189 protein-coding genes, 4 tRNA genes and 2 riboswitches (1 of these 195 cut by a window edge) are annotated in these 230,686 nt (G+C 37.1%); of the genes, 69 read left to right on the top strand and 124 right to left on the bottom strand.

Going from position 1 to position 230,686, the window contains the following annotated elements; genetic code table 11:
• From BM361_RS06040 to BM361_RS05980, 13 genes are all read right to left on the bottom strand, one after another.
• Positions 1-3,033, bottom strand: the 5' portion of a protein-coding gene (locus BM361_RS06040) for a glycoside hydrolase family 2 TIM barrel-domain containing protein (RefSeq protein WP_074977641.1). The gene continues 333 nt to the left of window position 1, outside the view; the window shows 3,033 of its 3,366 coding nt (coding positions 1-3,033); the start codon lies at positions 3,031-3,033; its stop codon lies beyond the left edge, outside the window.
• A 13-nt stretch (positions 3,034-3,046) separates the two neighbouring features.
• A complete protein-coding gene (locus BM361_RS06035; RefSeq protein WP_074977640.1) occupies positions 3,047-4,654 on the bottom strand; it encodes a beta-N-acetylhexosaminidase in 1,608 nt (535 codons plus the stop codon).
• 24 nt (positions 4,655-4,678) lie between these two features.
• Entirely contained in the window at positions 4,679-6,265 is a 1,587-nt protein-coding gene (locus BM361_RS06030) for an arylsulfatase (protein ID WP_083425874.1), read from the bottom strand.
• A gap of 217 nt (positions 6,266-6,482) precedes the next feature.
• Complete coding sequence (locus BM361_RS06025) at positions 6,483-8,285, bottom strand: DUF3472 domain-containing protein (RefSeq protein WP_074977639.1); 1,803 nt, start codon at positions 8,283-8,285, stop codon at positions 6,483-6,485.
• Between the two features lie 104 nt (positions 8,286-8,389).
• The gene (locus BM361_RS06020; protein ID WP_038266118.1) at positions 8,390-10,039 is read right to left on the bottom strand and encodes a RagB/SusD family nutrient uptake outer membrane protein; all 1,650 of its coding nucleotides are present in this window, start codon (positions 10,037-10,039) and stop codon (positions 8,390-8,392) included.
• 18 nt (positions 10,040-10,057) lie between these two features.
• Positions 10,058-12,982 (bottom strand): SusC/RagA family TonB-linked outer membrane protein, encoded by a 2,925-nt coding sequence (locus tag BM361_RS06015; protein ID WP_074977638.1) that lies wholly within the window; start codon positions 12,980-12,982, stop codon positions 10,058-10,060.
• A 404-nt stretch (positions 12,983-13,386) separates the two neighbouring features.
• Positions 13,387-14,709: a hypothetical protein gene (locus tag BM361_RS06010; protein WP_139226629.1), complete on the bottom strand. Its 1,323-nt coding sequence runs from the start codon at positions 14,707-14,709 to the stop codon at positions 13,387-13,389.
• Between the two features lie 58 nt (positions 14,710-14,767).
• Positions 14,768-15,853, bottom strand: a complete 1,086-nt coding sequence (locus BM361_RS06005) for a DUF5007 domain-containing protein (RefSeq protein ID WP_139226627.1) — start codon at positions 15,851-15,853, stop codon at positions 14,768-14,770.
• 41 nt (positions 15,854-15,894) lie between these two features.
• Positions 15,895-16,554 carry a fasciclin domain-containing protein gene (locus BM361_RS06000; protein WP_038266126.1) on the bottom strand — a complete coding sequence of 220 codons (660 nt, stop codon included), beginning with the start codon at positions 16,552-16,554 and terminating at the stop codon, positions 15,895-15,897.
• 21 nt (positions 16,555-16,575) lie between these two features.
• Positions 16,576-18,123 carry a RagB/SusD family nutrient uptake outer membrane protein gene (locus tag BM361_RS05995; protein ID WP_074977636.1) on the bottom strand — a complete coding sequence of 516 codons (1,548 nt, stop codon included), beginning with the start codon at positions 18,121-18,123 and terminating at the stop codon, positions 16,576-16,578.
• Between the two features lie 11 nt (positions 18,124-18,134).
• Entirely contained in the window at positions 18,135-21,320 is a 3,186-nt protein-coding gene (locus tag BM361_RS05990) for a SusC/RagA family TonB-linked outer membrane protein (RefSeq protein ID WP_083425864.1), read from the bottom strand.
• A 248-nt stretch (positions 21,321-21,568) separates the two neighbouring features.
• The gene (locus BM361_RS05985) at positions 21,569-23,407 is read right to left on the bottom strand and encodes a sodium:solute symporter family protein (RefSeq protein ID WP_074977633.1); all 1,839 of its coding nucleotides are present in this window, start codon (positions 23,405-23,407) and stop codon (positions 21,569-21,571) included.
• Positions 23,408-23,580: 173 nt separating this feature from the next.
• The gene (locus tag BM361_RS05980; RefSeq protein WP_074977631.1) at positions 23,581-26,187 is read right to left on the bottom strand and encodes an alkaline phosphatase D family protein; all 2,607 of its coding nucleotides are present in this window, start codon (positions 26,185-26,187) and stop codon (positions 23,581-23,583) included.
• Positions 26,188-26,345: 158 nt separating this feature from the next.
• Here BM361_RS05980 and BM361_RS05975 point away from each other — a divergent pair, with 158 nt between their 5' ends.
• The 10 genes from BM361_RS05975 to BM361_RS05930 all read left to right on the top strand — a co-directional run bounded on the left by BM361_RS05975 (position 26,346) and on the right by BM361_RS05930 (position 41,903).
• A complete protein-coding gene (locus BM361_RS05975; protein WP_254785737.1) occupies positions 26,346-27,512 on the top strand; it encodes an SIS domain-containing protein in 1,167 nt (388 codons plus the stop codon).
• Positions 27,513-27,515: 3 nt separating this feature from the next.
• Positions 27,516-28,439, top strand: coding sequence for a 1-phosphofructokinase family hexose kinase (locus BM361_RS05970; protein WP_074977628.1), 924 nt, complete (start codon positions 27,516-27,518; stop codon positions 28,437-28,439).
• Positions 28,432-29,376: a carbohydrate kinase family protein gene (locus tag BM361_RS05965; protein ID WP_038266146.1), complete on the top strand. Its 945-nt coding sequence runs from the start codon at positions 28,432-28,434 to the stop codon at positions 29,374-29,376. The genes BM361_RS05970 and BM361_RS05965 overlap by 8 nt, the downstream gene beginning before the upstream one ends.
• Before the next feature lie 6 nt (positions 29,377-29,382).
• A complete protein-coding gene (locus tag BM361_RS05960) occupies positions 29,383-30,207 on the top strand; it encodes a class II fructose-bisphosphate aldolase (RefSeq protein WP_038266149.1) in 825 nt (274 codons plus the stop codon).
• 7 nt (positions 30,208-30,214) lie between these two features.
• On the top strand, positions 30,215-31,222 hold the full coding sequence (locus tag BM361_RS05955) for an amidohydrolase family protein (RefSeq protein ID WP_074977627.1): 1,008 nt from the start codon (positions 30,215-30,217) through the stop codon (positions 31,220-31,222).
• A gap of 8 nt (positions 31,223-31,230) precedes the next feature.
• The gene (locus BM361_RS05950; RefSeq protein ID WP_038266155.1) at positions 31,231-32,643 is read left to right on the top strand and encodes a Gfo/Idh/MocA family protein; all 1,413 of its coding nucleotides are present in this window, start codon (positions 31,231-31,233) and stop codon (positions 32,641-32,643) included.
• Between the two features lie 155 nt (positions 32,644-32,798).
• On the top strand, positions 32,799-33,590 hold the full coding sequence (gene agaR / locus BM361_RS05945) for a transcriptional repressor AgaR (RefSeq protein ID WP_038266158.1): 792 nt from the start codon (positions 32,799-32,801) through the stop codon (positions 33,588-33,590).
• Between the two features lie 199 nt (positions 33,591-33,789).
• Complete coding sequence (locus BM361_RS05940; RefSeq protein ID WP_074977625.1) at positions 33,790-36,876, top strand: SusC/RagA family TonB-linked outer membrane protein; 3,087 nt, start codon at positions 33,790-33,792, stop codon at positions 36,874-36,876.
• 10 nt (positions 36,877-36,886) lie between these two features.
• The gene (locus BM361_RS05935) at positions 36,887-38,461 is read left to right on the top strand and encodes a RagB/SusD family nutrient uptake outer membrane protein (RefSeq protein WP_074977623.1); all 1,575 of its coding nucleotides are present in this window, start codon (positions 36,887-36,889) and stop codon (positions 38,459-38,461) included.
• 94 nt (positions 38,462-38,555) lie between these two features.
• On the top strand, positions 38,556-41,903 hold the full coding sequence (locus BM361_RS05930) for a VCBS repeat-containing protein (protein WP_074977621.1): 3,348 nt from the start codon (positions 38,556-38,558) through the stop codon (positions 41,901-41,903).
• Positions 41,904-41,967: 64 nt separating this feature from the next.
• Here BM361_RS05930 and BM361_RS05925 read toward each other — a convergent pair whose 3' ends face one another.
• Positions 41,968-44,058 (bottom strand): thioredoxin domain-containing protein, encoded by a 2,091-nt coding sequence (locus tag BM361_RS05925; protein ID WP_139226625.1) that lies wholly within the window; start codon positions 44,056-44,058, stop codon positions 41,968-41,970.
• 207 nt (positions 44,059-44,265) lie between these two features.
• On the bottom strand, positions 44,266-45,126 hold the full coding sequence (locus BM361_RS05920; protein WP_074977830.1) for a universal stress protein: 861 nt from the start codon (positions 45,124-45,126) through the stop codon (positions 44,266-44,268).
• Positions 45,127-45,295: 169 nt separating this feature from the next.
• Here BM361_RS05920 and BM361_RS05915 point away from each other — a divergent pair, with 169 nt between their 5' ends.
• On the top strand, positions 45,296-45,745 hold the full coding sequence (locus tag BM361_RS05915; RefSeq protein WP_074977618.1) for a DUF2267 domain-containing protein: 450 nt from the start codon (positions 45,296-45,298) through the stop codon (positions 45,743-45,745).
• Between the two features lie 148 nt (positions 45,746-45,893).
• On the opposite strand, the gene BM361_RS05910 is transcribed toward BM361_RS05915, so the two are convergent.
• From BM361_RS05910 to BM361_RS05895, 4 genes are all read right to left on the bottom strand, one after another.
• Positions 45,894-46,745 carry a universal stress protein gene (locus BM361_RS05910; protein ID WP_074977616.1) on the bottom strand — a complete coding sequence of 284 codons (852 nt, stop codon included), beginning with the start codon at positions 46,743-46,745 and terminating at the stop codon, positions 45,894-45,896.
• A gap of 84 nt (positions 46,746-46,829) precedes the next feature.
• On the bottom strand, positions 46,830-47,879 hold the full coding sequence (locus tag BM361_RS05905) for a response regulator (RefSeq protein WP_038266177.1): 1,050 nt from the start codon (positions 47,877-47,879) through the stop codon (positions 46,830-46,832).
• 5 nt (positions 47,880-47,884) lie between these two features.
• Positions 47,885-49,117, bottom strand: a complete 1,233-nt coding sequence (locus BM361_RS05900; protein ID WP_074977614.1) for a PAS domain-containing sensor histidine kinase — start codon at positions 49,115-49,117, stop codon at positions 47,885-47,887.
• 110 nt (positions 49,118-49,227) lie between these two features.
• Positions 49,228-50,064: a universal stress protein gene (locus tag BM361_RS05895; protein ID WP_074977612.1), complete on the bottom strand. Its 837-nt coding sequence runs from the start codon at positions 50,062-50,064 to the stop codon at positions 49,228-49,230.
• A gap of 133 nt (positions 50,065-50,197) precedes the next feature.
• On the opposite strand from BM361_RS05895, the gene BM361_RS05890 reads away from it, so the two are divergent.
• The 5 genes from BM361_RS05890 to BM361_RS05870 all read left to right on the top strand — a co-directional run bounded on the left by BM361_RS05890 (position 50,198) and on the right by BM361_RS05870 (position 54,141).
• Positions 50,198-51,277 (top strand): efflux RND transporter periplasmic adaptor subunit, encoded by a 1,080-nt coding sequence (locus tag BM361_RS05890; RefSeq protein ID WP_074977611.1) that lies wholly within the window; start codon positions 50,198-50,200, stop codon positions 51,275-51,277.
• Positions 51,274-52,536, top strand: a complete 1,263-nt coding sequence (locus BM361_RS05885) for an ABC transporter permease (RefSeq protein ID WP_038266185.1) — start codon at positions 51,274-51,276, stop codon at positions 52,534-52,536. Before BM361_RS05890 ends, BM361_RS05885 begins: the two co-directional genes overlap by 4 nt.
• 11 nt (positions 52,537-52,547) lie before the next feature.
• Complete coding sequence (locus BM361_RS05880) at positions 52,548-53,222, top strand: ABC transporter ATP-binding protein (protein ID WP_074977609.1); 675 nt, start codon at positions 52,548-52,550, stop codon at positions 53,220-53,222.
• An 86-nt stretch (positions 53,223-53,308) separates the two neighbouring features.
• Complete coding sequence (locus BM361_RS05875) at positions 53,309-53,758, top strand: hypothetical protein (protein WP_074977607.1); 450 nt, start codon at positions 53,309-53,311, stop codon at positions 53,756-53,758.
• 17 nt (positions 53,759-53,775) lie between these two features.
• Positions 53,776-54,141: an arsenate reductase family protein gene (locus BM361_RS05870; protein WP_074977606.1), complete on the top strand. Its 366-nt coding sequence runs from the start codon at positions 53,776-53,778 to the stop codon at positions 54,139-54,141.
• Positions 54,142-54,146: 5 nt separating this feature from the next.
• Here BM361_RS05870 and BM361_RS05865 read toward each other — a convergent pair whose 3' ends face one another.
• The 3 genes from BM361_RS05865 to BM361_RS05855 are packed head-to-tail and all read right to left on the bottom strand — an operon-like array spanning position 54,147 to position 56,696.
• Positions 54,147-55,124: an MlaD family protein gene (locus BM361_RS05865; RefSeq protein WP_074977604.1), complete on the bottom strand. Its 978-nt coding sequence runs from the start codon at positions 55,122-55,124 to the stop codon at positions 54,147-54,149.
• A gap of 7 nt (positions 55,125-55,131) precedes the next feature.
• Positions 55,132-55,917 (bottom strand): ABC transporter ATP-binding protein, encoded by a 786-nt coding sequence (locus BM361_RS05860; RefSeq protein ID WP_083425863.1) that lies wholly within the window; start codon positions 55,915-55,917, stop codon positions 55,132-55,134.
• The gene (locus BM361_RS05855) at positions 55,914-56,696 is read right to left on the bottom strand and encodes an MlaE family ABC transporter permease (protein ID WP_083425862.1); all 783 of its coding nucleotides are present in this window, start codon (positions 56,694-56,696) and stop codon (positions 55,914-55,916) included. The genes BM361_RS05860 and BM361_RS05855 overlap by 4 nt, the downstream gene beginning before the upstream one ends.
• A 146-nt stretch (positions 56,697-56,842) precedes the next feature.
• Here BM361_RS05855 and BM361_RS05850 point away from each other — a divergent pair, with 146 nt between their 5' ends.
• Both BM361_RS05850 and BM361_RS05845 read left to right on the top strand, forming a co-directional pair.
• The gene (locus BM361_RS05850; protein WP_074977600.1) at positions 56,843-57,226 is read left to right on the top strand and encodes a hypothetical protein; all 384 of its coding nucleotides are present in this window, start codon (positions 56,843-56,845) and stop codon (positions 57,224-57,226) included.
• A 238-nt stretch (positions 57,227-57,464) separates the two neighbouring features.
• Positions 57,465-57,764 carry an HPF/RaiA family ribosome-associated protein gene (locus BM361_RS05845; protein WP_074977598.1) on the top strand — a complete coding sequence of 100 codons (300 nt, stop codon included), beginning with the start codon at positions 57,465-57,467 and terminating at the stop codon, positions 57,762-57,764.
• Between the two features lie 47 nt (positions 57,765-57,811).
• Here BM361_RS05845 and BM361_RS05840 read toward each other — a convergent pair whose 3' ends face one another.
• The 9 genes from BM361_RS05840 to BM361_RS05785 form a co-directional block, all read right to left on the bottom strand.
• Positions 57,812-58,252: a hypothetical protein gene (locus tag BM361_RS05840; protein WP_074977596.1), complete on the bottom strand. Its 441-nt coding sequence runs from the start codon at positions 58,250-58,252 to the stop codon at positions 57,812-57,814.
• A gap of 53 nt (positions 58,253-58,305) precedes the next feature.
• The gene (locus BM361_RS05835) at positions 58,306-58,746 is read right to left on the bottom strand and encodes an Hsp20/alpha crystallin family protein (RefSeq protein WP_038266207.1); all 441 of its coding nucleotides are present in this window, start codon (positions 58,744-58,746) and stop codon (positions 58,306-58,308) included.
• A gap of 191 nt (positions 58,747-58,937) precedes the next feature.
• The gene (locus BM361_RS05830) at positions 58,938-60,068 is read right to left on the bottom strand and encodes a saccharopine dehydrogenase family protein (RefSeq protein ID WP_074977594.1); all 1,131 of its coding nucleotides are present in this window, start codon (positions 60,066-60,068) and stop codon (positions 58,938-58,940) included.
• Positions 60,069-60,479: 411 nt separating this feature from the next.
• Positions 60,480-61,085, bottom strand: coding sequence for a hypothetical protein (locus tag BM361_RS05825; protein WP_139226624.1), 606 nt, complete (start codon positions 61,083-61,085; stop codon positions 60,480-60,482).
• 105 nt (positions 61,086-61,190) lie between these two features.
• Positions 61,191-61,754, bottom strand: coding sequence for an REP-associated tyrosine transposase (locus BM361_RS05820; RefSeq protein WP_074977591.1), 564 nt, complete (start codon positions 61,752-61,754; stop codon positions 61,191-61,193).
• Positions 61,755-62,570: 816 nt separating this feature from the next.
• The gene (locus BM361_RS05810; RefSeq protein WP_074977589.1) at positions 62,571-63,239 is read right to left on the bottom strand and encodes an IS6 family transposase; all 669 of its coding nucleotides are present in this window, start codon (positions 63,237-63,239) and stop codon (positions 62,571-62,573) included.
• A complete protein-coding gene (locus BM361_RS05805; RefSeq protein WP_074977587.1) occupies positions 63,184-63,927 on the bottom strand; it encodes an RHS repeat domain-containing protein in 744 nt (247 codons plus the stop codon). The genes BM361_RS05810 and BM361_RS05805 overlap by 56 nt, the downstream gene beginning before the upstream one ends.
• A gap of 54 nt (positions 63,928-63,981) precedes the next feature.
• The gene (locus BM361_RS05800) at positions 63,982-64,563 is read right to left on the bottom strand and encodes a hypothetical protein (RefSeq protein ID WP_074977586.1); all 582 of its coding nucleotides are present in this window, start codon (positions 64,561-64,563) and stop codon (positions 63,982-63,984) included.
• Between the two features lie 1,113 nt (positions 64,564-65,676).
• A tRNA-Arg gene (locus BM361_RS05785) sits at positions 65,677-65,750 on the bottom strand.
• A 258-nt stretch (positions 65,751-66,008) separates the two neighbouring features.
• Here BM361_RS05785 and BM361_RS05780 point away from each other — a divergent pair.
• From BM361_RS05780 to BM361_RS05770, 3 genes are all read left to right on the top strand, one after another.
• Positions 66,009-66,806: a sulfite exporter TauE/SafE family protein gene (locus BM361_RS05780; protein ID WP_074977581.1), complete on the top strand. Its 798-nt coding sequence runs from the start codon at positions 66,009-66,011 to the stop codon at positions 66,804-66,806.
• Positions 66,807-66,875: 69 nt separating this feature from the next.
• A complete protein-coding gene (locus BM361_RS05775; RefSeq protein WP_074977579.1) occupies positions 66,876-68,279 on the top strand; it encodes an MBL fold metallo-hydrolase in 1,404 nt (467 codons plus the stop codon).
• A 2-nt stretch (positions 68,280-68,281) separates the two neighbouring features.
• A complete protein-coding gene (locus BM361_RS05770) occupies positions 68,282-68,890 on the top strand; it encodes a class I SAM-dependent methyltransferase (RefSeq protein ID WP_074977578.1) in 609 nt (202 codons plus the stop codon).
• Between the two features lie 31 nt (positions 68,891-68,921).
• On the opposite strand, the gene BM361_RS05765 is transcribed toward BM361_RS05770, so the two are convergent.
• Positions 68,922-69,197, bottom strand: a complete 276-nt coding sequence (locus tag BM361_RS05765) for an ATP-dependent Clp protease adaptor ClpS (protein WP_038266229.1) — start codon at positions 69,195-69,197, stop codon at positions 68,922-68,924.
• Between the two features lie 18 nt (positions 69,198-69,215).
• A complete protein-coding gene (gene prmA / locus BM361_RS05760; protein WP_074977576.1) occupies positions 69,216-70,046 on the bottom strand; it encodes a 50S ribosomal protein L11 methyltransferase in 831 nt (276 codons plus the stop codon).
• A gap of 171 nt (positions 70,047-70,217) precedes the next feature.
• Between prmA and BM361_RS05755 the strand changes: the two genes are divergently transcribed.
• On the top strand, positions 70,218-70,997 hold the full coding sequence (locus tag BM361_RS05755) for a slipin family protein (RefSeq protein ID WP_074977574.1): 780 nt from the start codon (positions 70,218-70,220) through the stop codon (positions 70,995-70,997).
• Positions 70,998-71,168: 171 nt separating this feature from the next.
• On the opposite strand, the gene tpiA is transcribed toward BM361_RS05755, so the two are convergent.
• From tpiA to BM361_RS05730, 5 genes are all read right to left on the bottom strand, one after another.
• A complete protein-coding gene (gene tpiA / locus BM361_RS05750; protein WP_074977573.1) occupies positions 71,169-71,918 on the bottom strand; it encodes a triose-phosphate isomerase in 750 nt (249 codons plus the stop codon).
• The gene (locus tag BM361_RS05745) at positions 71,915-72,421 is read right to left on the bottom strand and encodes a TlpA family protein disulfide reductase (RefSeq protein ID WP_074977571.1); all 507 of its coding nucleotides are present in this window, start codon (positions 72,419-72,421) and stop codon (positions 71,915-71,917) included. Before BM361_RS05745 ends, tpiA begins: the two co-directional genes overlap by 4 nt.
• 75 nt (positions 72,422-72,496) lie before the next feature.
• Entirely contained in the window at positions 72,497-73,570 is a 1,074-nt protein-coding gene (locus BM361_RS05740; RefSeq protein ID WP_074977569.1) for an ABC transporter permease, read from the bottom strand.
• Positions 73,571-73,575: 5 nt separating this feature from the next.
• Positions 73,576-74,673, bottom strand: a complete 1,098-nt coding sequence (locus BM361_RS05735) for a BT_3928 family protein (RefSeq protein ID WP_074977568.1) — start codon at positions 74,671-74,673, stop codon at positions 73,576-73,578.
• 102 nt (positions 74,674-74,775) lie between these two features.
• Positions 74,776-75,321: a DUF1599 domain-containing protein gene (locus BM361_RS05730; protein ID WP_038266245.1), complete on the bottom strand. Its 546-nt coding sequence runs from the start codon at positions 75,319-75,321 to the stop codon at positions 74,776-74,778.
• A 289-nt stretch (positions 75,322-75,610) separates the two neighbouring features.
• Between BM361_RS05730 and folP the strand changes: the two genes are divergently transcribed.
• Both folP and cdaA read left to right on the top strand, forming a co-directional pair.
• The gene (gene folP / locus BM361_RS05725) at positions 75,611-76,435 is read left to right on the top strand and encodes a dihydropteroate synthase (protein WP_074977566.1); all 825 of its coding nucleotides are present in this window, start codon (positions 75,611-75,613) and stop codon (positions 76,433-76,435) included.
• 69 nt (positions 76,436-76,504) lie between these two features.
• Positions 76,505-77,290: a diadenylate cyclase CdaA gene (gene cdaA / locus BM361_RS05720; RefSeq protein ID WP_074977565.1), complete on the top strand. Its 786-nt coding sequence runs from the start codon at positions 76,505-76,507 to the stop codon at positions 77,288-77,290.
• Here cdaA and BM361_RS05715 read toward each other — a convergent pair.
• Positions 77,287-79,053 (bottom strand): ABC transporter ATP-binding protein, encoded by a 1,767-nt coding sequence (locus BM361_RS05715; RefSeq protein ID WP_038266254.1) that lies wholly within the window; start codon positions 79,051-79,053, stop codon positions 77,287-77,289. The genes cdaA and BM361_RS05715 overlap by 4 nt on opposite strands.
• A gap of 3 nt (positions 79,054-79,056) precedes the next feature.
• On the bottom strand, positions 79,057-79,800 hold the full coding sequence (truA, locus tag BM361_RS05710) for a tRNA pseudouridine(38-40) synthase TruA (protein WP_074977563.1): 744 nt from the start codon (positions 79,798-79,800) through the stop codon (positions 79,057-79,059).
• 143 nt (positions 79,801-79,943) lie between these two features.
• Between truA and BM361_RS05705 the strand changes: the two genes are divergently transcribed.
• Entirely contained in the window at positions 79,944-80,441 is a 498-nt protein-coding gene (locus tag BM361_RS05705) for a metallophosphoesterase family protein (protein WP_038266259.1), read from the top strand.
• Positions 80,442-80,498: 57 nt separating this feature from the next.
• Here BM361_RS05705 and BM361_RS05700 read toward each other — a convergent pair whose 3' ends face one another.
• Positions 80,499-80,909: a DUF4293 domain-containing protein gene (locus BM361_RS05700; protein WP_074977561.1), complete on the bottom strand. Its 411-nt coding sequence runs from the start codon at positions 80,907-80,909 to the stop codon at positions 80,499-80,501.
• A gap of 188 nt (positions 80,910-81,097) precedes the next feature.
• On the opposite strand from BM361_RS05700, the gene rho reads away from it, so the two are divergent.
• A complete protein-coding gene (gene rho / locus BM361_RS05695; RefSeq protein ID WP_038266264.1) occupies positions 81,098-82,804 on the top strand; it encodes a transcription termination factor Rho in 1,707 nt (568 codons plus the stop codon).
• 720 nt (positions 82,805-83,524) lie between these two features.
• On the opposite strand, the gene rpsT is transcribed toward rho, so the two are convergent.
• The 4 genes from rpsT to proS form a co-directional block, all read right to left on the bottom strand.
• Positions 83,525-83,779 (bottom strand): 30S ribosomal protein S20, encoded by a 255-nt coding sequence (rpsT, locus tag BM361_RS05690; RefSeq protein WP_074977560.1) that lies wholly within the window; start codon positions 83,777-83,779, stop codon positions 83,525-83,527.
• 69 nt (positions 83,780-83,848) lie between these two features.
• Positions 83,849-83,920: transfer RNA gene (locus BM361_RS05685), tRNA-Glu, on the bottom strand.
• A 79-nt stretch (positions 83,921-83,999) separates the two neighbouring features.
• Positions 84,000-84,071: transfer RNA gene (locus BM361_RS05680), tRNA-Glu, on the bottom strand.
• An 80-nt stretch (positions 84,072-84,151) separates the two neighbouring features.
• Entirely contained in the window at positions 84,152-85,630 is a 1,479-nt protein-coding gene (proS, locus tag BM361_RS05675; RefSeq protein WP_074977558.1) for a proline--tRNA ligase, read from the bottom strand.
• 98 nt (positions 85,631-85,728) lie between these two features.
• On the opposite strand from proS, the gene BM361_RS16855 reads away from it, so the two are divergent.
• From BM361_RS16855 to BM361_RS05630, 7 genes are all read left to right on the top strand, one after another.
• The gene (locus BM361_RS16855; RefSeq protein WP_139226620.1) at positions 85,729-86,886 is read left to right on the top strand and encodes a hypothetical protein; all 1,158 of its coding nucleotides are present in this window, start codon (positions 85,729-85,731) and stop codon (positions 86,884-86,886) included.
• A gap of 36 nt (positions 86,887-86,922) precedes the next feature.
• Positions 86,923-88,449, top strand: coding sequence for an OmpP1/FadL family transporter (locus BM361_RS05655; RefSeq protein WP_074977550.1), 1,527 nt, complete (start codon positions 86,923-86,925; stop codon positions 88,447-88,449).
• Between the two features lie 220 nt (positions 88,450-88,669).
• Positions 88,670-89,350 carry a GTP cyclohydrolase I FolE gene (gene folE, locus BM361_RS05650; RefSeq protein WP_038266282.1) on the top strand — a complete coding sequence of 227 codons (681 nt, stop codon included), beginning with the start codon at positions 88,670-88,672 and terminating at the stop codon, positions 89,348-89,350.
• Positions 89,351-89,471: 121 nt separating this feature from the next.
• On the top strand, positions 89,472-90,956 hold the full coding sequence (cysS, locus tag BM361_RS05645) for a cysteine--tRNA ligase (protein WP_074977548.1): 1,485 nt from the start codon (positions 89,472-89,474) through the stop codon (positions 90,954-90,956).
• 48 nt (positions 90,957-91,004) lie between these two features.
• Entirely contained in the window at positions 91,005-91,247 is a 243-nt protein-coding gene (gene yidD / locus BM361_RS05640) for a membrane protein insertion efficiency factor YidD (RefSeq protein ID WP_038266286.1), read from the top strand.
• Positions 91,248-91,346: 99 nt separating this feature from the next.
• Positions 91,347-92,201, top strand: coding sequence for a prolipoprotein diacylglyceryl transferase (gene lgt, locus BM361_RS05635; protein WP_074977546.1), 855 nt, complete (start codon positions 91,347-91,349; stop codon positions 92,199-92,201).
• A gap of 4 nt (positions 92,202-92,205) precedes the next feature.
• Positions 92,206-92,700 carry a DUF192 domain-containing protein gene (locus tag BM361_RS05630; RefSeq protein WP_074977544.1) on the top strand — a complete coding sequence of 165 codons (495 nt, stop codon included), beginning with the start codon at positions 92,206-92,208 and terminating at the stop codon, positions 92,698-92,700.
• 81 nt (positions 92,701-92,781) lie between these two features.
• On the opposite strand, the gene BM361_RS05625 is transcribed toward BM361_RS05630, so the two are convergent.
• The 12 genes from BM361_RS05625 to BM361_RS05570 all read right to left on the bottom strand — a co-directional run bounded on the left by BM361_RS05625 (position 92,782) and on the right by BM361_RS05570 (position 111,103).
• Positions 92,782-94,191: a TlpA disulfide reductase family protein gene (locus tag BM361_RS05625; RefSeq protein ID WP_074977542.1), complete on the bottom strand. Its 1,410-nt coding sequence runs from the start codon at positions 94,189-94,191 to the stop codon at positions 92,782-92,784.
• Positions 94,192-94,201: 10 nt separating this feature from the next.
• Positions 94,202-95,680 carry an aspartyl protease family protein gene (locus tag BM361_RS05620; protein WP_074977540.1) on the bottom strand — a complete coding sequence of 493 codons (1,479 nt, stop codon included), beginning with the start codon at positions 95,678-95,680 and terminating at the stop codon, positions 94,202-94,204.
• A gap of 103 nt (positions 95,681-95,783) precedes the next feature.
• Positions 95,784-97,169, bottom strand: coding sequence for a TlpA disulfide reductase family protein (locus tag BM361_RS05615; protein WP_074977538.1), 1,386 nt, complete (start codon positions 97,167-97,169; stop codon positions 95,784-95,786).
• Between the two features lie 7 nt (positions 97,170-97,176).
• Positions 97,177-98,400, bottom strand: a complete 1,224-nt coding sequence (locus BM361_RS05610; protein ID WP_083425861.1) for a thioredoxin family protein — start codon at positions 98,398-98,400, stop codon at positions 97,177-97,179.
• 152 nt (positions 98,401-98,552) lie between these two features.
• Positions 98,553-100,043, bottom strand: coding sequence for a PKD-like family lipoprotein (locus BM361_RS05605; RefSeq protein WP_074977534.1), 1,491 nt, complete (start codon positions 100,041-100,043; stop codon positions 98,553-98,555).
• A gap of 12 nt (positions 100,044-100,055) precedes the next feature.
• Positions 100,056-100,823, bottom strand: coding sequence for a DUF4843 domain-containing protein (locus BM361_RS05600; RefSeq protein WP_074977533.1), 768 nt, complete (start codon positions 100,821-100,823; stop codon positions 100,056-100,058).
• 12 nt (positions 100,824-100,835) lie between these two features.
• Entirely contained in the window at positions 100,836-102,260 is a 1,425-nt protein-coding gene (locus BM361_RS05595; protein ID WP_074977531.1) for a RagB/SusD family nutrient uptake outer membrane protein, read from the bottom strand.
• 11 nt (positions 102,261-102,271) lie between these two features.
• Entirely contained in the window at positions 102,272-105,655 is a 3,384-nt protein-coding gene (locus tag BM361_RS05590; protein WP_074977529.1) for a SusC/RagA family TonB-linked outer membrane protein, read from the bottom strand.
• Positions 105,656-105,750: 95 nt separating this feature from the next.
• Complete coding sequence (locus BM361_RS05585; RefSeq protein WP_083425860.1) at positions 105,751-106,968, bottom strand: FecR family protein; 1,218 nt, start codon at positions 106,966-106,968, stop codon at positions 105,751-105,753.
• 82 nt (positions 106,969-107,050) lie between these two features.
• Entirely contained in the window at positions 107,051-107,560 is a 510-nt protein-coding gene (locus tag BM361_RS05580) for an RNA polymerase sigma-70 factor (RefSeq protein WP_255083397.1), read from the bottom strand.
• A 299-nt stretch (positions 107,561-107,859) separates the two neighbouring features.
• The gene (locus BM361_RS05575) at positions 107,860-108,306 is read right to left on the bottom strand and encodes a protein-disulfide reductase DsbD domain-containing protein (RefSeq protein WP_038266311.1); all 447 of its coding nucleotides are present in this window, start codon (positions 108,304-108,306) and stop codon (positions 107,860-107,862) included.
• 10 nt (positions 108,307-108,316) lie between these two features.
• The gene (locus BM361_RS05570) at positions 108,317-111,103 is read right to left on the bottom strand and encodes a M16 family metallopeptidase (protein WP_074977522.1); all 2,787 of its coding nucleotides are present in this window, start codon (positions 111,101-111,103) and stop codon (positions 108,317-108,319) included.
• 223 nt (positions 111,104-111,326) lie between these two features.
• Between BM361_RS05570 and BM361_RS05560 the strand changes: the two genes are divergently transcribed.
• Positions 111,327-112,496: a DKNYY domain-containing protein gene (locus BM361_RS05560; RefSeq protein ID WP_083425858.1), complete on the top strand. Its 1,170-nt coding sequence runs from the start codon at positions 111,327-111,329 to the stop codon at positions 112,494-112,496.
• A 206-nt stretch (positions 112,497-112,702) separates the two neighbouring features.
• Complete coding sequence (locus BM361_RS05555; protein WP_074977827.1) at positions 112,703-115,003, top strand: FdhF/YdeP family oxidoreductase; 2,301 nt, start codon at positions 112,703-112,705, stop codon at positions 115,001-115,003.
• A gap of 537 nt (positions 115,004-115,540) precedes the next feature.
• Here BM361_RS05555 and BM361_RS05550 read toward each other — a convergent pair.
• From BM361_RS05550 to mraZ, 15 genes are all read right to left on the bottom strand, one after another.
• Positions 115,541-115,614: transfer RNA gene (locus tag BM361_RS05550), tRNA-Arg, on the bottom strand.
• Between the two features lie 36 nt (positions 115,615-115,650).
• A complete protein-coding gene (locus tag BM361_RS05545; protein ID WP_038266321.1) occupies positions 115,651-116,100 on the bottom strand; it encodes a GatB/YqeY domain-containing protein in 450 nt (149 codons plus the stop codon).
• Positions 116,101-116,241: 141 nt separating this feature from the next.
• The gene (gene ftsZ, locus BM361_RS05540; RefSeq protein WP_074977518.1) at positions 116,242-118,191 is read right to left on the bottom strand and encodes a cell division protein FtsZ; all 1,950 of its coding nucleotides are present in this window, start codon (positions 118,189-118,191) and stop codon (positions 116,242-116,244) included.
• A gap of 21 nt (positions 118,192-118,212) precedes the next feature.
• On the bottom strand, positions 118,213-119,559 hold the full coding sequence (gene ftsA, locus BM361_RS05535; protein WP_074977516.1) for a cell division protein FtsA: 1,347 nt from the start codon (positions 119,557-119,559) through the stop codon (positions 118,213-118,215).
• Between the two features lie 3 nt (positions 119,560-119,562).
• Positions 119,563-120,279, bottom strand: a complete 717-nt coding sequence (locus BM361_RS05530) for a cell division protein FtsQ/DivIB (protein ID WP_074977514.1) — start codon at positions 120,277-120,279, stop codon at positions 119,563-119,565.
• Positions 120,276-121,622 carry a UDP-N-acetylmuramate--L-alanine ligase gene (gene murC, locus BM361_RS05525; RefSeq protein WP_074977512.1) on the bottom strand — a complete coding sequence of 449 codons (1,347 nt, stop codon included), beginning with the start codon at positions 121,620-121,622 and terminating at the stop codon, positions 120,276-120,278. The genes BM361_RS05530 and murC overlap by 4 nt, the downstream gene beginning before the upstream one ends.
• A gap of 19 nt (positions 121,623-121,641) precedes the next feature.
• Positions 121,642-122,736: an undecaprenyldiphospho-muramoylpentapeptide beta-N-acetylglucosaminyltransferase gene (gene murG / locus BM361_RS05520; RefSeq protein WP_038266332.1), complete on the bottom strand. Its 1,095-nt coding sequence runs from the start codon at positions 122,734-122,736 to the stop codon at positions 121,642-121,644.
• The gene (locus tag BM361_RS05515) at positions 122,723-123,940 is read right to left on the bottom strand and encodes an FtsW/RodA/SpoVE family cell cycle protein (protein ID WP_074977510.1); all 1,218 of its coding nucleotides are present in this window, start codon (positions 123,938-123,940) and stop codon (positions 122,723-122,725) included. The genes murG and BM361_RS05515 overlap by 14 nt, the downstream gene beginning before the upstream one ends.
• A 36-nt stretch (positions 123,941-123,976) precedes the next feature.
• The gene (gene murD / locus BM361_RS05510) at positions 123,977-125,311 is read right to left on the bottom strand and encodes a UDP-N-acetylmuramoyl-L-alanine--D-glutamate ligase (RefSeq protein ID WP_074977508.1); all 1,335 of its coding nucleotides are present in this window, start codon (positions 125,309-125,311) and stop codon (positions 123,977-123,979) included.
• A 1-nt stretch (position 125,312) separates the two neighbouring features.
• Positions 125,313-126,551 (bottom strand): phospho-N-acetylmuramoyl-pentapeptide-transferase, encoded by a 1,239-nt coding sequence (mraY, locus tag BM361_RS05505; protein WP_074977506.1) that lies wholly within the window; start codon positions 126,549-126,551, stop codon positions 125,313-125,315.
• Between the two features lie 5 nt (positions 126,552-126,556).
• On the bottom strand, positions 126,557-128,020 hold the full coding sequence (locus BM361_RS05500; protein ID WP_074977504.1) for a UDP-N-acetylmuramoyl-L-alanyl-D-glutamate--2,6-diaminopimelate ligase: 1,464 nt from the start codon (positions 128,018-128,020) through the stop codon (positions 126,557-126,559).
• Positions 128,017-130,014, bottom strand: a complete 1,998-nt coding sequence (locus BM361_RS05495; RefSeq protein ID WP_074977503.1) for a penicillin-binding protein — start codon at positions 130,012-130,014, stop codon at positions 128,017-128,019. The genes BM361_RS05500 and BM361_RS05495 overlap by 4 nt, the downstream gene beginning before the upstream one ends.
• Before the next feature lies 1 nt (position 130,015).
• Positions 130,016-130,330, bottom strand: a complete 315-nt coding sequence (locus BM361_RS05490) for an FtsL-like putative cell division protein (RefSeq protein ID WP_038266345.1) — start codon at positions 130,328-130,330, stop codon at positions 130,016-130,018.
• The gene (gene rsmH / locus BM361_RS05485) at positions 130,327-131,229 is read right to left on the bottom strand and encodes a 16S rRNA (cytosine(1402)-N(4))-methyltransferase RsmH (RefSeq protein WP_074977501.1); all 903 of its coding nucleotides are present in this window, start codon (positions 131,227-131,229) and stop codon (positions 130,327-130,329) included. The genes BM361_RS05490 and rsmH overlap by 4 nt, the downstream gene beginning before the upstream one ends.
• Positions 131,210-131,677 carry a division/cell wall cluster transcriptional repressor MraZ gene (gene mraZ / locus BM361_RS05480; RefSeq protein ID WP_074977499.1) on the bottom strand — a complete coding sequence of 156 codons (468 nt, stop codon included), beginning with the start codon at positions 131,675-131,677 and terminating at the stop codon, positions 131,210-131,212. The genes rsmH and mraZ overlap by 20 nt, the downstream gene beginning before the upstream one ends.
• A 279-nt stretch (positions 131,678-131,956) precedes the next feature.
• On the opposite strand from mraZ, the gene BM361_RS05475 reads away from it, so the two are divergent.
• Both BM361_RS05475 and yihA read left to right on the top strand, forming a co-directional pair.
• Positions 131,957-132,721 carry an alpha/beta fold hydrolase gene (locus BM361_RS05475; RefSeq protein ID WP_038266349.1) on the top strand — a complete coding sequence of 255 codons (765 nt, stop codon included), beginning with the start codon at positions 131,957-131,959 and terminating at the stop codon, positions 132,719-132,721.
• Positions 132,722-132,724: 3 nt separating this feature from the next.
• Positions 132,725-133,333 (top strand): ribosome biogenesis GTP-binding protein YihA/YsxC, encoded by a 609-nt coding sequence (yihA, locus tag BM361_RS05470; RefSeq protein ID WP_074977498.1) that lies wholly within the window; start codon positions 132,725-132,727, stop codon positions 133,331-133,333.
• Here the strand turns inward: yihA and BM361_RS05465 are convergent.
• From BM361_RS05465 to gldB, 3 genes are read right to left on the bottom strand one after another with little or no spacing between them, the layout of a single operon-like run.
• Positions 133,330-133,794 (bottom strand): DUF4252 domain-containing protein, encoded by a 465-nt coding sequence (locus BM361_RS05465; protein WP_038266351.1) that lies wholly within the window; start codon positions 133,792-133,794, stop codon positions 133,330-133,332. The genes yihA and BM361_RS05465 overlap by 4 nt on opposite strands.
• Positions 133,795-133,852: 58 nt before the next feature.
• Positions 133,853-134,188 (bottom strand): gliding motility protein GldC, encoded by a 336-nt coding sequence (gene gldC / locus BM361_RS05460; protein WP_074977496.1) that lies wholly within the window; start codon positions 134,186-134,188, stop codon positions 133,853-133,855.
• Positions 134,188-135,144, bottom strand: coding sequence for a gliding motility lipoprotein GldB (gldB, locus tag BM361_RS05455; RefSeq protein WP_074977494.1), 957 nt, complete (start codon positions 135,142-135,144; stop codon positions 134,188-134,190). Before gldB ends, gldC begins: the two co-directional genes overlap by 1 nt.
• A 92-nt stretch (positions 135,145-135,236) precedes the next feature.
• Here gldB and nadE point away from each other — a divergent pair, with 92 nt between their 5' ends.
• The gene (gene nadE / locus BM361_RS05450) at positions 135,237-136,028 is read left to right on the top strand and encodes an NAD(+) synthase (protein WP_038266359.1); all 792 of its coding nucleotides are present in this window, start codon (positions 135,237-135,239) and stop codon (positions 136,026-136,028) included.
• 163 nt (positions 136,029-136,191) lie between these two features.
• Positions 136,192-136,821, top strand: a complete 630-nt coding sequence (locus BM361_RS05445) for a response regulator (protein WP_038266361.1) — start codon at positions 136,192-136,194, stop codon at positions 136,819-136,821.
• A 5-nt stretch (positions 136,822-136,826) separates the two neighbouring features.
• Here the strand turns inward: BM361_RS05445 and dnaG are convergent, their stop codons facing one another.
• The 17 genes from dnaG to BM361_RS05360 form a co-directional block, all read right to left on the bottom strand.
• Positions 136,827-138,800 (bottom strand): DNA primase, encoded by a 1,974-nt coding sequence (gene dnaG / locus BM361_RS05440; protein ID WP_038266364.1) that lies wholly within the window; start codon positions 138,798-138,800, stop codon positions 136,827-136,829.
• A gap of 79 nt (positions 138,801-138,879) precedes the next feature.
• Positions 138,880-139,983, bottom strand: a complete 1,104-nt coding sequence (locus BM361_RS05435) for a porin family protein (RefSeq protein WP_074977493.1) — start codon at positions 139,981-139,983, stop codon at positions 138,880-138,882.
• A gap of 29 nt (positions 139,984-140,012) precedes the next feature.
• Positions 140,013-140,735: a hypothetical protein gene (locus tag BM361_RS05430; RefSeq protein ID WP_139226618.1), complete on the bottom strand. Its 723-nt coding sequence runs from the start codon at positions 140,733-140,735 to the stop codon at positions 140,013-140,015.
• Complete coding sequence (locus BM361_RS05425) at positions 140,716-141,303, bottom strand: RNA polymerase sigma factor (RefSeq protein ID WP_254785736.1); 588 nt, start codon at positions 141,301-141,303, stop codon at positions 140,716-140,718. Before BM361_RS05425 ends, BM361_RS05430 begins: the two co-directional genes overlap by 20 nt.
• Positions 141,304-141,418: 115 nt before the next feature.
• The gene (locus tag BM361_RS05420; protein ID WP_074977489.1) at positions 141,419-142,396 is read right to left on the bottom strand and encodes a polyprenyl synthetase family protein; all 978 of its coding nucleotides are present in this window, start codon (positions 142,394-142,396) and stop codon (positions 141,419-141,421) included.
• A 74-nt stretch (positions 142,397-142,470) separates the two neighbouring features.
• Positions 142,471-143,511: a dual-specificity RNA methyltransferase RlmN gene (gene rlmN / locus BM361_RS05415; RefSeq protein WP_074977824.1), complete on the bottom strand. Its 1,041-nt coding sequence runs from the start codon at positions 143,509-143,511 to the stop codon at positions 142,471-142,473.
• A 123-nt stretch (positions 143,512-143,634) separates the two neighbouring features.
• The gene (queA, locus tag BM361_RS05410) at positions 143,635-144,684 is read right to left on the bottom strand and encodes a tRNA preQ1(34) S-adenosylmethionine ribosyltransferase-isomerase QueA (RefSeq protein ID WP_074977487.1); all 1,050 of its coding nucleotides are present in this window, start codon (positions 144,682-144,684) and stop codon (positions 143,635-143,637) included.
• An 85-nt stretch (positions 144,685-144,769) separates the two neighbouring features.
• Complete coding sequence (locus BM361_RS05405; RefSeq protein WP_074977485.1) at positions 144,770-146,002, bottom strand: 3-phosphoshikimate 1-carboxyvinyltransferase; 1,233 nt, start codon at positions 146,000-146,002, stop codon at positions 144,770-144,772.
• A gap of 72 nt (positions 146,003-146,074) precedes the next feature.
• Entirely contained in the window at positions 146,075-146,401 is a 327-nt protein-coding gene (locus BM361_RS05400; RefSeq protein WP_038266378.1) for a nucleotide pyrophosphohydrolase, read from the bottom strand.
• A 2-nt stretch (positions 146,402-146,403) separates the two neighbouring features.
• Entirely contained in the window at positions 146,404-148,416 is a 2,013-nt protein-coding gene (locus BM361_RS05395) for a transglutaminase family protein (RefSeq protein ID WP_074977482.1), read from the bottom strand.
• A gap of 20 nt (positions 148,417-148,436) precedes the next feature.
• Entirely contained in the window at positions 148,437-150,353 is a 1,917-nt protein-coding gene (locus tag BM361_RS05390; protein WP_074977480.1) for a DUF3857 domain-containing protein, read from the bottom strand.
• Positions 150,354-150,433: 80 nt separating this feature from the next.
• Positions 150,434-150,886: a D-aminoacyl-tRNA deacylase gene (dtd, locus tag BM361_RS05385; RefSeq protein WP_074977478.1), complete on the bottom strand. Its 453-nt coding sequence runs from the start codon at positions 150,884-150,886 to the stop codon at positions 150,434-150,436.
• 27 nt (positions 150,887-150,913) lie between these two features.
• The gene (gene rsgA, locus BM361_RS05380; protein WP_038266388.1) at positions 150,914-151,864 is read right to left on the bottom strand and encodes a ribosome small subunit-dependent GTPase A; all 951 of its coding nucleotides are present in this window, start codon (positions 151,862-151,864) and stop codon (positions 150,914-150,916) included.
• Positions 151,865-151,940: 76 nt separating this feature from the next.
• The gene (locus tag BM361_RS05375; RefSeq protein ID WP_074977476.1) at positions 151,941-153,023 is read right to left on the bottom strand and encodes a bifunctional 3-deoxy-7-phosphoheptulonate synthase/chorismate mutase type II; all 1,083 of its coding nucleotides are present in this window, start codon (positions 153,021-153,023) and stop codon (positions 151,941-151,943) included.
• A 17-nt stretch (positions 153,024-153,040) separates the two neighbouring features.
• Positions 153,041-153,901 (bottom strand): prephenate dehydrogenase, encoded by an 861-nt coding sequence (locus BM361_RS05370; protein WP_038266393.1) that lies wholly within the window; start codon positions 153,899-153,901, stop codon positions 153,041-153,043.
• 24 nt (positions 153,902-153,925) lie between these two features.
• Entirely contained in the window at positions 153,926-155,071 is a 1,146-nt protein-coding gene (locus tag BM361_RS05365) for a pyridoxal phosphate-dependent aminotransferase (RefSeq protein WP_074977474.1), read from the bottom strand.
• Complete coding sequence (locus tag BM361_RS05360) at positions 155,068-155,895, bottom strand: prephenate dehydratase (RefSeq protein ID WP_038266398.1); 828 nt, start codon at positions 155,893-155,895, stop codon at positions 155,068-155,070. Before BM361_RS05360 ends, BM361_RS05365 begins: the two co-directional genes overlap by 4 nt.
• 402 nt (positions 155,896-156,297) lie before the next feature.
• Between BM361_RS05360 and pncB the strand changes: the two genes are divergently transcribed.
• From pncB to BM361_RS05345, 3 genes are all read left to right on the top strand, one after another.
• Positions 156,298-157,488: a nicotinate phosphoribosyltransferase gene (pncB, locus tag BM361_RS05355; RefSeq protein ID WP_074977472.1), complete on the top strand. Its 1,191-nt coding sequence runs from the start codon at positions 156,298-156,300 to the stop codon at positions 157,486-157,488.
• A gap of 61 nt (positions 157,489-157,549) precedes the next feature.
• Positions 157,550-158,443, top strand: a complete 894-nt coding sequence (gldA, locus tag BM361_RS05350; protein WP_038266402.1) for a gliding motility-associated ABC transporter ATP-binding subunit GldA — start codon at positions 157,550-157,552, stop codon at positions 158,441-158,443.
• A gap of 120 nt (positions 158,444-158,563) precedes the next feature.
• A complete protein-coding gene (locus BM361_RS05345) occupies positions 158,564-158,950 on the top strand; it encodes a group I truncated hemoglobin (protein ID WP_038266404.1) in 387 nt (128 codons plus the stop codon).
• A 359-nt stretch (positions 158,951-159,309) separates the two neighbouring features.
• Here the strand turns inward: BM361_RS05345 and BM361_RS05340 are convergent, their stop codons facing one another.
• The 14 genes from BM361_RS05340 to metK all read right to left on the bottom strand — a co-directional run bounded on the left by BM361_RS05340 (position 159,310) and on the right by metK (position 178,752).
• Positions 159,310-160,056, bottom strand: coding sequence for a head GIN domain-containing protein (locus BM361_RS05340; RefSeq protein WP_074977469.1), 747 nt, complete (start codon positions 160,054-160,056; stop codon positions 159,310-159,312).
• Between the two features lie 12 nt (positions 160,057-160,068).
• Complete coding sequence (locus BM361_RS05335; RefSeq protein WP_038266410.1) at positions 160,069-161,163, bottom strand: acyloxyacyl hydrolase; 1,095 nt, start codon at positions 161,161-161,163, stop codon at positions 160,069-160,071.
• A gap of 106 nt (positions 161,164-161,269) precedes the next feature.
• Entirely contained in the window at positions 161,270-162,226 is a 957-nt protein-coding gene (gene metF, locus BM361_RS05330) for a methylenetetrahydrofolate reductase [NAD(P)H] (RefSeq protein WP_074977467.1), read from the bottom strand.
• Positions 162,223-162,468 carry a hypothetical protein gene (locus BM361_RS05325; protein WP_038266573.1) on the bottom strand — a complete coding sequence of 82 codons (246 nt, stop codon included), beginning with the start codon at positions 162,466-162,468 and terminating at the stop codon, positions 162,223-162,225. Before BM361_RS05325 ends, metF begins: the two co-directional genes overlap by 4 nt.
• Before the next feature lie 2 nt (positions 162,469-162,470).
• Entirely contained in the window at positions 162,471-165,149 is a 2,679-nt protein-coding gene (gene metH / locus BM361_RS05320) for a methionine synthase (RefSeq protein WP_074977466.1), read from the bottom strand.
• Entirely contained in the window at positions 165,149-166,150 is a 1,002-nt protein-coding gene (locus BM361_RS05315) for a homocysteine S-methyltransferase family protein (protein WP_038266418.1), read from the bottom strand. Before BM361_RS05315 ends, metH begins: the two co-directional genes overlap by 1 nt.
• A 131-nt stretch (positions 166,151-166,281) precedes the next feature.
• A riboswitch (SAM riboswitch) is annotated at positions 166,282-166,402 on the bottom strand.
• Positions 166,403-166,546: 144 nt separating this feature from the next.
• The gene (locus BM361_RS05310) at positions 166,547-167,602 is read right to left on the bottom strand and encodes an NAD(P)/FAD-dependent oxidoreductase (protein ID WP_038266421.1); all 1,056 of its coding nucleotides are present in this window, start codon (positions 167,600-167,602) and stop codon (positions 166,547-166,549) included.
• A 13-nt stretch (positions 167,603-167,615) separates the two neighbouring features.
• A complete protein-coding gene (locus tag BM361_RS05305; RefSeq protein ID WP_038266423.1) occupies positions 167,616-168,212 on the bottom strand; it encodes a precorrin-2 dehydrogenase/sirohydrochlorin ferrochelatase family protein in 597 nt (198 codons plus the stop codon).
• Between the two features lie 11 nt (positions 168,213-168,223).
• Positions 168,224-169,009, bottom strand: coding sequence for a uroporphyrinogen-III C-methyltransferase (gene cobA / locus BM361_RS05300; protein WP_074977464.1), 786 nt, complete (start codon positions 169,007-169,009; stop codon positions 168,224-168,226).
• Positions 168,993-171,083, bottom strand: a complete 2,091-nt coding sequence (locus BM361_RS05295) for a HEPN domain-containing protein (protein WP_074977462.1) — start codon at positions 171,081-171,083, stop codon at positions 168,993-168,995. Before BM361_RS05295 ends, cobA begins: the two co-directional genes overlap by 17 nt.
• Before the next feature lie 84 nt (positions 171,084-171,167).
• Positions 171,168-172,337: an O-succinylhomoserine sulfhydrylase gene (locus BM361_RS05290; protein WP_038266432.1), complete on the bottom strand. Its 1,170-nt coding sequence runs from the start codon at positions 172,335-172,337 to the stop codon at positions 171,168-171,170.
• Complete coding sequence (gene thrA / locus BM361_RS05285) at positions 172,334-175,729, bottom strand: bifunctional aspartate kinase/homoserine dehydrogenase I (RefSeq protein WP_074977822.1); 3,396 nt, start codon at positions 175,727-175,729, stop codon at positions 172,334-172,336. Before thrA ends, BM361_RS05290 begins: the two co-directional genes overlap by 4 nt.
• Positions 175,730-175,802: 73 nt before the next feature.
• Positions 175,803-175,915, bottom strand: a riboswitch (SAM riboswitch).
• Between the two features lie 86 nt (positions 175,916-176,001).
• Complete coding sequence (locus BM361_RS05280; RefSeq protein WP_038266436.1) at positions 176,002-177,273, bottom strand: O-acetylhomoserine aminocarboxypropyltransferase/cysteine synthase family protein; 1,272 nt, start codon at positions 177,271-177,273, stop codon at positions 176,002-176,004.
• Positions 177,274-177,495: 222 nt separating this feature from the next.
• Positions 177,496-178,752, bottom strand: coding sequence for a methionine adenosyltransferase (metK, locus tag BM361_RS05275; RefSeq protein ID WP_074977460.1), 1,257 nt, complete (start codon positions 178,750-178,752; stop codon positions 177,496-177,498).
• A gap of 365 nt (positions 178,753-179,117) precedes the next feature.
• Here metK and BM361_RS05270 point away from each other — a divergent pair, with 365 nt between their 5' ends.
• Positions 179,118-179,735 carry a deoxynucleoside kinase gene (locus tag BM361_RS05270; RefSeq protein ID WP_038266439.1) on the top strand — a complete coding sequence of 206 codons (618 nt, stop codon included), beginning with the start codon at positions 179,118-179,120 and terminating at the stop codon, positions 179,733-179,735.
• 227 nt (positions 179,736-179,962) lie between these two features.
• Here the strand turns inward: BM361_RS05270 and BM361_RS05265 are convergent, their stop codons facing one another.
• The 4 genes from BM361_RS05265 to BM361_RS05250 form a co-directional block, all read right to left on the bottom strand.
• Positions 179,963-182,404: a sodium-translocating pyrophosphatase gene (locus BM361_RS05265; RefSeq protein WP_074977458.1), complete on the bottom strand. Its 2,442-nt coding sequence runs from the start codon at positions 182,402-182,404 to the stop codon at positions 179,963-179,965.
• A 112-nt stretch (positions 182,405-182,516) separates the two neighbouring features.
• Positions 182,517-183,044 carry an inorganic diphosphatase gene (locus BM361_RS05260; RefSeq protein ID WP_074977456.1) on the bottom strand — a complete coding sequence of 176 codons (528 nt, stop codon included), beginning with the start codon at positions 183,042-183,044 and terminating at the stop codon, positions 182,517-182,519.
• Between the two features lie 113 nt (positions 183,045-183,157).
• Positions 183,158-185,650, bottom strand: a complete 2,493-nt coding sequence (locus BM361_RS05255) for a DUF5686 and carboxypeptidase-like regulatory domain-containing protein (protein WP_074977454.1) — start codon at positions 185,648-185,650, stop codon at positions 183,158-183,160.
• A 65-nt stretch (positions 185,651-185,715) separates the two neighbouring features.
• Positions 185,716-186,693 carry a pyruvate dehydrogenase complex E1 component subunit beta gene (locus BM361_RS05250; RefSeq protein WP_038266449.1) on the bottom strand — a complete coding sequence of 326 codons (978 nt, stop codon included), beginning with the start codon at positions 186,691-186,693 and terminating at the stop codon, positions 185,716-185,718.
• A 168-nt stretch (positions 186,694-186,861) separates the two neighbouring features.
• On the opposite strand from BM361_RS05250, the gene BM361_RS05245 reads away from it, so the two are divergent.
• From BM361_RS05245 to BM361_RS05210, 8 genes are all read left to right on the top strand, one after another.
• Entirely contained in the window at positions 186,862-187,608 is a 747-nt protein-coding gene (locus BM361_RS05245; protein ID WP_074977452.1) for an electron transfer flavoprotein subunit beta/FixA family protein, read from the top strand.
• Between the two features lie 73 nt (positions 187,609-187,681).
• Positions 187,682-188,650, top strand: a complete 969-nt coding sequence (locus BM361_RS05240; protein WP_074977450.1) for an electron transfer flavoprotein subunit alpha/FixB family protein — start codon at positions 187,682-187,684, stop codon at positions 188,648-188,650.
• A gap of 88 nt (positions 188,651-188,738) precedes the next feature.
• On the top strand, positions 188,739-189,362 hold the full coding sequence (locus tag BM361_RS05235; protein ID WP_074977448.1) for a bifunctional nuclease family protein: 624 nt from the start codon (positions 188,739-188,741) through the stop codon (positions 189,360-189,362).
• A 9-nt stretch (positions 189,363-189,371) separates the two neighbouring features.
• Positions 189,372-191,066, top strand: a complete 1,695-nt coding sequence (locus BM361_RS05230) for a nucleoside transporter C-terminal domain-containing protein (RefSeq protein ID WP_074977446.1) — start codon at positions 189,372-189,374, stop codon at positions 191,064-191,066.
• A 132-nt stretch (positions 191,067-191,198) separates the two neighbouring features.
• Positions 191,199-192,023, top strand: a complete 825-nt coding sequence (locus BM361_RS05225) for a thymidylate synthase (protein ID WP_074977444.1) — start codon at positions 191,199-191,201, stop codon at positions 192,021-192,023.
• A gap of 81 nt (positions 192,024-192,104) precedes the next feature.
• On the top strand, positions 192,105-192,491 hold the full coding sequence (locus tag BM361_RS05220; protein ID WP_074977442.1) for a 2TM domain-containing protein: 387 nt from the start codon (positions 192,105-192,107) through the stop codon (positions 192,489-192,491).
• Positions 192,488-192,973, top strand: a complete 486-nt coding sequence (locus tag BM361_RS05215; RefSeq protein ID WP_074977440.1) for a dihydrofolate reductase — start codon at positions 192,488-192,490, stop codon at positions 192,971-192,973. The genes BM361_RS05220 and BM361_RS05215 overlap by 4 nt, the downstream gene beginning before the upstream one ends.
• Positions 192,974-192,998: 25 nt before the next feature.
• A complete protein-coding gene (locus tag BM361_RS05210) occupies positions 192,999-193,853 on the top strand; it encodes a fructosamine kinase family protein (RefSeq protein WP_074977438.1) in 855 nt (284 codons plus the stop codon).
• Here the strand turns inward: BM361_RS05210 and murI are convergent.
• The 8 genes from murI to BM361_RS05170 all read right to left on the bottom strand — a co-directional run bounded on the left by murI (position 193,850) and on the right by BM361_RS05170 (position 201,975).
• Positions 193,850-194,635 carry a glutamate racemase gene (gene murI, locus BM361_RS05205; protein ID WP_074977437.1) on the bottom strand — a complete coding sequence of 262 codons (786 nt, stop codon included), beginning with the start codon at positions 194,633-194,635 and terminating at the stop codon, positions 193,850-193,852. The genes BM361_RS05210 and murI overlap by 4 nt on opposite strands.
• A gap of 72 nt (positions 194,636-194,707) precedes the next feature.
• The gene (locus BM361_RS05200) at positions 194,708-195,214 is read right to left on the bottom strand and encodes an OmpH/Skp family outer membrane protein (RefSeq protein WP_038266468.1); all 507 of its coding nucleotides are present in this window, start codon (positions 195,212-195,214) and stop codon (positions 194,708-194,710) included.
• Between the two features lie 56 nt (positions 195,215-195,270).
• Positions 195,271-196,089, bottom strand: coding sequence for an OmpH/Skp family outer membrane protein (locus tag BM361_RS05195; RefSeq protein ID WP_074977435.1), 819 nt, complete (start codon positions 196,087-196,089; stop codon positions 195,271-195,273).
• 111 nt (positions 196,090-196,200) lie between these two features.
• A complete protein-coding gene (locus tag BM361_RS05190) occupies positions 196,201-198,786 on the bottom strand; it encodes a BamA/OMP85 family outer membrane protein (protein WP_082436138.1) in 2,586 nt (861 codons plus the stop codon).
• Between the two features lie 7 nt (positions 198,787-198,793).
• The gene (locus BM361_RS05185) at positions 198,794-199,537 is read right to left on the bottom strand and encodes an isoprenyl transferase (RefSeq protein ID WP_074977433.1); all 744 of its coding nucleotides are present in this window, start codon (positions 199,535-199,537) and stop codon (positions 198,794-198,796) included.
• Between the two features lie 15 nt (positions 199,538-199,552).
• Entirely contained in the window at positions 199,553-200,248 is a 696-nt protein-coding gene (gene porG / locus BM361_RS05180) for a type IX secretion system protein PorG (protein ID WP_074977431.1), read from the bottom strand.
• Between the two features lie 99 nt (positions 200,249-200,347).
• Entirely contained in the window at positions 200,348-201,232 is an 885-nt protein-coding gene (locus BM361_RS05175) for an NAD kinase (protein ID WP_074977428.1), read from the bottom strand.
• Positions 201,233-201,318: 86 nt separating this feature from the next.
• A complete protein-coding gene (locus BM361_RS05170; protein ID WP_038266481.1) occupies positions 201,319-201,975 on the bottom strand; it encodes a CBS domain-containing protein in 657 nt (218 codons plus the stop codon).
• 215 nt (positions 201,976-202,190) lie between these two features.
• Here BM361_RS05170 and BM361_RS05165 point away from each other — a divergent pair, with 215 nt between their 5' ends.
• From BM361_RS05165 to BM361_RS05125, 9 genes are all read left to right on the top strand, one after another.
• Entirely contained in the window at positions 202,191-202,904 is a 714-nt protein-coding gene (locus BM361_RS05165; RefSeq protein WP_074977427.1) for a pyridoxine 5'-phosphate synthase, read from the top strand.
• Between the two features lie 5 nt (positions 202,905-202,909).
• The gene (locus tag BM361_RS05160; protein ID WP_074977821.1) at positions 202,910-203,674 is read left to right on the top strand and encodes an alpha/beta fold hydrolase; all 765 of its coding nucleotides are present in this window, start codon (positions 202,910-202,912) and stop codon (positions 203,672-203,674) included.
• 32 nt (positions 203,675-203,706) lie between these two features.
• Positions 203,707-204,954, top strand: coding sequence for an OmpP1/FadL family transporter (locus tag BM361_RS05155; protein WP_074977425.1), 1,248 nt, complete (start codon positions 203,707-203,709; stop codon positions 204,952-204,954).
• 24 nt (positions 204,955-204,978) lie between these two features.
• Entirely contained in the window at positions 204,979-206,457 is a 1,479-nt protein-coding gene (locus BM361_RS05150) for an SGNH/GDSL hydrolase family protein (RefSeq protein WP_038266489.1), read from the top strand.
• A 95-nt stretch (positions 206,458-206,552) separates the two neighbouring features.
• The gene (locus BM361_RS05145; protein ID WP_074977423.1) at positions 206,553-206,897 is read left to right on the top strand and encodes a phage holin family protein; all 345 of its coding nucleotides are present in this window, start codon (positions 206,553-206,555) and stop codon (positions 206,895-206,897) included.
• A 102-nt stretch (positions 206,898-206,999) separates the two neighbouring features.
• Positions 207,000-208,322: a trigger factor gene (gene tig / locus BM361_RS05140; protein ID WP_074977421.1), complete on the top strand. Its 1,323-nt coding sequence runs from the start codon at positions 207,000-207,002 to the stop codon at positions 208,320-208,322.
• Positions 208,323-208,395: 73 nt separating this feature from the next.
• On the top strand, positions 208,396-209,070 hold the full coding sequence (clpP, locus tag BM361_RS05135; protein ID WP_038266496.1) for an ATP-dependent Clp endopeptidase proteolytic subunit ClpP: 675 nt from the start codon (positions 208,396-208,398) through the stop codon (positions 209,068-209,070).
• 21 nt (positions 209,071-209,091) lie between these two features.
• Positions 209,092-210,324, top strand: coding sequence for an ATP-dependent Clp protease ATP-binding subunit ClpX (gene clpX, locus BM361_RS05130; protein WP_038266586.1), 1,233 nt, complete (start codon positions 209,092-209,094; stop codon positions 210,322-210,324).
• 106 nt (positions 210,325-210,430) lie between these two features.
• Positions 210,431-211,687, top strand: a complete 1,257-nt coding sequence (locus tag BM361_RS05125; protein WP_038266498.1) for a DUF819 family protein — start codon at positions 210,431-210,433, stop codon at positions 211,685-211,687.
• Here the strand turns inward: BM361_RS05125 and BM361_RS05120 are convergent.
• A complete protein-coding gene (locus BM361_RS05120) occupies positions 211,684-213,198 on the bottom strand; it encodes a GH3 auxin-responsive promoter family protein (RefSeq protein ID WP_038266500.1) in 1,515 nt (504 codons plus the stop codon). The two genes, BM361_RS05125 and BM361_RS05120, sit on opposite strands and share 4 nt — an antisense overlap.
• Before the next feature lie 168 nt (positions 213,199-213,366).
• Between BM361_RS05120 and BM361_RS05115 the strand changes: the two genes are divergently transcribed.
• Positions 213,367-214,161 carry a DUF2797 domain-containing protein gene (locus BM361_RS05115; protein WP_074977419.1) on the top strand — a complete coding sequence of 265 codons (795 nt, stop codon included), beginning with the start codon at positions 213,367-213,369 and terminating at the stop codon, positions 214,159-214,161.
• 21 nt (positions 214,162-214,182) lie between these two features.
• Here the strand turns inward: BM361_RS05115 and rpsU are convergent, their stop codons facing one another.
• A complete protein-coding gene (rpsU, locus tag BM361_RS05110) occupies positions 214,183-214,377 on the bottom strand; it encodes a 30S ribosomal protein S21 (RefSeq protein ID WP_038266506.1) in 195 nt (64 codons plus the stop codon).
• Positions 214,378-214,646: 269 nt separating this feature from the next.
• On the bottom strand, positions 214,647-215,333 hold the full coding sequence (locus BM361_RS05105) for a Crp/Fnr family transcriptional regulator (protein WP_038266508.1): 687 nt from the start codon (positions 215,331-215,333) through the stop codon (positions 214,647-214,649).
• A 107-nt stretch (positions 215,334-215,440) separates the two neighbouring features.
• On the opposite strand from BM361_RS05105, the gene BM361_RS05100 reads away from it, so the two are divergent.
• The 8 genes from BM361_RS05100 to BM361_RS05065 are packed head-to-tail and all read left to right on the top strand — an operon-like array spanning position 215,441 to position 223,967.
• Positions 215,441-217,822, top strand: a complete 2,382-nt coding sequence (locus BM361_RS05100; RefSeq protein WP_074977417.1) for a heavy metal translocating P-type ATPase — start codon at positions 215,441-215,443, stop codon at positions 217,820-217,822.
• 58 nt (positions 217,823-217,880) lie between these two features.
• The gene (gene ccoS / locus BM361_RS05095; protein WP_038266512.1) at positions 217,881-218,066 is read left to right on the top strand and encodes a cbb3-type cytochrome oxidase assembly protein CcoS; all 186 of its coding nucleotides are present in this window, start codon (positions 217,881-217,883) and stop codon (positions 218,064-218,066) included.
• Positions 218,067-218,074: 8 nt separating this feature from the next.
• A complete protein-coding gene (ccoN, locus tag BM361_RS05090; RefSeq protein WP_074977415.1) occupies positions 218,075-220,279 on the top strand; it encodes a cytochrome-c oxidase, cbb3-type subunit I in 2,205 nt (734 codons plus the stop codon).
• 5 nt (positions 220,280-220,284) lie between these two features.
• On the top strand, positions 220,285-220,464 hold the full coding sequence (locus BM361_RS05085) for a cytochrome c oxidase subunit IV (RefSeq protein ID WP_038266517.1): 180 nt from the start codon (positions 220,285-220,287) through the stop codon (positions 220,462-220,464).
• A gap of 3 nt (positions 220,465-220,467) precedes the next feature.
• The gene (locus BM361_RS05080; protein ID WP_074977413.1) at positions 220,468-221,346 is read left to right on the top strand and encodes a cbb3-type cytochrome c oxidase N-terminal domain-containing protein; all 879 of its coding nucleotides are present in this window, start codon (positions 220,468-220,470) and stop codon (positions 221,344-221,346) included.
• A 15-nt stretch (positions 221,347-221,361) separates the two neighbouring features.
• Positions 221,362-222,789: a cytochrome c oxidase accessory protein CcoG gene (gene ccoG, locus BM361_RS05075; protein ID WP_074977412.1), complete on the top strand. Its 1,428-nt coding sequence runs from the start codon at positions 221,362-221,364 to the stop codon at positions 222,787-222,789.
• A gap of 21 nt (positions 222,790-222,810) precedes the next feature.
• On the top strand, positions 222,811-223,257 hold the full coding sequence (locus tag BM361_RS05070) for a FixH family protein (RefSeq protein WP_038266526.1): 447 nt from the start codon (positions 222,811-222,813) through the stop codon (positions 223,255-223,257).
• Between the two features lie 2 nt (positions 223,258-223,259).
• Positions 223,260-223,967: a sulfite exporter TauE/SafE family protein gene (locus BM361_RS05065; protein ID WP_074977410.1), complete on the top strand. Its 708-nt coding sequence runs from the start codon at positions 223,260-223,262 to the stop codon at positions 223,965-223,967.
• Positions 223,968-224,261: 294 nt separating this feature from the next.
• Here the strand turns inward: BM361_RS05065 and BM361_RS05060 are convergent, their stop codons facing one another.
• The 3 genes from BM361_RS05060 to BM361_RS05050 form a co-directional block, all read right to left on the bottom strand.
• Positions 224,262-228,125, bottom strand: coding sequence for a TIM-barrel domain-containing protein (locus tag BM361_RS05060; RefSeq protein ID WP_074977819.1), 3,864 nt, complete (start codon positions 228,123-228,125; stop codon positions 224,262-224,264).
• A gap of 165 nt (positions 228,126-228,290) precedes the next feature.
• Positions 228,291-229,649 carry an oxygen-independent coproporphyrinogen III oxidase gene (gene hemN / locus BM361_RS05055; protein WP_074977408.1) on the bottom strand — a complete coding sequence of 453 codons (1,359 nt, stop codon included), beginning with the start codon at positions 229,647-229,649 and terminating at the stop codon, positions 228,291-228,293.
• Between the two features lie 75 nt (positions 229,650-229,724).
• Positions 229,725-230,582, bottom strand: a complete 858-nt coding sequence (locus BM361_RS05050; RefSeq protein ID WP_038266533.1) for a BadF/BadG/BcrA/BcrD ATPase family protein — start codon at positions 230,580-230,582, stop codon at positions 229,725-229,727.
• Positions 230,583-230,686: the final 104 nt, after the last annotated feature.

The following is a 230,686-nucleotide window of genomic DNA, read 5'->3' as shown; positions in this document are numbered from 1 at the left end:
TTCGTTCAACATATGCAATGCACTCACACCAAGATCTTTTGCGTTCTTTTTAGAAGAAACTACCAGCAATCCACTGTTTGAATTATCGGTTAGTGCCACCCATCTCACATCTGTCTTATAACCATTTTCCTGTGGACGGATATACGGTACGTATTGATCTTTAACTTTTGACGTATACAGATCTACAAAAGCTGCTGCTTTTCGATCTTGATAATTCTCCCAAGGTCCGCGTCCAAAATAAGTCATATTTTCATACTTCTTTGGTAACTGCATGCGCATTCCGATTCTTGGAATATCGGCCTTATAGGATGTCGTATTTAAGGTATTTGCTATTATAACCACTCCATTAGACATCGCTGTATATACCGATTCGAAGGTAGTTTCTACACCAGGCAGGTAAAAGGTTATTGCAACCTCAACGCTACCATCATCCTTCTTAGTTGTTTTGAAGGATTGTACCTCTGCCTCTAACGAAGCTCTTTTCCACTCGATATTTCTTTCCTGCATTCTATTACCGAAATCGTTGTCTGTTGGAGCTCTCCAGAAATTCGGCTTAGGTCCGTTGCCATCTTTTATCAACTCTGTACCCTCATAAACATAGGAAGTCATTTTACCCTTAGCCTTATCAAACAGCATCTCAAAACCTTCACCGGAAAGCGTCAGCTCTTCTTTGTTCTGTTTTATATTAACGGTTCCCTGATTTTCTAATTTAGCAGGATTCCAATTTACCTTTCTATCTAAATAGATTTGTTCATGAGCTACTTCATATCCGGCCTTCAATATTCCCCAATCCTTTTTAAGGGTTGCTGAAACCTCGACAAAATATTCTGTGTTTGGCTTATAGGTAACACCGTCTAAAGGCACTCTGATCAATTTCCCGGTATGTGGTTCTACATCGATACTTCCCATCGGGATTGTCTTTAACACCTCACCGTCTGCTTTTATTTGAGCGGTTAAATCAAACCTGTTAAGATCGATAAAGTCGTATAAGTTTTCAACCAGCACTCTTATTTGTCCGTCTCTGTTAATTCCTTTGTTCTTGAAGTTAATGAACTCATGCGCTTTTTTAACTTCGTGTAATGCAGGTTGTGGAGTTCTATCAGGGAAGATTATACCATTATTCAGGAACGTGTTATCAGAAGGCATACTTTCTCCATAATCACCTCCGTAGGCATAATACTTTTGTCCTTTCTCATTGGTTTTCCAAATTGACTGATCTACCCAATCCCATATAAATCCTCCTTGGAGATTATCGTGTTGTTCGATCACATCCCAATAGTCCTGGAAATTTCCTGTACTATTCCCCATAGCATGGGCATATTCACTTGGGATGAATGGTCGATCTGTTTTAGAGGTCCCGATATATTCGAAAGTTCCCGGCGATGGGTATTGTGGCACAATAATATCGGTATTGGTATCCATATCAAACAGGTTTCCGTCTTCAGGCTTATAAGCTCTTTCGTATTGAACCGGTCTCTTTTGCGGATCATGGGCTTTTATTTCATTATATGCATTGAAAAAGTTAATCCCATTACCTGCTTCATTCCCCATTGACCAGATAATCACGGATGGATGGTTTTTATCACGCTCCACCATACGAATCATTCGGTCTACATGGGCTTTTTCCCATTCAGGTTTTTTAGCTAATGAATGCTCGCCATAATACATTCCATGTGATTCGATATTCGCTTCATCAACCACATAAATTCCGTATTTATCACACAGCTCATAAAACTTTTCCGATTGCGGATAGTGACTTAAACGAGCTGCATTGATATTATTCTCTTTCCAAAGCTGAATATCTTTAATGATCTGTTCTTCACTTACCACATGTCCTGTTTCCGGATTATGTTCTTGTGTATTAACGCCTTTGAGGGTAACGGTTTGTCCGTTTATCTTCAGTAAGCCATTTTTAATCTCAACGGTTCTGAAGCCTACATTAGCAGAGGTAACCTCAAGTACATCCCCTCTCTTGGTCTTTGTAGTAACAATTACCTTATAAAGATCCGGAGTTTCTGCTGTCCACGGCATTGCTTGCAGTACATAAGCAGCAAAATTAAATGTGGTACTTTCTCCTGCTTCCATCTTGAGTGGCTGCGTATCATTAGCCACTAATATCCCATACTTATCCAGAATCTTATAGGATACTTCCAGTTTTTCTCTTTTTTCTGTTTTATTCTCGAGATCGATAGCCAAATCCAGCACACCATTCTTATAGGTCTCGTCTAGGGTTGCCATCATTTCCACATCCTTGATACGAACCTTTGGTTGTGCATACAGGTATACACTTCTTTCGATACCACTTATTCTCCAGAAATCCTGGCATTCGAGGTACGAACCATCGGTCCATCTGAAAATTTGTAATGCAATCGTATTTTTTCCCGGTTTCAGATATTTTGAAATATTGAATTCTGCAGGAAGTTTACTCCCTTGAGAGTATCCTACATAGGTTCCATTGATCCATACGAATCCACCTGATTTCATGGCGCCGATATGTAGAAAAACTTCTTTGGCTGACCAGGAATCATCGATAGTAAATTCTTTTCTATAAGATCCTACAGGGTTATAATCGGAAGGTACATCTCCTGGATTTGCGGGATAGATTCTATCCACAAATTCCATTTCTTCCGAAACGGGTGCTTTATAATCTGCAAATTCATATTGATGGTTTACATAGATTGGCACTCCAAAGCCTTCAACTTCCCAATTCGCAGGAACCTGAATATCGTCCCAATTACTTACATTCACATCAGGGTTAATGAAGTCTTGTGGTCGATCTGAAGGTTTTCTTACCCATTTAAACTTCCAGGTTCCGTCTAATGACAAATAATTACCTGATGTTTTCCAGTTATTTTCAAGTGCTTTTTCTTCACTTGAAAAGGAATAAAAGGTAGCATGTGCTTCCTCTTTATTTTCAGAAATCACCTGTGGATTCTCAATATAATGATTCAATTCTTTAGGGAGCTGCTGTGCTTGCGCCAGATACCCAGCTACCAGTAATCCTACCAGGGACACCCCTTTCTTTTTCATCATAGCTTAATTCTTGTTATTTTACTTCTTTAAAATCTGCTTTTCTAAATTTATCAGCATATTTGATGCCTTTCTTTTCCCAGTGATCCAAGATAGGATTTAAATTTTCAATAAACACATCGAAATTTTTTCTGTCTTTGGCTGTCCACCCGACTTCAGCATAGGCAGCTAATCTAGGAAACACCATTCGATCCATATCCTGAACGGTTGGAATCCATTCACTCCACATCTGGCATCCCAGGCCAAGTACTTTCTCGTGGTACTTTGCATCTAAGCCTTCGGGAACCGGATCGAAACTATAGGAATTTTCAATTGGCGTATACCCGTAGTTATAATCCAGGTATGTGAACACATGATAGGAGTTTACGATATCATAACCTCTGTTCACAGCATCGGTAACCATATCGAGGTTTCCCTTCCAAAAATGCACTATTGTACTTTGAGCCAATTCTTCTTTAGTCTCCATATCTTCTTTCTTTTGCCATTCATGAACATTTCCTCCCAGAACTTCATTCCACCCCATCATTCGATGATCATATTTATCCAGGAAGTTAGAAATCTTATTGGTAAAGAATATTTGAAGATCGGTTGGCGTGTTTAATTTATTTTCTTTCATGAAGTTCTGTACAAACTCACTTTCTTTCCATGCATCAAACTTTACCTCATCGCCACCAATATGGATCGTTTTTTCAGGAAACAGGTTCATGACTTCAAGAAGCACATCTTCTAAAAACTGAAATACTTTAGGGTCGGCTACATTATATGAATCCGGAAGTTTCCCAAACACTACCGGCACCTCTTTTAATTCTCCGATGGTCCCTAACCATGGATAAGCAGCTATGGCCGCTGAGGCATGTCCGGGCATTTCTATTTCAGGCACTACTTTTATATGTCGGGCTGCGGCATATTCAATAATTTCCTTGATTTCGTCCTGGGTATAATACCCTCCATGTGGTTCTCCAGATCTTTTCTCACTGTTCCAACCTCCAATTTGGGTATTGGATCTAAACCCTCCCACTTCGGTAAGTTTTGGATATTTTTTAATTTCAATTCTCCAACCCTGATCGTCGGTTAAATGCCAGTGAAACACATTCATTTTAAGCAAAGCCATCTGATCGAGTAATTTTTTGACCTGTTCTTTTCCTTTAAAATACCTGGCTTCATCGAGCATGAATGCGCGCCATGCAAATCGCGGATTATCTGTAATACTCACTGCGGCGACCTCACCATTGTTCTTAATGAGTTGTCTTAAGGTCTGAATACCATAAAACACCCCTGTTGTATTAGGCGCTTTAATTTCGATTTTATTTTTTAACACCTCCAGGGTATACCCTTCTTCACCTAATTCATTTGAAAGTGCAGTATCGAGCTTCAGTATAATTCCCTTTTTTCCTTTACCAGCTATTTTTAGATCTAACTGATATTCTTCTTCAAGGAGTTCTTTAAGGAATTGCGCATTATAATCATTTTTATCGGCTATAATTTTAACCTTTGGTGTTATGGTGTAACTACCTTCTTTTGATTCAACCTTTAAGGGTTGTGGTATTACTCTGGTGTGTTGCGCATGTAAAGTAACTGTAAAGAGTACCAAAACACAAGCCAATAAATTATTTACTAATTTCATTATATCTATACTTAATAAGAGTTTTTATTCGGCTAAAAGTCCTTTTTCTAACATTGGAATTTTAAAACGATCTACCTCTGGAGTCGTATGTTGTTCTTTTAGAATCTTAGCTGCTTTTTCCAGGATGTCCGGATGTTGATCAGCCACGTTATTAGACTCTGTCGGGTCGGTACTCAGGTTGTAAAGCTCGAGTGTCGGTTCTTTTTTAGGGTTTTTTATATTCTTTCGGATCACTTTCCAATCTCCCATTCTTATAGCGATCTGACCATCATATAAAGGGAATTCCCAATACATAAATTCGTGTTCTTCCTGGTTATCCTGCCCTAACAGTGTCGGTAAAAAGCTTACCCCGTCATTTTCAGTATTCTCATACCCTACCAGATCAGATAGGGTAGCAAACATATCATAATGTGCAGAAACGTGATCTGTTTTACTACCAGTTTTTATTTTACCCGGCCAGCTAGCAATCATAGGTACTCTTATTCCTCCTTCGTTCACAAAACCTTTACCATATCCATAGGTAGATTTAAAAGGTTTAGCGCTATCGAAAAATTCCGGATCCACACCTCCATTATAGGTAGGACCATTATCGGAGGTAAATACAATCAGGGTATTTTCATAAATCCCTTCATCTTTTAATTTTTGCACCAATTTTCCGATATTTTCGTCGAGGTAAGATATCATTGCTGCATAAGTAGCATGCGGGTATCTATTTGGAAAATACCCTCTGTTACCTAAGTACGGTTCTTCATCCCCAAACTTTTTCACGTAGTAGTCCACCCAACGCTGAGGGGCTTGTAAAGGAGCATGAGGAATTGGTGATGCCCAGTAAATAAAGAATGGATTTTCTTTGTTTCTCTCTACAAAAGAGGTCATTTCATCAAACATTAAGTCCGGGCTATAATCATTCAGATTAAAATCTTTGTAGCTCTCCATATCATAAGGATCTGCTCCTTTTGCTAAACGTGTATTAGGTGCAATCGTATCATTTTTCAGGTGTACACGTTTTTCATTTTTATAGAGGAATAACGGATAATAGGTATGAGCCTGTCTTTGGCAATTATATCCAAAGAATTCATCGAATCCCATTTTAGTAGGAATTGAATTGGTATGAGGTGCTCCCAGTCCCCATTTTCCATACATTGACGTTTTATACCCTGACTCCTGTAATTTTTTAGCAAAGGTTATAGTACCATCGGGCATAGGCAGCTGTCCTTCGAGGGTAGAATCTTTTGCCATTTCACGGTAATCCCAAACTTTACCTCTTTCGCCCCATTCATGATTTCCACGAACAAAGGCACGTCCTGAATGTTTTCCGGTTAATAACATACATCTTGCCGGAGCACATACCGGAGCACTGGTGTAATGCTGGGTAAAAGTCATACCTTCTTTTGCCAACGCATCGATATTAGGAGTTTCTATTTTTTCTTGTCCATAGGCACCAAGTTCACCATATCCAAGATCGTCGGCAAGGATATATATAATATTCGGTTTACTTGAATTTAATTCCGTCACGGACTCTTCTTTAGGTTGGTCTTTACATGCCGTAAAAAGCAATAATAACAGTAATACACTACTCATTGCTTTTAATTGAAATATGCATTTTTTCATCGGAACATATTTGCTATCAATTTTTACACCCATCTTAATAAAAGTTAGTTTTTTTACAAAATTTATAAGCTCATTGCTAATATATCAATAATTACTTAAAAAAGAGGAGTATTGAAAATATATAACTTACGATTCGTTTCTTTTTAAAAAAATAACGCATAAAAAAAGCCGAAACAGGAACTGCTTCGGCTTTGATTTTAATTTCATCTAATTGATACTATCGCGTAAATGGTATTATTTCGGCCATGGCGGCATTATCGGTACCATCATGGGCGGTTTTTGCTATGAATTTAAAATATCGAAATGTTTTAGTTTCCGACAAATCTACATCTATTGCTGCAGCTGTATTCTGCAATACGAATTCCCCAAGACTTTCCCAGGTTGATCCGTCGTCACTTATCTGAATTTCTAAATCTTTAACGGTTCTTGAAAGGTTTTGTCTTTGATAGAATCTAAATCCGTCTATTTGCTTTGATTCACCCATATCAACTGTAATATGGTGTGGAGGGGTAGCTGTACATCCAGACCAGCAAGAATGCCAGAATGTGTTTAAATCATCATCCAGAATATCTGCGGCTCTTCCGGTATCTCCTTCACCCCCATTGTCTTCTTGTGTGCTAAAATCGGTCACTACCCAGCCAGATCTATCCAATAATGTAGGTTCTTCCGGAAGACTCGGAACTTCCAATTGAGAAAAGTCTATATTCGGACTTACTCCATTGGCCGTTCTCTGGTGGTAGCTATCAATAGTTGTATTATCACTGAAGAAACCACAATTTTTCATAAAGAATTTATTGCCATCTGATCCGCCTGCATAATCGAGGCGTGCTCCTTTTCTTGCTGTTGCATCGGCAGTAAATTTAGCTTCCGTTAGTTCATGCCATACATCTTGCGTATCGTACACCCATTGATTGCCATAGAAGCCTTTTCTTGAAAGTACTCCGGCCTCTGTTCTGAAATTCTCCAGGAACGAATGTTGATTGGTCAAATAGGTACTTGTATAAGGTCTTCTGAAACTGGCGATCAATTTCCAGGCACCTTCCTCAGGGGCATAAAAATAAGCGGTGTAGTCTGTTGAATTATTTACCGATGGCTCTCCTTTCAGCAAGAACTTATAGGTATTACCGGCTTGCCAGTCAAAAACCTTATAGCTCTGTCCTCCGGATCCTTCATTTCCAAATTCACCAGTAGTTACGCCTTCACCTTTTCCTAATAAAATAATTTTATAATCATCAGGAATTTGAGAAGGATCTTGAGTTTCATAAGGACTCCAAACGGAAAAAAGAATTCGTCTTTCGGTATCCGAATTGACCTGCATACCAAAGTATCCCTGACCAAATCCATTAGCCATAAAGTAAGAACCTACTACATCTTCCCCTTCAGGCACGGTCACTTCATTATAGAACCATTTGATATCTGTATTCTGAGGAGGCGTGTAGCTCAAGTGTACTGAAGGACCTCTTCGTCCCCAGTAAAATTCATCCTGAACATACGTAACTCCACTAGCGGTAGCCGCTCCGTCGATTAATACTTCTTCTACATCTGCTATATAAGTTGCTGATTTTTCAACCCCTTGAATTTCAACATATTGATACCCTGCATCAGAAAGGTTAAATGTACCTACGGCTACATCTTTATAATTAGGGCTACTGTTCACGGTAATGGTTTGACTTTCTCCCCCTACCGTCACTTTAATTTTTGAAGTTCCTTCAGCCACCTTCATTTTTAATCCGACTTTTAACTCTCCTGCACTTTCTACCCTGAAAAAAGTTCTGATCACGGTGTTAAGGTCAGTCCAGTTATGTATTCCGGTATCAGATATCAGAGATCCATTTTGAGAAATGTCATTCACAACCCAGCTATTCCCTCCCGGTGGAATCTTATAGCTGTATTTCAGCTTAGCGTCTTCCGAAACAATTTCATCCGGTTCGGTAGTAGCATCATCTCCGCTACAGGAGGCAAATAATAGTACGCCAAGTAGCAAGAACCTGGTCAGGATTGTGTTTTTTACTGTTTTCATTGTTATATAGTTTTGGTTAATAATTAAAAAAGGGAGTCTGAAAAATATATTCTTCAAACTCCCCTCTCATCTAAAATTGTGTTTTTTGTACTCGGTGGCCCTTCTTAATCATTCTGGATTAATGATGGCTGGGCATTGATCTGGCTTTCCGGGATATACTCAATAACTCTGTTATCCGTTGGCAACACCTCATAATAAGGGTTGCTACCATTTAGGTGTGTTCCAGGATATCTTCTATCCATGGTCATATTATTTCTAAACACATCAAACTTTCTGTGTCCTTCGTAGGCAAACTCCAACCTTCTTTCATCCAACACTACATCCAACAAAGTCTTACCTGCAGGAAAATCAGCGCTACTGTTATAAGCCGGGATACCTGCTCTGTCTCTGATGATATTCACATTGGCCAGGGCCTCAGCTTCATTTCCCATTTTAGCATATGCCTCTGCTTTGTTCAGATACATTTCTGCCAATCTCGAAATTACCGGAGACCAAAGGTGAGGTACATCTTCTTGCAAAGACGCTTTTGTGATAAAGAACTTTGGATATCCATTACGCTTATACATGTCAAAATCGTTATCAACATATATTTTTTCATTAGCACTGTTATTGAAATAATACAGTGTTTTACCGTTCTGGATTTCGGACATTACCTGATAGTTCGTTCCGTCTTGTGTAAAGTATGTGTTTCCACCTTCTTCAAAAGTTCTACGGAACTCATACTTATAATTATCATTCACCCAATACACGGCAGGAATCTTATCTCCGTTTTCATCCAATTCGTATTGTGGAACTATAAATCCTTTTCTAACATCTTCAGGATGCTCATTGATTAAGTTTAAATACGATTTAGAGGCATACATCTCACCCCATCCAGCTCCCTGGATATTTGCATATAAAGAACCTACAGTATACCAACCATGATTATAATCTGATTCTTCTACGAATCTGAAGCAGAAAATTGTCTCCGGATTTTCTTCCGGAACTTTTTGAAAATACTTAGAGAATTCGCCGGTTGAAACTAAACTGAATTTTCCAGAGTTAATTACCTTATCGGCATATTCAATAGCCTTATCGTTTTGCCCCATGTAAAGGTATACACGAGATAATAATGCCTGCGCTGCTTCTTTGGTTGCATAGGCATTGATTTTATCCTGAGACATTAAAGCTTCCGCCTTTAATAAGTCAGTAACAATTTGGTCATAAACTTCCCCTACGGTATTTCTATCCGGAATATCATCAATATCTGATGTTAATTTCAATGGCACTCCCAGATTTGAAGTTCCCTGAACGTATGGTCTTCCAAAAACATTTACCAATTGAAAATAGACATACCCTCTTAAGTAATAGTTTTCACCAATTAGTTGATCTGAGTCTAAAGACTCTCCTTCTGTAGTAAGTTCAATTACCTTATTACAACCAACAATTGCTTTATAACCAGAACTCCAGATATCATTAACACGCCCGCTGGTAGTAATATTATTATAATTATAAGTATAAAACAATGGATCTGTTGTAGTTCCACTCAATGCTACGTTATCTCCCGGATATTCCGTTATTCTGTGTAATTGAGGTGAAAAACCACCGCCATTAGCATCTCCCTTTAAAAGCGAGTAGGTTCCTTCTGTTGCTGCCAACAAACCTCCTTCATCGGCAAACAACTCATCTGTTGCAACGGAATCGTAAGGGAATCTGTCAAGGTCACATGCCGTGAAGGTAGCGACCATCATTATTCCATATATTATTTTTTTCATCTTGATAAGCTTTTTTAATTAAAATGATGCGGTTAAACCAAATGTTATACGCTTCGAAACAGGATACAATGTACTGTTAACTCCTCCTGAACCAACTTCCGGATCCATCCCGGAGAAATCAGTAATCGTCCATAAATTATCACCTGAAAGGAACACGTTCAATCTGCTCAACCCTAATGATTCAGCCCATCCTGTCATTGGCACGTTATAGCCCAGTCTAACATTACGCATTCTCAAGTAGCTACCATCTTCTAAATATCTTGAAGATGTTTTATTCGATAAATTATTACCTCCATATACAGGTCTTGGGTGGGTAGCATTATCGCCTGGTTGCGTCCATCGGCTCCAACCGTCAGCTAACACTTGTTGATTGTATGTTGGGTATGCTCCATCAGCATCATATAATTCTCTACTGGCGTTGTAAATTTCGTTACCTTTTGAAAATGAGAAGTTTGCGGATAAATTAATTCCTTTATAATCTAAAACAGTACCAAAACCACCATAGAAATCAGGAGAAGCTGATCCTACATCTTGTAAAGTAGCTTCGTTCCAATTATTGGTGAGGGTACGTTCTCCGGTATCGGCATCAACTACCTCCCATAAAGGGTCTCCATTATCAGGGTCTACACCCATCCACTTACGCATATACCAGGTATTGATATCATCGCCTTCGTTCAGACGTTTTCTACCTGAGATAATCGGCTCTCCTTCGAACAATTCTGTCACCTCATTTTTATTAACTCCCATATTGAAGTTAAAGCTCCATGTAAAGTCTTCCTGCGTAATTAGGTCAGCATTTAAATTCAGTTCGAATCCGGTGTTTTTAACACCTCCGATATTTTCCCAATATCCACTATAACCCGTTACATCAGGAATCTTAACGAAGTATAAGAGATCAGAAGTATTCTTTATGTAATAGTCAAATGACAAACTCACTCTGTCGAATAATCTCGTATCCAGACCGAAGTTTGACTGGTACGATACTTCCCAGGCCACATCTTCGTTTCCTAATTGCGATGGCGTAGCTACCGGCACTCCATTATAGGTATTACTTAAGCTATATAAATCGTATTGAGGATACAATGAACTTGGTCTGTTACCGACAGAACCGTAGCTAGCACGTAATTTCAATTGATTAATGAAATCAGACTCAAAAAAGTCTTCATTATGAATGTTCCATCCACCACTTAAAGAGTAAAATGTACCATACTGATTATTCTCCCCGAAGTTTGAAGCTCCATCTCTTCTGATTGAAGCTTGTGCCAAATAGCGATCAGAATAGGTATAGTTAGCATTGAATAGCAATGACTGCAAGGCATAATCATTTTTAAAACCGCTTACAGCTCTGGGTTCTGCAGCATTATTTAAAATTTCCGTTCCAGCAACAATCCCTCTTCCTGTAGCCGAAAAGTTTTCATATTTATAATCGTTGTATTCGTAGGCTGCTAAAGCCGTAACACTGTGATCACCCCAAGTATTATTATACTTAATCATCTGGTTTGTAAACCTGGTAATTCTTCTTGCAGTATAGTTATACAAACGACCGTTATCTGCTAAACCGCTGTTTGAAGCCGGATCGGTATACGACATTGAATCGTATCTGTAAAGGGTATAGCCATTAGTAGAAATAAAGTTAAGGTTTTTCAAGATCTCGAAATCAAAATCGAAATTACCAAACAAGTTAAACTCCTGATTCTCTGAGTAATTCCATTGCAGGTCATACAAGTAGTTGCTTTGGTCTCGACCTACCCAGTCAACACCATTTTCTTGTGGATTCAATACGTTACCTTCGTCGTCATAAGGAAGATCCCACGGCATGTAGGTAAGCATAGCATAAAGCGAATGCTGTTTATCATCAATGGTACTATAGTTTACTCCGATCTTTGGCTTCAGGGTAAGACGATCACTTACGTCGTAATCATGGTTAAGTCTGAAGCTTAACTTATCAAAATCATATCCTTCTATGGTACCGGTTTCGTCGTAATACCCAAGTGAAATATAGGTTTTTGACTTTTCAGAACCTGCTGTAAACACAAGGTTATAGTCTTGTACTAATCCTTGCTGAGTTCCGTTATCGATCCAGTCGTAGTCGCGATCCAGGAGGTCTTCATTAAACCATGTGTTTGCATTTTGATCAAATGTATCTCCAAAAGCATTGTAGTAATCAAACATTTGGCGAGAATTCATCACATCAAAATTCCCTTGATTAAAATGTGTAAAACCAACTCTTGAAGAAAGGGTAAGTTCGCTTCTACCAATTTTAGCTTGTTTGGTTGTAACAACAACAACTCCACTGGCAGCTCTGGAACCATATAATGAAGTTGCAGAGGCATCTTTTAATACAGAGATTGATTCAATCTCATTTGGGTTTAGGTTCGGTGTACCGTGCATAATAACACCATCTACCACCCAAAGTGGACTCACTCTACCATCGATAGAAGAAATACCTCTAATTCTTACATCAGGTACAGATCCGGGTTGTCCGGAACCTTGAATAACCTGTACCCCTGCAGCTTTTCCCTGAAGCATTGTAGAAACATCAGGTGAAGTTACATCGGTAAGTTCTTCTGCGTCGATACTCGCTACAGAGGAAGTTACATCAGATTTCTTTTGTGTACCATAAGCTACCACAACTACCTCGTCTAGTTCAGAAGCAGAAATGGCTAATGATACATTAATAACTGAATTGCTACCAACAGTCTTCTCTACTGTTTCGTAGCCCACAAAACTGAAAACCAGTGTGGCTGTGGCGTCCACATCGATGGAATAATTACCATCAAAATCTGTCGCCACTCCTTTCGTTGTGTTTTTAACCAACACATTGACACCAGGTATAGGCATACCTGTTTCTGAGTCGGTCACCTGTCCTGTTATTGTTTTTTCTTGTGCATAAGAAAAATTAAATAACAGAAAGGCAACCAACATAAATAAAGATCTACTCATAAGATTAATTTAATTTGGTTGACATAATGTTATGCATAATAGATATCCAAAAAAACACAATCCATAAGGATAAATACACACATAACTTTCATATTCTTTGCTAATATAAAATTTAAAATCACAAAAAAAAACGAATGGCGAATTTTTCCTTTCGTTTCATTGTTTTTGCAACACTAAAATTTACATATACACAAGGAAAGTTTATAAATAATAAAAAAACTGTCTTTAGACAATCTAAAAAAAGTTTTTCGAAAACGTTATAGTTTTATTTAATAACCTAATAAAAACCCCCACCTAAGGTCTTTAAAACTTATTCCGTTTCGCCAACTCAGCTTATATGCTATTGAGGCATAAAAAAAAGGGGCTTACCGCCCCTTATTATCATACAACCTTTAAGAACTTAATTATTCAAAAGGCACTTTAACGATTACTGTTTCTCCTCTTCCCTCTTCATTGGTAATACTTTGAATAGTCCACAGATCTTTTAAATTATCTCCATCAATCACACTACCGCTATAATCTCCCCAAGACACTCCATCTGTAGCTCCTTTTCCTTCTCCTGCACTTATTATTTCACGTATAGAACCTAATGGATCATTACTATATCTGTATGCAAAACGCGGACTGATATACATGTTTTCATTTGTTTCCTGGAACCCAATCACGACATCGTTGTTCTTATTCACCGCAATCGTTGTCTGGATATAACTTGTTTCAGGGCTTGCTATCAATCCTGTTTGAACGATGGTTCCATCCAGTTTTACCTGATGCCATTGAACGGCGGCACGACCGTTGTGATTGATTGCATGTGAAAACCAAATACAGTCGTTCTGCAATACCAGGTTCTTAGGATTTCTGTCTCCTGAAGCGGTTACCTGATCGGTGTTTTTCTGAGGGGATTTTGGCGGGTACTGAATACGTCCGAGGTTATGTGCTTTAGCACTTACCACCTCCGCAACCGGTTCTCCGTTCTTACCATCAGTAACTTTGGTTATGATAAACCTATCGCGATCAATTTTAAAGAAATAGAGGTCATTGGTTTTGTCTTGTGTAAACACAGGATGACCCAAACTCCCTTTAAAATGATATACGGTAGCTTCTTTTCCTTTTTTAGCTTCTTTGGTTTTTAGCACAAAGGTTCTTTCTTCACCTCCAGGAAATGAATAGCCGATCCATTTTTTACTAAATCCTATTCCTCCACCATCTCTTCCATTGGGTGCAGGCACCGGATATACGAACCATTCTTTGGTAGGGTTATCCGATTTTGACACAGCTATATTCACCGGCTTCTTTTTTTCCTTATCCCATGGATTCCACAAGTCGAAACCAAACACATTGTTATGCGGATCGAAGAACATTTTGGGATCGATGCCTTTATTGAAGCAGTTTTGTGAAGCCCCATCAATGTAATTCCCTTCTTTGTCGTATATCACTAAACCTTTATTGGTTCCGTGCAACACATAACCACCCCCAACAGCAATCTGAGGATCGACTTGTCTGTTACCATCTTTGGCTCCCGGAAAGACCTGATATCCATTTAGCATTTGAGCACCACCTCCCTCTATACGTTGCGGACATGAGGTTGCTCTGAATTCGGACTTCACTATAGGCTGAATTACCTCCGACCGTGACGCATGCATGGATTTTCCTTCCTGACCAATTACAGCATTAAGGCCGAGAAATAAAACTGAAAAAGAAAGGGTTGCAATATTTTTTACTTTCATCATTTTTTAGGTATAAAAAATTGGCTGGTAATACCAGCCAATTTTTAATTTTATTATATTATTATTTAACCTTGGTATAAGGAATTCGCATTTTAATTTCCCAGGTACCTGAGTCATTGATTTTAATCCCCCATCTGATATAAGCCCTGTTCATGATCTCTCCTGTATCAGGGTCTGTATATGGCGTCCAGTCTTGCACCCCATTGTCTGCTTCAAATGCCTCCTGATCTACAGTGAAAGCATCACCAGAAGTAAGGTAATACATTAAATAAGAGTTGTTGCCTGAATAAGTTCTACCATATTGCGGGAATGGAGGTGCCGGCAATTCAAAATAAGTAGCCTCCGCATCGGTTGTCGTTTCGATGGAGTTATCATGATAATTCTGCAAGTAACCCGCTCCTGAAGGATAAAACACCACTTTCTCAGGGTCTAACGGATTATCATAACTATCGGTAATGACCATTTTTACCTTTATTCCTAAAGATGGCTCATCACTAATCTTGGTAATATTGATGTACGGATGGGTTCCGTCTAACACACTCGGAATATTTTCATCTTCCCCATTTACAATTTTAGAAGTATACCCGATGTCGTAACCACCATCTACTTTTCCTAATTGCAGACGAGAGCGCATTTCTACCGGAAACTCGACTGGTTGAAAGGGTCCTAATTTGGCTACCACAAAATCATCTAACTGGCGCTCCCCTCTCATATTAGAGGCTTTCACATTTAGATGGTAGATATCATTGTCTGTGACCATTCGAGTTGCCTGCGTAAAAGCAAATTCCCCGCTCACACTGTTTATCAAAATGGAAGGCTGATTCGTAAGCTCTAATTTTTCCTCTACCAATGCCAGGGTCGTATCGGTATCGGGGTTGAACCCTTCTTTCCAGGTTAAGATCTCATGCTCCTCAAACAAGGCATCGGTAAAGTTCCCCTGACCATCAGTAATACCGGTAATCTCCCAATGTAACGGATACGTCGACCCTTCTATTGCCGGTGGCGCACTTTTAGTAAATACTCCTCGCGGCACGAAAATAGTGTCTTCCAATGCATGAATGTCATCACTTAAGTACCCTACCTCAGGCGGCTGGCAAGCCATGAACCCAAACAGGACAGCTAAACATATATATATTAAATTTTTCATTTGTTGTATCTTTTAATTAACATTTTTTAGACTAACTAAAACTAATCTCTTTCATAATTAAACAAGGTATGTCCTCCTTGCAAAACATGAATCACTCCATTGGTAGAGATCAGGTTAGACGTTTTTACTACTGTCTTTTTATCTCTTTCGTCGGAATTATTAACAGTCGCATTCCATTCGTCCCAGTCGGCGCCTACCATAGCGGTGTAGTACACGTATTCAGGCTTCGACTCGAGTTGATTTCCATAATCTCCCGATGGCTCCAAAGAAATTCTACGCTCTTCTCCGTTAACAGCGGTATAAATTACACCCTGTTCTTTCACCATGTTTTCTCTTTTAATCGATTCGTCAAAAACATAGCCTCCAAGGTATTTTGTTAAGGTATCTACTTCGATATCGTTCACTGTAAATTCTGCTGTCGGATCTGTTTCACGAATATCTGTCAAACGTTTATTTACGTAATTCTGTATCGCCATATTATTCGGGGCAAACACCGTGTTCTGACCGTTAAAAACATCTTCCATCCCGGCTCTTTCGATGATCAAAGCCAAGGTATCCAGCTGACTGTGAGATCTGAAAAAATCTACAGTAGACATTCCCACTTCCTGCTGACTTAAGCCTCCGTCGACTAAGTAATCATCGCCACCTTCACAGGCGTAGAAGCCCAAAAGCGCCAGTCCTATTATTAGTATTTTTTTCATCTTAAATTCCTTTAATGTTAATTACAATTTACCTCTCCAAAACTCGGTCTGAACAATTTCAGGGTTTACTGAAATGATCGACGGATGAACAGGCCAGAAATACCCTTCTTTATCCAATCTGGATTGGGTTGCCCAAGATATTCCTTCGAAATAATCCATTCTGATACGGTCAAAACCTGATTGCGCTTCTCCAACGAACTCGATAGCTCTTTCATCGAAAATAGCTTTCATCAACGATTCTCTATCGCTTGCTCCCGTATAATTAGGAACTCCCGCTTTACTTCTGATCATATCTAAATCCTGAATAGCAGCACCAGTATTTCCTGAACGCGCATAAGCCTCAGCTCTCAATAAGTACATGTCTGCCAAACGGAAAATCAAGATATTTGATTCTGAAAACTGCGCATACGGATTATCAGGTGCAGCCTGATCCTGGCTTGAATGTGAATACTTCATTAAGAAGAAGTCGTTACTATCTTCGTATTCATTAAAGAACAACTCCTTTCGGATATCATCTACTCGATCCGGATCGTTGGCCATCATCTCATTTCCATAAAAATCAGGATTAAACCTAGGAGTATTTCCTGTATTAACATTGGAATACGCATAAGGATAGTTCAGGGTTGCTCCGGCGTGATTCCCTGCGTTGCTAGCAATTCTAAAAGACTCACTCATTCCGGCATCGAAATTAATTTCGAACAAGCCAGTTTCAGATTCTCCAAGACACATTCTATTAAATCCATCTTCACCTTCAGCAACATAGTCGATTAAGCTTGCTCCACTGTTGTTAATTACAGAGGTGGTAGCTGAAACTGCTTCCTGAATCATTGCTGCATTATCATTATCTCTGCTCGCATACCATAAAGTTATATGCGCCTTTAATGCTTCTGCACTTGCTTTATTAGCCGTGATAGCCCAACCTTCTGCACCTGGTGATGAGTACTCCAACAAATCTATTGCCTTGTTGGTTGCCTCTAAAGCAAAATCCAACACCTCTAACTCATCATTTCTTGGAATACTAACAATGTACCCCTGATCATCTACTAACTGACTAGAACTTTCTATTGATTCTTCAACAATTGGAGCATCTCCCCAGATTCTTGCGATATAGAAATAGGTTAATCCACGAACAAAGGCCGCTTCACCTAATATTCTATCTTTTTCCTCCTTGGAGTCAAACAGATCATCAGACATGTTTTGCACATATTGCTCTGTAGTGTATGCCCAGTTCGCTGCGCGATAGAAATTCTTCCAGTTTCTCGATTCGTCTCTATAGGCCAGTACAAAATTACCACTTCCTTCTATGTAGTTAGTAATCCAAAAACGACTATCCATAAAAGTCATCCCGGTCCATTCTCCCCAGAACAAAAAGTTCGCCTGGTAAGTCAAAGCATTTTTAAGTAATCCGTATGCCCCTGCAACTGCCTGTTCAGCATTTGCCTGACTAGTCCAAAACACGTTTGGATGCGTAATAGTCACCGGCTCCTGATCCAAAAGATCCGAACAACCCACCGCTCCGAAAAGCGATAAGATCAGTACGTATATTTTATAACCTTTTAATTTTTTCATAACATTATTTTTTAAAATCTTGTATCAATACCAATTGAAATTGTTCTCGCCTGAGGGTATCCATTTCCATAGGTATTCCCCTTTGCATCTACCATCGATGCATCAACAACCTTCTTAGATTTTTGCCACTGATATGGATTCAATACAGAGGTAAACAAACGCAATCTTGATAAACCAATATCTCTCATGAATTTATCTTTTTGATCGAATGTATACCCAATCGAAGCATTGGTTACCTTCCAGTAATCGCCACTATCGATCCAAAGGGTCTGATTTCCTCTAAACCCGTAGAATGGTCCTAAGCTCGGGCTTGCTGGGTACAATGCCGGGAAGTCTACACCTGCTGCACCGTCTCCAGGTTGCTCCCAGAAGGTGTGTTCGCTTAAATCTGCTAAACCACGAACAGCCCAGTTGATTCCTCCTCTGTCATATGCATCCATATAACTGTTCAATACAGTATTCTTTATATCCGCGCCAAATGAGAATTGGCTATACATCTGGAAATAGAATTTTTTGTATTGCATATTAATATTGAAAGACCCCTGAATATCCGGTATCGGTGAGAAATCGGTAGTTAACTTAAGGTCATGTTCTTCATTTAACAAGTAATCTCCATTTAAGTCTTGCCAAATTGGAAACCCTGGTCTAATTGGCGCCCATGCACTCTTACCCGTTAACGGTTCTCCAGTGAATGGATTCACAGGTAACTGACTCAAATCATCTATGATATAATCATTGATGAACATCTTGTAAAGATTCAATGGTCTACCCACTACATATCCATAATCTCCACCTATATAATCTCTGTTACCGTTAGGAAGTTTTGATACATAGTTTTTGTTTTGTGAAAAACCAGCCATTAACTCCAGGCGCAAATCGTTATTACGCGGAAACACATGATATCTTAACATTGCTTCCCAACCGTAGTTGATTACCCCCATAATGTTAGTTAAAGCTGCATTATATCCTGAATAAGCTGGGAAATTCACATCGAAGAACAACTGATCTGTATCCTTGTGGTAAGCATCGAAAGTTAAACTTACTCTTCTGTTGAACATATCAAGGTCAAAACCAATGTTCCATTGTTCAGTTTCTTCCCATCCTAATAATGAATTACCAATTCTGTTGAAGTTCGGAACTACACCGGTTACACCTCCATAGCTGGAAACATTCATTTGGTTTGACCAATAAGCGTTCCCTCCATACCCAAGGTTGTATGCTCCGAATCGAGCGTAGTTACCAACATTCTGGGTACCGTTAACACCCCAACTTGCTCTGAATTTCAGATAGTCTAAAAAGTCTGAAGTCAAGGACTCCATAAATGGCTCATCTGAAATTATCCAGGAACCAGTAGCAGAGTAAAATTTACCCCATCTGTTATCTTCTCCAAATTTAGACGAACCATCTAAACTGTAGTTAAAGTCAACCTGATATCTATTTTTAAATCTATATGTACCTCTACCGAAGAATGACACCAATGAGTTAGCGCTAATATCTGTCGATCCAGAAATCTGATCTTGTGTATAGCGACCGTTGATTACTTTAATAGCATCACTACCAAATCCGAATGCAGACATCAGCATATTTTCGTACTGATTATAATCTAAACGGTTACCTACGATTGCTGTCACTTCATGATCTCCGCCTCCAAAGTCATCCATATATGTTAAATAGGTCTCTCCGGTAACCCCTTTTCGGGTATAAAGTGCATAACTTGCAAAACCATCACCTTCATTTCGTACGATTGATGGTTCGTAGAAATTTTTCTTATTGCTATCATACACAAAACTTATTTGTGAATTAATACTCAACTGGTCTAACAAATCTAAAGTAGCAAAGTTAGATATAGTAAAGTTCACGGTTCTGTCCTGATTCATCTTTTCGTTTAACTCTCCGCTTAGCGATTTAATACGATCATCAGACACATAGAATAATGAGGATTGCAACTGAGCCGGATTTACAGGAAGGGAATTATTCAGGTTAAACGATCCCTGATAAGGGTTTCCTTGTCCTGTTTGTTGATCTGTATACGTAAATCTAGTGATCAATTGGTTATTGAACTTTGATCCTGCTTTGAAGTTTACATTCGAATTAAAGGTAATTCGATCTACACCGGTAGCCTGTACAACCCCTTCGATGTTATCATAACCCATCGAAATACGATAATTAGTTTCCTGGCTTCCGCCTCTTACGCTAAAGTTATACTTTTGAGCCAGACCAGTTTTATAGAACAAGCCCTGATAATCGATGTTGTTATTAAAGGCCGGGTTTAAACTATCCGTCAACATTAAAGGCGTTTGTCCACCTTGTAATTCATTGGTAGTCCACCACTTCTGGATCATATCCATTTTGGCTTGTCTTTCTGCTGAACCAACCAGAATCGGAACTAGCTCTGGTTCCGGTTGAATACCCATACTGGTAGAAAAAGAGAATTCAGGTTTATCTAAAGCAGCCCCTCTTTTAGTTTCAATAATGATCACCCCATTTGCACCACGCGAACCATAGATAGCCGCTGCTGAAGCATCTTTAAGGACATCGATACTTTCGATATCGTTTGGGTTTAAAGAAGCTAAGAAATCGGTATTCGAAACTCCATAACCTGCTAAATCCTGTAATGATGTTTGCACACCATCTACTACGTATAAAGGGTTACTATATGCTAAATCGGGATCGATATTAGCACCGACACTCGTATTACCACGAATTACCAGTGAACCCCTTCCTGCAGGAGCTCCCGTCATGGTCACATTTTGCATCCCTGTTACCTGGGTTGCAATTAAGCCGGAAACGTTCAGTACCGGAATATCCTCAATTGCATCACTTCGAACGCTGGAGACCGCTCCAGACACTTCACGTTTATGCACTTTTTGATAACCAATAAGAACTACATCATCCAGCTCTGTTAAATCTTCAGCCATCGATACTGATATCGATGATCTCCCTTCCAGTTTTACCTCTTGCTTTTTGTAGCCGATAAGGGTAAAAACCAGGGTTACCTGATCGTTAGGAACTTTCAGTTTAAAATTCCCATCAAAATCTGCCGCCACTCCTATTCGGGTTCCTTTAACAAGGACATTCACTCCCGGGAGCGGAGTGCCTGTAGCACCGTCAACCACACTACCCGATATGACTTCCTCTTGTGCAAAAGAGAAAGTAATCGCAAGCATTGTAATTGCGAAACAAAACAATTTTCTCATAAATAAAATAATTTGGTTGATATTAGCTATGAAATCCTTGATTTAATAACAAAAAAAGTGTTACACAAATAAGAATCTTTCATATTATTGGCTAAATTAACATTTATTTTAGATAATCCAAATGATTGCAAAATTAAATCTTTCGTTTTATTTCTTTTTCAATATATGTCGAAGAAAATATTGAAACCAAAAAAAACCCGCCCAAAAATGGACGGGTTTTCAAAACCAGTAATTACTATTTATATGTACTAAAAAATAGTAGCTTTAATTTTTTTCCATAATTTACTAAGCAAATAGGACCCGATTAACACAACAACCGTTAATACAATGGCCATGGTTTGTTTTCCGTAAATCCAGTACCCTGTTGCGAATAATGCTGAATAAATAACCACACACCCCAACAACATAGCTAAAATCCCTGAAGGAACACTCCATTTTTCTCTTGCATCTACAATATCCTCACCTTCAGTAACTGCTTCTCCTACAACCTTATCCCAACCAGGTCCTCCGGGCTGTGTTCTTTTATAAAAATTAAACAACGTACTGTTTTTCTCCGGTCTGGTTAAGAAAGTTACCGCCACCCAGATTACGGTTGTCACCAATACCACGAAAGGATATTTGGCCCATGCAGGCATTAAGCCAACTACGGTCTCTGAGGTTGTTTCATCCAAACCTCCGAATAACACTAATCCAAGCGGAGTTAAGTTGATTAACAGCGATATGATTCCCGAAGAAAACATAGCAGCAATCTCACTCCATGCATTAATTCTCCACCAGAACCAACGCAAGATAAATATCAACCCGGTTCCTGCACCGAAGGTTAATATGTAATCAAAAATCTGAAGCGCATTGGTAAGCAACAAAGCAATAGCAGCACTTACAACCATCAACAATACTGTAGATAATCTACCTACTGCCACTAATCTTTTTTGAGAAGCATCTTTCTCTATATAACGCGCATAAAAATCATATACTACATAAGAAGATCCCCAGTTCAAGTGGGTAGAAATTGTCGACATATAGGCAGCAATCAATGAAGCCAACACTAAACCTAACAATCCTGCAGGGAGCTTTGTTAGCATCGCTGAGTATGCTAAATCGTGCCCAAGCTTATCTTCTGCCACATTAGGAAATGCTTCATGGATACTTGCGATATCCGGGAACAATACTAACGAAGACAAGGCAACTATAATCCACGGCCAAGGACGTAAAGCGTAATGCATTATGTTAAAGAAAAATGTAGCACCAATGGCATGGTTTTCATTTTTAGCAGCCAACATACGTTGCGCAATATATCCACCACCTCCAGGTTCAGCACCCGGATACCATGCACTCCACCACTGTACTGCCAATGGTATAATTAACACTGTAATAAATAGTTCTTTATTATCGAAAGATGGTAAAATGCTCAATTTATCTATCACATTTTCATGAGAGACTAAATTGGCAACCCCTCCAATTTCAGGTAGATTAACACAATAGTAAGCGGCTCCTATACCACCAACCATCGCCACAAAGAACAAAATAAAGTCGGTATATACAACTCCTTTAAAACCTCCGACAGCACTAAAAACAACGGTCACCAACCCGGCATACCCGACTGTTTCTAGCGGCGAAAGTCCTAGCATGATCTGACCTATTTTTATAGCGGCAAGCGTTACTCCGGACATAGCCAGGATGTTAAAAACAACTCCGAGATAGACAGCTCTGAATCCTCTTAAAAATTTAGCCGGTTTTCCTCCATACCGCAATTCGTAGAATTCAATATCGGTAGAAACATTTGACTTTCTCCATAATTTAGCATAAACAAACACGGTTAACAATCCTGTTATCAGAAATGCCCACCAAACCCAGTTTCCAGACACACCGTTTGTTCTAACGATATCTGTCACCAAGTTAGGCGTATCCGTTGAAAATGTTGTAGCAACCATTGATAAACCAAGCAGCCACCATGGCATTGTTCTTCCTGACAAGAAATACTCAGAAGAACTTTTACCTGACTTTTTCGAAACCCAAATTCCTATGAACAGTGTTATCGCGAAAAAGCTAAAAATTAAAATGTAGTCTAGGGTAGTTAATGTAATCATATTTATTTCTCTTTTCCTCGAGGTTAAATTTATATCTTTTTACTCAGCTTTATATTTAAGCATCAAAATTGTTTATTTTTTTTAATGATTGTTATAAATTTCACAGCTAGTTTCACTTTTTAGCACGGAAAACAAAATTTTATCGACCAAGAACAGCCGATAAACAACAAACATCAAAATTTCAGTGTAATTGATTTACGTTGTTTCTCTTTTGCTTTCACCTTATCCAACACCTTCTCAACACCTGTTGCTGTTTCCTCAACGACAATTTTATATTTCCCCTCTGCAAACACCTTCGGCTTAAAACTGTTTTCTTTTAAGCGCAAGGCATAAACTAACACATCGCTTTCATTATAAATTTTCAGCAATGGTTTATTGGCATTTTCCACATTAATTTCCGGAAGCCAGGCAACTGCCTTTTTACCAAAATTATCCTCCTGGGTAACCTCTATCGGCCAACCGGCAAATTGCTGATCGCGATTCACCGCTACATCTACATACCTTGGCCAGCATTCGGTCTTAATAGTTCTTTTATTCTTATTAAAGGTCACCAGTCCATACCCGGTGGCTCTATCGTGTATTCTCTTTGGGGTTTTACCTGTTTGAAACGGATTCCCAACAGCTTTCACCGTAATCTTATTCCCAAAACCATCAATATGATCTCCGGTATAGGCCGGATCTTCATAAGTATGATTTGCAGCATCAACAGGCGGCCAAAATCTTCTTGGCCATATATTATTGAGTGCCGGTCCGGCAAAAGCATATCCGGAATCACCATACTCATCAACACCGTATTTTACAAAGGTACTTAAGTGCTGGTCTCCTGCTATGTGAAAGGCATGAGCTTTCCTTATGATTTCCAGCGCTTCATCTCGTTGCTTTTGCGGCCATCCATTTGAATCCATATCTACTGTCGGCTTATCACCTGCGACATACTCTCCTTTTTGAGGAATATACAAGGAAGGAACAACTGAATCGTCTATTGCATCTTCCGGCAAGGTAGCTACAGTTGCAAAATTTGTCTGAGACAACACTACTTTCATCTCAGCATCTTTCCAATCCTCCACCCAGTCTTTCAGGAAATCATGTTGTCTTTCACCAAGTAAACTAGCTTCAATATTTTTATACTTTTTAATATCGAAGTCTCTGTTTTGAATCCACCCGTTTCTAACCTGAGCCTCTTCCGGAAGGACATTTTTTGGCGCAGATTTAAATTTTCGATCTTCCAGAATGGCAAAACTAAGTCCCGCATAATTCCAGGAAGTATAGTACACTCCAATATTTTGTTTCACAGGGGTGGCATCATAAGGGTCAGGCAAATGACTCGTCTGTGTAAACTGAACCATATTCACCCAATCTGCCGTCATTTTATAACCACCAGAATCCTGGGCAGTCATCCCATACCCATTAGAAACATCGGCTTTCTTTCCGCCTTCTCCCCATACATTTCCATGATATACATCATGGTCATCAGGTATAATTGCACAAGGTTTATGTCTGAAAATCTCCCGATAAGACCATCCGAACATATACCATTTTCTCAGGTAGTCTAAACATCTCTTATCATAAGAACCTACGTAGTCAGCTCCAAAGCCTCCTGTTCCTTCATAAAATTGATCTCCTAAGAACAGGATAATATCAGGATTTAGTTTAGACACATTATTATATATATCATTGTCAGGAAAACCAAAATGGAAATTACAACTAAAAACTGCAGCGGACACCTCTTCTTTCTCTATTGGCTCTTTGGAGATTGTTCCGTTGTACTGATAATTTCGTGTTTCATTCTCGAGTGGTATTTCTGCTACCAAACGGTATGGAACATCCTCCTTATACTTCCAGTCTTCAACAGTAAAATTAACGGCACGGCTGTCAGGGTTTAAAACAACGCTATCAAATTCTTCCCATTTTCCATTCACATTAAACTGCAAGGACAATTTATGTCGGTTGATACGTTCAAAAGGCGCACATTGCGCTGTTAGCTTCAATTTATTCTGATTCAAGGTATATTGAGCAAAACAGATCGGACCAAACACCTGGTCCTCTTTTACATGTAATTCACTTGATTTGATTTTAAATTTAGCAAACGCCGCTGAAGGCGCATCGGCAACCCTTTTCTGATTACAATCCGCTAATATGGCAAAATTACCTTCTAAGCTTTCGGCATCAACCAACTGATTGCTTACCCCGGTAAGCTGTGCTCCTGATTTGGGATCAATGACAGCCACCGACAAATTATATCTATTATCGTTGTACGCCTCTGCAAACACTTCTAATTTGTACAACTCAGGGACTTCCGTCAACGTTGTTTCAAATACACTCTCGCCTACAACGAGTTTTGCGTCCTGATTTAATCCAATATCCACCCCTTTACCAAAAACAGCAGCAGACCTATAGTCTTCAAACTCACCTTTGGCACCAAGTCTTATTCCAAGGCAATAATCACCTTGAAGGTTTTCTTTTTTAGGTTCCACCTCCAGGCTCACCCTGAAATCTATTGCTTTCTTTTGCTTTTGGATAGTCAATAAATGTAAATTCCTATTCCTACCATTTACATTACACACCAACTTTCCATTATTTATCTCCCAATCCTGGAGTCTATTCCCCCAGTATTCGGGTCCGGCCCAACTCATATCTCCCCACAAATGCCACTCACTTTCAAAATCAACACTTGCAGGTTTAAACATATCATTAACAGACATTGCCTTTAAAACACCAGGTGAAACCATCGGCAACACTGATCCCAGTACTATAGTTTTAACGCACTTTCTCCTATCCATTATTCAAATTATATCAATGATTATACAATTATCTTTTTAACTTAACTTTTTCTTAAAGGGTAAATATACATAAAATATAACGAAACCTTTTTTATTTCGTTTTATTTCTTTTATATTTGTTTTCAACTTTAACTTCATTGAATAACCTATGGTCTTCTTTGAAGAAATTATTAGAATTTATAACGAGGCATATTATAATGAGTGAAAATACGATTAACAAGATAGATCTTTATACTGGACCAGAGATTTTTGGACAGCCGACTTTGTGGGAGACCACATACAACCTGATTAAGGAAGAAAAATCTAAGATTGAAAACTTCCTGCTTCCACTGCTTGAAAAGCAAAATCTAAAAATCATTCTGACCGGTGCCGGCTCTTCTGCTTTTATAGGGGAAGCAGCCCAAGGTTTGGTTCAAAAGGCCACTAAAAGATCTACTCAGGCGATTGCAACGACAGATATCGTTACGCATCCTGAACTTTTCTTACTAAAGAATAATCCTACACTCTTAGTTTCGTTTGCCAGATCAGGGAACAGCCCTGAAAGTGTTGAGACTGTTAACCTGGCTAATACCCACTGTGATGATATTTACCACTTAATTATCACCTGTAATAAAGATGGTAAATTAGCGAAATACGGGGAAGAAAACACCGATAATAGTTGCTCTCTGGTACTCCCGGAAGCCAGTAACGATAAAAGTTTAGCAATGACAGGAAGTTTCACTTCTATGCTATTGAGTATTCTTCTCGTTTCAGATATTCAAAATATTAATGAAAATGAAGCATCGGTTAAGGAGGTATCTTCTCAAGGGTCATTCGTTTTAGAGAACAATAATGCCCTAGCGGAGCTTACTTCAACTCCATTTGAAAGAGTTGTTTTCTTAGGATCGGGACCAATGCTTGGGGTTGCCCGCGAAAGTCATCTGAAGCTACAGGAACTGACTGACGGTCAAGTGATCTGCAAACATGATTCTTTCTTAGGCTTCAGACATGGACCCAGAGCCGTAGTTAATGAAAAAACATTAGTTGTTTATTTGTTCGCTACAGATGAACACGTTTTGAAATATGAAAAAGACCTGGTAAAAGATATTGCCACAGACCCACGAAATATTAAAACCATAGCTTATGGTGATATTGACGGAGTTGAAAGCGATCTCACCATAAAAAACAATACCAATACTGATTTGCATATAGTGGCTGCAACCGTAGTTGGGCAGTTACTAGGGTACAACAAGTCATTACAACTCGGATTAAACCCTGACAACCCATCAGTTTCAGGATCCATCAGCAGAGTTGTGCAAGGTGTAAACATTTATAAAAACAGTTAGAAAATGATATTGAGTGTTTGTCCTAATCCTTCTATTGACACCTATGCCTGGTTAGATGAAATCAAGGCAGGTGATGTCAACCGGATTTCCAGGTTAAAGGAATACCCGGGAGGAAAAGCTACTCATGTTGCAATGGCGGTTAATGAATTAGGCTCTAAAACTACCCTACTAGGAAATTGGGGAGGCGCTACGGGGCAATGGATCAAAGACCAATGCAATCAACTGGATATACAAACTAAAGGTCCGGATATTGAAGGATCAAACAGAAAGTGCTATACATTTAGAACCACCAATACTTTGTTTCTCAATACTGAACTTTTAGAACCCGGACCACTCATGCACAAGAATGACTGGACTGGGTTTCTGGAAGTCTTTAATATTGAGGCTCAAAATGCTGATTTAATTGTTGCATCGGGTTCATGGCCCAAAGGAGCTCCTGAAGATGCGTATCTGCGTCTTGTTAAGGAGACCAACAAAAGCAATAATAAAATTATACTAGACTGTTCGGGTGCACAACTTGAAAAAGCCCTGGAAGCTTGTTTTTTTGGTTTACACATTAATGAGCATGAGGCCAAAAGTTTATGCGGAACAGATAATTTTAGTGTTATTTTAAGTAAATTAAGTCAAAAAGTCAACCTCATAGCTTTAACCAAAGGCAAACAAGGTTTATGGCTACATTATCAAGGTAAAACCATTCATGCTAATGTAGAGATTGACAATGTTATCAGTACAGTTGGTAGCGGTGATTGCCTTACAGCGGGTATTGCTTATGCCGTTAATAAAAATATGTCATTGGAAGACATTGCCCGTTATGGTGTAGCCTGCGGTGCAGCTAATTGTCTAAATGAAGATCTTGGAATATTAAAACTTGAGGACGTTAATGCCTTACTTCCGAAAGTTAAAATAAACGAAATAGTAAATGTCTAAAAAAGAACTCATAGTCGTAGGAGAATTAAATGTTGATCTTATACTCAACAACATTGATGGTTTTCCTAAAATAGGAACAGAGATCATTGCTGATGATATGAACCTAACTCTGGGTAGTTCATCTGCAATTATGGCGGCCAATGCGGCAGCTATGGGGGTAAACACATCTTTTTGCGGGAAAATCGGAAAGGATATGTTTGGAGATATTGTACTTAAAGAATTAAATGCCAAACAGGTAAGCACTAATTATATCAGCACTTCTGAAACCCATCAAACGGGGATCACCATCGTTATGAACTACGATGAAGATCGTGCCAATGTAACCTATTGTGGAGCTATGGAATTATTAACCATAGATGATATTCCATGGGAAGAATTAACTGAGTTTAAGCATTTTCATTTATCTAATTTCTTTATTCAAAAAGGGATAAGAAAAGACATTACCCTTATTTTCAAAAAAGCCAAAGAGGCTGGACTTACCACTTCTTTAGACTTACAATGGGATCCGGAAAATCAATGGGATTTTAATTATGAAGAATGCTTACCATATGTGGATGTTTTTATGCCAAATGAGGCAGAGATCAAAGCACTAACCGGCACTAGTTCTATTGAAGAGGCTTTAGAAAAAGTAACACCCTATGCGAATACCATTGCACTTAAGATGGGCGCCAAGGGAAGTATAGGAATTAAAGAAGGGACTAAGTTGGAGATAACCTCTTTCTCAAATCCTAATCATGTAGACTCCATAGGAGCCGGTGACTCATTCAACTCCGGTTTCATCAAACAATATATTGCAGGCAAATCTTTGGAAGAGTGCCTGTCTCATGGAAATCTGATGGGCGCTTTGAACACTACCGCTCCGGGAGGAACCGGTGCTTTCAAAAACCCTGAAGAGATCAAACAAAAAGTTAAATCAATTTTCAACGTTGCTATTTAAGTTAAAATGAAGCTGAAAGAAAAATTACAGTTATTTACGGAACAAAAGAGAGGGCTTTTAGCCACTAATTTCTATAATGTAGAAACTTTACATGGCGTATTACAGGCAGCTGCCAATCTAAACGAACCTATTATTCTTCAATTAACGAAGAGTTCAATTGACTATATGGGATTAGATACAGCTGTAAAGCTGGGTAGATCGGGATTGGAACAATTTGGAGTTGAAGGGTGGATTCACCTTGATCACGGTGGATCTGTGGAATTGGCTCAACAATGTCTGGACGCTGGTTTCGACTCGGTTATGATCGACGGTAGTGAACTTCCTTTTGAAGAGAACATAAAAATCACTCAAGAAGTTGTTAAACGCGCTGAAAAGTATGGTGCGCATGTTGAAGCTGAACTTGGATATGTTGCAAAATTAGGACAATCTCACGGTACACAGGGTTTCACTCAACCAGAAGAAGCTAAAAGTTTTGTAGAAGCTACCGGCGTGGATGCCTTAGCTGTTGCCATCGGAACTGCTCATGGATTTTACAAAGAAGAGCCTAACTTAGATATTGAGTTGTTAAAGCGTATTGCAGCAGTAACTCCAGCTACTTTAGTTCTACACGGTAGCTCTGGTGTGCCGGGCGCTCAGGTACAGGAAGCAATCTCTAATGGAATTTGCAAAGTAAACCTTGCAACGGAGATCAAGAATATTTTTATGCAAACCTTAAAAGAAGTCCTTATTTCTAATGAGGAGATTGATTTGCGTAAGGTATTCCCGCAGGCAACCAATAAAATAACAGCATTGGTTTCCGGGAAATTAGAAATGGTAAAAAACGGAAAATAAAAGAATTATGTTAAAGCAATTTATTGATGCTCATGTACATTTAAATACGCTTTCTGATGCTAAGATGAAATTAGCATTGGAGCGAAATGTGTCATTTCTTTCCATCAATACGGACATTCCTTTTTTTCAAAATTTAGATGAACAAGAGGCTACGGTTCATGCTTTACAAAAAAAATATCCGGATAGAATATTACAAATTACGTCTTTCGACACCCAATATTGGAATACGGACAAATGGTTACCTCATGCTTTACAACAAATAAAGGATGGTATTTCCCGAGGAGCGGTTGGGGTAAAAATCTGGAAAAACATCGGAATGGATGAAAGCGTAAAGGATCTTGATGGAAACTTTGTAATGCTGGATGATGAACGATTTGACCCTATTTATCAATATTTAATTGACAACGATATTCTCTTAATCGGTCATCAGGGAGAGCCTAAAAATTGCTGGCTTCCGCTGAATGAAATGACTGTTGACTCAGACAGGGACTATTTTTCTGGTCACCCGGAATATCATATGTATTTACATCCGGAGTTCCCATCTTATGAAAAACAGATGGAGGCCAGAGATAATGTTTTAAAGAAATTCCCTAAGCTGAAATACGTCGGACTTCACCTCTTTAGTATGGAGTGGAGTATTGATGAAGTTGCTAAGCGTCTGGACCTTTATCCAAACACTAAAACCGATTTAGCAGAACGGATATGCCATGTTGAGTTACAAGCGAAGGAGAACTGGGAAAAAGTACGAGCGTTTTTCATTAAATATCAGGATCGTATTATTTATGGTACCGATGTTATAGATGATGGCTCTATGAATGACGAAGAACTCGTAGCGCGTTTTGAAAGCTTATGGCAACATCATTACGATTTCTTTGCTACTAACAAAACCCTAAGCGCCCCTGAGTTTAAGGGATCTTTCAAAGGCCTGGAACTACCGGAAGAAGTGGTCTACAAAATATTCGTTCAGAATGCCGTTGACACCTACGGTTTCAATATAAACAAATCAACAAATTAATCTTAGTTATGAAAAACAATAATAGAAGAAACTTTTTAAAGCTATCATCACTTGCGGGTATCGGACTAGCCGGAAGTACAATAACTGGTTTTGCTCAAGAGAATGGAGTTATCATCAAGAACAGGAATCTCGGGCAACGTTTCAATATGTCTGGATATGCTGCTCCAAAACTTGATAAAGTCAGAGTTGGATTTATTGGTTTAGGTATGCGTGGTCCCGGTGCAGTTAAACGAATGAGTTATATTGATGGTGTAGAAATAAAAGCATTGTGTGACCTTAGAGAAGACAAGGCAAAAGAAGCCAAGAAACTTTTAAAAGGCACTAAGCACAATCCGGATCTTTACTATGGTAAAGCATATGCCTGGAAAGAAATGTGTGATCGTGACGATCTTGATTTAATTTACATTGCAACCCCATGGGAATGGCACACGCCAATGGCAGTTTATGCTATGGAAGCTGGTAAACATGCCGCGGTTGAAGTTCCAGCTGCTCAAAACATGGATGAGTGCTGGCAATTGGTAGAAACTTCAGAGCGAACTAAGAAGCATTGCATGATGCTTGAAAACTGTTGCTATGATTTCTTCGAACTTCTTACTCTTAACATGGCAAGACAAGGATTCTTTGGCGACATCGTTCATGGAGAGGGTGCTTACATCCATGATCTTGTTGGTTTAAACTTTAATAAGAAAGGTTACGAAAGCATGTGGAGGCTTAAAGAAAATGCTAAACGTAATGGTAACCTATACCCTACTCACGGTCTTGGTCCAATATGTCAGATCATGGACATTAACCGTGGAGACCAGATGGATTACTTATCATCAATGTCCAGCAATGATTTTAATATGGCATCACGCGCCAGAGAGTTGGCTACTGATGATGATTTCTTCTCAGAATATGTAAACAATCCATTCAGAGGGAATATGAACTCAACTATGATCCGCACTAAAAAGGGTCGCACTATGATGATTCAGCACGATGTGAGTTCGCCTCGTCCTTATTCAAGGATTCATCTAGTAAGCGGATCTAAAGCTTTTGCCAGAAAATGGCCTAGCCCAGGAAGAATTGCTGTTGGACATAGCTGGATGAAAGAAGATGAATTTAAAGAAATAGAAAAAAAATATACACCAGAGATCGTTAAAAAAGTAGGTGAATTAGCTAAGAAAGTTGGAGGTCATGGTGGTATGGACTTCATCATGGACTGGCGATTGATCGATTGTTTGAGAAATGGACTTCCTCTAGATCAGGACGTTTATGATGCTGCTTCATGGAGTGCTGTTGGATTGCTTAGTGAAGTTTCAGTTGCTAACAGATCTAAATCAATCGACTTCCCTGACTTTACGGATGGTAACTGGAAAACCAATACCCCTGTAGATATTTCTCTTCAGGGAGCAGGAAATACTAATGTTCTTTTAAAGAGCTAGTTAGTTAGTTTGTTAGTTTGTTTTAAGTAGTTTTTAAAAGGAGTGAAATTGTTTCACTCCTTTTTTTATATCGAAATAATTGATAGTTTCTAAAATATTACGAAGTATTTTATTATTTTTAAATCAAAAGAGATAATAATTACATCTTCTACTACATGAAGGAAATCGAAACTAAAGGAAAAGTAAAGAAAACTGCCGAAAGGCGTTCTAAGATACTTGAAATCCTTGACATTAAAGGTCAGGTTAACGTTAATGAACTCAGCCAGGAACTTGGAGTTAGTGAAGTAACTATCAGAAATGACCTCGACAAACTAGAAAAAAGCAAACTTTTAATTCGTGCTCATGGAGGTGCTTTTAAGACCAGTAATATTGCTTTAACGGTAACTGAAAAGAAAAAAATCAACCTGGAAGTTAAACGCCTTATTGGTAAAAAAGCTGCTTCGATGATCGAAGAGGAAGAAAGCATCATTCTGGATTCCGGGACGACTACCTTTGAGATCTCTAATAACCTTAATGATTTTACCAAACTCACGGTAATCAGTAACGCACTTGACATTGTAAACAATCTTTCTAAATACGAAAACCTGGATGTTTTTATGCCAGGAGGTTATCTTAAGGAATTTTCAATGTCTCTGGTAGGACCAATGGCGGAGCGCAATTTCAGACAGCTCTACTGTAACAAATTATTTTTAGGAGTAGATGCCATTAAGCCTGAACTGGGAGTTTTCACTCATCATATGGAAGAAGCGTATCTTAATCAAATTATGATCGATATTGCAGAAGAGGTAATTGTGGTTGCTGATTCTTCTAAATTTAAGCGGTCGGGACTTGCCTTTATTTCGTCTTTTGAGAAAATAGACAAATTAATCACTGATGATCAACTTGAAAAAGAACACCTGATTGCTTTAGAAAAAAATAACGTTGAAGTTATTATGGTGAAAAAATAAAAAACACATTTTAACATAAAAAAGGCCCTTACGCTAGCGTAAGGGCCTTTTTTATACACCGAATCGAAAATTTTAGCAAATAAAAAGAAAATAAAAAACTTTTGTTTATTTACAAACTGGTAGGGCTCACGTCCTACCAGTTTAAAATTTTCTTAGTTTTACCTTTGAATCATTTTGTTTAACCAACTTAATCAACTGAATGAAAAAAATTCTAAGCTTTTTATTTGTGGTTTTCTTTCTTAACCTTGCTATTGGTCAAGAAAGAGACATTTCAGGTACTGTTGTTGATGCAGAAACGAAGGTTCCCATCCCTGGAGCTTCGGTAATGATCAAAAATACTACCGTAGGAGTTGCGACGGATTTTGATGGAAAATTTTCCATTAAAGCAAAATCCGGTGATGTACTGGAGATTAGCTATTTAGGCTACAAAACTCAAGAACTTTCAATTGGAAATCAATCCAATTTTAACGTTCAATTACAATCTGATGCCGCGGAATTAGACGAAGTGGTAGTCGTGGGTTATGGAAAACAGAAAAAAGTTAACTTAACCGGTTCCATTTCTTCCGTAAAATCAGAAGACCTTGTTAAAAATGCTACCTCTAATGTAAGTAGCGCTTTATCAGGTAGAATGGCCGGTGTGGTAACCGTACAATCGTCTGGTGAGCCTGGTGCTGATATCGCACAGATCAGAATTAGAGGTCTAAGCTCTTTAAACTCGAATTCACCATTAGTATTAGTAGATGGAATTCCAAGAGATTTAAATAGTATTAACCCGAATGACATTGAAAGTATCAGTGTCCTTAAAGATGCGGCTGCCGGAGCTATTTACGGTATGCGTTCTGCTAACGGGGTGATTTTAGTTACCACTAAAAGAGGTGGTGATTCTAAACCTCAGCTTAGTGTAAACTCTTACTCAGGTATTCAGGTTCCAACCAGAATGCCAGACTTTTTAAATTCTTACAATTATGCCAGGCTTTTAAATGAAGCTAACGCTAATGATGGAACTGCAGCGGCTTACGACCAAACAGATCTTGATCTGTTCAGAGATGGTTCGTCGCCTGACACCCATCCAAACACTGATTGGATTGATGAAACTTTAAAATCTAATTCTTTAATTCAATCTCATGACCTTTCTGTTCGCGGTAGCTACGAAAAAGTACGTTACTTTACCTCATTAGGGTATTTATACCAGGATGGTTTATATGAAAACAACAGATATGACCGATTTAATTTCAGATCTAATATTGATGTAGATATCAGTAACCGCATCAATTTACAAGCTGATTTTAGTGGTGATATCGAAAACACCGAGCGTCCGGCAATGTCTGCAGGTACTCTGTTTTCAAGAATTATGAGAACTCCACCAACAGAGGTAAACCAGTTTTCAAATGGCGGGTATTCGCAGTTCAGTTTATATCCAGCAATTAACGAAGGTGGATATAACAAATCTGAGGATTTTGCATTTCAATCAAGACTTGCTTTAAACATTGACCTCCCTGTTGACGGTTTAGATTTCACAGGTCAGGTAGCTTATGACAGATCTGCCGGTGGAAGCAATGAAAATCGCGATAACTTCGTTGGAAGAAGAAAAATATTTACCGTTCCAACATCTTATACCTCTTATAATGCCAATACCGGGGAATTTAACCTTAGTACTCCGGCTGACCGAGGAGAAACTGCCAGTCTCTCTGAATCTATGGCACAGGGTTATCAGTTAACTACTGAAGCTATCTTAAACTATAGCAAAAGTTTTGGTGAACACGATTTAGGCGCTAAACTTATCTATTCGAGAACAGCAACTGAATACAACATCTTATCTGCAGGTAGAACCAACTTCCTTGGAACATCAGTAGACTTCTTTGTTGCAGGTGATGAAGCTACAAGAACCAACTCAAATGCTACTTACGAAACTGCCATTATGGGTTATGCCGGAAGGTTTACTTACTCTTATGCTGATAAGTATTTATTTGAATTTAATGGTAGATATGATGGGTCTTACAAATTCAGTGAGGATTCAAGATTTGACTTTTTCCCGTCTTTCTCTTTAGGATGGAGATTATCTCAGGAAGAATTCCTGAAAAATTCGGAAGTTGTTAACAACCTTAAATTAAGAGCTTCATACGGTAAATTAGGTAATGACCGTATAGAACCTTTCAGATATATTGAAGTATTCTCTTTTAACGAGGCCTTTATCGATGATGGTAACGTTTCTAAAACACTTTCAAGTAACGGTATCCCTGATCCATTGACTACCTGGGAAAAAGCAGAAACTTACAACCTTGGTATTGAATTAGGATTATGGAATAACCTATTCAGCTTAGAAACTGATTTATTCTATAAAAGAACTACTGATATCTTAACAAGCAGAGCTTTAGAGGTACCTTCTACATTTGGAGGTCAGTTACCACTTGAAAATATTGGTATTGTAGACAACAAAGGGATTGATATTATTTTAAATCACAATAATACCATCAAGGACTTCACTTATTTTGTGAATTTCAATTTTGGATATGCTAAAAACGAAATCATTGATATCGCCGAGTCAGAATCAGTAAGTGATCTACTAAGGCAAACAGGAAGATCTCTAGGTACCAGATATGGTTATTTAGCTGACGGATTGTTTTTAACACAACAAGAGATTGACGATCTTAATGCAAATGCTCAACAGCAAACAGGTGATGCAGGTGCGGTTTACCAAACACAAAACCCACAACCGGGAGATATCAAATATGTTGATGTAACCGGAGATGGAATCGTAAACGCCGATGACAGAACCGTGATCGGACGTGGAACTACTCCAGAAATATCTTATGGTATTAACCTTGGCTTCAGCTATAAGCAGTTTGATTTCTCTGCGCTTTTCCAGGGGGCTGCTAACTTCGATATGTATTTATCTCAGGAGGCGTCTTGGGCGTTCTTTAACGGAGGTAAAGTATTCGATAAACACCTTGGGCGTGCGCAAATAGGAACTGATGGAAATGTTATTAATCCTGATGCGAGTTATCCAAGACTTACCTTAGCTAATAATGCCGTAAACGAAAGAGTTTCATCTTACTGGGTAGAAGCTGGTGACTATTTACGTTTTAAAAACTTAGAAATAGGTTATACGTTACCATATTCAATTGCAGAAAAAATTGGACTTGATAAATTTAGAGTATATCTTAATGGGAGAAACTTATTTACCATTTCTGATATTAAACAACTTGATCCTGAAAACCCACAACAGAGAGGTTGGTTTTATCCACAACAAAAGGTTTATAGCCTAGGGTTTAACATTCAACTATAAAACGTTTACAATGAAAAAAATAAAGATATTATCTTGTTTAACCATAGCATTGTCGTTGTTATATTCTTGTAACAAGGACTCTATTGAACTGGAACCTCAGACTGCCATCTCATCTGATGTAATTTTCACAGATCCGGCATTTGCTGAGACGTATTTAAACAAAGTATATTCTGGTATTCCTCATGGTTTTAACCGAGGATGGTATATGTTAGATGCTGCCACTGATGATGCAGAGAACTCATACCCTTGGCCAGCTTCTAATACGATTTTTAACCCTTCTAATATCACTGCGGGTAATTCACCTTTTAATGGTTTGTGGTCAAACAGCTACAGCCAGATCAGAAGGTTAAATAACTTCATTGTTAATTATGACCAATTAGAAGGATCGGAAGGTTTAGTAAACCGTTTAAAGGCTGAAGCACATTTCCTTAGAGGTTTCTATTATTCATACCTCCTAAGAACTTTTGGTGGTGTGCCGATTATAACTGAACCTCAGGAACTGGACGACGACCTATTGGTATCCAGAAATTCAGAAGAAGAAACCTTGAACTTTATAGTTGAAGAATTCGATACTGCAATTTCTTTATTTCAAAATGCAGAAAGCGCTGCTTCAACGAGAGGTGGTTTAGCTTCAGCATTAGCCATGAAAGGTCGTATACTTTTATATCAAGAAAAATATGCGGAATCTGCCAGTGCTTCTAAGCAGGTTATTGATTTAGGAACACACTCTCTGGATCCGGATTATCAAAATGTGTTTTTGGATGATAACACCCCAGAAGTGATTTTTGATGTTCAGTTTAAAGATCCAGATAAAGGGCACTATGCGAACCTATTCAACACTCCTAAATCGACCAGAGAAATTAGTGGTTGGGGAGGAACAGGACCAACTCAAAATTTAGTTGATCAATATGAAATGCAAGCTACTGGTTTGCGTCCTGAAGAAGCAGGATCAGGTTATGATCCGGCAAGCCCATATGAAGGTAGAGATCCTAGATTTTACGCTTCTATCTTGTACGATGGTGCTGAGTGGAAAGGCTTCACAATCGAGCACCGTCCAGGAGGAGGAGAAAGCATTGCTACAAGTGGTGACTTTACCAGAACCGGATACTCATTGAAAAAATTCATTCAGGAAGACAGAAACCACAATTTAATAAGCACACAGCATTGGATTTATATCAGACTTGCTGAAGTTTATTTAAACTATGCAGAAGCTCTTATCGAATCGGGCAACAACCTAGATTTGGCTGTACAAGCTATCAATACTGTAAGAGACCGTGCTAACATGCCACCAATAGCATTAGCCGGACAGGATGAATTAAGAGCGAAACTTAGACACGAAAGAAGAATAGAACTCGTATTTGAAGAACATCGTTTCTGGGATATCAGAAGATGGGGAATTGCAGGAGACCCGGAAGTCTTAACCATTTACAGAGTCGACATGGATGCAAATGGCGACTTAATTGACGATGGAAAAGAAGTTTGGGAAACCCGTACCTGGAACGATCGAGATTACTTATTCCCTATCCCACAAAGTGAGATTGACAAAAACCCTAATCTAAAACCAAACAATCCAGGTTATGATTAACGGTAATTATCAATACTCATAAGATTAATTAAAAGAAAACCCATTTGTTTTATCAGGTGGGTTTTCTATCTTTTTCACCGAAAATGATAAACGAATGAAAAAAGTAATCACACTAAGTTTTATACTTACATTTCTTGCATCTTGCAAAGAAAAAGAAACAAAAGAACCGGAAAAAGCGGTCGAAACACAGGAGCTGTTTACTGTTCTTTCTGAAAATACTACTGGCATCCATTTTAATAATGAGCTTAAAGAAACTACCTATATGAACGGGTTGTTTTATGAATATTATTACAATGGCGGTGGCGTTGCGGTGGCAGATTTTAACAACGATGATCTTCTGGATATCTATTTTGTCGATTGTTTAAAATCGAACAAACTCTATTTGAACCAAGGTGATATGAAGTTCAAGGACGTAACTGAGGAAGCAAATGCACAAGGAGGATATGGATTTGGTACAGGAGTTACCGTAGTAGATATCAACAATGATGGACTCATGGATATTTACTACAGTAAGTCAGGTAAAATAAAAGATGCTGAAAAGAGACGTAATGAACTTCTTATTAACACCGGACTTAATAAAAACGGTATTCCTGTCTTTGAAGATAAGGCTAAAGAATACGGTTTAGATCTTCCTGATTTTACTACACAAACAGCCTTTTTAGATTACGACAAGGATGGGGATCTGGACATGTTTGTTATCAACCATGGGATCGAATTGTACGATGAAAATTCGATCGATCAACTCATTGATAAAAACAGCACTTACAGAGGTGAACGCTTGTACCAAAACAACAATGGAAAATTTGTTAATGTATCTGATAAAGCTGGTATTATCAACAATATGCTTGGATTTGGATTGGGTGTAGCCATCGGTGACCTCAACAACGACTTATGGCCTGACATCTACGTCGGCAATGACTTTTCAGAGAAAGATCATTTATACATCAACAATCAGGACGGAACTTTCAGAGAGGTTTCTTTACAATCATTCGGACACGTATCTAATTTTTCAATGGGTAATGACATTGCAGATATTAACAATGATGGCCTTCTGGACATCATGGCTGTCGATATGATGGCAGAGGATAATTATACCCAGAAAACCAGTATGAGCGGGATGAACCCTGAGCGTTTTTACAAGCATGTCAATCTCGGGTTACATCATCAATACATGTATAATACACTTCAGCTCAACAATGGAATTGACGCTGAAACAGGAAATCCGATGTTTTCCGATATAGCTCAGTTAGCTGATGTATCGAGCACTGATTGGAGCTGGGCCCCATTATTTTTTGACATGGATAATAACGGGTATAAAGATATTTTTGTTTCTAATGGTATAAAAAGAGATTTTAGAAATAACGATTTTGTACGATATCGCAAGAAAAAGCAAGAGGAAGTTATTGAGAACGAAGCAATTGAAACCCAGAGTTACATAAAAGACTTAATGGATAAAATGCCATTAAGAAAAAAGGAGAATTACTTTTATCTAAACAATTCGGATCTAAGCTTTAAAAAATTAAAGCTCAAGCAACCTGAGTCGAATTCAAATGGAGCTGCTTATGCCGATTTAGACAATGATGGTGATCTGGATATCGTGGTGAACAATTCGGCTAGTATGTCTTTTATTTACCAAAACAACACCATTTCCGAAAACAATTACATAAAGGTTAAACTTAAAGGGTCTAAAGACAACGTTTTTGCGGTTGGTTCACGTATTGAATTGTATAGTGAGAAGGGGAAACAAATTGCTGAGAATTATTTCTCCAGAGGGTTTCAATCTGCTACCGCTGATAAAATACATTTTGGTCTTGGAAACACCCCAGATATTGATAGCATTCGCGTTATCTGGCCTGATAACAAAATAACTGCTCTAACGAATATAAAGGGTGGACAAGAATTAGAAATAAGCTATCCTGAGGGAACAAGCGATGAGGCAGTGGCTGAAAATCCAAATAATAAGTTATTTAAAGACATTACCGAAGAAACCGGAATCGCTTATACCCATACTGAAAATGATTTTAACGATTTCTATAAGGAAACGCTTCTACCTCATAGAATGTCAAGATTAGGACCTGCTCTGGCTGTTGCTGATGTTAACGGTGATGGTTTGGAAGATTTTTTTATAGGTGGAGCCAAAGATCAGGCTAGTGCCATTTACCTGCAGACATCCAATCGCACCTTTGAAAAGAAGGTTACTCCGTTCTCCGGTGATTCAAATCATGAAGATACGGGTGCACTATTCTTTGATGCTGACCAGGATGGCGATATGGACCTATATGTCATTAGCGGCGGCTATGAATATGAGCCCAACCATCCTTACTACCAAGATCGCTTATATGTAAATGACGGTAAAGGTAATTTCAGTAAAAATATTTCAGCTTTACCGGAGATAACAGGTAGTGGCTTAAGAATTAGTGCTAATGATTACGATAACGACGGAGATATAGATCTTTTTATAGGGACTCGTGTACAACCAGGTTTTTATGGCCGCTATTCAAAAAGCTACTTATTAGAAAACCAAAGCAGTGCAGACCAAGTTAAATTTGTCGATGTTACAGAAAGTAAAATACCGGATATGTTAGACCATACCATGATTACTGCTTCCCTGTGGCACGATATAAATAATGACGATGTCGCCGATCTTATTGTTGCCAATGAATGGGGTCCGATTGAAATATTTATTAATGAAAAGGACGGATTTATTAATAAAACTTCTGACTATGGCCTTGACAAAGAAATTGGTTGGTGGAGCAGCTTAGCTGTTGAGGACATTGACCAGGATGGCGATGCCGATATTATAGCCGGTAACTTAGGACTGAATTATAAATATAAAGCGACAAAAGATGAGCCTTTCTTTATGTTTGTTAACGATTTTGACAAGAACGATACCGACGATATCGTTTTAGGGTATCAACAAAAAAATGAAATTTATCCTGTAAGAGGAAGAGAGTGTTCTTCCGGACAAATGCCTTTTATTAAGAAGAAATTCAAGACGTACAACGAATATGGAAATGCTAATATCAAAGACATCTATGGTCAGGAACTTGAGAAAGGCATATCATATGAAGCAAATAATTTTGCTACCAGTCTATTGATTAATAAGGGCACTTCATTTGAATTTAAACCCTTAGAAAATCACGCCCAGTTATCGTCGGTTAACAAAATTATAGTTGACCACTTTACTGACAACAAAGAAAAAGAAATCTTGCTATTAGGTAATCTTTATGGCTCTGAGGTGGAAACCCCAAGGAATGATGCAAGTTATGGACAGTTATTACAATTATCCCAAAACGGAAATTATAAGGTAATACCAAACAATGATATTAATTTATGGGCCGGTGGAGATGTAAAAGATGCTTCAATTATTACTGTTGGGAATAAAAAGGCACTTCTAATCGCCAGGAACAACGATGAACTTTCTTTGATTTCAATAAACTAACCCAATAAAAAAACCCGATTTGAGTATGCTCAAAATCGGGTTTTTTTATTTCTTATATCAAGCGCTAAAAATCGCTCATTTGCTCTAAAGCTACCTCTACTTCTTTTACAGGTAATTTACAGGTCTTATTTTGACACACGTAAATAAATGTCTGCCCTTCAACATATCTATTTTCAAAAAGACTCAAAGTCGAAGGCCCTTTAGTGCCAATCACAATACTATTAGGCAAATAATTATTATTTATTTTGTTAACCTTTGAAAAGGCATTTTCTCCAACTATGACTATTTCATAAAAAGGAAAGGCCTCATTTAAAGAAAGGTTGAGCCATTTCGCATAGTTGGCAGGGTGTTTAATTAAAGAAGGCTTCATATTGGAAAGCATTTTTTCATAATATGATTCATATGCATTTTCTCCCTTGATATGATATAATTGGAAAAAGTTCTTTGCCATTAAAGTATTTGGTGATGGTATAACACCATCATCTGTTTTAACGAGTTCTGAGAACACAACAGTACCCTGATTAAAGGTAAACATCCCTGAATCAGGCTCATAAAATAGCTTCATCACCTTATCCATAAGTCCGCTAGCCTTATCAATATACATTTCATCGAGAGTAACTTTATACAATTCGATCAGGGCATCGATAGTAAATGCATAGTCGTCTAAAAATCCACTTTCTGATTTTACATTATCATTTAGTGTATGTTTCAATTCACCTTTGGCATCAATACCCTCATTCAAAATGAATGCCGCTGTATTCATGGCATTATTCAATAAATTCTCATCCCCTAAGGCTTTATATGCATCCACAAATCCATTAATCATTAATGCGTTCCAGGAGGTAATCTTCTTTTCATCTACCACCGGTTTAACACGTTCCTCCCTGATTTTTGCAAGTTTATTAATACAGCCTTCAATTCGTTGCTTCACGTTTGCGAGTTCAAGGTTGTTTTGTTTGGCATAATCCTCTAAACTCATTGACCTGTAAAGGTTATAATAGGCTCCCTCAAATGGTTCATTCGCTATTCCATAAAGTGATTCAAACAGTTCATAATCGTCATTAAGAATTTCTTTCAACTCCTGTTTGGTCCATAGGTAATAGCCCCCTTCCCTACCTTCACTATTAGAGTCTATAGAGGCAAAGTATCCCCCATTCTCATCATGCATTTCATTCTTCGTAAATTCGATGAGACCTTCCAAAACTTCTTTATATAATTCATTTTGATAGTTTTTATAGGCTTGTGCATATAAACTCATTAACTGTGCATTATCATAAAGCATTTTTTCAAAATGAGGTACCTTCCACTGCGAATCGACACTATATCTGAAAAAGCCTCCACCAACAACATCATTAACGCCTCCGAGTGCCATTTTATCCAAAGAGTTTTTGACATGTGTGTTCGCCAGCTGATCATCAGATAAAAAAGCATATTTCATAAGAAAACTTATCCGTTCAGGAACCATAAATTTTTGACCTCCCTTATCACCACCATACAAGAGATCCCATTGTTCAGACCAGCTATCTACAGCTTGTTTAACATCCTCTAAGGTGATTTGCTCTTTTGGAATGTCGATAATAGCATTTATTTGTTTAACTCCAGCGGCAATTGAATTGGCATACTCGTTGGCCTTATCAGGATATTGATTGTAAAAGCTCACCATTTTCTTTAGCACTACTTCCCACTCGTCTTTACTATGGTAAGTACCGGCATATAATGGCTTACCATTCGGAAGTGCCACCACGTTTAAAGGCCATCCTGAATTCCCGTTCATTATTTGAGCCGCCGTCATGTATAATTGGTCGATATCAGGGCGCTCCTCTCTGTCAACTTTAATATTAATGAACTTTTCATTCATATATTCAGCGATCAGCGTATCCTGAAATGTCTCTCTTTCCATTACATGACACCAATGACAAGAAGCATAACCAATACTAATCACCAATAATTTATTTGCATCCTGAGCTGTGTTAAACAGGCTATCATTCCATGGCTCCCAATGTACCGGATTATGTGCGTGCTGTTTAAGGTACAGACTCGATTCATTAACTAAATTATTCGTGAATTTTGGCTCTTTAGAAGGTTTTGATTGATTATCACCACACCCCACCAATGCCAACATAAAAAGACAGATAATAATATATTTTTGACTCACACTTGATAAGATTTGAACAAATATAATCGAAAAAAAGAACCTTCATTTGTTAATACCGATCAGAAAAAAGATAAAAGAAATCATCGTAGACCTCCATGGCAAGATTACTTCAATGAAATAAACATCGAATAAGATTCCGGTTCTTTTAAAAAATAAAATAAGTATTTTAAAAAATGCTATGTTTTGATAGTTATGGTAGTTGAGTTTTTACCAATTAATGGCTTCGTTACTTCTTAAAACTAAAAAAGGGATCTTCAAATTAAAACCAATTTTTTCCACTTGTTGTCTGGTCAATAATCGCTCCAGAAACGAATGCTTCCTGTTCATCATTACAAGCATATCATATTGCGAATCTTCCAGGTAGCTTTCTAATGTTTCAGTCATTGTTTCCTTAGTGTTAGTGTTCTCTTTAAATTCATAGGTCAATCCCTCCAAGGCCTCTTTCAAGCTTTCTTTATTTGATAACTGACCATTCGTTAAATCATAACCTTCGGAAACATAAAGTATGGTAATCGTTGCGTTGTGTAATCGAGCGATTTCTTTTAAAGGCTCCAATTCATCTTCTCTATAAGGACGCAAATAATCGGTAAAAAAGAGTAGTTGATTTACCTCAGCATACTGATAGTCATCCGGCACTGCTAATATTGGAATATTTGCCTTCCGAATGGTATAAACGGTATTGGAACCAAATAGAATTCGTTTTGCTCCTGTTGCCCCTTTCGTTCCCATTACAATAATATCGATCTGTTCTTTATCAGACACTTTATTTATTTCATCCGTTAAAATATTAAAAGCATTACGCGAATAATACCGATGCTTTTCGTTAAAATAGTATTTGGATAGATCTTTAAGGGTATGGTCCATATTTTCCAGGACAATATCAACTTCAGGATCATTAACCGCACTAAATACAGGACCTCCTAAAGCATAATCTACCCTGTAAAAAGGAGGTGTATAGGTGTGTAACACAAAAAAATCGCAAGCTATATCCTTATACAACTGGACTCCATAACTTATAGCATTCCAGGCGTTATCAGAAAAATCAGTGGGAAATAATACTTTTTTCATTTTACCGAACTTTTGTGTCTTATAAAAATACGGTTGCTTCGAAGAAAAAAAAATGACAATAATCATCATAACCAACTGAATCATTGATAATTAGCTATTTTATACGTAACTTATTAAAATATTTGGACCTAGTGTTAGGTAGTGGTTGTTGAATTAAACTCTGGAAATTATGGCACTCAATTTTAATGCATATGCAGCCGAAGGAAACAGCTTTTTAAAGAAATATGCTAAAGATTTAGACATGGGTACTGACACGGATAGAGCGGGAAGGGTTTTATCTGCTATTTTACATGGCCTTCGAGAAATAATCTCTTTCGAAGAATCGCTTCAGCTGATTGCTCAGTTTCCTATGTTTTTAAAGGCTGTTTATGTTAACGGATGGTCGACAAGAACCAAGCATAAACGGATCAAAAACATGACGGCGTTTATCGATTTGGTACGTACTTTTGACGGGAGCTCCTCTATACATGATTTCGGATCAGATGAAAAGGCTGAACAATATATAATCACGACCTTTATCGCCTTAAGACAATACATTTCTTTGGGAGAACTGGAAGATATCAGAACAGGACTTCCAAAGGATCTTAAAAGTATGGTATATCACAATATCATGTTTTAGTATGAACTAAAAACAAAGAAAGAGGTGTCTTTTGACACCTCTTTCTTTTAAGTATACCTCAATACTAATTAACTCAAAGAACTAATCTTTTATCAGTGCTAAATTACTGCTTCGAAGGTTTAAATAACATGATATTTATCATGCATGATCAACTTATTTGTTCGTGTAATACCAGAAATGGTATGTGGGTATGATAGCTAATTTCCGCAACCGTAGGTTTGAAGAGAATTTGTTGAAAGAAATTAAGATTCTTAGCCACCATGGCTATCATATCAATATCCCGGCTTTCCGTGAAACATTGTACCGCTTTATCTAGTCGCTTACTGGTAACCTGATGAAAACTATGATTGAACTTATCGAAATAATCATCTAATAATTCTTTATTCTTTAACTGCTCCTGATCTAAATGTTCAAAGTGCTCTTTAACGGCATGTAAGCAGCGAATAGAAGCACCATGTTTTTGTGCTAAATCCATCAAGGTTACCAATACATTGAGTGGATAAAAAATTCTGTAATCCGTTGGAAAGGCTATTTCCTGAGGGATCTTTGCCTTCGCCTTTTCAGGAATCACCAGTAGCGGACATTTCACCCTGGTAATCACATCACTGGTATGGCTTCCTACAATATCTTTATTAAGGCTAGAGGCTCCCTTGGTTCCCATAATAATTAGATCTATTTTTTTCTCACTCACCTGTTTTTTAATGGCATCTACAAGAAAATCATACTCCACCAATATCCCGAAGCTATGATTTGTACCCGGGAATTTCTCATATATTCGTCCAAGCAGACTTTTTAATTTAGCCTTTGAGCGATCAATCTGTTTTTTATCAATGGTTGAGTTATACGGAAGTGTAGCGGTATCATTAAAAGCATACATACCCAGATCTTCTACATGAAGCAAATAAAATTGACACCTTTCTTTTTCAAAAAGCGTCAACCCGTATACGATTGCATTCCATGAATTATCGGAAAAATCAGTAGGTATTAATATGTTTTTCATTTTGTTATTTATTACAATAACAAAATTATCTAAACTCTTAACCGTTAAATATGATATATATCAAACCTCTATAAAAAAATGATCTTAATCTACATTTCTCAAACGTTCAATATCCAGGACTTTGATGTTTCGTCCTTCTACAGCAATCAACCCTTCTTTTTTAAGTTCTGACAACGTTCTTATGAAACTTTCAGGAGCAATTCCGGCAACACTTGCTAAATCGTTACGTGAAATCTTTATCCCTTCACTTTTGTTCCTATCAAACTGATCTACAAATTGAAGAATGGTAGCAGCTGTTTTCCTTCTTACCGAACCATAGGCCATTTGAAGTAATTGGTTATTAAATTCGGTTAATCCTTCCGCTAAGAAATCAACAATTTCTATAGATAGCTTTTTATTATCATTAAGGATCGTAGAGAGTATGTCTTTTTTCACTGCGTAGACGGTTGTGTTTTTAATCGCCTTGGCATATTCTTTATAGGGGATATTCTGAGTAAAAGAACTGTATCCAAAAAAGTCATCTTCTTTACTCACCTTTGTTATCAATTCTTTTCCTTGTTCGTCTATTTTAAAAGACTTAACCATTCCCTCCTCTATCAGGAACATATAGTTAGAGTGATTACCTTCGGAATAAATCAAGGCTCCTTCTTCATAAGTGAACATTTCTCCTTCGTCTAAAAAGTAATTTTTAAGCTGATTAATATTAGCGATCTCATCTTCACGATCGCCATTAGACGCCTCAACCTGATTCATATCACTTAAAATTCGAACTTTAGCAAGTCTACTTTCGATTGCGTTAATAAGTTCTTCTTCTTCAAATGGTTTCGTAATATAATCGTCGGCTCCGAGGTTCATTCCTCTTCTTACCTCATTTCGCTCCGTTTTTGCCGAAAGAAAAATAAATGGGATTCTTTTGGTTCGGTCATTTTTAGACAAAGCCTCTAACACACCATAGCCATCTAATTCAGGCATCATAATATCGCATACAATAATATCGGGCAATTCCTTCTCAGCCAACAACACCCCTTTTTTACCATCAGATGCGGTAACAACATTATAATTAGACAATTCCAGTAATTCTGCAGTATTTTCTCTTAGTATAACATCATCTTCAACTAACAGTACTTTTTTCATGAGCCTTATGATTTGGTTTTATTTGGTAATTCTATTTTAAAAACTGATCCTTTTTCGAGTTCACTTTCAAAGCTTATAGTTCCTCCCAGATCTTCTACGTGACTTTTCACAATATTTAACCCAATACCAGTTCCCTGGGTAATTAATGCATTCTGGGCTCTAAAATAACGCGAAAAAATATGTTTTTGGTCCTCCTTTGGAATCCCAATTCCCTCATCTCGGACGGTAAAGAGGAAATTGTTATTTTCCTTGAAGGCAACTTCTATAAAAATGGTGGAATTTTCAGGGGAGTACTTTATGGCATTCCCAATAATATTGGATAGTATAAGTTTAAAAATCTTTTCATCCTGAGCAATTACATACTCATCAATATCATCCGGAAACTGAATTTTCTGACCAGACTTAAGCGTCATGTTCGCATCGTATAAGATTTCATTAAAAACTTTACTTAAGTTGAATTTGGCAAATTTATAATCAATCTTACCTGAATCGATACGTTCGATTGAAAGGAAATCGTTTAAAATACCGTTTAAATTTCTAACGGTTCCTTTAATGGTATTTATATGTTTATCTCTTTTTGGTTGTTGCTCTCCCTCCGTATATTTACCTAAGAGCATTGAAGAAGTTAGAATACTACTCAGTGGGGTTTTGAACTCATGAGAAACCATCGACAGGAATTTAGTCTTCAACTCATTGAGTTCTTTTTCCTTTTGTAATGCAATTTTGGCCTGACTCTCTGCTTCAATTCTCAACCTAACTTCCTTGGTGAGCTGAGCCACAGAATCCCGCAGTGCTTTGGTACGCTGCTTTATTTTATCTTCAAGGTGTTCATTGAGTTCTCTTATGACGTTCTCTGACTCTATACGCTTGGTAACATCCATCACGATCGCCATTATATATACCTTGTCGTAAATATGAAATGGGTTCAGTCCGATTTCAACATAAAACTCTTCTCCATTCTTTTTAACTCCACTTAACTTCCTTCCTTCGGCCATTTTACGTTGGCTGGATTCTGCAAAATAACCATCATAATGGCCGACATGTTTTTGATGGTAATTTTGCGGAATAAGTATGTTTAGATTTTGGCCTTTGAGTTCATCTTTTTCGTAGCCAAACATATGTTCCATCGGACTATTGGTGGCTACTATATTTTGATGCTCGTCGACCACCAGAATCCCTTCTGAAATAGCCTCTGAAAGTATATTAAAAATGTCTTTGTCTTCTTGAAAAAACCTCATAGGTTGGAAACACAGCTTAAAATTACAAAGTTATTTATCCCTCCGCTCAAAAGAAAAGAAAAAGGTACAATATTTTTATAAAATAAGCTGTAATACTAAGGAAATTTCAATTATATCTTAAATGTAATTACAGGTAAATTAACATGAGTAGCTATGTCTTCTCCAACGCTTCCCATAAAAAAGTGCGATACTCCCTTTCTACCATGAGTGGCCAGGGAAACAACATCTGCTTCGATAGCTTTACTGAATGCATAAATCCCACTTTCAATATTATAATCATTAAAATAATGAACCTTATGATTCGGATTTATAACCCCCTCATTAGCCACACTTAAAAATTCATTTACCCGTTGATCTAATTCGGAAGTACTTCTGAATTCTTCATTAGGTAAATTCACATAAAGTAAATGAACTTCACTACCGAAATTATTAAAAAAGTGCATTGCTTTTCTATAAGCTTTCAAGGCATCTGGTTTAAAATCACAAGCAAAAACGACCTTTTTCATATTAAAGTTTTCACAAGGTTCTTTAATAACCATCACCGGGAAGTCTGAAGTTCTTATAATTTTTTCCGTATTAGAACCTACAAACATCTCAGAAAGTCCAGTATATCCATGAGATCCCATAACCACAAAATCTACTCCTTTATCATGTGCCAGATTATTCATTTCTGAAAACATCTTATAATTCTGAACCACTACTTCAGTCTCGACACCTTTCATAAAATCCTTTTCAAGCAGTTCATTAAAACGTTTCCTGGTGAGTTCCAGGTAATAAATGGCTTCCGCTTGTTTTTGATCTTCTTCTGAAATAAATACGGACTGAGCAATGCCCATCATATGGAACAATAAAATTTTAGCATTAGATTTTTTAGCTATTTGTGCCGCTACTTGCAGTGCATAATTTGAATGTTCCGAAAAGTCTGTTGGTACTAATATTTTTTTCATTTTCTTAATTTTTCACATATTAAATACGTGGATCTACATCACTAATGTACTATGGATGAGGCAGATGATAAATGATATATATCATTTTAAAAATGTAATAGAAATTAGATTTTTAATAAAAAATCTGAGCATCATGAAACATTGCGTTTATTTTATTATTGCCCTCCTGCTTTCATGTACCTCAGATAACAATAAAATATCACCTATCCGATCAGACATTGTTGAATCCGTTTATGCTTCTGTAACTATTCAGCCGGATAGCCTTTATAACATCTATTCGGCTGTTGGCGGCATACTGGATTATAATTACGTTGAGGAAGGTACGATCGTAAAAGCTGGCCAGCCTGTTGTTCAAATTATTAATAACACCCCTCTCTTAAACACAAAAAACGCCAAACTCGCCTATGAACTTGCAAAAGAAAACCTAGAAGGGAGTGCTGCCATTCTCGATGCCATAGAAGAGGAAATTCAAACCGCCTTTTTAAAATACAAGAACGACTCTATCAATTACTATCGGCAAAAAAATCTCTGGGAGCAACAAATTGGTTCTAAACTGGAATACGATACCAAGGAGCTCAATTACCAACTTTCAAAAAATCAATTATCCTTACTAAAGAATAAATTCAACCGAACTAAATATGAATTGAACACTCAACTACTTCAAGCAGAGAACAATTATAAAACCTCAAAAATAAATACGACAGACTTCACTGTAAAAAGTAAATTAAACGGAAAGGTATATGCGCTTTATAAGAATCCCGGAGAATTGGTGTCAATTCAGGAATCTTTGGGAACAATTGGTTGTAAAGAAAAGTTTATCATCGAAATGTTGGTTGATGAAGTTGATATTGTACACATAAAAAAGGGACAAAAAACACTGATTACTCTGGACGCATACGGAAACCAGATCTTCGAAGCTGGCATTGATAAGATTTATCCAACAAAGGATAACAGATCCCAAACTTTTTTGGTTGAAGCATTGTTTAAGAATCCCCCCGATGTATTATACCCCGGCTTATCCGGAGAGGGAAACATTATTATTTCTCAAAAGAAAAACGTGCTTACCATTCCTAAGGAATACCTCATAGAACAAAACCAGGTACTCACCAAAGAAGGAAAGGTTGAAGTTAAAACCGGATTAGAAAGTTTAGATCGAGTGGAAATTCTCGAAGGACTCAGTGAAAATTCAATACTTTTAAAACCAGGGACATGATTAACTGGAGGGTATTACTTGCAATAGCTAAAACGCATTTGACAACCAAGATGAAATCTACAGTAACGGCTTCATTAGGAGTTACCTTTGGTATCGGTGCCTATATTACGCTTGTTAGTTTCATGACGGGTCTGAATAATATGCTGGATGATCTCATTCTGAATCAAACCCCACACATACATCTTTACAATGAAATTGAGCCTTCAAAAAAACAGCCTGTGGCCTACTTTAAAGAGTTTCAAGATGCACTTCAGATTACCCATTCTGTAAAACCAAAACAAAGTCAGCGTAAAATTCACAATGCATTACCCATTTTAAAGAGTTTACAGCAAGATCCCAATGTGCTGGGTGCCACCCCACAATTACAAGCTCAAATATTTTACTTATCCGGTTCAATTGAATTAGGAGGGCAACTTACAGGAGTAGACATTATGGAGGAGGTTAGGTTATCTAACCTTGCCGATTACATTGTGGAGGGGAGCCCTGAAGACCTTAAGAACAACCTTAATGGTATTTTACTTGGAGCCGGTTTAGCCAAAAAAATGTCTTTGAGTCTGGGTGACAGGGTTCAGGTAAGTACGGTAAATGGTGTTATATCTCCTTTAAAAATCGTTGGAATTTACCAAAGCGGTATCGCTGACATTGACAACATAAAGAGTTTTGCTAATTTACAAACAGTACAAAAACTAGAGGGAGAGGCTGAAAATTTTATTACCGATATTAACATTAAACTCAAGAACATCGATCTTGCAGTTTCATTAGCAGATAAGCTAGAAAAACAATTTGAAGTAAAGGCCGTAGATATCAAACAAGCCAACGCTCAGTTTGAGACAGGATCAAATATCAGAAACCTGATCACCTATGCAGTTTCGATTACATTACTAATCGTTGCAGGTTTTGGGATATACAATATCCTGAATATGTTGATCTATGAAAAAATGAAAGACATTGCTATTTTAAAAGCCACAGGATTTTCGGGTACAGATGTACAAATAATATTCATGAGTCAAGCTATCATCATTGGCATCATTGGAGCCGTATTAGGCCTTACAATCGGTTATATCCTGTCAAGAATTATAGATACTATTGCTTTTGAAACGGAAGCGTTACCTACTATAAGTACCTATCCGATTAATTATAACATATGGTATTATATTATCGGCTCAGGCTTTGCATTAATCTCCACTTTTATAGCAGGATATTTTCCATCTAAAAAGGCAAAAAAAATAGACCCGGTACGAATTATCAGGGGCACTTAGAATTAAACGATATGGAATTGGTTTTAGAAGCAAATAATATTGATAAATATTTTAAAAAGCCCGTACTATTTCACGTACTTCATCACATCTCGTTACAAATAAAAAAAGGAGAATTTGTGAGTATCATGGGGAAGTCAGGCTGTGGGAAATCTACACTTCTTTACATTCTTTCTACCCTCGACACTGCTTACGAAGGAAAACTATTCATTAATAAAGAATTGGTTACCGGTAAAAATCAGCAGGAACTGGCTCATTTAAGAAACGAAAGTATTGGGTTTGTTTTTCAGTTTCATTACCTCCTGTCTGAATTCAGCGTACTGGAAAACATCATGTTACCTGCTAAAAAACTGGGTATTAAGACCTCTGAAGAAATTGAACACGATGCTATGCTAAAGCTAAAAATGCTCAACATTGAACACATTGCTCAAAAAAGAGCCAGCAGAATTTCCGGTGGTGAAAAACAACGTGTTGCTATTGCAAGAGCCCTTATAAACAATCCTTCAATTCTTATGGGCGATGAACCTACAGGAAATTTAGACAGCTATAATTCGAATAACATTCTAAACATATTTAAAGAATTAAAGGAAGAACAGGGCATGTCGCTATTAATCGTAACACATGATACTGATTTTGCTAATGAAACCGACCGCATCATTGAAATGGAAGATGGAACCATCATATCATAAACAACTGTAAAACAGATGTTAAAATGATTTTTATCATTTAAAAAAAACTCATCATTCACTACCTTTAAATACTAAAATATTCCGTCATGAATGACTTTAGATATAGGCCAAAAGACGATTATATCCCAAAAGCCAATTGGGAAGAACTTTTTGTGCTTACGGAACATTGGCAATCAGATTTAGAATTTTATCAAGATGATTTAAAATTTTTAAATCATCTGATAGATAAGTATTTTATATGGCTAACCGATAAAAAGCATATTGATAAGGTAAGAGATCTGGAAGTGAACTTATTGGAAATAACCAAAAGATGTGAATCGCTGTTAGGCCAGACCTCAAAACACTTAACGCATATTGAAGAGATCATGAGCGATCCGTTCACCTACGATGCTCAAAAATTCAGGGAAGAACATCAATTATTGGAGGATGCGATCAGTGATTTTATAAAACAATTCAGAAAAAGCAGAAAAGCAGCATTTGCCATTACCGAATATGTCATTGACAGTGAAAAATTATCTTATCTGTTAAAAGATTAATCATCAAAATTACAGTCATGGGAGAAATTGCAACATCAAACAGGCAGATTACCTTATTCTATAGTTCAAATTCTACGAGAGCTAAAAAAACATTGGCCTATGCTAAGGCAGAAGGAATTCCGATCCAGGAAGTAGATATTCTTAAAACGAAACTGACCGGGACCCAGATAGCGGAAATAGCAGACCGGTTAAATATAAAAATCAAAGATTTAATCAATCAGGATCACCCTGCTTATAAATCTAAATTTGAACGACAGGACTTTTCTTCGGAAGACTGGATTAAACTTATACAACACCATCCCGATATAATGAAGCAACCCATTGCCATCAGAGGTGAAATATCAATACTTGTTGAAACCCCCTCTGATATTATTAAGATTTAAAACGGTTAATCATTTTGCTTTTCCTGTTCTTTTTCGAGTTTCTTAAAATATCTTCGAAATAAAAAATTGTGCTTTAACGCCTCCATATTTTGATTGAAGCTCTCTGTCCCTGATTCTATATTTTGAATGGTCTTCTCTAATTGCTGCACCAATACCGTATCGGTTGTTAAATATTTTAAAGCTCCCTTACCTCCTTTTATATCATACACGATAAGGTTAAGGTTTGTTAGCAGCGAATCAAGATTTTCTCCCGAATTCTCCAGATCCCTGATTACACTTTTTAACCTCATTCCTGATAGGGTATCTTTAAATAATACATTAGCGATACTATTTTCCCTATCTACCCCATTTAAGGTCGCACTAAGCTGTTCTAAAGAAGTGGTTGCCTTATAACTGGCATATTTTAAGTTTGTCAAGGTCTTACTCAAATCTTCAGCCATGGTGGTATCGTTTAAAAGTCTTCCCAGGGTTCCTTTTCCTTCTGTAAGGGCCTCCGTTACTTTGAGCAAATCGGCTGTAAGCAAGGCTGCATTTTCATTGGTTACACTCAGCGTGCTCAATAGGTCGTCTGCTCCTATTTTACTATATGATTTTATCTGATCACCATCTTGCACAGGTTCATGGGTATTTTTGCCTGGAATGATATTAATAATCATATTTCCAACCAAGCCATCAGTTCCGATCGTAGCAACAGCATCTTTCTTAATAAATGGTTGAATTTCCTCTTTTAAAACCATTACCACTTTAATCGTCGTGTCGTTTTGCATGGTTATGCTTTTAACCGTACCTACATTAACGCCGGAAAAACGCACATTATTCCCTTCCTTAAGTCCGTTTACATTGTTGAAAAGAACACCAATCGAAAATGTTTTACTAAACATATTTTCCTTGTCTCCAATTAAATAGGCTGCCACCACTAAGAATGCAGTAGCTACGGTAACCAGGATTCCTAACCTTAATCTTTCTGATGCTGAACGTGCCATATTAATTTTATTTAAAGAAGGCCTTTACCTTCGGATCATCTACTTTAATTAATTCCTGATAGGTTCCCTCTGCATAATTCACTCCATCAACCAATAATATCATACGATCTGAAATCACTCTCGCACAATCAACATCGTGTGTTATGATTAATGCAGATGTTTTATATTGTTGTTGGATCTTTTTCATTAGTACAATGATTTCTTTAGAGGTGATGGGGTCTAAACCACTGGTAGGCTCATCATAGAAAATAATTTTCGGCTTCATAATTAGGGTCCGTGCCAAGGCCACCCTTCGCTGCATCCCTCCTGACAACTCTCCGGGCATTAAATCTACAGTATGAGCCAAGCCGACACTCTCAAGCGCCTCTAACACCATATGATCAACTTCTATATTTTTCCCAAAACGCTCACGATGGCGACGCAAGGGAAATTCAAGGTTTTCTCTAACCGTCATAGAATCGTATAACGCACTTCCCTGAAATAAGAATCCGATATCGGCTCTTAATTCATCTAAGGAAGACTGGTCGAGGTGAACTATATCTTTACCCATTATATTAATAACGCCCCTGTCTGGTTTCATCAAACCAATCAAACATTTAATCATCACAGATTTTCCAGAACCGGATTTTCCCATAATAACAAGATTCTCACCACTAAAAAGCTTCATATTAAAACCATTTAAAACATGGTTTGAGGCAAAACTTTTCTCAAGATCTTCCACAATAATGATGGCATCATTAGTTTCAAGCTGTTCTTCTTTATGCTGTTCTTGTATGTTTTCGAGAGATTTCATAAATCGTAGAAAATATCGGAGATTATCACTGCTATAAAATCGAGTATAAATATCAACAAGGATGACATTACCACTGCCGTGTTAGCTGCTAAACCTACCCCTACCGTTCCCTTTTCACAATAATATCCTTTAAAACATCCTACTAAACCAATTGCAAAACCAAAGAACACTGACTTGATTACGGCCGGGATTAAGTCACTAAAGTTTAAAGCATTGAACACCTGATTAAAAAAAAGGCGGGCTGAAACATCTCCTTTGAAATGTTCGACTAAAAAAGAACCATACAATGCCAAAACATCTCCATAAATGACTAACAACGGAACCATCAGCGTGGTCGCTGTAATCCTGGTAACCACGAGAAATTTAAAAGGATTTGTACCAGAAACCTCCATGGCATCTATTTGCTCCGTAACTCTCATAGAACCAAGTTCAGCCCCAATCCCTGAGGCCACCCTTCCAGCACATATTAATGCAATTATAACCGGACCAATTTCTCTTACTATGGATATTCCAACCATAGACGGCATCCATGAAACGGCTCCAAATTCCTGCAAAGTCGGTCGAGTTTGTAAGGTAAGTACCAACCCAATTATGAACCCTGTTAAACTTACCAATGGTAATGATCTGTTACCTACACTATAACACTGCTTCAATAATTCATTAAACTCATAAGGAGGCTGAATTGCTTCTTTAAAGAAGTGTCCTGCAAAAAAGGTAAGCGCTCCTATTTGTTTAAAGAAACTACTAATTAAGCTTCCTATAGACTTTTCTGATAACATCATAAACCTTTAGGTTCTTAAAGTTATGTTGCTTAAGAACGAATTAAAATGATATAAATCATTCCTAAGTTACTGATAATTATCATTCTAATTATCATTACTATCCAGTAAATTGATGAATTACGAACATAATTTAATTGGTAGTCATGAAAACAATTATAAAAAATTCCGATTTACATTTTGAGCATTCTTTATGGGAAAAAGAATTACTCTTCTGGGAAGATGAGATAAAATCGTTTAAAAACAGGCTCTCTGAGATTCAAAAGCGTTGGACCGATGATACGGTTTTATCAGCGTTAGATCAGTATGAAAATCAATTCACCATACAACTAGAAAAAATAGATCAACTCAAAGATGATATACGAACCCATGAGCATGGCATTTCAAACCAACTAAAAGCCAATCAGGAAGCTATAGATATGGTAGGTTTGAAATATCACATGGAAATGAGAGACCGCATGGAAACTCAACGTCAAATCTACCATGATCTGAAAAAAAGATTTTTTGAATATCTCTCTAAATACTTATGATCTGAAGACAATTTAAACGCAAATAAAAGAAAATCAAGCTATTAAAATTACGCATTTGATTATTTATTTAAGGCATGATTTTGGTCATTTTTTATATCTTATTTTTCCTATTATTTTACTTATAGATATTTATAAATATTCAAGGTGATGTCAATATAAATCCGTAACTTCTAAATCTAATTATTGGAGTTATATTAAGTCTCCGAAACCTATTGTATAACCTAAAAATACGCTTACTATGAAAATAGATATTCAATTTGAAAAAATGAGCTCAAATAGTTATGTAGAAAAATTAGCAACCAAAAAGCTTAAGGATTTAGGTGATAAATACGATTGGATTTTGAACGCTAATGTCTTTTTCAAAAAAGATAATGACACTAAGGGTAAAGGTAAAATTTGCAAAATCCGATTGAGAGTTCCAGGTTATGACCTTTTCGCATCTTCTGATCAAGAGTCTTTTGAAATAGCTTTAGCTGAAACTTTAAAAGATCTGGAACGACAAATCAGAAAGAGAAAAACTCAGATGAGCACACATTAATCTCGATATATTTAAAGAAAGCCTCCTATGCTAACATAGGGGGCTTTTTATTTTAAAAGATGTTTCGCTTTAGATTCTTTCATAATCTCCTGAATCACCACATATAACTTCAATTTTAATTCATTAAACTGAGAAATGAAGTGTACAATTTTATCATGTAGCATTCTATGTGTTGCTTTTACTTCCTTTTCCTCAAAAGGTTGATCTACACCATCAATGAGAACTTCCAGTTCATTATTATGACTCCGAACTTCATCAATGTAAGGCTTTATCTGATCACCTACCACCGATAATTCCTGAGCTATGCTCTTTCCCTCATCATAATACTTTTCAGAACTTAATTTTAAAAAGTATGTTCCCAATAAGTCTTCCAAAAAACGGTGTTCATTCTCCAAAAACTGTAGCTCAGACATCCATCTTGTCGCATCGTGATGCATTTCCTCGACACCTTTCCACTCAAGATATTTCGGGTTTGAATAAAGTACCATAATACTCAATTTTTAAAACAGGTAAAAGTGACGAATCACTTCTACCTGAATGATTATTTTACGTTGATAGTTTTAGAGGTATGTTTCTTAGCGTCTTCCTTTTTATTCAGCTTTATACGAAGTAATCCTTCATTGTAAGTAGCATCTACATCATCCTCCAGAATACTATCAGGCAATAACAATGACCGCTTAAAAGAATTATAATTAAATTCTTTTCGCGTATAATTGGCTTCTTCCTCCTCTTTGGTTTCTTTTTTTTCTGCAGAAATATTCAGATAACCATCGTCAATTGAAATATTAAAATCGTCTTTTGACAATCCGGGAGCTGCCATTTCCAACTCAAAACTTTCCTCACTCTCCTTAATATTTAAGGCTGGTTGTTCAATCATGGCTTTGGTCCAAAATGCATCTTTAAAAAAATCATCGGTATCAAAAAAGTCAGACAGTTCGGAATTAAGCCATGGCAATCTGTTGTTAAATTTAATAAGTGCCATAATTCTACTTTTTTAATGTTAAACAAAGGACCCTTAAAATTACCCAGATTAGCCATGTAATAAAATGATATAAGTCATTTAACCACAGTGTTTTAGTCACAAAAAAGCAGATTTACAAACATCTCTAATCACAACCTTTATTTAAGCATCAGGCCCAACCTCTTTATGGAAGTCGCATATAAACAATCCGTTTATACATTACCATAAACAGGGGTTATAAATCCTCCATTTAAAAAAGACCGTGTATCTAATTTGCTCTGCAATAAAACTCCTTTAATATTGGTTTCCAGTAATAGTTGTGCTGATTGAATTAAGGGAGTGGCGGTGGTTGTCTGGATGGCTCGTAATTGATACTTACCTATCTTTTGTGGAAGGATTTGTTTTACTATTTCCCGTCTTCTCAGTATACCCTTGTGATCTTTCCCTTGCACCGCTGCATATATGATGATTTGGTCATCTTCTATATGAGGTACTTGACTTTCCATTACAGCTTGCAGCTCCTTAATATCGGATGCGTTCTTTATTTGCTCTTCTACCCATGCATAATGACCCGGAAATCTTATGGTTTTATAATCCATTGAAGCCACTTTTCCAGCTAAGGCATCAGGTAAATCTGCCGCACCTCCTGAGGTTAGATCGGCTTCATAAGTTATACCGTTAATTATAATGGCGTCGCGTTCAGATAGCGAAGGTAGTTTTGTTTTTTTATAATTACGAATCACTTCAGCCTCCTCTAAATATTCGGTAGCGACCCCAACCGGACTCCATGTGAACCCGTAGAAATGTGGAGCCACAGCATTTTTAGTCAATGCCCCTACTTTTAACTCTAAACGATCAACCGTATTTACTTCAAAATCATTGCAAAACTCTTCAAATAAATAATTACCAAGTACATCGATATAGCCCGGTGCAAGACCGGTTTGCAAAATAAAACCTGTAGATGCATCTTTGGCTATATCCTTGATTTTATCGGTTTCTTCCACATACTCAGTTAGATTGGCATAGTGTAAATTATAATTCTTAGCATAACTCGCCATTCTTGGAGCCTCTGTTCCCGGTAAACAATCGAGTAGGATATCTCCTTGCTTAAACACATTTATCATTTCTTTAGAAATACCTGATTCCGAAAGAGGAAAGGACTTTAGGGTACATGGCCTGGTTAGCCCATCTTCAATCCATTTTACAAAGTTTTGCGCTTTAGAAAGTGTTCTGTTTCCAATAAAAATTGTAGGAGTGACTGTACTCCATTCGGTAAGTATTAAGGCTACAGCCCGGGCGATACCCCCAGCACCCATAATAACGATTTTATGATGCTTATTCATAATACTTTTATTAGAACCTTATTCTAAATATCAAGGAATAATTCCTGTTTCCTTTCTCTTGATCAATAATACACTGACTATCACAAATTTATACAAATACAGGCAGACAATCTTTGAAAATAAATTAAATGTGATTATTATTTGGACAGATATTCCGGTTTAAAAAAATAATCAATTAGCATACTATATTTAATATCATTCAAACCCTCGCTACCGCACGAATCCTTTCCCCTCGCTACCGCACGAATCCTTTCGTGTGGTCTGAATTATAATTTAATCATAAGATTTAAAGACAACTACATTTTCTATTAAACCTTTTTCTCCCGCATAATCCCTCGCTACCGCACGAATCCTTTCGTGTGGTCTGAATTAAAATGAAAGGATTCGTGCGGTAGCTGGGTTGGTAAAAACTTACTTCTCCAAAATTAAACTATCTATCCTAATTTCTTCTTTGAAAACTGCCAAACCGGTAATATCAGTTCTTCTTACTAGAGAATAGTTACTATCAAGGAATATTTCCGATATACCTCCATCTATTTCTAAATTTTCACTAACTATTCTAAAAGAACAACAACCTTCACTATCCTTACTTAGTATCGATAAACAATTCCTAATTTTATGATTAAAGGAATTAATATAAACCACACAGGAGTCATTATTATGCGTTGATAAAAAGAGCTCCTTTCGTAGGTTCTTACCTTTACCATAAATAACATACAAATTATTTCCTTCCTTAACATACTTTCGTTGGTATTTTTCAGACTCAATCTTTAAAGAATCAAGTATCGTTGTATTGACAAATATAGAATCATGTATAAACTTATAACTCCGTATCCTATAATTTAAAACTTCATCTTCATGATTAGTAATTTGATAATAATATGTCACTTCCGTTGAAGAATGATTCTTATTATTTTTTTCTATACAACCTACCACGAGAATAAACATCATTAACAGGGTTAGTAAATACCATAAACAATTATTTATTTTGCCTACCTTTTTGTTTCTTCTTTGCATAATTATAAGTTTTATTAACCTCATGTTCTACATGTTTTTGAACCTCGCTACCGCACGAATCCCCTCGCTACCGCACGAATCCTTTCGTGTGGTATGAATTATAATTTAATCATAGGATTTAAAGACAACTACATTTTCAATTAAACCTTTTTCTCCCGCATAATCCACCGCACTGCTATATACATAATCTTCTGGTCTAAATACCAATCCAGCCTCTACAGGGTTTTGATGAATGTAATTTATCTTTTCTTTAATAACCTTGTTGCTCCATAGTTCAATAGGTTTGTTGTCATGTCTCCAAAATTGATAACTCTTAACATTAGATGACCTTTTTGCTGCTTTCTTGAATTCATTTAACAAAAACTCTTTTCTGCTTTCCTGAAAATTATCCTTTATAGCTTCAACAACTGTCTTGCTTGTAAAGCGCTTAAAATCACCTAATATCTGTTCTGGTTTTTCTCCATTTATACTTCTAAATACTAAATGCACATGGTTTGACATGATGCACCATGCAATAATTTCCATGCCCTTATTTTGTTGGCAAAATGACAGACTATCCAATAAAATATTTTTGTATTCATTACGGGTAAAAACGTCTAACCAACCTACTACCGCGAAACTTACAAAATATAAGCCTTCGGGATTATGAAATTTATAATTCCTGCTCATACTCTAAATATAATAAAAATGTTTTGTGCCTTTTTAGCTTAATATACCACACGAAAGGATTCGTGCGGTAGCTGGGGATCCTGAGTAAAATCCCCTTTGCAAATAAGAAACCAGCAGCTGGCGCTGCTTTGAACGATTCAACATATTCTGGCAAATGCGTTGGATTACTTCGGGATCCTGAGTAAAATCCCCTTTGCAAATAAGAAACCAGCAGCTGGCGCTGCTTTGGTTTTTGCTTTTCTTGCAAAACCTCAAACTGCGTTTGGCTTTTTTCAGAAAAACAAAAACCACGCCGATTGGCGTGGTTTCTTGCTTGTAGTGACTTCGGCAGGATTCAAACCTGTCTCGGAGTATTAATATTTTAAGGAGGTTAATTTCTACCACTTTAATTTGTTAACCGAATTGTTGACCTTGTCAAAAACTATAATCCAATGGGTTATACTTTGACTTTCATTAAATGCAAAATTAGCAACATTAATTTTATAATAAAAGCTAATTATATTTTTAACAAACACGCAAATCTTTAAAAATTTCCCTCTTTAATTTTAATCAGTTTCAATACTAGGGGATCTTTCAAATGAAAATTTGTATAATTTATCTGTATCTTAAATTGGGAAAGGCTACACTTACTTTATTCAACAAGGCTCAAAAACTCTCTAAAAAACAAAAGGAAACCGTTAAAGATTTCCTTTCTGCTTTTGTTCTTAAAGCTGGCTTAACTCAAAAGTTAGTGCAATAAAATAATGCTAAAATTGAAGTGAGTGGTTGTGTCGCATTAATCAATTGAAATTCTAAAAATCTATTCAAATTTATAAACTAAGCGGCCAATGAACAAAAAGTTTTAAACACCGTTGATTTAGAATCTATGATCTGACCCTTTCTGATTATATGTACCACTTCTATGCCCGCCAATGTCCTTTGAGCGGACTCAAATTCCTTAAATCCACAACTTATTGTGATACGCCGTTTGATCGTTCGGTGGTCTTGCTCTACTATATTATTCAGGTACTTACATTGACGAATTTTTATCTTTTTCACTGTACAACTACGATTATTCCATGTTTTTATACCTGAGGTATTTGCTCCACTTTTATCGATATTTATTATTCTGGGTTTACCATTATTCAATATCGCTTTATTGAGAAACTTCTGAGCCGAACCCTTCATTCTGCGCTTGGTTAACAAAAAATCAACGGTATTGCCATATTTATCTACCGCTCTATATAAATAGCGATCCATCCCTCCTACCTTTACATAGGTTTCATCCATTCGCCAACTACGACTAACTCTACGCTTCCTTTTATTTATTTTGCCTTCTAACACTTTAGAAAACTTGAAAACCCATCGCTGAATCGTAGAATGATCTACTTTTACGCCTCTTATTGCCATTAATTCTTCCACATCCCGATAACTCAAAGTGAATCGTAATTTAAAATAAACCGCTTGTAAAATCACAACTCTGGGATAACGATGATGCTTGAACATAAAATATCTTTTTAGTGATTCCTAAAAATAACACCTTTTTAAATTCTCGATATTTAATGCGACAGAACCATGAAATCTCCCAATCCCTTCCATCAGGGTCAATTAAAAACACAGGGTTATTTCTTACATAAACATATGGACTGATTTCAGGATATTCAGGTGCAACTGGATCTGGACTCATAAATCTTCCCAAACTTGCATCATAATTTCTCCATCCATAATCAAGCCAATTCAACCCTAATTCGTTTTGCTCTTCTTTGCCGTTATAAGTGTAGGGATGTTCCGTACCATTTATCACATTATTATAGCCCTTGTGCTGTAAGCCAAAGGGGTAATAATTATTCTCCTCTTGTATTTGTAGGTTTGGTGCACTTATTGTACCTACATTCTTATACGAGAGTCGTACATTACCTAAGTGATCCTTATACTGGTATACATACTCATATCCATTATCGGCATCTACATATCCCTCACCATGGCTAAAGAATTTCAAAGAACCATTTTCATAAATATAGTTACCCGCATAGTCTGTGGTTGTGGTATTACCTCCATTAACTTCCTTTCTAAGCTTGGTACCTATTGCATCGTAAATATAAGAAATATTTCCTCCACCCAATATTACGTTAGTAGGCAAATTTAAATGGTTGTAACTTATTGAAGTAATTCCCTTATTATCATCCTTTGTCATATTTCCATTTACATCATACTGGTATTCAGTACTGGTTGGGGTATCTTATTCTACTTAAGCTGTCCCTATAAGTTTCATTTTTCTAATTTTCCAAGAGTCCCCTTCTCTATTTACTTTTATTAAGTATTTACTATATTTTCCATCTAAATCTGTAAATCTATATATAAAATATGCATATTTATTTTTTGGGGTAAAATAAACCCGAGAAAAACTTAAGAGTCCATCACTCTTTTGCTCTTTGTTTATAATTTTTACATTATGCCCATATTCAATTTCATTATTTGGTACAAACCTTAAAGACTTCTTTTTACCTATGTCAAGTAGATCGTCATTTATTATATTCAAAACAGATTCCTCAATTGGTTCTAAAGTATTTTGAATACATATTTTTACTTCAGTTTTTTTTCTTCGTTTTTCTATAAAGTTAGAATAAGACTTATCAAAACTCAAGGAATCCTTATTTCCTGTTCTAATCACATATTCATCATAACTTTCATAAAAAAAACTCTCATCTAACAACTCATATACTACATCATTTATAACTTTAATTTCACCTATTAACTCTTCATTATTTGTACAAGATTGCAAAGCAAATAGTACTCCCATCAAGAAAATAATAATTCTATTTCTATTCATTTTAATCCTTATAATTTAATAAAATTGATTCTATTTTTTGCTTTGAATAATTAGTATTCATTTTATTATGAATTAATATCATTGCTGGAATCGCTTTTTCCCTAAACATAGATCCCCTCGCTACCGCACGAATCCTTTCGTGTGGTCTGAATTAAAATGAAAGGATTCGTTCGGTAACTGGGGTTCCACTTTTCGATACTTAAAGCAATAACACCTCCTCTATCCCATTAATAATATCTTGATTTGTTTAAACTATCAAATCTTTTATCGAAATCTTTTAAATATTTTATAATTGTGATTTCATCTTTTATTAAGTAATCCTTTAATAAGATGTCGCTAGAATTCGAAATTCTCACATATTCTGTTGAAACCGAATCCGAAAGTATAAGTTTCAACTCGCCATTAGTAATTTTATATTTCATCATACCTATTGTGTCTATTTCATTATCATTTATGAAATACAATAAATCACCTTTCCTCTTATAAAAAAAAGAATATGACACCTCTCGTATGTCAGATGCAAAAGATGTAATTGTGTTATCATCAATATATATCTCTTGATATACCTTCCCTTTATCCGTTAAGTCTTTAGTCCGCCAATTTCCTCGAATTGATAAATTGCTATCATGTTTAAAACATCCTAAGCAAACAAATACTATTATCGCTGAGGTAGCAAAATTCAAAAAAAACATTTTCATATATTAATTTTTAATATGGTTGTGCCGCATTAATCGATTGAAATCCTAAAATAATACTTTTTAAAATCTTCAATATTTAATGCGACAGAACCGTAGCTGGGGCTATTATAAATCTTCCACATTATTTTTTGTCCTTTTTAGCTTAATATACCACACGAAAGGATTCGTGCGGTAGCTGTGGAAGTACCCTTTGCAAATAAGAAACCAGCAGCTGGAAACTCAAAATAAATGTTTCTGGATTATTCTTGTTTTCTTTAGGATTACTTCGTGATCCTGAGTGAAGTGCCCTTTGCAAATAAGAAACCAGCAGCTGGCGCTGCTTTGGTTTTTGCTTTTCTTGCAAAACCTCAAACTGCGTTTGGCTTTTTTCAGAAAAACAAAAACCACGCCGATTGGCGTGGTTTCTTGCTTGTAGTGACTTCGGCAGGATTCAAACCTGCAACCTCTTGAGCCGTAATCAAGTGCTCTATTCAGTTGAGCTACGAAGCCGTTTTGCGGGTGCAAATATAGGGTAATTTTTAAAAACGATCCAAAATTTATTTTAAAAAAATAAAACAAATTTACAACCGCACCCCATTTAAACACCTGACGAAAACCCCACTAAAACCATGGGTTTATGGGGCTTAGCGGCTTTTTCCGCTATATTCTAAAAAAGAAGTTAAAAACCATTTTTTTTTAAAAAATGATGTGCATTTCGAGTTAAATTTTGTCACCTTTGTCTCGATTTGACAATTCTTTTACTCTAAAATGAGCATCGAAATTATACTAGGATATATAGCTGCCCTGATTATTGGACTGGTTCTCGGTTTGGTTGGAGGAGGCGGATCTATACTAACAGTTCCACTATTAGTTTACTTACTTGGTTATAACCCCGTGGTTGCAACTGCCTATTCTTTATTCGTTGTAGGTTCCTCTTCACTTGTGGGAGTGGTTCAAAAGCAAAGAAAAGGACTCGTTGATTTTAAAACCGGGCTGGCTTTTTCATTTCCCTCATTTCTTGCCGTTTACCTTTCCAGAAGGTTTATGGTGCCAAATATTCCCGATATACTTTTTTCAATCGGCAATTATTCGCTAACAAAAGAAATGGCGATAATGATATTCTTTGCCTGCATTATGTTCATTGCCTCGACCTCTATGATCAGGAATAAAAAGAATACTGAAATTACAACCGTAAAGCAGCCTTATTATAACACATTCATACAAGGATTAATCATAGGGACCGTTACAGGTTTAATAGGGGCCGGAGGAGGCTTCTTATACGTGCCTGCACTGGTTCTTTGGGCCGGTCTTTCCATGAAAAAGGCTGTTGGCACTTCTCTGGTTATTGTCGCTATCAATTCATTAATAGGCTTTACCGGTGATATGCAAACCCTGGATATCGAATGGCGCTTTTTACTCATATTCTCTGGTATAACCGTTATTGGTATTCTACTGGGAGGATATTTATCGAAATATGTTTCTAATAAACGATTGAAAAAAGGATTTGGCTGGCTCATTCTAATAATGAGTATCTATATCCTTAGTAAAGAAATTTTTAATTTTTAGTGTGACATTTGTCACAGACAAACAGATCAAGTATTTGTAAATTTGCACTTTAAAGAAAAGAGAGAAAAAATGAATATTGAACAAATATATACCGGATGTTTAGCCCAAGGGGCTTATTATATTGAATCTGAAGGAGAAGTAGCTATCATTGATCCATTACGTGAAACTCAACCTTATATCGATAAGGCTAAAGCAGAAAATGCTCAAATAAAATATGTTTTTGAAACACATTTTCATGCTGATTTTGTTTCCGGGCATATTGATTTAGCTAAAAAGACCGGCGCCACTATTGTTTACGGTCCGAATGCACAAACCAGTTATGACATTTACAGTGCGAAAGATGAGGAAGTGTTTAAACTTGGTAAAGTTACCATTAAAGCACTTCACACTCCAGGACACACCTTAGAATCAACTACCTATTTATTAATTGATGAACAAGGTAAAAACCATGCCATCTTTACAGGAGATACCTTATTTTTAGGTGACGTTGGACGTCCGGATCTTGCTATCAAACAAGATCTTACGAAAGAGGACTTAGCTGGAATGCTGTTTGATTCTTTGAGAAATAAAATAATGCCGCTTGCTGATGATGTAATAGTATACCCGGCACACGGAGCCGGATCTGCCTGCGGTAAAAACCTGAGCAAAGAGACGGTAGACACACTGGGGAATCAAAAGAAAACAAACTATGCCTTGAGAGCTGATATGTCGAAAGAAGAGTTTGTAGCGGAGGTTCTGGATGGTATTTTACCACCTCCTCAATATTTCTCTAAAAACGCGATGCTCAATAAAGAAGGATATGCAGCCTTTGATTCTGTGCTTGAGAAAGGAAATGTACCTTTAGATCCTGAAGAATTTGAAGCCCTTGCAAATCACGAAGGCGCTCTTGTTCTGGATGTTAGAACACAAGAAGAATTTGTAAAAGAACATATTCCAAACTCTATCTTTATTGGTCTTAAAGGACAATTTGCTCCGTGGGTAGGTGCTCTAATTACCGACTTACAGCAACCGATATTATTAGTTGTACCGGAAGGAAAGTCGGAAGAGGCTGTTACAAGGTTATCTCGCGTTGGTTATGACAACACCTTAGGCTACCTGAAAGGCGGTATGGATCAATGGAAGAAAAGCGGGAAAGAAGTTGAAAGCATTACTTCAATTGATGCCAATGAGTTCGAAAAAAGATATTCACCCGAGTTATCAATCCTCGATGTAAGGAAACCCGGAGAGTTTGATTCCACTCACCTGGAAACAGCCATGAGCCTTCCTTTGGACTTTTTGAGTGAGAACATGAATAAAATAGATAAAGACAAAGAATATTATGTTCATTGTGCTGGTGGGTACAGATCAGTTATTGCTGCCTCTATTTTAAAAGCGAGAGGGTTCAATAATTTAATTGATATCGCCGGAGGTTATGGCGCTTTAAAAAATACTGATATTCCGAAAACAAATTTTGCCTGCCCAAGCTCAAAATAGAGATGAAACGTAAAGATCATTGGAATAACATTTACAGCACCAAGGAGCATGATTCGGTGAGTTGGTATCAACCAGAGCCAACTACCTCCTTGAAGGCTATCGATAAATTTCAAATCCCCCTGGATGCGAAAATTATTGATATTGGCGGTGGACAGAGTTTTTTGGTAGACAACCTCTTAAAGCTAGGTTATAAGAATGTAACCGTACTGGATATTTCAAAGGAGGCTATTCAAAAAACCAAAGATCGTTTGGGTGAACTTGCCCATAATGTTCAATGGATCGTTAGTGATATTCTAGATTATGAGTTTACAGAAAAATATGATTTTTGGCACGATAGAGCCACCTTTCACTTTTTAAATACCCAATCGGATATTGCCGCTTATCAACAACAAATAAAAAAGGGGTTAAATCATAACGGAATTGCATTTATTGGTACATTCTCTATCGACGGACCTACCAAATGTAGCGGTATCGAGATCACCCAGTATGACGAGCATGGACTCCCTGACAAGTTTAATTTCTTTGAAAAGATTGAATGCTTCAGAGAAAATCATACGACTCCATCTGAAAAAAATCAAAATTTCATATTCTGTACCTTTAAAAATATTTAAAATAAAAAAACCGGTGATACACCGGTTTTTTTTATATAATTTCTGCCGATAAACCGGCATCTAATAATTTTGAACATCGCGGTTTCAGATCATCATAATCGCCGGTTTTTACAGTGCATTTCCCTTTGTAATGCACAATTAGTGAACACTGCTCTGCTTGTACCGGTGTATGATCACACGCATATATTAAGGTTTCAATAACATGGTCGAAAGTGTTCACATCATCATTATAAAGCACAATTTCGTTCTGGTTTTGAACCTCCTCTTCTAGTAATAACTCCTCTAAAATTCTTTCCTTCGTACTCATCATCAACTATTTACACTGCTAAAATAAAAATTTTGCTGCAACCCAATGGTTCTTTTCAAGATTTTCAACAAATTTTAACGAAAATTCAGCGCAACGTTCCTTCACCTGATCAAGATCCTCCTTATAAAAACCACTTAGTAATAAAACACCTTCTTTACGTAAACTTTTAACATACACAGGGATATCTCTGAGGAGAATGTTTCTGTTTATATTAGCGATGATCAGATCGTAAGCTCTACCCTCCAATAAGGAAGCATCGCCTTCATAGACCGTTATATGTTTGCAATTGTTACGTTCAGCATTTTCAAGTGAATTTAAGTAGCACCAGTTATCTATATCGATAGCATCTATAGGCTGTGCTCCCATTTTCTCAGCGAGAATTGCCAACACCGCTGTACCACATCCCATATCTAGAGTTTTCTTTCCTTCCAGATCCATTTTAAGCAAATGCTGAATCATCATATGAGTCGTTTCATGATGCCCGGTACCAAAACTCATTTTAGGCTCAATAACGATGTCAAACTCGGTTTTTGGAGTATCGTGAAAAGGTGCTCTTACAGTACAAACACCATCGACTTCAATAGCTTCAAAGTTCTTTTCCCACTCTTCATTCCAGTTTACCTGTTCAATATCTTTAAACGAATAAGAAATAGAAAACTCATCGTTATTAAGAATGTAAACCTCATCTAATATGTTTTCAAACCACTCGTCTTTATTTATGTAAGCAAGTAACCCATCTTCAGTCTCAACAAAACTTTCAAAACCAATACTACCTAATTCGGCAATTAAAATTTCATTGCCAGGATTGATAGGTGATACCTTAAAATCGTAACCGATATATGTAACCATCTTTGTGTAAATATGAATATCACAAAAATAATGATGATTTATGAGTTATCACTTTGAAAACGGTACATTCTTCGAAAGAACATAACATATTCAAAAACAGTCAAATATGAATATAATTTATTGAATTAGAACATTTTATTCACTAACTTGTAGTAATAGATCATCAATATCATGTCCAGTTATATTATTCTCGTATTCTTAATTGCTATTTTCCTATCAGGAATACGTATCGTTTTTGAATATAAAAGAGCTTTAAAATTCCGATTTGGTAGTTATATAAAAGTTCTCAACCCCGGTTTCCGATGGATTATACCTTTTGTTGAAACTACTCAATTTGTAGACATGAGGGTCATTACCATTAATATTACCACCCAAGAAATTATGACACAAGACAATGTTCCGTGTAAGATAAATGGTGTACTATTCTATAAAATTATCAATGCAACCCAATCGATCCTTGAAGTTGAAAACTATGATTTTGCAATTTCTCAATTAGCACAAGCTTCGCTTCGCGACGTCTGTGGTAAGGTAGAGCTGGATACTATCTTATCCAAAAGAGAGGAAATCGGAAATAATATCCGCGAAATTGTCGATGCCGAAACCAAAGACTGGGGGATTACCATATTAGACGTGAAGATCAAAGACATTGAACTTCCTGAAAACATGAAACGTTCCATGGCTAATCAAGCAGAAGCAGAACGTTCGAGAAGAGCACGTATCATCCTGGCTGATGCAGAAAAGCAAGCAGCACATGCCCTGCTGGAGGCTGGAGAACTCATCGACAAATCACCATCTTCCATCAAACTTAGATTGTATCAGACACTGGCAGATATTGCGGCAGAAAAAAACTCCACCATTGTTTTTCCATTCCCGGAGGAAGTATTATATCAGAAAGAGAAATCCAATAAAAGGAATAATAAGGGAACAAAAAAAAGAAAATCTAAAAAATAAAAAAGCTGTCTAAAAAGCATTATTAATGGACAGATCTGACACCCTTGAAGTTGTGTACCATGACAATCAGGAAATGAAATTATTGAAAACAATTACATTTCGACTGCGTATAACCTGAGACCAATTGAAAACACCTACCTTTCAGACAGCCCTTATATCAATATGGAATTACTAAATAGCTTTTACTATCGCTGAAAAATCAGCAGCCTTCAAAGAAGCACCACCAATCAAACCACCATCCACATCCGGCTGAGAAAAAATCTCCTGAGCATTATTAGGTTTTACACTACCTCCGTATAATACCGAAATACTATCTGCCATTTCAGCATCATATTGTGAGCTTAGAGTTTCTCTGATGAACTTATGAATTTCCTGAGCTTGTTCAGGTGAAGCAGTTTCTCCTGTTCCTATTGCCCAAACCGGCTCATAAGCCAAAACAATATTCTTCCAGGCTGCAGCTCCTAAATGAAACAATGCATTCTTTAATTGCTCTTCCACAACCTTAAAGTGGTTATCACTCTTTCTGTCAGCTAGCTCTTCTCCTATACAGAAAATTATACGCAATCCATTCGCTAGTGCAGCATCCACCTTTTTGGCTAAAATTTCATCATTTTCTCCAAAATAAGCACGGCGTTCCGAATGCCCTAAGATAACGGTTTCAACACCTACACTTTTAAGCATCGAAGCCGATATCTCTCCGGTATATGCTCCGCTTTCAGCAAAGTGCATGTTTTGAGCAATAACCTCTATCTTCGATGCCTTTAGGGCCTCAAAGGCTGGATATAAATTCGTGTATGCCGGAGCTATCATTACTTCTGCTTCGGTTTCAGGTAGTTCATTCTGCAAATCAGAAATCAATGACTGAGTTTCTGCCAAATCGTTGTTCATTTTCCAGTTTCCGGCAACAATTTTTTTTCTCATTTTGTAACTTTTAAGGTTTTTAATAACGTTTTATCGTCGGTTTTAATTGATTTATAAACTTCAATCTCACCTTTTGGATTTACAATCATATAACGTGGAATCCAGTCTAATTTTATGTCTTGACAAAATGGACTTCCCTTCCACCCTTTGTTTATAAAATAATGATCTCCCATTATGGCAAGTTTCTCAACTCCCGTCTTCCAGGCATCCTTATTTTTATCTAAAGACAAGAACACAAATACCACATCGTCATCTGCATACTTCTTCTGCAATTTTTTAACCCCAGGCAACCCTTCTCTGCAGTCTTTACACCAAGAGGCCCATAGATCTATAAAAATTGTTTTTCCCGCATGCTTGTTTAAAACAGATTCAAAGGTAACATCTGTGCCATCCAGGGTTGCAAATACATCCTTTAAAGCTGCATCACTAAACTTATTTGTTTGTGCGTTTGCGCTTAAGGTAACACCTACTGCCAATAGGGCTAGTATCAATAATTTTTTCATAATTCTTTTTTAAAATTGTTTGAAACGTTTCAGTCGAAGTCAACTGAAAAAGTTTTCATTCTTTATACCCAAAAATCACATTCTTATTTTCGGATCTAACCATCCATAGATTAAGTCCACAAAAATATTAATTATAATAAACATGGTCGCTATCACTAAAACAGCTCCCATGATAACCGGTAAATCAAGCGTATTTAATGCATTTACAATTTCTTTACCCAAACCGTTCCAACCAAAAATGTACTCAACAAATACCGCCCCGGCCAACATACTGGCAAACCATCCTGAAATAGCTGTTACAACAGGATTCATGGCATTTTTCACTGCGTGGTTCTTGATGATCTGGAACTCACTCAATCCTTTCGCTCTGGCTGTCCTTATATAATCCTGGTTCAACACCTCCAATAACGAATTGCGCATTAATTGAATTACTACAGCCAATGGTCTTATCCCAAGGACAATGGCAGGTAATATCAAATTTTTCCATTGTATGTATACTGACTCTCCAAAGTCATCTACCTCATACAAACTCCCTGTCATGTTCAAATTGGTGTACTCATGAAGAACATAACCAAAAACCCAGGCAAATATAATAGCACTAAAAAACGAAGGAACACTCATTCCCAGGGTACTAATAATCTGAATTGATTTATCTATCCAGCTGTCCTTCATCAATGCTGAAACAACACCCAAAACTACTCCAATAATTATTGCTAACACAATTGCTGATACAGCTAGCACAAAAGTGTTTGGCAATGTGTCAGCTATAACGTCAGTAACCTTTTTACCATTCTTTTGAAATGATTCTCTCAAATAAGGTAACTTGAGCGCCACATCGCTATGACCAACAGAAAACAATGTAATCCCTGAATACTTATCCTTTGAGAAGTAGGTGTAGTCATCCTTACTTTCTGAGTGAATTGAAACGGGAGACAAATCATTAAGGTAATATAAATACTGTGTGCTTAGCGGTTTATCAAAACCATATTTCTTTTTAATGGCTGCCAACTGTGCACTATCTTCATTCTGATCCAACATCATTCGCGCCGGATCTCCCGGTAAAACCGTAAACAATACAAAAATGACGGTTACAACACCAAAAAGCGTAAGGATCGCATAAAAAATCTTATTTAAAATATACCTGAACAATCGCTTTATTCCTTAAATAATTTCTCAGTATCGTTATAATGCAATTTCTTTACAATCGTCCCTTCATTTAATTCAAGGAATCCAGGATTCGACCTTACAATAGTTTTCAGCGTGGTCAGATCACAGAAATAAAAATCAAAATCGAGATGATATTTTTCTTTATAGGGAGCTAACTGCTCTTCATTGGATGCTGACATCCCTATGACTTTATATCCATTTTGCCTGGCCTTATCTACTTCAGCTTTAATTTTAGACAATCCATTTTCATTTGCCTTCTGAATATCTCGGACAACTACTACAAGAACATGTTCCCAACTCATAATTTCCGGGGTATGATCGACTCCATCTCTTTCCATAGTATAATCATGAATAGGCGGCTCATAGCCCTTCTGTACCTCTGTTGTCTCCACATCGATAAAATCACCATCCACCGTAGGGTAATCACCATTGGTAGTAATAATCTTCTCCTCTCCGTTTACATCAAACTTCCAGGCATACTCAAACACCGGTTTTGGAGCATCCTCCGGGATGCTCATCCCGTCTTCAATATTTGCACCTATTTTATAAGGTCTGAAATCTATTGTCGGTAAGTGACTATACACGTGTTTAGCAAACCAAATGCAAAAAACCAAGGTAATAATAGAACCCCAATGTGCTATTTTATTCGAAGGAAATGGTTTCAAATGCTTATACCCAAAAAAGAGTATGAGAATAAAAAACAAAAGCACCACATCTTTAGAGAAAGACTCCCATGGTGTAAGTTTTATGGCATCACCAAAACACCCACAATCAGTAACCTTATTGAAATACGCGGAATAAAAAGTAAGGAATGTAAAAAACACAATCATTAAAAGCAGACTCCAAACCGTGAACTTTGGCTTATACCCGAGTAAAAGCATTACGCCCAATAAGGTTTCAAAAATCACCAAAACAATAGCGATTGCAAGTGCGTAAGGGGTTAAAAAATCAAGATTTAAAACGCCCGGACTAAAATACTCTTCCAACTTAAATGAAAACCCAACCGGATCGTTAAGTTTTATAAGTCCACTAACAATAAATAAAAGTCCAACAATGATTCGGGAAATAGTAACTAATATTTTCATATGTTTAAAACATTTAAAGCTTTAAAATTTAAGTCAATTGATGTGATGTAAAAAAGCTAATCACAGTGGAAGATCTTTTTCTAAAAAAATCGATCCTTATAATTATGATTTCTGTTCATTTAAATGGATTAAAGCAAAAACCGCATAGTTAATCATATCCTGATAATTAGCATCAATTCCCTCACTAACTAAAGTCTTTCCTTTATTGTCTTCAATTTGTTTCACCCTCAGAATTTTCTGCAGAATAAGATCGGTAAGCGAACTAATGCGCATATCGCGCCAAGCCTCTCCATAGTCGTGGTTTTTATTCTCCATCAAGGTTTTTGTAATTGAGAGGTGATGATCGTAGAGTTCCGTGGCCTCTTCGACAGATAAATCTGGTTGTTCTACCACCCCTTTCTCGAGTTGAATTAATGCCATAACGGAATAGTTGATGATGCCGATAAATTCCGGATATTCATCTTCATCTACTTTTCTGACCTCATTTTCCTGAAGACTTCGAATACGTTGTGCTTTTATAAATATCTGATCCGTAAGAGATGGAAGTCTCAGAATTCGCCAGGCACTTCCATAATCTTTCATCTTTTTAATAAACAAATCACGACACGTCTTAATGACCTCGTCATACTGTTTTGATGTATTGCTCATGCGATTATTTCAAATTTGCGTAAATTTCGCCTAAATAAATTAAAGTTCAAAGTTGATGTTTTAAAGAACCCCTTTTATGTTTATCATAGTTCACTTTAAAACACATTGATTGTACGTATTATGTTATTAGGTTATTTGTCCCCCCTGAATCAATTTCATAAGCTCATCAAAAACCATTGATCTGCAAACATTATGAGATTCCGAAACAAGTCTGGCATGACAAAAACAATTTAAAATGACATTTTACAGGCAATCAGAAAATACATTTTACAAAAAGTAACAGACACTTATGACTATAAACTGTAAAGGCAATTTAATTGACCTGTCTTCACCAAAGGTGATGGGAATTTTAAATATTACTCCCGATTCGTTTTACGATGGTGGAAAATACAAAAATGAATCGGAAATACTCTCACGTGTAGAAAAAATGATGCGAGATGGGGTCGATTTAATAGATTTGGGCGCTTACAGTTCAAGACCCGGTGCTAAAGACGTTACCACTGAAGAAGAATTGTTCCGAAGTGTTCCGGTAACTGAACTCATTGTAAAAAACTTTCCTGAAACCATTATTTCAATAGATACGTTCAGAAGTCAAGTTGCAAAAGAGAATGTATTAGCCGGAGCCTCCATAATTAATGATATTGCCGCCGGAAGCCTGGATGCACAGATGATTCCTACTGTCGGAAAACTACAGGTTCCATACATTATGATGCACATGAAGCAAACGCCTCAGGATATGCAAAAGCATACGGAATATCAGGACATTGTTAAAGAGATGCTTTATTATTTCTCGGAAAAAGTTTCTGAAGCAAGATCTTATGGAATTAACGATCTAATTATTGATCCAGGTTTTGGATTTGCTAAAACCCTTGAGCAAAATTATGAGGTCTTAAATAAACTTGAGCTTTTTGACATCCTGGAACTACCTATATTAGTTGGGGTAAGCAGAAAATCGATGATTTATAAATTGCTCAATTCCAGTCCGGATGAAGCGTTGAATGGCACCACAGTTATAAACACAATATCATTGATGAAAGGAGCAAACATCCTAAGGGTTCACGATGTAAAAGAGGCGGTTGAAGCTGTTAAAATATACAATCAATTAAAGGATTAAAAGTTTGTTTTAAACATCGACACCTCGTTGCCAACTAATTTTTCTATTTTTACATAAAAGACAAAGCATTTGGATTTTCTCGACTTTTTAGACTTCAAGCTTATAGACATCATCGATATCGTTTTGGTGGCATTCTTGTTTTATTATGTCTATAAACTTGTTAAAGGAACCGTAGCCATTAATATTCTTATAGGCATCATCATCGTGTATTTAATATGGTTACTCACCAAAGCCTTACAGATGGAGTTGCTCAGCAATATTTTCGGAGCCTTTATCAGTGGTGGTGTATTTGCCCTTATTGTAGTATTTCAGCAGGAGATCAGAAAATTTCTCCTCATGGTCGGATCGACCAACTTCGCCAGTAAGCGCAATTTTGTTCGTCATTTTAAATTCTTAAAAAATGAACAACTGACGACGCTGACTGATGTTAATGCCATTCTCACAGCCTGTGAAAAAATGGGCAACACAAAAACAGGGGCCATTATTGTTTTAGAGCGAAACAACTCTTTAGATTTTGTGAAAGGTTCCGGAGACAAAATGAATATTGAAGTAACCGCTCCAATCCTGGAAAGCATTTTCTTTAAAAACAGTCCGCTACACGATGGTGCCGCTATTATTCAGGATAATTATGTGGTAGCCACCAGGGTAATCCTTCCTGTCTCTAACGAACGTAATATACCGCTACGATTTGGTTTGCGACACAGAGCTGCAGTAGGTATTACAGAAAAAACAGATGCACTGGCTTTAGTTGTGAGTGAAGAAACCGGCCAAATTTCTTATATCAAAAATGGAGAGTTTGTATTATTTAAAGACCTGCCGGAATTAGCAAATACAATCACCAAAGATCTAACCTAAACGACTTCTTCTTGCATAAATTGCACCTCATAAAGGTTTCTATAGTAGCCGCCCTCAATTTTAAGCAATTCTTTATGAGTCCCCTCTTCAACAATATTCCCGGAATCCATCACTAAAATCTTATCTGCCTTCTTAACAGTAGCTAAACGGTGTGCTATTATAATAGAGGTTCTGCCTTCGGTTATTTTCTTTGTAGCTTCCTGAATTAATTCTTCCGAATAGGAGTCTACAGATGAAGTAGCTTCATCTAATATCAAAATACTCGGGTTGCTTACGTAAGCTCTCAAAAACGCAATCAGTTGTCGCTGTCCACTAGACAACATCCCTCCTCTTTCTTTAACATTATAATGATAGTTACCCGGAAGACTCATAATAAAATCATGAATTCCAATTTGCTTGGCTGCCTCCACAACTTCAGCTTCCGTGATATCCGGATTTTTTAAAGTGATATTATTAAAAATCGTGTCCGCAAACAAGAACACATCCTGCAATACGATGGCAATATGTTTTCGCAAGGAAGGAAGGGTATAATTGTTCACGGAAACACCATCAACGGTAATTTCACCGGAATTAATATCGTAAAATCGGTTTAACAGGTTTATGATTGTTGATTTCCCTGCCCCGGTCGCACCTACAATAGCAATGGTTTGTCCGGCTTTGGCTTCAAAAGATATACCATGTAATACTTCTTCTTCTTCAAGATAACCAAAACGCACATCATTAAATGCCACATCACCATTAATGACCTCGGCTTCTAAATCTCCTTTATCTTCTATTTTACTGTCTGTATCCAAAATACCAAATACGCGGTTGGCAGCTACCATCCCCATTTGAAGGGTGTTAAACTTATCAGCGATCTGACGAAGTGGCCTGAACAACATCTGCGTTAACTGAATAAACATAAAGATTACCCCCGGAGTAAAACTTGATTGTTGTGCATCCTGTAAAACCGCATACCAAACTATGAGTCCTATCGTTACCGAAGACATCAATTCAGCTACCGGAAAAAATATTGAGTTATACCAAACTGTTTTCAACCAGGCATTCTGATGCTTTTCATTAATTTGTTTAAAGCGTTCATATTCCTCTTTCTCTCTCCCAAACAGCTGAACGATCTTCATTCCGGAAAGTCGTTCCTGTACGAAAGAGTTTAACTGAGAAACCTGTGCCCTAACCTCTATGAAAGCAACTTTCATCGCTTTTTGAAAAAGCCTTGTCGCATAAAGAATGATAGGCATTACGGCAAAAACAATCAAGGCCATTTTCCAGTCTGCATATAACATTACCCCGGCAACAACGGTCATCTTCAAAAGATCACTGATGATCATAAACAAACCATCACTGAATATGGCAGCGATACGTTCAATATCACTAACTGCCCTGGTTACCAAAACCCCTACCGATGAATTGTCAAAATACTTCATCTTAAAGCTCAGTAAATGTTCAAAGAGTTTAATCCTTAAATCTCTAATAATCGACTGCCCTAATAGGTTCGCATAGTAGACAAACAAAAGCTGGCATACCACTTCAAAAAACAACAGGCCAATCATCAATAAGGAGAAAATCAACAGTCCGTAGTCGTCTTTGGTAACTATATAATCATCGACTGTTATCATAAGTAAATAAGGTCTTGCTACCGCAAAACCAGAAAGTAAAACTGCCGCCAAAGCAACTCCATAAAATATCAGCTTGTAAGGGCTGGAATATTTCATCAAGCGATTGAACAGCGATAAATCGAATGCTTTTCCTTTTTCTTTACTCATGTATTACTTTGTAATTGAGGATGGATATTTAACCTTCACCAAATATAAACCATGTGCAGGAACTGAAACCCCTGCTTTGCTTCTATTTTTACTTTCGATGATTTTTTTAACATCATCTTTAGAAATTTTACCCTTTCCCACGTCCAATAAGGTCCCAACAATTGCCCGTACCATATTGCGTAAAAAACGATCTGCGGTTACTGTAAATACCAATTTTTCACCATCGTACTTCCAGTAAGCTTCTTTCACATCACAGAAATATGTTTTCACATCTGTATTAGATTTGGAGAAGCACTGAAAGTCTTTAAACTCAAATAACAATTTGGCAGCACCATTCATCGCCTCCACATCCAGATCATACTTTAAGTAATAAGCAGCATCCGTTAAAAAGGGATTCTTTCTTGCTGTGATCCAATATTCATAGGTTCTTTCAATGGCATCAAACCGCGTATGTGCCTCATCGTCCACTAAAAACAAATCATGAACCGCAATATCGGCAGGTAAAAATGAATTCAATTTCTTTTGGAGGACTAATACATCAAGAGATTCGTCAACATCAAAATGTGCATACATTTGTTTAGCATGCACCCCTGTATCGGTTCGACCTGCACCTATCATCTTGATCTCCTTTCTCAATAATGTCGACAATGCCTTTTCCAGCATTTCCTGAACGGTAATTCCGTTAGGTTGTATTTGCCAGCCATGGTAATTCTTTCCATTGTATGAGAACTCTAAAAAATACCTCAATTGAATTTATTTTTATTTCAAATGGCAAAGATACAAAGGAAGTTGGAAGTTTGATTCTTCATTTATACGAACATTTAATTCACAGAACCTTCATTTCTCTTTAACTTTGAAATCACAAATTCAGAAATCTTCAAATTTAATTAATGACAAACGTATTATTACTCTCTGACACGCACAGCCATCTCGACAATCAAATACTCAAATATGTCGCCCAGGCCGATGAAGTATGGCATGCAGGAGATATTGGGGACCTACAGGTCACAGATACTTTAAAGTCACTCAAGCCACTTAGAGCCGTTTATGGAAATATTGATAATGATAAGGCCCGATTAGAGTTTCCTGAAAACAATCGATTTACTTGTGAAGCAGTAGATGTCTGGATTACACATATCGGTGGTTATCCGGCAAGATATGACCGAAGAATCAAAGAAGAAATTACCAAAAACCCACCCAAGCTTTTTATATGCGGCCATTCTCATATTCTGAAGGTCATGTGGGACAAAAAATTAAATTTACTTCATATGAACCCGGGAGCAGCCGGCAAACATGGGTTTCACAGCGTTCGAACCATGCTGAGATTTGTTATTGATGGTGATCAAATTAAGAATCTTGAGATTATCGAATTAGAAAAACGGAAATAAAAAAGTCCGGAAATAACTCCGGACTTTCTACGCACTAATAATACTAAGATGTTAGGCTTATCGTAACCGATCTACTGATTTTACAAGATCTTCATCCTTCTTAATGGCTCTATTGGCTAACACTAATAAAACGATAGAAACAATCGGGAGAAGCATCCCAATACCCTTCTCAGAAACTTCAGTTTCTCCGGATAAACTTAGTGATCGATAAACGAAAAATCCTAGTAAAAAAAGGTTTAATATCATGTTCAACCTGTTTAAAACAAATTGATTTTTCCTATTCTTATACTTAAATAAACTCACTACGGCCAATACTGCAGAAATTCCAAACAGACTACTGTATAAAATTTCATTAGACGCATACACCTCCATTCCTTTCGCATCTGTCCACAGATTCAGAAAGAAAGGCAAAACTCCACTTACGAGTAATACCATTAAAAGATATAGGCTTTGTATTCTTTGTATCATTTCTTTAAGTCTCCGGCAAAAATAACAGTTCTTTTTTAAAAACAATGTTTGTTTTTTAAAATTAATTTGTAATATTGCGGTAACAATTCACAATTAGTACATTACGAAACACTTTTGTACTTCGAATAAATCATATTCATCATTTTTGTTTCATAATTACCTCGAACCAATAATTCATATTAGTTTACATGTTTGATATTTCGGATTTAAAAGCAAAGAAACTTGCCGAGTTACATGAAATCGCAAAAGTAGCTGGTATTAGTAAATACAGGTCCTTAAAAAAAGACGATCTGATTTACCAAATACTTGATGTGCAAGCATCTAGTCCAGAAGTAGTAAGTAAGGAACCTTCATCTAATGAACATAAACCTGCCAGAACTACCAACGAACCCAAAGAACGCAAAAAGCGTACGCGGGTAAAGAAAAGTACCACCATGCGTGTTGCTGACAATACTAAAAAAGAAACTCCACAAAAGGAATCTCCCAAAATGGAACAACCTACCAAGGAAGCCCCTAAAAAGGAGGCTCCAAGGAAGCAACCTAATGAAACAGGAGCTGATGCAGAAAAAATAGAAAAACCTGTTATGAAACCGGAAGACCGAAAGGAGCACAAAAAGACCCAAACCAAAAAAGAACCTCAAAAAAAGAGAGAGAAGCCACAAGAGCAGAAGTCTAAACCTCAGCCACAACACAAAAAGCAATCTCATCATAACCAAAACCAAGACCGTGACAACTACGATAAAGACAAGAAGCAACGTTATCGCGACCCTGATTTTGAATTCGACGGAATTGTAGAAAGCGAAGGTGTCCTGGACATTATGCAAGATGGATATGGATTTTTACGCAGCAGCGACTACAACTACCTTTCTTCTCCTGATGACATCTATGTATCGCAATCGCAAATCAGATTGTTCGGATTAAAAACAGGTGATACGGTTAAAGGAAGTATCAGACCTCCTAAGGAAGGTGAAAAATATTTCCCTTTAATAAAAGTTAGTAAAATAAACGGCCTAGACCCTCAAGTGGTTAGAGACCGTGTCTCTTTTGAGCACTTAACCCCGTTATTCCCTCAGGAGAAATTTAATATAGCAGACAAACAAAGTACCATCTCTACCAGAATTGTTGATCTATTCTCACCAATAGGAAAAGGTCAACGTGGAATGATTGTATCACAGCCTAAAACAGGTAAAACGATGCTTTTAAAAGACATCGCTAATGCCATTGCTGCAAATCATCCTGAAGTTTACCAACTTATATTATTAATCGATGAGCGTCCGGAAGAGGTTACCGACATGCAGCGTAATGTAAGAGGTGAAGTAATCTCCTCTACATTCGACGAACCTGCAGATCGACATGTTAAGGTTGCCAATATAGTTCTCGAAAAAGCAAAACGCCTGGTAGAATGCGGACACGATGTTGTAATTTTACTTGACTCGATCACCAGATTAGCACGTGCCTACAACACAGTTCAACCTGCGTCAGGTAAAGTTTTGAGTGGGGGTGTTGATGCTAACGCTCTTCACAAACCTAAACGTTTCTTTGGTGCAGCCAGAAACATTGAAGGTGGCGGATCTTTAACGATCATCGCTACTGCTCTTGTAGAAACCGGATCTAAGATGGATGAGGTGATCTTCGAAGAATTCAAAGGAACAGGTAACATGGAACTTCAGTTGGATCGCAGAATTGCCAACAGACGTATATTCCCAGCCATTGACCTTATCTCTTCTTCTACACGTAGAGATGATATGTTACTTGACGAAACAACCGTTCAGCGCTTGTGGATTCTTAGAAAGTATTTAGCAGATATGAATCCTGTTGAGGCCATGGAGTTCATGGAGTCAAGAATTAAACAAACACAAAACAACGAGGAGTTTTTACTTACGATGAATCAGTAATAAGAACATCAGTTTTATTCATATAGAAGTAAAAAAATCCCTTGCGTTGGCAAGGGATTTTTTTTGTATCTGCACTTAACGTAATACTGAAGAATCAACCGGCACTATTCAGGCTCCTGACAAACGCTTTCCACCACAAACCACCACGCCTGCTCCTTTGTGATTTTTACCTTCAAATAACAGCTGCTAAACAGCCGGATCTTATATGATGAGTTCAACTATCTTTATCACAGCATCAAGAGATTCCGAAACGAATGCCGAATGACAGGTGGGAGTGATCAGTGGAACATGGATTCCGCAATAAATGCGGAATGACATTGGGTGCGGAACGACAGATCGAAGTGGGCAATTAATACTGTGGGTAATATCAGACGGAAGCAGTCTAGAAGACAAGTTCAATGCTATTATTTTTTTCCAAAGATCTTAATCTATTTTTCAATCCACACACAACTTTTGAGATTGCCCCATCAAAACACTCGACACAGAGCCATAACAAACGCTCTGAACACATCTGTGGACATTACACCTAAAACGAGCAAAGCAACCGTTTAAAATGAAACGAAAAACACTTTAAATACTATGAAGGCATTATTAAAAAGGAAAGAACAACAAGGAGTCCTTATAAAAACAACACTCCTCACCAGTTGAGTAGTACAAACAAAAAAGCGCCCTGCATTACCTGCAAGGCGCTTTTAAATATTATTACAGCGTCTGTTCTAATTACGCTAAGCTTTCCACTCTTTTCGTTAAGCTAGATTTTAAGTTACCAGCTTTGTTCTTGTGAATAACGTTCTTTTTAGCCAACTTGTCTATCTTACTGATCACACCTGGCAACAACTCTTCTGCAGCTTTCTTATCTTCTGTACCTCTTAACTTCTTGATTAAGTTACGTACAGTTTTATGCTGATATTTGTTTCTTAAGCGAACAGCTTCGTTTCTTCTAATTCTCTTTAATGCTGACTTGTGATTTGCCATTTTCTTAATTTTTATTACAGCGGTAGAATAAATCCTATCCTACATCCTAAAATTTTAAAATAAATTCTGTAGCCCGTAGGGGAATCGAACCCCTGTTTCCAGGATGAAAACCTGGCGTCCTAACCCCTAGACGAACGGGCCATCGTTAATAAAGATAAACATAAAAAAGAACTTTGAATCTTTTCATGTATTTTTCTTTTTAACTATTTCAGTGAACTTGTAGCCCGTAGGGGAATCGAACCCCTGTTTCCAGGATGAAAACCTGGCGTCCTAACCCCTAGACGAACGGGCCATTATTTTCTCAATTGCGGATGCAAAAATACAACTATTTTTAAACGATGCAATAGTTGAAAATAATTTTTTTAAAAAAAATTAATATGCCTTAGCAAAAAGCACTCTCCTATTCGATGGTTTTCCGCTAAATACGCAGGTTCCCGCTTCTTCTTGAGAATCTAGAGGAACACATCGAATTGTTGCTTTTGTAAGCTCCTTAATCTTATCTTCAGTCTCTGGGGTACCATCCCAGTGAGCCAAAACAAATCCTCCCTTAACTTCAAGAACTTCCTTAAAGTCTTCAAAAGTATCTACCTTCGTTATGTGCTCTTTTCTATAATTTAAGGCATTGTTATATATATTCTCCTGAATATCCTCTAACAAAGCCGCTATTTTATCCACGACCTCATCTGCCGGAACAATCTCTTTTTCCAAGGTGTCTCTGCGCGCTACTTCAAATGTATTATTCTCCATGTCGCGTTTCCCTATGGCAAGGCGCACCGGAACCCCTTTTAACTCATATTCATTAAACTTCCATCCCGGTTTGTGGGTATCGCGGTTATCAAACTTCACCGATATACCTTTAGCTCTTAACTCTTTGATTAATGGCTTCACCCTTTCGGAAATCGCATCTAATTGCTCATCTCCTTTATAGATTGGTACAATTACCACCTGTATTGGTGCCAGCCTTGGCGGTAAGACCAAACCATTATCATCGCTGTGCGTCATAATAAGCGCCCCCATTAAACGTGTTGAAACACCCCATGAAGTTGCCCAGACATAATCTTGCTTACCTTCTTTATTAGCATACTTAACATCAAAAGCTTTTGCAAAGTTCTGGCCTAAGAAATGAGAGGTTCCTGCCTGCAGAGCCTTCCCGTCTTGCATTAAAGCTTCTATACAATAAGTCTCAACCGCACCTGCAAAACGTTCGCTTTCGGTTTTTAAACCTTTAACCACCGGAACTGCCATAAAGTTTTCAGCAAACTCAGCATATACATGCATCATTTGCTCCGCCTCCTCTATAGCCTCTCTTTCGGTTGCATGAGCGGTATGCCCTTCTTGCCATAAAAACTCAGCTGTACGCAAAAATAATCGCGTACGCATTTCCCAACGAACGACATTTGCCCATTGATTGATCATAATCGGAAGATCTCTGTACGATTGTATCCAATTCTTATAAGTATTCCAGATGATCGCTTCACTGGTCGGTCTGACAATTAACTCTTCTTCAAGTTTCGCCTCAGGATCTACCATCAACTTCCCTTCCTTATCAGGATCATTTTTTAACCTGTAGTGAGTTACAATTGCACATTCCTTTGCAAATCCCTCTGCATTTTTTTCTTCTGCTTCAAAAAGACTTTTAGGAACGAATAAAGGAAAATAAGCATTCTCATGCCCCGTTTCTTTAAACATTCTATCGAGTTCCGATTGCATATTTTCCCAAATGGCATATCCATACGGCTTAATAACCATACACCCTCTAACTCCTGAATTTTCAGCTAAATCCGCTTTAACTACTAATTCATTATACCATTTAGAATAATCTTCACTACGTTTCGTTAACTTTTTACTCATATATGGAAGTTTGGCACAAATCTTGCGACTTAGATTAATAAAAAGAATAGTTTGGCAAAACTAACTATTTTTGTTATGTTCAACAATAAAAATTTGCAATGATGAGAACGCAGATCACACTAAAAAAAATAGGCTTACCCTTTGGAGCTGTTATGGCTGCGTTATTGCTATATTCATGTGGTTCGTACCAGGAAGCTTCATATTATAACAATGACGGCATTTACGGTACCTCTTCCAGCGCATACCAACAAACTGAAGAGGCCAATAATTCCAGAAATGAAGATGTCAGCATCACTAACTACGAAAATTACTTTCAACGAACAGGTGAGCAACTTGAATACATTCAAAACCAAAGAGCAGAAAGTGAAATCTTTACTGATATTGATAGCTATGCCAGTAGAGATCCTAATGACTCTTTAGATTATTCTGACGGTAACAATTTAACCTATAAATACGCCCAGGCAGGATGGGGAGATGAACCAGACGACATTTCTATTAATGTTTACAATGATTACTGGGGATCTCCATATTGGGGCTGGGGTTATGGCTACGGATATGGCTGGAACAATTATTACTGGGACTGGTATTACCCATGGGGTGGATACTGGGGCGGATACTGGGGTCCATACTACGGTGGATGGTATGGCGGCTGGTATGGCGGCTGGACCTGGGGCTGGGGTGGTTATTATCCCTATTACCCATACTACCCAAATTACTACCATGGCAACTATCCATACGGAAGAACCTATGCATATAGCGGTACACGTCGTAGTTCCTACGACACCCGACGTACCAGAACCTCTGACATTAACTCAAGAAACATCAGAAGAGGAGCCTCTTCTAGAGAATACACAACGAGTAACAGACGTAGTACTGACAGATCAAGTGTAAACCGAAGAAGTGTCGATCGATCTGCTATCAATACACGAGGATACCGCAATTCTTCACGCGTTGGAGTAGACAGAACTTCGTCAAGAAGAACAGATGGCTATGTTCCTAGCAATCGTTCAAGGGTATATCGAAACAGTACAGGAACCAACAGAAGTTCAGGCAATTATTCTAACAGGTCTTCTTCCAGCAGTCGTACTTATTCGGCTCCGACATCATCTTCCAGACGTTCAGGCAGTAGCTATACTCCTAGCCGATCTTCTTCTTCAAGAAGCAGCGGTAGTGTACGAAGCAGCAGCGGAAGCTCCTCCAGAAGTAGCGGAGGAGGAAGAAGTAGTGGTGGTGGTCGCCGAGGCGGAGGCCGTTAATAATCAATCTAAACTTTTGAACTCAATCATTTAATTATGAAAAAAATAACAACACTATTCGCGGTTTGTGCAACCGCTTGGATGGGGTCTGCTCAAAATATTAATGATGTAGTAGACTACGGAACAACCACGCTCAACGGATCTGCTCGTTATCAGAGTATGAGTGGTGCCTTTGGAGCCCTTGGAGGAGATCTTTCGAGCCTCAATATTAATCCTGCAGGTTCTGCAGTTTTCAACCATGGAGCCGTCACCTTTTCCGGAACCAGCTATAATAACAAAGTTCGAAGCGGCTATTTCAACACCTTTAACGAAAGCACTGAAAATGATTTCAGACTTAATCAAATCGGTGGCGTTATGGTTTTTAATAGCACTCAGGCTAATAGCAATTGGAATAAACTAGCATTGGCATTCAATTATGAATACTTAAATAACGGAGACACCGAATTCTTTTCAAATGGGTTAAGTAATCAATCGATCGATCAATACTTTTTGAACAACGCCAATGGGTTTTACCTGGATGAAATCAGTGCCTTGCCTGGCGAATCCGTTTCAGATGCCTATTACGAAATTGGGTCGGATCCGAATCTGGGATATCCGGCGCTGCAAGGTCTTTTAGGATATGAAGGTTATATCGTTAATAGTGTCGATGAAAACGACCCGAATAACACCTCCTATTTCAGTAATGCCAATTACACCAATGTAAACCAGGAATACTATTCAAGCAGAAGAAGCGCAGACAGCAAGTTCACGGCTAACATGGCTACCATGTTCAATGACAACATATATTTGGGGGCAAATCTTAACTTCTATAATATTGACAGAGAGCGTTACAATTGGTTGTATGAAGACGGATATAACACCAATAGCAACTTACAAAGTGTTTACTTTGAAAATTTATTGCGCACTTTTGGAAATGCTTTTTCTTTCAACGTAGGTGCCATAGCCAAACTAAACGACATGGTGCGTGTCGGACTGAGCTACCAATCTCCTACCTGGTATAATCTTACAGATGAACTACAACAATATGTAGAAACGGATGTGTACATCGACAATAACCTCGAATATATTACCGTCGACCCAAGAGTCATTTTTGTATTTCCTGATTATGATGTACAACTTCCTTCGAAGTATACCGGAAGCCTTGCCATGGTTTTTGGAAAACACGGTTTGCTTAGCCTTGATTATAGCTATCAAGACATGTCTCGTGCCAAACTAAAGCCAACTCAAGATCCTTATTTCGCAAATGAAAACACTCGAATCTCCAACAACCTTAAAGGAGTTTCTTCCTTTAGACTGGGGGGTGAATACAGAATTAGCAGATTGAGTTTAAGAGCCGGTTATCAATTTGAGGAAAGTCCGTATAAGTCCGGCAACACGGCTGGAGACCTAACGGGCTATTCATTAGGTTTGGGATATAATTTCGGGGCCGTAAGTTTTGATGCCGGGTTTAGTCAGCTACAAAGAGAATATGATTATCAGCTTTACGATACAGGGCTAACCAACACCACACGGTTAGACAAAGAATTAACGAATGTAACCCTTTCGGCAACAATTAAACTTTAAAACATCATTTCCCGATCATAAAATCGGGATTAAAAAAGCCAGGAAAATGTTTATTTTCCTGGCTTTTTTGATGATTCCGTTAATTAATTACTAAAATAATTTGCAAGGAAACGTAATCATTACCTACTAACACTATAAATATGTATCTTTGCCAGCACTTTATAAAAGTAACTGGTTGAAAATTAAGAAAACAGCCTTTTAAGGCATTAAACTTTAGTGAATGAAAATAGATAAAGCACTAGAAGAGCAGTATGAAGAGTTTGGCAACGAACATGCTATGTCTTCGGCAGAAACGCCATTGAGAGATGATGCTTTTGACCTATCAGACAGTGAAAAAATAGAACGCATAGAACAGGATGTTTATAGTATTATGGAAACTCTTGGTTTAGACCTTACAGATGACAGTCTTAGAGGAACACCAAGAAGGGTAGCTAAAATGTTTGTTCAAGAAATATTTGGAGGATTACATCCTCAAAAGAAGCCAAATGCATCGACATTTGAAAACAAATATAAGTACGGTGAAATGCTGGTAGAAAAAAACATTACCGTTTACTCTACCTGCGAGCATCACCTACTCCCTATTGTGGGCAGAGCCCATGTCGGTTACATTTCTAACGGGAAAGTTGTTGGACTTTCTAAAATGAATCGTATCGTTGACTATTTTGCAAAGCGCCCGCAAGTTCAGGAAAGAATGACCATGCAAATTGTTCAGGAACTACAAAAAGTATTGAACACTAAAGATGTTGCCTGTGTTGTTGACGCAAAACACCTTTGTGTAAATTCAAGAGGTATCAGAGATATTGAAAGTAGTACTGTTACTGCAGAATTTGGCGGTAAGTTTAAAGACCCGGCTGTTCGAAGAGAATTTTTAGATTACATCAAATTAGATACTGAATTTTAATTTTTATACTTAAATTCACTTCTTGAAAATATAAACTTAAGGCGATAAGGACTCACCTCCTTATCGTCTCATTTATTAAAAGAAGCTATTTAACAGATCAAATCCGATAAAGACATAAACAATGCAATTATACCAAAAAAACGAGCTTAAAATATACAATTCACTTTCCGGTAAAAAAGAAGTCTTCAAGCCTATCAATGAAGGTTATGTTGGAATGTATGTGTGCGGCCCAACGGTATATAGCAATGTGCACTTAGGTAATGTCAGAACCTTTATGTCTTTCGACATGATCTATCGCTACCTGAAACATCTTGGATATAAGGTACGCTATGTCCGTAATATTACCGATGCCGGACATTTAGAAAACGATGCAGACGAAGGAGAAGATCGAATTGCAAAAAAAGCACGGTTGGAACAACTGGAGCCTATGGAAGTGGTACAACGCTATACTGTTGATTTCCATAACATCCTGAATAAATTCAATTTCCTTCCACCTAGTATTGAACCAACAGCTACCGGCCATATCATTGAACAAATTGAAATCATAAAAGACATTATAAACAATGGTTTTGCTTACGAAGTAAATGGTTCTGTTTATTTTGATGTTTTAAAATTCAATGAATCCGATCACTATGGTGAACTCAGTGGCAGGAAGATCGAAGATCTTATTCACAACACGAGAGAGACTGCCGGACAAACGGATAAGAAGAACCCTCAGGACTTTGCTTTATGGAAAAAGGCAGAACCTCAGCACATCATGCGTTGGCCTTCACCATGGAGTGATGGTTTCCCCGGATGGCATCTGGAATGTACAGCCATGAGCACCAAATATCTTGGTGAACATTTTGACATTCATGGCGGGGGAATGGATTTAAAATTCCCGCATCACGAATGTGAAATTGCACAAAATAAAGCAGCCAAAGGCACCTCTCCGGTTAACTACTGGATGCATGCCAATATGCTTACGCTTAACGGAAAAAAAATGGCTAAGTCGACAGGTAACAACATCCTGCCAAATGAAATTTTTAGCGGTGATAATAATATCCTTAGCAAGGCCTTTAGTCCAACTGTAGCCCGCTTTTTTATATTACAAGCGCATTACAGAAGTATTCTGGATTTTAGTAATGACGCATTACTTGCCTCTGAAAAAGGTTTTAACCGTTTAATGGAGGCTATCAGCTTCCTGGATCAATTGCCTACTGGTAATCAGTCTGATTTAAACGTTCAGGAATGGATTGACTCTTGCTATCAGGCCATGAATGATGATTTTAACACCCCTATTCTCATCGCTCAGTTATTTGAGGCTGTGAGGCATATTAATCTCATCAAAGAGGGGAAAGAACAAATTACTGCTGAAGATCTGAAGCTTTTCAAAGAAAAGATAAATGCTTTTACATTTGATATTCTTGGCTTACAGGATATAGCAGAAACCGGAGACGATCAATCTGATAAATTATCAGGAGTAGTAGACTTGCTAATTAACTTAAGAGCTGAAGCTCGCGCCAATAAGGATTTTGCTACCTCAGATAAAATAAGAGACGAATTAGCGGCTTTAGGAGTTCAGCTGAAAGACGGTAAAGACGGAACAACCTTTACGGTTAATTAACAGGACTGTTGGCCGGAAAGTTAGGCAAATGATTTTCAGGCAATACTTATGTTGAAAAAAATTCTCATAGCACCTTTTATTTTTTTAGTACGGTTTTATCAGGTAGTTATTTCTCCATTAACTCCTGCTGCCTGTCGCTATACTCCCACCTGTTCTCAATATACCCTGGAGGCATTAAAAATCCATGGTTTATTTAAAGGAGGGTGGATGGCTACCAAAAGAATATTAAGTTGTAATCCCTGGGGAGGAAGTGGTTATGATCCGGTTCCGGAAAAAAAACATAAGCACTGAAATTAACACTATGAGATTTTGTTCTGCACTTATTTCAAATCCCAAAAATTTTCCAACCAAAATACCTATATTTACTACATAAACTGAAATTTAACCTATATGCACTTTCTAAGTTTTACCTGGAATGCCGATGATGTATTGTTCCAAATTGGCCCCATTGCCATACACTATTACAGTTTAATGTTTGTGATCGCTTTTTCGTTAGGCTATTATATAATGAAAAAGATCTATAACAATGAAAAGGTTCCTTTGGAATATTTAGACACCTTATTCATTTATGTGGTCGTGGCTACATTGCTAGGAGCGAGACTTGGTGAAGTATTTTTCTACAGCTGGGATTATTATAAAGACCACATGGTTGAAATATTGCTCCCTATCAGGGAAGCTCCGGGCAAAAGCATATTTGGTTTCATTGAAGGCTATGAATTTACCGGGTTTAGAGGATTAGCCAGCCATGGTGCCGCTATCGGCATCATTGTAGGAATGTTTTTATACCGAAGAAAATATCAGTATAAGTCCATCATGTGGATATTAGACAGGGTTGTAATTCCTGTAGCATGTGGTGCTATTTTTGTAAGGCTTGGAAACTTTTTTAATTCTGAAATCGTAGGGAAACCAACGAATTCTAACTTCGGTGTCATCTTCGAAAAACTCGGGGAAGATTTCCCAAGACATCCTGCTCAACTTTATGAATCTTTTGGGTATATCTTTGTGTTCAGCATATTATACTACCTCTACTGGAAAACTGATAAAAAAGATAAGCCCGGGTATTTGTTCGGAACTTTCTTAGTGCTTCTATGGACGGTTCGATTCTTTGTTGAATTCGTTAAGGAAAGTCAGGGTGGATTCGAGTCTTCTTTAGGAAATATTTTATCGACAGGACAGTGGCTAAGTATTCCATTTATAGCACTTGGTATCTTTATGATGATGCGTGCCAACAAAAAAATAGTTTAAGAATATGAACATCAGAAGAACCCTTTATATTGTATCTGCCTCCTTTCTCATTGGAGGTATTACCTATCAATGTAAAAAGGCCGAAGACAAAAAAATAATTTCGGAAGAAATCACTTTCACCAAAGAGGGAACCCTTCAAATTTATGATAACGACTCCCTTTTGGTAGATAATATAGCTATTGAAATAGCAGAGAATGAATATGAGCGGCAAACAGGCTTAATGTACAGACAAAGCATGCAAGAAAAACAAGCCATGCTCTTTATTTTTGAGGATGAAGAACCCCGTTCTTTTTATATGAGAAATACCCTCATTTCACTGGACATCATCTACCTCAACAGAGATCTTAAAATCGTCAGTATTATTAAGGATGCGAAACCTAAAGATGAAACCTCTCTGCCTTCAAAAGCTCCTGCCCAATACGTATTAGAACTGAATGCGGGTCTTGTAGATCAATGGGGATTAAAGGAAGGCAATCACATCAAATTCACCCGAGACTAACAACTATTCAAACTAAACATATTGAATAAAGAACGCCATCTATAACTATAGATGGCGTCCAAAAACAGCTATGGTTGGAAATTACTTGGTACTGACACCAAGTAGACGATCTAATTGTTTCCTAAGCAAAGGGTTTGAGGGTCTTGAAGCGTTTGTTGATATAATTTTACCTTCTTTATCGAACAACAAAAATCTTGGAATGGCATTTATTTCATAATTCTGGGCAATACCCGATTTAAAAGCTTTATCGGCCATTAATTGAACACCCCCTAAAGATTCGTTTTTAACGAAATCCTTCCACTTCTGCTTGTCTTTAATTGCATCTACAGAAATACTCATGAATACAATATCCTTATCCTTGTAATCGTGTTCAATTTCTTTTAGATATGGAATCTCTTTTTTACAAGGTCCACACCATGTAGCCCATACATCAATGTAAACATACTTCCCTCTGAAATCGGAAAAAGAAACCGGATTACCTTCGATATCGTGATACGTAAACTCAAACCCTGGCTGACCTACTTCTTTATGCAATACCTTCTCATATTCGAGCAAATATGCCTTACTTTTTTCAGAGGTTAAGTATTGATATAAAGGCGGTATAACAACCTTGTACTCTTCTTCATTCAACCTTAATCTTTTAAGCTCTTCCAAAGCATAAACTTCTTTAATCCTGGCGTCCGAAATGGCTTCCAGGTTGGTTTTAATAATATCCACCTTGGCAATTCGCTTCTTTAAATGAAGAAAGTTGTAATAGAAAAAGTAATCATGTATATAACTCAATCCGTTTCCTAATCTTAAAATATCTTTATCAGAAAACTTCACTCCATCCGTAACTATGTGAGCATAAGCCTCCGGTTTCTCATCACCTTTCGGATGACTTACTCTTGGCAATCTAAAAAAGTGAAACAACTCTCGCTCAAAATCGACCTGAACAGCAAGTTTCAAAAATTCATTGAACTCTTCGTCTTTGGTGTTGATACTATTTTTAAAATCATTCACCATTTTTACTCCTTCATTCTCAACAAAAGGATAAAAATCCTTGTAAGTTTTAAGTCCAGACAACAAATTAAACTGAGCAAACGCATCGTTTATTTTGTTCGCCTGTTGAACAAGCTTATTGTGTCCTAATCGTTTTCCTTTTAGCGTATACTCAGATTCATCTATTTCGATTTGCATTTGAAGCCCGGGCTCCAGATATAATCGAATTAATTGAGCTCTATTTCTATTATTATTTTGACCATATTCAATATAATAAAAGCCTGGAGTTGTTACTGGCAGCGAAATTGCAAAGGCTCCCTCTTCGTTTATTAGTGTACTGGTATGGATTTCCGGCTGACCGTCTACCACATGGTTTAACACAACCTCCTTTTGCTTTACGTCAAAATTAAAGTGCCCCTCAATAGTAACAATATCTGATTTGTTTTTGGCAATGCTAAGATGTGTTACAAGCATCCCAAACAACCAGGTAAATAAAATTTTTCTATTCATAATTATTGGTTTAAAGTGTTATCTGTTTTGAATTATCATCCTGTGTAATATTAAAGGTAACAGGATTAGACTCACTATTTTTTAAGGCATTCATTTTATCAGCCTCCATCAATTCTGCAGCAGAATTTCCATTAATAGTATGAACCAATGCCCCGCTTTTTATTCCTTGTCTTTCTGCTTTCGATCCGCGTACTACTGAATTCACAACCATCTCCTCATCCTTAAATAAGATATTGACTCCTGATATAGTAAACCCAAAAGGCTGATGGTATCCTTGGTTGGGTTCCAGGTAAATGAGGTTGTGGAGAACATCAATAGTGAAATTAAACCTTCTAATGATTTCAAACCCTACTGAACCATCATGACTAGCCCACTCTTTATTGGTTTCATCGTATTCCTGTACTGCTCCCTGAACATTATTAAATGTATATGTACCCAACGCTATTTTAGAAAAGCTCCCCAACTTGATCCTGGATTGGTGTCCAAAACTAAAATTAGTTGAGTAGTAGTCTGCTTTTACTTCTTGATATAGTCCATGTTGATGACTAAATGGTCCAAAAGAGATTATGTTGTACCCGGCTCCTGTATCAAATACATATTCCCCACTTATAGCCTTGCCATTCGCTAATGACACATCGGTACTAATAACCGGAAGCATCCCGGAATAATCAATCTTCAAGGGGGTTCCTTCTCCTTTAAATTCCCCAAGACTATACAGTTCAATGTGCCCGGTATCAAAGTTTACTTTTGTAATAAATCTGCTTAGCAAATTTCCTCCGAATAAGCCATCAAATCCCTTTCTGATCGTTGGAAACACTACCAGGTTCTGCCTGTCTATAGAGACTTCTCCAAGTTGCATTGTATTTCCTGATGAATACTTAACTTTGGCTGATGCGCCAACCACAGAGGTCGAACGATCTACAACATTTTTTATGCTGACTTTGTCAGCCATAGCTTCAGAAAGAGCTATTCCATCCGCGCCGGTATCGAAAAGCATGGTGAATTCTTCCGAACTATCATTGAATCTGGCTTTTACAGCGATCGCTCCATTTATTATCTCAAAAGGAACTTTGGCTACCAGCTCAGATTTCTCATAACGATTCACCTTGTATAGCTGGTCGAACAAATCTGTATATTGTATTTTACCGTCTTTATCAAAAACTATGTAAGAAGCATAATCCTTTTGACCTTTAAAGAAATACTTCGCTTTAACCTTATACAAGCCATCCGAAAGCGTATCGCTTATCAGCTGCAAGGAATCTAATTGAAAATAATTTTCAACAATACTTTTTAGCATCGGATCGGTGGTAGGGTTTTGATATACCCCAATACTAAACTCCGCACTCAATAAGGGTTTAATTTCATTAAAACTCTTAAGTTTAAAGCCCTTTTCGAATGCATTGAGGGTCTGACGCCATGGCGCTGTGCCACTGGTTTGTCCAAGGGCACATTGCATTCCAAGCAGGAAAATCCAAAATATATGTTTCATGATATTTTTTTTAAGAAGATACCAGGGGTTTAAAAGGTGGTGCAACGTACCCCTGGTATTGTGCTAATTACTAACTCTGACTAATTCAAATAATTAAAAAATGTTACACCTTTAAACTCTTTAATTTCTTCTCTAAATCTTCACTAGAAGGCCTGTAAGCATCATACATTAATAAGTTCCCTTCACTATCGATCAAAATAAATCGCGGTATTCCGGCGATTTGATAGAAATCAAAAAAGGACTTATTCTTTGTATACCATTCTCCTCCCGCATACAACTGTAACCAACCATGCGGGTTTTTTGGGTCTTTTATGAATTTCTCCCAGGCTGGTTTATCCTTATCAATAGATACTCCCATAAAGTGGAAGTCATCTTTATATTTATCATATAGCTTAGCAAAAAATGGAGCCTCATATTTACAAGGTTTACACCAGGTGGCCCAAACATCGATAAGGATGGGTTTTCCTTTAAAACTTTCTAATGTGGCTTCCTTACCACTACTATCAATAAATACAAAATCTGGAGCTTTTACTCCCGGCAGGTAAGGATTTATTTGCTCTTCTTTATATTGCTCCAGCGTTTTCAAGTCTGATTCGGTTGAAACTAAAGGACCATAGATCTTCTCTTTATTGAAAAATATCTCTCCGAATAACTTTCTGTTTACCAATTCCTCTAATGCCAGTGCTGAAATTATTTGAGGATCATGAAGCGCCTTTAACTCATTTGCATAAACAGTATCATAATCTAATGTAGACCGATTATTACGATAATCATATTTGTAAATAAAGGCATACCTCAAATAATTTAATGATAGATTATGGCCATTGTAAAAGTTGCTCAAAGCAACGTTTTTATATTTATCGTCCTTATAAAGTCCATTATACTCTTCTGGAAGTTCATTTTTTGCAGGATAAATCCCTTGAGGATTCATCCATATCTGTAGTAGAAACCAATCTTTTTCTAAAGAGGCTATGGTGTTGAAATAAGAACTATAGGGTTGGTTATCTGGCATCTCATTCTTTAGAGAATCCGTAACTTTTAAAAACTTTTTAACGGTCTCCAATTTTGTATCTAAAGGAGCACGTCTAAACCCGGGAATTTTAAATACCGCTGCTCTTTTTTCTTCCCAGGTATTAAAGTGCTCGTGTATTTTTGGATTGTTAGAAGCCTTAATTTTATACTCCACGCCAAATTGAGCATCCAGGATATCGCCTGGCATTAAATACACCTTATTTTTAACATAACGCTCACCTATTGCATAAACCCCCGGTTCCGATAGCGCAAAATCGTAGGTGAATTTACCTTCTTTCAGTGCTATGGTATCCATCGGAGTAAACTTTCCTGCCTGAACCTCATAAATATAGATTTCTTCAACATCTTCATCAGCCTTTGAAGTGCTATACTCCCCTGATATTTTCACCTTATCATTCTTAGAACACCCTGTTAGCACTGATACCAAAATAAACAGTGCAAATAATTGTTTTTTCATTGCCTTATTAATTAAAATTAAACGGTTTAAAATCCTTTACATCTTTTACTTCAAAGGTTTCCTGGGCCTTCTCGGCTATAGCCAAGTGTAGTTCTTCAATATTGTCCTCATTTAAACCAAAAGAACCCCGATATTCTTCAATACCTTCTAAGTGCTCCTTCGCTTGCTTATATTTCTCGAGATGTAAATAAATGGCAGCCATTTTATATCGATCTCCCTGACTATACCTATCAACATTACCCCCTTGATAAAGTTTTAGTAATTCTTTCAAGACTTTTTGATCACTTTTATACGTATTGATTAAAGCTCCACACGCATTACTTATCTCCACCCAATAGCTATCTGAATTCTGAAGCTTTAACAATAGCCAGTCTATATTTTCGGTTTCTTCATACAGTGGCAGGTAATATTGTTTCACACTAAGCCCTTGCCATTTATCTTCAGGCATTAATGTTTTTACATTACTTAAAAAGTTTTCGTAAAACTTCATATCTCCTGACTTGGCAGCATACGTTTTCGCATAAGACACCTTTTGCAGGGTACTCATTCCCACCCTGGTCTTTCCATACATGGCTGCAAATTCGATTAAATGATCAAGGTAAAACTTGGCGAAAGCCCCTTCTCTTACAAACTTCATCATGGTCAAAAAAGAAATCTCATCCATATGATCTTCATAATCTTCGAGGAATTGATTTAATTCCGCCTGAGAAACTGTCAGCTTTTTTGTTTCAAAAAACCCCTTATAAAATGAAGGATAGTTTATTTCAAAAGAATTTGAATAGGCAAGGTTTTTTCCTGAATGATAATCTATCAAAGCTTGTTTCAAAAATGCAGTCAGATTATCTTCTCCCTGAAACCCGCCAAATACATTGATCGTTTGACCTTTTGGCGACAGTATCAGAAAACTAGGAAATCCGGTAATCGCAAACTTCTTCATCATTTTTAAACCTAATTCCTTTTCACCTTCTTTAAACACATTGATTTTATAAGCTATAAAATCTTCGTTTAATAGTTCAGCTACTGATTCCTTTGGAAACACATTCTCATCCATCTGCTTACAGGGCATACATCCCGTAAAATACAGATCGATAAAAACAGGCTTATTTTCATCTTGAGCTTTAGCCATTAATTCCGTAAAAGATCCGGTAAAAAATTTAGTTTGGGCACTCAACATTGATGTTAACAACATCATTATAAAGCAAATACCATATGACTCCTTTAATATTTTCATTTGATTCAGTGTTATAATTTAGACATGGACGTTCCTGTCCACTTTTTCAAAAGCAGCTTATACTAACAATCCTAAATAACGAGGATATCTTTAAAGAACCGTATTATTAATTAAGAGAGAAGGTAAAACCTTCTCTCTTAATTTTATATCTATTATCGCTGACGATAAGAAAGACTCACTATTTTTCCGAAGCCTTCATATGACTGCTCCAAAGTAAGATCACCGTTAACCGCAGGAACACTATAAATTTCCATAGTACCGTTAGCAGCCCCAGCATCATAGCTAGCCACAATTAACTTTTTCGAAACCGGAGACCTCTTTATATAGGTAACCAATGAAATATCGTTTGCTCCCTTATCCAACATAAGTTTAGACGTTTTTAAACCTAAGTCATATTGATAGAGTTTACTCCCCACATTATAGAAGATATATCCAAACGTAGGATCGATGGCATAATTATCTGCATTTACCATATCAGCAGCTATTTCAGCCGGAATCTGATCATAACCCACCTGAGATATCACAGAATTCCAACGTCTGGATGCCATTCTCGCTAGGAAAAGATCGTTGTTATCCGGATCTTTCAAAAGTGCAAAAACCTCTCCTCCATTATAATCAGTCCTTTTCATGTAAACTAACTCCTTGTTACCGGTATGGTAACTAAAGTATGAACCATCAGCCATTTCATAACATTCCTTCGTATTATACGGGTGTCTTACGAAACGCTTATTGGTATTATCGTAAATTACATCAGATCCATACCCATCTGCAGCTCCAAGGTGTGGTGCCGCCTCAAAATATTGCGTTTCACCGTTCACGATATTAATAGGAAGATCATAATTCCATCTGTAAATTCTAAACCAGTAATAGAAATTACCATCACTATGCATCAAACTAGACCAGCTACCTACCTCTTCGATAAAATCCGCTTTAAAATCTGTAGGAACGTTAGATAACATTTCAAAAGATAAGTAATCTTCAAGAGCCCATCCAAACGTATCAGGATCAATCTTGGTCGTACCAGTTTCGCTACTGGTTAGATAAATACCGTATTTTTGAGCATCGTATGGGAAACAATACACATTCTCAGGTGCCCCTTTAAGGGTAAGTTCAGAACCTACATAATCTAAAACATCCGGAATAAATTTATACTGGTTATCTATATACGACAACATATCAAGTCTTGTCGCTCCATTAACATCACTCATCGCCAACCACCCTTCATAGATCGTGGTCTTAACGGTAATTTTAAACTTTTTTACCCAATACACGCCTGTTTCCTTGTCGGTGACGCGGAAATACCCACTATACTCACCAGGAGTAAGCTTTAAAGAGGTTACGTCTAAGTTTTTCGTATCACCTAACAGGAATTCTTCCTGATCGGCCGGCACTAAACTAGGATTGATGGCACTCCATTTATATTCATAATTCTGATCATCAACATCACTATCAAGGGTAAACTGAAGTTCAGTAGTTATTTTAAACGGTTCTCCAGTTAAAGCTTCATACTCGCTTTCTATTCCGTTAATGGTCACTTCATTGATCTCCGAATAATCATAATTACCCAGATCTTCAGCACAAGCACTTAAAAATAAGACTAGTACAAGGCCTAAAATGTATTTTGTTTTTAAATATCTTCTCATAACTTTTTGTAATTAAGCATATTTACCCATTTGCATTTCCGTTCCATCTTCTTCATAAATTGTTTCACCCGCAGCCTTCTTCTCCTCTAAATATCGTTTCATAAACTTGGCATGATAGAATACATATTGCAGTGCATCCCTACTTTCATAAAAATCGTAAGGAATCCCTAAAAGCTCTTGCATTAAATCAGCTTTTTTAAGGGTATAGGTGCCTAAATATGATTCAAACCAATATGCTGGGGTTTTAAATATATCGTCGGCAGCCAGCTCAAATACCGTAAAATCCCTTTTTCCCTGAGTTAATTCGTCGGTCACCTTATTCTTCATATCGATATCAAAGTTTTCATTTGGAAGCAATTCCAAAACAACCCGAAGGGTATCTATCTTTAAATCTGGTGATCTGAATAAGGTTAATGGTATTGAGTCTACAGCCTGATTCGCATGAAAAACAACTTGTTCCGGAAGCTCAAAATGGGTCCCTTCCACAGCGGTAGATGCTTCACTTACTTTTACATTTATTACTCGATCCTTATTTGACACATTTCCCTGAACAGAGACTGGCAGTTTATAAACCACACTTTGCACATCTATTGGGTCGAAGGCAAATGAATAACCCGTGCTATCCATATAGGTAACAATGGAACCGGTTCTGAGTCCATCCACAGCCCAGGTAAAATAAATACTATCTTTTCCTTTATACGTATCTATGGCATCTTCACTACATGAGATTGCACTCACAAATACAACTATAACTACTAAATAATTTAAAATCGTTTTCATTGCACTTAAGTTTTACTGATAATTAATTTCTGAGTAAGGTAGTGGCACCACATATTGCTCCGCCCCCATACTAATAGTATTAGAAGTCTGATCGGAAGATCCATTAGGAATCTGCATAAAATTCACCCGTTTATAATAATAGAACAACTGTCCTTCTCCAATGAATTCTTTTCTATATTCTTTTGTTATCTCACTTGCTACCAAAACTCCTTCTGATAATTCCGGCAGCCCTCTGTTCGCTCTAACCGTATTAAGATAGTTTAGCGCTTGTTGCGAATCGGTTTCTGTTTCAGCAGCGATATAATACATTTCAGAAATACGTATCATAGGTTGCATGAATCGGAATGGCATTCTGCTATCCTCTACGTCCTCATACTTTACAAAAATCGGATACGTTTTTTCTTCTCTTAATTCATAGAAAGATCTGTATCGGTAATCGTTAATATTAGACTCATACATCTCATTGATTCTGGCAGTCCTGGTATATAATATATCGGAATCTCTATTCGACTCCCCAAACAAATCTCTGGAAATAGAATACAGATTCGTATTCTGCAAGGCGAAAATTACCTCTGACGAAAAGTTTCTATCCGGGTCATCGTTGGTTAAAATGTCTTCCGGTTTTGCCCATTCAAATTCAGCCGCTCCATTTTCAATAACATACTTAGCAGCAGTATTTGCTTCTGCTGTATTTCCTGCATATAAATGCACACGGGCCTGAAGCGCTTTTACAGCAAAATAATTGAGTCTCAGGTTTCTGTTTCCTGCATAAAAATGATCTTCAATTTCTGAAGACCCCTCAGGATTAATAGCATCATTCATTAACAATTCTTCAGCCATGGCCAAATCCTGAATTACTTTTGTAATCACCTCGTTTGCTGCCAGGATTTCTCCGTTGACTGCTTCAGCCTTCATATAATAAGGAATCGCCATTCCTTCCGGGTTTTCCATATAAACAGGTCCGAATAAACGAAGTAAATCAAAATGCAATAATGCTCTTAATCCATAAGCCTCTCCTTTTACGATGGCTTCTTTTTTGGGATCAAGTGTCTTGTATTCTTCTAAATTCTCAATAAGGTCATTTAAATTTAAAATACTCTGGTACATGGCACTCCAGATGGCATCAAATTTTCGCATCACTCTTTCCTGGTCGTACTGATAGGTAGCATATACATTCGCCCAGTCATGACCATCATCAGCATTGAAATTCTGAGCCAGGACTTCTAAATGAGACATGGTAAGGCTTTCACCATATAAGTTTCCATCTGTCAATTCGAGATAAACGCCATTCAAAACACTTTTTATATTGGTCTCATCACCATACACCTGTTCTTCAACTAGTTTATCTTCCGGTTCTACATCAAGATAATCGCTACATGAAACTACCGCGAGTCCCAAACACAATATCGATGCTATATTATATATGTATTTTTTCATGAACTAAATTTTTAAAACATTGCATTAATACTAAATGAAACGCTACGAGCAAATGGATAATCAATTCCTCTTTCAGCCTGAATCGAAGATATTCTGAAAATATCATTCATATAAGCGTTCAAACGTAAGGTCCTAATCCCAATAGCGCTCAACCACTTCTTATTACTCGCTCTGTATCCCACATTAATAGATTCTCCGATAAGTACGTTTTCATCCTGAACAAATCGCGATGAAATTGGCGTATAACCAGTAAGACCAATTGCTTTGAACTGACTGATATCTCCCGGCTGTTGCCATCTGTCATACAATGCACGTCTATCCTGGTTCAGGGTGATATCGCGAACTGATATATTCTCTACCTTCTGATAAAGTGCATTATTAAAATTCTGACCTCCAAATCGGTATCTAACATTTAAGTTAAAACTAAAGTCTTTAAGGTTAAAGTAACTGGAAATTACTCCTTCCACATCCGGACGAGAGGTTCCTACTACCACTGCATCATCATTGTCATATTCATAGGTTGTTTGTCCGTTTTTCTTTAGGAACACTTCACGACCAGAAGCCGGATCAATCCCTAATGAAGGTACCGCCCAAATATCATCAGGACTGTATCCATCTCTATACCTTCTCAGAGATTCTTCATTCAATGGTTTGTCTTCCAGGAAACTTTCTTCACCATCGGCTACCGCCTGGTCATTTAAACTTCTTAAGGTATTATCAAATCCGCCATATTCCATATTAACCATAGCAGCAGTAGCTCTTAACCTCCAGGTAATACGATTTTCCAAATCGTTAATTACCTTATATCCGGCAATCACCTCAAGACCATTAACATCTAAGCGACCTACATTTAAAGGATATGATACTAAGCCCGTAGAAGAAGCCAAATCGACAGGAACTACTAATGGCTCCGATTTTTTAGTATAAATATTGAACTGGGCATCAAAACGATTTTTAAACATGGCTAGGTCAATCCCTAAGTTGGTGGTATAGGTGCGTTGCCATTCCAGGTCAGGATTCGCCAATGTTGTTAAGCCTAAGCCCGTTCCGAAGCCATTGACTCTATTCAAATAGGTATATATAGAGGTAGAAGCAATACTACCCAGATTCTGATTTCCGGTATATCCGAGTGTTTGTCTTACCCTGAACAAGTTTAAAACATCACTCTTTACCTTCATTTCATTATGCAAATTCCAACCTGCTCCCACAGACCAGAATGGACTGTACTTTTCGTTCGATCCAAAGGCAGTCGAACCATCTATACGGTATGTTGCATCCAGTAAAAATCTATTATCATATGCATAGTTTACAGATCCTAAAATATTATTACGTCTGTATTTTCTGATGTCATAACCCGGTTTTGAATCTGGCTTGTAACTAAAGGCAAATCCCGGATTTCCATTAGAACCTGCAGGGAAACCAACAGTAGTAGTATTGTAAGCTTCGTTATTCTGCTCTTCAATATCAAATCGCACATTCCCGTTAATCATGTGTTTCTCCCCCCATAGATCGTGATACACTACGCCGGCATTAGCTCGGTAACCAAAACTATTCACCTGGCTTCTTCGATATTCTCCTCTTTCAAAAAAGTTAACATCGTCAAATTTCGGATCTTCCGGATCAACAAAAATTTCCTGATCAACAATTACCTTATTCAACTGTACTTGCCCCTGAAAGCGCAAAACCGAGCTGATATCATAGTTGATACCAAAGTTATTGGTAATATTAAAATTATTCGTTTCGTCTTTACTGTTGAGCGTAGAGTAATAAAGTGGATTCACCACATTAAATCCATAAAAATCCTTAACTCTTACACTTTCAAAATAACGTGTGATTTCACCAAACTCATCATACTTTCGATAATATGGGTTGGCTTCCGCGAAATTTCTAAAAGAACCATAGTTAGATTCTCTTGCATCATACCCACCAAGATATAACCTGTTAGAAATATTCCATTTTCCTTTTCTATAAGTCAGGTCTACATTGGCATTCCAGGTATCTCTCCCAGAACCCTTCATTACACCTTCAGCAGCTCTGTAACTAACCCCCGTATTAAACCTGATTTCATCAGTACCTCCACTTACATAAACAGAGTGTTTTTGGGATATAGCTGTTTGAGTTGGTTCGCTTAACCAATAGGTGTTTACTCCTCTACGTACTTCTGCTAATTTTTCAGCATAAAGGGTGTCCATTCTAATCTGGTATTCCAATTCCGGAAATGAACTTGTCCACCTTCCCGACAACCTCTCAAACTCCAATTTTTCCTCGGCATTCATCAGGTTATAATCGGTAAGGTCTGGGAACTGAATATTGTAATCCCCGATATAGTTCACCTGTAACTTTCCTTCTTTAGGTCTCTTGGTTTCAACAACCACTACTCCGTTTGCCGCTTTAGAACCGTATAAAGATGTAGAAGCTGCATCTTTTAAGATCGTAATAGAAGCCACACGGTTCATATCCAAATCCATAATTCTACGAAGACTCGTTTCAAAACCATCGAGTACAAATAACGGACTGTTAGGGTCTGCACCATATGAATCTCTTAAATCATCAGTAGAAATACTGGTTTTACCCCGAACTTCGATGGTTGGTAATATATTAGGATTCGAACCCTGAAGGTTATTTTCTAAAACAATAAAAGAAGGGTCTAAAGTTTTAACGCTTTCAATAATGTTCAAATTACCGATCTCTCTGATTTCATCCCCTGAAATAGTATTCACTGTACCGGTAAACGTTTCCTTTTTACGCTCCACAATACCCGTAACAACAACAGCGTCTAACTCGGCTACATCAGGTTTCAGTTGAATCTTGAGATCCTTATCGTCTTTAATTACAATTTCCTGCTTTAAATACCCCACAAAACTCAAAGTCAAGGTATTTTCTTTAGCAACCCTGATTCGGAATTTACCATCAAAATCAGTACTGGTACCAACTCTGGTACCCTTTACCATGATAGTAACTCCGGGCATCGGTTGGTTATTCTCATCCGTAACCACCCCATTCACGATAAATTGATCTTGAAAATCAGATACTTCTTTAGGAATAATTAAGTATAGGCCTTCTCCCTGTTTTTCTAATTTAAAGTTCTCACCAATTAAAGTAGAAACAACATTCGATAGGTCTTCATCCTTAAAACTCACATATACTTTTCGATTGGCATCGAGCTCTTCCTCACTATAGAAAAAGTCTACATTTGTTTTCTTACCAATCTCTTTTAGTGCTTCGTGGAGCGTCACACTCCCTAAGTTAATAGTCACTTTCTGCGAAAAGGCAAAAGCGGTAAAATTCAAAAAAAGAATACAGAACATAAATAGCGATCGCTTCATAATCCAAACAATTTGTCGCTCATACCGCTGGAGAAACCCATGGGTTTCCCACGATAGATTTTTTTTCATACATTTACGTGTTTAGTTGATTAATTATTTAAGAGTACTAGTTAACTAACAAGACAAACCGGTTTGTGCGGCAACACTAGCCGGTTTTTTCATTGTTATTTTTTTGATATTATAATTTCATATTTTCCATTTTCTGTTTTTACTGCACTATACTCAACCCTTGCGGTCTTACTTATCATTTGCAAAAGATCCTGAACATCATTACTTTTTAAGGCCACGCCGGTAAAAGATATTTTTTCTAACTCAGGTTCGTCAAACTTTACATCAAAGCCATACCATCTCCCAACCTTTTTAAGAATCTCACCCAAAGACTGGTGCTCAAAATAGAACTTACCATTCTTCCAGGAGGTATAATAACGTACATCAACCCGCTGTACCTCAATCTCTTTTTCTTCATCAAAATGATAAACCGCTCGCTCACTTGGCTTAAGCAGTACAGGCTTGGTTTTTTCAGATTGCAAGCGAACACTTCCCTCTACTAATGTGGTGGCAAAAAAACCATCGTCCTGATAAGCACTTACATTAAATGAAGTACCCAACACCGTTACATCCTGATGATTCGTCTTCACTATAAACTCCTTTGCGTCCTTAACAACCTCAAAATAGGCTTCTCCTTGCAACTCCACTTCCCTTTTATCTTCAACAAAAGCCTCCGGATAAGTAATGGAAGAATTTGAGTTGAGCCACACCATGGTCCCATCAGGAAGTTTTAGGGTATAAATACCTCCGGTCGGTACATGCAGGGTATTTTTTCTCACCTCTTTTTTACCGGATCCGACAGCTGAAGCCTCATAAGCCAAAACATTATTAAGGTTTTGAATTTTTGCGCTTCCACTCGATTGTATTTGTTGATTTTGAAAAGACTCCAATTCAATTGTTTGACCATCTCCTAATACTAAGGTGGCTTTTTCATAACCTGGTTTTATCTCAGACAACGTCTTCTCAGTAACAAGGATATCTTGTTGTAACTTATAATTGTACCACAGGGTCGAAATAGTTATCAGTCCAACAAAAACAGCAGCATACTTAGCAAGATTAATGATCTTTCTTCTGCGTTTGCGTTGTTCATTCTGACTGATCTTAGATGATAACCTGTCATATACCTTATGGCGATCTATCCTCTTGTAGAACTCCTCCTTTTCACTAATAGCATCTGCGTTAGAAATTCTATCGAATAAATCTTTATTTTCTTTAGTTTTTAACCATTCGTTTAAATCCTGCTCTTCATCTGGGTTCAAAGTTCCGGTTATCGACTTAGAGATAAGTTCGGCAATGGTATAATTAGATCTGTATGTATTATTCATATTGGGCATTAACAAGTTCTTTTAAAACATGTTATTTTCACATCATTTAACTCTATGAGTAAAAAACATGTAAAGTGGGTGGAAAGAAATCTTAAAAAATTTGATTTTTTAACAAAAAAGCCAAATATCCTAAGAGAATTGGGTGGTCTTTTAATTGTATTTTTAATAATTCAATAGCTCTGGCGCGTTGGGATTTTACAGTATTGACAGAAATATCCATGTCTTCTGCGATATCCTTATATTTCAACCCTTCCAAACAAGATAACTCAAATACTTTTCTACATCTTTCCGGCAGCTTTTCAAGTGCTGATATTAAAATCGCATGCACTTCTTCTTCTATAATATAAGCATCTTCCTGACTCAAAGCATCATCTTTATAAGCATCCAAAGACACGACTTTTTGGGTTTGCTTTAAATAAGCATAAGACTTGTGCTTCACCATGGTATATAAATAAGATTTTAAATCGTCAATCTTATTCATATCACTTTTGCGTTCCCATAAATAAAGCATACACTCTTCTACTATTTCTTCAGCAGCATAAGTGTCTTTTACATACTTCTCACAAAATGAAAGCAACCTCGGATAGAAGCTGTAAAATATTTCTTTATAAGAACCGGCAGTAATCTTAATATGTTCCGTCTTGGGCTTAATGATTGTTTAACGCTTTGATTACTAATTTTTTAAAACGGCGTTAAATATAAATTATCTTTTTGTAAAACCGAGGCTGAAATGTTAAAATTCAACAATTATTTATATAAAATCCACCCCATCACCCACCAACACCACCTAAACAAATACAAACGACTGTATTATTCTCATAACAACACTTTAATTTAAATAAATTGCACTCATAAAAAAAGCCCGGAATACATCCGGGCCTCATTAACTAATCAAAAAAACTATAAACTAAACTCTAATTCTTCAGTAGTTGGTGGTAAACAATTAGCATCATCACATACCATAAACGCCACCCCTCCGGTGATTTTAATTTTAAGGTTCGGGGGAAACTTAATTTTTTGTTTGAAAACAGCTTTGTTATCAAAGTATTTAATCTTCATTTCGAAGATCTTATCATCTACAACATGACCCTCTCCTTCTTCGGTCTCACCAATTAACTTAAATTTCTTTGATGAAGTATCAAACTCAAAGCTTGTTGCAACCGGTCCACCATCAGGTACATCCTGTGAATATAAATGCCACCCTTTTTCAATAGTTGCTGTAGCAACTAAATAGGCTTCAGTATTACTTATTTTTTCGATCGATGCAGACCATTTTACCGGTTCATGTATTTGAGCCTGAGCCCCCAGCCCAATAAATACAAGCAATAGAAATATATACTTTTTCATTTTTTAAGATTTAATTTTTAGGCACCAATACCCCTTCCACAATATCAGATTTTTTAACAATGGTTCCAGCCGCCTTCTTAATATCCTTTTCGGTTATAGCATTGACCAAAGCAATATATTCATCAAGTGAATATACTTTTCTTCCATAAAAGACATTAGAAGTGATCACATTCATCCAGTATCCATTATTATTAACCGCCTCTGTTCTTGATTTGATGAAAGACTTTTTAACCTCATTCAGGTCGTCCAAATTCACAGCAGTAGTCATTTTTTCTAATTCATCGTAAACGACTGCTATTAACTGATCAGTCTTATCAGGGTTACAATCAAAACCTACACTTACGGTATACCTTTCATCCGGAATATCTGTTAAACTTCCCGAGGCTCCAACTCCATAACTGCCTCCCTCTTCTTCTCTAATGACTTCATGACAGCTTTTCTTTAATAATTCACCTACCATATTCACGACCAATCCATTTTTAAGATTATAAGAAAGTTCTCCGTTAAAAATAACCCTTACTGTGGTTTGTGGAGTCTCCATATCTTCCTTCACTCTAACAGTGGTTTTTCCTTTTGCAGGATTATATTCATGATCTACATAAGATTCTTTTGCTCCCGAAGCTTTAATATTACCGATATATTTTTGTGCTAGTTTTAAAACATGAGCTTCATCTATATCACCAACAAAAACAAAGGTAAAATCATCGACACCATTAAATCGGTCCTTATATATCTCCTGTATTTTATTGAAGTTAATTTCAGTTAAAAGTTCTTCATCGAAAATCAATGTTCTCTCATTGTGGTTTGATAATGCCAAAGAAATTGAATCCTGCAAAGTACTCTTCTTATTCTTTTTCTTTTGCTCAATCCCTTTTTTAAATCTTTCCATCGCCAGAACAAAAGCTTCTTGCTCAAACCGAGGTGCTTCAAAACTTAAATACAACTTCTTAAATAACACTTCAATATCTGATTTGGTACTACGTCCGGATACCGATTCTGACAATTCACCCAAGCCCATGCCCAGAGATGTATTGGTACCTGCCAATTTCTTACCTAAATCTATTTTATTGAAGTTTCCTAATCCGGATTGAGAAGCCACGTAGGTTACTGCGTTAGAAGAAGGAAGCATTTCCTTATCTAACAACGACGTTCCTCCTGGACTATACCCTTTAATGTAAATGACATCTTTATCATAAGTGGTAGGATAAATTACCACCTTCGCCCCATTTGAAAGGGTGTACATATTAGCATCAATTCCTGAAAGCTTTTCAGTTTTTACAACCGCTTGTTCTTTTAAATCTTCTGCTATTAAAGGTTCATCTGAAGTTGTATCCTCAAAAGGACTTAAATCAGACTTATGCACCTTATCATAAACTTCAAGAAAGGCTTCTCTGGTCGGGTATTCTTTATCTTCCGGACCGGTAACCGCTATAACAAGATCTTCCTTTTTATATTGAGAAGCCACATGATTAATAAGATCTTCATTAGAAATAGTCGCTAACCGTTCCACCAAATAATTAACACTCCAATCAATATCCGGCATTGGATCTTTGCTGAAGAAATAGCTGTAAATACTATTAGCATAAGAATCACTACTAATTTTATCCTTATTTTTTAATCTCGATAACTGGCTGTTCTTTATAGATTTTTTAGCTCTTTCCAATTCGCTCTCCGTTGCTCCAAACTTTACAAACCTTAACAATTCTGTGAGTGCGAATTCAAAACTTTCGAGCTCCTTTCCGGTTTTTGGCTGTATACTCAAGCCTAGAATATCTAAAGGTCTTACGAAATTCGAATATGAATAACCTGCACTTAATGCAGGACATTCAGGTTTAACCGTCATTTCTCTATACCTGTTATTCAATATATATGATACAAGACTTTTTTTAATTCCGTTATCGACATACTCAAACTCCTTCAGGTCTTTAGCTTTATTTCGAACGTAAAACTGAATCCCAACAGTGCCTATTTCCTTATCAGTAGAGGTCATAAATTTTGTTCCACCATCAAATTCAATATCAAATTCAGGTCGTACCGGCAAGTTCTTTTTAAGTGGAATGGTAGAAAATAATGTCTTTATCCTGGCTTCCATTTCATCCACATCGATATCTCCTACAACAATAACCGCTTGCTGATCTGGTCGATACCATCGCTTGTAATAATCTCTCAATTCATCATACTCAAAATTATTTACAACCGACATTAATCCTATCGGCATTCTCTTGCTATATACCGACCCAGCCAGAACGGCCTCGGTCCAGATGCGCTCAGAAACTCTAAAACCTGGTGTGTTTCTGGTTCTCCACTCTTCATTAATAACACCTCTTTCAGCATCTATTTCTTCATCAGTCAACGACAAATTTCCAGACCAATCATGCAAAACCAATAATGTAGAATCGATGAGCCTGGGGTTGGTTACTGGTACCTTGCTTATATTATAAACGGTTTTATCAAATGAAGTAAATGCATTAATTTCAGATCCGAATTTTATACCATTCTTCTCTAAATATTCAAGCATGGTTTTTTCCGGATAATGTTCCGTTCCATTAAAAGCCATATGCTCTAAAAAATGCGCTAATCCACGTTGCGTCTCTTTCTCCAATACCGATCCTACATTCTGTGCAAAATAAAAAGAGGCCCGCTCTTTTGGCTCTTCATTATGCTTAATATAATAATGCATTCCGTTAGACAACACTCCTTTACGTATCGAAGTATCAAACGGAACAACATCCTGGGATTGAACAGGAATACTAAACACAATGAATAGCATGAATAATCCTAAGGTAAATGTTCTCATAAGTTTTAATGTTTTTAATACCTATAGAACAATATAAATGCTAAAAAGGGTGTAACCAAAATATCATTTTGACATTTATTTAACGTTTTTATTAATTCAACAGCCTAATCCCCAAACTATAATAACAAGACATACCTCGGCATTAAATAATTTTAATCAAACACCTTCTTAAGATTTAATCTAGCATATACGTAAGATTAAGATTACTTATTATATTTGCGATATGACTTTCATAACAAACCACCCGTATTTATCATTAACTGCATTCATTCTTATTTTGAATTTTGCAATTAAAAAGTTTACACGCTCCCAACATACACCTCTTGCACAGTTATGGCTATTTTGCATTTCAATTCTGGCGCAAGCTTGCAGTCCTTTCTCCGGCCCCGTTGACAAACCTGTTTCCGACTCTTATTACTATTCAAAGACGAAAAAGGATATCTGTTATAGTCCGATGGGAAATTGGTTCGAATTGGGCAACACTAAACTGAATGCCGATGTTAACAGCTTCAGCGTTATTGGCCGGGATTTTGGCAAGGACAAAAATCATTTATATTTTAAGTACCACATCATTGATAACGAAGTGGATACAGCCTCCTTCCGGGTAAGCGATGACGATTACTTGTGCTTTGACAAAAACAATGTTTATGTTGCCTTCAGTTATTCATCCATTGCTTTCAGAGATGCGAATCAAGAAAATAAACATCTGTGGAAAATAACCGATGCCGATCCAAAAACATTCACTCGGATAGATCACAATTGGGCAAAAGATAATGCACATTATTTCTACAATCACAAGCCGGTAGCAGTAGATTATCCAACTTTTACCATCCTTAACAGCAATTTTGTTAAGGACAAAGACAGTGTATATGCACTAAAAAGCTATCAACTCTCATCGATTACCTCGGCAGATCCTGCTTCAACTATTATCATCAATGACAGATATATAGCTGATAAAAATGCTGTTTATGACTTTCAGGAATATCAAAATCAGAAAATCACCGATTCCCTTAGCACTATCCCATATCAAAGCCTTAAGGACTTGAGAATTTTAATGGATCAATATCTGATATTTGACTCGAAGGTGGTGTACGATGGTGTTCTTATTGACAAGGCGGATGCAGGTACATTTGAAATTATCGAACATCCATATACCAAAGACAAAAACCACGTTTTTTACTATGGAACTCTTATGGAGTCAGCTGACACTAACACCTTTGAAGTTTTTGAAAACAAAATATACGCAAAGGATAAAGACCAAATTTTCGCTTACGGAAAGCCACTGAAGGAAGCTGACGTAACAACTTTTGGCCCCTCAGAAAACAAACATTCTTTATTGTACAGAGATAAAAACCACACCTATCGGGGAGATGAAATCCTTCTGGAAAAATAAACCTTGAGGCATCGTTATGGGGTGTATTCACCAAACTACCCCTACATCATAATCAAAGCGTACCAGGATAAGAGATCGCAATTTTTATATTGTTATCTAAAAAAGTGGTAATTTAAGGTGTTAAGTAAAACAATTCACCTACTAAATCATGCACTTATTTCGGCATGTTTAAAAATTTAAAAGCAACAAAGAAACTTATCAAGGTCATGAAAAATGGGGTTAAAAGAAATATTTCTTATACAGGAAAAATCAAATTTTCAGGCATACAAATCAAAGAACCTCTTAGTTCTTCCGCTGGATTTTTAGGAGTTAAAGAAGCATTAAATCACACTTTTAAGGAGATGGGTATTATTCGTGCCACTAAGGCCCTAATGAAAATGAACCAGGAAGATGGTTTTCGCTGTCCGAGTTGTGCCTGGCCAGTACCATTAAAACCTTCGAAAGTAGCTGAATATTGCGAAAATGGCGCAAAAGCATTAGCGGATGAAGCCACCACACAACACATAAATGCCGATTTTTTCGCATCCCACTCGGTTGAAGAATTATCTCAACTAACAGATTTTGAACTCAATAAATTAGGCCGTATTACAGAACCTTTACTACTTCGCCCTGATTCTTTGTATTACGAAAGCATAAGCTGGGAAAATGCCTATGAAATCATAGCAAAAGAACTGCATGAATTAAACAATCCGGATGAAGCCATTTTTTATACCTCCGGTCGCTCGAGCAACGAAGCAGCTTTTCTTTATGGAATGTTCGCCCGCGCTTTTGGGACTAATAATATGCCTGACTGCTCTAATATGTGCCACGAAGCTTCAGGAGTTGCACTTTCCAATACCCTGGGTATCGGTAAAGGATCGACAACCCTCGAAGATCTGCACGAAGCAGAAGTCGTTTTAACAGTCGGACAAAACCCGGGCACCAACCATCCGAGAATGTTAGCCGCTCTTGAAAAATGTAAAAATAACGGAGGATCAGTTATAAGTATTAATCCGTTAGAAGAATTAGGCTTGGTAAACTTTAAAAACCCTCAAAACATTAGTGACATGTTGGGAAGCGGAACTCCCATTGCGGATATCCACCTCCCGGTTAAAGTCAATGAAGATATCGCCCTGGTAAAACTGATTCTAAAAAAACTAGTGGCCATTGAAACACTGAAAGGTAATGTATTTGATCTGGAATTTATCGAGCAATACACAAACGGTTATCAGGAACTTATGGAGGACCTGAACAAATACGACTCCTCAGAACTACTTGCTCGTACAGGAGTTTCAGAAAACGATATAGATAAAACCGTAGCCCTCCTGGCTTCAAAATCAAAAATTATAGTTTGCTGGGCGATGGGTCTTACCCAGCACAAAAATGGAGTGGAAACCATACAGGAGTTCGTCAACCTCCTTCTCCTCAAAGGTGCTATCGGAAAACCTTCAGCAGGTACTTTTCCGGTTCGGGGACATAGTAATGTTCAGGGAGACCGCAGTGTCGGCATCATGGGCTTTGTTAATAAAGAATTTAATCAGCGGATTCAAAAGCATCTGGGGTTCGCCCCACCAACAACAAAAGGCTATGATGTAGCCGCTGCCATCAGCGCCATGCATCGTAAAGAAGCAAAGGTTTTTATGTGTTTGGGAGGTAACTTCGCCATGGCTGCCGCCGACACGGAATATACCGCACAGGCCATTCAAAATTGCCAACTGACGGTACAAATAAGCACTAAATTAAACAGAAGTCATTTGATTACCGGCCAGACAGCATTAATCTTACCTACCTATGGAAGGTCTGAAAAAGACTATCAGAATGGTCAACTCCAATTCCTTACTATGGAAAGCAGCACCGGAAAGGTCCGACAAAGCAGAGGCCTACTGAAGCCTGCTTCGGGGGCTATAAAAAGTGAACCGGAAATTATCGCTTCCATAGCGCACACCTATTTTGATGGTAATCATGCCGTGAATTGGAAGGCCATGGGACAGGATTATAACCTCATACGTGATGCTATTGATAAAACTGTAAAGGGCTTTGAAAATACAAGTGAACGTTCTAAAGGATTTGGATACTACCTGCCCAATAATGCACGTATTCGTGATTTCAGTATGTTACCACAGGGAAAGGCCAAACTCACGATAAACACTTTGTCGGAACATCGATTAGAAAAAGACGAACTATTACTGATGACCTTCCGGGCTCACGATCAATTCAATACCACTATTTACGGTTTAAACGATCGTTATCGGGGCATTTACAATGAACGCCGTGTGGTTTTCATGAATCAGGAAGACATGCTTGAAAAGAACCTTAAGGCACAAGACATTATAAATATTTACAGTACCTACCATGGTAAAACAAGGATTGCTAAACAGTTTTTGGTGGTTCCTTATAAAATACCCAAAGGAAATATTGGCGCCTATTATCCCGAAACCAATGTTTTAATACCACATGACGAATTTGATCCGAGGAGTAGACAGCATATTAGCAAATCTATAAAAGTGAGAGTGGAGCGAAGTAAGTGATTTTAGAAAATTTAAACTTGATTAGTAGTGATTTACCTTATAAATCTAAATGTTATAAATACTCTGATTGCACTTCTGATTTCTCCCAAGAACTTCGAGAACAAAGGTCCTTTCTAGCCGTTTTTGCAACTTTTTGCCGCTGCGTACAAATGGGTGCAAAATGATATAAAAGAGTTATTCTATTGCGACTCGACACCTAAAAACCTCCTATTTACCCCTCAGATAGCCCATAGTTTAAGTATGGTTGAGGCATGGTTAAAGTATGGATAAAGTATGAGCAGGTCTAAATCAATATATTTTAGTACGTTTTGTTTCAGGAGGTTTGATCAAACAAGGTAATTATAATTGATATCGATTATTCACACGGCATCAATTCGGATTACTCCGTGATCCTCATAACGCTCCCCTTTGCAAATAACAGGTCGGCAAAGCTGGCGCTTTACCTTTTTCATTTCCTGCTAAATCTCCAAACTTCGTTTGGATTTATCCGGAAATAAAAAATCCGGTAACTTGCGTTACCGGACCTGTTGCTTGTAGTGACCCCGGGAGGATTCGAACCCCCAACCCTCAGAGCCGAAATCTGATATTCTATCCAGTTGAACTACGGGGCCAAGAATTCCTGTGTTTACAGGATTCTAATTCTTTTATTAGGCTAATTTTTGTTTAACTATCGTTGAAATTGCCTTTCCATCAGCTTTACCAGCCATTTCTTTTGACGCCATTCCCATTACTTTCCCCATGTCTTTCATGCCTTCAGCTCCGGTTTTAGCAATAATATCGTCAACAATCTTAGCAATTTCGTCGGTTGATAATTGCTCTGGTAAAAACTTCTCTATGACAGCGGCTTGCGCTAATTCAGGTTCAGCAAGATCTTCTCTGCCCTGCTCAATAAAAATAGCAGCACTGTCCTTACGTTGTTTTACTAATTTCTGTAAAAGCTTTATCTCCTCATCTTCCGATAATTCATCCCCCGCTCCTGCTTCTGTCTTGGCTAATAATAAAGCAGATTTAACAGCTCTTAAAGCTTCTAAAGCTACCTGATCTTTCGCTTTCATGGCAGCCTTCATCTCAGTCATTATGTTACTTTGTAAACTCATAACAGTATCCCATTTAAAAAAGGTATGCGAATATAAAAAAATAACCCGAAACCATTGACTATGGTTCCGGGTAATTTAACAAAACGTAGGCTAAGTATGAATATGCTATTAATCAATATAGACTACGGGTTGTGTTATTCTTTAATCTACATTATCATGTAAAAATGAATTATTAGACCTTAACTGAGTTTCATCATTACTATCTACACCGATTGACATACGGGAAGGATCTTCGTGTTGCTTATCTTCTAACTCAACACCCATACGCTTATACGCAGGTTCTTTCTCGATCTCTTCAATCTTAGAATTATTATGGTGAAACTTATAATTAAAATCTTTTAGTTTCTTCTTGCGCTCCTCAACACGTTTTTTCAAAGTTTCCTCAATCGGACTGTTAAAAGGATCGACATTGGTGGCCGGTTTATCTTCCACCGGTTGCTCTTTTACCTCCTTGTTAACAACAACCTTTTTCTCAATAATCAGTTCTTCTTCTTTTACTACGGCTTTTTCATTTTGAGGTTTTGCCTTGTTTAACTTGTCCTCCATCTGCATGTAATCATCCAGACTATAACGCTTTTCACCATTTTCTGAATGTTCGGTTACAGGAACTACCTCTACGTAATCCTTCACCTCATAATCTCTGACATCATCCGAAATCTCGTCATCCAAATTAAAGGTAACCACATTCTCTTGCGTTGAACTTACCTCTTCTTCCTCTACCGGCATATCAAACAACAACGTTGTTTGCTGTTTTTCATCTTCAACTTTTAAAACTTCAGGATCTATAACCTCAATATCTCTTATTTTAGCTGTAGTATCGATAATTACAAAGTCCTCCTCTTCTGCCTTTACCTCTTCGTATGAAACATCAATATTTTTAATGAGTTCTGACGTCGGTATTAACTCCATTTCGGCTTCCTCATCGACTAAAGTGTGACGAACCACCTTCTTTTCTTTTGGGACTTCGCTCTTAGGCTCTTCGTTTAAAGGAAGTTTCGGTACAGATGCCATTGTTGACTTTGCAGAAAGGTTTTGCTCAGCCTTTTGCTCATCTTCCAAGGTGTGAATAATTTTCTTGGCTTCCACATTTACAATCTCATGTTGTTGTTCTGCATTAAAACCAGTGGCAATAACAGTAACAGAGATTGAATCACCCAATGCATCATCTTCACCGACACCCATAATAATATTTGCACTGTTTCCAGCTTCAGCCTGAATATGATCATTGATCTCTCCTATTTCATCAAGAGTAATCTCTTCAGAACCAGAAACAATAAGCAACAATACATTCTTTGCTCCTGTAATCTTATTATCATTTAATAATGGAGAGTCCAGCGCATTCATGATGGCATCCTGAGCACGGTTACCTCCGACTGCGGTAGCTGATCCCATGATCGCAGATCCACTATTAGCCAACACGGTTTTAGCATCACGTAAGTCAATATTTTGTGTATAGTGATGAGTAATTACCTCGGCTATACCTCGGGCAGCAGTTGCCAAGACTTCATCTGCCTTTGAGAAACCAGCTTTGAAACCGAGGTTTCCATATACCTCTCTCAGTTTGTTATTATTGATCACAATAAGTGAATCAACACTCGCACGTAAATTCTCTACACCTCTATGAGCCTGTTCATTACGCATCTTTCCTTCAAACTGAAAAGGAATAGTCACAATTCCTACGGTAAGCACATCCATATCCTTTGCCATTTTAGCAATGATTGGAGCTGCTCCAGTACCCGTTCCACCACCCATTCCGGCAGTAATAAAAACCATTTTGGTATTCTTATCCAACATGGTCTTAATATCTTCAAGGCTTTCAATAGCCGCTTGTTCTCCAATTTCAGGATTCGCACCAGCTCCCAAGCCTTCAGTTAAAGAGACTCCTAATTGAATTCTATTAGGGACTGAACTGTTTTCCAGGGCCTGTGAATCGGTATTACACACCACGAAATCAACCCCATTAATCCCTTGCTGGAACATGTAATTAATTGCGTTGCTTCCACCACCACCAACACCGATCACTTTTATAACGTTGCTCTGATTTTTTGGCAAATCGAATGAAATGTTTCCAAAATCTTTATTGTTGCTCATAATACTCTTTTACTGGTTTGTTTACTCTGCGTTGTCTAAAAAATCTTTTAACTTTTCTGACCACTTCTCTAAAAATGACTTCTTAGGACTCGAAGGGGTCGAAACTTGCGGTTCGCTTGGTTCGGTTTGTTTGTTGTTTTCTTCTTCTGGCGTTTCAGATAGTACTTCCTTAACTTCCGGAGCTGCCTCAGGTATAATTCTTCTTTGCTGTTGTTTTAATGCATTCATAACTAAACCAACAGCAGTTGCATATACCGGACTTGCGACTTCGGCATCTGAATCACCAGCTAAGTGTTCGTTTGGATATCCGATTCGGGTATCCATTCCTGTTATATATTCCACCAATTGCTTCAAATGCTTTAATTGGCTTCCTCCTCCGGTTAAAACTATACCGGCTATTAATTTCTTCTTCTGTTCTTCATGACCATAGCTCTTTATCTCAGCATAAATCTGCTCTACGATTTCAACTACACGGGCATGAATTATTTTTGAAAGGTTCTTTAGAGTGATCTCTTTTGGCTCTCTGCCTCTTAAGCCAGGAATGGAAACGATTTCATTGTCCTTATTCTCTCCCGGCCATGCAGAACCAAACTTTATTTTAAGTAACTCCGCCTGTTTCTCTATGATCGAACAACCTTCCTTTATATCTTCAGTGATTACATTACCACCAAAAGGTATTACTGCTGTATGACGAATAATGCCATCTTTAAAAATGGCCAAATCGGTCGTACCTCCACCAATATCGATCAAGGCTACCCCGGCTTCTTTTTCTTCCTGACTCAATACAGCATCAGCCGAAGCCATTGGCTCAAGAGTTATTCCTCCCAGCTCTAAACCGGCATTCTTCACACATCTTCCAATATTCCGAATCGAAGATACCTGACCTACAACGACATGGAAATTAGCTTCCAGCCTGCCTCCATACATTCCGATCGGCTCCTTTATCTCACTCTGTCCGTCAACCTTGTATTCTTGAGGAAGCACATGAATAATCTCTTCTCCCGGCAACATTACCAGCTTATAAACCTGGTTACACAGTCTGTCTAAATCCTCATCTTTGATAACCTCTTCTGCATCAGCCCTGGTGATATAATCACTGTGTTGTAAACTTCTTATATGCTGCCCTGCAATACCCACAACCACTTCACCAATCTTAACCCCGGAGGCACTTTCTGCCTCATGTACGGCTTGTTGTATAGACTGAATGGTCTGCGTTATATTATTCACTACACCTCTGTGTACTCCCAAGCTTTTAGATCTTCCTATACCCAATATCTCTACCTTACCATAGTCGTTTAATCGTCCAACCATGGCAACTATCTTAGTGGTCCCTATATCCAGTCCTACAGCGTATCTAGTAACTTCCATATCCTACTTTTTGGTGCACACTACCTGATTATTAAACTTCAAATTCACTGCCTCATACTCTGACAATGATTTGTCTTTTATTGCTTTCTGATAAAACGCCTTGAAATTGAAAAACTTTTTATCCAAATTCTCTAAGTCTCCTAACTTTACCACAAATTCATCTACCCTCAGTTCCAATTCAAAACTCTTTCCTGTTTTATGAATACCTACAACATGCTTCTTTAAAAATGTATCATTCTGTATATATTCGCTCAACTCAAAGGTTTCGTCTAAATCATTTTTATTAACATCGCCTGTTATAATCGGAACTCTTGCCGAAAACACGCCGGATAATGGCATCGGTTTTCCTTCTGAATCGATATAAAAGGGCACAGTGGTATTTACGCGAGCAATTGGTTTTCGTTGCTTAACTTTAGCACCAAGTTGCCCGTTCACAGTAAGATATACATGAGCGTTTTGAATCATGTCATTGGAGATTAGGGCTTGCTCCAATATATTCAAATCTAGTTCATCTTTTCGTACACCCGAAGTGTCTGCCTGATTTTGTATTAACAACTTATTAACCATTTCATAGGTTATGAAAAGCTGATTGGAATCGGCAAATTCTATTTCTACTCCAGACATTTTTCTGGCAGCATTTCGATTGGCAGTAAAACTGAACAGAAACACCACCAATAATAGCAGCAGTGGTAATTTGATATGTATCCACTTTACTTTCATACTAATAATGCAGCTTTTAAATTTGCCACTTCTTGCCCTATATCGCCAGCTCCCAGCGTTAAAACAACCTTTGCTTTAGAAGCTTTTACGGTACCTATAATTTCTTCTTTTGTAATTTTCTTTTTGTTTTTATTAGCTATTTTCCCAAGCAACCAGTCTGATGTCACTCCATCGATTGGCTTTTCTCTGGCTGGATAAATATCCAATAATGCGACTTCACTGAATTTCGAAAGCACCCTTCCAAAATCATCTGCAAAATCTTTAGTCCTACTGAATAAATGAGGCTGAAAAATGACCAAAGTCTCTTCATTTGGATACATTTCCTTTACGGCCTGAAATACAGCCTCAATTTCTGTAGGATGATGCGCATAGTCATCAACATAAACCAGGTTCTCGCTCTTAATCTGATATGAAAACCTTCTTTCAACACCTTTAAAAGTACTTAGCGCTTCAACGAGGCGGCTGGTGGGGTTACCAGATTCGACCGCCATCGCGAAAGCTGCCAATGCGTTCAACAAGTTGTGTTGTCCTGGCTTGTTAAACTTTACATCAAAAAATTCTCCCTTAGGAGTCACCATATCAAAACAGTAGGTCGCGTTTTGAATTCTTATATTTCGTATACAATAATCTGATTCGTCTTCTATACCATAGGTAAGTCCTTGCAATGACAATCCATTCCTTACAATAAGCTTACCTCCCGGCTTTAATTTTGTTGTAAACTCCTTAAAAGTCCTTTCCAATTCAGCAGCCTCGCCATATATATCCAAATGATCTGCATCGATTGAGGTAATGCAGGCTACGTCGGGAGAGAGACTCAAAAACGATCGGTCAAATTCATCAGCTTCAACAACGCTTACATCTGTACCGTCAATTATAAAATTACTATTGAAATTTTCCGAGACACCTCCTAAAAAAGCCGTTATATCCTGACCTGATTCTTTCAAAATATGAGCCAATATTGCAGAGGTCGTAGTCTTACCATGCGTGCCTGCCACTGCATAACAAAATGTATCCTTAGTGATAATCCCTAACACTTCTGCTCTCTTTTTTATAGCTATACCCGATGCTTCAAAAAACTGATATTGTACATTGTCCTTTGGAACTGCGGGTGTATACACCACCAAAGTATTTTCAACCTCTTTGAATGCCTCAGGAATTTTACTTAGTTCATCTTCAAAATAAACAGCTATACCAACCTCTCTGAGACCATCAGTTATCTTACTCGGTGTTTTGTCGTAACCTGCCACGTTTTTCCCTAAAACTTTGAAATAACGAGCCAACCCAGACATACCGATACCTCCGATACCCAGAAAATAGATGTTATGTATATTATTTATATTCATTTCTCCCTAAAAAGAGCTATTAATTTTTATTCAAAATAATTTCAATCTCGTCTACTATATGCTTTGTAGCATCTGGCAAAGCCAATTTCTTTATATTCACCCCTAACTCCTCCATTCGATCCTTAGACGTAATCAGTGCCTTAAACCCCTGTTGAAATTCGTTATCTAAATCCTTCTCATTGATAAGTAACGCCCCTCCTTTATCAGCTACCGATTTTGCATTCTTTGTTTGATGATCTTCAGCCACATTGGGAGAAGGAATAAAAATGACCGGCTTCCCTACAATACATAGTTCAGAAACAGAACTTGCCCCTGCTCTCGATATGATAACATCGGCTGCACCATAGGCCTTATCCATTTCATTTAAAAAAGCCAACACCTTTACACTTTCACTCTCATAATGCTTGTATTCTTCATAATAAAACCTTCCGCATTGCCAAATAACCTGAATATCATGAGCTTTGAAGAATTCCAGTTCTCGCTCTATCAACTGATTGATTCTTCGAGCTCCTAAACTTCCACCTAAAACCAACAAGGTCTTTTTATGTGCATCCAGATCAAACAACTTTAATCCGGCTTCTTTATTATCATCAACACCCAAAAGGTCTTGCCTTACCGGGTTTCCTGTTTTTACAATTTTATCTTTAGGAAAAAATCGATCAAGGTCATCATATGCCACAAACACCTTCTCCACTTTCGGAGCTAACAATTTATTTGTAATTCCCGGATAGGAATTCTGCTCTTGAATAACACATTTCACCCCTTCTGAAGATGCCACCTTAAGCAAAGGACCGCTGGCAAACCCTCCGGTTCCAATAGCCATATCCGGCTTAAAAGTCCTGACTATTTTTCTGGCCTCAATCATACTATTGATTAACTTGATTGGAAACATCAGGTTTTTAAAAGTCAATTTTCGCTGAAGCCCTGATATCCACAAGCCCTTAATTTTATAACCAGCCTGAGGAACTTTTTCCATTTCCATTTTATCTTTTGCACCAACAAACAGAAATTCTGCATTGGGATAACGACTTTTTAGTTCGTTAGCAATGGCAATGGCAGGATAAATATGTCCTCCTGTTCCTCCTCCGGATAATATGAATTTATAATTGCTCACTTAATACTTCTAATGGGTTTTCTTCTACTTTATTTTTTTGAGTTGCTTTCGCACTTGCTTCAACAACTTCTTCTTCTCTCTTCGCACTTACACTTAAAATGACACCTATAGCCAGACAGGTCATCCAAATTGATGTACCCCCACTACTGATCAGCGGAAGCGTTTGCCCGGTAACAGGAAATAACTCAACCGCTACTGCCATGTTAATAAACGCCTGAAATATAATTGGCAGGCCGACGGCTAAAACCAACAATTTTCCAAAAACATCTTCAGCCTTATGGGCCACAACCACAATCCTAAACAACAAGAGCAAATACAAAAACACTAAAGTCAATGCCCCGACCAATCCATACTCTTCGACAATGATGGCATAAATAAAGTCGGATGTACTTTGAGGCAAAAAGTTTTTCATAACACTTTTTCCTGCTCCTAATCCAACAACACCTCCTGTAGCAATGGCTATTTTAGCTTTTTCAATTTGATAATCAGACTCGGTATCCGCATCATCCATAAAACTCTCCACACGACTAATCCAGGTGTCAACACGATTAGGAAATAATCCGGGAAAAGCCTTTGCTGTTAAAACAAACAATGCCAGACACACTATGCCTGCACCAATAATACTCATCAAATACTTTAATGGATAACCTCCTATAAAACACAACAACATCACCATTCCGAAAATGATAGCAGTGGTCGAAAAATTGGCCGGCAAAATTAAGCTTAAAACAACAAATACCGGCAACCATAAAGGCAATAATGTCTCCTTAAAAGCAACTTTTTTATCTTTTATTTTGGTAAGGTATCGAGCCACATGAATTAGCAACACAAGGGCAGCTAATGTAGATGTCTGAAAACTAATACCTACGAACGGAATTCGAATCCATCTACTGGCATTTGCCCCTCCTATAGTAGTTCCCTGGGCAAGGGTAATCAGTAACAACAAAATCACTACCGGCATAGCAATAATCGACAAAGCCCTAAAATACCTGTAAGGAATTTTATGAACACCGTAGATTATAAACAACCCGATAAACAACAAAGCAGCATGCTTAATCAAATGCCCTATAGTGGTACCATTACCCACAACGTAAACCAGGTTGGTACTTGCACTATAAATTGGCAAGAAAGAAAATAACGCTAATAGGCATACTACTGCCCATATAGCTTTATCACCTTTTATATTTTTAAACAATTGCTGCATAAATACACTTCCTTATTTTGTACGTATAAATCTCTTCTATAGTTTTCTTACGGCTTCTTTAAATTGTCTTCCTCTGTCTTCGTAGCTTTCAAATAAGTCAAAACTCGCACAAGCAGGAGACAATAGAACAGCATCGCCCTGCTCCGATATCTTATTTGCAATCTTTACAGCTTCTTCCATAGCAGTGGTTTCCACCATAACCTCTACAACATTCCCAAAGAAATCCTTGATTTTAGTATTATCAACCCCTAAACACACAATGGCCTTTACTTTTTCACGAACCAAAGGCATTAATGGGGTATAATCATTTCCTTTATCCTGTCCTCCAACAATCCAAACCACCGGTGACTTTACACTATCTAATGCATAAAATGTAGAGTTCACATTAGTAGCCTTGGAATCATTGATATACTGAACGTTTCCTATTTTTAAAACCTTTTCCAATCGATGTTCAACCCCCTGAAAGTTTTGCATACTCTCTCTTATGGTCGTCTTTCTTATTTTTAACAATTGTGCTACAGCTGATGCTGCCATGGTATTCTTTACATTATGTTTACCTTCTAGGGCTAAAGTATCTGTTGACATACTAAATAGGTTATTATCTATTGTTACTACTAATTCGTTATTCTTTATATAAGCGCCATTTTCGAATTCTTTCTCAAGTGAAAATGGCAACAATCTTGATTTTACCGGATGTTTCTCTAACCACCCTATGATTACCTCATCGTCTGCATCGTAAATCAGATAATCATCTTCCGTCTGATTCATTGCTATTCTAAATTTTGAGGCAATGTAATTTTCGAACTGATAATCATATCGATCTAAATGGTCTGGAGTAATATTGGTAATTACAGCAATGTGTGGCTTAAAATCGCTAATTCCATCGAGCTGAAAACTACTCACTTCCAACACGTAATGTTTATGATCATTTTCTGCCACGATCTGAGCAAAGCTATCACCTATATTCCCGGCTTTTATTACATCTAACCCACCATTATGAAGCACGTGATACGTGAGTTCGGTGGTTGTTGTCTTACCGTTGCTACCTGTAATAGCAACCACCACTCCCCTGGTGTATGCTGATGCAAATTCAATTTCTGAGATTACAGAAATCCCTTTTTGTTTCAACTTCTTAACCAGTGGGACATGATCAGGAATACCCGGACTCTTCATTACCAAATCAGCATTTAAAATCTTACTTTCTGTATGCTGACCTTCTTCCCAGTCTATCTCAAGATTTCTAAGAACGTTTTTATATTTCTCTTTGATGTTTCCGCTATCAGAAACAAAAACTTCATAATTTTCTTTTACACCCAGGATGGCTGTTCCAACACCACTTTCACCTCCTCCTAAAACAACCAATCGCTTCATACTATCTCACCTTTAACGTTACAATGGTAACGATCGCCAATACAATTCCAACAATCCAAAATCTGGTCACTATCTTACTCTCATGATACCCCTTCTTTTGATAATGATGATGCAAAGGAGACATTAGAAAAATCCTTCTTCCCTCTCCATATTTCTTTTTGGTAAACTTGAAATAACTAACCTGCAAGACCACCGAAAGATTTTCCGCTAAAAAAATCCCACATAAAATCGGTATCAATAACTCTTTTCTAATGGCAATGGCTATAACAGCAATGATTCCTCCAATGGTTAAACTACCTGTGTCACCCATAAAAACTTGAGCTGGATAGGCATTATACCACAAGAATCCTACAAGCCCACCAACAAAGGCAGCTATAAAGACCGTAATTTCTCCTGCCCTGGGGATGTACATAATATTCAGATAATCTGAGAATATTATATTACCAGAAACCCAGGCAAATATCCCTAAGGTGAGTACTATTATTGCCGATGAACCCGCTGCCAAACCATCAATTCCATCGGTAAGGTTTGCCCCGTTTGACACTGCAGTTACAATTAAGATCACCAACGGAATAAAAATGATCCATGCATAACTCTTATAATTATCTCCTGCCCAGGCAATCAATTCAGAATAGTCAAACTCATTATTCTTAAACATAGGAATCGTAGTTTTTGTAGACTTCTCTTCCTCTTTGAAGAAATGCTGCTGGTCTTCCTGAACCACAAACTCAGGTCGCGTTGGCTGCATATCTTTTAACTTCTCCTTAATGGTTACATCGGGATGAAAATACAGGGTAACCCCTACTATAATACCCAAGCCTATCTGACCCAGAATCTTAAACCGGCCTTTTAACCCTTCCTTATCTTTTTTAAAGATTTTAATGTAATCATCCACAAAACCAATTGCACCCATCCAAACTGTGGCAACAATGAGTAAAATGATATATATATTATCTAAAGCTGCGAATAATAACACCGGTATTAAGGTTGCCAAAATAATGATAACACCACCCATTGTTGGTGTCCCAGCCTTCTCTGTCTGACCTTCTAAACCAAGCTCTCTAACGGTTTCCCCAACTTGCTTTCTTCTTAAATAGTTGATAATGCGCTTACCATATATTGTTGATATCAATAATGACAAGATAACCGCCATGGCTGCCCTGAAGGTTATAAACTGAAATAGTCCAGCCCCAGGTATCTGGTAATTATCTTCTAAGAATTGAAACAGGTAATAAAGCATTTATGTTATTTATTTAATTGGTTTAATAGTTCTTTTACAATTTTAAAATCGTCGAAATCCGTTCGCTTTCCGTTTACCTCTTGATAGGTTTCATGCCCTTTTCCTGCTATTAGAATAATATCTTTCGAATTGGCCAGTTGACATGCTGTTTTTATAGCTTGTTTCCTATCTGTAATTGACATTGTCTTTTTATAATTCTCTGGAGAAACTCCCTTTTCCATATCCTCAATAATAAGTACAGGATCTTCCGTACGAGGATTATCTGAAGTAAAAATCACCTTACTACTGAGGGTTGACGCAATATTCGCCATCACCGGACGCTTGGTTTTATCTCTATCACCGCCACAACCAACAACCGTAATTAATTCTTCATTCTTGGTTCGTATACTATTGATGGTTTCCAATACATTTTTCAAGGCATCCGGGGTATGAGCATAATCAACAATAGCTGTTATTTTTGAAGGAGATACAACATATTGGAACCTTCCGCTAACACTTTCCAGCTCGCTCAGGTAACGCAAAACATCTATTTGCTCAAGACCTAATTGCCTGGCCGTTGCGTAAATCGCCAATAGATTATAGGCATTAAAGTTTCCTATTAATTTTGTCCACACTTCATTACCCTCAATTTTCAACAACAATCCATCGAACTGATTCTCTAAAATCTGAGCTTTATAATCCGCATAATTTTTAAGGGCATAGGTGAACTTTTCAGCCTTTGTATTTTGCAACATTACCAGTCCGTTCTTATCATCTACATTCGTTATAGCGAATGCTGATTTAGACAACTGATCAAAAAATGTCTTTTTAACATCCCTGTATTCCGCAAATGAACTGTGATAATCCAAATGATCATGTGACAAGTTGGTAAACACACCACCGGCAAACTCAAGCCCCTCTGTTCTTTTCTGATGAATCCCATGGGAACTAACTTCCATAAAACAAAACTCAACTCCGGCATCAGCCATCATTTTTAAATAGCTATTGATGGTCAATGAATCTGGTGTAGTATGCGTCGCTTTAAACTCCTTATTATCGACTAAAATCTTAACCGTAGAAAGCAAGCCCACCTTATAACCGGCTTTCTTAAACAACTGATATAACAAGGTTGATATCGTTGTCTTACCATTGGTGCCGGTAATTCCAACTAATTTTAAATCGTGTGAAGGATTACCATAAAAATTAGCAGCAATTAACGCCAGTGCACTTTGTGCATCATCTACCTCAATATAGGTGACTCCGTTAACTATGCTTTTTGGCAGTTTTTCACACACTATAGCAATAGCCCCATTATTGGTAGCCTGTTCTATATAATCATGCCCATCAACGACAGTTCCTTTTACGGCCACAAACACATCGTTAAGAGACACCTTTCGGGAATCAAAATGCACCTGATTAATGGCTACAGTAGTATTACCAGTAACCGCATTCAAGTTTACTTTATACAATATGTCTTTTAACTGCATCATGAAAGTTGCAATACTATAGTTTGTCCTTTATTTATTTTCGATCCGCTCTTAACGGATTGTTTTCTTACTTTACCGTTCCCTACCACCTTCACTTTAACTCCTAGGTTTTCAAGTATTGAAACCGCATCCATACCGCTCATGCCCTCAACATCAGGAATAATATTGCTATGATTCTGTACTTTCGAATAATAAGCACGGTACTTTTCCTCCACCGAAGGATTGGGTTTCTCTAAATCCTTTACCGTATCAATTACTGGCGAATCCGTATAAATCTTCTGAGCTACTCTTTTAAACACAGGCCCGGATACATCCGCTCCGTATATACCAACACTTTTATCAGGCTCATGAATTACTACAATACAAGAGTATTTTGGGCTATCAGCCGGGAAGAAACCAGCAAAACTTGAAATGTACTGCAGTTTCTGACGATCCTTTGCTGCATAATTCTTTTGAGCCGTACCCGTTTTTCCCGCCATAGAAAAGTTTGGTGAGTATAACTTATGACCTGTTCCATGATCCTTCTCGACCACGTTTTTCAATAAAGCCTTCACCTTGTCGATAGTTTCCTGAGAACATATAGAAGAATTGATCACCTCTTTATCAAACTTCATCACCGTGCGATTCCACTCCTTAACTTCCTTGATCAAACGCGGCTTTACCATCACTCCATTGTTAGCGATTGCATTATAAAAAGTTAAAATTTGCAAAGGTGTCATTTGAACCCCATAACCATAAGCCATCCATGGTAAGGCTATACCACTCCATCGTTCCTTATCATTTGGATGCGGAATAAACGGTTCTCCTTCCCCCTTAATTGCCAAACCTAAAGGCTCATTAAGCCTCATATTATAAAGACGATTTACAAAACGCTTAGGATCATCCCCATAAAACTTATCAATAACCTTAACAATTCCCGTGTTAGAAGAACGCTCAAAGGCCTCTGAAAGACTAATCTTTCCGTACCCTCCCCATTTCGAATCTCTTACTTTATATCGATTGTAAAAGGTTAGTATTCCTTTTTCCGTATCCACGACATAATTTGTATCTACCACTTTATCTTCCAAAGCAGCAATTACTGACATCAATTTGAATGTTGAACCTGGCTCATGTGATTCTCCGACAGCATAATTTAGCTTTTCATAATACTTTCCATTTTCGGTACGGCCTAAATTTGAAATAGCCTTCACCTCACCACTTTCAACATCCATCACCACCACACACCCGTGATCGGCCTTATATTTTTCCAATTGCGCCAATAAAGCGTGATGGGCTATATCTTGTATATTCACATCAATGGTAGAAACCACATCATAACCATCCTGCGGTTCCACTTCATTATAATCAGTAATTGGTTTCCACTGCCCTTTGGCTATCTTTTGCTTAAGACGGTGCCCTTCTTTACCTTCGAGGTATTGATTGAAAGCACCCTCAAGCCCAACTGGATTAGACAAACGGTCATAACCAATACTTCGTTTAGCTATTTTACCTAACGGATATTCTCTTTTTGTTTCTTGCTCAACTATAATACCTCCCTTATAAGGCCCCAGATTAAATAATGGAAAACTTTTTACTCTTATGTAATCTGTATACCCAAGGTTTCTTGATAATAACATGTACCTGTTCTTGGTAGCCCTCGCTTTTCTGAATAAATTCTGGTAATAACTCGAACTTTTACCAAACATAACAGACATAGAATCGGACAACGGCTTAATGTGTTTCTCGAAATTTTCAGAATTTGGAGCCAGCGCATCAAACCTTATATCATATTTAGCTACCGAGGTCGCCAACAAACTACCGTCATCAGAATACAAATTCCCTCGATTAGGCTCAATGGTAAAATTCTTTACCGTTCGTTCACTGGCTAGTTCACGATACTTATCCCCATCGACAGTTTGAATCGAAACCAACTTTACAACAACCGCAACAGCAAAGACAAAAATGAGCCCTGCTATAACATATAACCTATTTAATATGTGCTTCTCTGTTGTTGGCATATTATTGACTAACTACTTTTATTTTTTTAGGGGCGATAGTTGATGGATATAAACCTTTCTCACTTAATTGTTGCGTCACATTACTCTCTAAACGCATTTGCTGAACTTTTTCTCTTACGTCAACAAACTCGCTTCGAAGTTCAAGAACCTCTTTACTTAATTCGTTTAAAGCAAAAACCTTCTTGTCGGCATTGTGTGAACTTGTTATCATGACCACAGCAAGAATAGAAGCAAAAAGAATAAACTTCCAGTTCTTAGCGGCATCATCGCTCACTAAAAATTCACCTTTTAATATTTCCTGAATTTTTTTCTTCATATGCGTTCAGCAATTCTCAATTTTGCACTTCTTGCCCTGTTATTTTCTTTAATCTCATCGGCTGATGGAACAATCAGCTTTCCAACCTTTTTAAATGGCACATCTATATTACCATACATATCCTTTTCCGGCTCTCCTTCAAACATCCCACTTCTTATAAATCGTTTCACCAACCTATCTTCTAACGAATGATAACTGATCAAACTAAGCCTTCCGCCCTCAGGTAGTAATTCTGGTGTTTGCAACAAAAATTCCTTCAACACCTCAACCTCCTGATTAACCTCAATTCGTATCGCCTGATAAATCTGAGCCAATATCTTTTGCTCTTTATGCTTAGGCAACAAACTTTTTAAAACCTCTTTTAACTGACTTGTTGTTTCGATAGGTGATTTTTCTCTTGCCTCTGCAATCAACCTGGCTATCTTAGGAGCATTCCTTAATTCTCCATATAAACTCAAAACCATCCTTAGTTCTTTTTGCTCATATTCATTAACCACATCATATGCTGACAAGGCATTCTTTTTACTCATCCTCATATCCAAATCAGCATCAAAGCGAGTAGAAAAACCTCTTTCGGCTTCATCGAACTGATGTGATGAAACCCCAAAATCTCCAAGAATCCCGTCTACCTGTTTAACTCCATAAAACCTTAAGAACCTTTTTATATATCTAAAATTCTCATTAATCAATACAAATCTATCATCATCAATGGCATTTGCTAAAGCATCCTCATCCTGATCAAAAGCATACAGCTTTCCATTCGGCCCCAACCTTTTCAATATCTCACGGGAATGACCTCCACCACCAAAAGTGACATCCACATAAACGCCATCTTCTCTGATAGCCAGACCGTCAACGGTCTCATTTAATAAAACCGGATTATGATAACTCTTGTTCATTGTCTCCTCCCATAACTTCTTCGGCCAAATCAGCAAAATCAATTGCAGCATCATCAATAGCCTGTTCATACTTATTTTTATCCCAAATCTCAACTATGTTGATAGCAGAAGAAAGCACAACTTCTTTCTGGATTTCTGCAAATCCAACCAAGTCTTTCGGGATCAGCAACCTACCCGTGTTATCCACCTCTACAATCTTTACACCGGCAGTAAAACGTCTTATAAAATCATTGTTTTTCTTAACGAAGCGATTAAGTTTGTTCATTTTTTGCATCAGTAAATTCCACTGCTCCATCGGATACAACTCAAGACAAGGCTGAAAAACGGATCGCTTCAACACAAAACCCTGCTGTAAGACGGGAGACAATTGTCCCTTTAATGCAACAGGAAGCATCACTCTTCCTTTTGCATCTGCCTTACACTCATATGTTCCGATGAAATTGATCATTACTGAATACAGTTTTCCCTTCAATGTTCAAATATAAAGATTTATTTACCACTTTTTACCACTTTCTACCACTTTGTTAATAAATTTTGCCCAATACTAGATAAAACGCACTAAAACATAGACTATCAACACATTAAAAAGTCGACAAAGATGCTATTTAATAAGATTTTTCTTTAATATTTTTCCTCTTAAAATCTGATTTTACAGCTATTTTTAATTTTTGATTGATATAATATCGAAATCCCTATATTTGTTTCTCAGGAAATGCAAATAACCACTATGGTTCACGATATTAAGAAAGAAGGAAAATTCAGTTATTTAGAAGTTGGCGAAGGCACCCCAATGATTATTCTACATGGTTTAATGGGAGGACTAAGCAACTTCAATGGCGTTACAGAATATTTTTCAAAAAGAGGATACAAGGTTCTTATCCCGGAATTACCCATTTACAGCATGTCTCTTATAAAAACTAACGTTAAGAGCTTTGCAAAATATTTAGAACAATTCATTGAATTTAAACAACTTGATGAGGTCATATTACTTGGAAACTCCTTAGGAGGTCATATTGGTCTTCTACACACCAAACTTTACCCTCAAAAAGTGAAAGCCCTTGTCATTACCGGCAGCTCAGGATTATATGAAAACGCAATGGGTGATGGTTACCCTAAAAGAGGTGACTATGAGTTTATCAAGAAGAAAAGCGAAGATGTATTTTACGATCCAAAGGTAGCTACCAAGGAAATCGTTGATGAAGTTTTCGAAACCGTTAATGATCGTAACAAACTTATTAAGACTCTGGCTATTGCCAAAAGCGCCATAAGACACAACATGGCCAAGGACTTACCTCACATGCATACACCAACTTGTATAATTTGGGGAAAGCAGGACAATGTTACACCTCCAAATGTAGCCGTTGAATTTCATGAGTTATTACCTGATTCCGACCTCTATTGGATTGACGAATGTGGTCATGCTCCAATGATGGAACATCCAAATGACTTTAACGATATACTGGAACACTGGTTACAAAAAAGAAACTTTTAGATAATGGATATCAAATCGGCTGAGTTTGTTATTAGCAATACTAATGTTGATAAATGCCCAAAGGACCTCATTCCGGAATATGCATTTATTGGCCGTTCCAATGTAGGTAAATCGTCACTAATCAACATGTTAGCACAACGAAAGAGCCTGGCAAAAACATCGGGAAAACCAGGAAAAACTCAACTCATCAACCATTTCAAAATTAACAATTCATGGTTTTTGGTTGACCTTCCCGGATATGGTTATGCAAAAGTTTCGAAATCCGTCAAAAGTAAGTTTCAGAAATTCATAGTGGAGTATTTCGAAAAGAGAAAACAACTGGTCTCGGCTTTTGTTTTAATTGATGTTAGACATTCACCACAAAAGGTAGATGTAGAGTTCATGCAATGGCTTGGAGAACATGGCATTCCGTTCTCCATTATTTTCACAAAAGCTGATAAATTAAAACCCGGAGCCATCAAAAGAAATGCTGAAAATTATCTTCAAAAACTCACAGAAGATGCTTGGGAAGAAGCCCCAAATCATTTCATCACCTCTTCTTCTTCAGGTGCAGGAAGAGATGATGTTTTAAACTACATAGAAAACATAAACAACGAACTTAAAGGCTCTTAATTCCGAACTACCTTATTGAGTTCTTTTTGAATATTCCCTATTTTAATATCTTTTCCTTCTGCACTGATGACCACCAAATCGTCTCCATCATGAACTCTGAAAATCACCTCTTTGGTTTTGCCAAATCGATTGTACAGGTATAAGTTAACCAGGGTTCCGTCATCTTTTAAATAAAACAGTTGTTCATACCCTTTTTTAGAAACAAAATCATCAAAACGCTTATTAAGACCTTTTGCCCTTCTATCGAACACCATTACTCTATATTTAGACACACCATCTACTATCTGCTTATATTCATCCAAATCATCTTTATCCATAAAAAGATGTGTCAAAAATCTGGATGCCCCTAAGGAAAACACAACGTCGTCTTGATTTTCCTCCCTGAAGGTATCATATGGTGTCTTAACACCGCAAGAAGCAAAAACGATCAGGACAACAAAAACAAAAATCAGCTTTCTCATAATTCTTTTATAATTGGTTCTACATAAAAGACGAGTCAAAGCTGATTTTGTAACAGTTTTATTTTTTTATTTCCAACTTCTCTGCAAAATACTCACAAAAATCCTTCATGGTTGCTGTCATTTTCTCATCTTGAGTTGCGCGATAAAAAGTGTCAGACATCCCCAAAAGAGTTTGATGAAAGAATATTTTCATTTCGTCAACGGTCATTTCTTTCGTCCACAAATCTATTCTTAAGGTTTCCTTCTTTTCACTATCCCATACCGACAATAATAAAGCTTTTGCTTCTTCCTCTGAAACACCTCCATCTTCAGCGGTCCACTGCAGCTTTTCAGGAATTCTGTTTTCGTCTAATTCTACTCTTAAATTTATATTAGATGTGTGATTTTTTCCCATTATTTACCTGGTTTATATCTTGAATTATTAAAAATTTCTTCAGTTGATGCCTGCAACATTCGCTGCAAAGATACGTCATTGTTTTCCATATACGAACGAACAATTTGCCAACCAATAAATTGACCTATTCGACCTGGAGATTCAGCATCAAATGATAAATAAAACTTAGAAAATGGCGCTGGTTCTATAAATCGAACTTTTAACGTTTGATCTGCGGAGAACAGCATATTATTCTCTACAAAATGCCTCCAAATGTATTCCTCGTTTTCTTTAGCCCAATTAAATTCTGCTGGAGAATATTTTATTTTTTCAGCATCTGTTTTTGAAGGAATTAAAAGATCCTTTAAAAACAGTTCTTTTCCATACAGGATCATCGTCGATAAGAAGGTTCGATCAGAAGGTAAGGCCAGCTGACTTCGGGCAATTTTTGACGCGGCATCTACCACAATAGCACTTCTATCAAAATCATCCTTTATGTACGCTTGGATTCCTTGATAAAACTTATGTTCACTACCCAAATAATTATCTAAACCAATCAGCAATAACGTATCAGAATAAATTATACTGTTGCGATAATCAACTTCAGTGGTCAGGGTAATTATCTTGGGAACGATAAAATCATCAAAATAATATTTAGCATGTTGGAATAACGATTTTAAAGCTAATGCTTCCTTATCGAAATTCTCATAAACCTTCACCGTTTCAACTATAAGCTCCCTCTGCAACGTATCCTTAAAACGTTGTTGCCAGACACTATCAGGGTAACTATCAGGAAAAAACATCGGGTACTCCTTCTTCAATTCTGGAAGATCGGAAATATCTGATTTGGAAAGTACTTTATCAAACCTTTCCACCTCAAACGAAACATCTATCTTCGATATTTCTGCCTCTTTATTATTCTCCGGGCTGCAACCTACTGCATAAATTGCAAAAAAAACGCTTAAAAATTTCTTCATTGATACAAATTAACGAGCTTAAGCTACAATATATTTTGATAATTGCGTGAATAAGTTAAATTTGCGTGCAAAGTTAATGTAAACTTGATATTATGAAAACCCAGGAGGTGATTGATTACATAGTAAATTGGCTTAAAACATATGCCGATAATTCAGGAATGAATGGATTTGTCATAGGGATATCGGGAGGGATCGATTCTGCTGTCACTTCAACCCTATGTGCTAAAACAGGTTTAAAGGTACTATGTCTTGAAATGCCGATTCATCAATCCCCTAAACAAGTTACCCGAGCATTAAATCATATTGATTGGCTAAAGGCTAACTTTGACCACATTAAGATGGAGCAAGTTAATTTAACTAACGTCTTTGACTCAATGGTTAATGCTTTCCCACAAGTGGAAGAGGAGGAGGAAAGGTTTTTAGCACTTGCCAACACGAGAGCTCGCCTTCGAATGTCAGCCCTTTATTACTTCGCAGCGTTGGAAAAACTGTTAGTTGCAGGTACCGGTAATAAGGTTGAAGATTTTGGCGTCGGATTTTTCACAAAATATGGTGATGGAGGTGTAGACCTAAGTCCAATTGCTGATCTATTAAAAACTGAGGTATATGCAATTGCCAAAGAACTGGGAATTAATCAAGAAATTATAGACGCTGCACCTACTGATGGGCTATGGGGCGACAACCGAACAGATGAAGATCAGATAGGCGCTTCATACCCCGAACTTGAATGGGCAATGAAAATGGATAAAGAAGGTAGGAATCCATCAGAATTTGAAGGTAGACAGCGAGAAGTTTTTGAAATCTATATTAAGTATAACACTACTAATAAACACAAAATGATTCCTATTCCAGTTTGCGAAATACCTCTTCATCTAAAAGAATAGTCATTTCGAAGATTGTTTCAAGTGTAAATTTTGCAGTGAGAATTTTATTAACTATCTTTACATATTATACCCCCAAGCCGACAATAGCTAAAGTGTTTTCTACATCTTTACGCTTGACCTATTATGTACGGTTGCTAAAATCTAACCCTTAAACAAAATTATTATGATTAAAGTTTTAGTGGCTGACAACCATCCTATCATTCAAAAAGGTATTGAGGCTGTTTTGGGCGAACATAAAGACGTTAAAATCGTCGGTAATGTTAGCTCGACCAGCGAGCTTTTTGAATTCTTGTCTAAAAAGCAAGCAGATATTGTTCTGATGGAGATGGATATACCAGAAGTAAATGGTATAACAGCCCTCAGAAAAATCAAACAGGAGTATCCGAACACAAAAACCTTAATGTTTAGCTCTCAACCAGAAGATGTATATGCTTTGAGCACTATTAAGGCAGGTGCCTATGGATACTTATCAAAAGATGCTGATACAGATTTGCTTTATGAGGCTATTTCAAAAGTTTCAAATAACGGTATGTTCATCACCAACGAACTTGCGCAAAGACTGGCTTTTGACGAGAGCACCAACAAACCAAGAAGGTTTTTCAGAAAGCTTTCTACCCGAGAAATTGAAGTACTTAAACTTCTAGCTGCAGGAAAGCGAAATAAATTTGTCGCACAAGAACTGGGGCTTAATGAAAAGACAGTAAGTACCTATAAAGCTCGCTTAATGCGTAAACTTAATGTTGACAACTTAGTTGATTTACTACAACAAGCTAAGGCATTAGAACTCTACTAATCTAATTACAATACCCTGTTGAGTTTTCTTGACAGTAACATTCTTAATTGATGGTAGCTCATGATTTCCTCTAAAACATCATGATTGTTACCATCAATTTTTTGTTTTGTGGCATCCTGGAGTTGCTCTACCCTCTTTTCAATCAAATGGCACCGTAGGTTAAGAATTGTCTCTGTCACCAGCTGAGATAATGAAGCTGTTTTGCCCTTCACCAGAATATCTTTACGCTCCCAATTGTGCAACATATACTTTTCGTCCTCCATTAAAATCGAGGTGATTTCCGAAGCGACTTGAGGCTCCGCGTGACTAATAAAAGAATCAACACTAAAATCTTCTTCTCCCTGACTTAAATGAACAACCAATTCTTCAAAAATAACCTTGAATATAGGATTTGTAAGTTCAACTTCATCTTGCTGAAGATCGACATATATTTTCTCAAATACTTTTACACTATGTACCTCAGGTTCTAAAACTAACTCTCCCTTCTCATTCTCTTTTAGCAACAAATCCTCAAACTCTTCTGTCTTTGTCCCATACAACAGTAACAACTGAATGATTTGCCTTTCTAGTTCCTGTTGAAAATCAACTTTCTTTACATTCTTATCTTCATCGTTCCTTACAACATCAAAAGCTTTTTGTTTCTGCTTTTGCCTATGCTGTTTTCCCGCTTCCCGCAACTCATGCTTTCCAATTTGCGCCAAGGTATTAAATAGTACATCTTCAGAAATATCCATAATACGTGAACATTCCTGTATATACACTTCTCGCTGAATTCTATCCGGGATTTTTGCGATACTATTCACAATGTCTCGAATGGTATCAGCCTTTTTAACAGGATCTCCTTTTGCGTCTTTTACAAGAATAGAAGCTTTGAATTGAATAAAATCCTGAGCATTTTCCTGAAGGTATAAGCTTAGGTCTTCCAAAGCATTTTTACGAGCAAAGCTGTCTGGGTCTTCACCCTCAGGGAAGGTACAGACCTTTACATTCATCCCCTGCTCTAAAATAAGATCAATACCTCTTAAAGAAGCTCTTAATCCCGCAGCATCACCATCAAAAAGAACGGTTATATTTTTAGTTAATCTATTAATTAACCTTATTTGCTCAGGGGTCAATGCAGTTCCACTAGAGGATACCACATTTTCAATCCCCGTTTGATTAAATTGAATAACATCTGTATACCCTTCTACCAAATAGCAATTATCTTCTTTGGCTATTGCCTGTTTCGCTTGATATAACCCATAAAGAACCTTACTCTTATGATAGATATCACTCTCAGGAGAATTCAAGTACTTAGCGGCCTTTTTATCATTGGTTAGTATTCTACCTCCAAATCCTAGCACTCTTCCACTCATCGAATGAATAGGAAACATCACCCTGCCCTTAAATCGATCAAACTTCTTATCTCCTTTGACTATTGTAAGACCCGTTTTTTCGAGGTAATCAATTTTATAACCATTGTCCAGGGCTTCTTTGGTAAAAGCCTCCCATTCATCCAGTGAGTACCCCAACTGGAACTTTTTAATGGTATCGCTTCTAAATCCCCTTTCCTTAAAATAAGTCAGGCCAATAGCTTTTCCCAATTCTGACTCCCATAAAGTTTCCGCAAAATACTTTTGTGCAAATTCAGAAACCAAATACATACTTTCACGCTCATTTGCCTGCTCCTTATCCTCACTGGAAAGTTCAGTCTCCTCTACCTCAATATTGTACTTTTTAGCAAGATATTTAACGGCCTCCGGATAGGTGAAATGTTCATGCTCCATTAAAAAGGAAACAACATTCCCCCCTTTTCCACTACTAAAGTCCTTCCAAATTTGTTTTACAGGGGAGACCATAAAACTTGGCGTTCGTTCATCGGTGAACGGGCTTAATCCTTTAAAATTAGCACCCGATTTTTTCAATTGAACAAAATCACCTATTACCTCCTCTAATCGAGCAGTTTCAAATACTTTATCTATGGTTTCTTTAGAAATCAAATCCCTGACTGTTTTGCATAAAAATAATAATTCCCGCTTAAAAAAACGGGAATCAAAAGTAATGAATAATGCTGAAGGACTAAAGTTCTAAACGTAATCCAAGTGAAATATTATGCTGATCTGTATTCGGATCTTTAAACATGGAGTTCAAATCGTATTTCGCGTATAAAGAAATATCACCCACACCAATGTACCCCGCTATACCGTATATAAAGTTTTCAGTATTGTAATTATCCTTTATTTTCTCTTTTGATTTATCACCATCTGTAGTGAATTTAAGTTTTTGTCGGGTACTCAAATTCAATCCTGCATATCCTCCAATACCAAATACAAACTTGTGACGGGTTGAATATCTAAAATAATCTTCACGATCTATACGCTTCGAGGGACCAAACTCTAAATACAATGGCACAACGAGATTATCCATTCTTAATTTTGCCTTTCTTACATCGCCATCAAAGTTTTCTAATTCCGTTAAATCTCCATTTTTAACAAAGTACTGATTATCATCCGCTTTAATACCGTTAGATTGATATGAGATTCCATAACTAAAACGAACCGCGTTGCTATTTTTAAACACTCGAGTTTTCCATTGCCACCCTAATTCAAAAAACTTACTTCCTCCTACTTTGTATGGACTATCATTAAACGAAATACCATCGATTAATGAATGATTTAATCCAAAAGCCACTATTAAATCAGAATAGGTACGTCTATCGTAAACTCTTTCACACCCTTCTTTACACTTTATATTGAGCCATCCCTGATAATATCCATCAATATCATCTCCAACACTAAATACTACCGAGTAGTCCTCATCTTCTTTTTCCTTAATCACATCAGCAGTTGGCTCCTCCCCCCTTTTTAGCAAGGCAATTTTATTATCTATAATAGCAGTTTTGTTTTTTATATTCAAGGCTGCGGTTTTAGCTGCTGCTTCTTTTTCCTTTTGCGCTAGCTCCTTAGATATCTTCCCTTTACTTTCCAAATCAGAAATACGCTGTACTTCTAATTTCAACTTTTCCTTTTCTGCTTTAACTATTTGCTCCTTTTGAAACTCAAGCAGTTCAATTTTTTTTGCTATGTATTCTGTTTTTGTACTATCAGATTTAACTTGTCCTGATATTTTCTGAACACTACTCACTAGTATCGCTATCGCGATATAAACTATAATCCTACTCATGATTTATAAAATTTTGATTGATGAATGAACTACTGATTTCGCTCAGCGACAGCTGTTTTTACTTTCACGAAACTTTCTTTTAAGGCATCGAAAACTTTCTCCTTAAAAGATTGATCTAATTTAGTTTCGGCTTCAAGTAGAAGTGCCATTGCGCTTAGGCTATCTGTATGTTTTATTATATGATTTTTGCGTATATCCTTCTGAGCCTGCATTAACAAAGCTTCAAGTTCTGCATCGGTAACTTCATTATTTTCACTCATTGCTACAATTTTTGAAACCACCTCATCTACTTTTTTATCCTCTTCAGATTGTTCATATTCAACAGCTACAACTAGTTCTTTGGAGGTGTCAATTATTTTGTTTGGAACTCTTGGATTAGATTTTAATTTTTGATTTTTACGCTCAATTGGTGATTTGCTATCCTTAGTGTCAACGACCACAAATTCCCTTTCTTTAACGGGAACCTCTTTCATCTTTTCATTTGCCGAATCTGTTCCTGCAGGCACATCTTCAGTAACATCAACAACTTCTATAGCTCCTTCTTCTGTTGTTGGTTTAAACAAAAACACACTACTTAAAAGTGCCACTACTAATAATGCAGCTACCCAATAGTAAGCTCTCTTCCTTGATGGAACTACTGTTTGTTCTGCGTCTAACATTTCATTCAACCTGCTCCATGTTCTTTCACCAGGTTCAATGGATCGCACTTCCAGCGACTTTTTTATATGTTCATCAAGATGATTGCGTTTCATATTCTTGATTTTTAAATTCATTAATTCTTTCCTGTAACATTTTCCTTGCCTTAAATAACTGAGATTTTGAAGTACTCTCTTTGATAGCCAGTTTTTCAGCTATTTCTTTATGCGAGTATCCTTCGACAGCGAAAAGGAGAAAAACCATTTTATATCCATCTGGCAATGCATCTATCATTAGTTGAATATGTTCAGCATCAATTAATTGCTGATAATTATCCTGAACACATTCACTGTCTGAATAAATACTTTCGTTTTCAAGAAACAACACCCTATTCTTACTTCTTAAAAATGACAGGCACTCACGGATCATAATCTTACGAATCCAGCCTTCAAAACTTCCTTCATTCCTATATGATTCAAGATTTGTAAAAACTTTACAAAACGCTTGGATCATGGTGTCTTCAGCGAAATGAATATCTTTTATATAAAAGCGACAAACGGATAGCATCTTCGGTGCATAACGCACATATAGTTTATGTTGCGCTTCCCTATCTCCTCTTATACTTCGTTTTATAAGTTTATTTTCGTTGGTATGAAGCTGTATGACCTTCAAGATCTGTTTCATTGGTGTTTCTATTTACATAGACGCATCTAAAATTAAAAAGGTTGCCTGACAACTATTTTTTTTTCAAAAACAAAACCAAAGTGTAGGTTGAGGATTTAAAATTGGGGGAAAGAAATTATTTTTTACGCTCTATAACGTAATTTACCATTAGCTTAAGAGATTCTTTATAGTTTGATTCTTCATATTGCTCCAACAAAGACAATGCTTCTTCTTTAAATTCAATCATCTTTTTTTCAGCATATTCAAGTCCACCATTACTCTTAACAAAGCTAATGACCTCTTTTACTCTTTTCTTATTCTTATTATGATTTTTTACCGAATTAATTAACCAGTCCTTTTCCTTCTTAGTACAATTATTCAAGGTAAATATCAGGGGGAGCGTCATTTTTTGCTCTTTAATATCAATGCCAGTAGGTTTACCTATTGGCCCGTCGGTATAATCAAATAAATCATCTTTTATCTGAAATGCCATTCCAATAAGCTCACCAAACTTACGCATACGCTCAACGTCATCAGAATCTGGTTTTACAGAGCAGGCTCCCAGACTACAACACGCTGCGATAAGCGTTGCTGTTTTTTGGCGAATAATTTGGTAGTAAACCTCTTCTGTGATATCCAGTCGACGCGCTTTCTCTATTTGAAGTAACTCACCTTCGCTCATTTCACGAACGGCCACGGAAATAATTTTGAGCAGATCAAAATCATTGTTATCTATAGAAAGTAATAACCCCTTTGACAATAAGTAGTCACCAACCAATACTGCAATCTTATTTTTCCATAGAGCATTGATTGAAAAGAAACCTCTTCTAAGATTTGCATCATCAACAACATCGTCATGTACCAAAGTAGCTGTGTGAATCAATTCAATAACAGATGCACCTCTATAGGTTCGTTCATTGACCTTACCACCTGAAACTAATTTGGAAACCAGAAAAACAAACATTGGACGCATTTGTTTCCCTTTTCGATTAACTATATAATGGGTAATACGGTTTAGGAGGGCTACTTTTGAGGACATAGAATCGTAGAACTTTTTCTCGAAAAGTTCCATTTCCTCTCTTATTGGTGATTTAATTTGCTCTACTATCTTCATTCGCGGTTTCAAAGATAGTATTTACTAAAAAAATATTAGCAAAAAATTCGCTTGAATAATTAGGAACAACTTCATTAAGATTTATTCGCTAATTGCCCACATGCAGCATCTATATCTTTACCTCTAGATCTTCGAACGGTAACAGTTATTCCGTTTCGCTCAAGCAGATCCTGATACATACTTATTGCATCATTACCAGCCTGCTTAAATTGATCATCTCCAATAGGATTATACTCGATCAAATTAACTTTAGATGGTGCAAACCTACAGAAACGAACTAAAGCTTCTGCATCCTTACGTAAATCATTAATACCTTTCCAAATTACGTATTCATATGTGATTCTACTTTTTGTTTTCGCATACCAGTATTCCAAGGCCTCCCTTAGATCATCCAGCGGAAACTTTTCATTGAATGGCATTATAGAGGTTCGAACATCATCTAAGGCTGCATGCAACGAAACAGCTAATTTGAATTTAACCTCATCATCAGCAAGTTTTTTGATCATTTTGGGGACACCTGAGGTTGAAACCGTAATTCTTCGGGGTGACATTCCTAACCCCTCCGGGGATGTGATTTTATCTATAGCCTTAATAACGTTCTTATAGTTCATAAGTGGTTCTCCCATTCCCATGAATACTATATTTGACAAAGGCCTGTTATAATACAAACGACTCTGATTATCTATAGCTACGACTTGATCATATATTTCATCAGGATTTAAATTTCGCATACGTTTAAGCCTTGCTGTAGCGCAGAATTTACAATCCAAACTACAACCTACCTGACTTGAAACACACGCGGTGGTACGAGTTGCTGCAGGAATAAGAACCGATTCTACGATCAATCCATCATAAAGCTTTACAGCATTTTTAATGGTACCATCATTACTTCGCTGCATATGATCTACTTTCACATGATTAATTACGAAGTTATCATTCAGCATTTTACGAGTTTCTTTGGAAATGCTGGTCATATCTTCAAAAGAATGAGCTGCCTTATTCCACAACCACTCGTATACCTGATTTCCTCTAAAAGCCTTATCTCCGTTGGAAACAAAAAACGCTCTTAGTTCTTCTTTGGTAAGTGCTCTTATATCTTTTTTAGTTACTTCCATCATATTGCAAAAATAGTGAAGATATCTAATAAAATACGAATTATTAAAATACCTCCTTTTATATATAAAATAGGGTCCTGCTTTTCAGCAGGACCCTACGATATTTTCATTTATCCTGAGGGATTACAAAATCAGCATTGCATCTCCGTATGAATAAAATTTATATTTTTCTTTTACCGCTTCTTTATAGGCCTTCATCATAAGGTCGTGCCCTGCGAATGCTGAAACCATCATTAACAATGTTGATTTCGGTGTATGAAAGTTTGTGATCATACAATCCGCAATGCTAAACTCATAAGGAGGGAATATAAACTTGTTAGTCCAACCTTGAAATGTATTCAAAGTTCTTGCCGAAGAAACTGAGCTTTCCAGACCTCGCATTACGGTTGTCCCAACGGCACATACTTTATGTTTTTTAGCTTTTGCACTGTTAACAGTATCAACAGATTTATCATCGATATAAAGCTCTTCACTGTCCATTTTATGCTTAGAAAGATCTTCAACCTCAACAGGGTTGAAAGTTCCCAGGCCAACATGTAAGGTTACTTCCGCAAAATCAATTCCTTTAATCTCTAAACGTTTCAGCAAGTGCTTTGAAAAATGTAGTCCAGCCGTTGGTGCAGCTACTGCTCCTTCATGCTTTGCATAAATCGTCTGATAACGCTCTTCATCCTCTGGCTCAACATCTCTTTTGATATATTTTGGCAATGGAGTTTCCCCTAATTCACTAAGCTTTTGTCTAAACTCATCATAAGAACCATCATATAAAAAACGAAGGGTTCTACCTCTTGATGTAGTATTATCAATCACTTCTGCAACAAGGCTTTCATCTTCACCAAAATATAATTTATTTCCGATTCTGATTTTCCTTGCCGGGTCAACCAAAACATCCCATAAACGCTGATCTGCATTCAGTTCTCTTAACAAAAACACTTCGATACGCGCACCTGTTTTCTCTTTATTACCAAACAAACGAGCAGGAAATACTTTGGTATTATTAAGCACCATAACATCCCCTTCGTCGAAATAGTCGATAAGGTCTTTGAAAAGTTTATGTTCAATTTCTCCTGTTTCTCGGTGCACCACCATTAAGCGAGCTTCATCTCTCGATTCTGATGGATACTCAGCCAACAAATCTTTCGGAAGATCAAAGTTAAAATGAGATAATTTCATCTAAAAAAGTATTTTTTAAGCCTGCAAATATACAATCCTAAAACAGGGGTTGTCAAGGAAATAGGCAATTAATTCTAATTTAGGCTTATAATTCCTTTAAATTAAAATGTAATTTCTTCATATCATTCCAGAAATCCGGGTATGATTTAGACACCACTTCTGCATCGTTTATAATGATAGAAGTTTTTAATGCCAATGGTGCAAATGCCATAGCCATTCTATGATCGTTATAGGTATCAATAGCTATATCAGGATTGATATAATCAGAAGGCTTAAGATGCAATTCCTTATCCGTAACTTCAATTTCTGCGCCTAACTTACCAAGCTCCGCTTTTAAAGCTTCCAGTCTATCTGTTTCCTTAATTTTAAGGGTATGCAATCCACTTAAATCGCATGCGATCCCTAATCCAAAAGAAGTCACAGCTATTGTTTGTGCTATATCCGGGGCATTACTTAAGTCTATTTGAATGGAAGTATCCCTGGCTACCGCTCTCTCTTTAGTTATACTAATTGTATTATCTTCAAAGGTAGTCGCCACTCCAAAATCTTTATAAATCTCTGTTAAAACCGAATCACCCTGAAGGCTGTCTTTTTTGTAACTGGAAAGTTTAATGGTTGATCCTACATCACACAAAGCGATTATACTATAGAAATACGAGGCTGAACTCCAATCAGACTCAACAACAATTGTCTTGGCTTTTTCTATATCAGCAATAGGTTCAACCTTGATTACATTTCCTTCAAAAGTAGAGGTCACTCCAATTTGACTCAGTAATCCTAAGGTCATATTTATATAAGGCACAGAGGTTATCTTACCTTCAAGCTCCAAAATAATACCGTTTTGCAGAAACGGCGCTGAAAGCAATATCGAAGATATATATTGACTGCTCACATTGGCCGCCATGGTTACTTTATTAGCTGAAAGGTTTTTTCCCACTATTTTTAATGGTGGATAACCATCATTGTCAGTATACTCGATAGAAGCATTTAATTGTTTTAAGGCATCCACTAAAATTCTAATTGGACGTTCTTTCATACGTTGAGAACCTGTAAGCACCACCTCTCTACCTTCTTGGGTAGCAAAAAATGTAGTTAAAAAGCGCATAGCTGTTCCTGCATGGTGAATATCTACCTCCCCATTTAAAATTTTCAATCCCTTTTGCATTACTTCAGAATCATCTGAATTAGATATATTTTCTATGTGCAATGCCGGATATAAAGCCTGTAATAGTAATGCCCTGTTACTTTCGCTTTTAGACCCCGTTATTTCTATATTTTCTATTAGCTTGGTTACCGAAGAATGAAGGTGTAAATTCACTTTAAAACTATTTATTAAATAAGGTGTAAATTTAAAAAAGATTCCCGCAATTGCGGGAATCTTTAAATAACATTATTTAAGCTTTTCGTTACTATGGTGTCGATCGTGATCGCGTCTGCTTTTATGATCCATTTTTTTATCAAAGGCCTCTTGAAGATCAATCCCGGTTTGGTTTGCCAAACATAGCACCACAAAAACCACATCGGCCAGTTCCTCTCCTAAATCCTTTTCCTTATCGCTCTCTTTTTCACTTTGCTCTCCATATCGTCTAGCAATTATTCTTGCTACTTCGCCCACCTCTTCAGTTAGTTGTGCCATATTTGTCAATTCGTTAAAATAACGAACTCCGTGTTTTTTTATCCACTGATCTACGGCTAATTGAGAATCCTTAATATTCATGATTATACTTTAGTCAACACTATTTTTTCCGTTTGCTTTGCAACTAATTGCTTATAAAACTCCTTAATTGTATCATAATATACCGAACTAATTATTGCACTATTAATATCGGTACTAATACTTAATTGAATTACATTCTGAGATATTTTCGTTACGAATTTAAACATTCCCAAATCCTCTGGCAACTTTAAAATCATTGGTTCGGGATAAGATTCAATTCTATACCCCTCCGGGATATTTATATTTACCATATACCGATTTGATTTTGGGTACGAAAAATCAATTGGAAATTCTCTTTTTTCCAGTTTGAACGGGTTTTCCTTACGGGTAAAGAAAAACAATGGAGAGAAGTATATTTTATCACCTATTACATCTGCAGAACCTTCCTTTTTAAAATCAATACTTTCAACGATTGGTTTAGAAAGATCTTCCATGTTTTTCACTTCATGGTTTTCGACAACAATACCTTCAAAAGCATTTTCAATGTTTTCTACATATTCGTCTTCTGCCATAATAGAATAGACTTGACGATAAGTCAAGGCTCTATGTTTGGTAAGTTGTCTTCTATATTTTCCTTTCAAAGTACCATCCTCATTTAAATCAACCATCATATTCACTAAGGATTTAGAAGGGCTCGAAGGCATGAGATTCACCTCTGCTGAACTACCATTTTCTCTAACCAATCTTCCAAACCAATTCAAGGTCTTTTCAGGAAGTATATTTGGCCCACTAAACTTACTTGTACCGTCTAACAAAATTAAAGAGTTATCTATTTCAATGGCACAAATGACATAATTGAATCCATCTTTCGTTGGAAAAAAAGGAACTCCATGATTTCGTGTACTTACCAAGACCGGATTCGCATTGACACCCTGGGAACGCAACATTGCAGTAAGCATTAAATTAATCTCCGCCACATTACCAGTTTTTGAACTATATGCCTTTTTAACTCCATCGCTACAATACACGCCGGTGTATTGATTCCAATTCATTATTTGTTTAACATAGTTGTAAATTAATGCCACCTTTTCCATAGGGTTTTGAACTTCCTTAACCAAGTCTTGAATATCATTTTCAAAATAACCTGATTTCACCAACTGTCCGCCAAAGTTTGATGATTCATATATCGTTTTTGTAACGTGCTCCCAGGTTTGGTTAAAGTACTCAATTGGTGAACTAGGCATTTTGGTATAAGCCAGCTCATGTTTTACAGCACTTCTGTAATTATCTATGTTATTTACGTAATTCTCATCTTTTAACTTTGGCACTGAAGTTCCCTCATATTCAGTAATGTTACACAAAACCTCTAAATTAGATGTTTGAGTTTTATGCGCACTCGTTGTCACTTTCCCTGGCTCACTATACTGATACCTCATGCTCATCGTTTTCTTAAAAGCTGTTGTGTTACGTTTAATAGCAAAATATCCTTTATTAAATTCTTTATACCCTAAATATTCGGGAATTTCAGTCTTATACACTATATGATTAACAGGTATATCATACTGAAACTTCCATTCAGGCAAACTATGAATATACGGAGAGCGAATTCGATATTTATATTCTATCACCGAACCTTCCTTAACATTAGGCAGGGTAAACTTTTTTTGATTCCAATAATCATTAACTTCTTCTAAAAACTCACCACTTTTCTTCATTTTTTCATCCGTTACTTTGCCATTTTCCAAATTGTATGTAATTGCCTTCAGGCTTCTCATCTCTTCATCATTTGAACGGTTTTTACCTGCATATAATGGCACAGCCATTGTAGCATAACTATACCCCTCTTTCGTGTATATTTTAACTCTGGCCTCTACTTCTAAATTATAATACCATCCATTATCATACTCCATGGTTAAACGTCCTTTTTTAAATAAAATAGCTGCTGGAGCTGAAGAATCTCCAGGATGAACTTTTTCCAGAATTTCCTCTTTGGAAACTTTTCCAAAATCAAAATCCTGTGCTGTTGAAAAATAGAATGAGGTTAAGATTAAAACAATTGTAATTTTAAATTTCATAATGATTTATTTGGTAGCGGTTAACTTTTGATTAAAACAATTTTGGCATTATCGCATTTATTTATTTTCATTAAAAATTCACGAAATGCAGCATACTTTTCTTTCGAATACCTACCTTCATGAATGATCAAACTACGTTTTAATTTAATAGAATTATCGCCATTCTTTATAAGATCTACCTTATAGATTCCAAATTCATTTTCTATTGATTTACTTTCGGCCATTGCCTCTATTTCATATCCCTCTGGTAAATGAACACTAAATTCATCCTCATCAAAAAATCCTCTATCAATCTCCAGCGGCATTTTTCTGTTTCTATACCTGTTTGGAATATTACTTAGTTTATTGAAAGCATTTGGTGCAAAAATCATCCTTTCACCTGCCAAGGAGGCATATTTCGTAGCGGATATTTGAATTTTTTCGATGAACTTGATATTGCTTTTTTCATTTTCAAGATTAAAACTTTCAATGTTTAAATTATTGATATTACTCCAATAACTTTTGTAATGTTCTTCAATTTCGTCCTTCGAATAATCGTTAATAACAAAATGCTGATCGTATTGTATTCCACTAGTTTTAATTAAAACTTCACCACTAATACTCCCTGTTTCATCTAATTTATATTCCGCATTTATCTGTTGATGGTTCCTATCGTCCTTATAGGCATGTGTTCGCTTGATAACCCCACCTTCAGCAGTTACCACCAGTACGTCTCGGTTATCTGTAAAATCACCTAAAAACCCAAAAGGATGTATCTGACTAGTGCATTCAAGCCAGACATCTCCATTGTCCGAAGGAATATTGAGTATGACGTGATTTCCCTGCATGGAAGCAAAATTTTCTTCCATCCCTCTCTTATCAGATCCGGCATAAACAACGGCATAATAAGACTTTACTCCTACCGCCTTTAAAAGAGCTCTTGTGTAATTTGTTAATCCTTTACAGTCTCCATATTTAACCTCATCAACTATTTCTGCCTTTATTGGCCTCCACCCTCCAATACCCACTTGAACACTTATATACCTTGTATTCTCCTGCATATACTGATAGACAACCTTGGCTTTCTCAAGCGGGTCCTCCAGGTCTGCCGTTAAAACCTTCATTTTATTGACTGTATCTTCCGGCAGTTCATCCGTTCCGACAAGCAAATTATCATATTGCCATTTTCCCATATCTGCCCAATTGTGAACTTCTCCATCTACTCCCTCCAAATGAAGTTTAGATATTGCGAATAACACTTGAGGTTTATAAGACCTCAATGATGGGCTAAATTCTTCATATTCGACAGCTTCCAAGTTTTTTGCTGTATAGGTAATTGTTTCTTCAGTAGATTGATTTTCAATTCCAGGAAAGTCAAGAAAGTTTTTCTCCTTTGCCCTTAATCCTAAACCTGTCTGGTCCGTAATTGCTATGGTACTTAATTCAGTACTTACTCTAAAGCCTTCCAAAGGACTCCATGTTGGAATAAAAGCCGTATTGGATGTTTCGTATTCATATTCGTAGGCAACAGTAAAAGGAAATGACACTGGAGTATATTCTAAATATAACACTCTGGAATCTGAATATAAGGTACCTCCACTTACTGCGCTTACGTCTTTAAAATGCTTTTGTTTTATTGTTTTAATTTCATTTCCGAATGCGTCAAAAATGACTGCTTTTATATTTTTGATTTTAACATTATCATCATAATATAAATACACTCCTAAATCATTGTTACCTAATTTATTTAAAACGGCAACAATTCTTTTACCTTTAACATTCATTAAATTCTGGGATTCGAGTTCTATTTTCATCTCAGAAAATCGAATGACCGCATTGGCTTCTTTTTTAAGCGATAACGGAATTGTACTGGCCTGATAATACTTACTTTGTTGCGCCCATAAAGCGGTAAGACCTACGAATATAAAAAAACAAAAAGGAAGAATTTTCCTAAACATACTTAACAGATTTATCTTAAAATCGTGTTAAATATAACCAAAATTATCTAAAAAAGAAGAAATTCCTACAACCTTGAATCTTACTCTTTATTCTTGGTGTCTATGATTATGGTTACCGGACCATCATTAATTAAAGCCACTTTCATATCGGCTCCAAACTCACCTGTTCCAACTTTTTTATTCAAATCCTTTTCAAGATGAGTCACAAAAGCTTCATAAACTGGAATTGCAACATTAGGTTTAGCTGCTTTAATATAGGAAGGCCTGTTGCCTTTTTTTGTTGATGCATGCAAGGTAAACTGGCTAACCACAATAGCATCCCCTCCTTCATCAATTAGCGATCGATTCATTACACCATTCTCATCATTATAAATTCTAAGGTTCGATATTTTTCTGGAAAGCCATTCTATATCATCTTTACCATCTTCCTCCTCAATCCCTAACAAAATGAGCACCCCTTTATCTATCGCGGATTTCACTTCACCATTTATAGTGACACTAGCTTCATTGACACGTTGAATTACTGCTCGCATTACAATATAAAATTTAAACGGTTATTATTACTCCTCCCCATAAATATCAGTACGATAGGGTTCGTCATCCCCTTCTAGCAACTGTAAATAACTTCTATATCGAGACCACGAGACTTCATCCTTCTCCAAAGCTTCTTTAACAGCACATTTTGGTTCATCGACATGCAAACAATTATTGAACTTACAATTGCCTTTTAAAGCAAAAAACTCAGGGAAATAATCTCCTATTTCATCCTTATCCATATCAACCACTCCAAAACCTCTGATACCAGGGGTATCAATAATACGAGCATCAAAGCTCAAGTCGTACATTTCTGCAAATGTGGTTGTGTGCTGACCTTGTTGATGATACTCTGAAATTTCTGCAGTTTTTATATTTAAACCAGACTCAATTTTATTGACTAAAGTGGATTTCCCAACGCCGGAATGACCTGAGAACATGGAAGTTTTTCCGTTCATCATTTCTTTAACCTTATCCACATTTTCCCCTGTTCTGGCGGAAACCCCTAAACACTCATATCCAATCTTGCGATATATTTCGGTTAAATACCCGGCTTGTGCCTTATCTTCATCCGAATAGGTATCTATTTTATTAAATAATAAAATGGCTTTAATATCATAGGCCTCAGCTGTCACTAAGAATCTATCTATAAATGAAGTATAGGTAACAGGGTTACTGACTGTAACAATTAAAAATACCTGATCGATATTTGCTGCAATAACATGGGTTCGTTTGGAAAGGTTTACAGATTTACGGACGATGTAGTTTTCGCGGTCATGGATTTCTTTAATAACGCCAATTTTGTCGTCACCAATAGTCTCCAGATCAAATTCCACCACATCACCTACTGCTACCGGATTTGTACTTTTAATCCCTTGAATCCTGAATTTCCCCTTTATACGGCATTCATAAACTTCTCCTGTTGAAGTTTTCACTGTATACCAGCTACCGGTAGATTTATAAACCGTTCCTGTCATTAAAACTATTTTATGGCAAAATAAGTAAATCTCCGCCAATAAAATAAAAAAAGCCCTTTTCAGGGCTTTCTTTTATTTAAGATTTCAAAATCTTTTCCTGATGGTTGATCGATTCCTGGTGAATAGCCTTAAACATTTTTAAGACGAATTCTTCACTTAATCCTCTTTGTTCACCTTCTAAAATCATATTGCCAAGAATTTCATTCCAACGTTTAGACTGAAGTACAGCAACATTCTTTTGTTTCTTCAATGCACCAATCTCATCTGCTACCTTCATTCGCTTACCTAAGGTATCTATAATAGAATTATCAATAACATCAATTTGTGCACGCAGTTGATTCAACTTGTTATTATATTCAGCCTCTGCATCAGTTTCTTTTCTAATCTTTAGATCTTTCATAATCTGCACCAGGCTTTCAGGAGTAACCTGTTGAGCAGCATCACTCCATGCATTATCCGGGTCGAAATGAGTCTCAATCATCAGGCCGTCATAATTTAAATCTAATGCAGTCTGAGAAACATCAAAGATCAAATCTCTCTTACCACTAATATGTGAAGGGTCGCAAATAAGTGGGAGGTCTGGGAATTTATTTTGTAATTCAATAGCTAATTGCCATTCCGGAATATTTCTGTACTTTGTTTTTTCATAAGTAGAGAACCCTCTGTGAATTACTCCTAATTTTTTAATATCACTTTTATAAAGACGTTCGATCCCTCCTAACCACAATGAAAGATCTGGATTCACTGGATTCTTTACCAAGACCACTTTATCTGTTCCTTGTAAAGCATCCGCTATTTCCTGAACAATAAAAGGACTCACTGTAGATCTTGCACCGATCCATAAAAGATCAACATCTGCTTCTAAAGCAAGTTCAACGTGATTTGCATTTGCTACCTCTGTAGCAGTTTTCATTCCAGTTTCTTCTTTTACTTTCTTCAACCAGTTAAGTCCGAGAGCTCCTACTCCTTCAAAATTTCCAGGACGTGTGCGCGGCTTCCAAATACCTGCTCTAAAATAATTCACATCAGTATCTTTTAATTGATGTGCTATTTTCAACACCTGTTCTTCTGTTTCTGCGCTACATGGCCCTGCAATTACCAGTGGGTGATCTAATCCGAGATCATCTAACCACGTTCTTAACTCCTTTGAATTTTCCATTTTTTAAATTTTCTAATTTAATTTGTCTTGATTGATATTCCTGCTAATATTTCTTTAATTCTATTGGTATTCTGCATCTCTTCATAAATTGAAGAAAAATTATCTTGCTCCATTAATTCTTTAAACCTCTGAAGGTTATTAATATATTCTTCCAGGGTTTCAATGACGTTCTCCTTATTGTGTTCAAAAATAGGAGTCCACATAGCTGGTGAACTTTTGGCTAACCTTACCGTACTTTCAAATCCACTCCCAGCCATGTCAAAAATATCACGTTCGTTCTTTTCTTTTTCTATTACTGTCTTTCCTAGCATAAAAGAACTAATATGCGATAAGTGAGAAACATACGCTATATGTTTATCGTGTGCTTTTGGTTCCATGTAGCGAATCCTCATTCCTAATTCGTAAAAAATCTTCATGGCTCGTTCTTGCAACTTAAAAGCGGTTTTTTCAACCTCACAAACAATATTCGTTTTACCCTTAAACAAATCTGCTATTGCTGCTGTTGGTCCTGAAAATTCGGTACCTGCAATTGGATGCGTGGCTAAAAAATTTCTTCTCTTAGGATGACTTGCCACCTCACTACAAATTAACGACTTAGTAGAACCTACATCAAAAACCAAGGTTTCATCATTTACGATGTCCAAAACCTCAGGCACAACCTTAATAGCAGCATTTACCGGTATGGAAACAATTACCACGTCGGCCGCTGTCAGGTCAATCATTTCAGCGCCCTCATCAATAATGCCAAGGTCTAAAGCTTGTTCCACATGGCTTTTATCAGCATCAACCCCAAACATCTTAACCGATGGATTGGTCTTTTTAATATCAATTGCCATTGATCCGCCTATGAGTCCCAAGCCTATTATAAATACATTCATTTTTATTCTTTTTTGGTTTTAAAACTAAAACCTATTGATTGCCTCTTTTATTTTATCCTCAGGCACGCATAAAGAAAAACGAATAAATCGATCTCCATTGCTACCAAAAATGCTACCGGGAGTGATAAATATACTTTGATTGTATAGCACTTCATCTATAAAAGCCTCTACTGATTCAACATGATCCGGAACCTTTGCCCACACAAACATTCCTACAGCATTTCTGTCATACTCGCAATCCAGCCTATCGGCTAATTCATAGATGAGCTCTCTTCTTTTCTGGTATTGTTCGTTAATTCTATCATACCAACCATTTGATAGCTCTAATGCTTTAACAGCTCCTTTTTGTAAACTATAAAACATACCACTATCCATATTACTTTTTACCTTGATCACGGCTTGAATATGTTCTTGGCTACCTAAAACAAAACCAATTCTCCATCCTGCCATATTAAAGGTCTTACTTAATGAATTCAATTCAAGAGCAACCTCTTTAGCTCCTTCAATATTTAAAATACTGATTTGATCGGCATTAAGTACAAAACTATAGGGATTGTCATTTACCAAAAGAATATCATTGCGTTTAGCAAAAGCCACTAATTCTTTAAACATTTCTAAATTACCCTTGGCACCGGTTGGCATATGTGGATAATTTAACCACATTAACTTCACCTTAGATAAATCTTGAGCTTCTAAAGCTTCTATATCCGGAAGCCAATCATTTTCCTCTCTAAGATCGTAATAATTTGGCACTCCACCCACCAATTTCGTAACTGAAGTGTACGTCGGATATCCGGGATTAGGAATCAGCACTTCATCTCCTTCATTCAAGAAGGCCATGCTAATATGCATAATACCTTCTTTTGATCCCAATAAGGGCAAAATTTCAGTATTATATTCAACATCAACTTTAAAATGCCTCTTATAAAAATCAGCTATTGCCTTGCGTAATTCAGGTAATCCAACATAGCTTTGATATTGATGCGCTTTGGGATCGGTCAATGAGGTGGTCAAGGCCTCTAAAACCTCTTTAGCAGGAGCCATGTCAGGACTTCCAATTCCCATGTTAATAATTGGTTTACCTTCAGCTATTAGACCATTTACTTCTCGTAATTTTTTTGAGAAATAGTACTCCTGAACGGTTTCTAGTCTTTTTGCACTCTGAATCATATTCTAGCATTTTTATATTCGCCAAGCACCTTAAAATGCTCCGCCATTATTTCTAAAACAGACTTTGCTTTTACAAAATCTGAATATTTATCGAAAGTAACATCTACAAAAAATGAGTACTTCCAAGGAGTTTCGATAATTGGTAGGGATTGTATCTTCGTTAAATTCATTCTACAATCACTCATCACATTTAATATGGTAGCCAAACTTCCTCTTTTGTGATCCAGTTCGAATTTTAAAGAGGCCTTATTTATATCTTCCTCGGGAATAGCCGAATTCTTTGTTTGCACTATTACAAAGCGCGTAGCATTATTCTTGATCGTTTGTATTTCTGATCCTAATATATTTAAGTCATATAGCTTAGCGGCTGCATAGCTGGCTACCGCACCAACACCTTTTAATTGATTTTCGTGAATGCGTTGGGCAACCTCGGCAGTATCAGCATCCTCAATTAATTTAATATGAGGATATTGTTTAAAAAATTCTTTCGTTTGCAACAATGCCATGGGATGTGAATAAACCTCTGTAATATCTTCAATCCTCTGACCATTCAATGCCATCAGGTTTTGATGAATATTGATATAATATTCTCCTATTACATGCAATTGATTCGCATCGATGAGTGCATAGTTGGGAATGATGGAACCCGCTATAGAGTTTTCAATAGCCATAACAGCCATATTACAAGTCTTATCTAAAAGGCTTTCTACCAATTTATCAAACGAGAGACATTCATGAACTTCAATATCTTCATGAAAATACTCTTGTGCCACCAAATGGTGAAAAGAACCCTTAATCCCTTGTATTGCTACCTTATTATTCATTTAAATTTTCTGTAAAAAAAAAGTCCCGATTGCTCGGGACTTTATATTATATTGTTTTCACTTATACCTATAACAGTCCCGTTCCTCTCTTAAAGAAATAAAAGAAGAAATAAAAAAAGTTCCAGTTATAAGTCGTTGTAATCATTTGTTTGTCTTAAATCTGATGCTAATGTAAATATTAATTTGAAATATAAAACCTCTAACCTTTATTTTTTTGAAAAAAACATATTTTCCTTACTTTTTTTTTGAAATTCGAATAAAATATCACAGATATTCATGAATTTTAAAATGAATATTTTGCGGGACCATACTACCAAGACCAGGCTGGCACTTATTTAATAAACCTCTTCCATTTATAATATTAATCAATTACCTTTCAGAAAAATTACAAGACTTACTATTATGATTGATGAAAATAATTACGCTATTTTCAACTCTATATTAGATAACGACTTCTACAAGTTTACAATGCAATGTGCGGTTGTGAAACTTTTTCCTGAGGTAAAGGCCAAATATAAATTCATAAATCGCGGAGAACATAAATTTCCAAAAGGATTTGGTCATGCCTTGAGGAGTGCTGTGAACAACATGGCTAAATTACAACTAACCAGAGATGAAAAGTTATTTCTAACAGACACATGTCATTACTTTAACCCTGCATATATAGATTTTCTCGAAGGATATCGATTCGATCCCTCGGAAGTGACTATTAAACAAACAGGTGAAGATCTTGAAGTTTATGTTTCCGGGTATTGGTATCGAACTATTTTATGGGAAGTGCCATTACTTTCTTTAATCTGTGAATTATATTATGAGCTAACAGAGCAAGAACGATGGCCGAAAGAAAGAGTTATCAGTAATACGCTAGAGAAAATCAGGCTCTATAATGAGTTAGGGGTTACTTTTGCTGAATTCGGAACACGTAGGAGACACTCATACCGGACCCATCGCGAAGTGATGCATACGTTATCTACTTATAAAGGAAAGAGCTTTATAGGTAGCAGTAATGTTCATATGGCTATGCTCTATAAGGTAAAACCAATCGGAACGCATGCCCATGAATGGTTTATGTTTCATGCGGCAGAATATGGATTTAAAATGGCCAATGCACTTTCCTTAGAACATTGGGTAGATGTTTACAGAGGTGATTTGGGGGTTGCTTTGTCTGACACTTATACTACGGATGTTTTCTTTAAACAGTTCGATACAAAATTCGCCAAACTGTTTGATGGAGTCCGTCACGATAGTGGAGATCCTGTCGAATTTGCAGAAAAAACAATCGCTCACTACAAAAAACATGGTATCAACCCTATGTACAAATACATCATCTTTTCGGATAGTTTAAATCCTGAAAAGGTCGAATCCATTACTCATTCATGCAAAGGTAAAATAGGCATCTCTTTTGGTATAGGAACCAACCTTACCAATGATGTCGGACTGAAGCCTATGAATATTGTCATTAAACTTACTGATGTGCTTACTAATGATAACGAATGGATTCCAACGGTAAAGCTTTCTGACGAACCAAATAAACATACTGGTGAAGAAAAAATGATATCATTAGCCAAAGAATTGCTTCGAATAAAAGACTAAAGAATAAAAGACTTCGTTTATTGAACTGGTCTATTTTATTATTTTTGAGCAAAACAAAATTATGTCAATAGTTGTATCTAATATTACCAAAACGTACGGAGAGCAAAAAGCGCTTAATGAGGTTTCCTTTACCATCAACAAAGGAGAGATCGTTGGATTTCTAGGTCCGAATGGTGCTGGAAAGTCAACAATGATGAAGATCCTTACCACCTACTTAAAACCAAGCAAAGGTGAAGCTTCAATAAACGGATACGATATTAATAAGGATACAAAGAAGGTTCAAAAAAGTATAGGGTATCTACCTGAGCACAATCCTCTTTATCTCGATATGTATGTTAAAGAATATCTTGCTTTCAATGCGGATATTTACAAGGTTAATAAAGATCGTATTGATGAGATCATTTCTCTAACCGGATTAACTCCTGAAGCGCATAAAAAAATAGATCAGCTTTCTAAGGGGTATCGACAAAGAGTGGGATTAGCTACAGCCATGTTGCACAACCCCGAAGTTTTAATATTGGATGAACCGACTACCGGACTTGACCCTAATCAACTGGTTGAAATTCGCGAACTCATAAAAAGTGCAGGAAAGGATAAAACTGTTTTACTCTCTACACATATCATGCAAGAGGTGGAGGCGATATGTGATCGGGTAATCGTTATTAATAAAGGACAGATCGTTGCAGATAAAAATCTAGCCCAGTTAAATGACGACAAGCAACAAATTATATTTGTTGAGTTTGATTACCGGGTGGAGGAAGTTTTACTCAAAGAATTACCTAATATTACACATGTTCATAACATTGCCGGCTTTTCGTATGAGCTTCATTTCAAATCAGATCGAGACATGCGTTCTGTAGTATTTGATTTTGCGCATGATAATGGTTTAAAAACCCTTCAATTAAACCATAAACACAGAAGCTTGGAAACGTTATTCAAAGAACTAACCTCTTAAAAATAAAGAGTATAATCTTATTTTTTGTATTTTTAGGAGTAGAAATTAGAATACTACCTTTCATACTTAGCCAGGGTTTATGCTGTGTTTCCATTATAACCTTAAAAACCAATCAATCTTATGGAATCAGCAAACAAAAACTCTCTTTATCATCGTTTAGGAGAACTCAAAGGCATTGAAGCTATCGTTGATGACGCTGTTGATGCGCACATGACGAATCCAACTGTAAAATCAAGGTTTACGCCACTACTTGAAGATCCCAATCACTTTAAACAAGTCCGTCAACACTTAATCGATTTTTTTGCCGCAGGTGCTGGTGGAAATATTGATTACAAGGGCATGGATATGTTAAAAGCTCATAAAGGTATGAATATTAGCAAAGGTGAATATTTAGCCGTAATGGATGATATTATGGGTGCTCTTGAAAAACACAACATTGATGAACCGACTAAAAAGGATGTTTTAGCCATCATCTATTCATTGAGGGAACAAATCATTGGAGTATAATCTTCGATAGTTTTAAAAGTAATTTCTGGTAGAATTATTTTGATCAGGGAATTGATTACAAGTACTTATTCTACTGATCGGGCTGAATATCGTTTTCAATCAATCCGGATTTAGAGTTTTCAACTACCACATACTATCAAATAGGTTCTGAATATACTTTAACCATGCCTTATCTATGCTTTATCTATGGCTTATCTATGCCTTTGCACCGGGCCTAGAGTATTTAACATTAGTCTTTGCCTCCATTAAAAACAGCCCTTGGGATGGCTTCCTTCAAAATCAGCTTGAAGTATATAAAAAACCCTGACCCCTTCACCTTGAATTTGAAGCTGATATTTTATCGCCAATCGATTCCTGGTCTAATCTTCGAAAATAAGTCGTCCTTTAAAAACTTCCTCTACTTCGACAATCGGAGGTTTATTAAAAGACCTGACATCGCCATAACTGATGATTTGTCCTTTTAAACTTTGGACAGGATTAACAAGCACATCGTTCGTTCCTCTATGGTAAACAGAAACATTTTCTGCAATAAGCTCAGCCCCCTCAAATCTGCCGTTTCCTGCCGTGTATCTCAATTCGAGATTCTGAACATGACCTCTTGCATAACAGTTGGAAAGATTGGAAAAATTTAATCTGAGTGTTTCCATATTAATATCGATATCAAAATCACCAACAGATTGATAATTTCCTGTACTGTACTGCTCTGATATCAACAATAAATTTGAGAACTCCCATACTCCATCAGAATAAACGGTGAACTGGCTTGCATTTCTGATTTCTTTTAGATCCGGTACGGTCACATAAATTTTCGTTTTATCATAATCTCTTACATAATTGCACGAGTTATGATCTGCCAGTATCAATTTACCCTCGTCAACATGAACATTAATATCATTGATCAGGTTCTTGCCAGATTCGACCTCAACTTTATGTTCATCTCCCATTTTAATCACAAGAGTCACTCCCTCCAGAACCAATATTTTATCAAAAACAGGAACTTCTCTAATTTCTTTTACCAGCGTACCTGCTGTTTGAAAACAATCAGAAGCATTTTCATTATTACATGAAATCAATAATAGTAAACAAATTACGAAAAGTCTCTTCATACAGCCAATACATTAAAATCTATAACCAAGTCCAAACTCCAGAGCTTCAGCTTTTGCAGCATGGGTTTTTAAGGTAAGTGCCCCAAATATTTTTTTGCCAAGATAATATTTTAGCCCAACTCTTTGATACAAACGTCCTTCGAATTCAACAGGATAGTAGGTATAGTAACCGAATTGGGTTAGCACTGAAATCTTATTAATAAACAGCTCATGACCGATAAACACTCCTGCTCTTTTATAATCATCGTCTTCGGTTATTCCCCAATGCGGAGAGGCTGCTGCCCTATATCTTATATATTGTTTTAGAAAATTAGAATAAAAAACGTCGGTTCCCAGTTGAATAGCGCTTTTACGGTTCAGTCTTTTATCGGCATATACTGAAAATACATAAAACGGAAACTGACCACTATGCACCTGATCGCTTTCATTGAGTCCTGTTCGAAACACAAAATTTACACGCACACGCTCTTTAAACTTATTACTTAAATTATCGTCAATTAAACGAGGTGAATTATTATCGAGTCTATAATTTAACCCCACATTAAAAGCTATGGAGTTTACGCTGGTATTAGGCGCCTTAATGTTCGCGTTTGAATGATGAAGTAATGAGGCTCCTACCTGGAGTCCGACATTATCAAAAATGCGTTCTTTTTTATAATTAAGCATTAAATAAGTGCTGCTCAATATCCTGGAGCCAAAGGCTACATTTCTGAAGTTTTCTTCTTTATCATAAGGATCCGTGGCATAGGCCAGACCTTGTCCTACGCGGATCATAAAATTTCGGTTCAGGAAATAGAAATTATAGTGTGCATACAATCCATGGCTCTGACCCAAATTTTCATTTTTAAAATCCTGATATGAATAAGAGATTCCGTAATCCGGATAGTTATAGTGCTGTTCCCAGTTTTTTTCACCGAAGGTCTTTTTGTTCCATCCTACAATAAAGCCTTCAGGATGTCCTGTTATTAAGTGCTGGATATCGGTATTATGAAGGGCTATATTCCCTGTAAAGTAATTTACATCTATGAATGAAGCCTCTTGCTCACGATCCTGAGCATTAAGGGCTGAGATAAATAACAGAAGAAGTATTACTATTTTTTTATGCATGTCTAAAAATCAGAGGCAAAAATAATTTTATTTTCTTGGTAAGAAAAACTTTCATAGCAGAGATAACGCTACTTCTTTGATATAATTATTTTTGCCCTGACTTAAATTAAAAAACAGCTTCTGCGATTGCTTTTATATTATCGGATTTACCCATAGAATAATAATGAAGCACAGGCACCCCTGCTTCTTTTAATTCTCGAGATTGTTGAATGGCCCATTCGATACCGACCTGACGAACCTCTTTGTTGCTTTTGCAACTATCTACGGCTTCAATAAGCGCATCTGGCAAGTCTATTTTAAATACCTGCGGTAATAGTTGTAAATGACGTTTTACAGCGATTGGTTTAAGTCCGGGAATAATAGGCACATTGATTCCATAATCTTTAGCCCGCTCTAAAAACTCAAAGAACTTTTGATTGTCAAAAAACATCTGGGTTACTACATAATCTGCACCTGCGTCTACTTTTTCTTTAAGTTTTTTGAGGTCAAAATCCATTGACGGAGCTTCTAAATGTTTCTCCGGATACCCGGCAACTCCGACACAAAAATTTGCTCTGTCTCCTTCTTCCAGGGTTTCGTGAAGATACTGACCGCACCTCAAATTGTGAATCTGATGCACTAAATCGACAGCATAAGGATGTCCTCCGGCGGTAGGTTCGAAATAACGCTGATGTTTCATTGCATCTCCTCTTAGCGCCATTACATTTTTTATTCCCAGATACTGGCAGTCTATCAGCATGTATTCTGTTTCCTCTTTTGTAAACCCCCCACATAATAAATGAGGTATCGTGTCAACCTCATATTTATGCTTAATCGCAGCACAGATACCCAGGGTTCCCGGTCGTCTTCTGGTTATTTTACGATCTAACAGTCCATCTCCTTTATCTATATAAACAAATTCCTCTCTGGAAGTAGTAACATCTATAAAGGGAGGATTGAACTCCATAAGGGGATCAATATTTTTATACAATTCGTTGATGTTACTCCCTTTCTGAGGGGGAATAATTTCGAATGAAAAAAGCGTTTTTCCGTTCGCTCTTTCTATGTGTTCTGTAACTTTCATTTTTGCAATAATAGTTTCTTTACCTCTTCAAAATCTTCTTCGTACTCCCAATAAATCCATCTGCCTCCAAGGTAATCTGTTAAAATATATTTTTCACTTACCGACTTAATTCTGGATATTGCCACTAATTTTTTTGAAAACACTTCAGTTTCCACATTCTCAGTTATTTCTTTATTTAACTGATCATAGCCATGAACAATGATATGACTTCCTAAGCTAAGTTCGATAAATCTTGATTCCATTTCTAATCTGCTATATTTGGATTCAGCCATTTGTTTGCTTCTTCAATACTTATATCTCTTCGTTCGGCATAATCTTCGACCTGATCCTGCTTAATTTTTCCTAAACCAAAATATTTACTTTCCGGATTCGCAAAATAATAACCTGACACCGAAGAGGCGGGCCACATAGCCAAACTATCTGTTAAGATAACCCCAGTATTCTTTTCTACATCCAGCAATTCCCAGATAGTCTTTTTCTCCAGGTGATCGGGACAAGCCGGATAACCAGGAGCAGGACGAATCCCTGCATAGGATTCTTTAATAAGTTCTTCATTCGACAATTCTTCACCTGCATCATATCCCCAAATTTCCTTTCTAACTCTTTCATGAAGATACTCTGCAAAAGCTTCGGCGCATCGGTCGGCCAATGCTTTTATCATTATAGAGCTATAATCATCTAAAGCTTCCTCATATTTTTTGGCAATTTCATCGACTCCAAACCCTGTAGTAACACAAAAAGCCCCAACATAATCTGTTTTACCTGAATCTTTAGGCGCAATAAAGTCTGCCAATGCAATGTTCGGAGCTCCCTTTGTTTTTTGCGATTGTTGTCTAAGAGTTAGAAACTTTCCAATAACATTTCCATTTTCATTATAAATTTCAATGTCATCATCATTTATCTGATTGGCGGGAAAGATTCCCAGCACTCCCGTTGCCTTCAACCATTTTTCTGATTTGATTTTAGCGAACATTTCTTTAGCATCAGTGAACAATGAACGGGCTTGTTCTCCAACCACTCCATCCTCCAGGATTGCAGGATATTTACCGTGTAAATCCCAAGAACGGAAAAAAGGAGTCCAATCAATGTAATTTTCTAATTCATCTATAGAAACCTCAATGGTTTTCACCCCTGTAAAGTTGGGTTTATTGGGGGTATATTTTTCCCAGTCAACTTTATACTTATTTTTTCTGGCGTCATTTATGGCTAAAAAGGTTTTCTTTTTAGATCTATTTAAAAAGCCTTCTCTTAATTTATCATATTCCGCTCTAACTGACACAGCATATGGTGCCAACAGTCTAGGATTTACTAAATTCCCTGCGACGGTTACCGCTCTGGATGCGTCATTAACATGAACAACCGTTTTCGAGTATTCCGGAGCTATTTTAACCGCGGTATGTGCACGAGAGGTGGTAGCTCCACCAATCATAATTGGTATGCTAATATTTTGTTTCTCTAGCTCTTTTGCCAGATAGACCATCTCATCCAGAGAAGGGGTTATTAATCCGCTAAGCCCTATAATATCTACATTTTCATCAATAGCGGTCTGAATGATTTTCTCTGGTGGAACCATTACTCCCAGATCAACAACTTCATAATTGTTACATCCTAATACTACACTCACTATATTTTTTCCGATATCATGAACATCTCCTTTCACTGTAGCCATTAAAACTTTTCCGGCTGAACGTGAATTACCATCTTTTTGGGCTTCTATATATGGCAACAAATAAGCCACAGCTTTCTTCATCACTCTGGCTGATTTAACCACCTGTGGCAAAAACATTTTCCCACTTCCAAAAAGATCTCCCACGACGTTCATACCATTCATCAAATGGCCTTCAATAACTTCAATAGGTCTGTTTACATTTTGTCGGGCTTCTTCAACATCTATTTCGATAAATTCATCAATACCCTTAACAAGCGCATGGGTAATCCTGTCTTGCAGGGCTCCATCACGCCATTCCTGATTTTGTTTTTCAGCTACTTTACCATTTCCTTTAACGGTTTCAGCGAAGGCCATTAACCGTTCGGTAGCATCATCCCTTCTATCGAGTAAAACATCTTCAACACGCTCTAACAGGTCTTCAGGAATATCGTCATAAACCTCCAGCATTTGTGGATTTACAATCCCCATATCCATTCCATTTTTTATGGCATGATATAGAAATGCAGAATGCATAGCTTCCCGAACTGCATTATTCCCTCTAAATGAAAAGGACACATTACTAACCCCTCCGCTAACGTGGGCATGCGGTAAATTTTCACGAATCCATTTAGTAGCTCTAAAAAAATCAATGGCATTTTTTCGGTGTTCATCCATTCCTGTAGCTACAGGAAAAATATTAGGATCGAAAATGATATCTTCCGGCGGAAAGTTAACCTTTTCGACCAGGACATCATACGACCGTTTACATATTTCGATACGTCTTTCGTAGGTATCTGCTTGTCCTACCTCATCAAACGCCATAACAATTACTGCGGCCCCGTATCTTTTAATTTGTTTGGCTCTTTGTATAAACTCTTCTTCTCCTTCCTTTAAGCTAATAGAGTTTACGATACTTTTTCCCTGAACCACTTTTAGTCCCGCCTCAATAATTTCCCATTTTGAACTATCGATCATTACGGGCACTCTTGCGATATCTGGTTCTGCAGCCATTAAATTCAGAAATGTGGTCATGGCATAAACACCATCCAACATTCCTTCATCCATATTTACATCTACTATTTGGGCACCTCCTTCTACTTGAGATCGGGCCACTTCCAAAGCTTCATCGTACTTCTCTTCTTTAATTAAACGAAGAAAACGTCTCGAACCTGTTACATTGGTTCGTTCTCCTACATTTATAAAGTTACTTTCTGGAGTAACCACTAAGGGTTCCAGTCCTGAAAGTTTCAAATATCTCTTTTCGCTTGCCTCCATTAAACTAATTCAGCTATTTTACGAGGTTTATATTCTTTTACTGCGTCTGCTATTAATTTGATATGATCGGGAGTAGTCCCACAACACCCACCAATAATGTTCACAACGTGCTCATCGAGATAGGTTTTAATCAATGCTTGCATCTCTTCAGCTGTTTGGTCATACTCTCCAAAATGGTTGGGTAGCCCGGCATTTGGGTAAGCTGAAATATAAAATGGTGTATTTTGTGCTAGTTGTTTAACATACGGTAGTAATTGATCTGCTCCCAAAGCACAGTTAAAACCAACACTTAACAGTGGGATATGAGAGATTGATACTAAAAAAGCTTCAGGTGTTTGTCCAGATAGGGTTCTTCCGGAAGCATCTGTTATCGTTCCACTTACCATAATTGGTATATCTACTCCTTTGGCTTCCTTTACCTCTTCAATCGCAAACAACGCTGCTTTTGCATTTAAAGTATCAAAAACAGTTTCTATCAATAACACATCGGATCCTCCTTCTATTAATCCTTCAGCTTGTTCTTTATAAGCTATTCGTAGCTGATCGAAAGTAATAGCACGAAAACCGGGATCGTTTACATCCGGTGACATGCTTGCCGTTTTATTAGTAGGCCCCATAGCACCTGCTACAAATCTTGGCTTTTCAGGATTTTTACGGGTAAACTCCTCTGCAACCTCTTTGGCTATCCTAGCTGACTCAAAATTTAGTTCATAAGCCAGATCTTCCATATGATAATCTGCCATGGCTATGGTTGTAGATGAGAATGTATTGGTTTCTACAATGTCCGCTCCAACTTCGAAATAAGCCGCATGTACCTCTGCAATCGCCTTAGGTTGGGTTAATGATAACAAATCATTGTTTCCCTGAACCGGATAGGCAAAGTCTTTAAATCGTTCTCCTCGAAAATCTTCTTCGGTAAATTTATATTGCTGGAGCATTGTACCCATAGCACCATCCATTACCAATATTCTTTTTTCGAGTTCTTTTCTAATATCTCTCATCGCCAGCTATTTTAAGCTTCCTTTTTTCTTTAATACAGCGTGTTTTTAATCATTTTTCAGATTAAAACAGCATTTTTAAGTTATTATAGTGATTGTTAAAAGAAAGGTAAGCTTAATTCGAAGAATTTGCTTGGTTATCTTTCCCCTGTATGAATCTTCAAACATATGGGTAGAACGTAGCACCTTCTCTACTTGGATAGAGGGTTGCTAAGGTTTCAACGGGTCTAATCCCTTCACCTTTCTTGATAACAACATCATTTTAATGAACTTTGGGTGCAAAGATACACACATTTGTTTTTTCTGCAAACCTCCGCATATAAGAAAAAGAAATCCGAACGCCTTTAAGTGTTATTTCACAAATTGACGCCCGGATCAAGTATTTAAAACAAAGGTGGATTAAACAATACTTTTCACTACTTCTTTTTTGGCTTCTTTGACTGAACCATCGAATCCTTTAACGCCTCCAACAGTGGTATATTTCATCACGTAGCGCTTATCGGGAAAAATTCGCTGGTAGGCACTCTGACACATAATAGCTGCCTCATGGAAACCTGATAATATTAATTTTAATTTTCCCGGGTAGGTGTTAACATCGCCTACGGCATAAATTCCAGGAATGTTCGTTGCATAATCATACGCATTATCTACTTTAATAGCATTCTTTTCTATCTCTAATCCCCAATTGGCAATTGGTCCTAGTTTAGGTGATAGCCCGAATAAAGGAATAAAGTTATCTACGGCAATATGCGATTCACCATTTGATTTATGCTTAACGGTCACCGCTTCTAATTGATCATCCCCATGTAATTTCGTAACCTCAGCTTCTGTGATAACTTCTATTTTTCCTCTTTTAGAAAGTTCTCCAACTTTTTCAACGGAATCTAAAGCTCCTCTAAATTCATTTCTTCTATGCACCAAATACACCTCTGAAGCTACATCGGCAAGGAATATAGACCAATCAAGAGCAGAATCTCCTCCTCCGGCAATTAGCACCTTTTTATCTCTGTAAACTTCCGGGTCTTTTATAATGTATGCCACTCCTTTATCTTCAAAGTCTGCTATATTATCAAGCTGGGGCTTTCTAGGCTCAAAAGACCCTAAACCTCCCGCAATTACCACTACCGGAGCATGATGCTTAGTTCCTTTATTGGTGGTAACAATAAAAGTTCCGTCGTCTAATTTATCAATTGTGTCAGCACGTTCACCAAGGGTATACGTTGGCTCAAATGGCTTGATTTGCTCCAGAAGATTCGTTACTAAATCTCCCGCCAAAATCTCTGGAAAAGCGGGAATATCATAAATTGGCTTTTTTGGGTATATCTCTGCGCATTGGCCTCCTGGTTGTGGTAATGCATCAATTAAGTGACATTTCAACTTTAATAATCCTGCCTCAAATACGGTAAATAATCCTGTTGGTCCCGCGCCTATAATTAGTATATCTGTTTTAATCATTTCTGGCTTATTTTTATAATTGAGTTTTTATTTTTTTTCTTGACACTAAACTTTTAGTGACTTCATTTAATTGTTTTACTTTCTCTTCAAAGTTTCCTTTTAAGGTATCCCGATACCTGTTAAGGTTTTGAACTAATTGGTCAACATCATCAGGAATTACATCTTCAAAAAACTGGCGTAATCTTTTTGCCGTTGTGGGGGATTGACCATTTGTTGAAATCGCTATTTTGACATTTCCTTTGGTTACAATACCTCCCATATAGAAGTCACAATAAGGCGGATTATCTGCTACATTCACTAAAATGCTGCGTTCCTTACAATCGTAATACACCTGAACATTTACATCAATATCATCGGTGGTCGCAATCACGACATGATTACCTATCAAGTATTTAGCGTCATAAACATCTTCTATAATCCTGATTCCATGTTTTTCTGAAAGCGCAATAATATCCGGCCTGAATATTGGCGCAACCATTGTAATCTGAGCATTTGGGCTAGATTTTAGCATGAAAGTTAATTTTTCTAAGGCTACATTTCCACCGCCCACGATCAAGGTGTTCAAGGCGTTCACTTTAAGAAAAACCGGATACAATTCATTTCTTTCCATAATTCTCAGATTTACGATGCCGCTACAAACGACGATTCTATATTAATTTTCTCTTGTAAGGATAAAATTTGTTCACGGTGATTTACCACAGAACCCAGAACAATAATTGCCGGATTTGCCAAATTTTGATCTTTAACAATGGTTTCAATTGTATTTACAGTACCAACACCTACCTTTTCTTCTGGGGTTGTTCCGTTTTGAATAATAGCTACTGGCAACTCATGTTTACCCTCTTGTTTAAAAACCTTTACAATTTCTGCCAGCTTCCCCATTCCCATAAGGATTACCACCGTTGCAGTTGATTTTGCAGCGAGCTCTACATCTCCAGATATTTTATGATCTTTAGTCGTACCGGTAATTACCCAAAAACTTTCTGAACTCCCTCTTTTGGTCAGGGGTACATTTTGATAGCCTGGCACCGCTAAAGAAGACGAAATACCAGGTACAAATTCGGTAATCAACCCATGTAGGGCGGCATATTCCATTTCTTCAGCTCCACGTCCAAAAACAAATGGATCTCCTCCTTTAAGACGAACCACGTGTCCGTGAGAATGTCCTCTTGCTACTATCAACTCATTTATTTGATCTTGCCCGTATGTATAACATCCTTTTCGTTTACCCACAAATATTTGCTCTGCATGTGGTGCATGATCTAACAATTCTTTATTCACCAGAGCATCGTATAACACCACGTCTGCACTTTGTAACGCTTTAATTCCTTTTAAAGTAATCAAATCTGCATCTCCTGGTCCTGCCCCAACTACTGTTAATTTTGGCACTTTATGATTCCACTTCATGTTTTCTAAATTGATCTGCTTTATGATAAAATGCTTTTGAATCTTTTAAATATGATTCTGCAAAGTGTTGTGTTGGTTCATTTTCCTTGATTTGATATGCCAATCCTGAAAATGAGCCATCAATAGCAAACTTTCCTGTTTCCACAAAAACTTCATCAAACTGTTTTATTATACTTGCCTGAGAATTGGTATTTAAACCTTCCGCAACTAAAAGTGCTTTAGCAGTATTAACTATTGCTGTATAGGCGTGATAAATACTATCTGCCCATCGCCCTTGTGCTAAGGATTCTTCTGCGCTATTATTTTTTTCTTCACTTTCAAATAAAAGTGTTGCAACCAAATCGATAACCACTCCGGCACATTCTCCTACTCCAACTGCTTTCACATATTCCTCATCGTGCCCCCAATCAATAAAATCATCTTCAGTAAGATTGGTTGTATCAGATAATGGCTTTAACAGCTCATAAAAATATTTTTCACCTTGACGATCGTAATACTTAAGGAAATCTTCATTTTCTTCAGCGTTCGACTTATAATTATCGAGTATAAATCTCAATGCATCCGGACCTCTCTTAGATGGAACTTTAATTACTTTATCAGCAAAACGTCCTTTACCATCTCCAAGAACTCCTCCACCTAACAAAATCTGTAAAGCCGGAGCGACTAGTTTATTAGCCTTAATCGACATTCCTTGAAATCCGATATGAGCCATATTGTGCTGACCACAGGCATTCATACACCCACTAATCTTAATCGTTACATCCTGATTGTTTACATATTCAGGATATTCATCTTTTAATACACGCTCTAACTCAACTGCTATACCGGTACTACTGGCAATTCCCAAATTACAGGTATCCGTTCCGGGGCAAGCGGTTATATCTAATGTAGAATTATAACCCAACTCTGTAAATCCCAGCTCTTGTAGCTCAGAGTAGAAGAAAGGCAGTAATTCTTTCCGAACATGACGGATTAGAATATCCTGTCGCAATGTTAATCTGATTTCATCCCCTGCGTATTCTTTTACCAAATCAGCTAACTTTCTTGCCTTATCGGTATAGAAATCTCCTAATTTAACCTTGACTCCTATAGCATAAAACCCTTCTTGCTTTTGAGGAATCACATTAGTTTTTAACCATTCTTCATATGGCGCAACATCTGCAATGTTTACATTTGGCACCTTCAATCCAACCTTTGAAAGATCCAAGTCAAAACCTGAAGTTTCAATTGGATAGGATTGATATGCTAAGGCTTTCCTTTCTTCATCCACTAATTGAAGAAAACTTTCCAACCCTATATCTTTTATAAGAAATTTCATTCTCGCCTTCATCCTTCTTGCTCTTTCTCCATGGCGATCAAAAATTCTTAAAACACTTTCTATCAGAGGAACAATCTGCTCAACTTCTATAAAATCGTAAATGACATCAGCATGACGTGGCTGAGAACCTAATCCTCCACCTAATAAAACTTTAAAACCTCTTACTCCATCTTTCAATTTAGGAATAAACCCAAGGTCATGAATATAGCTTAATGCCGTGTCTTTATCAGAAGAAGAAAAACTCATTTTAAACTTACGTCCCATTTCCTGGCAAACCGGATTCCTTAAGAAAAACTGGAATACAGCATGTGCATAGGGGGATACATCAAATGGTTCATCTGTATCAATACCAGCCGCTTCACTTGCAGTTACGTTACGGACAGTATTACCACATGCCTCTCTTAAAGTTACATCACTCTTTTCTAAATCAGCCCATAGTTCAGGAGTTCTATCTAAACTCACATAATGGATTTGAATATCCTGACGTGTGGTTATATGCAGTCGACCTGTGGAATATTCATCTGAAACATCAGCAATTCTATGCAACTGATCTCCTGTAACCTTTCCATAAGGTAGCTTAATACGAATCATTTGAACCCCTTCCTGTCTTTGCCCGTAAACACCACGTGCTAATCTTAAACTACGGAAACGTTCTTCATCAACTTTTCCTTCTTTAAACAATCGAATCTTCTTTTCTAATTCGATTATATCCTTCTCCACTATTGGGTTTTCTATCTCAGTTCTAAAGCTCTGCATAATACTCTACTTAGTCTATAGGTTAATAGATTTATTGGCAAAAGTATACCTTTTTTTGAGATAAGCATACTTTTTTTTGGATATTTAACTACTTAGGGCCTGTGAAATGTCTTTTATAACATCATCAACATGTTCCAAACCAACTGAAACACGCACCAAACCATCAGATATACCGACTTCCATTCTGTCATCCTCACTCAACTTACTATGCGTTGTTGAGGCAGGGTGCGTTACAATCGTTCTGGTATCTCCAAGGTTAGCAGAGAGCGAACACATTTTTATATTATTTAAAAATTTACGTCCGGCTTCAATTCCTCCTTTTATTTCAAAGGCTACAATATTCCCTCCAAGCTTCATTTGTTTCCTGGCAACCTCATACTGCGGATGTGATTTAAGAAATGGATACTTAACAAAGTTTACTTTATCATGTTTATCCAAGAATTCCGCCAGTTTAACTGCATTCTGGCAATGCTTTTCTACACGTACTGCCAGTGTTTCCAAACTCTTTGACAGGACCCATGCATTAAAAGGAGACATGGCCGGTCCTGTGTTTCTACTAAAAAGATAAATTTCACGAATTAAGTCCTGACGCCCCACGGCAACTCCTCCAAGCACTCTACCCTGTCCGTCAATAAGCTTGGTAGCCGAGTGTATAACGATATCTGCACCAAACTCAATTGGTTGTTGTAAGTATGGCGTAGCAAAACAGTTATCGATTACTAATATTAGATTGTGTTTTTTAGCTATTTCACCCAAATACTCAAGATCAAGAACATCAACCGCAGGATTTGTTGGTGACTCAGCGAAAAGAATCTTTGTATTTGGTTTAATCAAGCTTTCTATTTTATCAGGCTCATTAACCTTAAAATAGGATGTTTCTATATTCCATTTTGGAAGGTATTTAGTAAACAAGGTATGGGTTGAACCAAATACCGAACGTGCAGAAACTATATGATCACCACTATCCAACAATGCAGCGAACGTAGAAAAAACAGCAGCCATTCCCGTAGCAAATGCATAACCCGCCTCCGCTCCTTCCATCTTACAAATCTTCTCTACGAACTCAGAGGTATTTGGATTGGTGAAACGACTATAAATGTTTCTTTGCTTTTCTTCAGAAAAAGAAGCCCTCATATCTTCTGCATCTTCAAAAACAAAGCTTGAAGTTACGTACATTGGCACTGAGTGCTCTAAAAATTCAGATCTATTAAGCTGTGTTCTTACTGCATCTGTTTCAAAATGATTCTTACTCATGAGTTATTTTTTTCGGTTAGTTTTAAAATATCGCCAAACACTCCTCGGGCTGTAACAGCGGCTCCTGCACCTGCTCCCTGAATAACGATAGGTCGGTCTCCATATGATTCTGTATAAATTTCAAAAATAGAATCTGCTCCACTCACCTGCCCCAAAGCACTATTTGCAGGGACGGATGTTAATTTTACATCGAGCACTCCTTTATCTTGCTGTAGATCACCATGCAGGTCACCTACATATCGAAGCACATGTCCTTCTTTTTGGCTTTCTTTAATACTTTTATAAGGAGCATCAAAAGCATTTAAATTCCCCAGGAAATCTTCAACTCCTCCCTCTCTTATTTCTTCAGGAACTAAATTTTGGATATTTACATCGGTAAACTCGTTTTGCAAATCAAGTTCTCTGGCAAGTATTAATAATTTCCTACCCACGTCATTTCCATTAAGATCTTCTCTAGGGTCCGGTTCTGTAAAACCACTATCAATCGCTTGTTTTAATACTTCGCTAAACGGTTTATCTTTAGAAGAAAAAGTATTAAACAAGAAACTTAAAGTTCCTGAGAACACGCCTCTTATACGCGTAATATTTTCTCCTGATAAATGTAAAATTCGTATGGTATCAATTAAAGGAAGTCCTGCTCCAACATTTGTCTCATACAAATACTGCTTTTGTCTTTCGTCTAATTTTACTCTTAATTCCTTATAAAACTCATACCCTAAAGTATTGGCAATTTTATTGGATGATACCAGGTCGAAACCATTTTCTACCAACTCAATATAATGCCCCACAAAATCCTTATTTGCAGTATTATCAACAGCTATTAGGTTCTCTAAGTGGTGTTCTCTGGCAAAATCGACTATCGCATCAACGCTCGATGGAACCTCAGATAGTTTCAAGGCTGTTTCCCAATTTTCATCAACTCCTTCTTCTGCAAACAAAACTTTTCGAGAATTTGCAACTGCAAAAATGTTTAAGTTCACATTTTTTCTTTCTTCGATAGAAGCTTTAGATGCTAATACCTGATCTATCAATGTTCCTCCTACGGTACCATGACCAAATACAGCGATATTTACTTTCTTGGATATACCAAAGATTTCACCATGCATCACATTGATAGCTTTGTGCAAATCATTTTGACTTACTACAAGACTCACATTTTTACCTGTAACAGTGTTATTAAATAAAATAGGAACAATGTTATTTTTAATCAAGGTATTATACGGCTTATGAAAAGTACTCAGATCCTGTCCAACAATAGAAATCACTGCTACTTCATCCGTGTAGGATATTTTACTAACATCATTCGAGTGAAAATCTATTTCAAATTCTCTCTCCAGCGCATTTTTGGCAGCCTCTGCCTTTTCCGTGTTTATCACCAGACCTATGCCTCTTTCAGACGAGCCTTGAGCAATTATACTTACGCTAATTCCTGCATCTCCCAATGCCTTGAAAATCCTTGCATCAACACCAGACTTCCCTAAAAGACCTCTACCCTCCAGATTCAATAATGCAACATTATCTAAAACTGAAAGTGATTTAATACCTTTTTGACTTGGGGTTGCTGTTATTAAAGTTCCTTTACTATTTTTATTGAAGGTATTTAATATTCTCAGTGGGATATTTTTTTCTATCAATGGAATGATCGTTTTGGCGTGCAAGATGTTTGCACCAAAATTTGCCAGTTCATTCGCTTCATTATAGGAAAGCTGCTCTATTTGCTCAGCATTTTTAACCATATCTGGATTCGCCGTAAAAATACCGTCTACATGGGTATAATTTTGCAGTTCATCTGCATTTAAAAAATTGGCTATTAAGGAAGCAGAATAATTACTGCCATTTCTCCCCAACGTTGTCGTTTCATTGTTTAACGTACTCCCAATAAATCCTGTTACAATATGTATTGAATTACCATTCTTCGAAAAATAATCTACTACATTTTCTTTTGACACATTATGTATTGGTTGAGCGTTACCAAACTTATTGTCTGTTTTTATTAGATCACGGCTATCCGTAAAAACAGCTTTAATCCCCTTTTCACTTAAAAGATGTGTAATGAGTTTTGCTGATAATAATTCTCCCTGAGAAAGCACATGATCTTTAATTTTATCACTATAATCACCTAACAATCTTACTCCTTCAAAGACCTTTTCTAATTCTGAAAATTCTTTACTAAAATCTACAGTATAATCTGCCTTTTGATACGCTTTGAATGCCTCCAGAAGATGCTTATAATCGGTATTTTGAGCTGCTCGATTCAAAATATTTTCCAAATCGTCGGTGGCGCTACCTCTAGCTGAAACCACCACTGCAATACGGTCATTATTTTGAATTTTGGATTCTAATATATTTAAGACATTATTGATCCCCTCTCCATTAGCCAATGATTTACCACCAAATTTCAGCACTTTTATCCCATTACTTTTCTTACCTTTTTGAAAAACCGGACTTAATATTTCTTCCAATTGCTCATGCTCAATTAGAAAAGCGTCATGACCATGTAAAGAATGGATCTCACTATATACAACATTTGGTTTCGCCTGAGCTAAGTGTTTGTAGGTTTCTCTATTCTCCTCAGGAGTAAAAAACTGATCTGAATCGACCCCTATAATATGGATATTCGCTTTGATTGTTTCCAAAATATGATACAACTCTTTTCTTCCTCTTGAAACATCTATTGTTTTTAAAAGTTGATTCATCAAAAGATATGCTGACACCTGAAATCTTTCCTGTAACTTTTTCCCATGATGCATTAACCAACTTTCTACATTAAAAACCTGCAATTCATCATTAGTTGTTCTATGAAAACGCTCTTTGAATGATTCCGGGGTTCGATAGCACAACATTGCATGCATTCTTGCATCATGCACCGGATCTTTAGAATTAAGCAGTATACGTTCTTGTATTTGACAATTCGCGATCAGCCAATCCGTAGATTTCCAGTCACTCGCCACCGGGATTAGGTGCTCCGTTATATCTGGATTTAAAACAGCCATTTCCCATGCGATTCCTCCTCCAAGCGAACCTCCGATGAGTGCATAAAGTTTTTCAATTCCTAAAATCTCAAGACCAGACAAGAAGATCTTCGCGATATCCCGTGCCACGAAATCCTTATATTCATCTATCGTAAATCCATCGTATCCATTACCCGGAATGTTAAATGAAAGCAGGGTATACTCATTAGTATCTATACATTTACCTTCTCCTATTAATTCTTTCCACCACCCCGTTTTTCCGGAAACATTAGAGTTTCCTGTAAGCGCATGATTTACTAACACCACAGGAGCAGTATGCAATGGCTGACCAAATATTTGATATGACAAAGTCAACTCTTGACTTGATCCACTTTCGGTCGTAAAATTATTTATCTGAAGTTGTAATAAATTATTATCCAAGGTCAATTATATTTTATTGACTTCGAAAAAGGTTAAAAAGAAAGGTGTAGAAAATCACAAAAGAAAATTCTTATTGTTATCTATCCTCAAGTTGTAATTTGAGGTAGAATGCAGCACCTTCTCTGACAAGTCAAAGGGTTGCTAAGGTTTCTTTGGGTCTAATCCCTCCACCTTTCTTGATAACATTTCTCAGTAAGTCGTTGAACTTTTGAAATGCAAAGAAACGTATTATTCTTAAAATAGCCAATACATTAGTTATATTATTTGGTATATTATATATGAGCAAAGGCCTGTTCTAAATCTGCTTTAAGATCTTCAATATCTTCTAAGCCTACAGATATCCTTATTAAATCTAAAGTAACTCCTGTAGACTCTTGTTCTGACTCGTCCAACTGTTGGTGAGTTGTACTTGCCGGGTGGATAATTAAAGATTTTGCATCTCCGAAATTAGCTAACAAAGAAAATATCTTTACACCATCTACCACCTTCTTCGCAGATTCAAAACCTCCTTTTAAGCCAAAAGTCACGAGACCACTTTGCCCTTTAGGCAAATATTGATTTGCCAGTTCAAAATAAGAGCTAGACTTTAATCCCGGGTAATTAACCCATTCCACTTTTTCATGCTTTTGCAACCATTCACTTAACTCCAAAGCATTTTCACTATGTTTTTTAACCCTAATTTCGAGGGTTTCCAATCCTTGCAAAGTCTGAAAAGCATTATATGGACTTAAGGTGGTTCCATAATCTCTCAATCCTTCTATCCTGACCTTAGCTATAAAAGCTGCTTCCTTTAAAACATCGTGATATACTAATCCGTGGTAACCTGGTGATGGCTCGGTGAATTCGGGAAATTTACCATTAGCCCAATTAAAATTCCCTGCATCGATAATAACCCCTCCTAAAGAAGTTCCATTCCCTGTTAGATATTTAGTAAGCGAGTGAATAACAATATTCGCTCCATATGCAATAGGATTCAGAAGATATGGGGTTGGCACGGTATTATCTACAATAAAAGGAACCTCAGCTTCCCGGGCCACCTCTCCTATAGCCTTTAAATCCAGAACGTCCAATTTTGGATTCCCTAAGGATTCAGCAAACACCACCCTTGTATTATCTGCGATGGCTTTTCTGAAATTTTCCGGGTCAGAGGGATCTACAAAGGATGTATTTATACCTAATCTAGGCAATGTTACGTTTAAAAAATTATAAGTTCCGCCATACAGGCTATTTGAAGCCACAATATGGTCTCCTGCTTTTAATATACTAAGTAAAGCTGTAAATGTGGCGGCAGTACCCGAAGAGGTTACCACTGCACCTATTCCGCCTTCCAAAGCAGCTAAACGCTTTTCAAGAACATCATTAGTCGGATTATTTAAACGGGTATAAATAAACCCTGGTTCCGATAGGTTGAACAAATTAGCTGCATGATCTGTATCCTTAAAAACATATGATGTTGTTTGATAAATTGGCACTGCTCTTGACGTGCGGTTCTCATTTACATCGTATCCTGCATGTAATGAATTGGTTGAAAATCTTGTACTCATTTTATTTGAATTAATTATTATTATACAAAAAAAAAGCCCTTGCAAAAGCAAGGGCCTGAACTATTGTTATATCTAGAAATCACATAACAGTCACCCTTGCGGAAAACTTCCACATCATCATTGGCATCATGTTAATTATTGATTTCATTTGAAATTTCTTTTGACTAAAATTAATATTAATAAATTTAATTCCGGCTACTTACACAAAAACAGCCATTAATGTTATAAACCAAAAACCTTTTTAATTTGATCTACATGATCTAATTTCTCCCAGGTAAATAACTCAACTTCTTTTTCTATACGCCCATTATAAGGTGATTCAAAAACCTTTTTAACGGTTTTAGGCTCTTTCCCTAAGTGACCATATGCTGCCGTTTCGAAATAGATAGGATTTCTCAATTTTAATCGTTCTTCTATTGCATATGGCCTCATATCAAAAAGCTCCTTTACCTTTTGAGCAATTTCCCCATCATTTAGATCCACTTTAGCCGTGCCATAGGTGTTTATAAAAATTGATGTTGGCTCCACCACCCCAATAGCATAACTCACTTGAACCAATACTTCATCTGCAACTCCTGCGGCTACCAGATTTTTTGCTATATGACGTGAGGCATAAGCTGCACTTCTGTCTACTTTACTTGGATCCTTACCGCTAAAGGCTCCTCCTCCATGTGCTCCCTTACCACCATAGGTGTCAACAATTATCTTTCTTCCCGTAAGCCCTGTATCACCATGTGGCCCACCAATAACAAATTTACCGGTCGGATTGATGTGATATTTTATATCATCATTAAATAACTTCTGAAGGCCTTCCGGTAATAAGCCTACCACTCTTGGAATTAAAATATTTACGATATCGTTCTTTATGACAGCTAACATCTTTTCATCATCTTGATCAAAAGCATCGTGCTGGGTTGAAACTACGATTGTATCTATTCGCTGTGGAACATTATCGTCGGAATACTCAATCGTCACCTGTGCTTTGGCATCAGGACGTAAATAGGTGATTTCGTTATTCTCGCGTCTCAACTTAGCAAGTTCCTGAAGGATCTTATGTGAAATATCTAATGCCAATGGCATGTAATTCTCAGTTTCATTTGTAGCATAACCGAACATCATCCCCTGATCTCCAGCCCCTTGCTCTTCTTTAGAAGCCCTGTCTACACCTTGATTAATATCTTGAGATTGTTCATGTATTAGAGAAATAACCCCACAAGAATCACCACTAAACTGATACTCTCCTTTAGTGTAACCAATACCATTAATCACTTCGCGTGTAATACTTTGAAGGTCCAAATAAGTATCACTTTTAACTTCTCCTGCCAGAACTACCTGTCCAGTTGTAACCAAAGTTTCACATGCCACCTTACTCTCAGCATCAAATGCTAAGAAATTATCGAGTAATGCATCACTTATTTGATCAGCTATTTTATCCGGGTGTCCTTCACTTACAGATTCGGATGTAAATAAATACGCCATAATGTTACATTTAAAAATTATCGATGGAATCGACGATGCATAAATACTGAAGAAGTTTCTAAACCGATACTATTTTTCGGAAGTAACTGCTTTAGCATTTTTTTTTGAGGTTGCAATCAGTCAAATCCTTCCTCGTTTCCTAATCGACTGCAAATGTAACGATTTGTATTTAACTGAAAAACAAACTTCTGATTTTTTGAAAATTTGATATAAAAAAACAATGGTAAAACCAAGAATATCAACGCCCTATCATTCTTTCTTATAATGTTCTTAAAAGATTTTTTCGGCTAATGGGGATATCTTGTATATTTACGTGACGAATAAAATTCAAAGGATTTTTATCGAAGTAATTAAAAACAAATAAGATGCATGTTGCTATTGCCGGAAATATAGGTGCTGGAAAAACTACGTTAACGAAATTGTTAGCAAAACACTTCAAATGGGACCCTCATTTCGAAGATGTGGTAGACAACCCATACCTTGATGACTTTTACACTAAAATGGAGCGTTGGAGTTTTAACCTTCAAATCTACTTTTTGAATAGCCGTTTTCGTCAAGTACTTCAAATAAGAGAAAGTGGGAAAAAAGTGATTCAGGACCGAACTATTTATGAAGACGCACATATTTTTGCCCCTAACCTGCATGCAATGGGTCTAATGACTAACCGGGATTATAAAAACTACAAAGAACTTTTTGAATTGATGGAAAGTTTAGTGCAACCACCGGATTTGTTAATCTATCTCAGAAGTTCGATACCCAACCTTGTCAGTCAAATCCATAATCGTGGGAGAGAGTTTGAAAACTCGATTTCTATAGACTATCTCAGTAGATTAAATGAAAGATATGAGGCATGGGTTCATGGATATGACAGAGGCAAACTTCTTGTAATTGATGTAGACAACGTAAACTTCGTAGACAACCCGGAAGACCTGGGAAATATCATAAATAGAATAGATGCAGAATTGCATGGATTATTTGAGTAAAAAATAAAGGACTAAAAATATCATTATTCTAATCATACTTTTAGTCCTTTAACTACCCCAAATCTTTTCGGACAATCCAATATATTATATTAACATTCATATTGGTATACCCTATCTCAAATATAGCAATTATATAATTGATTATCAATAAAATAACACAATTAAATACAAAAAGAACCATACGTTAATATGGTTCTTTTAAGTTCTTTTGGTTTGTGTTAACGAAATTATAATTTCTCTTTTATTTTCACCTTACCATTGTCTAGTTCTTTTAGCTTGGCTTCCACTTCACTATTTGTACCTTCAATAATCTCCTCCTCAGTTACCGTTTCACCATCTTTGGTTAATGAAGTTTTTATGACCGCTTTAGCCATACCATCTTCGCCCTTTGTTATTTCGACCCTAACGATCTTACTTTCCTCGGCAGTATTTAAACTGTTATCTTCATTAACAGTAACTACTATTTCTTTTGCTTCGGATGTCATAGCCGCAGCATCATCTCCTACCACTGCAATACTTGGAGCTATTACCAGTGCCGCCACAGACATTAATTTAAGTAAAATATTAAGAGAAGGACCGGAAGTATCTTTAAAGGGATCTCCAACTGTATCTCCTACTACAGCTGCCTTATGAGGTTCTGATCCTTTTTGATAGGTCTCCCCTTGTATATCTACTCCACCTTCAAACATTTTTTTAGCGTTATCCCACGCACCTCCGGCATTTGATTGAAAGATTGCCATCAAAACACCTGTAACCGTTACTCCTGCAAGTAATCCACCTAACATTTCAGCTCCTCCAACAAATCCTACCAGTACAGGGGTAAATACAGCCAATACACCTGGCAATACCATTTCTTTAATAGATGCTTTGGTAGAAATCTCCACACATTTCTGATATTCGGCCACACCGTCCGCTTTATCGAATACTTTCTTATCTTCTTCAGTTGCCTTAGACATATCACCATCATATTTTTTCATTATGGCCAATGCATCTTTTAAGGCAGGTATATCATTAAACTGTCTTCTTACTTCCTGAATCATAGACATCGCAGCTTTACCTACGGCACCCATTGATAGTGCCGAAAAAACAAATGGCAACATTCCTCCAACAAACAATCCAGCCATAACGGTGGACTGAGATATATCAATACTCGAAATCTTGGCTTGCTGCATAAAAGCGGAGAATAATGCCAAGGCTGTTAATGCTGCAGAAGCAATGGCAAAACCTTTTCCTATTGCAGCCGTAGTATTACCTACCGCATCTAATTTATCAGTACGTTCACGAACTTCAGCTGGCAACTCAGCCATTTCTGCAATCCCCCCCGCGTTGTCAGATATAGGGCCATAGGCATCAACAGCAAGCTGTATACCTGTATTCGATAACATACCGACTGCAGCAATAGCAATACCATAGAGTCCGGCAAAATGAAATGACAAGATAATAGCTGCTGCTATCAATAGGATTGGTACAGCGGTAGACATCATTCCTACTCCAAGACCAGCAATGATATTCGTCGCGGCACCAGTTACAGACTGATCTACTATTCCTTTAACAGGTTTAGTTCCGGTACCAGTATAATATTCAGTAATTTTACCCACACCCAAGCCGGCAACAAGTCCAACAATAGTTGCGATAAACACACCGATCGAGTTAAAATCCTTCCCATTAAAAGACCATGTTTCAGGCAAAAGCGTTGTGATTAACAAATAAGAAACCACAATCATAATACCAGCGGATAAAAATTCTCCGACATTCAAAGCTTTTTGCGGATCACCTCCCTCTTTAACCTTAACAAAAAAGGTTCCAATTACAGATACTATGATCCCTGAAGCGGCTAGAGCTAGTGGCAGGTAGACTGCCCCAAGTCTAAAGTCCGAAAATTCAGCAATCCCAAAATAAGCACCTCCTAAAACCATCGCGGCTATAATAGACCCAACAAAAGATTCAAATAAATCTGCACCCATCCCAGCGACATCACCAACATTATCACCAACATTATCCGCAATAGTTGCCGGATTAAGCGGATGATCTTCTGGAATTCCTGCTTCCACTTTACCAACAAGATCTGCACCAACATCGGCTGCCTTGGTGTAAATACCACCACCCACACGTGCAAAAAGCGCTATTGATGAAGCTCCAAGGGAGAATCCAGAAATTACATTTAAAACCAAAGTCAATCCATTACCATTATCTATTGAATATATATTACCAAAAATCAGAAAAAGGACACTTAAACCTATAACACCTAACGAAACCACTCCAAGCCCCATTACTGCTCCTCCTGAAAAAGCCACCTCGAGGGCTTTGTTTAAGGAACTTCTAGCTGCATTGGTAGTTCTAACATTTGCCTTTGTGGCTATTTTCATTCCTATATAACCTGCCAGGGCTGATAAAAAGGCCCCAACTACGAATGAAACTGCAACAAGCGGTGTTGAATCTACATCCGATTGTCCTTTAAAAAATAAAAGTACTGCTACCGCCAGTACAAATATTGCTAAAACCTTATATTCCGCTTTTAGGAATGCCATGGCACCATCAGAAATGTTTTTCGCAATTCTCGCCATTTTTTCGGTCCCTACTTCTTGTTTAGAAACCCAGGATGATTTGAGGGTCATAAAGAGCAAGCCTAAAACCCCGGCCAGCGGTAAAAAGTAAATAAGTTTTTCCATGAAATTTAAGTATTGGTTATTGTTATTTTCACTAAAAATAGGAAAATAAAGGAGATAAAAAAAAGCACCTCCAAATTGGAAGTGCTTTTTATATATTTGATTCTTAAGAGTTTTATACTACAAAATCTCCTGCTTCTTTATGAATACTCTCTTCATACCTGTCAATACACTTGTCAATAATAGCCCAAGCCTCATTAACATCACCCCATCCTTCGACATCAACTTTTTTATGTTCCAGATCCTTATATACCTGAAAAAAATGTTCAATTTCTTTCACAAGGTGTGGATTAATATCACTTAAATCATCTAGTTTATTCCATACCGGATCTGAAATTGGAACACAAATAACCTTTTCATCAGGTCCTTTTTCATCTGCCATATGGAAAACACCCAAAGGTTTTACCTCTATTACACAACCAGGGAATGTAGGCTCTGTAAGTAAAACTAAAACATCCAGAGGATCTCCGTCTAAGGCTAAAGTTCTAGGAATAAACCCATAATCGGCAGGATAATGCATTGAAGAAAAGATCATACGATCGTAACGAATCTTCTTCAATTCAAAATCGTATTCGTATTTATTTCTACTTCCTTTAGGAATTTCTACTAAAACATCAAATGATTTCAATTTTGCTGCACTCATTGCTCTATATCTATTTAAGGCGTGCAAAGGTAGCGCATCCTCCTATAATTCACAACTAATACTATTGTTAAGTTATTGTTTAATTAATGATTTAACCCAAAAATAAACCTTTATTAAAATTCAAATCCGAAAGAACCTGTAACACTAAATCTTCGTGCATCTGGTAAATCAAAATAGTTTCCTCTGAAGTTAAAATCGATACGAAAAACCTTAAATATATTGCCTACACCGAATGAGTACTCCCAATAAATCTTGTCATTAGGGGCTATCAAAGGTATATTTGCAGGAGCATTCAATAATTTGTTTTCTTCTGACAAATCTCCCCAAACACCACGAACACCTACTAACTCTCTAAGATTCAAATCTCGAAGCAAAGGTATCCTTGAGAATATACGTCCATTGAAATTGTGTTCCAAATGCACAGAGGTGTAGGTATCAGTAACAAACTCATAAAAATTAAGATTAGGAAAGGTATTAAAAATAGAGAAGTATGTTTGATTCCCCGGCACAACATCCAACAGGCTCAAAGGAACCTCTCCAAACACCTTCCCTGCTTCAAAAATGGTCTGAAGTCGACCGAAACCTCCAATCATCCATGGTTTTCTGTAATAAAACTGAACCTTCTCATAATTAAAATCACTATCCAAAATTCCCTTAACCCCCAATGAATAATTAACGAATAAATGTGCATAGTCATCGTTTTGGTCTCTACGTTCCACTCCATAGCCAATGGTTTCCCTTCCGGGCTGATAATCTAAAGTCAGATATGTCTCAAACTGCCTTGTAACATCTGACACACCTTCGGGTGCATCAAGATCGATATAACTCAAACTAAAATCTTCCGGAAGTGCCGATCTCATAGTTCTGAAAGAACTTCCTCCTCGTAATTTTAAATTTTTAAAAATCTCAAACTCCAAACCTGCAGTGGTAAGATTTATATTAGTGAGTTTATCATTAGCCCCGGCCGTAAATAAAGCAGAGGAGGCAAAACTTCTACCTAAAACATCGTTTGTATTGGTCAAGTTAACACCTATCTGTTCTACATCGCGTCTCGTACCCGCAGAAAGTATGATCCTGTTTTTTCTATCGATTAGCCATTTGGCAGAAATACCATATTTAAACTTTCTATCATTCAATCCATAGGCAGTATATCCCTGAAGCCTAAACTGATCGTTTGCAGTTTTATAAGTGCGCCCACCAACCCGAACACGTATACCTTCTGCGGGGTTATACCCATATGTAGAATAAAGCGGCCCATAATCGAAATTAAGCTTGTCAAATTCAAAATAACCAGATGCCAAAACCTCAGCTGCCTTATAAAGCTGCTTGAATTTTGGCACTGTAGTCAAGGTATCAAGCATTTTATAAATACCCTTTTCATCTTCATTCAAAACTTCGAGTCTGTTATTTTCCCAAAATTCATCTGCTCTATCGTAAACAAGAGGATTGAACGGATCTATTTTCTTATCGTAAAAACTTTTGGGTTTTTCATCGTCAAACACATGATTATCATAAACGGTTGTCCTCCTTCCATAAACTCCTCTTGATTTTTCTTTTTTGTTGATACTAAAATCTGTCAACATGTAATCACGTTTGAGCAAAAACACAGAATCGTTTACAACCTCGTATTCTTGTTCTATATACATTTCCTTTACCCAGTTGATATTAGCGCTTTTTGTAGCTTGCATATCAATCTCTTTCACAGCGTAAGTAGTATCATTCACCCAAAACTGACCTTTAAAGGTTAGTTCATTTTTTCTTCTGGGGTAATAAATAATTTTATAGCACCATTTGTTTCCTAGATAAGCACTGTCTGCCAACACATAATTATATGTATCTACACCTGTTTTGGATAGCGGACTTACGAAGCTCTTATCAAATAACTGGAGATAGTTATCGTAAATATTATATTCAGAATAAAGGTCATTAACATAGGCAATTATAGTTTGATTGGTATTAAACCCTGAATTCTTATTACCTAACAACTCTTCTTTCTCCTTTTTAAGCTTGTTATCACCATAAACCTTATAAAATGATTCATTGATGAACATTGGCAGATAGGTTTTACCTGTAACACTCGATGTATCGGTATGGTCAAAAATAAACTCCATCCCCTTAAAAAGCTTACTTTTAATAACAGAGGAGTCAATGGTATTTAAATCGAACTCAATTTTCTCATATTTATCGTATGCATACTGATCAAATTTGTAGAGTCCATTCTCCCGCTTTTTGGCCCATATTTTCTTTAAGATCTCTACAGCGGGGTTATTCTTTTTAGATTGCTTCCCGACATACAGAACTACTTCATCGAGCTGCTCCCCTTCCACTAAGGTAACACTCAGGTTATAATTTATTGATTTGGTAAGTTCAATTTCCTGAGGTGTATACCCCAATAAAGAAACCACCAACACCTTGTATCGTGTATCTGATTCCAAATAAAACCTTCCATTATCGTTGGTGATAGTTCCCTCCGTAGAGTTTTTAAACATCACGTTAGCAAATGCAATAGGATTGTCATTTTCATCTACGACAATCCCCTCTACCTTAGTTTGCGACCAGGCAGAAAAAGAGAGCATAAATACGATCAGGGTAAATAACTTTTTCATAAACAAAAAAAACTCCACCAAGCGAAGATAGCCTAGTGAAGTTTTATAACGAAAAATTTAAGAATTTATTTATACAAAACCTTTTTAACAGCTTTGATAACATCATTTGAATTTGGCAACCACTCTTCTAATAACACCGGCGAATATGGAGCTGGTGTATCAGCGGTATTTAATTTTATGATAGGCGCATCTAAAAAGTCAAAAGCCTTTTCCTGAACGATATATGTAATCTCTGTGGCTACATTTCCAAAAGGCCAGGCCTCTTCCAACACAACAAGACGATTTGTCTTTTTAACAGAATTAAGGATCGTATCATGATCTAAGGGACGTACAGTTCTCAAATCTATAATTTCACAACTGATTCCTTCTTTTTCTAATTCATCCGCAGCGATGTAAGCTTCTTTAATTATTTTACCAAAAGAAACAATAGTTACATCACTACCCTCTCTTTTAATATCTGCCACACCAATTGGCAGGGTGTATTCTCCTTCCGGCACCTCTCCTTTATCCCCATACATTTGCTCAGACTCCATAAAAATAACCGGATCGTCATCTCTGATAGCTGACTTCAACAAACCTTTGGCATCATAAGGATTAGAAGGAACAACCACCTTAAGTCCCGGGCAATTAGCATACCAACTTTCAAATGCCTGAGAGTGGGTAGCAGCCAACTGACCAGCTGAAGCTGTAGGTCCTCGAAAAACGATAGGAATATTGAACTGACCTCCTGACATCTGACGCATTTTAGCCGCATTGTTAATGATTTGATCAATCCCTACCAAAGAAAAGTTAAAGGTCATAAACTCAACTATTGGTCTTAACCCGTTCATTGCTGAACCTACACCAATACCTGCAAAACCCAATTCAGCGATTGGGGTATCAATAACTCTTTTGGCACCAAATTCATCAAGCATCCCTTTAGAGGCTTTGTAAGCACCATTATATTCAGCAACTTCCTCACCCATTAAATATATGGACTCATCGCGACGCATTTCTTCGCTCATTGCCTCCGCAATGGCTTGTCTAAATTGAATTGTTCTCATGAATATCTCTTATTACCTTAATTCGTATTCAAAACGGATAGCAAAAATAGCAATTATGTATGAAGTACATCAACATCTTTTTGTGAAATATTTACTATGCACGCATAGCATATTGTGAAAAATATCAGTATCTTCGTAGCACTCTAATTAAAACAAAACATCTAGAATATGAAAATATTAGTGTGCATCAGTCACGTACCGGATACTACATCCAAAATTAATTTTACTGAGGACAACACGAAATTTGACACCAATGGTGTTCAATTTGTCATCAATCCAAATGATGAATTCGGATTAACTAGAGCCATTTGGTTTAAAGAAAAACAGGGCGCTTCTGTTACTGTGGTTAATGTTGGCGGTTCAGAAACTGAACCAACATTAAGAAAAGCATTAGCTATAGGTGCCGACGAAGCCATTAGAGTAAACGCCGAAGCTACCGATGGTTTCTTTGTAGCCAAACAACTTGCAAAAGTTGTTGAAGATGGAGATTTCGACCTAATAATTGCCGGTAGAGAATCTATCGACTACAATGGAGGTATGGTACCAGGCATGCTAGCTTCTTTAACCAATGCAAATTTTATTAACACTTGTATTGGACTGGAGGTTAATGGAGACACTGCAACAGCTACCCGCGAAATTGATGGTGGAAAAGAAACTCTTAAAACTAGCTTACCCCTTGTAATTGGCGCCCAAAAAGGGCTTGTTGAAGAAAGTGATCTTCGCATTCCTAATATGAGAGGGATCATGATGGCCAGAAAAAAACAGTTAACTGTATTAGAACCTGTTGAAGCGAATCAGGAAACTAAAGCTGTTCAATTTGAAAAACCTGCTCCTAAAGGCGAGGTGAAACTTATTTCACCAGACAATGTGGATGAATTGGTTAACCTATTACACAATGAAGCTAAAGTAATTTAATTCTATTATTTAGCTTCCATTTAAAACTAGTTAAAAACATCTTGTTGACACCAACAAGCAAACATAAAAACATATGTCAGTTTTAATATATACCGAATCTGAAAACGGAAAATTTAAAAAAATAGCCTTTGAAACTGCTTCTTACGCCAAAGAGGTAGCTGAAAAACTTGGATCCACCGTTACAGCAGTGGCCATAAATGTTGATGACACTTCTGAACTATCGAAGTATGGTGTAGACAAAGTACTTTCTGTTAAAAACGAAAAGCTATCCAACTTCAATGTTAAAGCTTATGCCGATGTCTTGCAACAAGCTGCAACCAAAGAAGAAGCAAAGGTGGTTATTCTTAACTCCAGTGCAAATGACAAGTATTTAGCACCTGTACTGGCCATTAGCCTAAATGCAGGATATGCGTCTAACGTGGTTGCTCTTCCGGAAAGCACCTCTCCTTTTAAGGTTAAGCGTACAGCATTTACAAATAAAGCCTTTAATATTACCGAAATAACTTCGGATATTAAATTGATTGGACTCGCAAAAAACTCTTTTGGACTTAAGGAGCATGAGGGTGCTGCAACAGTAGATGCATTTGACCCAACATTGAATGAAGATGATTTCAGCATTAATGTTGAAGCTGTTGACAAAGCAACAGGGAAAGTCACCATCGCAGATGCCGAAATTGTTGTGTCTGGAGGACGAGGACTCAAAGGACCCGAAAACTGGGGAATGATTGAAGATTTGGCCGAAGTTCTTGGCGCAGCTACTGCTTGTTCTAAGCCAGTATCTGATATGGGATGGAGACCACATGAAGAACACGTTGGCCAAACTGGTAAACCAGTTGCTTCTAATCTTTACATTGCCGTGGGGATTTCGGGAGCTATTCAGCATTTAGCGGGAATTAATGCTTCTAAAGTCAAAGTTGTAATTAACAATGACCCAGAAGCTCCTTTCTTTAAAGCTGCCGACTATGGCATCGTTGGTGATGCTTTTGAAGTAGTTCCAGAACTCATTGAAAAATTGAAAGAATTTAAGGCTAATAACGCATAATTTTTACTAAATTGTGCCCCTCAAGGGCTGCCTGAATTAGGGGGAAATAGCCCAAATTCAGGCAGCCCTTGATATTTTATAGCGGTATATGAGTCTAGTTAAGCTTACAATAAAAGGAATTTCATACAGTCAGACACAGAATGGAGCTTATGCTCTGATTCTGAATGAAGTTGATGGCGAACGAAAACTGCCCATTGTTATAGGGGCCTTCGAAGCACAATCCATTGCTATAGCCCTGGAAAAAGAAATTAAACCGCCAAGACCGTTAACTCATGACCTTTTTAAAAATTTCGCTGACCGTTTTGAAATTGTAATTAAACAGGTTATCATCCACAAATTGGTAGATGGCGTTTTTTATTCCAGTATCATTTGCGAAAGAGATCAAATCGAAGAAATTATCGACGCACGCACTAGCGATGCTATTGCGCTGGCCTTAAGGTTTAACGCTCCAATATTCACTTATAAAAACATACTGGATAAAGCTGGAATTTACCTGAAATTCTCGTCTAAAGAAAAAGAAGAGGAAAAGGAGGAGAGTATTGTTGTTGATGAAATACTTTCCGGAGAAAGCAAACCAGCCAGTTCAGGTGAATCATACAAGAATCACACCTTAAAAGAACTTTACGACCTGTTAGATAGCGCTGTTGCCAATGAAGACTACGAAAAGGCAGCAAAGATCAGAGATGAAATCTCTAAGCGCGAAAAGAAATAAGCTTCCACCATGAAGAAAATATTAATCTGTATAGCCATTTTATTTTCTGTTTTTGGCATAAAAGCTCAGGAAATTGAAAAGAATTGGCAATTTGAATCAATTACCAGTGCATCATCTGACATTCAGCTTTTTGATATTCATAAGGAAGACTCATTGAACCTTGGAGACGGGACCTTTAATTATTCTCTGAAAGCTCAAAACAATTTGACTGCCTCAGGTAATTACCTGCATCAAAACAAACTTTTGATCTTATATTACGAAAAACCAAATGACACTGTCAGAACCTTCAAAATTGACAATCTCACGGATTCCACCCTTGTTTTAAAAGAAAAAAACACCTTATATAAATTCACCAATAAAAAGAACAATCAACCTCTTGTTTCCAGCTCTATTTTACCAAGCGAAGGCTTTACCTTAAATGGATTTCTCAGAGGAGCTTTGGGGATGTTTGTATTAATATGTATTGCTTTTTTATTTAGCAGCAATCGAAGGTCCATCAATTGGAAAACGGTTTCTATCGGTCTCGCTTCTCAGTTACTTCTGGCGATAGGTGTACTCAAAGTGTCTTTTATTAAAAAAGCATTCGAATTTGTTGGACAGATATTTGTCTTAATATTAGACTTTACCAAGGCAGGCAGTGAATTTCTATTAGGCGACATGATGAATGTTGATAGTTTTGGGTTCATCTTTTTGTTTCAGGTATTACCCACAATCATATTCTTCTCTGCTTTAACTTCGGTACTATTCTATTTCGGAATTATTCAAATAGTGGTTCGCGGGATGGCCTGGGTTTTAACAAAACTACTGGGTATTTCTGGGGCGGAAAGTCTTTCTGTAGCAGGAAACATATTTCTTGGACAAACAGAAGCTCCATTAATGATTAAAGCGTATTTAGAAAGGATGACGCGATCGGAGATACTTTTAGTTATGGTCGGTGGAATGGCTACTGTTGCCGGAGGGGTACTAGCAGCATATATTGGATTTTTAGGTGGCGATGATCCTGCCCTAAGACTCGTTTATGCAAAGCACCTATTGGCTGCCTCTGTAATGGCTGCCCCCGGGGCTATTGTTGTATCTAAAATACTTTACCCGCAACAGGAAAAACCAAATACAGATGTAGAAGTTTCGTCAGATAAAATTGGTGCCAATGTATTGGATGCTATCGCTAACGGAACCACAGAAGGGTTAAAGTTAGCCGCCAATGTAGGGGCTATGCTTCTTGTATTTATAGCATTTATAGCAATGATCAATTATGTTTTGGGAAAAGTTGGCTCCTGGACTACGCTCAACTTATTACTTGCACAGCATACACCATATGAATCATTCTCTTTGGAATCGATTCTTGGATTTGTATTCGCACCGCTAATGTGGATCATTGGGGTCGCTAAAGAAGATATGATGCTCATGGGTCAATTATTGGGTATTAAACTTGCGGCTAGTGAATTTGTAGGCTATGTTCAGCTTGCTGAACTTAAAAGCGCTACATCATCACTGCATTTCACATATAACAAATCCATTATAATGGCAACCTATATGCTATGTGGATTCGCAAATTTTGCATCCATAGGTATTCAAATAGGAGGTATCGGCTCTTTGGCTCCGGGTCAGCGTAAAACGCTTTCTGAATTTGGCATGAAGGCCGTTCTTGGAGGTACTTTAGCCTCTCTGCTATCGGCAACAATTGCGGGTATGATCATTGGGTAAAATAAGTTAATAACCTTTTAATAAATTTAAAGGAATCTCAATTTATTTTTTAGCTCCTTTTTATATTTTCGTCATGTGGATTCTAAGTCCCTTTTACACGTCTTTTAAAGATTATTCATTACCTTTTATACTATGAAGCAATATCACGATTTACTGAAACATGTCCTCGAAAACGGAAACCAAAAAGGTGATAGGACAGGCACTGGTACCCTTAGCGTTTTTGGCTATCAAATGCGATTTGACCTCAGTGAAGGATTTCCGATGGTTACCACTAAAAAGCTTCATTTAAAATCAATTATTCATGAATTACTCTGGTTTTTAAAGGGAGACACGAACATAAAGTACCTTCAGGATAATGGTGTTCGTATATGGAATGAATGGGCTGATGAAAACGGAGACCTGGGACCTGTATATGGTCATCAATGGCGCAACTGGAATAGCGAGGAAATCGATCAAATTTCTGAAATAATAGAAACACTTAAAAGCAATCCTAACAGCAGAAGAATGCTTGTTTCGGCATGGAACCCAAGTGTTTTGCCTGACACTACAGTTTCTTTTGCTGAAAATGTAGCGAATGGCAAAGCTGCCCTACCACCATGTCATGCATTTTTTCAATTTTACGTGGCTGACGGAAAGCTTTCTTGTCAGCTATACCAGCGTAGTGCTGATATCTTCCTCGGTGTACCATTTAATATTGCGTCTTATGCTTTACTTACACTAATGATGGCACAGGTTTGTGGCTATGAAGCCGGGGAGTTTATTCATACCTTCGGTGATGCCCATATTTACAACAATCATTTAGAACAGGTAAAACTACAACTTTCCAGAACCCCCAGAGCCTTACCAAAAATGGTATTAAACAAAAACATTAAAAGCATCTTTGACTTTACTTTTGAAGATTTCACATTAGAGGATTACGACCCTCATCCTCATATTAAGGCAAAAGTCGCCATTTAATACGGGTATGCGATTATTTTCTTACAGAAAGATTAAAATCCTTTAAAAAGCCTTAAATTTGAGTTACACAAGATTTAAGACATGCTTTTTAAAAAGAAAAAAACCTCATTTGATGTTGAACAACACGAGTTGGTTGAAAATGCTCAAAAAAGAATTCGACAAAAAAAGAGACTGTACTATCATTTCATAGTTTTTTTAGTCGGCAGTTTATTTGCTATTATCATCAATAAGTTTTTAAACATTCGACCAGAAAAAAACTGGTTTGTATGGGTAATCGTTGCCTGGAGTTTTTTACTTGTAATTCATTTTATCAATGTATTCTTCACCAGCAAATTCATGGGGAAAGATTGGGAAAGAACGCAGCGCGAGAAACTGGTAAAAAAACAAAAAGAAAAAATAGCCCAACTAGAACAGGAAGTTAAAACAGAACTCGAATCAGAACCAAACAAAAATTCAACCGACGAATGATCACCATTATTGCTGCTGCTGCAGAAAACAACGCTTTAGGAAAAGACAACGATTTGGTCTGGCACCTCCCAGACGATTTCAAACGATTTAAACAACTCACAACGGGCCATCATATTATTATGGGAAGAAAAACTTTTGAAAGCTTCCCTAAACCACTTCCTAATCGCACCCACATCGTTATTACCAGACAGTCCGACTACAATCCAGAAGGATGTATTGTGGTTAATTCGCTGGAGAAGGCGTTAGAAATCTCAAAAAACGACGAAACCCCATTCATTATAGGTGGAGGAGAAATATATAAACTTAGCATGTCAGTGGCTGACAAAATTGAACTTACCAGGGTACATGATGAATTTGAAGCAGACACCTATTTCCCGGAAATAGATCTTAATTCCTGGAAATTAACAAGAAGCGAATACCATGGTAAAGACGACAAACATGGGTTTGCATTCACCTACCTAACTTATGAACGAATAAAATAAACCTTCTATTAAAAATAGCTGTGTAGTGTTTAATTTACCTGACGTTCGAGACACCATAGAAATATTACTGGAAACAGAAATCAAATTTTCTAAACAATTACATGGTGGCGACATCAATAACACCTTTTTTATTAAAACGGATTCTGATGATTATGTTGTAAAGATAAACAGTGTCCAGCATTACCCCGGTATGTTTGAGGCCGAGAAAATAGGATTAAAAACACTTGAAAACACCAACACTATACGGGTACCCAAAAGTTCTTTTACAGGTCAAGAAGGCGGAGCTTCTTTCTTAATTATGGAATACATTCCACAAGGTCGTAAAGCTCCTTATTTCTGGGAAATCTTTGGACATCAGCTTGCTCAACTCCATCTTAACAGTAGAGAAACTTTTGGCTTCTCTTCAGACAATTATATTGGAAGCCTAAAACAACATAATGATCGGTTTATCAGTATTCAGGAATTTTATATCACTCAGCGCATTGATCCACAAATACGTTTAGCCAAAACAAATGGTTATGAGTTCAAAAACTCAGACTCTTTTTACAAAGAGTTAGGAAATCTTATACCCCATGAAAAACCTGCCTTAGTTCATGGAGATCTTTGGAATGGTAATTACCTAATTGATCCGGAAGGAAAACCATGCCTGATAGACCCTGCCATTTGTTATATGCACAGAGAAACTGATATTGCCATGATGCATTTATTTGGTGGTTTTGAAGCACATCTTTTTGAGAGTTATCAGGAAATATATCCCTTAGAAAAAGGTTGGCAAAAACGATTAGATATTTGGCAACTGTACTACCTTCTAGTACACCTCAATTTGTTCGGCTCAAGCTATTATTCATCAGTACTCCATATATTAAATAAGTACGCTTAAAGCTCTAATTTACGAACACTAGCATCCTTGGCATCCTTAACAAAATCAGATAGCACATTAACATCTCCGGTAGTATAAAACACATTTGTCGCTTTTAAATTCGAGGTATTTAAAAGATGGTTTTTCTGAAGCACCGACTTTGTTTGTCTGGCAACGGCGGGTCCTGAATCAACAATATTTACAGATGAAGGAATTATACGTTTTAAAAGGGGAATGAGGTAGGGATAATGCGTACACCCCAAAACAAGTGAATCAGCACCAGATTTAACCATTGGATCCACATAAGCATGAAGCAAGCTCTTAAGTTCTTCTGAATCTAATTTACCAGTCTCTATTAACTCAACCAAGCCTTCTCCTTCTTGCTCTATCACAGTAATACCATTTGCATGGATTCCCGATGTTTTATGAAACAACTCACTCGTCAAGGTTCCCTTAGTTGCTAAAACTCCAACTATTTTGGATCGGGTATTTAAGGCTGCCAGTTTAATTGCCGGCTCGATACCTATAAAAGGTACATTGTATTGTTCTCTAAGGTAAGTAATTGCATTTGTGGTAACGGTATTACATGCCACCACTATTATTTTACAGCCCTGAGCCAATAGGAAGTCCGTAATTCGGATACTTAAATCGCGCATCTCATCTTTAGAGAGCTCACCATAGGGAGCATTGGCACTGTCTGCAACATAGACAGTAGACTCATGAGGAAGTAATTTATTAATCTCCCTCCATATGGTTGTCCCTCCAACTCCCGAATCAAAAATACCAATTGGCCCTTTATTCATACTTACAAAAATAAAAAACCGTCGGAGTTGACCGACGGTTTTAAACAAATTATTATCTAAGGGATGTTTCTATTAGAATCCTAATTCCTTCTTTACTTCTGGTAATAGGTCTTTACCATCAGCTAGGATGATACCCGTACCAGGTGAAGCATCAAAAACATATTCGAATCCTTGAGCCTTAGCCACTTTTTGGATGGCGTCGTTAGCCTTCTTAAGTAATGGCTCATATAATTCCATTTGCTTCTTCTGCAATTCTTGTTGGGCTACTTGCTCCGCTTTAGCAATGTTCGCCTGAAGCCCCTGAACCTCTTGCTGTCTTGCAGCATTCTCTTGTTCAGTCTTTGTCTTAACTTCGCCACTATACTGCTTAATTTTATTTTGCAATTCTGTATATGAAGAAGTTAAATCTGCTTTGTAGTTATCTTCTAATTTTTTAAGCTCCGCCTGAGCAGCCTTAAATTCCGGCATTTCGCTCATTAGTTGTTGAACATTAATATGTGCAACTTTACTCTGTGCATTTGCAAAACTTACCGCACCAATCAATGCAATTGCAACTAAAAATGATTTTAAATGTTTCATAGTCTCTCTTAATTGTTTTTGTTTAAGTGTTAATAAATGTTTCCTCTTCGTTTATCCTAATTTATCGAATCTTTCTGTTTTTGAGTTGCACGCCGCAAGCTATCTCTCAACTTCTGACGTTCCTCTAATATTTTTTTTCTTCTGGCTTCGTATGCCTTTTTTCTTTCTTCTATATCCTTAAGACGGGCTTGTCGCTCCGCTTCTAATTCTAGTTTTCGCTTTTCTCGATCAGAAAGTGCTTCTTTCTTTTTAGCCTCTGCAGCTTTTTGAGCTTCTGTAGGCTCTTGCTCCTGATCTTCTTCAAACTTCTTCAATTCGGTTTCCGGCTCGCTTTTATTTGCAACACCACCTCTTTTTCTATTGCGATCTATACTCGTAAGCACCATATCACTTATATCGTAGGCTTTATTAGAATAGAGCATGACAACATCTGCTGATTTATCAAAAACAAAATCATAATTTCGTTTTTTTGCTATGTCCTGAATAGCATTGAAAACCTGATCTTGAATAGGTTGAGCCAATTGGCTTCGTTGCATGATCATATCACCGCCAGGACCAAAACGGTCTTGCTGATACTTGATCATCTCTGACTCCAAAGCATCAATCTCAATCTCACGCTCTTCTACCAACTCTTTAGTCAACAGCACCTTCTCGGCATTTAAATCAGCACGCATCTGCGCTATGGTTCTTTTCTGATCTTCTACCTCGCGCTTCCATTTGAGAACCTTTTTCTCCAACTGCTTATTAGCCTCCTGATATTCTTCGACATTCTCCAGGATATAATTCATATCTATATACCCCAGTCGAACCCCTTTTTGCGCATGCAAAGCGAATACCGAAATAAAGAACAATATGTAAAGAACTTTTATTTTCATCCGTTAATTTTTTTTTATCAACCTTAAAAGTAATAACTCTATCGATATGACAAAAAATTTTACGTTTAATTATTGATCATGATATCTTACATAGAAAATACCGTGCCAAAATTAAAATTGTTGCCCAATGATAAAGTGTGTCTCCCATCCGTTTGCGGTGTTTCCACCATATATCGGATCGAATCCATAAGCAAAATCAATTCCTAACAATCCAAAGGCAGGCATAAATATACGCACCCCGAGACCCGCCGATCTTTTAATATCAAAAGGACTATATTCATCGAATGAATCAAAGGCATTACCTGCCTCTAAAAATCCTAATGTATAAATTGAAGCGGTTTGTTTAAGTGTTATTGGATAACGTAATTCCATTGAAAACTTATTAAAAATGGTCGATCCATCTCTATTTGACAAGGAGTTATTAGGATACCCTCTCAGCTGTACATTCTCTCTTCCATCTAAAGCATAATTTCCTAAACCATCTCCCCCAACGAAAAATCGTTCAAATGGAACCACTCCTCTTTCCTGATTGTAAGCACCCAGGAAACCGAATTCGGCATTGGTTCTTAACACAAGTTGACCTACCAGTTGTTTATACCAGTCTCCTTGAAATTTCACCTTGTAGAACTCTAACCACTTTAACTTTTCTTGCCCTATTTTAGCTTCATCAGCTGCAGCATCATCTACACTAGCAACAGGATTTCCTTCTGCATCGATAAAATTACCATTAGCATCCTTCAATTTATAATCCGGATCGTTCTCAAGATTCGCATAATCAACTCCATTAAATAATGAATAAGGAGGTGAGAACTTGGCACTAATTACAAATTTAGACCCTCCCATTGGAAATATTGGGTTGGTAAATGTATTATCTCTTGAAAGTGCTACCGTATAAGCTAACTGTTGCGAAGTACCATTACTAAAAGGGAACAATCCTCCAACAGCATAATTTTGGATATCATAATGTTGATAAGACAATGCGTGAGATAACTGGAATGTATCATCTGGCCATTCAAGTCTTTTTGCCATACCTACATTGATACCGGTAATAACAAATCTTTGATCTTTATCTGCATCTCTATAATCAGCAGTTGGACGGAACTGTAAAGTTCGAGACAATGAAGTTGAAAACTGCACTGGCTTTTTCCCTCCTAACCATGGCTCGATGAAAGAGAAACTATACGTTTGATAGAATTTACTTGCCTGAAGTCTTAGAGCTAAGGTCTGACCATCTCCCATAGGAACTGGCTTATAAGCATCCTTATTAAATAAGTTCTTAATTGAGAAGTTGTTAAATCGCAATCCTAAGGTTCCGATAAAACCACCTCCACCGTAACCACCTTGAAGCTCTATCTGACTTGAACCTGCCTCAACTACGCCGTATTGAATATCAACAGTACCTGCATCAGGATCAGGGTTTATAATGTTAGGAGATAACTGCTCTGCATCAAAATACCCAAGTGCACCTAGCTCTCGAATAGTTCTGAACACATTTTCTTTTCTATACAATTGGCCCGGTCTGGTACGTAAGTTACGATAGATAACATGATCATTCGTTCTTTCGTTTCCTGTTACGGTTACATTATTAAAGTAGGCAGGTTTTCCTTCAATAATTCTTATCTCAAAATCAATAGTATCATTTTGAGCCGAAACCTCTACAGGATTTATTCTTGAGAAAAGGTATCCGGTATTTTGATAATAATTCGTAATATCATTTCCGTCGGGTTTTGTTTCATCCGCTATTCTTTCACGTAACAAAACTCCGTTATATACATCACCTTTTTTAATACCTAAAACCCTTGATAAATCATTATCAGTATAGGCTGCATTCCCTACAAAGTCGATATCACCAAAGTAATAGCGATCACCTTCTTCCACTGAAATTTTAATATCAATGGTATGATCATCATTATAAACAACCGAGTCTTCCAGAACTCTCGCATCTCTATACCCTTTTTCCTTGTAAGCGTCAATTAAAGTGCTTAAATCAGTATCGTAATCCTCAGGTATAAATTTCGACTTTTTCCAAAACCTTCCAAATTGCTTCTCTTTGGTATTTTTCATGGCTTTTTTAAGCTGATTGTCTTTCAGCTTTTCATTACCGAGAAACTCAATATTCTTCACCTTTACCTTTTCATCGGTATCGATATTAACAATCATTTTTACAGCATTTGCCTCCGAAGTGTCAGGAACTGTATTGATAAGGACCTTAGTATTCAAGTATCCTTGCTTCTTATATTTATTAAGAAGATAATTTTTAGTGTTGGCGATAAAGCTTTCCGTAACCTTTTTACCTTTTTTAAGCTCGGCCTCCTTTACAATATCGTCTGTTTTTTTCTTTTTTAAGCCTGTAATCTTAACATCCGATAAGGTAGGTAGCTCTTCTATCTGAAGTTCTAAAAAAACTTTCTCTCCCTCTACTCTTGTAATGAAAAAACTAATATCACTAAAGAGGTTCAGGTTCCATAGTTTGGTAATTACTTTACTAATTTCCTCACCAGGAACAGTAATTTCCTGCCCTATCTGCAATCCAGTAAAAGTCACGACGGTTTGCTCATTGTAACTTTTAACTCCAGTTACTTCCAAACCACCGAGAATATACTTTTTCCCTTTATCTAAACTTGTCTCTTGAGCGGTTGCGCTATTAAAAAATACTACTCCAAAAAGTAAAAGTACCCCTAAATACCTTTTGAACATACTAATATTAGTTGTTAAGTTGCTCACTAATTTTTCCAAATCTTCTCTCTCTATTTTGATAATTGATAATAGCTTCAAACAATTGTTGTTTATTAAAATCAGGCCACAGTGTATCTGTAAAATACAATTCTGCATAGGCGATTTGCCATAATAAAAAATTACTTATCCGCTGCTCTCCGCTAGTTCGAATAAGTAAATCAACATCTGGCAAATTATGCGTATAAAGATGATTATTTATAACGGATTCATCAATTTTTTCTAAAGAAATTATATTATTTTTAACTTTATCCGCAATACTTTTAACAGCCGTTTTAAGTTCTTCCCTAGACCCATAACTCAATGCTAAAGTAAGCTTTAAACCTGTATTATTCTTGGTTTTCTCTATAACCTCCAAGAGCTCCTTTTTGGTACTTGAAGGTAAGGCGTTAAGATCGCCAATAGCATTTAACTGTATTTTATTTTTCTTAAGATTTTTGTACTCCTTTTTGAGAGCACTTACCAGTAATTTCATCAATGTCTGAACTTCAACCTTTGGTCGATTCCAGTTTTCTGTAGAAAATGCATATAGTGTAAGGCAGTCGACACCTAATTCGGCGCAACCTTCAACCACTTCCCTAACACTTTTTGTACCTCTTTCATGACCAAACACACGAAGCTTACCTCGTTGCTTAGCCCACCTACCATTACCATCCATGATAATGGCTATATGTTTTGGTATTGTATCTTTATTAATTTGCTCCTTTTCTAACATCCTTAATTCTCATCATCAATCTGGCGGACAATAGTAACATGGTCTTCTTCCAAAAGTATATGTTAAAGTCACTCCTGAAAAAACATACCAATCGTTACTATTAATATTCCCAAACTTTAAACCTAAATTATCGTCCAAACTCCCTGTTGGATTGCTCCCATCCAGATCATCGGTAAATGTATATCTAGCTCCAACCTCAGCGGCTAAAACTAAATGTTGATTTAATTTTGCTTTCACACCCAAAATCATTGGGATTGCAAATGTAATGTGATTTCCGTAATCTAGTGCCTCTCCATTCTGAAAATACAACAAATCATGTCCAAAGACAGAAACACCACTATACATATATGGTGTAAAGGGACGACTAAATTTATGAAGGTCGAACTCCCAAAAATTAAACTCCAAACCTAATGAGCCTTCCAGCAACTTACAATCAACATCATACCCACGCTGTTGCCTGGAACTCATATCAGATTTACTGTCATCTGCATGAAGCTTTGAATACATCAAACTTCCCCTGAAAGAATATCTCGTACTTACATTCCATTTGGCAACCAAGCCATAAGCCAGCTTATTCGGACGAATATAATTATCCGCCCCCACATCTCCGACAATATTGCTACCGCCTAAAAAGGGACCTATTTCATAGGTTTGCGAATATGATAATCCGCTCAATAATCCGACTAATATTATTAAAATGCTCTTTTTCATAAGTTTCAGAGGTTTGCAAATATAAAAATTATGATTTCTTTAAGGATGTTTCGCGTAATTAATGTCGTACTAAAAACAATTTTTCAGCATTTTTATTGTTTAATTACGTTTATCCTCACCCCATAAGAGCTTTTTTCGAAGTGTTTTCAAGAAACTCTCTTCCCTGAATTCTACCATTTTAATAGTAAAAGGAGCTTTCTTAATATATATCTCTGTTTCATTACTTAGTGTAGCAATCCTACTATCCAAAGACAATAGATAATCCATCGATCTTCCAAAAACAGTAAGTTTTATAACCGTTTTATCAGGTATAACCAATGGACGTGCATTTAAATTATGTGGCGCTATCGGTGTTATTACAAAAGCATTAGTATCAGGAGTTATTACCGGCCCTCCACAACTTAATGAATATCCGGTTGATCCGGTTGGAGTCGACACTATGAGACCATCTGCCCAATAAGAAGTTAAATATTCGTCATCTAACCAAGTTGAGACTGTAATCATAGAGGTTGTGTTCTTTCTACTTACAGCCATTTCATTCATAGCAAAATTAACCGTTCCAATATTTTTATTATAAGGATGGGTCTCAATCTGGAGCAGACTTCTTTCTTCCACATCGTAGCGGCCATCAACCAAAGCTTCTACGGCTTTTTTTATTTGATCTTTTTGAACGGTAGCCAAAAACCCTAATCTACCAACATTAATACCTATAATTGGAATATTAAGATCCCGAACATACAATATACTTCTCAGCATCGTCCCATCACCACCAACACTAAAGAACAAATTAAAGGAATCATCCAGGTCTTCAAACTCGCTAAATGTTTCATATTGATTCTTCAGGGAGACATTATTCTTTATATCAGACAAGTAATTTTGTTCAAAGAATATTTTGACTTTGTTTTTTTCCAATTCGGTTAAAAGCTCAATCAGGTAAACTTCTAATCCATCCTGGTAATACTGACCATAAATTCCGACTTTCATCAGCTTGACGTTTATTTTTTTGACAAAAACATATTTGCTCCATCTTTAACAAAGCTACAAAGATGGGCGTCATTTTTGTGTTAGCGCTAAATATTAAGGAATTTTTTCAAATAATTGGAACGCTCCTTAAGGTCTTCGAGATAAATATCATCATCATTCCCTGAAACCACCTTATAATTATACCTCCTAAAAGTCTGCATAACAGTATTTAAACCAGTATTGCCAATTTTTAAAGTAATCTGGGTAATTTCATCACGAATTTCAGAGATAAACGCCCCTAATAACCTGCCATCATCACTTTCTACAATTTGAGCTATTTCACTAAAAGAATAATCCTGAGATCCTTTCTCTATTATTAAAATGCCTCCGGGTTCATTTAAAAAAGGCGTTTCTTTAAACACTCCAACAATATCAATCAGTTCATAATAACCAACATACATACTATTCTCATCTATAACAGGCATAAGGTTAGCATCGTTTTGAGCAAATGCTTCCAGCACATCTATCCAGTTAGTATCCTTTCGAACGAAAAATGTATCCAAGGCATACTGATAATCTTTCATTAGTTTCTCTTCATCACAACCTTTTACATCATCTGCAGAAATATTACCCAACAAGAACCCATTTTCCACCACAGGCATATGTGTGAAAGTGTGGCCTTCAAAAGTTTCACAAACCATATTAACGGTTAGATTTGGTGAAATCGGCACTAGGTCATTATTAATATACGAAAGGATATTCATCTCTATTTTTTTCTTAAAGCAAATTAATTAAAATTAAGCTAGGACAAAATTATTTACAAGACAAAAAAGTACAATTTCTTAACAGCCCATATATTACCTAATAAACTTTAACATCATTTTACTATTAGGTCGTTTAAAATATTCAATCATAACGCTAACCCTATTTTTTTAACTTTGTACTTTTGTTACCGCCAATAAAATAAACAAGAATTTAAATGACTAAGCTTAGCGTAAACGTTAATAAAATAGCCACTCTTAGGAACTCAAGAGGTGGAGATGTTCCGAACCTGGTAAAAACTGTAATAGACATTGAAGGTTTTGGTGCCGAAGGCATTACAATCCACCCAAGACCTGATGAACGCCATATCAGATATCAGGATGCCCGCGATTTAAAACAGGTTGTTTCTACTGAATACAACATAGAAGGAAATCCTATCAAAAAGTTCATAGATTTAGTTCTGGAAGTAAAACCTACTCAGGTAACGCTGGTACCGGATGCAATTGACGCTATTACATCAAATGCAGGATGGGACACTATCAAACACAAAGACTTTCTTATTGAAGTAATTTCCGAATTTAAAAGAAATAACATTCGAACCTCCATTTTTATTGACCCGGTCAGTAAAATTGTAGAAGCAGCAGCTAACACAGGTACAGACAGAATAGAACTTTACACAGAGGATTATGCCAAAAAGTATGAAGAAGGAAATCAATCTGGAATCCAATCTTATATAGAAGCTGCTAAAATTGCTGAAAAAGTCGGCTTGGGAATAAATGCAGGACATGACTTAAATCTGGACAATGTTCAATTTTTCAAAGAAAACATCCCTAACCTTTTGGAAGTATCCATTGGACACGCACTCATATCAGAATCCCTGTATTTAGGACTTGAAAATGTAATTCAGCTTTATCTAAGCAAATTAAAATGAGAGAAATACTACATTCTAAAATAATAGGAGAAGGCACCCCACTGTTAATACTTCATGGCTTTTTAGGAATGAGTGATAACTGGAAAACATTGGGTAATGAATTCTCAAAAAAAGGATATGAAGTTCACCTAATTGATCAGCGAAATCATGGACGAAGTTTTCACTCAGATCATTTCAGTTATGAATTAATGGCCGAAGACCTTTTAAACTACATGAATCACCATGGTTTACAACAGGTCAACTTGCTAGGCCATTCTATGGGAGGAAAAACGGCCATGCTTTTTGCAACCCTGCACCCTCAGAAGGTCGAAAAATTAATTATTGCTGATATAGCACCTAAATATTACCCCCCTCATCATCAAGACATCCTAGATGGTTTAAACGCCTTGAATTTCAACACAATTAACTCAAGAACAGAGGCTGACAAAGAACTATCAAGCTATATTTCTATAAAATCTGTTAGGCAATTTTTATTAAAAAACTTATATTGGCAAGAAAAAGAAAGCTTAGGTTTTAGATTTAACCTGAAAGCATTGACAAAAAATGTAAACCAAATCGGAGCAGCGCTTCCTAAAGAAGCAAAGTATAATGGATATACACTATTCCTAAGAGGCAGTAATTCCGATTATATTCAACCAATTGATGACCTTGTCATCAAGAACCATTTTCCATTAGCAACCACCACCACAATTACCAATGCAGGGCATTGGTTACATGCAGAAAACCCTAAAATGTTCCTTGACACCGTTTTGGAGTTTCTGAATGACTAGCTAATTTTTATCAATTTTAAACCTTAAATTAAATGAAGAGAATTATTCTTTTTACCTTTTTGCTGTGCGCTAATTACATGGTATTTGCTGGCGGTTATCGAGTTGCCTTGCAAGGTAACAAACAATTGGCCATGGGACACACAGGCGTTGCCGTATTAAACAGTGCTGAAACTGTATTCTTCAATCCTGCGGGAATGGCCTTTTTAAATAATCGATTTAGCGCGAGCGTAGGTGCTAATTTCATATTTTCAAATATCAGCTTCCAAAACACTGAATTTGGCTGGAGTTCTGAGGCAGACAACCCAGTTAGCACCCCCTTCAACGCATATGTTGCCTATCAGGTCAATGACTGGCTAAGTGTTGGTTTGGGTGCCTACACCCCTTATGGAAGTAGCGTAGAATACCCAGAAAACTGGGAAGGTTCACACCTTATTCAAAAAATAGAACTTGCATCTATATTCATCCAACCAACGGTAGCTATTAAATTACATGATAAAATGAGTATTGGTGGCGGACCAATATTTGTAACAGGAAATGTCAATTTTAATCGAAATTTAGACAGATCACTCTCAGATTTAGAAGGAAACAGATCTAATGTCACTATCGATAAAAGTGGCATCAATGCATGGGGATACTCACTTGGAATGCTCTTTAGACCCACTGAAAAATGGAACATAGGTGTTAATTACCGTTCAGAAATTGAAATGGACGCCGAAAATGGATCTGCAGACTTTCAAAATGTGCCTAGCGGGCTGCAGGGGCAATTCGCTGACGGAACCTTCAACGCCTCATTGCCACTTCCTGCAGAATTAACCGTAGGAACCTCCTATCAAATAAATGATAAGTGGCTGGTTGCTTTCGACTTCAACAGAGTGTACTGGGACTCATATGACAGCCTCAACCTTTCATTTAGCAACGGCCTTCAGTCTACCAACCCAAGAAACTACAAGAACTCATCAACCTATCGTTTTGGGGTTCAATATGTTGCTAACGATCAGTTCACACTAAGGGGTGGTTATTATTTTGATGAATCACCGGTACAAGAGGGATATTTCGCTCCAGAGACTCCTCGTAATGACTCTGACAATTTCACCGGAGGATTAACTTTTAACGTAAACAGTCGATTTGCAATTGACGCTTCATTTTTATACATACATTTTGAAGAAGTTGACGCAAGTTATGACTATCATCCAGAGAGTAATGGTCAAACATCATCTTTTGGTGGCACCTATAAAAACAATGCTTTTATTCCCGGACTAAGCGTTTCTTACAAATTTTAATCCTTATTAGTAAAAGAACAGATCATGAAAAGAACATTATATATTTTATCAAGCACGGTATTGTTTTTCGCTTGTGAACCGGAGTTTAAAAATCCCGTGGATGAACCTGGCACATATACCAGTGGAGATGCTGACTTCTCTAACTATGTTGCCGTTGGAAATTCACTTACAGCAGGTTATTCGGACGGAACCGTTTACTTACAGGCTCAGAAAAACTCATATCCAAGCATCATGGCCAAACAATTTTCACTGGCAGGAGGCGGCAACTTTAATCAACCTTTAGTAAACGATAATATTGGTGGCCTTACTTTATCCGGACAAGTTGTTTCAAACACCAGAATGGTATTGGATTATAGTAACCCTGCGAGCCCTACACCTGTGAATCTAAATGAAACACCGACTACAAATGTTTCTGATATTTTAGAAGGTCCATTTAACAACATGGGAGTACCTGGTGCTAAAATCTACCACCTTGTGGCAAATGGATATGGAAACATTGCTAATTTCCCAGCTGCAGCTAACCCGTACTTTATAAGAATGGCATCTAATTCGGATGCTTCTGTACTTGAAGACGCTTTAGAACAAGAACCGTCATTTTTCTCATTATGGATTGGAAATAATGACATTTTAGGCTATGCCACTTCGGGCGGAACCGGAACCAATCAAACGGGTAATTTAGATCCTCAAACCTACGGCAGTAGCGATATAACAGATCCTACACTTTTTGCCGGCATATATAACAGCTTACTAGAAGGGCTCACAGCGAACGGTGCTAAAGGAGCTGTAGCAAACTTACCGGACATAACGGCAATTCCTTTTTTCACCACGGTTCCTTATAATGCCATTCCAATGGATGCTGCTACTGCTCAACAAGTCAACCAGGCCTATGCGCAATATAACGGCGGACTTCAACTAGCGTATGCGGGTGGATTCATATCAGCAGAGGAACTACAAAAAAGAACCATTCAATTTAGTGCCGGACAAAATGCTGTCGTTATTTTAGATGAAACTTTAACCGATCTTTCGGCGTTAAATCCTGAATTTAGAAATTTAAGACAAGCTACAGAAGAAGATTTAATCTTATTAACTACCAGCTCAGTGCTTGGTACTTTAGCGGATCCTAACAACCCTTCTTCCGTAATAGGAGTTGGTGTTCCACTGAACGATTCACAAGTACTGATCGATGCGGAAGTAGAGGAAGTTGTAAATGCTCAGATTGCATATAATACTACCATTGCAGGCTTAGCTGATCAATACAATCTGGCGTATATCGACACCAAATCAAAACTTAATCAACTTTCTAATGAGGGCATCGACTTTAACGGAGGCATTGTGACAAATGTATACGCGAGTGGTGGAGGATTTTCTTTAGACGGAGTTCACCCAACATCTCGTGGTTATGCTATTTTAGCGAACACATTTATTGAAGCAATAAATGCGAAGTTCAATGCTAACATTCCAGTAGTTGAGCCCGGCAATTACCCTACGGTATTTATTAAGTAGAAATATTATCACCCACAGATTTAACAAGCGCTTTCTTATAACGAAAGCGCTTTTTTTATATCTTTAATCAACATCTAACTTAAAATCATCATATTATGAAGTTCATTCTACGTGTTTTACTTACCGCACTCGCAGTAATCATTTTAGCAAAAATACTTGGTGGTGTTTCTGTTGAAAGTTATACTACAGCCATAATTGTTGCAATTGTTCTGGGGTTATTGAACTATATTATCAAACCCATACTAATAATTCTAACGCTACCCGTAACCATACTGACCCTTGGATTGTTTCTCTTGATCATTAATGCTATAATAATTTTATTAGCTGACAGCCTTGTAGGTGGTTTTACTGTGACCAACATTTGGTGGGCTCTATTATTTAGTCTATTACTTTCATTTTTACAATCGATCTTATTTTCAATTTTAAAAGAAGATAAATAAATTAACATATCATTTGAAATTCAGCGAGTTAAAAAGTTGCTCAACTTTTTAAAATGTTATACTTTTGCACACCGTTTTAAGCGACTAAATTATTTTTAAAAAATGAACATTACTAGAGAGCACATTGATGAGCTGAATGCGATTGTAAAAGTTGACATTGCAAAGGAAGATTACAGCGATAAAGTTGAAAACATATTAAAAGACTACAGAAAGAATGCTAACATTCCTGGTTTCAGAAAAGGACATGTACCAATGGGAATGGTTAAAAAGCAATATGGTAAAGCTGTTTTAGTAGACGAGGTAAACAAGCTCTTGCAAGAAGCTTTAAACAAATACCTTACAGAGGAAAAACTTGATGTTTTAGGGAATCCACTTCCGAAAGCACAAGACGATCTTAACTGGGACGCAGAAAACTTTTCATTTGAATTCGAACTAGGACTTGCACCATCGTTTGATATTGACTTAAAAAGCAAAAAGGCAATCACTCATTACAACATAATTGCTGATGATGAAATGATTGACGAACAAGTTGAGCGCATTCAAAAGCAATACGGTAAATTAGTTGCTAAGGACACTGTAGAAGAAGGTGATGAAATCACAGGTGCTTTCACAAATGAAGAGAAAAACATTGAAAATAAAGCGACACTTCCTTTAGAGAAAGTTAAAAGTAAAAAAGCCGTTAAGGCATTAACCGGAGCTAAGGTTGGTGACATTGTTGAATTAAGCACTAAGGGGCTTTTTGAAGATGACCACGATCTTATTCAATACTTAAAAGTTGAACATGATGATGCTCATGGTCTTGACATTACAGTTAATTTTACAATAGAAGAAGTTAACAAAAGAGAACCTGCTGAATTAGACCAGGAGCTTTTTGATAAGTTATTCGGAAAAGACAATGTTACATCTGTTGAAGAATTAAAAACTAAAATAAAGGAAGATTCTGAAAAACAATTTGTTCAGCAAGCTGACCAAAAATTATTGAATGATGTAACTGAGTATCTTGTAGAAAATACCGAATTTGCCCTGCCGGCTGAATTCTTGAAAAAATGGATCAAGGAAACAGGTGAGCAACCACTTACTGAAGAGCAGGCCAGCGAAGAATACGAAAAATCAGAAAAAGGTTTAAGATATCAGTTGATCGAAGGAAAAATCATATCTGACAATGACCTTCAGGTTACATTTGACGAATTGAAAGACTTTGCAAAAGGATATATCAAAACTCAGATGGCTCAATTTGGTCAAACTGACCCTGAAGATGAAGCTGTAGAGAATATCGCGCAGCGTGTACTTTCAAATCAGGAGGAGGTAAAAAGGCTTTCTGAGCAGCTTATGAGTCAAAAATTGATAACTTTTTATAAGGAAAATGCCAATCTAAAGACAAAAGAACTATCTTATAATGATTTTGTTAAAGAAGTTTACGGTTAATAGATTATAAAAATAATTATCTTTAAGGCGTTAAACTTTGCATTAACGCCTTTTTTATAAAATATAATCATATATGGATTACGGTAAAGAATTTAAAAAATATGCTACAAAGCACCACGGTGTCAACAGCATGTATTACGATAAATTAGTAAGTGCTATTACTCCAGTTGGCATGACACCCTACATCATTGAAGAACGTCAACTTAACGTTGCTCAAATGGACGTTTTTTCAAGACTAATGATGGATAGAATCATTTTTATGGGAACAGGTATTGACGATAATATTGCCAATATCATCCAGGCACAATTATTATTTTTAGAAAGTGCCGATTCCTCTAAGGATATTCAAATTTACATTAATTCACCCGGCGGGAGTGTATATGCCGGTTTAGGAATTTATGACACTATGCAGTTTATCAAGCCGGATGTAGCAACCATATGTACTGGTATTGCAGCTTCAATGGCGGCCGTATTACTATGCGCCGGACAAGAAGGAAAAAGATCTGCACTTCCTCACTCCAGAGTCATGATTCACCAACCATTGGGAGGTGCACAAGGACAAGCCAGTGATATTGAAATTACTGCTAGAGAAATTCTTAAACTAAAAGAAGAGTTATACAACATTATAGCAAAGCATTCGAATCAGTCTTACGAAAAAGTCTATGACGATAGTGATCGTGATTACTGGATGAAAGCTAATGAAGCAAAAGAATATGGAATGATTGATGAAGTACTCACTCGAGGGTAATTCATTATAAATGTAAAAATGATGGCGAAAGAAGAATTAGAATGTTCCTTCTGCGGACGTAAAAAACCTGAAACGAATTTACTGATAGCTGGTTTAGACGCTCATATCTGTGACAGATGTATTGAGCAGGCGTATAGTATTGTTATGGAAGAGACCAAGCAAAACAAAGCGTCTGAACTTTCATCAGAATTGGTTCTTAAGAAACCTATAGAGATTAAAGAATTCCTCGATCAATTTGTAATTGGTCAGGAAGTGACTAAAAAAGTACTATCAGTAGCGGTTTATAACCATTATAAAAGGTTATTACAGCCAGATTCCAAAGATGATATTGAAATCCAAAAAAGTAATATCATTATGGTTGGTCAGACTGGTACAGGTAAAACATTGATGGCTCGGACTATTGCCAAAATGCTTAATGTACCACTTGCTATTGTCGATGCTACTGTTTTAACAGAAGCTGGTTATGTAGGTGAAGATGTTGAAAGTATACTTACTCGCTTGCTACAAGCTGCTGACTATAATCTTGAAAAAGCTGAACGCGGAATTGTATTTATAGATGAGATAGATAAGATCGCAAGAAAAAGTGACAATCCATCTATTACCAGAGATGTATCTGGCGAGGGCGTTCAACAGGCACTTTTAAAACTTTTAGAGGGAACCACTGTGAATGTTCCACCAAAAGGTGGAAGAAAACATCCAGATCAAAAGTTTATTGAAGTAAACACTGAAAACATATTATTTATTGCTGGTGGTGCTTTCGATGGAATCGAACGAGTAATATCGAAGCGTCTTAACATGCAAGCCGTTGGATACAGCGCTTCTAAAAGCGAGGATGTTATCGACAATAAAAACCTTTTACAATACATTATCCCAAAAGACTTAAAAGAGTTTGGGTTAATTCCGGAAATTATTGGTCGTCTTCCTGTTCTTACACACATGAACCCTTTAGAAAAAGATGTATTAAGAGCTATTCTTACAGAACCAAAAAATGCTATTATAAAACAATATGCTAAGTTGTTCCAGATGGATGAAATTGAATTCACTATTGGAGATGATGCCTTAGAATATATTGTTGAAAAAGCTATGGAATATAAGCTAGGTGCCAGAGGGTTAAGATCTTTATGCGAAACCATTTTAACAGATGCCATGTTTGAATTACCTACAGGTAAAGAAAAATCATTGCATGTAGATAAAACCTATGCTGAAGAGAAACTTACCAAATCAACCATCAATAAGTTGAAAGCAGTTTCTTAAAACAAAATACGTTATCAGAAAAGCCACAATGTAATGTTGTGGCTTTTTTATTGACATACACTAAATTTATTTATATTCGGGTCTCAATTATACACACTATAACCTTATGGAAGAAACTCACACTGCCCTTATCACGAACGACGCCGTTGTTTTAGGTCTTTTAGCTGTAATACTTGGAATAATATTTAGCACCTCCTCTAGCAACAACCCATACTTTAAGAAATTTTACAAAGTTATTCCTTCAGTACTCCTTTGTTACTTTATTCCTGCTCTTTTCAATACTTTCAACATCATTGACGGAGAGGAGTCTCAACTCTATTTTGTGGCGTCCAGATACCTACTCCCTGCTAGTTTGGTTTTACTCACCATTAGCATTAATTTCAAGGAATTAAAAAAACTGGGTAGCAAAGCTATTATTATGTTCCTTACCGGAACATTAGGGATTATTATTGGTGCCCCGGTGGCCTTATATCTAGTGGGTTCAATTTTCCCGGACGTTTTAAACCCTGGAGGAGAAGAAGTTTGGCGTGGTCTTACTACCATTGCCGGTAGTTGGATTGGTGGTGGAGCGAACCAAACTGCTATGTTTGAACTTTTTGAAGCAAGCAACGACCTGTTTGCACAAATGATTGCCGTAGATGTGCTTGTAGCGAATCTTTGGATGGGATTTTTACTTTATTGGTCTCAACGCCCACAAGTAATCGATAAATGGCTAAAAGCAGACAGTAAGCCCATTTACGAGTTACAACAAAGACTCGAGGACCAACAGGCTGGTAAATGGCTACCAGTAAATGCAAATCGCATTATGATCTTAGTGGCTGTTGGATTTGGTATTACGGGGCTTGCACATTTATTTGCAGATATTCTGGCACCGTTTTTTCAAGAAAATTACCCGCAACTCAACAAATACTCCCTTAACAAACCATTCTTTTGGATCATTGTAATTGCTACTACCCTGGGCCTAGGCTTATCTTTTACGAAGGCCAGAGAAGTGGAATCATTTGGGGCTTCAAAAATGGGATCAGTGTTCTTATATATATTAGTAGCTACTATTGGTATGCATATGGACCTGGGTGCCGTACTAGACAATCCAAAGTTCTTTTTAATTGGCTTAGTATGGATTTCAATTCACATACTTATCATGCTCATTGTTGCCAAGCTTATTAAAGCTCCATTTTTCTTTGTAGCAGTTGGAAGCCAAGCAAATATAGGTGGTGCAGCATCCGCACCTATTGTTGCTGCTTCATTTAGCCCTTATCTGGCTCCTGTAGGCGTTTTACTGGCAGTTTTAGGATATGCAGTTGGTACTTACGGCGCCTACATGTGTGGAATTATATTATCAAGCGTATTTGGATTACTTTAAGCATTCATGGCTAGTAATTCTTCTAAATAATCACGGGCATTCGACAAGCGTGGAATCTTATGTTGGCCTCCTAATTTGTCGTTTGCCTTTAGCCAATCGTAAAACAAGTTCTTTCGTGCCACATTAAGCTTAGGCATTCTTAGGGTCATGTTCATATACCGTTTGGCTTCATAATCGGAATTTAAGGATTGGAGCGCAGCATCTAAAGCATTATTGAAGGTTTCTACCGAACTTGGTTCTTTTCTGAACTCAATAAGCCATTCATGGGCTCCCTTATCCTTCCCACTCATATAAATTGGTGCTACGGTATAGTCGATGATTTCCGCTTCCGTTTCTTTACACGCTTTCTTCAATGCTTGCTCTGCATTTTCAATGATCAATTCCTCCCCAAAAACATTTATATGATGCTTAGTCCTTCCGGTAACCCTAACCCGGTATGGGCTTGTAGAAGTAAATCTAACGGTATCACCTATTAAATATCGCCACAATCCGGCATTGGTCGTAATAACCATTGCATAATTCTTCCCTAATTCAACTTCCCAAAGCGGAATCACCTTTTGATTTGGAGTATTATATGTATCCATAGAAATAAATTCATAAAAGATTCCATAGTCTAACATCAACAAAAGTTCGTCTGAATTATTCTGATCCTGAATGGCAAAGAACCCTTCTGATGCGTTGTAGATTTCATAGTATTGAAATGAATCTCTCGGCAACAACTTTTCATATTGTTCCCTATACGGGTTAAAACTCACCCCACCATGAAAATAGACTTCCAAATTATCCCACACCTGAAAAAGATTCTCTTTACCGGTAGTTTCTAAGACTTTATTAAGCAAGACCAACATCCAGGAAGGGACCCCTGCAAAACTAGTAACATCTTCCTTTACCGTTTCGCGGACTATGGCCTCAAGTTTAGTTTCCCATTCACTCATCAAAGAGACCTTATTACTTGGTGTACTTCCCATTTCTGCCCAAAATGGAAGATTATCAATGATGATTGCCGAAAGGTCTCCAAAGAAGGTATTATTAAGTTCATACAACTCTTTACTCCCTCCAAGTCTTAGGCTTTTACCGTCGAACAACCTGCTGTTTTCATTATTGTGAAAGTAAATGGAAAGCATATCTTTACCTGCTTTAAAGTGACAATCTTCCAAAGCCTCATTACTTACTGGTATAAACTTACTTTTGGCATTCGTTGTACCACTACTCTTTGCAAACCATTTAATCGGTGTAGGCCAGAAAATATTTTGTTCGCCTTTTCTTGCTCGTTCAATCATAGGCTCCACATCCTCGTACCTGCTTATGGGTACATTGTTTGCGAAAGCCTCATATTTGTTAAGTGATTCAAAGCCATATTTTTTTCCAAGCTCCGTGTCTTTTGAAAGAATGACTAACTGGTTTAATAATTCAATCTGAACTTCCTCAGGATACTTAATAAAAAGTTCCATTTGATAGAATCGTTTTTTCAACAACCAGGAAGCAACTGAATGAAATAGCGGTATTGGCATTTTTTTGATTTAATTTATTCTCTTAACCCTAAAAATAATGATGCGATAGGACAATCCTCTGTCCTCATTTCAGGAAAGCACATTAAAATTATATATTCAGGTTTTGCAATATTTCCTTTGACATAAATTTAATGTACTTTTGGATAAAAATAGCAAAAATCTTTAAGCATGTACGAAGGTGTATTGACAAAAATGAAAACAGAGTTTTCCTCCCCTATTAATTACTTTCTCGAATTTGAAAATGAATTCATTCACATGAATCAACTATTGGACAGAAAGATAAAATTCACCTTTGTTAAGTTCGAATGTTTAAACTGTCATTTAGATAAAGAGATTTTTAGACAAGGATTTTGTAAGAGTTGCTTTTTTGAGGTACCACAAGCTGCAGATTGGATCTTAAAACCTGAATTGAGCAAAGCTCATTTGAATGAAGAAGAGCGCGATTTAGCCTTTGAAAAGAAAATGCAATTACAGCCTCATATTGTATACTTAGCACTTTCCAGTGATGTAAAGGTTGGAGTAACCCGGAAATCTCAAGTACCTACAAGATGGATTGACCAGGGAGCAAGCCAAGCCATTGAAGTTGTAGAAGTTCCAAACCGATATCTTGCAGGCATAACGGAAGTCGCCTTAAAAGAACACATGACTGATAAAACAAATTGGCGCAAAATGCTTACTAATGATATAATTGATGCCGATCTTATTGCCGAAAAAGATCGATTAGATGATTTTCTACCTGATGAAGTAAAGGAATATTATTTAGAGAACAATAAGAATTTGTTCGACCTGAACTACCCTGTTCTTGATTATCCCAAAAAAGTAAAAAGCTTAAACTTAAAAAAGACACCTGAGTACGAAGGTGTATTGAAAGGTATTAAAGGACAATACCTGATCTTTGAAGATCAGACTGTATTCAACATTAGAAGTTACGAAGGATTTGTAGTGAGGATAGATATTTATTAAACTATCCTCACCTTTATATCTTTAATCCTCGTTCTTTTTAGCCCATTCTTGTTTGTATGCAGCCTTAGCAACTTCTTCACGTCTTATTTGAGACTTCTTAGTAAAGTGCTGATTATCTCTCAGATTCTTTAACTGTTGCGTTTTTCTATACTTCTGCTTGTAGCGTTTTAGAGCTCTCTCAATACTCTCTCCTTGTTTAATCGGTATTATTAACATATATAAGAATTTTAAAGGTTCTACGACTGAAGACAACCTTATTACCGGAATTCACTTCAGTCTAACATCTCTTAAAATCAGCAAAGAATCAAAAAAACAAGAATAAATTGAGATACTTATCTGGAAGAATAACAAATTTCTACTTAAGATCAACTGTTGCCAATGGTGGTGCAAAGGTAATCGTTTAATTTTCAATTACACCATAGTTCTGAAATTAATTGAATCAAAACAATCGATTATACAGTTATTTAACTGTATAGAACACGTTTTTAAAACCCTTCAGCCACTCTTTCCAGCTCAGTTCGATTGGCAATTTTAATTTTTTTGCCATTGGTCTCAAGCATTCCCTTCTTAGAGAAATCAGATAGCATTCTGATTAAGGATTCTGTGGCTGTCCCCACCACATTTGAAATTTCTTCTCTGGATAAAGAAACTTTCAGGTATTGCTCCTTGTCTACCCCAAACTCTTCTTCAAATTCCAATAAAGCTCCGGCTAATCGTTGTTTCACACTTTTTTGAGCCATTTCCACAATAGCATCATCAGCCAGCTTAAGATCATGGCAAATATCTTTTATGATTTCTGCATTAAATTTAGAATTTTCCTTAAAGAATCGCATCACTTCTTCCTTTGGTATAAAGCAAACTTCCATTTCATCTATTGCCACCGCTGAAAGATTTACCGCTTCATCACTTATCAAACTTCTTTGACCAAGAAGGTCTCCTCTCTTAATGAATTTAACGATTTGATTTTTACCGTTCGGGCTCAGCTTGGTTAGTTTACAAATTCCCGACTTAATACAAAAAACACCATTAATGTGGTCACCTTCTTCGAATAAAGCCTCCCCCTTTTTAACAGAGTGAGAGGTCTTACAATTAGACATCCGCATAAGTTCATCCTTATCCAGTGCTCTTAATGCACTAAATTGTCTTACAATACATTGTTCACATTTACCCATGACACATAAACGCTTGATTTGGCGTCCCAAAATTACTACTTAGGTGACAAATATCATATTTTTTTGCTAAATTGATGTGAATCTTTGTACCAGGTAAAAGAGCAAGGATGATTAAACAATGTTTTCACTGTGGCACTGAGTGCGACACAAATTCTTTTGTATTCGACGCCAAAGATTTTTGTTGTAATGGCTGTAAAACTGTATATCAGATATTTTCTGAGAATGACCTCGCGGGATATTATGAAATGGAAAATTCCCCAGGGGCTACTCCAACTAACAACAAGGATAAATTTGACTTTTTAGACAATGACAACATTGTGGAAAAACTTCTTGAATTTAATGATGGACATACACAAATTGTTAATTTATACATTCCCCACATTCATTGCAGTTCGTGTATATGGGTCTTAGAAAACTTAAATAAACTCAACGATAATATAAAAAGCTCTTTGGTTAATTTCCCAAAGAAAACGGTTCGCATTACTTATAGTTCAGAAAGCATTTCACTTAAGGCGCTTGTCCTGCTGATCAGCGCTATTGGCTATGAGCCATATATCAGCCTGGAAGATTACCAAAAGAACAAAAAAGGAAAGGATCGAAGTTTAATTTATAAACTTGGAGTTGCCGGTTTCGCATTTGGAAATGTAATGCTTTTATCATTCCCTGAGTATTTTGAAGTCGATGAATTCTGGCTCAATCAGTATAAACCTTTTTTTAGGTGGATTATGTTCGTGTTATCACTCCCTGTTGTATTTTATGCTGCTTCAGACTATTTTATTTCTGCCTATAAGGGACTTCGTTCTAAAATCCTCAACATAGATATTCCAATTGCTCTTGGTATTGCCGTGTTATTTTTAAGGAGTACTTTCGAGATCGTGACAGATACGGGACAAGGTTTTTTTGATAGTTTAACCGGCCTCCTCTTCTTTTTACTCTTGGGCAAGTTTTTCCAGCAAAAGACCTATAATTTCCTTTCTTTTGAACGTGACTACAAAAGCTATTTCCCTATCGGAATCACCAAAATCAATTCCAACGGAAGCGAAGAAAGTATTCAGGTTTATGACATTAAGCAAGGGGATAAACTTCTTATCAGAAATGAAGAACTCATTCCCGTTGACGCTATCCTTTTAAAAGGAAAAGGTAAAATTGATTATAGTTTTGTTACCGGTGAAGCTGAGGCGGTTCGTAAATTCAGTGGAGATAAACTTTTCGCCGGAGGTAAACAAACTGGAGAGGCGATTGAATTAGAAGCTCTCAAGAGTGTCTCACAAAGTTATTTAACACAATTATGGAGTAACGATGTCTTCGCAAAAGATAAACACGAAGGGTTCATAAATGTAACCGATAGTATCAGTAAATATTTTACCATTATAATTTTAATCATCGCCTTTGGATCGGCCGGATTTTGGTTATGGTTTGACGCTCCAAAAGCAATGAATGTATTTACCTCCATTCTTATTGTAGCTTGCCCCTGCGCACTTGCCCTATCTGCCCCATTTACACTGGGAAATATGCTACGTATTTTCGGTAAAAATAAATTTTACTTAAAAAATGCTCATGTACTAGAACAACTGGCTAAAATAAACAGCATTATTTTCGACAAAACTGGCACCATAACTTCCAACAAAGAAACAAAAGTAACTTATGAAGGTGACCCACTTGATAACCGTGAGCAAACCCTTCTGAAAAACACACTAAGAAACTCAAATCACCCATTGAGTCGTCAATTGTACAGTATTCTTAAAGAGAATCAAATCATAACCCTTGATGAGTTTAATGAGTATAGCGGGAAAGGTATTGAAGCTTCTCACAATGATCAAACCATAAAACTGGGGTCTGCAGCATTTCTCAAGGCACCAGTTACTCAAAAATCACTAAAGACGGCTGTACACGTTGCCACCAATGACAATTATAAGGGGATGTACACCTTTTACAACTCCTACCGAAAAGGACTATCGAAATTATTCAATAGTTTAAAGAATTCCTATGAGATGACCATTCTTTCTGGAGATAATGAGAGCGAACGAGGGAATCTTGAAAAACTACTTCCTCCGGGAACTAAATTATTCTTCAATCAAAAACCAGATGAAAAATTAAATTATATAAAATACCATCAAGCAGAAGGAGCTAATATCATGATGGTTGGTGATGGTTTAAACGATGCGGGGGCCCTCAGACAAAGTAATGTTGGGATTGCTATAGCGGAAAATGTAAATGTATTTACTCCTGCTTCTGATGCTATTCTGGACGCCTCAAAATTTGATTTAATTCCACGGTATTTATGGGCGAGTAAAAAGGCAATGAAAGTTATAATTGCCAGTTTCATTTTATCCTTCTTATATAATACTGTTGGACTGGCCTTTGCCATCAGTGGAAATTTATCTCCGGTAATCGCTGCTATACTCATGCCTTTAAGCTCCATTAGTATTGTTGCTTTCACCACGATAATGACCAACTTGATTGGAAAGAATTTAAATAAACGAATATGACAAATATCATCTTTTATGGATTTCGCGAAAGTTACATTTGTCGAGTAATCTCACAGGTATGAGTGTTATCTATATTTTAATTACAGTTAGTATAGCTGTGGCTGTAGTATTTTTTATTGCATTTGTCACGGCCGTAAAAAGAGGACAGTTTGATGATGACTATACCCCATCTATACGTATGCTCTTTGAAGACGAACTTGTAAAAGACAAAAAGAAAACTAATCAACAATCAAGTAATAAATAATCATAATTATGGAAGTGCAACAATTTTACTACGACAACAAAATTGTTAAAAAGTTTCTCTATGCCACCATGCTATGGGGTGTAGTAGGAATGTTGATAGGCTTACTTCTAGCCTTATTATTTTTATTTCCGAATTTAACCGAAGATATACCATGGTTAAGTTTTGGTCGATTAAGACCCTTACACACCAATGCGGTAATCTTTGCATTTGTTGGAAATGCCATTTTTGCTGGGGTATATTATTCCTTGCAACGCCTCTTAAAGGCAAGGATGTTCAGTGATTTTTTAAGCAATCTTAATTTCTGGGGATGGCAATTGATCATTGTTGCTGCAGCCATTTCCTTACCTCTTGGTTACACAACTTCTAAAGAATATGCTGAACTGGAGTGGCCAATCGATATTGCTATAGCCTTAATCTGGGTTGCCTTTGGGGTGAACATGATAGGTACAATTTTACGCAGAAGACAGCGTCATTTATATGTTGCGATCTGGTTTTACATAGCCACCTTCGTAACCGTTGCAGTACTCCATATTTTTAATAGTTTAGAACTTCCGGTTAGTGCCATGAAAAGTTATTCTGTTTACGCAGGTGTACAGGATGCACTTGTACAATGGTGGTACGGGCACAATGCAGTGGCCTTCTTTTTAACTACTCCGTTCTTAGGACTAATGTATTATTTTGTACCCAAGGCTGCAGATCGACCTGTGTATTCGTATCGATTATCAATTGTGCACTTCTGGTCGTTAATCTTTATTTATATCTGGGCTGGACCTCACCACTTGTTATACACCTCACTTCCTGATTGGGCTCAAAACCTTGGGGTTGTGTTTTCAGTAATGCTGATTGCTCCTTCATGGGGAGGTATGATTAACGGACTCTTAACCTTAAGAGGGGTTTGGGATAAAGTTCGTACAGACCCTGTTTTAAAGTTCATGGTTGTGGCCATCACTGGTTATGGTATGGCGACCTTCGAAGGTCCTATGCTATCGTTAAAAAATGTAAATGCCATTGCTCACTTTACTGACTGGATTATTGCTCACGTTCACGTTGGGGCTTTAGCATGGAATGGATTCCTAACCTTTGGTATGATCTATTATTTGGTTCCAAAAATGTTTAAAACCAAATTATACTCAATACCTATGGCAAACTTCCATTTCTGGATCGGCACCCTTGGTATTATACTATATGCACTTCCGATGTATATCGCTGGTTTTGTTCAGGCTTCCATGTGGAAAGAATTCAACCCCGACGGAACTCTTGTCTATGGAAACTTCCTGGAAACAGTTACACAAATCATTCCTATGTACTGGATGCGTGCGATTGGTGGGTCTTTATATATTGTTGGGGTATTAGTAGGTATCTACAATGCAATTCAAACCATCAGAAGAGGCTCTAAAGTCGAAGATGAATTGGCGGAAGCGCCTGCACTAGCACGAGTATCTAAAGGGCGTGTTGCTGGAGAAACTTTCCATACATGGCTCGAAAGAAAACCTGTTCAACTTACCATATTAGCCACCATCGCTATTTTAATAGGAGGTGTTATTCAGATTGTTCCAACAATTATGGTTAAATCAAACATTCCTACAATTACAAGTGTTAAACCATACACCCCTCTTGAATTGGAAGGTAGAGACCTTTATATCAGGGAAGGCTGTGTCTCTTGTCACTCACAGATGGTAAGACCATTTAGAAGTGAAACCGAACGCTATCAGGGAGAATACTCTAAAGCAGGTGAATACGTATACGATCATCCTTTCCTATGGGGTAGTAAACGGACCGGACCGGACCTGATGCGTGTTGGAGGAAAATATTCAGACAACTGGCACTTTAATCATATGTATGATCCCCAAAGTACCTCATCAGGAAGTATCATGCCTTCTTACAAATGGCTTATCCGAAATAAATTAGACAAGTCAGACACAGAAGCTAAGATGGAAGCCATGGTTAAACTGGGCGTTCCTTATACCGACGAGGATATTGCCAATGCACAAAAAAGCATGAAGGAACAAGGTGCTAAAATTGAAGAAAGCCTTCATAATGATCCCGACTTTGTAACCAGTTATCAGGAAGACAAACGAATTGCCCAGGAATATGGTGAAGAGTTTGTTGAAATGAAAGACCGTGAAATCGTTGCAATAATAGCTTATCTGCAGCGGTTAGGAACTGATATCAAAATAAAGAACAGTACAGAAGAAGCTACAACTAAAAATTAACAACGATGTTTAAATTTATAAAAGATCATGTGGCTACCATTGATGGAATTCAGATTTATCCCATCATATCGCTCTCTATATTCTTTGTATTCTTTGTAGCCTTGTTTTGGTGGGTATTTACAGCCAAAAAGGAATACATCAAGAAAGTAAGTCAATTTCCATTAGACAACCAAGAAAACAATTAACAGATGAAAAGTTTTGCATCATATTTACGTGTCATCGCTATAACCTCAATTGTATTTATTGCCGCAGAGTACTTAATAGACTCTGGTGAAAAACCTGCATTTATCGAGTACCCAATGGTATCGGTATTCATATTACTTTTTGCCATCATACTTATAGGTATTGAGATTATGGTAGGTTCTATGAATTCGCTTGCCGATGCAATAATGACAGAGGATCAGAAGAAAGCAATTGAGCTCAAAAGAGCTAAAGCCAGAAAAAATGCCTGGTATCTAAAACTTGAAAAAAGACTTACTAAAGCACAACCAATAGAGGCTGAAGGTGAAATTATTTTAGACCACAACTACGATGGTATTAGAGAACTAGACAATTCATTACCTCCCTGGTGGGTTTATGGCTTCTACATCTCGATTGTATTTGCAGTAATATACCTTGCCAAATATCATATCTTCGATGGGAACACACAGGCCGAGGAGTATGAACAGGCGATGGCTAAGGCGAAAATAGAGATTGAAGAATACAAGAGAACCGCCAAAGACCTCATCGATGCCAATACTGTAGAATTGCTGACGGAAGCAAGTGACCTCAACGCAGGTAAAAGTATATTCCAAACGAATTGTGTCGCGTGCCACATGGCTGATGGTGGTGGTGGTATCGGACCTAATTTAACTGACGAATACTGGATTTTAGGAGGTGGCATTAAAAATGTTTTCCGTACAATTTCTGAAGGAGGTAGAGACGGGAAAGGAATGGTCGCCTGGAAGCAATCCTTAAAACCTTCAGAAGTTGCTCAGGTGGCTAGTTATGTACTTAGCCTGGAGGGAACAACTCCTGCCAATCCAAAAGCTCCGGAAGGAGAAATCTGGACACCCGAAGAAGAATAATCAGAAAGTACAAGCATGGGTCAAAACACCGAAAATAAAGAAGCTTTTAGAGACTCCATTGGTACCGTAACCAAAGAAGGCAAAAGAGCTTGGGTTCATCCTAAGAAGCCAAGTGGAAACTATTATAAATACAGAAAGTATGTTAGTTATTTTCTCTTAGCCTTCTTATTTCTGGCTCCCTTTATCAAAATAAACGGAAATCAGTTCTTACTGTTCAATGTGCTGGAAAGACGATATAATATTTTCGGACTGCCTTTTTGGCCTCAGGATTTCTACTTGTTTGTAATTTCGATGATCATAGGGGTGGTATTTATCACCCTGTTTACCGTTGCCTTCGGACGAATCTTTTGTGGATGGATCTGTCCTCAGACCATTTTCATGGAAATGGTTTTTAGAAGAATTGAATATTGGATCGATGGCGACCGCGGAGCTCAAATCCGATTGGCCAAACAATCCTGGAATGCAGAGAAAATCAGAAAAAGGCTTATAAAGTGGTTTATCTTCTTTATTATCTCCTTTGTTATCGCCAACATATTTCTAGCTTATTTAATAGGGAGCGATCAACTATTGAGATATATACTTGAAGGACCTAAAAACCATTCGAGCACTTTAGTTTCGCTCTTTATTTTTACCGGGGTTTTCTATTTTATTTTTGCATGGTTTAGAGAACAGGTCTGCATAATCGCATGTCCTTACGGTAGACTTCAAGGAGTTCTACTCGACAATAAATCGATTGTGGTAGCTTATGATTACAAGCGAGGTGAAGGTAAAAATGGAAGAAAGAAGTTTAGAAAAAACGAAGACAGAAATGCCTTGGGACATGGCGATTGCATTGATTGCTCTCAATGTGTACATGTATGTCCGACGGGAATTGACATCAGGAACGGAACACAACTGGAATGTGTGAACTGCACAGCGTGCATCGATGCATGCGACCATATCATGGAAAGCGTAGGCTATCCTAAGGGACTTATTAGATATGCCAGCATTGAAAACATTGAGAAAAAAACACCGTTCAGACTATCCCCACGAATGAAAGGATATATCGCAGTATTAACCATTCTGACCGGCCTTTTAATTGGAATGCTCTTTTTAAGAAATGACGTAGAGGCTACAGTTCTAAGGTTACCCGGGCAATTATACGAACACAAAGGAGACTATCTAATCAGCAATGTTTACACTTATAAGATTATCAATAAAACGGTAAGAAACATAGATAGTGTACAGATTAAACTCATGTCTCCTAAAGGCGAAGTAAAATCGGTAGGTAATAAGGTGTTCAGTATACCAAGGGAAGGATTGGCCGAAGGAACCTTATTTATTGAAATTGACAAAGGGTTACTTGAAAACGATAAAACCAAGGTTAAGCTTGGTATTTACAGTGGGGATACATTAATAGAAACAACAAGCGCTACCTTTTTAGGGCCAAGAAGCTACAGGTAGTTTAGATAAAAACAGGAAAACATGAAATTTAATTGGGGAACAGGAATAGTTATAGCCTTTGCACTTTTTATATCCTTCATAATGTATTTCGTTATTACGATGAGTACAGATGACAAATACGATCATGACCTTGTCACAGAACAATACTATAAAAAGGAACTAGCGTTTCAGGAGAAATTAGACAGGGAACAAAAAACAATCAATCTGGGTTATGAAATCCAAATCGATAAAAACAGTGAAGGTCTATTAATCAAATTCCCCAAAGAAGTAACAGACACTGAAATATCTGGAAAAGTGTTCCTATACAGGCCATCTAATAAACAATTGGATTTTGAAATTCCATTTTCTACGTCCAATCATCTATTGCTCATACCTGACAACCGTTTGTTAGATGGCCGCTGGAACATTGAAATCGACTGGAAATTCAAGGATGCTTCTATGTTAAGCACAAAGGAAATCTCTTATTAATAATGCTTCTATCGGCGATCATATTAGGTTTTTTAGGCAGCTTTCACTGTGTAGGCATGTGTGGGCCCATCGCCTTTGTTTTGCCATTAGACAGGAGTAACCAGTTAAAAAAAATAAGTCAATTATTTTTGTATCACTTTGGTCGATTACTCAGCTATTCGGCTATTGGCTTTATGTTTGGTTTTGTCGGAAAGGGGCTTTACCTCAGTGGTCTTCAACAAAGGTTATCTATTGTTATTGGGGTTTTGATGATTGCCATCGCGATTATCCCCTACCGTATTTTTCAAAAATATAATTTTTCAAGACCCGTTTTTAAAATTATTTCCAGTGTAAAATCGGGTTTAGGTAAGCAACTGAAAAAAAAGAGTTACAGGGCTTTGTTCTCCATTGGGGTCTTAAATGGTTTCTTACCTTGCGGCCTTATTTACATGGCTTTATTCGGAGCCATTGCCATGGGCCAGCCTACCTTAAGCGCATCTTATATGTTTCTCTTTGGTTTAGGGACCATTCCATTAATGAGTGGAGCTGCATATTTAGGAAACTTTTTATCAGGTACGGCTCGTAAAAGGATTCAAAAAGCTATTCCTGTTTTTGTGATTATTATAGGTGCTTTTTTTGTTTTAAGAGGTATGGGACTGGGGATACCATATATCTCTCCCTCAAACCTTAGCCTTATGGTGAAGCCCACTCCTGATTGTGTTGTACCCTAAAGATCTCTTCAGCAATTCAAATAATAAGTATCTATGCTATCTGCAAACCAATTGCCGGCAAGGCTATATATCATGTACATACGCATACCCTATTTACTTTCCTGCATTTGCCCTTTAGGTAAATATGCACAATAGACGCTTTATTTATACTCTATCCATACTCTATCCATACTCTATCCATACTTTATCCATACTGTATGACCGGGCCTAGAGTACTTAAAAGCACCTTCAAAGCTTTTTGAAGGTATCTTTAAATTAAGATATAAAAAAAGGGGGTGAGCCCCCCTTTTTTATTTAAAAAGTAACTGCATTTAATTCTTTATCGACCAGAATTACCTTCTCAAGATCCAGATCAATTTTTAATTTTCTTTTTGCTTTAAAGCGAATCAAAAATAAATCCTTATCACCCGATAATGTTTGCTTTTCACCAATATTCACAAAGGTTGGATATAAAACACGTTCTCCATCAGAATGCAACCTATTATTGGTTAGGTTTTCCATGGCTACCGTACTTTTAGGTTGTATCGCTACAAATTCGTAATCCTGCTCATTATACGGGATTGCCATGCTCAAGGCGTTAACAGCCTTAAGACCTTTACCTTTAACACGTACCTCTATAATTTCTCCCTTACTATAAGTCTTTTTATTGGTTGTAAAGGTAAGTTCCCCTGTCACATTCTCATTACTATCACCTTCTACCCCACCTTCTAATTGGGTTGCCACTACTGAAATATCGTAGGCATCGATAAGGTTATTTTTATTCACATCACCTATACTTACATAGCCTTCAAAATCAGCATCACCCTTTCTTAACCCTGTATAATTTGTATACGAGGTTAAATCGTTATTGTCTATAATGCCATCATTATTGATATCTCCCGGCAGATAACTTTCTGTTCCAGGAACTTTAAAGACATATAATTCTCGTCCTGATCCATAGCCTCCTACACCTTCTTCAATCTTAATTTTAATAAAGCGTGCTGTAGGTTGCTTCGCAAACTCAAAAGTCTTGGTTTCATTATTTCTTTCCCAATCTATACTACCTGCTTCCGTCCAGGTTACCTTATCGTTACTGTAATAAACTTTTCCTTTTAACCATATACCGTTTCCACCGCTTCTTCTTGGCAGGTATTGAAATTTATCTAACTGATTAAAAGTCTTCAAGTCGATAACCAGATCAAAAGGGATGGCATCTTCACCCCATTTTGTATGCCACTGATTTCCCTCATCAAAATCAAAAAACTTTGAAATTCCATAACCTCCCTGATTTTTAACTGAAGTTACAGCCTCTATATTCTGAATCGCGAACTCTAAAGGATTCGATGCTGTTTGTGCTGAAAATTGCGTCCACTCTGAAACCCCGTCCTTATTAACAGCCCTTAACTTAAATGTATAGGAGGTTTCAGGCTGTAGTCCTTCAAAAAGCAATGACTTATCTTTAATGGTGGTATATTGCATATTGTTGAACAATATCTCGTAATAGTCGGCATTTGCCACCTCATTCCATGAAGGCTTTAAGGTGTAGGCCTGTATATGATCTTCAGCTACCTGTGCATTATCAGGAGTTTGTAAAGGTCCCTGAGTAACTTTTTGATTGTTTTGAGGCTTAAATTCAAACCCTTTTAAATGCAGCGCAATTTCGGCAGAAGAAATATCTACCTTTTCCACTTTAACAATCAATCTTGGATTTTTAATCAGTTGAACGTTTTCAAAATCACTTCCTTCAGTTGAAAATTGATTAAAATCCGGCTGTTTTTCGTAGAAATATACATTGGTTGCACTTTTCAAGTCTTCCTTGGTAGCAACCTCCTTCAATTTCACTTTCTTTCCTGCTACTTTTACAACTACTTTTTTAGGTTTTTTAGTGACATTGATCCTGAATTCTGTCGACTTCTCTTTTTCAAACCCGGTATAATTTCCCGTTGAAGGATGAATCGTTACTAAAACATTATTCTTCTTGTCAACTTTAGACTCTATAAGGGTATATGCTCCTTCTCCTTTTTTGTAAGCTTCGGTAACACCATCGTCATCATACTCTTTAAAAGAAGATGTTTGATAGGGATATAATTCATAAATACGTTCTTCCGTATTTATTTCGGAAGGGTTGTTATTAGGATTCACCATTGGGATAATGGCTCCTCTTTTCACAAAAACAGGCAACTTCCAGATCGGGCTTGAAAAACTATTAATTATTTGATTCCCTTCAAATTGTTCCCCTGTAAAATAATCTACCCATAAACCTTCCGGAAGGTAAATTCCATTACGAATATCATTCCCCTTTTCATCCATTTTGGTTTCCTGATAAATTGGTGCCACCAAAAATGCAGGTCCGTACATGAATTGATATTGCGTTGTCACACCCTGTGTATAGGCATTTTCATCCTCCAGGAACATCGCTCTGATCATTGGCAACCCATCCACTGATTCTTTGGCTATACTATAGGCATAGGGTAAAAGTTCAGATTTTAATTTCAGGTAGTTTCTGTTAATGGATGTCGTCGGTTCCCCAAGTGCCTGCGGATACTTTTCATTAGCTCCCCATCCATCCATATTCAACTGCATAGGGGTAAATGTTTTCCATTGAAAATCTCTTGCATTTACGAATGGATTCTTTCCTCCGAAAATTCCATCCATGTCAGAGGTAATATTTGGCTGTCCAGATAACCCGGAACCGATATAGGTTGGTATATGAAAACGGATGTATTCCCAGACTCCTCCAGTTTGGTCTCCTGACCAAATACCAGCATAACGCTGAGTACCTGCCCAACCATCGAGTGAAATAATAAAAGGTCTGGCATCATTACCATACTCAGGCATAATTTCTCCAACATCCGCAACGCCATTCAAGCCAAAGGAATAACCTGCACCAACCCATGCAACATCCGTTTTAAGAACTCGTACCCCGGCATCTCTCACTTCCTTAACGATGTCTCTTTGCAAAAGGGCACTTACCCCCTCTTTAGGATGTAAATCAGATTGTGTCCACAAGCCTATTTCAACACCTCTTGAACGTGCATAATCTCCAAATTCCTTAAGGTTTTTAATGTTTCCATCTAAAGTTTCCGTTTGTCCATAACCAGCACCATAGCCATCATTAGGAAGTATCCATCCTAATGGCATATCATTATCCAGGTAGCGATCTACTGCTGCACGTGCTGAAAACTGATAATTATCTTTCTCTCCGTTAAGCGACTCCTTGATTCCTCCATTATCTTTTTGACTCTCTTTATAACGCTTCCCATCTTCAAAGAGAATTCCTTTTTCATCTTCTTTCCAAAAGTCGCGATTGTATGCATTCAAATGACCTTGATAAAAGCCAAACTTTGGAAGTAAGACAGGATTACCCGTTAATTGGTAGAAATCATTTAACAAGGGCGAAACGCCATCATTAATCATAAAAAATACATCCAGATAATCCGTTTCATGGTAAAGCTTAACCTCACCCTCTTGTTTAGCTCCAAAATCGTATTTTCCTTTTTTAAAGGAATGCCACATAAAACCATATCCTTTAGATGACCAATAATACGGGGTTGGTGAAGCTACACCTCCATCGGTCCAACTATTTTGATTTTCTATAGCGATTGCTTTCCCTTTATGTGAGAATCGACCATTTTGAACGCCTCCTCCATAGAAGAATTCATTGGAATGTTCTTTCAATGCAATTTCTACTTTGTCATCAAGAAATTCTATCGGCTTCAGCGTTTCCAAAACGGTAACATTTAATTTCAGATCAGTTACACTAAAAGTTCCGTTATTTTTATGAAGCGAAACTTTTACCCTCGGAGTTGTAAGATCATAGGTGTCTTCCGTTTCTGAAATCTTTAATTCAGTAATCTTTTTTCTTGGATTATCCACCAGGATATTTGCTTCCGGCTCTGCTTTCGGCGGTCTCATACCCTTTCCTGAATTGTCCTGAAATAGTCTGAAAATATGATCAGCATAAAAATCAGCAAACATTAGGTTAGTATCAGAAAACGTAATTTTCACGGTTGTCTGATTGATCTTCTCTACCGAAGAGATCTTTACATCCTTTTTATCCTGAATTGAAGCAGTGATATTTTCACCGTTATTATGTGCTAAAATTTGACTTGGAGACAAGCCCCATAAAAAAGCAAACAAAACAAAATAAAAACGATTAATAGGTTTAATTATTTTCATTACCTTATTTTTTAACATAAAATCATACTGCAATGATAAACATCATTTAAGTAGAAAAGCAATTTATTTTGTTAAAGTTACCATTTTAGGCCGTCGGTAATGTAAATAAAAAAAGAGCCGAACCTAAGCTCGACTCTCTACCCTACATATCTGATGTCTTTTCAACTAGACTGTCATAGAAAATAGCTCTCTATCAGGTTTATTACGTTGTAAAAGCACATCGAAAGCCATACATATATTTCTTATAAACGGTTTTCCTTCATCGGTGACGATCAGCTCTTTTTCCTTTAAAATCAAAAACCCATCTTGTTTTAGTTCTTCCAGGCTTTCAAGTACGTCAGGCAACTGCTCAAAATAATCTTCATTTTTATCCCAACTTGTTCGGAGCTGACACATTAGATTAAGGATATGTTTCCTAATAATAAGGTCTTCTTCGTTCAAACAGTGCCCCCTGTAAACCGGCAAAACATTATTTTCAACCAGGTGGGTATACTCTTCAATACTTTTTACGTTCTGTGCAAAGGCATACCAGCTATCACTGATACTGGAAGCTCCAAGACCAATCATTAAATTTGTTTTAGAAGCGGTGTAGCCCATAAAATTTCGGTGAAGATTACCATTGTTCATCGAATGATAAAGTGCATCTGTCTTCAGCGCAAAATGATCCATTCCAATTTCAACATAACCTAACTCGGAAAACAGCTTTTTCCCGATTTCGTATAAAATTCTTTTTTCTTCTCCACCAGGCAGGTTTTCTTCACTAAATCCGCGTTGTCCATTCCCTTTCATCCACGGTACATGAGCATAGCTATAAAAGGCAATTCGATCAGGCATTAACTGAATAGTTTTATTGATCGTTTCTATAACATCGCCAAGGGTTTGAAAAGGCAATCCAAAAACCAGGTCATGACTTACCGAGGTATATCCAATTTCTCTGGCTTCTTCGGTAGCTCGTTTTACATTTTCAAAAGGTTGAATTCTATTGATTGCCTTTTGAACCTGAAGCGAATAATCCTGAACACCATAACTGACTCTTCTGAAGCCCAAGTCATACAAAGTCTGTAAATGTTCACGGGTAGTATTGTTCGGATGCCCCTCGAAACTAAATTCATAGCCTTCAGCCCGTTTGGCATATTTAAAGATTCCGTGAATTAATTTTTTTAGATTCTCTGAAGAAAAGAATGTCGGCGTACCTCCTCCCAAATGAATTTCTTTAATTCTCGGAGTACTTCCTAGTATATCGCAATACATTTTCCATTCTTTCAAGAGTGTTTCGATATAAGGCTCTTCGACCTCATGCCTTTTTGTAATGCGTTTATGGCATCCACAAAAAGTGCATAAACTTTCACAAAACGGTAAATGTATATATAAACTAATCCCTTCCTGCTGATTACTTTCAAGGAATGATTTCTTAAATGAATTTATCCATTTTTTAGCAGAAAAGGTATTGACATCCCAGTAGGGTACTGTTGGGTAACTAGTATACCTTGGACCGGGAACATTATATTTCTGAATTAAATCCATACCTTAAAGTAGCTTTGAATGACCAAAACTACTTTAAGGGGATTCTTTATACTATGACAAATATCAGTTTGTTAATTAACTGGCAACTTTTGAAGTATGATAGCGTACCAATCCATCAATGGGTCGCCTAACAAATTTACCTGTTTGAATACCGTGCTCTTTCAGTACTTCTGTAATTTGATCTTTAGCATAATAAGCAATAGATCCCACAAAATGAGCAGGTTTGGTGAGCAATTCCTCTCTAAACAGCATCAAATGAGACTTTAAAAATGATAAAGCCGCCTCTTTTAGGAGTGCTTGAAAAAAAGGTTCTTCAATATTCTCGAATAAAAACTTTGCAAAAGAGGCTAAATACGCATTAGGATTCGCCTTTTTGTATAGTTTCTTTTTTACTTTGGTTGGATCAAGGTCATATTCTACTCTAAACTTATCTGCCAAATATTCTGGCATTTGCTTGAAGTAATAAGCCCTTAAAAGCTGTTTCCCTATAAAATTCCCACTGGCATCATCCATAATTGTATACCCTAAAGAAGGCATTCTTGTATAGATCTCTTTACCATCAAAATAACAGCAGTTAGATCCTGTACCCAATATACACACTACACCTGCTTCTTCGGTACATGCATAAACAGCGGCTGCCAAATCTTCTTTTACATCTATAACTTCAGCTTCAACAAAAAACCTTTTAAAGGCTTTAGCTAAACCTTTTTGCTGTTTTTCCATTCCACATCCAGCACCGTAAAAAAACACTTTTTTCACTTCTGCTTTATGGGATGACAGCTCTGGGGATTCGGCAATCCTCTCCACTACTTCCTTTTTTGAAAGCAACGCCGGGTTGACTCCTTTGGTACGTGTTTTAAAAAGTGTATTTCCCGTTTCGTCTACCGCTATCCAATCACACTTAGTAGAACCTCCATCCGCTATTAAAATCATAATACTTTAGTAATAATATCTTCTAAACGCCTCTATTGCGGCATAATCTGCTAATCCTAATTGGTGGTATTTACCAGCTGTTTCTTTATTTCTTTCTTCGGCTC

The sequence above is a fragment of the Zhouia amylolytica genome (assembly GCF_900116365.1).
Lineage (GTDB): Bacteria > Bacteroidota > Bacteroidia > Flavobacteriales > Flavobacteriaceae > Zhouia > Zhouia amylolytica.
This window is presented reverse-complemented; position numbering and strand designations above follow the sequence as displayed.

Bases quoted from the DNA above. Each gene is read 5' to 3' on its own strand.
- metH (WP_074977466.1), bottom strand. From the start codon at position 165,149: ATGGAGGCAAGCGAAAAGAGATATTTGAAACTTTCAGGACTGGAACCC.
- BM361_RS05950 (WP_038266155.1), top strand. From the start codon at position 31,231: ATGAAAAACAATAATAGAAGAAACTTTTTAAAGCTATCATCACTTGCG.
- BM361_RS05865 (WP_074977604.1), bottom strand. From the start codon at position 55,124: ATGGCACGTTCAGCATCAGAAAGATTAAGGTTAGGAATCCTGGTTACC.
- BM361_RS05995 (WP_074977636.1), bottom strand. From the start codon at position 18,123: ATGAAAAAATTAAAAGGTTATAAAATATACGTACTGATCTTATCGCTT.
- BM361_RS05935 (WP_074977623.1), top strand. From the start codon at position 36,887: ATGAAAAAAATAAAGATATTATCTTGTTTAACCATAGCATTGTCGTTG.
- BM361_RS05605 (WP_074977534.1), bottom strand. From the start codon at position 100,043: ATGAGAAGATATTTAAAAACAAAATACATTTTAGGCCTTGTACTAGTC.
- BM361_RS05250 (WP_038266449.1), bottom strand. From the start codon at position 186,693: ATGAGAACAATTCAATTTAGACAAGCCATTGCGGAGGCAATGAGCGAA.
- rpsT (WP_074977560.1), bottom strand. From the start codon at position 83,779: ATGGCAAATCACAAGTCAGCATTAAAGAGAATTAGAAGAAACGAAGCT.
- BM361_RS05955 (WP_074977627.1), top strand. From the start codon at position 30,215: ATGTTAAAGCAATTTATTGATGCTCATGTACATTTAAATACGCTTTCT.
- murI (WP_074977437.1), bottom strand. From the start codon at position 194,635: ATGAATAAAGGGCCAATTGGTATTTTTGATTCGGGAGTTGGAGGGACA.
- BM361_RS05615 (WP_074977538.1), bottom strand. From the start codon at position 97,169: ATGAAAAAACAATTATTTGCACTGTTTATTTTGGTATCAGTGCTAACA.
- murC (WP_074977512.1), bottom strand. From the start codon at position 121,622: ATGAATATAAATAATATACATAACATCTATTTTCTGGGTATCGGAGGT.
- pncB (WP_074977472.1), top strand. From the start codon at position 156,298: ATGATTGATGAAAATAATTACGCTATTTTCAACTCTATATTAGATAAC.
- BM361_RS05590 (WP_074977529.1), bottom strand. From the start codon at position 105,655: ATGAAAAAAAATCTATCGTGGGAAACCCATGGGTTTCTCCAGCGGTAT.
- BM361_RS05370 (WP_038266393.1), bottom strand. From the start codon at position 153,901: ATGAATGTATTTATAATAGGCTTGGGACTCATAGGCGGATCAATGGCA.
- yihA (WP_074977498.1), top strand. From the start codon at position 132,725: ATGGATATCAAATCGGCTGAGTTTGTTATTAGCAATACTAATGTTGAT.
- BM361_RS05070 (WP_038266526.1), top strand. From the start codon at position 222,811: ATGAAATTTAATTGGGGAACAGGAATAGTTATAGCCTTTGCACTTTTT.
- clpP (WP_038266496.1), top strand. From the start codon at position 208,396: ATGGATTACGGTAAAGAATTTAAAAAATATGCTACAAAGCACCACGGT.
- rpsU (WP_038266506.1), bottom strand. From the start codon at position 214,377: ATGTTAATAATACCGATTAAACAAGGAGAGAGTATTGAGAGAGCTCTA.
- BM361_RS05170 (WP_038266481.1), bottom strand. From the start codon at position 201,975: ATGAATATCCTTTCGTATATTAATAATGACCTAGTGCCGATTTCACCA.
- BM361_RS05260 (WP_074977456.1), bottom strand. From the start codon at position 183,044: ATGAGTGCAGCAAAATTGAAATCATTTGATGTTTTAGTAGAAATTCCT.
- cobA (WP_074977464.1), bottom strand. From the start codon at position 169,009: ATGAAGTGGAATCATAAAGTGCCAAAATTAACAGTAGTTGGGGCAGGA.
- lgt (WP_074977546.1), top strand. From the start codon at position 91,347: ATGCACTTTCTAAGTTTTACCTGGAATGCCGATGATGTATTGTTCCAA.
- yidD (WP_038266286.1), top strand. From the start codon at position 91,005: ATGTTGAAAAAAATTCTCATAGCACCTTTTATTTTTTTAGTACGGTTT.
- BM361_RS05245 (WP_074977452.1), top strand. From the start codon at position 186,862: ATGAAAATATTAGTGTGCATCAGTCACGTACCGGATACTACATCCAAA.
- BM361_RS05830 (WP_074977594.1), bottom strand. From the start codon at position 60,068: ATGAATAAGCATCATAAAATCGTTATTATGGGTGCTGGGGGTATCGCC.
- ccoG (WP_074977412.1), top strand. From the start codon at position 221,362: ATGGGTCAAAACACCGAAAATAAAGAAGCTTTTAGAGACTCCATTGGT.
- BM361_RS05730 (WP_038266245.1), bottom strand. From the start codon at position 75,321: ATGAGCAATACATCAAAACAGTATGACGAGGTCATTAAGACGTGTCGT.
- BM361_RS05655 (WP_074977550.1), top strand. From the start codon at position 86,923: ATGAAAAAAATAACAACACTATTCGCGGTTTGTGCAACCGCTTGGATG.
- BM361_RS06025 (WP_074977639.1), bottom strand. From the start codon at position 8,285: ATGAAAACAGTAAAAAACACAATCCTGACCAGGTTCTTGCTACTTGGC.
- BM361_RS05310 (WP_038266421.1), bottom strand. From the start codon at position 167,602: ATGATTAAAACAGATATACTAATTATAGGCGCGGGACCAACAGGATTA.
- BM361_RS05495 (WP_074977503.1), bottom strand. From the start codon at position 130,014: ATGCCAACAACAGAGAAGCACATATTAAATAGGTTATATGTTATAGCA.
- BM361_RS06030 (WP_083425874.1), bottom strand. From the start codon at position 6,265: ATGAAAAAATGCATATTTCAATTAAAAGCAATGAGTAGTGTATTACTG.
- BM361_RS05345 (WP_038266404.1), top strand. From the start codon at position 158,564: ATGGAATCAGCAAACAAAAACTCTCTTTATCATCGTTTAGGAGAACTC.
- BM361_RS05705 (WP_038266259.1), top strand. From the start codon at position 79,944: ATGACAAACGTATTATTACTCTCTGACACGCACAGCCATCTCGACAAT.
- BM361_RS05920 (WP_074977830.1), bottom strand. From the start codon at position 45,126: ATGAAAAAAGTATTATTTCCCACTGATTTTTCTGATAACGCCTGGAAT.
- BM361_RS05500 (WP_074977504.1), bottom strand. From the start codon at position 128,020: ATGATGCAGTTAAAAGACATATTGTATAAAGTAAACTTGAATGCGGTT.
- folE (WP_038266282.1), top strand. From the start codon at position 88,670: ATGAAAATAGATAAAGCACTAGAAGAGCAGTATGAAGAGTTTGGCAAC.
- BM361_RS05555 (WP_074977827.1), top strand. From the start codon at position 112,703: ATGAAAAATGGGGTTAAAAGAAATATTTCTTATACAGGAAAAATCAAA.
- mraZ (WP_074977499.1), bottom strand. From the start codon at position 131,677: ATGATCAATTTCATCGGAACATATGAGTGTAAGGCAGATGCAAAAGGA.
- BM361_RS05775 (WP_074977579.1), top strand. From the start codon at position 66,876: ATGAATATTGAACAAATATATACCGGATGTTTAGCCCAAGGGGCTTAT.
- BM361_RS06035 (WP_074977640.1), bottom strand. From the start codon at position 4,654: ATGAAATTAGTAAATAATTTATTGGCTTGTGTTTTGGTACTCTTTACA.
- BM361_RS05265 (WP_074977458.1), bottom strand. From the start codon at position 182,404: ATGGAAAAACTTATTTACTTTTTACCGCTGGCCGGGGTTTTAGGCTTG.
- cysS (WP_074977548.1), top strand. From the start codon at position 89,472: ATGCAATTATACCAAAAAAACGAGCTTAAAATATACAATTCACTTTCC.
- metF (WP_074977467.1), bottom strand. From the start codon at position 162,226: ATGAAAGTTACAGAACACATAGAAAGAGCGAACGGAAAAACGCTTTTT.
- BM361_RS05870 (WP_074977606.1), top strand. From the start codon at position 53,776: ATGGGAGAAATTGCAACATCAAACAGGCAGATTACCTTATTCTATAGT.
- BM361_RS05050 (WP_038266533.1), bottom strand. From the start codon at position 230,582: ATGATTTTAATAGCGGATGGAGGTTCTACTAAGTGTGATTGGATAGCG.
- BM361_RS05820 (WP_074977591.1), bottom strand. From the start codon at position 61,754: ATGAGCAGGAATTATAAATTTCATAATCCCGAAGGCTTATATTTTGTA.
- BM361_RS05235 (WP_074977448.1), top strand. From the start codon at position 188,739: ATGAGTCTAGTTAAGCTTACAATAAAAGGAATTTCATACAGTCAGACA.
- BM361_RS05890 (WP_074977611.1), top strand. From the start codon at position 50,198: ATGAAACATTGCGTTTATTTTATTATTGCCCTCCTGCTTTCATGTACC.
- BM361_RS05420 (WP_074977489.1), bottom strand. From the start codon at position 142,396: ATGAAGATAGTAGAGCAAATTAAATCACCAATAAGAGAGGAAATGGAA.
- BM361_RS05085 (WP_038266517.1), top strand. From the start codon at position 220,285: ATGTTTAAATTTATAAAAGATCATGTGGCTACCATTGATGGAATTCAG.
- BM361_RS05255 (WP_074977454.1), bottom strand. From the start codon at position 185,650: ATGAAAAAGTTATTTACCCTGATCGTATTTATGCTCTCTTTTTCTGCC.
- BM361_RS05125 (WP_038266498.1), top strand. From the start codon at position 210,431: ATGGAAGAAACTCACACTGCCCTTATCACGAACGACGCCGTTGTTTTA.
- queA (WP_074977487.1), bottom strand. From the start codon at position 144,684: ATGAAATTATCTCATTTTAACTTTGATCTTCCGAAAGATTTGTTGGCT.
- BM361_RS05375 (WP_074977476.1), bottom strand. From the start codon at position 153,023: ATGGAAAATTCAAAGGAGTTAAGAACGTGGTTAGATGATCTCGGATTA.
- BM361_RS05490 (WP_038266345.1), bottom strand. From the start codon at position 130,330: ATGAAGAAAAAAATTCAGGAAATATTAAAAGGTGAATTTTTAGTGAGC.
- BM361_RS05390 (WP_074977480.1), bottom strand. From the start codon at position 150,353: ATGTTTAGGAAAATTCTTCCTTTTTGTTTTTTTATATTCGTAGGTCTT.
- BM361_RS05120 (WP_038266500.1), bottom strand. From the start codon at position 213,198: ATGCCAATACCGCTATTTCATTCAGTTGCTTCCTGGTTGTTGAAAAAA.
- BM361_RS05825 (WP_139226624.1), bottom strand. From the start codon at position 61,085: ATGCAAAGAAGAAACAAAAAGGTAGGCAAAATAAATAATTGTTTATGG.
- gldB (WP_074977494.1), bottom strand. From the start codon at position 135,144: ATGAAGAAATTTTTAAGCGTTTTTTTTGCAATTTATGCAGTAGGTTGC.
- BM361_RS05515 (WP_074977510.1), bottom strand. From the start codon at position 123,940: ATGCAGCAATTGTTTAAAAATATAAAAGGTGATAAAGCTATATGGGCA.
- BM361_RS05340 (WP_074977469.1), bottom strand. From the start codon at position 160,056: ATGAAGAGACTTTTCGTAATTTGTTTACTATTATTGATTTCATGTAAT.
- BM361_RS05910 (WP_074977616.1), bottom strand. From the start codon at position 46,745: ATGAAAAACATATTAATACCTACTGATTTTTCCGATAATTCATGGAAT.
- gldA (WP_038266402.1), top strand. From the start codon at position 157,550: ATGTCAATAGTTGTATCTAATATTACCAAAACGTACGGAGAGCAAAAA.
- BM361_RS05965 (WP_038266146.1), top strand. From the start codon at position 28,432: ATGTCTAAAAAAGAACTCATAGTCGTAGGAGAATTAAATGTTGATCTT.
- BM361_RS05985 (WP_074977633.1), bottom strand. From the start codon at position 23,407: ATGATTACATTAACTACCCTAGACTACATTTTAATTTTTAGCTTTTTC.
- murD (WP_074977508.1), bottom strand. From the start codon at position 125,311: ATGAAGCGATTGGTTGTTTTAGGAGGAGGTGAAAGTGGTGTTGGAACA.
- BM361_RS05715 (WP_038266254.1), bottom strand. From the start codon at position 79,053: ATGAGTAAAGAAAAAGGAAAAGCATTCGATTTATCGCTGTTCAATCGC.
- BM361_RS05980 (WP_074977631.1), bottom strand. From the start codon at position 26,187: ATGGATAGGAGAAAGTGCGTTAAAACTATAGTACTGGGATCAGTGTTG.
- BM361_RS05230 (WP_074977446.1), top strand. From the start codon at position 189,372: ATGAAGAAAATATTAATCTGTATAGCCATTTTATTTTCTGTTTTTGGC.
- BM361_RS05880 (WP_074977609.1), top strand. From the start codon at position 52,548: ATGGAATTGGTTTTAGAAGCAAATAATATTGATAAATATTTTAAAAAG.
- ccoS (WP_038266512.1), top strand. From the start codon at position 217,881: ATGAGTGTTATCTATATTTTAATTACAGTTAGTATAGCTGTGGCTGTA.
- BM361_RS05545 (WP_038266321.1), bottom strand. From the start codon at position 116,100: ATGAGTTTACAAAGTAACATAATGACTGAGATGAAGGCTGCCATGAAA.
- BM361_RS05360 (WP_038266398.1), bottom strand. From the start codon at position 155,895: ATGAATAATAAGGTAGCAATACAAGGGATTAAGGGTTCTTTTCACCAT.
- dtd (WP_074977478.1), bottom strand. From the start codon at position 150,886: ATGCGAGCAGTAATTCAACGTGTCAATGAAGCTAGTGTCACTATAAAT.
- hemN (WP_074977408.1), bottom strand. From the start codon at position 229,649: ATGGATTTAATTCAGAAATATAATGTTCCCGGTCCAAGGTATACTAGT.
- BM361_RS05150 (WP_038266489.1), top strand. From the start codon at position 204,979: ATGAAAAGAACATTATATATTTTATCAAGCACGGTATTGTTTTTCGCT.
- BM361_RS05305 (WP_038266423.1), bottom strand. From the start codon at position 168,212: ATGGAAAGAAATGAATTGTATCCGGTTTTTCTTAAAGTGAACGCCTTG.
- BM361_RS05900 (WP_074977614.1), bottom strand. From the start codon at position 49,117: ATGAGGTTTTTTCAAGAAGACAAAGACATTTTTAATATACTTTCAGAG.
- BM361_RS05100 (WP_074977417.1), top strand. From the start codon at position 215,441: ATGATTAAACAATGTTTTCACTGTGGCACTGAGTGCGACACAAATTCT.
- BM361_RS05065 (WP_074977410.1), top strand. From the start codon at position 223,260: ATGCTTCTATCGGCGATCATATTAGGTTTTTTAGGCAGCTTTCACTGT.
- BM361_RS05165 (WP_074977427.1), top strand. From the start codon at position 202,191: ATGACTAAGCTTAGCGTAAACGTTAATAAAATAGCCACTCTTAGGAAC.
- BM361_RS05800 (WP_074977586.1), bottom strand. From the start codon at position 64,563: ATGAATAGAAATAGAATTATTATTTTCTTGATGGGAGTACTATTTGCT.
- BM361_RS05625 (WP_074977542.1), bottom strand. From the start codon at position 94,191: ATGAATAGAAAAATTTTATTTACCTGGTTGTTTGGGATGCTTGTAACA.
- BM361_RS05060 (WP_074977819.1), bottom strand. From the start codon at position 228,125: ATGAAAATAATTAAACCTATTAATCGTTTTTATTTTGTTTTGTTTGCT.
- BM361_RS05175 (WP_074977428.1), bottom strand. From the start codon at position 201,232: ATGAAAGTCGGAATTTATGGTCAGTATTACCAGGATGGATTAGAAGTT.
- BM361_RS05940 (WP_074977625.1), top strand. From the start codon at position 33,790: ATGAAAAAAATTCTAAGCTTTTTATTTGTGGTTTTCTTTCTTAACCTT.
- BM361_RS05770 (WP_074977578.1), top strand. From the start codon at position 68,282: ATGAAACGTAAAGATCATTGGAATAACATTTACAGCACCAAGGAGCAT.
- BM361_RS16855 (WP_139226620.1), top strand. From the start codon at position 85,729: ATGATGAGAACGCAGATCACACTAAAAAAAATAGGCTTACCCTTTGGA.
- BM361_RS05970 (WP_074977628.1), top strand. From the start codon at position 27,516: ATGATATTGAGTGTTTGTCCTAATCCTTCTATTGACACCTATGCCTGG.
- BM361_RS05700 (WP_074977561.1), bottom strand. From the start codon at position 80,909: ATGATACAAAGAATACAAAGCCTATATCTTTTAATGGTATTACTCGTA.
- rsgA (WP_038266388.1), bottom strand. From the start codon at position 151,864: ATGACAGGAACGGTTTATAAATCTACCGGTAGCTGGTATACAGTGAAA.
- BM361_RS05780 (WP_074977581.1), top strand. From the start codon at position 66,009: ATGAGCATCGAAATTATACTAGGATATATAGCTGCCCTGATTATTGGA.
- mraY (WP_074977506.1), bottom strand. From the start codon at position 126,551: ATGCTTTATTACCTGTTTCAATTCTTAGAAGATAATTACCAGATACCT.
- BM361_RS05445 (WP_038266361.1), top strand. From the start codon at position 136,192: ATGATTAAAGTTTTAGTGGCTGACAACCATCCTATCATTCAAAAAGGT.
- agaR (WP_038266158.1), top strand. From the start codon at position 32,799: ATGAAGGAAATCGAAACTAAAGGAAAAGTAAAGAAAACTGCCGAAAGG.
- BM361_RS05805 (WP_074977587.1), bottom strand. From the start codon at position 63,927: ATGACAAAGGATGATAATAAGGGAATTACTTCAATAAGTTACAACCAT.
- rsmH (WP_074977501.1), bottom strand. From the start codon at position 131,229: ATGAACAAGAGTTATCATAATCCGGTTTTATTAAATGAGACCGTTGAC.
- BM361_RS05960 (WP_038266149.1), top strand. From the start codon at position 29,383: ATGAAGCTGAAAGAAAAATTACAGTTATTTACGGAACAAAAGAGAGGG.
- clpX (WP_038266586.1), top strand. From the start codon at position 209,092: ATGGCGAAAGAAGAATTAGAATGTTCCTTCTGCGGACGTAAAAAACCT.
- BM361_RS05475 (WP_038266349.1), top strand. From the start codon at position 131,957: ATGGTTCACGATATTAAGAAAGAAGGAAAATTCAGTTATTTAGAAGTT.
- BM361_RS05185 (WP_074977433.1), bottom strand. From the start codon at position 199,537: ATGTTAGAAAAGGAGCAAATTAATAAAGATACAATACCAAAACATATA.
- BM361_RS05915 (WP_074977618.1), top strand. From the start codon at position 45,296: ATGGCACTCAATTTTAATGCATATGCAGCCGAAGGAAACAGCTTTTTA.
- BM361_RS05465 (WP_038266351.1), bottom strand. From the start codon at position 133,794: ATGAGAAAGCTGATTTTTGTTTTTGTTGTCCTGATCGTTTTTGCTTCT.
- BM361_RS05195 (WP_074977435.1), bottom strand. From the start codon at position 196,089: ATGAAAATAAAAGTTCTTTACATATTGTTCTTTATTTCGGTATTCGCT.
- BM361_RS05365 (WP_074977474.1), bottom strand. From the start codon at position 155,071: ATGATTCAGAGTGCAAAAAGACTAGAAACCGTTCAGGAGTACTATTTC.
- BM361_RS05435 (WP_074977493.1), bottom strand. From the start codon at position 139,983: ATGAGTAGGATTATAGTTTATATCGCGATAGCGATACTAGTGAGTAGT.
- BM361_RS05335 (WP_038266410.1), bottom strand. From the start codon at position 161,163: ATGCATAAAAAAATAGTAATACTTCTTCTGTTATTTATCTCAGCCCTT.
- rho (WP_038266264.1), top strand. From the start codon at position 81,098: ATGTTTGATATTTCGGATTTAAAAGCAAAGAAACTTGCCGAGTTACAT.
- BM361_RS05315 (WP_038266418.1), bottom strand. From the start codon at position 166,150: ATGAGAGATATTAGAAAAGAACTCGAAAAAAGAATATTGGTAATGGAT.
- BM361_RS05295 (WP_074977462.1), bottom strand. From the start codon at position 171,083: ATGCAGAGCTTTAGAACTGAGATAGAAAACCCAATAGTGGAGAAGGAT.
- ftsZ (WP_074977518.1), bottom strand. From the start codon at position 118,191: ATGAGCAACAATAAAGATTTTGGAAACATTTCATTCGATTTGCCAAAA.
- BM361_RS05810 (WP_074977589.1), bottom strand. From the start codon at position 63,239: ATGTTCAAGCATCATCGTTATCCCAGAGTTGTGATTTTACAAGCGGTT.
- tig (WP_074977421.1), top strand. From the start codon at position 207,000: ATGAACATTACTAGAGAGCACATTGATGAGCTGAATGCGATTGTAAAA.
- rlmN (WP_074977824.1), bottom strand. From the start codon at position 143,511: ATGGAAGTAACTAAAAAAGATATAAGAGCACTTACCAAAGAAGAACTA.
- BM361_RS05220 (WP_074977442.1), top strand. From the start codon at position 192,105: ATGCTTTTTAAAAAGAAAAAAACCTCATTTGATGTTGAACAACACGAG.
- BM361_RS05560 (WP_083425858.1), top strand. From the start codon at position 111,327: ATGACTTTCATAACAAACCACCCGTATTTATCATTAACTGCATTCATT.
- BM361_RS05620 (WP_074977540.1), bottom strand. From the start codon at position 95,680: ATGAAACATATATTTTGGATTTTCCTGCTTGGAATGCAATGTGCCCTT.
- BM361_RS05585 (WP_083425860.1), bottom strand. From the start codon at position 106,968: ATGCCCAATATGAATAATACATACAGATCTAATTATACCATTGCCGAA.
- porG (WP_074977431.1), bottom strand. From the start codon at position 200,248: ATGAAAAAGAGCATTTTAATAATATTAGTCGGATTATTGAGCGGATTA.
- BM361_RS05885 (WP_038266185.1), top strand. From the start codon at position 51,274: ATGATTAACTGGAGGGTATTACTTGCAATAGCTAAAACGCATTTGACA.
- BM361_RS05745 (WP_074977571.1), bottom strand. From the start codon at position 72,421: ATGAAAAAATTATTGATACTAGCCCTATTGGCAGTAGGTGTTACCTTA.
- BM361_RS05155 (WP_074977425.1), top strand. From the start codon at position 203,707: ATGAAGAGAATTATTCTTTTTACCTTTTTGCTGTGCGCTAATTACATG.
- BM361_RS05430 (WP_139226618.1), bottom strand. From the start codon at position 140,735: ATGAAACGCAATCATCTTGATGAACATATAAAAAAGTCGCTGGAAGTG.
- BM361_RS05630 (WP_074977544.1), top strand. From the start codon at position 92,206: ATGAACATCAGAAGAACCCTTTATATTGTATCTGCCTCCTTTCTCATT.
- BM361_RS05755 (WP_074977574.1), top strand. From the start codon at position 70,218: ATGTCCAGTTATATTATTCTCGTATTCTTAATTGCTATTTTCCTATCA.
- BM361_RS06015 (WP_074977638.1), bottom strand. From the start codon at position 12,982: ATGAGTAGATCTTTATTTATGTTGGTTGCCTTTCTGTTATTTAATTTT.
- BM361_RS05215 (WP_074977440.1), top strand. From the start codon at position 192,488: ATGATCACCATTATTGCTGCTGCTGCAGAAAACAACGCTTTAGGAAAA.
- BM361_RS05845 (WP_074977598.1), top strand. From the start codon at position 57,465: ATGAAAATAGATATTCAATTTGAAAAAATGAGCTCAAATAGTTATGTA.
- BM361_RS05850 (WP_074977600.1), top strand. From the start codon at position 56,843: ATGAAAACAATTATAAAAAATTCCGATTTACATTTTGAGCATTCTTTA.
- BM361_RS06005 (WP_139226627.1), bottom strand. From the start codon at position 15,853: ATGAAAAATTTAATATATATATGTTTAGCTGTCCTGTTTGGGTTCATG.
- BM361_RS05325 (WP_038266573.1), bottom strand. From the start codon at position 162,468: ATGGAATCAAGATTTATCGAACTTAGCTTAGGAAGTCATATCATTGTT.
- BM361_RS06010 (WP_139226629.1), bottom strand. From the start codon at position 14,709: ATGATGAAAGTAAAAAATATTGCAACCCTTTCTTTTTCAGTTTTATTT.
- BM361_RS05225 (WP_074977444.1), top strand. From the start codon at position 191,199: ATGAAGCAATATCACGATTTACTGAAACATGTCCTCGAAAACGGAAAC.
- BM361_RS05395 (WP_074977482.1), bottom strand. From the start codon at position 148,416: ATGAAATTTAAAATTACAATTGTTTTAATCTTAACCTCATTCTATTTT.
- proS (WP_074977558.1), bottom strand. From the start codon at position 85,630: ATGAGTAAAAAGTTAACGAAACGTAGTGAAGATTATTCTAAATGGTAT.
- metK (WP_074977460.1), bottom strand. From the start codon at position 178,752: ATGGCGTATTTATTTACATCCGAATCTGTAAGTGAAGGACACCCGGAT.
- BM361_RS05270 (WP_038266439.1), top strand. From the start codon at position 179,118: ATGCATGTTGCTATTGCCGGAAATATAGGTGCTGGAAAAACTACGTTA.
- nadE (WP_038266359.1), top strand. From the start codon at position 135,237: ATGAAAACCCAGGAGGTGATTGATTACATAGTAAATTGGCTTAAAACA.
- BM361_RS05600 (WP_074977533.1), bottom strand. From the start codon at position 100,823: ATGAAAACGATTTTAAATTATTTAGTAGTTATAGTTGTATTTGTGAGT.
- BM361_RS05875 (WP_074977607.1), top strand. From the start codon at position 53,309: ATGAATGACTTTAGATATAGGCCAAAAGACGATTATATCCCAAAAGCC.
- BM361_RS05895 (WP_074977612.1), bottom strand. From the start codon at position 50,064: ATGAAAAAAATATTAGTACCAACAGACTTTTCGGAACATTCAAATTAT.
- BM361_RS05835 (WP_038266207.1), bottom strand. From the start codon at position 58,746: ATGGCACTTATTAAATTTAACAACAGATTGCCATGGCTTAATTCCGAA.
- BM361_RS05425 (WP_254785736.1), bottom strand. From the start codon at position 141,303: ATGAAACAGATCTTGAAGGTCATACAGCTTCATACCAACGAAAATAAA.
- BM361_RS05115 (WP_074977419.1), top strand. From the start codon at position 213,367: ATGTACGAAGGTGTATTGACAAAAATGAAAACAGAGTTTTCCTCCCCT.
- BM361_RS05400 (WP_038266378.1), bottom strand. From the start codon at position 146,401: ATGAATATTAAGGATTCTCAATTAGCCGTAGATCAGTGGATAAAAAAA.
- BM361_RS06000 (WP_038266126.1), bottom strand. From the start codon at position 16,554: ATGAAAAAAATACTAATAATAGGACTGGCGCTTTTGGGCTTCTACGCC.
- BM361_RS05765 (WP_038266229.1), bottom strand. From the start codon at position 69,197: ATGAGTACGAAGGAAAGAATTTTAGAGGAGTTATTACTAGAAGAGGAG.
- ccoN (WP_074977415.1), top strand. From the start codon at position 218,075: ATGGAAGTGCAACAATTTTACTACGACAACAAAATTGTTAAAAAGTTT.
- BM361_RS05145 (WP_074977423.1), top strand. From the start codon at position 206,553: ATGAAGTTCATTCTACGTGTTTTACTTACCGCACTCGCAGTAATCATT.
- BM361_RS05855 (WP_083425862.1), bottom strand. From the start codon at position 56,696: ATGTTATCAGAAAAGTCTATAGGAAGCTTAATTAGTAGTTTCTTTAAA.
- BM361_RS05930 (WP_074977621.1), top strand. From the start codon at position 38,556: ATGAAAAAAGTAATCACACTAAGTTTTATACTTACATTTCTTGCATCT.
- BM361_RS05735 (WP_074977568.1), bottom strand. From the start codon at position 74,673: ATGAAAATATTAGTTACTATTTCCCGAATCATTGTTGGACTTTTATTT.
- BM361_RS05860 (WP_083425863.1), bottom strand. From the start codon at position 55,917: ATGAAATCTCTCGAAAACATACAAGAACAGCATAAAGAAGAACAGCTT.
- BM361_RS05610 (WP_083425861.1), bottom strand. From the start codon at position 98,400: ATGAAAATATTAAAGGAGTCATATGGTATTTGCTTTATAATGATGTTG.
- BM361_RS05105 (WP_038266508.1), bottom strand. From the start codon at position 215,333: ATGGGTAAATGTGAACAATGTATTGTAAGACAATTTAGTGCATTAAGA.
- BM361_RS05575 (WP_038266311.1), bottom strand. From the start codon at position 108,306: ATGAAAAAGTATATATTTCTATTGCTTGTATTTATTGGGCTGGGGGCT.
- BM361_RS05200 (WP_038266468.1), bottom strand. From the start codon at position 195,214: ATGAAACATTTAAAATCATTTTTAGTTGCAATTGCATTGATTGGTGCG.
- BM361_RS05290 (WP_038266432.1), bottom strand. From the start codon at position 172,337: ATGAGTAAGAATCATTTTGAAACAGATGCAGTAAGAACACAGCTTAAT.
- BM361_RS05240 (WP_074977450.1), top strand. From the start codon at position 187,682: ATGTCAGTTTTAATATATACCGAATCTGAAAACGGAAAATTTAAAAAA.
- prmA (WP_074977576.1), bottom strand. From the start codon at position 70,046: ATGGTTACATATATCGGTTACGATTTTAAGGTATCACCTATCAATCCT.
- gldC (WP_074977496.1), bottom strand. From the start codon at position 134,188: ATGGGAAAAAATCACACATCTAATATAAATTTAAGAGTAGAATTAGAC.
- BM361_RS05840 (WP_074977596.1), bottom strand. From the start codon at position 58,252: ATGGTACTTTATTCAAACCCGAAATATCTTGAGTGGAAAGGTGTCGAG.
- BM361_RS05905 (WP_038266177.1), bottom strand. From the start codon at position 47,879: ATGAAAAAAGTACTGTTAGTTGAAGATGATGTTATACTAAGAGAAAAT.
- BM361_RS05080 (WP_074977413.1), top strand. From the start codon at position 220,468: ATGAAAAGTTTTGCATCATATTTACGTGTCATCGCTATAACCTCAATT.
- tpiA (WP_074977573.1), bottom strand. From the start codon at position 71,918: ATGAGAAAAAAAATTGTTGCCGGAAACTGGAAAATGAACAACGATTTG.
- ftsA (WP_074977516.1), bottom strand. From the start codon at position 119,559: ATGGAAGTTACTAGATACGCTGTAGGACTGGATATAGGGACCACTAAG.
- BM361_RS05280 (WP_038266436.1), bottom strand. From the start codon at position 177,273: ATGAGTACAAGATTTTCAACCAATTCATTACATGCAGGATACGATGTA.
- folP (WP_074977566.1), top strand. From the start codon at position 75,611: ATGACTATAAACTGTAAAGGCAATTTAATTGACCTGTCTTCACCAAAG.
- BM361_RS05190 (WP_082436138.1), bottom strand. From the start codon at position 198,786: ATGTTCAAAAGGTATTTAGGGGTACTTTTACTTTTTGGAGTAGTATTT.
- BM361_RS05570 (WP_074977522.1), bottom strand. From the start codon at position 111,103: ATGAGAACATTTACCTTAGGATTATTCATGCTATTCATTGTGTTTAGT.
- BM361_RS06020 (WP_038266118.1), bottom strand. From the start codon at position 10,039: ATGAAAAAAATAATATATGGAATAATGATGGTCGCTACCTTCACGGCA.
- BM361_RS05990 (WP_083425864.1), bottom strand. From the start codon at position 21,320: ATGAGAAAATTGTTTTGTTTCGCAATTACAATGCTTGCGATTACTTTC.
- BM361_RS05595 (WP_074977531.1), bottom strand. From the start codon at position 102,260: ATGAAAAAATACATATATAATATAGCATCGATATTGTGTTTGGGACTC.
- BM361_RS05530 (WP_074977514.1), bottom strand. From the start codon at position 120,279: ATGAAAGTAAAGTGGATACATATCAAATTACCACTGCTGCTATTATTG.